The 172813-nt window shown below is 73.1% G+C and carries 175 protein-coding genes, 1 other RNA gene, 2 pseudogenes and 1 riboswitch; of the genes and pseudogenes, 61 read left to right on the top strand and 117 right to left on the bottom strand.

What is annotated here, in order from left to right:
• Positions 1–91: 91 nt before the first annotated feature.
• Positions 92–478, bottom strand: a complete 387-nt coding sequence (locus AB0O19_RS25045) for a dienelactone hydrolase family protein (RefSeq protein WP_363622506.1) — start codon at positions 476–478, stop codon at positions 92–94.
• Between the two features lie 238 nt (positions 479–716).
• Here AB0O19_RS25045 and AB0O19_RS25040 point away from each other — a divergent pair, with 238 nt between their 5' ends.
• Positions 717–1544: a helix-turn-helix domain-containing protein gene (locus tag AB0O19_RS25040; RefSeq protein WP_363622502.1), complete on the top strand. Its 828-nt coding sequence runs from the start codon at positions 717–719 to the stop codon at positions 1542–1544.
• Positions 1545–1570: 26 nt separating this feature from the next.
• Here the strand turns inward: AB0O19_RS25040 and AB0O19_RS25035 are convergent, their stop codons facing one another.
• From AB0O19_RS25035 to AB0O19_RS25010, 6 genes are all read right to left on the bottom strand, one after another.
• On the bottom strand, positions 1571–2449 hold the full coding sequence (locus tag AB0O19_RS25035) for an ECF transporter S component (RefSeq protein ID WP_363622500.1): 879 nt from the start codon (positions 2447–2449) through the stop codon (positions 1571–1573).
• Positions 2446–4056, bottom strand: a complete 1611-nt coding sequence (locus AB0O19_RS25030) for an ATP-binding cassette domain-containing protein (protein ID WP_363622498.1) — start codon at positions 4054–4056, stop codon at positions 2446–2448. Before AB0O19_RS25030 ends, AB0O19_RS25035 begins: the two co-directional genes overlap by 4 nt.
• The gene (locus AB0O19_RS25025; protein ID WP_363622496.1) at positions 4053–5156 is read right to left on the bottom strand and encodes a CbiQ family ECF transporter T component; all 1104 of its coding nucleotides are present in this window, start codon (positions 5154–5156) and stop codon (positions 4053–4055) included. The genes AB0O19_RS25030 and AB0O19_RS25025 overlap by 4 nt, the downstream gene beginning before the upstream one ends.
• 48 nt (positions 5157–5204) lie before the next feature.
• Positions 5205–5939 (bottom strand): SCO2322 family protein, encoded by a 735-nt coding sequence (locus AB0O19_RS25020; protein WP_363622495.1) that lies wholly within the window; start codon positions 5937–5939, stop codon positions 5205–5207.
• 86 nt (positions 5940–6025) lie between these two features.
• Positions 6026–7273 (bottom strand): prenyltransferase/squalene oxidase repeat-containing protein, encoded by a 1248-nt coding sequence (locus tag AB0O19_RS25015; protein ID WP_363622493.1) that lies wholly within the window; start codon positions 7271–7273, stop codon positions 6026–6028.
• 117 nt (positions 7274–7390) lie between these two features.
• A riboswitch (cobalamin riboswitch) is annotated at positions 7391–7466 on the bottom strand.
• Between the two features lie 92 nt (positions 7467–7558).
• Complete coding sequence (locus AB0O19_RS25010) at positions 7559–8122, bottom strand: TetR family transcriptional regulator (RefSeq protein ID WP_244293606.1); 564 nt, start codon at positions 8120–8122, stop codon at positions 7559–7561.
• A gap of 320 nt (positions 8123–8442) precedes the next feature.
• Here AB0O19_RS25010 and AB0O19_RS25005 point away from each other — a divergent pair, with 320 nt between their 5' ends.
• The 3 genes from AB0O19_RS25005 to AB0O19_RS24995 all read left to right on the top strand — a co-directional run bounded on the left by AB0O19_RS25005 (position 8443) and on the right by AB0O19_RS24995 (position 11684).
• On the top strand, positions 8443–9753 hold the full coding sequence (locus AB0O19_RS25005; protein WP_363622491.1) for a glycosyltransferase family 4 protein: 1311 nt from the start codon (positions 8443–8445) through the stop codon (positions 9751–9753).
• A gap of 123 nt (positions 9754–9876) precedes the next feature.
• Complete coding sequence (locus AB0O19_RS25000) at positions 9877–10626, top strand: methyltransferase domain-containing protein (protein ID WP_363372252.1); 750 nt, start codon at positions 9877–9879, stop codon at positions 10624–10626.
• On the top strand, positions 10623–11684 hold the full coding sequence (locus AB0O19_RS24995; protein WP_350885009.1) for a prenyltransferase: 1062 nt from the start codon (positions 10623–10625) through the stop codon (positions 11682–11684). Before AB0O19_RS25000 ends, AB0O19_RS24995 begins: the two co-directional genes overlap by 4 nt.
• 149 nt (positions 11685–11833) lie before the next feature.
• On the opposite strand, the gene AB0O19_RS24990 is transcribed toward AB0O19_RS24995, so the two are convergent.
• From AB0O19_RS24990 to AB0O19_RS24975, 4 genes are all read right to left on the bottom strand, one after another.
• Complete coding sequence (locus AB0O19_RS24990; RefSeq protein ID WP_363580813.1) at positions 11834–12745, bottom strand: hypothetical protein; 912 nt, start codon at positions 12743–12745, stop codon at positions 11834–11836.
• Between the two features lie 195 nt (positions 12746–12940).
• Entirely contained in the window at positions 12941–13927 is a 987-nt protein-coding gene (locus AB0O19_RS24985) for an N-acetylmuramoyl-L-alanine amidase (protein ID WP_363622489.1), read from the bottom strand.
• Positions 13928–13934: 7 nt separating this feature from the next.
• Positions 13935–15134, bottom strand: a complete 1200-nt coding sequence (locus AB0O19_RS24980; protein WP_363622487.1) for a hypothetical protein — start codon at positions 15132–15134, stop codon at positions 13935–13937.
• A 167-nt stretch (positions 15135–15301) separates the two neighbouring features.
• Complete coding sequence (locus AB0O19_RS24975; protein WP_363622485.1) at positions 15302–15958, bottom strand: class I SAM-dependent methyltransferase; 657 nt, start codon at positions 15956–15958, stop codon at positions 15302–15304.
• Positions 15959–16135: 177 nt separating this feature from the next.
• On the opposite strand from AB0O19_RS24975, the gene AB0O19_RS24970 reads away from it, so the two are divergent.
• Positions 16136–17227, top strand: a complete 1092-nt coding sequence (locus AB0O19_RS24970; protein WP_363622484.1) for an alcohol dehydrogenase catalytic domain-containing protein — start codon at positions 16136–16138, stop codon at positions 17225–17227.
• 77 nt (positions 17228–17304) lie between these two features.
• Here the strand turns inward: AB0O19_RS24970 and AB0O19_RS24965 are convergent, their stop codons facing one another.
• The 6 genes from AB0O19_RS24965 to AB0O19_RS24940 form a co-directional block, all read right to left on the bottom strand.
• Positions 17305–17478, bottom strand: coding sequence for a hypothetical protein (locus AB0O19_RS24965; RefSeq protein ID WP_363622482.1), 174 nt, complete (start codon positions 17476–17478; stop codon positions 17305–17307).
• 167 nt (positions 17479–17645) lie between these two features.
• Positions 17646–19352, bottom strand: a complete 1707-nt coding sequence (locus AB0O19_RS24960) for an ABC transporter ATP-binding protein (protein WP_363622480.1) — start codon at positions 19350–19352, stop codon at positions 17646–17648.
• Positions 19353–19576: 224 nt separating this feature from the next.
• Positions 19577–21268 (bottom strand): ABC transporter ATP-binding protein, encoded by a 1692-nt coding sequence (locus AB0O19_RS24955; protein WP_363622478.1) that lies wholly within the window; start codon positions 21266–21268, stop codon positions 19577–19579.
• A 115-nt stretch (positions 21269–21383) separates the two neighbouring features.
• Positions 21384–21527 (bottom strand): VenA family class IV lanthipeptide, encoded by a 144-nt coding sequence (locus AB0O19_RS24950; protein ID WP_159398410.1) that lies wholly within the window; start codon positions 21525–21527, stop codon positions 21384–21386.
• Positions 21528–21756: 229 nt separating this feature from the next.
• Positions 21757–23754: an alpha/beta fold hydrolase gene (locus AB0O19_RS24945; protein WP_363622476.1), complete on the bottom strand. Its 1998-nt coding sequence runs from the start codon at positions 23752–23754 to the stop codon at positions 21757–21759.
• Positions 23751–26966 carry a lanthionine synthetase LanC family protein gene (locus tag AB0O19_RS24940; RefSeq protein ID WP_363622474.1) on the bottom strand — a complete coding sequence of 1072 codons (3216 nt, stop codon included), beginning with the start codon at positions 26964–26966 and terminating at the stop codon, positions 23751–23753. Before AB0O19_RS24940 ends, AB0O19_RS24945 begins: the two co-directional genes overlap by 4 nt.
• A 625-nt stretch (positions 26967–27591) precedes the next feature.
• On the opposite strand from AB0O19_RS24940, the gene AB0O19_RS24935 reads away from it, so the two are divergent.
• From AB0O19_RS24935 to AB0O19_RS24925, 3 genes are read left to right on the top strand one after another with little or no spacing between them, the layout of a single operon-like run.
• Positions 27592–28428: a Nif3-like dinuclear metal center hexameric protein gene (locus AB0O19_RS24935; RefSeq protein ID WP_363622472.1), complete on the top strand. Its 837-nt coding sequence runs from the start codon at positions 27592–27594 to the stop codon at positions 28426–28428.
• Positions 28429–28451: 23 nt separating this feature from the next.
• The gene (locus AB0O19_RS24930) at positions 28452–29195 is read left to right on the top strand and encodes a C4-type zinc ribbon domain-containing protein (protein ID WP_363580833.1); all 744 of its coding nucleotides are present in this window, start codon (positions 28452–28454) and stop codon (positions 29193–29195) included.
• A gap of 4 nt (positions 29196–29199) precedes the next feature.
• Complete coding sequence (locus AB0O19_RS24925) at positions 29200–30336, top strand: bifunctional RNase H/acid phosphatase (protein WP_063347373.1); 1137 nt, start codon at positions 29200–29202, stop codon at positions 30334–30336.
• Positions 30337–30442: 106 nt separating this feature from the next.
• Here AB0O19_RS24925 and yaaA read toward each other — a convergent pair whose 3' ends face one another.
• Positions 30443–31228 carry a peroxide stress protein YaaA gene (gene yaaA, locus AB0O19_RS24920; protein ID WP_363622470.1) on the bottom strand — a complete coding sequence of 262 codons (786 nt, stop codon included), beginning with the start codon at positions 31226–31228 and terminating at the stop codon, positions 30443–30445.
• A gap of 85 nt (positions 31229–31313) precedes the next feature.
• Positions 31314–31754, bottom strand: coding sequence for a DUF3995 domain-containing protein (locus AB0O19_RS24915; protein WP_363622468.1), 441 nt, complete (start codon positions 31752–31754; stop codon positions 31314–31316).
• A gap of 57 nt (positions 31755–31811) precedes the next feature.
• Between AB0O19_RS24915 and AB0O19_RS24910 the strand changes: the two genes are divergently transcribed.
• The 4 genes from AB0O19_RS24910 (at position 31812) to rnpB (ending at position 35625) form a co-directional block, all read left to right on the top strand.
• Positions 31812–32069, top strand: a complete 258-nt coding sequence (locus tag AB0O19_RS24910) for a Fic family protein (RefSeq protein ID WP_363622466.1) — start codon at positions 31812–31814, stop codon at positions 32067–32069.
• A 95-nt stretch (positions 32070–32164) separates the two neighbouring features.
• Complete coding sequence (locus AB0O19_RS24905) at positions 32165–33622, top strand: RNB domain-containing ribonuclease (RefSeq protein ID WP_363622464.1); 1458 nt, start codon at positions 32165–32167, stop codon at positions 33620–33622.
• A gap of 105 nt (positions 33623–33727) precedes the next feature.
• Entirely contained in the window at positions 33728–35215 is a 1488-nt protein-coding gene (locus tag AB0O19_RS24900) for an MFS transporter (RefSeq protein ID WP_363622462.1), read from the top strand.
• A 13-nt stretch (positions 35216–35228) separates the two neighbouring features.
• An RNA gene (rnpB, locus tag AB0O19_RS24895) (RNase P RNA component class A) lies at positions 35229–35625 on the top strand.
• Between the two features lie 351 nt (positions 35626–35976).
• On the opposite strand, the gene AB0O19_RS24890 is transcribed toward rnpB, so the two are convergent.
• Positions 35977–36189: a hypothetical protein gene (locus AB0O19_RS24890; protein ID WP_363622460.1), complete on the bottom strand. Its 213-nt coding sequence runs from the start codon at positions 36187–36189 to the stop codon at positions 35977–35979.
• Positions 36190–36408: 219 nt separating this feature from the next.
• On the opposite strand from AB0O19_RS24890, the gene AB0O19_RS24885 reads away from it, so the two are divergent.
• Positions 36409–37332, top strand: coding sequence for a hypothetical protein (locus tag AB0O19_RS24885; RefSeq protein ID WP_363622459.1), 924 nt, complete (start codon positions 36409–36411; stop codon positions 37330–37332).
• Here AB0O19_RS24885 and AB0O19_RS24880 read toward each other — a convergent pair.
• Positions 37323–37460 carry a hypothetical protein gene (locus AB0O19_RS24880; protein ID WP_363622458.1) on the bottom strand — a complete coding sequence of 46 codons (138 nt, stop codon included), beginning with the start codon at positions 37458–37460 and terminating at the stop codon, positions 37323–37325. The two genes, AB0O19_RS24885 and AB0O19_RS24880, sit on opposite strands and share 10 nt — an antisense overlap.
• 237 nt (positions 37461–37697) lie before the next feature.
• Here AB0O19_RS24880 and AB0O19_RS24875 point away from each other — a divergent pair, with 237 nt between their 5' ends.
• Positions 37698–37943 (top strand): helix-turn-helix transcriptional regulator, encoded by a 246-nt coding sequence (locus tag AB0O19_RS24875; protein ID WP_363622456.1) that lies wholly within the window; start codon positions 37698–37700, stop codon positions 37941–37943.
• A gap of 360 nt (positions 37944–38303) precedes the next feature.
• Here AB0O19_RS24875 and AB0O19_RS24870 read toward each other — a convergent pair whose 3' ends face one another.
• Genes AB0O19_RS24870 through AB0O19_RS24860 form a run of 3 tightly spaced genes read right to left on the bottom strand, consistent with a single transcriptional unit; the run spans position 38304 to position 39390 of the window.
• On the bottom strand, positions 38304–38747 hold the full coding sequence (locus tag AB0O19_RS24870; protein WP_363622454.1) for a hypothetical protein: 444 nt from the start codon (positions 38745–38747) through the stop codon (positions 38304–38306).
• A complete protein-coding gene (locus AB0O19_RS24865) occupies positions 38747–38914 on the bottom strand; it encodes a hypothetical protein (protein ID WP_363622453.1) in 168 nt (55 codons plus the stop codon). Before AB0O19_RS24865 ends, AB0O19_RS24870 begins: the two co-directional genes overlap by 1 nt.
• A complete protein-coding gene (locus AB0O19_RS24860; protein WP_363622451.1) occupies positions 38911–39390 on the bottom strand; it encodes a hypothetical protein in 480 nt (159 codons plus the stop codon). Before AB0O19_RS24860 ends, AB0O19_RS24865 begins: the two co-directional genes overlap by 4 nt.
• 390 nt (positions 39391–39780) lie before the next feature.
• Between AB0O19_RS24860 and AB0O19_RS24855 the strand changes: the two genes are divergently transcribed.
• Complete coding sequence (locus AB0O19_RS24855) at positions 39781–41040, top strand: transcriptional regulator (RefSeq protein WP_363622449.1); 1260 nt, start codon at positions 39781–39783, stop codon at positions 41038–41040.
• On the opposite strand, the gene AB0O19_RS24850 is transcribed toward AB0O19_RS24855, so the two are convergent.
• Positions 41021–41683, bottom strand: a complete 663-nt coding sequence (locus AB0O19_RS24850) for an HAD family hydrolase (RefSeq protein ID WP_363622447.1) — start codon at positions 41681–41683, stop codon at positions 41021–41023. The genes AB0O19_RS24855 and AB0O19_RS24850 overlap by 20 nt on opposite strands.
• Before the next feature lie 57 nt (positions 41684–41740).
• Between AB0O19_RS24850 and AB0O19_RS24845 the strand changes: the two genes are divergently transcribed.
• Positions 41741–41992 (top strand): hypothetical protein, encoded by a 252-nt coding sequence (locus AB0O19_RS24845; protein WP_363622445.1) that lies wholly within the window; start codon positions 41741–41743, stop codon positions 41990–41992.
• A complete protein-coding gene (locus AB0O19_RS24840) occupies positions 41989–42186 on the top strand; it encodes a hypothetical protein (protein ID WP_363622443.1) in 198 nt (65 codons plus the stop codon). Before AB0O19_RS24845 ends, AB0O19_RS24840 begins: the two co-directional genes overlap by 4 nt.
• Before the next feature lie 71 nt (positions 42187–42257).
• Here the strand turns inward: AB0O19_RS24840 and AB0O19_RS24835 are convergent, their stop codons facing one another.
• The 25 genes from AB0O19_RS24835 to AB0O19_RS24715 are packed head-to-tail and all read right to left on the bottom strand — an operon-like array spanning position 42258 to position 61661.
• A complete protein-coding gene (locus AB0O19_RS24835) occupies positions 42258–42572 on the bottom strand; it encodes a hypothetical protein (RefSeq protein WP_363622441.1) in 315 nt (104 codons plus the stop codon).
• Complete coding sequence (locus tag AB0O19_RS24830; RefSeq protein WP_363622440.1) at positions 42569–42850, bottom strand: hypothetical protein; 282 nt, start codon at positions 42848–42850, stop codon at positions 42569–42571. Before AB0O19_RS24830 ends, AB0O19_RS24835 begins: the two co-directional genes overlap by 4 nt.
• A gap of 2 nt (positions 42851–42852) precedes the next feature.
• On the bottom strand, positions 42853–43788 hold the full coding sequence (locus AB0O19_RS24825) for a hypothetical protein (protein ID WP_363622439.1): 936 nt from the start codon (positions 43786–43788) through the stop codon (positions 42853–42855).
• A gap of 17 nt (positions 43789–43805) precedes the next feature.
• Entirely contained in the window at positions 43806–44186 is a 381-nt protein-coding gene (locus tag AB0O19_RS24820; protein WP_363622437.1) for a hypothetical protein, read from the bottom strand.
• Positions 44187–44196: 10 nt separating this feature from the next.
• Positions 44197–44658 (bottom strand): hypothetical protein, encoded by a 462-nt coding sequence (locus AB0O19_RS24815; RefSeq protein WP_363622435.1) that lies wholly within the window; start codon positions 44656–44658, stop codon positions 44197–44199.
• Entirely contained in the window at positions 44655–45728 is a 1074-nt protein-coding gene (locus tag AB0O19_RS24810; protein ID WP_363622434.1) for a hypothetical protein, read from the bottom strand. Before AB0O19_RS24810 ends, AB0O19_RS24815 begins: the two co-directional genes overlap by 4 nt.
• Positions 45728–46768 (bottom strand): hypothetical protein, encoded by a 1041-nt coding sequence (locus AB0O19_RS24805; protein WP_363622432.1) that lies wholly within the window; start codon positions 46766–46768, stop codon positions 45728–45730. The genes AB0O19_RS24810 and AB0O19_RS24805 overlap by 1 nt, the downstream gene beginning before the upstream one ends.
• A 10-nt stretch (positions 46769–46778) precedes the next feature.
• Complete coding sequence (locus tag AB0O19_RS24800; RefSeq protein ID WP_363622430.1) at positions 46779–47654, bottom strand: hypothetical protein; 876 nt, start codon at positions 47652–47654, stop codon at positions 46779–46781.
• 14 nt (positions 47655–47668) lie between these two features.
• Positions 47669–51331, bottom strand: coding sequence for a phage tail tape measure protein (locus AB0O19_RS24795; RefSeq protein WP_363622428.1), 3663 nt, complete (start codon positions 51329–51331; stop codon positions 47669–47671).
• A 1-nt stretch (position 51332) separates the two neighbouring features.
• A complete protein-coding gene (locus AB0O19_RS24790) occupies positions 51333–51593 on the bottom strand; it encodes a hypothetical protein (protein ID WP_363622426.1) in 261 nt (86 codons plus the stop codon).
• Positions 51594–51640: 47 nt separating this feature from the next.
• Positions 51641–52180, bottom strand: a complete 540-nt coding sequence (locus AB0O19_RS24785; protein ID WP_363622425.1) for a hypothetical protein — start codon at positions 52178–52180, stop codon at positions 51641–51643.
• A complete protein-coding gene (locus AB0O19_RS24780; RefSeq protein WP_363622423.1) occupies positions 52180–52659 on the bottom strand; it encodes a hypothetical protein in 480 nt (159 codons plus the stop codon). The genes AB0O19_RS24785 and AB0O19_RS24780 overlap by 1 nt, the downstream gene beginning before the upstream one ends.
• Before the next feature lie 35 nt (positions 52660–52694).
• A complete protein-coding gene (locus AB0O19_RS24775; RefSeq protein ID WP_363622421.1) occupies positions 52695–53024 on the bottom strand; it encodes a hypothetical protein in 330 nt (109 codons plus the stop codon).
• 10 nt (positions 53025–53034) lie between these two features.
• The gene (locus tag AB0O19_RS24770) at positions 53035–53442 is read right to left on the bottom strand and encodes a hypothetical protein (RefSeq protein ID WP_363622419.1); all 408 of its coding nucleotides are present in this window, start codon (positions 53440–53442) and stop codon (positions 53035–53037) included.
• Positions 53439–53819 carry a hypothetical protein gene (locus AB0O19_RS24765; RefSeq protein WP_363622418.1) on the bottom strand — a complete coding sequence of 127 codons (381 nt, stop codon included), beginning with the start codon at positions 53817–53819 and terminating at the stop codon, positions 53439–53441. Before AB0O19_RS24765 ends, AB0O19_RS24770 begins: the two co-directional genes overlap by 4 nt.
• A complete protein-coding gene (locus tag AB0O19_RS24760; protein ID WP_363622416.1) occupies positions 53816–54223 on the bottom strand; it encodes a DUF6093 family protein in 408 nt (135 codons plus the stop codon). Before AB0O19_RS24760 ends, AB0O19_RS24765 begins: the two co-directional genes overlap by 4 nt.
• Positions 54223–54783: a hypothetical protein gene (locus AB0O19_RS24755; protein WP_363622414.1), complete on the bottom strand. Its 561-nt coding sequence runs from the start codon at positions 54781–54783 to the stop codon at positions 54223–54225. The genes AB0O19_RS24760 and AB0O19_RS24755 overlap by 1 nt, the downstream gene beginning before the upstream one ends.
• A gap of 9 nt (positions 54784–54792) precedes the next feature.
• Complete coding sequence (locus AB0O19_RS24750) at positions 54793–55074, bottom strand: hypothetical protein (protein ID WP_363622412.1); 282 nt, start codon at positions 55072–55074, stop codon at positions 54793–54795.
• Positions 55074–55451 carry a hypothetical protein gene (locus AB0O19_RS24745; RefSeq protein ID WP_363622410.1) on the bottom strand — a complete coding sequence of 126 codons (378 nt, stop codon included), beginning with the start codon at positions 55449–55451 and terminating at the stop codon, positions 55074–55076. Before AB0O19_RS24745 ends, AB0O19_RS24750 begins: the two co-directional genes overlap by 1 nt.
• Before the next feature lie 14 nt (positions 55452–55465).
• Positions 55466–56326, bottom strand: a complete 861-nt coding sequence (locus tag AB0O19_RS24740) for a P22 phage major capsid protein family protein (RefSeq protein WP_363622408.1) — start codon at positions 56324–56326, stop codon at positions 55466–55468.
• Positions 56327–56344: 18 nt separating this feature from the next.
• Positions 56345–57088, bottom strand: coding sequence for a hypothetical protein (locus AB0O19_RS24735; protein ID WP_363622406.1), 744 nt, complete (start codon positions 57086–57088; stop codon positions 56345–56347).
• A gap of 49 nt (positions 57089–57137) precedes the next feature.
• Positions 57138–58139, bottom strand: coding sequence for a hypothetical protein (locus AB0O19_RS24730; RefSeq protein ID WP_363622404.1), 1002 nt, complete (start codon positions 58137–58139; stop codon positions 57138–57140).
• Between the two features lie 4 nt (positions 58140–58143).
• A complete protein-coding gene (locus tag AB0O19_RS24725; RefSeq protein WP_363622402.1) occupies positions 58144–59622 on the bottom strand; it encodes a phage portal protein in 1479 nt (492 codons plus the stop codon).
• 13 nt (positions 59623–59635) lie between these two features.
• Positions 59636–61207, bottom strand: a complete 1572-nt coding sequence (locus AB0O19_RS24720) for a hypothetical protein (RefSeq protein ID WP_363622400.1) — start codon at positions 61205–61207, stop codon at positions 59636–59638.
• The gene (locus AB0O19_RS24715; RefSeq protein ID WP_363622398.1) at positions 61191–61661 is read right to left on the bottom strand and encodes a hypothetical protein; all 471 of its coding nucleotides are present in this window, start codon (positions 61659–61661) and stop codon (positions 61191–61193) included. The genes AB0O19_RS24720 and AB0O19_RS24715 overlap by 17 nt, the downstream gene beginning before the upstream one ends.
• A 307-nt stretch (positions 61662–61968) precedes the next feature.
• On the opposite strand from AB0O19_RS24715, the gene AB0O19_RS24710 reads away from it, so the two are divergent.
• Positions 61969–62286 carry a hypothetical protein gene (locus AB0O19_RS24710; protein WP_363622396.1) on the top strand — a complete coding sequence of 106 codons (318 nt, stop codon included), beginning with the start codon at positions 61969–61971 and terminating at the stop codon, positions 62284–62286.
• Between the two features lie 51 nt (positions 62287–62337).
• Here the strand turns inward: AB0O19_RS24710 and AB0O19_RS24705 are convergent, their stop codons facing one another.
• Positions 62338–62595: a hypothetical protein gene (locus AB0O19_RS24705; protein ID WP_363622394.1), complete on the bottom strand. Its 258-nt coding sequence runs from the start codon at positions 62593–62595 to the stop codon at positions 62338–62340.
• Between AB0O19_RS24705 and AB0O19_RS24700 the strand changes: the two genes are divergently transcribed.
• Positions 62588–62749 carry a hypothetical protein gene (locus tag AB0O19_RS24700; RefSeq protein WP_363622392.1) on the top strand — a complete coding sequence of 54 codons (162 nt, stop codon included), beginning with the start codon at positions 62588–62590 and terminating at the stop codon, positions 62747–62749. The two genes, AB0O19_RS24705 and AB0O19_RS24700, sit on opposite strands and share 8 nt — an antisense overlap.
• 168 nt (positions 62750–62917) lie before the next feature.
• Here AB0O19_RS24700 and AB0O19_RS24695 read toward each other — a convergent pair whose 3' ends face one another.
• The 24 genes from AB0O19_RS24695 to AB0O19_RS24580 all read right to left on the bottom strand — a co-directional run bounded on the left by AB0O19_RS24695 (position 62918) and on the right by AB0O19_RS24580 (position 73307).
• Complete coding sequence (locus AB0O19_RS24695; protein ID WP_363622390.1) at positions 62918–63349, bottom strand: DUF6221 family protein; 432 nt, start codon at positions 63347–63349, stop codon at positions 62918–62920.
• A complete protein-coding gene (locus tag AB0O19_RS24690; RefSeq protein WP_363622388.1) occupies positions 63346–63927 on the bottom strand; it encodes a hypothetical protein in 582 nt (193 codons plus the stop codon). The genes AB0O19_RS24695 and AB0O19_RS24690 overlap by 4 nt, the downstream gene beginning before the upstream one ends.
• A 67-nt stretch (positions 63928–63994) precedes the next feature.
• Positions 63995–64735, bottom strand: coding sequence for a hypothetical protein (locus AB0O19_RS24685; RefSeq protein ID WP_363622386.1), 741 nt, complete (start codon positions 64733–64735; stop codon positions 63995–63997).
• A 49-nt stretch (positions 64736–64784) separates the two neighbouring features.
• The gene (locus AB0O19_RS24680; protein WP_363622384.1) at positions 64785–65258 is read right to left on the bottom strand and encodes a hypothetical protein; all 474 of its coding nucleotides are present in this window, start codon (positions 65256–65258) and stop codon (positions 64785–64787) included.
• A complete protein-coding gene (locus AB0O19_RS24675; protein ID WP_363622383.1) occupies positions 65255–65530 on the bottom strand; it encodes a helix-turn-helix transcriptional regulator in 276 nt (91 codons plus the stop codon). Before AB0O19_RS24675 ends, AB0O19_RS24680 begins: the two co-directional genes overlap by 4 nt.
• Positions 65527–65712 (bottom strand): hypothetical protein, encoded by a 186-nt coding sequence (locus AB0O19_RS24670; RefSeq protein ID WP_363622381.1) that lies wholly within the window; start codon positions 65710–65712, stop codon positions 65527–65529. Before AB0O19_RS24670 ends, AB0O19_RS24675 begins: the two co-directional genes overlap by 4 nt.
• On the bottom strand, positions 65709–65984 hold the full coding sequence (locus AB0O19_RS24665) for a hypothetical protein (RefSeq protein WP_363622379.1): 276 nt from the start codon (positions 65982–65984) through the stop codon (positions 65709–65711). Before AB0O19_RS24665 ends, AB0O19_RS24670 begins: the two co-directional genes overlap by 4 nt.
• Positions 65981–66184, bottom strand: coding sequence for a hypothetical protein (locus tag AB0O19_RS24660; protein WP_363622377.1), 204 nt, complete (start codon positions 66182–66184; stop codon positions 65981–65983). Before AB0O19_RS24660 ends, AB0O19_RS24665 begins: the two co-directional genes overlap by 4 nt.
• Positions 66181–66411: a hypothetical protein gene (locus AB0O19_RS24655; RefSeq protein ID WP_363622375.1), complete on the bottom strand. Its 231-nt coding sequence runs from the start codon at positions 66409–66411 to the stop codon at positions 66181–66183. The genes AB0O19_RS24660 and AB0O19_RS24655 overlap by 4 nt, the downstream gene beginning before the upstream one ends.
• Before the next feature lie 61 nt (positions 66412–66472).
• Positions 66473–66637, bottom strand: a complete 165-nt coding sequence (locus AB0O19_RS24650; RefSeq protein ID WP_363622373.1) for a hypothetical protein — start codon at positions 66635–66637, stop codon at positions 66473–66475.
• Positions 66638–66772: 135 nt separating this feature from the next.
• Complete coding sequence (locus AB0O19_RS24645; protein WP_363622371.1) at positions 66773–67483, bottom strand: hypothetical protein; 711 nt, start codon at positions 67481–67483, stop codon at positions 66773–66775.
• A gap of 3 nt (positions 67484–67486) precedes the next feature.
• Positions 67487–67801, bottom strand: a complete 315-nt coding sequence (locus AB0O19_RS24640; RefSeq protein WP_363622369.1) for a DUF4326 domain-containing protein — start codon at positions 67799–67801, stop codon at positions 67487–67489.
• Positions 67798–68436, bottom strand: coding sequence for a hypothetical protein (locus tag AB0O19_RS24635; RefSeq protein ID WP_363622367.1), 639 nt, complete (start codon positions 68434–68436; stop codon positions 67798–67800). The genes AB0O19_RS24640 and AB0O19_RS24635 overlap by 4 nt, the downstream gene beginning before the upstream one ends.
• Positions 68433–69428 (bottom strand): hypothetical protein, encoded by a 996-nt coding sequence (locus tag AB0O19_RS24630; protein WP_363622366.1) that lies wholly within the window; start codon positions 69426–69428, stop codon positions 68433–68435. The genes AB0O19_RS24635 and AB0O19_RS24630 overlap by 4 nt, the downstream gene beginning before the upstream one ends.
• A gap of 79 nt (positions 69429–69507) precedes the next feature.
• On the bottom strand, positions 69508–70113 hold the full coding sequence (locus tag AB0O19_RS24625) for a hypothetical protein (RefSeq protein ID WP_363622364.1): 606 nt from the start codon (positions 70111–70113) through the stop codon (positions 69508–69510).
• Positions 70114–70420: 307 nt separating this feature from the next.
• Positions 70421–70630, bottom strand: a complete 210-nt coding sequence (locus AB0O19_RS24620; RefSeq protein ID WP_363622363.1) for a hypothetical protein — start codon at positions 70628–70630, stop codon at positions 70421–70423.
• A 12-nt stretch (positions 70631–70642) separates the two neighbouring features.
• Positions 70643–71077 carry a hypothetical protein gene (locus AB0O19_RS24615; protein ID WP_363622361.1) on the bottom strand — a complete coding sequence of 145 codons (435 nt, stop codon included), beginning with the start codon at positions 71075–71077 and terminating at the stop codon, positions 70643–70645.
• Entirely contained in the window at positions 71077–71493 is a 417-nt protein-coding gene (locus tag AB0O19_RS24610) for a hypothetical protein (RefSeq protein ID WP_363622359.1), read from the bottom strand. The genes AB0O19_RS24615 and AB0O19_RS24610 overlap by 1 nt, the downstream gene beginning before the upstream one ends.
• The gene (locus AB0O19_RS24605) at positions 71493–71792 is read right to left on the bottom strand and encodes a hypothetical protein (protein ID WP_363622357.1); all 300 of its coding nucleotides are present in this window, start codon (positions 71790–71792) and stop codon (positions 71493–71495) included. The genes AB0O19_RS24610 and AB0O19_RS24605 overlap by 1 nt, the downstream gene beginning before the upstream one ends.
• Positions 71789–71953 (bottom strand): hypothetical protein, encoded by a 165-nt coding sequence (locus tag AB0O19_RS24600; protein WP_363622356.1) that lies wholly within the window; start codon positions 71951–71953, stop codon positions 71789–71791. The genes AB0O19_RS24605 and AB0O19_RS24600 overlap by 4 nt, the downstream gene beginning before the upstream one ends.
• Positions 71950–72366 (bottom strand): hypothetical protein, encoded by a 417-nt coding sequence (locus AB0O19_RS24595; protein WP_363622354.1) that lies wholly within the window; start codon positions 72364–72366, stop codon positions 71950–71952. Before AB0O19_RS24595 ends, AB0O19_RS24600 begins: the two co-directional genes overlap by 4 nt.
• Entirely contained in the window at positions 72363–72731 is a 369-nt protein-coding gene (locus AB0O19_RS24590; RefSeq protein ID WP_363622352.1) for a hypothetical protein, read from the bottom strand. The genes AB0O19_RS24595 and AB0O19_RS24590 overlap by 4 nt, the downstream gene beginning before the upstream one ends.
• 94 nt (positions 72732–72825) lie before the next feature.
• On the bottom strand, positions 72826–73095 hold the full coding sequence (locus AB0O19_RS24585; protein ID WP_363622350.1) for a helix-turn-helix domain-containing protein: 270 nt from the start codon (positions 73093–73095) through the stop codon (positions 72826–72828).
• Positions 73092–73307 (bottom strand): helix-turn-helix transcriptional regulator, encoded by a 216-nt coding sequence (locus AB0O19_RS24580; RefSeq protein WP_363622348.1) that lies wholly within the window; start codon positions 73305–73307, stop codon positions 73092–73094. Before AB0O19_RS24580 ends, AB0O19_RS24585 begins: the two co-directional genes overlap by 4 nt.
• Positions 73308–73493: 186 nt before the next feature.
• Here AB0O19_RS24580 and AB0O19_RS24575 point away from each other — a divergent pair, with 186 nt between their 5' ends.
• The 3 genes from AB0O19_RS24575 (at position 73494) to AB0O19_RS24565 (ending at position 75949) form a co-directional block, all read left to right on the top strand.
• The gene (locus AB0O19_RS24575; RefSeq protein WP_363622346.1) at positions 73494–74066 is read left to right on the top strand and encodes a helix-turn-helix transcriptional regulator; all 573 of its coding nucleotides are present in this window, start codon (positions 73494–73496) and stop codon (positions 74064–74066) included.
• A 123-nt stretch (positions 74067–74189) separates the two neighbouring features.
• On the top strand, positions 74190–74633 hold the full coding sequence (locus AB0O19_RS24570) for an ImmA/IrrE family metallo-endopeptidase (protein ID WP_363622344.1): 444 nt from the start codon (positions 74190–74192) through the stop codon (positions 74631–74633).
• Entirely contained in the window at positions 74630–75949 is a 1320-nt protein-coding gene (locus AB0O19_RS24565) for a site-specific integrase (RefSeq protein WP_363622342.1), read from the top strand. Before AB0O19_RS24570 ends, AB0O19_RS24565 begins: the two co-directional genes overlap by 4 nt.
• A 237-nt stretch (positions 75950–76186) precedes the next feature.
• Here the strand turns inward: AB0O19_RS24565 and AB0O19_RS24560 are convergent, their stop codons facing one another.
• On the bottom strand, positions 76187–76444 hold the full coding sequence (locus tag AB0O19_RS24560; protein WP_063347367.1) for a hypothetical protein: 258 nt from the start codon (positions 76442–76444) through the stop codon (positions 76187–76189).
• 95 nt (positions 76445–76539) lie between these two features.
• Positions 76540–76938 carry an ACT domain-containing protein gene (locus AB0O19_RS24555; protein ID WP_363622340.1) on the bottom strand — a complete coding sequence of 133 codons (399 nt, stop codon included), beginning with the start codon at positions 76936–76938 and terminating at the stop codon, positions 76540–76542.
• A gap of 187 nt (positions 76939–77125) precedes the next feature.
• On the opposite strand from AB0O19_RS24555, the gene AB0O19_RS24550 reads away from it, so the two are divergent.
• Positions 77126–77782: a PadR family transcriptional regulator gene (locus AB0O19_RS24550; RefSeq protein WP_350885063.1), complete on the top strand. Its 657-nt coding sequence runs from the start codon at positions 77126–77128 to the stop codon at positions 77780–77782.
• Positions 77783–77818: 36 nt separating this feature from the next.
• Here AB0O19_RS24550 and AB0O19_RS24545 read toward each other — a convergent pair whose 3' ends face one another.
• Both AB0O19_RS24545 and AB0O19_RS24540 read right to left on the bottom strand, forming a co-directional pair.
• Positions 77819–78016 carry a hypothetical protein gene (locus AB0O19_RS24545; RefSeq protein ID WP_063347364.1) on the bottom strand — a complete coding sequence of 66 codons (198 nt, stop codon included), beginning with the start codon at positions 78014–78016 and terminating at the stop codon, positions 77819–77821.
• Between the two features lie 52 nt (positions 78017–78068).
• Positions 78069–78299 (bottom strand): hypothetical protein, encoded by a 231-nt coding sequence (locus AB0O19_RS24540; RefSeq protein ID WP_063347363.1) that lies wholly within the window; start codon positions 78297–78299, stop codon positions 78069–78071.
• A 413-nt stretch (positions 78300–78712) separates the two neighbouring features.
• Between AB0O19_RS24540 and AB0O19_RS24535 the strand changes: the two genes are divergently transcribed.
• Positions 78713–79414, top strand: a complete 702-nt coding sequence (locus AB0O19_RS24535; RefSeq protein WP_363580851.1) for a bifunctional DNA primase/polymerase — start codon at positions 78713–78715, stop codon at positions 79412–79414.
• Between the two features lie 19 nt (positions 79415–79433).
• Here AB0O19_RS24535 and map read toward each other — a convergent pair whose 3' ends face one another.
• Positions 79434–80279, bottom strand: coding sequence for a type I methionyl aminopeptidase (gene map / locus AB0O19_RS24530; protein ID WP_363622337.1), 846 nt, complete (start codon positions 80277–80279; stop codon positions 79434–79436).
• Positions 80280–80383: 104 nt separating this feature from the next.
• Between map and AB0O19_RS24525 the strand changes: the two genes are divergently transcribed.
• Positions 80384–80614, top strand: a complete 231-nt coding sequence (locus tag AB0O19_RS24525; protein WP_363622335.1) for a hypothetical protein — start codon at positions 80384–80386, stop codon at positions 80612–80614.
• Positions 80615–80688: 74 nt separating this feature from the next.
• Here the strand turns inward: AB0O19_RS24525 and AB0O19_RS24520 are convergent, their stop codons facing one another.
• Positions 80689–82056 carry an MFS transporter gene (locus tag AB0O19_RS24520; RefSeq protein WP_363622333.1) on the bottom strand — a complete coding sequence of 456 codons (1368 nt, stop codon included), beginning with the start codon at positions 82054–82056 and terminating at the stop codon, positions 80689–80691.
• Between the two features lie 107 nt (positions 82057–82163).
• Complete coding sequence (locus AB0O19_RS24515) at positions 82164–82769, bottom strand: hypothetical protein (RefSeq protein ID WP_363622331.1); 606 nt, start codon at positions 82767–82769, stop codon at positions 82164–82166.
• 47 nt (positions 82770–82816) lie between these two features.
• Between AB0O19_RS24515 and npdG the strand changes: the two genes are divergently transcribed.
• Complete coding sequence (gene npdG / locus AB0O19_RS24510) at positions 82817–83509, top strand: NADPH-dependent F420 reductase (RefSeq protein WP_363622329.1); 693 nt, start codon at positions 82817–82819, stop codon at positions 83507–83509.
• A gap of 114 nt (positions 83510–83623) precedes the next feature.
• On the top strand, positions 83624–83824 hold the full coding sequence (locus AB0O19_RS24505; protein ID WP_363372195.1) for a hypothetical protein: 201 nt from the start codon (positions 83624–83626) through the stop codon (positions 83822–83824).
• A gap of 4 nt (positions 83825–83828) precedes the next feature.
• Here the strand turns inward: AB0O19_RS24505 and AB0O19_RS24500 are convergent, their stop codons facing one another.
• Entirely contained in the window at positions 83829–84644 is an 816-nt protein-coding gene (locus AB0O19_RS24500; protein WP_363580861.1) for a site-2 protease family protein, read from the bottom strand.
• A gap of 181 nt (positions 84645–84825) precedes the next feature.
• Between AB0O19_RS24500 and AB0O19_RS24495 the strand changes: the two genes are divergently transcribed.
• Positions 84826–88224 carry a BTAD domain-containing putative transcriptional regulator gene (locus AB0O19_RS24495; RefSeq protein WP_363622327.1) on the top strand — a complete coding sequence of 1133 codons (3399 nt, stop codon included), beginning with the start codon at positions 84826–84828 and terminating at the stop codon, positions 88222–88224.
• A gap of 208 nt (positions 88225–88432) precedes the next feature.
• Here AB0O19_RS24495 and AB0O19_RS24490 read toward each other — a convergent pair whose 3' ends face one another.
• Together AB0O19_RS24490 and AB0O19_RS24485 are read right to left on the bottom strand one after the other, a co-directional pair.
• On the bottom strand, positions 88433–89245 hold the full coding sequence (locus tag AB0O19_RS24490; RefSeq protein WP_363622325.1) for an ABC transporter permease: 813 nt from the start codon (positions 89243–89245) through the stop codon (positions 88433–88435).
• Entirely contained in the window at positions 89242–90264 is a 1023-nt protein-coding gene (locus AB0O19_RS24485) for an ATP-binding cassette domain-containing protein (RefSeq protein WP_363580866.1), read from the bottom strand. The genes AB0O19_RS24490 and AB0O19_RS24485 overlap by 4 nt, the downstream gene beginning before the upstream one ends.
• 346 nt (positions 90265–90610) lie before the next feature.
• On the opposite strand from AB0O19_RS24485, the gene AB0O19_RS24480 reads away from it, so the two are divergent.
• Complete coding sequence (locus AB0O19_RS24480; protein ID WP_363622323.1) at positions 90611–91144, top strand: NUDIX hydrolase; 534 nt, start codon at positions 90611–90613, stop codon at positions 91142–91144.
• Here the strand turns inward: AB0O19_RS24480 and AB0O19_RS24475 are convergent, their stop codons facing one another.
• Entirely contained in the window at positions 91145–92014 is an 870-nt protein-coding gene (locus AB0O19_RS24475) for a hypothetical protein (RefSeq protein ID WP_363622321.1), read from the bottom strand.
• A 613-nt stretch (positions 92015–92627) separates the two neighbouring features.
• Between AB0O19_RS24475 and AB0O19_RS24470 the strand changes: the two genes are divergently transcribed.
• The 4 genes from AB0O19_RS24470 to AB0O19_RS24455 all read left to right on the top strand — a co-directional run bounded on the left by AB0O19_RS24470 (position 92628) and on the right by AB0O19_RS24455 (position 95594).
• On the top strand, positions 92628–93272 hold the full coding sequence (locus AB0O19_RS24470) for an ATP-binding protein (protein WP_363622319.1): 645 nt from the start codon (positions 92628–92630) through the stop codon (positions 93270–93272).
• Between the two features lie 73 nt (positions 93273–93345).
• Complete coding sequence (locus tag AB0O19_RS24465) at positions 93346–94464, top strand: radical SAM protein (protein WP_363622317.1); 1119 nt, start codon at positions 93346–93348, stop codon at positions 94462–94464.
• Between the two features lie 2 nt (positions 94465–94466).
• On the top strand, positions 94467–94664 hold the full coding sequence (locus tag AB0O19_RS24460) for a hypothetical protein (RefSeq protein ID WP_363622315.1): 198 nt from the start codon (positions 94467–94469) through the stop codon (positions 94662–94664).
• Positions 94665–94748: 84 nt separating this feature from the next.
• Complete coding sequence (locus AB0O19_RS24455) at positions 94749–95594, top strand: GNAT family N-acetyltransferase (protein ID WP_363622313.1); 846 nt, start codon at positions 94749–94751, stop codon at positions 95592–95594.
• A 143-nt stretch (positions 95595–95737) separates the two neighbouring features.
• Here the strand turns inward: AB0O19_RS24455 and panB are convergent, their stop codons facing one another.
• Positions 95738–96607, bottom strand: a complete 870-nt coding sequence (panB, locus tag AB0O19_RS24450) for a 3-methyl-2-oxobutanoate hydroxymethyltransferase (protein ID WP_363622311.1) — start codon at positions 96605–96607, stop codon at positions 95738–95740.
• Positions 96608–96887: 280 nt separating this feature from the next.
• On the opposite strand from panB, the gene AB0O19_RS24445 reads away from it, so the two are divergent.
• The 3 genes from AB0O19_RS24445 (at position 96888) to AB0O19_RS24435 (ending at position 100623) form a co-directional block, all read left to right on the top strand.
• Positions 96888–98498: an MFS transporter gene (locus tag AB0O19_RS24445; protein WP_363580870.1), complete on the top strand. Its 1611-nt coding sequence runs from the start codon at positions 96888–96890 to the stop codon at positions 98496–98498.
• Between the two features lie 164 nt (positions 98499–98662).
• A complete protein-coding gene (locus AB0O19_RS24440; protein WP_363580872.1) occupies positions 98663–99313 on the top strand; it encodes a TetR/AcrR family transcriptional regulator in 651 nt (216 codons plus the stop codon).
• Positions 99314–99753: 440 nt separating this feature from the next.
• The gene (locus AB0O19_RS24435; RefSeq protein WP_363580978.1) at positions 99754–100623 is read left to right on the top strand and encodes an endonuclease/exonuclease/phosphatase family protein; all 870 of its coding nucleotides are present in this window, start codon (positions 99754–99756) and stop codon (positions 100621–100623) included.
• Between the two features lie 5 nt (positions 100624–100628).
• On the opposite strand, the gene AB0O19_RS24430 is transcribed toward AB0O19_RS24435, so the two are convergent.
• A complete protein-coding gene (locus AB0O19_RS24430) occupies positions 100629–102383 on the bottom strand; it encodes an NAD+ synthase (RefSeq protein WP_363622309.1) in 1755 nt (584 codons plus the stop codon).
• Between the two features lie 163 nt (positions 102384–102546).
• Between AB0O19_RS24430 and glnA (AB0O19_RS24425) the strand changes: the two genes are divergently transcribed.
• Both glnA (AB0O19_RS24425) and AB0O19_RS24420 read left to right on the top strand, forming a co-directional pair.
• Entirely contained in the window at positions 102547–103908 is a 1362-nt protein-coding gene (glnA, locus tag AB0O19_RS24425) for a type I glutamate--ammonia ligase (RefSeq protein WP_363580876.1), read from the top strand.
• 166 nt (positions 103909–104074) lie between these two features.
• Positions 104075–105292: a hypothetical protein gene (locus tag AB0O19_RS24420; RefSeq protein ID WP_363622307.1), complete on the top strand. Its 1218-nt coding sequence runs from the start codon at positions 104075–104077 to the stop codon at positions 105290–105292.
• Here the strand turns inward: AB0O19_RS24420 and AB0O19_RS24415 are convergent.
• On the bottom strand, positions 105259–106503 hold the full coding sequence (locus AB0O19_RS24415; protein WP_363622305.1) for an acyltransferase: 1245 nt from the start codon (positions 106501–106503) through the stop codon (positions 105259–105261). The genes AB0O19_RS24420 and AB0O19_RS24415 overlap by 34 nt on opposite strands.
• 193 nt (positions 106504–106696) lie before the next feature.
• Here AB0O19_RS24415 and AB0O19_RS24410 point away from each other — a divergent pair, with 193 nt between their 5' ends.
• The gene (locus AB0O19_RS24410; protein WP_363622303.1) at positions 106697–109729 is read left to right on the top strand and encodes a bifunctional [glutamine synthetase] adenylyltransferase/[glutamine synthetase]-adenylyl-L-tyrosine phosphorylase; all 3033 of its coding nucleotides are present in this window, start codon (positions 106697–106699) and stop codon (positions 109727–109729) included.
• A 76-nt stretch (positions 109730–109805) separates the two neighbouring features.
• Here the strand turns inward: AB0O19_RS24410 and AB0O19_RS24405 are convergent, their stop codons facing one another.
• Positions 109806–110771 (bottom strand): phosphatase PAP2 family protein, encoded by a 966-nt coding sequence (locus tag AB0O19_RS24405; protein WP_363622301.1) that lies wholly within the window; start codon positions 110769–110771, stop codon positions 109806–109808.
• 316 nt (positions 110772–111087) lie between these two features.
• On the opposite strand from AB0O19_RS24405, the gene pulA reads away from it, so the two are divergent.
• From pulA to AB0O19_RS24380, 5 genes are all read left to right on the top strand, one after another.
• Positions 111088–116589 carry a pullulanase-type alpha-1,6-glucosidase gene (gene pulA / locus AB0O19_RS24400; RefSeq protein ID WP_363622299.1) on the top strand — a complete coding sequence of 1834 codons (5502 nt, stop codon included), beginning with the start codon at positions 111088–111090 and terminating at the stop codon, positions 116587–116589.
• A gap of 550 nt (positions 116590–117139) precedes the next feature.
• Positions 117140–119476, top strand: coding sequence for a M4 family metallopeptidase (locus tag AB0O19_RS24395; protein WP_363622297.1), 2337 nt, complete (start codon positions 117140–117142; stop codon positions 119474–119476).
• Positions 119477–119729: 253 nt separating this feature from the next.
• Positions 119730–121469, top strand: a complete 1740-nt coding sequence (locus tag AB0O19_RS24390) for a carbohydrate-binding module family 20 domain-containing protein (protein WP_363622295.1) — start codon at positions 119730–119732, stop codon at positions 121467–121469.
• 159 nt (positions 121470–121628) lie between these two features.
• Positions 121629–121853, top strand: coding sequence for a hypothetical protein (locus AB0O19_RS24385; protein ID WP_363580892.1), 225 nt, complete (start codon positions 121629–121631; stop codon positions 121851–121853).
• A gap of 85 nt (positions 121854–121938) precedes the next feature.
• Entirely contained in the window at positions 121939–123471 is a 1533-nt protein-coding gene (locus AB0O19_RS24380; protein WP_363622293.1) for an AMP-binding protein, read from the top strand.
• A 50-nt stretch (positions 123472–123521) separates the two neighbouring features.
• Here the strand turns inward: AB0O19_RS24380 and AB0O19_RS24375 are convergent, their stop codons facing one another.
• A complete protein-coding gene (locus AB0O19_RS24375; protein WP_363622291.1) occupies positions 123522–124265 on the bottom strand; it encodes an SDR family oxidoreductase in 744 nt (247 codons plus the stop codon).
• A 437-nt stretch (positions 124266–124702) separates the two neighbouring features.
• Between AB0O19_RS24375 and AB0O19_RS24370 the strand changes: the two genes are divergently transcribed.
• The 3 genes from AB0O19_RS24370 to AB0O19_RS24360 all read left to right on the top strand — a co-directional run bounded on the left by AB0O19_RS24370 (position 124703) and on the right by AB0O19_RS24360 (position 127492).
• Positions 124703–125770, top strand: a complete 1068-nt coding sequence (locus AB0O19_RS24370; protein ID WP_363622289.1) for an alpha/beta hydrolase-fold protein — start codon at positions 124703–124705, stop codon at positions 125768–125770.
• 294 nt (positions 125771–126064) lie between these two features.
• Entirely contained in the window at positions 126065–126856 is a 792-nt protein-coding gene (locus tag AB0O19_RS24365; protein ID WP_363580900.1) for a hemerythrin domain-containing protein, read from the top strand.
• Between the two features lie 228 nt (positions 126857–127084).
• Positions 127085–127492, top strand: coding sequence for a hypothetical protein (locus AB0O19_RS24360; RefSeq protein ID WP_363580902.1), 408 nt, complete (start codon positions 127085–127087; stop codon positions 127490–127492).
• Positions 127493–127607: 115 nt separating this feature from the next.
• On the opposite strand, the gene AB0O19_RS24355 is transcribed toward AB0O19_RS24360, so the two are convergent.
• Both AB0O19_RS24355 and AB0O19_RS24350 read right to left on the bottom strand, forming a co-directional pair.
• Complete coding sequence (locus AB0O19_RS24355; protein WP_063347333.1) at positions 127608–128171, bottom strand: DUF1707 and FHA domain-containing protein; 564 nt, start codon at positions 128169–128171, stop codon at positions 127608–127610.
• Between the two features lie 176 nt (positions 128172–128347).
• Entirely contained in the window at positions 128348–128896 is a 549-nt protein-coding gene (locus tag AB0O19_RS24350; protein WP_363622287.1) for a DUF1697 domain-containing protein, read from the bottom strand.
• Positions 128897–128961: 65 nt separating this feature from the next.
• On the opposite strand from AB0O19_RS24350, the gene AB0O19_RS24345 reads away from it, so the two are divergent.
• Positions 128962–129432, top strand: coding sequence for a pyridoxamine 5'-phosphate oxidase family protein (locus AB0O19_RS24345; RefSeq protein ID WP_363622285.1), 471 nt, complete (start codon positions 128962–128964; stop codon positions 129430–129432).
• A 57-nt stretch (positions 129433–129489) separates the two neighbouring features.
• Here AB0O19_RS24345 and AB0O19_RS24340 read toward each other — a convergent pair whose 3' ends face one another.
• Positions 129490–129846, bottom strand: coding sequence for an arsenate reductase family protein (locus AB0O19_RS24340; RefSeq protein WP_363580907.1), 357 nt, complete (start codon positions 129844–129846; stop codon positions 129490–129492).
• Positions 129847–130038: 192 nt separating this feature from the next.
• On the opposite strand from AB0O19_RS24340, the gene AB0O19_RS24335 reads away from it, so the two are divergent.
• Positions 130039–131256: a cytochrome P450 gene (locus tag AB0O19_RS24335; RefSeq protein ID WP_363580908.1), complete on the top strand. Its 1218-nt coding sequence runs from the start codon at positions 130039–130041 to the stop codon at positions 131254–131256.
• Positions 131257–131488: 232 nt separating this feature from the next.
• Positions 131489–132586 carry a PP2C family protein-serine/threonine phosphatase gene (locus AB0O19_RS24330; RefSeq protein ID WP_363580909.1) on the top strand — a complete coding sequence of 366 codons (1098 nt, stop codon included), beginning with the start codon at positions 131489–131491 and terminating at the stop codon, positions 132584–132586.
• 183 nt (positions 132587–132769) lie between these two features.
• On the opposite strand, the gene AB0O19_RS24325 is transcribed toward AB0O19_RS24330, so the two are convergent.
• Positions 132770–136048 carry an SdrD B-like domain-containing protein gene (locus AB0O19_RS24325; protein WP_363622283.1) on the bottom strand — a complete coding sequence of 1093 codons (3279 nt, stop codon included), beginning with the start codon at positions 136046–136048 and terminating at the stop codon, positions 132770–132772.
• Positions 136049–136208: 160 nt separating this feature from the next.
• A complete protein-coding gene (gene glnA, locus AB0O19_RS24320) occupies positions 136209–137621 on the bottom strand; it encodes a type I glutamate--ammonia ligase (RefSeq protein WP_063347323.1) in 1413 nt (470 codons plus the stop codon).
• A gap of 263 nt (positions 137622–137884) precedes the next feature.
• Here glnA (AB0O19_RS24320) and AB0O19_RS24315 point away from each other — a divergent pair, with 263 nt between their 5' ends.
• Positions 137885–138352 (top strand): RDD family protein, encoded by a 468-nt coding sequence (locus tag AB0O19_RS24315; RefSeq protein ID WP_350885262.1) that lies wholly within the window; start codon positions 137885–137887, stop codon positions 138350–138352.
• Positions 138353–138477: 125 nt separating this feature from the next.
• Here AB0O19_RS24315 and AB0O19_RS24310 read toward each other — a convergent pair whose 3' ends face one another.
• The 7 genes and pseudogenes from AB0O19_RS24310 to AB0O19_RS24280 all read right to left on the bottom strand — a co-directional run bounded on the left by AB0O19_RS24310 (position 138478) and on the right by AB0O19_RS24280 (position 146203).
• Positions 138478–139167, bottom strand: a complete 690-nt coding sequence (locus AB0O19_RS24310) for a DUF4191 domain-containing protein (protein ID WP_063347321.1) — start codon at positions 139165–139167, stop codon at positions 138478–138480.
• A gap of 200 nt (positions 139168–139367) precedes the next feature.
• Positions 139368–139547 carry a hypothetical protein gene (locus AB0O19_RS24305; RefSeq protein WP_363580931.1) on the bottom strand — a complete coding sequence of 60 codons (180 nt, stop codon included), beginning with the start codon at positions 139545–139547 and terminating at the stop codon, positions 139368–139370.
• Positions 139548–139771: 224 nt separating this feature from the next.
• A complete protein-coding gene (gene lipA, locus AB0O19_RS24300; RefSeq protein WP_063347320.1) occupies positions 139772–140725 on the bottom strand; it encodes a lipoyl synthase in 954 nt (317 codons plus the stop codon).
• Between the two features lie 210 nt (positions 140726–140935).
• Entirely contained in the window at positions 140936–141733 is a 798-nt protein-coding gene (gene lipB / locus AB0O19_RS24295; RefSeq protein WP_363622281.1) for a lipoyl(octanoyl) transferase LipB, read from the bottom strand.
• Between the two features lie 189 nt (positions 141734–141922).
• Positions 141923–143830, bottom strand: coding sequence for a GAF domain-containing protein (locus AB0O19_RS24290; RefSeq protein ID WP_363622279.1), 1908 nt, complete (start codon positions 143828–143830; stop codon positions 141923–141925).
• Between the two features lie 59 nt (positions 143831–143889).
• Positions 143890–145256 (bottom strand): annotated as a pseudogene (locus AB0O19_RS24285) (MFS transporter).
• Positions 145257–145441: 185 nt separating this feature from the next.
• Positions 145442–146203, bottom strand: coding sequence for a 3-hydroxybutyrate dehydrogenase (locus AB0O19_RS24280; protein ID WP_363622278.1), 762 nt, complete (start codon positions 146201–146203; stop codon positions 145442–145444).
• Between the two features lie 310 nt (positions 146204–146513).
• Here AB0O19_RS24280 and AB0O19_RS24275 point away from each other — a divergent pair, with 310 nt between their 5' ends.
• A complete protein-coding gene (locus AB0O19_RS24275; RefSeq protein WP_363622277.1) occupies positions 146514–148418 on the top strand; it encodes a regulator in 1905 nt (634 codons plus the stop codon).
• 166 nt (positions 148419–148584) lie between these two features.
• On the opposite strand, the gene AB0O19_RS24270 is transcribed toward AB0O19_RS24275, so the two are convergent.
• The 3 genes from AB0O19_RS24270 to AB0O19_RS24260 form a co-directional block, all read right to left on the bottom strand.
• On the bottom strand, positions 148585–149808 hold the full coding sequence (locus AB0O19_RS24270; RefSeq protein ID WP_363622275.1) for a cation:proton antiporter: 1224 nt from the start codon (positions 149806–149808) through the stop codon (positions 148585–148587).
• A gap of 182 nt (positions 149809–149990) precedes the next feature.
• Positions 149991–151322, bottom strand: coding sequence for an NAD(P)/FAD-dependent oxidoreductase (locus tag AB0O19_RS24265; RefSeq protein ID WP_363622274.1), 1332 nt, complete (start codon positions 151320–151322; stop codon positions 149991–149993).
• Positions 151323–151855: 533 nt separating this feature from the next.
• Positions 151856–152761 carry a TIGR01777 family oxidoreductase gene (locus AB0O19_RS24260; RefSeq protein ID WP_363622272.1) on the bottom strand — a complete coding sequence of 302 codons (906 nt, stop codon included), beginning with the start codon at positions 152759–152761 and terminating at the stop codon, positions 151856–151858.
• A gap of 64 nt (positions 152762–152825) precedes the next feature.
• On the opposite strand from AB0O19_RS24260, the gene AB0O19_RS24255 reads away from it, so the two are divergent.
• Together AB0O19_RS24255 and AB0O19_RS24250 are read left to right on the top strand one after the other, a co-directional pair.
• Positions 152826–153323 (top strand): GNAT family N-acetyltransferase, encoded by a 498-nt coding sequence (locus AB0O19_RS24255; RefSeq protein ID WP_363580948.1) that lies wholly within the window; start codon positions 152826–152828, stop codon positions 153321–153323.
• A 119-nt stretch (positions 153324–153442) separates the two neighbouring features.
• A complete protein-coding gene (locus AB0O19_RS24250) occupies positions 153443–154510 on the top strand; it encodes a DUF2510 domain-containing protein (protein ID WP_363622270.1) in 1068 nt (355 codons plus the stop codon).
• 42 nt (positions 154511–154552) lie between these two features.
• Here AB0O19_RS24250 and AB0O19_RS24245 read toward each other — a convergent pair whose 3' ends face one another.
• The 7 genes and pseudogenes from AB0O19_RS24245 to cobU form a co-directional block, all read right to left on the bottom strand.
• The gene (locus AB0O19_RS24245) at positions 154553–155068 is read right to left on the bottom strand and encodes a DUF4240 domain-containing protein (protein ID WP_350885237.1); all 516 of its coding nucleotides are present in this window, start codon (positions 155066–155068) and stop codon (positions 154553–154555) included.
• A gap of 211 nt (positions 155069–155279) precedes the next feature.
• Complete coding sequence (gene sucB, locus AB0O19_RS24240) at positions 155280–157016, bottom strand: 2-oxoglutarate dehydrogenase, E2 component, dihydrolipoamide succinyltransferase (RefSeq protein ID WP_363622269.1); 1737 nt, start codon at positions 157014–157016, stop codon at positions 155280–155282.
• Positions 157017–157072: 56 nt separating this feature from the next.
• Positions 157073–158461: a dihydrolipoyl dehydrogenase gene (lpdA, locus tag AB0O19_RS24235; RefSeq protein WP_363580954.1), complete on the bottom strand. Its 1389-nt coding sequence runs from the start codon at positions 158459–158461 to the stop codon at positions 157073–157075.
• A 406-nt stretch (positions 158462–158867) separates the two neighbouring features.
• Entirely contained in the window at positions 158868–160373 is a 1506-nt protein-coding gene (locus tag AB0O19_RS24230) for a leucyl aminopeptidase (RefSeq protein ID WP_363622267.1), read from the bottom strand.
• A 260-nt stretch (positions 160374–160633) separates the two neighbouring features.
• Complete coding sequence (locus AB0O19_RS24225) at positions 160634–161413, bottom strand: adenosylcobinamide-GDP ribazoletransferase (RefSeq protein ID WP_363622266.1); 780 nt, start codon at positions 161411–161413, stop codon at positions 160634–160636.
• An 87-nt stretch (positions 161414–161500) separates the two neighbouring features.
• Complete coding sequence (locus tag AB0O19_RS24220) at positions 161501–162616, bottom strand: nicotinate-nucleotide--dimethylbenzimidazole phosphoribosyltransferase (protein ID WP_063347305.1); 1116 nt, start codon at positions 162614–162616, stop codon at positions 161501–161503.
• A gap of 28 nt (positions 162617–162644) precedes the next feature.
• Positions 162645–163199 (bottom strand): annotated as a pseudogene (cobU, locus tag AB0O19_RS24215) (bifunctional adenosylcobinamide kinase/adenosylcobinamide-phosphate guanylyltransferase); the annotation flags it as partial.
• 135 nt (positions 163200–163334) lie between these two features.
• Between cobU and AB0O19_RS24210 the strand changes: the two are divergent.
• Entirely contained in the window at positions 163335–163535 is a 201-nt protein-coding gene (locus AB0O19_RS24210) for a hypothetical protein (protein ID WP_363622264.1), read from the top strand.
• Between the two features lie 17 nt (positions 163536–163552).
• Here the strand turns inward: AB0O19_RS24210 and AB0O19_RS24205 are convergent, their stop codons facing one another.
• Both AB0O19_RS24205 and AB0O19_RS24200 read right to left on the bottom strand, forming a co-directional pair.
• The gene (locus AB0O19_RS24205) at positions 163553–164293 is read right to left on the bottom strand and encodes a methyltransferase domain-containing protein (protein WP_363622504.1); all 741 of its coding nucleotides are present in this window, start codon (positions 164291–164293) and stop codon (positions 163553–163555) included.
• A 158-nt stretch (positions 164294–164451) separates the two neighbouring features.
• Entirely contained in the window at positions 164452–165042 is a 591-nt protein-coding gene (locus AB0O19_RS24200; RefSeq protein ID WP_350886323.1) for a DUF3043 domain-containing protein, read from the bottom strand.
• A gap of 298 nt (positions 165043–165340) precedes the next feature.
• Between AB0O19_RS24200 and AB0O19_RS24195 the strand changes: the two genes are divergently transcribed.
• The gene (locus AB0O19_RS24195) at positions 165341–166144 is read left to right on the top strand and encodes a PspA/IM30 family protein (RefSeq protein ID WP_363580962.1); all 804 of its coding nucleotides are present in this window, start codon (positions 165341–165343) and stop codon (positions 166142–166144) included.
• A 37-nt stretch (positions 166145–166181) separates the two neighbouring features.
• Complete coding sequence (locus tag AB0O19_RS24190; RefSeq protein ID WP_363622262.1) at positions 166182–166475, top strand: hypothetical protein; 294 nt, start codon at positions 166182–166184, stop codon at positions 166473–166475.
• Between the two features lie 91 nt (positions 166476–166566).
• Here the strand turns inward: AB0O19_RS24190 and nadA are convergent, their stop codons facing one another.
• Positions 166567–167751, bottom strand: coding sequence for a quinolinate synthase NadA (gene nadA, locus AB0O19_RS24185; protein ID WP_363622260.1), 1185 nt, complete (start codon positions 167749–167751; stop codon positions 166567–166569).
• Between the two features lie 219 nt (positions 167752–167970).
• Here nadA and AB0O19_RS24180 point away from each other — a divergent pair, with 219 nt between their 5' ends.
• From AB0O19_RS24180 to AB0O19_RS24170, 3 genes are all read left to right on the top strand, one after another.
• On the top strand, positions 167971–168894 hold the full coding sequence (locus AB0O19_RS24180; RefSeq protein ID WP_363622258.1) for an NADP-dependent oxidoreductase: 924 nt from the start codon (positions 167971–167973) through the stop codon (positions 168892–168894).
• Positions 168895–169087: 193 nt separating this feature from the next.
• A complete protein-coding gene (locus AB0O19_RS24175; protein WP_363622257.1) occupies positions 169088–169552 on the top strand; it encodes an Lrp/AsnC family transcriptional regulator in 465 nt (154 codons plus the stop codon).
• 219 nt (positions 169553–169771) lie between these two features.
• Positions 169772–171139: a pyridoxal-dependent decarboxylase gene (locus AB0O19_RS24170; protein WP_244293334.1), complete on the top strand. Its 1368-nt coding sequence runs from the start codon at positions 169772–169774 to the stop codon at positions 171137–171139.
• 76 nt (positions 171140–171215) lie between these two features.
• Here AB0O19_RS24170 and AB0O19_RS24165 read toward each other — a convergent pair whose 3' ends face one another.
• Positions 171216–172076 carry a GNAT family N-acetyltransferase gene (locus AB0O19_RS24165; RefSeq protein ID WP_363622255.1) on the bottom strand — a complete coding sequence of 287 codons (861 nt, stop codon included), beginning with the start codon at positions 172074–172076 and terminating at the stop codon, positions 171216–171218.
• Positions 172077–172322: 246 nt separating this feature from the next.
• On the opposite strand from AB0O19_RS24165, the gene erpA reads away from it, so the two are divergent.
• Positions 172323–172676 (top strand): iron-sulfur cluster insertion protein ErpA, encoded by a 354-nt coding sequence (erpA, locus tag AB0O19_RS24160; protein WP_030391519.1) that lies wholly within the window; start codon positions 172323–172325, stop codon positions 172674–172676.
• Positions 172677–172813: the final 137 nt, after the last annotated feature.

Below are 172813 nucleotides of genomic sequence, written 5' to 3'. Positions count from 1 at the left end.
CAACGGCTCCAACGCGGGACCACGACGCCGCACCGACGCATCCGAAGAATCACTCACGCAAGATCTAACGACAGATCTCCGGCGCAGGACACTAGAGGGAGAGGAAGTCGGCAACCTTGGCGACGACCTCGCGCTGCCACGCCTGTGACTGCGGGTGTGCGTACGTGGGGTCATCGTGCACGGCGAAGCCGTGCTGTGCGCCGTCGAGTTCGTACAGTTCGGCTCCGGCGCCGAACAGCGGCGCGAACCGGCGGGACAGTTCGACGTCGACGAAGGTGTCCTTCGTTCCGTGGACGATGAGCACTGGCGACTGCACGTCGGCGCAGCGCTTTTCGGGGTCGAGGTGAACCCGCCCTCTTCGCGGGTGACGCCGGCACCGTGGGTGAGAACGGCGAGTGTCGCTGGTGGAGCTGGGGAGGGGTGGCCGTGCCGAACAGTTCCGTGCTGTCCAGTGGCCGGAACGCGGGTTCGTGGTCAGCCATGAGTCGAAAGATGTGGGGCGTGTTCCGGGCTTGTGGGCCTGGGGCGCGCTGGGGGGTGTGCGCTTGCGCCGCCCGTTTGGGTGATGTGGTAGGGAGTTTGACGCTCGGTTAGCGCATTACGGTGATCATTGGGTCGGCGCGGGCGTTCGGAGGGACGGCCTGTGCGCGGCAAAAGTGAGCCCCGGCGGTGCGCTAACACCCCGGGGAATGGCACTAGGAGTAAAGGGCTCCCGAATGCACATTCATCGTATCCCGAAGCACTCGCCCGGGTACACGATCCTCGACAACGGCCACGTCGTCCGGAAGCACTCGCTGAGTTGGGCGGCGCGTGGGTTGCTCAGCTACCTGCTCAGCCTGCCGGACGGTGCGCGGGAGGACATCCGGACGTTGGCGGCGAAGAGCGTCGAGGGCCGGGCGACGGTGGCGCGGGCGCTCCGTGAGCTGGAGGCGGCCGGGCACTACGTGCGGCGGACGCAGCGGGATCCGGTGACGGGGCAGGTGCGGACGATCGTCTCGGTGCACGAAGTGCCGGTGACGGGCAAGGCGGTTCACGCCGTGCCGCCGCTTCCCGCGCCCCCGGCCGCCGGTGGGCCCGGAGCTGGGGTGGCGGGCGCCGGGAAGGCGGGAAGCCCTTCCGGAAAGGTGATGGGGAAGGAAGCGGAAGTTCCCTCCGTCCGTCCGTCCGAGAAGTTGACGGCGGGCATGGCGCTGCTGCTCGAACTCGGGCGCAGGGAGCCCAGGATGGCGCTGGCGGGCAAGCCACTGTGCGATCAGGCCGCGCGGGTGGAGGGGCTGCTCGCGGGCGGGTGGAGCGGGGAGGCGCTGGCGGGGATCCTGGCCGCGCCCTTGCCGGAGAGGGTCACGCACAGCGTGGGGGCGGTCCTGGCGGGGCGGTTGGCGAAGGTGCCGCCCGTTCCGTTGACCCCGCAGGGCGGCGGCGGGTCGGGGCCGCGTCGGCATGAGTGCCCCGGGCGGGACGGCTTGTGCGGGCGGCCCGTCGCGGGTGTCGGGCAGGTCTGCGGGGAGTGCCGGGCTCCGAGGGTGTCGCGGGCCTTGCCGTAGTCGACCAGGGGGCGGGGCTGCGGAGTTCACCTGCTCAGCGGCCGGGAGTCCGGCGGCCGGAACGTCACCGGCGCGTCGAAGGCGGCCCGGCGGGTGGCGCGGCGCAGGGCGCGCAGGACGGCGGTGCCGAGGGTGAGGCAGAGGACGACGGTGAGGGCGGCGCGGGGGAGGTCCCAGCCCAGCGACGTGGTGAGGCAGTAGGCGGCGAAGCGGACCAGGTTGGCGGGCAGCGGGTCGCCGGGGACGAAGGAGATGGAGCCGGAGAGCCCGGCGATGTACGGCCAGCCCTGGAGGTTCATGATCGTGCCGTAGAGGACGGAAGCCAGCGCGCCGTAGCCCGCGAGCAGCCAGAGCTCGCGCCGGCCGCGCAGGCGCGCGGAGCCCGGGAGGAGGCCGGCGCCGAGGCAGACCCAGCCCATGGCGAGCATCTGGAACGGCAGCCAGGGCCCGACGCCGCCGGTGAGCAGCGCGGACGCGAACATCGACAGCGAACCGAGGACGAAGCCGAAGCCCGGACCGAGCACCCGGCCGGACAGCACCATGAGGAAGAACATGGGCTCCAGCCCCGCCGTGCCCGCGCCGAGCGGCCGCAGTGCCGCGCCCGCCGCCGCCAGCACCCCGAGCAGGGCCACGGACTTGGCGTCCAGGCCGGGCGCGCCGCCGCCCGCCGTGCGGCCCTCGGAGATCTGGGCGATGACGACGGCGAGGAGCAGCGGCAGCAGGAGGGCGAACAGCCAGGGGGCGTCGGTGGCGTGGCCGACCAGGGCGGACTTGGTGGAGGCGAGCAGCGGCCAGCCGAAGGCCGCCACGCCGACGAGGGAGGTCAGGAGCAGGGCCGTCACCGAGCGGCGGCCGAGCGGAACGGGGCGACCAGCAGGAACACCGGAAGGAGCGGGGCGGCTCATGCGCTGAGCGCCTCCGCGACCTGGCGGACGGTGAGCCACGGGCCGGGTGCCAGCACCTTGGCGACCTGCGGGGCGAACGCGGGGGAGGAGACGACGACGTCGGCCGTCGGGCCGTCGGCGACGATCTCGCCCTCGGCCAGGATCGCCGTGCGGTGGGCGAGTTCGGCGGCGAGTTCGACGTCGTGGGTGGCGAGCAGGACGGCGTGGCCTTCCGCCGCGAGGTCGCGCAGGATCGCCACCAGCCGGGCCTTGGCGGCGTAGTCGAGGCCGCGGGTCGGCTCGTCGAGCAGCAGCAGCGGGGGCCGGGCGGTGAGCACGACGGCGAGCGCGAGGGTGAGCCGTTGGCCTTCGGAGAGGTCGCGCGGGTGGGCGGTGTCGGCGATGCCGGGCAGCAGTCGTTCGACCAGGGCGCGGCAGGTGCCGGGGGTGGCGTCCGCGTCGGTGTCGGCGGCGGCGCATTCGGCGGTGACGCTCTCGCCGTAGAGGAGGTCGCGCGGGTCCTGCGGGACGAGGCCGACCTGGCGGATCAGTTCGGCCGGGCGGGTGCGGTGCGGGGTGCGTCCGCCGACCGTCACCCGGCCGGAGGCGGGGGCGTGCAGGCCGACCAGGCTGCCCAGCAGGGTGGACTTGCCGGCGCCGTTGCGGCCCATCAGGGCGGTGATCTCGCCGGGGTGCAGCGCCAGGTCGACGCCGCGCAGGGCCTGGACGGGGCCGCGCCGGACGGCGAGGCGTTCGGCGGCGGCGATCGGTGCGTCGGTCGAAACGGTTGGAGCAGGGGCCGGGCCCGGGTGCAGACCGTCCAGCCGGGAGCGGAGCCCGGCGGCCTTGCGGCGGGCGTCGCGGACGGACAGCGGCAGCGGCCGCCAGCCGGCGAGCCGTCCGAGGCCGACCACCGGCGGGTGCACCGGGGAGTGCGCCATCACCTCGGCGGGCTCGCCGAGGACGGGCGGGGCGCCCGGGGTGAGCAGCAGCACCTGGTCGGCGTACTGGACGACGCGCTCCAGCCGGTGCTCGGCCATCAGCACGGTGGTGCCGAGGTCGTGCACCAGCCGCTGGAGGACGGCCAGCACCTCCTCGGCGGCGCCCGGGTCCAGCGCCGAGGTGGGCTCGTCGAGGACCAGGACGCGCGGGTGCACGGTGAGCACCGAGCCGATCGCGACGCGCTGCTGCTGGCCGCCGGAGAGGGAGGTGAGGGCGCGGTCGCGCAGGTCGGCGAGGCCGAGCAGGTCGAGGGTCTCCTCGACCCGGCGCCGCATCACGTCGGCGGGCAGGCCCAGGGACTCCATGCCGTAGGCGAGTTCGTCCTCGACGGTGTCGGTGACGAAGTGCGCCAGCGGGTCCTGGCCCACCGTGCCGACCAGGTCGGCGAGTTCGCGCGGCCGGTGCTCGCGGGTGTCCCGACCGCCGACCGTGACCCGGCCGTGCAGGGTGCCGCCGGTGAAGTGCGGGACGAGCCCGCTCACCGCGCCCAGCAGGGTGGACTTGCCGGAGCCCGACGGGCCCACCAGCAGGCAGAGTTCCCCTTCGGGGACGGTCAGGTCGACGTCCGCGACGGCGGGGGCGGCGGCGTCCGCGTACCGGACGGAGACCTGCTCGAAGGTGATCACGAAGCCCTCCGGGGCGGGGTCGGGGCGGCGAACGCCGGTACCAGGCCGAGCAGTACGGCCAGCACGGCGGCCAGCGGCAGCGCGGGGACGGTCGGCGGGACGACGGTGGGCGCGAAGGCGGCCGGGTCGCGCGTGGACAGGTAGATGGTCAACCCGGCGACGGCGGCGCCCGATCCGGCGGTCAGCCACTCGGGCAGTGCCCAGGGGTCGGGCCGGTAGCGTGTCCTGACGGATCGTCGACTGCCTAGCAGTAGCCCGGCGGAGGCGGCGGCCAGGCCCAGCAGCAGCACCGGCGCCGCCCAGCCCGCGCCGCCGGCGGTTAGCAGCCCGTACGCGGCCAGGCAGATCCCGAGCAGGCCGGCCAGGGTGAGCGCGGCCGTCGCCCGGGCGAGTCGGCGCGGGACGTCCGCGGTGCGGCCGAAGCCGCGGGTGTCCATCGCCGCGGCCAGCGCCACCGAACGCTCCAACGCGCCCTCCAGGACGGGCAGTCCGACGCTCAGTACGGCGGCGATCCCCCGGTCGGTGCGGCCGCGCAGGCGGCGGGCCGCCCGCAGCCGGCGGACGTCCGCGACCAGGTTCGGCGCGAAGGTCATCGCCACCACCACCGCCACGCCCGCCTCGTACAGCGCGCCGGGCAGGGCGCGCAGCAGGCGGGCCGGGCTGGCCAGCGCGTTCGCGGCGCCCACGCAGACCAGCAGGGTGGCCAGGCGCAGCCCGTCGTACAGCGCCGCGAGCAGGCCCTCCACGGTCACCCGGCCGCCGATCCGCACTCCCTGCGCCCAGGTGGGAAGCGGCACTTCGGGCAGCGTGAACAGCACGTGCGTGCCCGGGATCGGCGAGCCGAGCAGCACCGCGAACACCAGCCGGATGCCCAGGACCAGCAGGCCCAGTCGCAGGAACGCGCCGTACGAGCGCGACCAGGGCGCGTCGCCGCGCCGGGCCGCGACCACGTACCCGGCGACGGCGGCGAGCAGCAGCAGGATCACCGGATTGGTGGTGCGGGTCGCCGCTGCGCCCAGCCCGAGCGCCCACAACCACCAGGCCCCGGGGTGCAGTTGCCGGGGTCCGGTGGGCGGGCGGGTAGTGCGGGCGGTGCTCATGGGTCAGTCCAGGTGAAGGGGTCCGGAGGGGGAGCGGCTCGGGAGGCGTCAGGAGGTGCGGCGGCGGCGCGCCTGCCAGACCGCACCGCCGGCCAGCACGGCGATCAGCGCGCCACCGGCGATCAGGCCGACGTCCGGGCCGGAGTCCGAGCCGCCGCCGTCGCCGGACGGGTCGGCCGGCTTGGCCGCCGACCCGAGCTGGTCGGCGCACCCGGCCTTCGGGAAGCCCGCGATGGCGCAGAGCAGGCCGTTGGCGTCGTAGCGCAGCGGCGGGGCGACGGCGGCCAGCACCTCGGCCGAGGTGGCGTTCGAGACGACGCTGGCGCACGCGCTCCGCTGCTCGGGCGGCGCCTCGCCCGAGCCGGGACCGGAAGCCGAGCCGGAACCGGAAGCCGAGCCCGAGCCCGAGCCGGAACCCGAGCCGGAACCGGAACCCGAGCCGGAACCCGAGCCCGAGCCGGAGTCGGCGGCGGTGCCGAAGTCCAGCACGACCGCGACCCGCTTGCGGCCCGCCTGCGCGGGCGTGTCCGCACAGACGGCGGCGAAGTCGCCCGCCGTCCGGGGCCGCGCCGCATCCTGCCCGCCGTCCGGACTCACCGCGAACCGCCACCCGTCCACGGCCCCGTCCGGCGGCACGGCGACGGCCGGCCCCTGCTGCTGGTACAGCCACCCGTCGCCGCCGGCACGCCAGAACGACCAGTACCGGTATCCCGTCGCCGCCTCCGCCGGCGCCCCGGCGGAGGCGACCAGCAGGAGCACCGCACCGAGCACCGAACCGAGCACCGCACCGAGCCGCGAGCCGAGCCGCGAGCCGAGAGCGCGGCGGCCACGGCGGCGGCCCGGGCGGGCCCGGCGCGCGGGGCGGGGTGTCACAGGCTCTGGCCGCGCTTGCGCTGGAGGCTGAGGAGGAGGCCGCCGCCGAGGCCGACGAGGAGGCCGACGATGATCAGCCAGTACTGGCCGATGCCGTCGTCCTTCTTGGGCGCCGCCGCCGTCGGGGCGGGGCCGGCGGTGGCCTTGAGGGCCGGGCCGAGGGCGGTGAGCTCGGCGGTCAGCGGGGCGGTGTCGCGCTGGGCGGCCTGGGTGACGAGCAGGAGGCTGGCGGTGGCGGCGGCGTCGGTGCCGCCCTTGGTCCAGCCGGCGCCCTCCTTGGCGAGCCAGTCGACGGCGCCGGCGGCCTGCTGGGGGTGGCCGCTCTGGATGAGGCCGAGGGCGGCCCAGGCGGTGGCGTTGTAGTCGGGGGTGGGGGCGGCGCCGGGGGTGGTGAGGGTGAGGTGGTTGTCGCCCGCGGCGAGCTGGGCGGTGAGGTACGCCCCGGCGGCCTCGCCGGAGTCGGCGTGCGCGACCGGAGCAGCCGCGGTGGAGGCGGCGGCGGAGTCGCAGCCGAGGGCCTTGGGCGCGGCGTCGGTGCGGGCGGTGGTGGCGACCGGGAGGTGGCCGCCGGCGGCGGCGAGCGAGGCCTGGGCGCTGGCGAGGGCGTTGGGGGCGAGCGCACCGGAGGACGGGTCGGGCTGGTAGGCGAAGGCGCCGCGCTGGTCGGCGGGGGCGGCGCAGCCGAGCTGGAAGAGGGCGAGCCCGTCGAAGGCGTTCTTGCCCGCCTTGGCGACTCCGGCCGGGTCGGTCTTCGCGGCGAAGAGGGCGTTCACGGCGAGGCCGGTGGAGTTGGCGTCGCCGGGGCTGCCGGGGTTGTAGGGCCAGCTGCCGTCGGCGTTCTGGGTGGCCTTGAGCCACTGGACGCCCTTGTCGACGGCTTCCTGGTGCCCGCCGAGGGCGACGAGGGCCTGGACGGCGACGGCGGTGGCGTTGCTGTCCTCGGTCTTGGGGTCGCAGGCGGCGCCGGCGGCCCGGAAGGAGGGCCAGCCGCCGTCCTCGCACTGCTGTCCGGTGAGCCAGCCGACGGCGGAGTCGGCCGGGGTGGCCTTGGCCGCCGCGAGCGCGGTGAGCGCGAGGGACTGCCGCCAGACGCCGTCGTACGTCGGGTCGCCCTTGCCGTAGAGGCCGTCGGGGACGGCGGCGGCGGTGGGCGCGGGGCTGTCGGCGAGGGCCGGTCCGGCGGTGGCGCCGGCGAGGAGCGCGGCGGACAGGGCGGCGGCGCCCAGACGGGCGGCGGTGAGCATGGTGGAGGTGTGCCTTTCGGTGAGCGGTGGTGGCCCGGCGGGGCCGTTCCGTAGTCCTCGACGGTGCCGGGCGGTGCGCGTGGCGGGCCCGGGCTGGCCGCTCGCCCCTCCACGGGCGGTCCGACTCGCCCGGGCCGTCACGGGGGCCGGGCTCACGGTTGCGGGGTCAGCGCCGGATTCGCACCGGCTTCCCCCGGGGGAGGGACGGGATGAAGTTGTGCTGTCCGTCGACTCTAACCGCCGGGGGCGGCCGGCCCCTCCCGCCCGGGCAGGAACAGGTTCCAGTCAGGGCAGGGTGAGCAGCCGGGCCGCGGTGTGCAGGTCGGCCCGGACCTCGGCGATCGAGGCGCGGCCGGAGAGCCAGGCGACCAGGGCGGAGTGCCAGGTGTGCTCGATCACCCGGACGGCCGCGCGCTGGCTCTCGCTGGGTGGCCCGGACTGGCCGATGGCGTCCAGGATGAGCTGGCCGGTGGCGGTGCTGACCTGGTCCACCTCGGCGCCGACGGAGCGGTCCGCGAAGGACAGCGCCCGGACCATCGCCTCGGCGAGCAGCGGTTCGCGCTGGAGCGCGTGGAAGGCGCGGGTGAGCGTGTCGGCGACCCGCGGGGCCGGTTCGGGGTCGGTCGGCGGGTGGCGCCGGATGTGCTCCTGGAGGCCCTGCAACTGCTCCAGCATGACCGCGACCAGCAGGTGCACCTTGGAGGGGAAGTACCGGTAGAGCGTGCCGAGGGCCACCTGCGCGGTCTCCGCGACCTCCCGCATCTGCACCGCCTCGTACCCGCCCCGGGCGGCCAGGGCGGTGGCGGCCCGCAGGATCCGGCGCCGGCGTTCGGCCTGGCGGGCGGTCAGCGGCGGCTCGCCCGGCTGCGCGGGGGGCGGGGTGGTGGGGCTCGTGGAGGTGGTCGGCGGCGGCAAGGAGTGCTCCCGGGGCGCGTGGGTGGCGGCGTGCTCCACAAGGTCGGCAGGGTCGGCGTGGCGGGAATCACCAGCCCTGGCTCCTGAGGGAAAGCTACGGGCCGGTATCTTCGAGGTCTCTCATTGTTCACATGGTCGATGACGAGTTCCACAGCCACTGAAACCTGATCTACTTTAGCGACCGGCGGCAGCGCCGTCGCCAACGCAGAGACAGCAGCAGCACAGGAATAGCAGCTAGAGATGAGGGCCCGAGGATGACCGCGCAGCCGCTGCGGATTGCCCTGCTGTCGTACCGCGGGGACCCCTTCTGCGGCGGTCAGGGCGTGTACGTGCGCCACCTCTCCCGTGAGCTGGCCAGGCTCGGCCACCACGTGGACGTGATCGGTGCCCAGCCGTACCCGGTGCTGGACGAGGTCGACGGCCCCGGTTCGGTGCGCCTGGTCGAACTGCCCAGCCTGGACCTCTACCGCGCCGAGGACCCGTTCCGCACGCCCGCCCGCGGCGAGTTCCACAGCCCGGTGGACGTGCTGGAGTTCGCCACCATGCGCACCGGCGGCTTCCCCGAGCCGTTGACCTTCTCGCTGCGCGCCCGCCAGTACCTGGCCCGGCACAAGGGCCGCTACGACGTGGTGCACGACAACCAGACGCTCGGCTACGGCCTGCTCGGCCTGGCCCGGCACGGCTTCCCGCTGGTCACCACGATCCATCACCCGATCACCGTGGACCGGCAGTTGGAGCTGGACGCGGCCACCACCCGGGTCAAGCGGCTGTCGCTGCGCCGCTGGTACGCCTTCACCCGGATGCAGCGCCGGGTCGCCGCCCGGCTGGACCACGTGATCACCGTCTCCGGCACCTCGCAGCGCGAGATCGCCGAGCACCTGGGCGCCGCGCCGGGCGCGATCTCGGTGGTGCCGATCGGCGCCGACACCCGGCTCTGGTCGCCCTCCGAGGAGATCGCCCGAGTCCCCGGACGGATCGTCACCACCTCCAGCGCGGACGTCCCGCTCAAGGGCCTGGTGTTCCTGGTCGAGGCGCTGGCGAAGGTGCGCACCGAGCGCCCCGCGCACCTGGTGGTGGTCGGCAAGCCGCAGAAGGAGGACGGCCCGGTGGCGGAGGCGGTGCGCCGCTTCGGGCTGGCGGACCACATCGAGTTCCGCAGCGGCCTGACCGACCGGGAGCTGGTCGACCTCTACCGCTCGGCCGAGGTGGCCTGCGTGCCGTCGCTGTACGAGGGCTTCTCGCTGCCCGCCGCCGAGGCGATGGCCACCGGCACCCCGCTGGTCGCCACCACCGGCGGCGCGATCCCCGAGGTGGCCGGGCCGGACGGGGAGACCTGCCTGGCCGTGCCGCCGGGGGAGCCGGACCGGCTGGCGGCGGCGCTCGGCCGGCTGCTGGACGACCCGCGGCTGCGCGCCCGGCTCGGCGCGGCCGGCCGGGAGCGGGTGCTGGCCCGGTTCACCTGGGCGCGGGCCGCCGAGCTGACCGCCGACGCCTACCGGGCGGCGATCGCCACCGGCGCCGGCGCCCGGGCCCGCTCCGGGCCGGGTTGGCGGTACGTGCCCTGAGTCGCTCCGGCCGCCCTGCGCGGCGCCCGCCCGGCGGCCCCGGCCGCCCGGTGCGGAGCGGTAGCGGATCGAACTGACGCGGCGTCAAGTCCGCTTGGTAGCAAAAGGAATGGGAGCCCTGCAGTGCTGACCGTCGATTTCTCGCGCTTCCCGCTCGCCCCCGGCGACCGGGTGCTCGACCTGGGCTGCGGCGGGGGCCGGCACGCGTTCGAGTGCTACCGCCGCGGCGCCAACGTGATCGCCCTCGACCAGAACGCCGAGGAGATCGCCGAGGTCCAGAAGTGGTTCGCCGCGATGGAGCAGGCCGGCGAGGCCCCGGAGGGCGCGTCGGCGGTCGCGATGGAGGGCAACGCGCTGGCGCTGCCGTTCGAGGACGACTACTTCGACAAGATCATCATCTCCGAGGTGATGGAGCACATACCGGACGACAAGGGCGTGCTCAACGAGATGTTCCGGGTGCTCAAGCCGGGCGGGCTGCTCGCCGTCACCGTGCCGCGCTGGCTGCCCGAGAAGATCTGCTGGACGCTGTCCGACGAGTACCACGAGGTCGAGGGCGGCCACATCCGGATCTACCGGGGCGACGAACTGCTCGGCAAGCTCAAGGACGCCGGCCTGGAGCCCTACGGCACCCACCACGCGCACGCGCTGCACTCGCCGTACTGGTGGATCAAGTGCGCGGTCGGCGTGAACAACGACAAGGCGCTGCCGGTCAAGGCCTACCACCAGCTGCTGGTCTGGGACATCGTCGGCACCCCGGTGATCAGCACCCTCACCAAGGCCGCCGAACGGGCGCTCAACCCGGTCATCGGCAAGAGCTTCGTCGCCTACGCGTCCAAGCCGCGGCGGACCGAGCCCGGGCGCGTGGACGCATGACCGCCGCCGTCCCCGAGGCACTGCTGCTCGACGGGGTGCTCGACGCCGAGCAGGCCGCCGGCACCGTCCGCAGCATCCTGGCCGAACAGCTTCCCGACGGCGCCATACCCTGGTTCGCCGGCCACCACCTCGACCCGTGGGACCACACCGAGGCCGCCATGGCCCTCGACACCGCCGGCGAGCACGCCGCCGCCGAGGCCGCCTACCGCTGGCTCGCCGCCACCCAGAACCCGGACGGCTCCTGGTACGCCGCCTACACCGACGGCGCCGTCACCGACCGGGCCAAGGAGACCAACTTCTGCGCCTACGTGGCCGTCGGCGTCTGGCACCACCACCTCAGCGCCGGCGACGACGCCTTCCTGGAGTGGATCTGGCCCGTCGTCCGGCGCGCCCTGGACTTCATCGTCGGCCAGCGGCTGCCCGGCGGCCCGATCGCCTGGCGCCTCGACGAGGACGGCACCGCCACCGACGAGGCGCTGCTCACCGGCTCGTCCAGCATGCTGCACGCGCTGCGCTGCGGGCTGGCCATCGCCGAGTACCTGGAGGAGCCGCAGCCCGACTGGGAGCTCGCCGCCGGCCGGCTGGGGCACGCCATCACCCACCACCCCGAGCGGTTCCTCGACAAGGGCCGCTACTCGATGGACTGGTACTACCCGGTGCTCGGCACCGGACTGCGCGGCGACGCGGCGCTGGAACGGATCGACCGGGACTGGGACCGCTTCGTCGTCCCCGGCCTCGGCGTGCGCTGCGTCAGCGACCGCCCGTGGGTGACCGGCGGCGAGAGCGCCGAACTCGCCCTCGCGCTCTGGGCGATCGGCCGCTCCGACCGCGCCGTGGAGATCCTGCGCTGGATCCAGAAGCACCTGCGGCACGAGGACGGCTCCTACTGGACCGGGTACGTCTTCGAGGACGACGCCGTCTGGCCGGAGGAGCGCACGACCTGGACGGCCGGCGCGCTGCTGCTCGCGGTCGCCGCGCTCGGCGGCGACCCGGCGACGGTCGCGGTCTTCGGCGGGGAGCAGTTGCCCGCCGGGCTGGTGGTCCAGGACTGCTGCTGAGGCCCGTAGCCGTGGCCGATGCCGGTGCGAACGGCTGAGGCCCGTACGACGGCTGAGGCCCGTACGACGGTTGAGGCTCGTACGGGCAACGCGAAGGGGTGGGACCGGAGAGATCCGGTCCCACCCCTTCGTCGTACCGGCGGGGGGCGTCAGCCGCGCTGGATGCCCGAGGTGTCGGCCAGCAGGCCGACGGTGCCGTCCTGCAACTGCGCGACCAGCGCGCTGCCGCGCTGCTCGACCGCCAGGTACCAGGTGCCGGGCACCAGCTCGCCGACGGGGGCGCCCGCCGGGTTGTCCTTCGACGCCAGCGAGCGCGGGGCCGGGACGGCGAACCAGAACGGTGCGAAGTCGGCCGCCGGGGCGGCCGGGGTCGGCTGCGGCTGCGCGGCCGGGACCGGCTGCGGGGCGGCGGCCGCGTCCTGCGGCTGGCCGGCCTGCACCGGCTGCGGCTGGCCGGCCGCCGGGTAGCCGTAGCCACCGGGCTGGGCGCCGTACGCCGGGGCCTGGTTCGGGTCCTGGCCCGGGGCCGGGTAGCCGTACTGGCCGGGCTGCACCGGCTGGCCCGGGGCCGGGTAGCCGCCCTGGTAGGGGACGGCCGCCGGACGGTCGGCGACCAGCGGGGCCTTCAGCGCGGGCACCAGCGGCGCGGCCGCGGCCGCACCGGCCAGCACGATCAGCGCGATGAGGCCGAGCCAGGCGCCGAAGCCGTGCCCGAAGCTGCCGCCGGACGGGCCGCCGCCCAGCGACCACAGCGCCGTCCACAGCGCGACGACGGCGAAGGCGATGCCCCACTGGTCCAGCCGCAGGCCGAGCACCTGGCGCCCGGCCGCGGCCTCGCCCTGGAAGCGGTGCAGCAGGATCAGCACCGCGGCGGCGATGCCGAGCAGGTAGATCGACGGCAGGATGGGGAACAGCTGGGTGCTCCACGCGTTCTGCGATGTGTCGCCGCAGTACCGGCCGGTGCAGTCCACCGTCCAGTAGGGCAGGAAGGAGGCGATGAAGAGCAGGACGGCCGCGCCGGCGACGGCGGCGTCTCCCCTGGTGAGAGCGCGCAGATTCACTAACGTTCCCCTCGTTGACGTGTCGTGGACGGCGGTTCGTGCGGTCGGGCTGACCGGCCGAAACTCCCGAACGGACCAGAAGCCTAGGCCCAACCGCACCGCCGGTGCACGGCGGGACCGGGAATGGGGCGAAGTCGTTGCCAAAGGCGCGACCCGGGCGGCGCGCACGCCGTCGGCCGCCCCGGCCCAACTTCCTTACCGGGTGGTCAGATACGCCGTCAGCGCGTCGGCGATCCCCTGGGCCGCCCGCTGCCGCCACTGAGGATCCGTCATCCGTTTGGCGTCCACCGGGTTGCGCATGTTACCGCACTCGATGAACACCTTCGGCACCGTGGACAGGTTCAGGCCCCCCAGGTCGGAGCGGGTGTCCAGGCCGTCGCTCGCGGTGTAGTCCGCGTACGGCTCGCCCGTCGCGGCGCGGAAGCGCTCGCGCAGCAGCAGGCCGAGCCGGCGCGACGGCTCGACGATCGCCGAGTTGTCCGCCTTCCCGGCCGCCACCTTCGCCGGGAGGATCACGTGGAACCCGCTGCCGCCCGCCGGACCGCCGTCCCCGTGCACCGACAGGGCCACGTCGGCGTGCGCGTCGGCGCCGGCCCGGGCGCGCTCGTCGATGCAGGGGCCCCACGGACGGTCGCCGTCCTGCGCCAGCACCACCGTCGCGCCGCGGGCGGCCAGGATGGCGCGGGCCCGGTGGGAGACGTCCAGGGTGTACTCGGCCTCGGTGTAGCCGGAGTTGGTCTCGGTGCCGGTGGTGTCGCACTGCTTGCGGGAGTTGCCGATGTCGACCAGGCGGTTGATCTCGGCGGTGTGCGCGGAGTTGCCGGGGTTGTGGCCGGGGTCGAGCAGGATGGTGCGGCCGGTGAGCGCGGTGGGGGAGACCGGGGTGTCCGACGGGGCGGGTGTGTTCGACGGGGCGGGCGTCGTCGGGGTGGTCGGGGGCACCGGGGTCGTCGGCGTCTGGGCCGGGGTTCCCGGGGTGGTGGTGCCCGGTGTGGTGGTGCCCGGGGTGGCGGTTCCGGCCGGGGAGGTGGCCGGCGCGGCGGTGCCGCCCACCGCCGCGGAGTGGCCGAGGGACTGCCAGCCCAGCCAGCCCGCCAGGCAGAGCGGAACGGCCGCGCCCACCGCCGTGGTGGCGCGCAGCAGGGTGGAACGGCGGGGCGGTCGGGAGTTCGGGCCGGTCACGGGTGGATCAGATCCTGTCCTGGGTGCGCGGGGTGAGGCCGTAGGTGTCGGCGATCGGCTTCCACTTGCCCGCGAAGTCCTTCTTCGCCTGGGTGGCCTGCGGGTTGAGCTCGTCGGCCCGCTTCTTGTCGGCGGTGTTCGGGGCCGAGCCCGAGCAGCCCTGGCCGGCGACCGCCCGCGCCCAGTTCGCGTACGCCCGGTCGATGTCGGCCGACAGCTGCCAGGCGGACTTCAGCGACGCCATCGCGTCCGCGCCGCCCGGCACGTCGGAGGCGCTCAGCTTGGCGAGCTTGCGCAGCAGTTCGTCGCGCTGCTTGGCGCCGTTGTCGAACACCTGCGCCGCGCTCTCGATGTCGGCCTTCGCCGGGCAGCTGCTCACCTTGGCGACCGCGCTGCCGATCGGGGCCTTCGCGCTCTCGCCCTCGGTGAGCAGGCCGTCCAGGGCCTGTGCCTGCGTCTTGGCGTTGGCGCCGGCACCGCTCGCGGTCGGGGACGGCGCCGCGGCGGACGAGGCCGGGTCGGTGGCGCCGTTCGGCGCGGCGTCCGTACCGGTGGGCGCCGGGCCCGTCGGCGGGTTCCCGGTGGACGTCGCGGAGGCGGACGGCGGGGCGGGCGAGGCCTGGTCCTTCTTGTCGCCGCTGTTCTGGGCGGCCACCAGCAGGCCGCCGCCGACCGCCACCACCAGGAGCAGCGCGAAGCCGATCAGCAGCGGTGCCTTCCGGTTGTTCGGGCGGTCCCCGTCGTCCGGGTCCTCGTAGTCGGCGGGGTAACCGGAGGGGTAGTCGGCGGGGTAGTCGGGCTGTCCCTGGTACGGGACGTACGGGGGCTGCTGCGGGCCGGCGGGCGGCTGCGGCGGGTACACGTAGCCGGGGCCGGGGGCCTCGCCGGACACGTAGCCGGGCCCCGGGGTCTGCGCGGACGCGTGGGAGGGGAACGGCGCCGGCGGCGGCACGGACGGCGGCTTCGGGGCGGCCAGGTACGGGCGGGCACCCAGCGGTGGGCCCTGGTCCCCGACGGCGCCGGTGCCGGGCGGCAGCGCGGCCCCGTCCTGCGGTGCGGCCCCGGGGCGCGGTGCGGCGGGCTGGGCGGGGGCGGGCTGCGCCGGGGTGGGCTCGGCGGGTCGCTGCGGGCCGCGCACCCAGCCGCCCGCGCCGCCGCGCGCGGTGGGGTCCCAGACTGCCGGAGCGGTGTTGTGCTGGTCCGTCATGTGCCGCTAGCCCCCACCGTCCGCCGATGCTCTGCCTGGTGCTGCGCGGACACCGTACCGTTCGAACCTCCGCCCGACAGCTCCGGCACGACGTTAGAGCATCCGTGCAGGACTGTGGGGCCGCTCGGCGGATCGGGCGGTGGGCGGCGGGTGGTGAGCGGCTAGCGCTAGCTCGCGGCGGTCCGGCGCAGGACGCGCAGCGAGCCCGTCACCGAGACCTCCTCGAAGCCCTCGGCCAGCGCCCGCAGGTACACCCGGTACGGGGCCTGGCCGCCGTCCGCCGGGTCCGGGAACACGTCGTGCACCACCAGCAGCCCGTCCGGCGCCAGGTGCGGGGCCCAGCCCTCGTAGTCGCCGGTCGCGTGCTCGTCGGTGTGCCCGCCGTCGATGAACACCAGGGCCAGCGGCCGGCCCCACAGCGCCGCGATCCGCGGCGAGCGGCCCACCAGCGCCACCACGTGCTCCTCCAGCCCGGCGGCGTGCAGCGTCCGGCGGAACCGCGGCAGGGTGTCCATCAGCCCCACCTCCGGGTCCACCAGCGTCGGGTCGTGGTACTCCCAGCCGGGCTGCTGCTCCTCCGAGCCGCGGTGGTGGTCCACCGTCAGCGCGGTCGTCCCGGTCTCCCGGGCGGCCGCCGCCAGCAGGACCGCCGAGCGACCGCAGTAGGTGCCGATCTCCAGCACCGGCAGCCCGGTGCGCCGCGCCGCCGTCACCGCCGCCGCGTACAGCGCCAGCCCCTCGTCCAGCGGCATGAACCCGGTGGCCGCCTCGAACGCCGCCAGCACCTCGGCCGCCGGGCGGACACTCTCCAGCAGGTCGGACATGACGGTGCTCCTCGGGCTCGGGACGTGCGCGAACGCGTTCGCCCCGGACCCTACTCGACGGTAGAGGGGCGGACCACAGCGGCCCTGGAACGTGTTCTAGTCGGGTCGGGTCGCCCGTGTCAGAATCGGGCCCGACCGTGGAGAACCGAGCACACGAGGCACACCGGGAGCAGCCCCATGCGCGCAGCCGTCCTGCACAAGACCGGCCAGGAGACCCTTGACGTCCGGGAGGACGTGACGGCCGTCGGCTTCGGGCCGGGCGCCGTACGGGTCCGGATGCGCGCTGCCAGTCTCTGCCACTCCGACCTCTCGGCGATGAGCGGCGTCCTGCCGCAGCCCGCGCCGTTCGTCCCCGGGCACGAGGGCGCCGGGGAGGTCGTGGAGGTCGGTGGGGGCGTGGCCGGCCTCGCCCCCGGCGACCGCGTGGTGCTCTGCTGGATGGCGCCCTGCGGCCGCTGCGCGCACTGCGAGCGGGGCCGCGGCCACCTGTGCATCGCCAGCCTGCGGCGGCTCGGCGCGCCCGGCTTCCGCTTCGAGGACGGCGGCGCGGCGGTCGAGGCCTCCGGGTTCTACGGCACCGGGGCGTTCGCCGAGGAGGTCGTGGTCGCCGCGGACGCCGTCATCAAGGTGCCCGCCGACCTGCCGTACGAGGCCGCCGCGCTGATCGGCTGCGGGGTGACCACGGGCGTCGGCGCCGCCGTCAACACCGCCCGGGTCGAACCCGGCGCCTCCGTCGCGGTGATCGGCGCGGGCGGGGTCGGGGTCGCCGCCGTGCAGGGCGCCCGGGTCTGCGGCGCCGCCCGGATCACCGTCGTCGACCCGGTCGTCTCGCGCCGCGAGCGGGCACTGGCCTTCGGCGCGACCGAGGCGATCGCCCCCGAGGACCTCAGGGCGACGGCGAAGGGCCTGCCCGGGGGCGGCTTCGACTACGTCTTCGAGGCCGTCGGCCGGTCCGCCACCGTCCGGGCCGGCTACGACGCGGCCCGGCGCGGCGGCGCGGTCGTGGTGATCGGCGCCGGCGCGCAGGACGACCTCGCGCAGTTCACCATGGGCGAGCTGTTCTTCAACGAGAAGCGCCTGCTGCCCTCGCTCTACGGCGGGGCGCCGGTGGCCCGCACCATCGCCCTGGTCGTCGACCTGTGGCGGGCCGGGCGGATCGACCTCGACGGCATGATCAGCCACCGCGTCGACCTGTCGGACGTCAACGAGGCGATCGCCCAGATGCGCAGCGGCGAGGCGCTGCGCACGGTCGTGACACTGGGGCGCTGAGCCGCGGGCCCCGCCCGAACGCGACGAGGGCCCGCCGAGGGTGCTCCCCCCGACGGGCCCTTCCGGTGCGGGTGTGCTCAGCCCCGGCCCGCCGCGGCGCGGTGCCGGCCGTGCGGGTCGGCCTCGGGCTTGTCGTCGGCGGCGGAACGGCCCCGGTGCCGGCCGTGCGACGAGGTGTCCCCGGCGGCGCTCTCGTCGGCGTCGGTCCCGTTGGCCGCGGGTCCGGTGGTGTCGGTGAGGGTGTCGGACATCAGAAATCGTCTTTTCCGTGCGGAGGGTGCAGGTCATCGGCGCCCGGCCGGCGCTTGGCGGCGCGCGGTCGGGTCCCCGATCGGGCGCTCGGTACGCGCCACAGCCGGTGATCGCGGCCCGTGCCCCGGCCACCATAACGGCCGGAACGGACGAGATCCTATCGAGATCATGACGCGCGACCCGCCGTCGAACCCAGCCAGTGACCGACCAACTCGCGGTACAGCGGGGACAGCACCTGAAGATCGCCGTGCCGGGCGAGCACCCCCCGCCCGCCGTCCAGCAGCAGCACCCGGTCCGCGCGCAGGGCCGAACTGATCCGGTGCGCGACCACGACGAGAGTCCCTGGCCGGGCGGCGAACGCCCGCTCGACCCGCTCCTCCGCACGCGGGTCCAGATGGCAGGTCGCCTCGTCCAGCACCACGACCGGCGCCGGCGACAGATACGTCCGCACCAGCGCGAGCAACTGCCGCTCCCCGCCCGACAGCACGCCCGGATCGCGCAGGACGGCCTCCGGGCCGCCCAGCCGCGCGACCACCTGATCGGCCCCCAGTACGCGGACGGCACGGGCGAGTTGCTCCTCCGTGGCCTCCGGGGAGAGCCAGGTCAGATTGGACCGCACCGGCCCCGGGAACACGTACGCCTCCTGCGGCACCAACGCCACCAGCCGTGCCCGCGCGGCCCCCGCCAGCCCGTCCGGCCGCACCCCGCCCACCGAGACGGCCCCGCCCGTCGGCGCCAGCACCCCGGCCAGCAGGGCCGCCAGCGTCGACTTCCCCGCCCCGCTCACCCCCACCACGGCCACGTGCTCCCCGGGCGCGAACCCGAACTCCAGCCCCTCCAGCACCGGCGCCCCGGCCCCGCCGTGCCCGTACCTCAACCCGCTGACCCGTACCTCCGGCTCCTGCCCCGGGGCTCTCCCCGGCAGCGCGCTGGGGGTGGTGTCCGCCGGAGGGTCGATCGTGGTGGCCGCCAGGCGGTCCAGGACGACGGCGAGGTTGAGTAGCCAGCCGCCGACCGTACCCGCCAACGTCCGCACCGCCGGGTCGAGTTGCTGCAGCAGATAGGTCGCGACGCCGAGCAGTTCGCCGGGGGTCAGGGCCTCGCGGGCGAGCAGCCACGGCGCGGCGGCGAGGACGGCCAGGACGGGCAGCCGACCGCCGAGGGCCACGACCAGCGCGCGCAGGGCCGAGGCCCGGCCCAGGGCGCGGGAGGCGGTGGCGCTCGCCCGGGCGGCCCCGGTCAGTGCCTCGGCGACCTGCTCCCGGGTGCCCGTGGCCTGCACGTCGCGCAACCCGTGCAGCGCCCGCCCCGCCTCGGCGGCCAGCCGCTCCTCGGCGAGCACGACCGCGTGCCGCCGCGCCACTAGCGGGCGCAGCAGACGGGCGAAGAGGAACCCGGCGGCGAGCAGCGGCAGCAGGACCAGCGGCAGGACGACGGGCGCCAGCAGCGCCAGACCGGCCAGGGCGGCGACCAGGGTGACCCCGACGCCGCGCAGGGTGCGCAGCAGGGTGGCGGTCAACTGCCGCGCGGACTCGACCTGTTCGGTGAGCCGGGCGACCTCGGCCGGATCCGCCGACGGCCGGGCGAGCGCGCTGTGGACCACCCGCTCGACCAGGGCGTCCCGCAACGGCTCCACCACCCCCGCCAGGTGCGGGAACCCGGCCCGCGCCGCGTACGCCCGGACGGCCATCGCGGCGCCGAACCCGGCCAGCCAGGCCACCCCGGCCCCCGGCCGCCCGGCCAGGAACCCCCGGTCGACGGCGGTCGAGACGAGCAGCCCGGACAGCAGCGGCGGCAGCGCCTCCGCCCCGGACCACCCGAGCAGCCGGAGCAGCGGCCCGCGCGTGACGGCCAGCTGCCGGAACAGCAGCACCCACCCGGGGGAGGCGGACGCGGGAAGTCGACGACGCCGACCTCCGGTGCCGGGCGGTCGGCCCGCGCCGGGCCGACGCGGGGCCCCGGTCGTTGCGGGCCGTGGTGCGGCACGTCGGCGATGCCGACTTCTCGTGCCGGGCGGCGCCGGGGTCGGCGGGTGTACGGGAAGTCGAGCGGGCCGACGTCCCGCGCCGCCGTCGGACGGGGTGCGGTGGCGGGCCATCAGGCGGCGGCCGTCTGGAGGGCGGTGTCCGACAGGGTGGCGCGGTAGTCGGGGTCGGCGAGGAGGGCGGCGTGCGGGGCGAGGGCGCGCAGGCGGCCGGCGTCGAGCCAGGCGACGAGGTCGGCGCGGGCGGCGACGCCGGCGCGGTGGGCGACCACCAGCCGGGTGCGGCCGAGGGTGGCGCGGTCGAGGGCCTCGGTCACCAGGTACTCGGTGGCGAGGTCCAGGCCCGAGGTGGCGTCGTCGAGGACGACGACCCGGGCGGGCTGGGCCAGGAGCCGGGCCAGGCCGAGGCGTTGCAGTTCGCCGCCGGAGAGCCGGAGTTCGTCGAGCGGGGTGTCCCAGCCCCGGGGCAACCGCTGGAGGAAGCCGTCCGCGCGGGCGGCCGCCGCCTCGGCGGGGCCGGCGCCGGCCAGCGCGTCGCGGACCGTACGGCCGATCAGGGCGGGCCGGGCGAAGGCGTAGCCGACCGCGTGCCGCAGTTCGGACGGGGCCAGCGCGTCCACCGGGACGCCGTCGATCAGTACGGCGCCCTCGTCGGGGTCGCGCAGCCGCCCGGGCAGCGCGGCCAGCAGGGACTTGCCGGAGCCGGAGCGTCCCACCAGCGCGACCGTGCGGCCGCCGGGGATCGTCAGGTCGAGCGGGCCGAGCAGCACCCGGTCGCCGTCGCGCACCACCACGCCGCGCAGGACGACCTCCCCGTAGCCGCCGGCGGGGAGGGCCGTCAGGCCGGGTTCGGCCGGGCGGACGGCCAGCAGTTCGTCGGCCCGGGCCTGCCCGGCGCGGGCGTGCACCACCGCTACCAGCGCCTCGACCTGCTCGAAGAGCCCGGCGCCGAGGGCCGCCCAGCCGGCCGCGGCGGCGAGCGCCCCGGGGGCCAGGGCGCCGGGGGTCTTGGTGCCGTCGGCGAGGAGCGCCCCGGCGGTGGCGAGCACCGCGACCTCGACCACCGCGATCAGCAGGGTGGCCTGCCAGGCGGTGCGCCGCTGCGCCGCCCAGAGCGCGTGCCCGGCGGCGGACAGGTCCGGTAGCGGCGCCAACACCCGTGCCGCCTCACGCTGTTCGGCGCCGGCGGCGTGGATGCTGCGCAGTCCGGTGAGGGCGCCGCCGAGCCGGGCGGCAAGGTCGGCCTGGACCTCCTGGTAGCGGGCGAACACCGGCCCGGCCTCGCGCAGGAAGAGCCGGATCAGCACCACGCCGGGGACGACGCCCGCGAAGTAGGCGAGCGCCAGCCACGGTGACAGCAGCCCGAGCCCGACGATCGCGCCCGCCGACGTGAGCAGCGCCGTGGCCGCGCCGAGGACGGCGGGCAGCCGGCCGCCCGCGTCGCCGGCCGAGCCCAGCAGGCGGGCGGCGAGGTCGCCGGGCGGTGGTCCGTGGCGGAGCCGGCCGCCGGCTCCGAGGGCGAGCAGGTGGCGGACGAGGCGCCCGCGCAGGGCGGCGGTGGCCTCGGCGGAGCAGGCCGGGGCGGCCGCGGCGGCGGTGGCGTCGGCCGCGGCGGCCACGCCCAGGACGAGGGCGAGCCGCACGAAGGCGCCGGACTCGGGCCGGTGGCCCAGGGCGGCGTCGACGGCCGCGGCGAGGGCGGCGGGCAGGGCGAGCGTGGTGGCGGCCCCGACCGGCAGGGCGATGCCGAGTGCGAGGGTCCAGCCGGTGGGGCGGCGGGGCAAGTCGGTGGGGCGGCGGGGCAAGTCGGAGCTCCCGTCGGGACGTCGGGTCGGGGGTCGGGCATGTGCGGGGAAACGGACGGTGCCGTCCCCGCCTGTCCGGACAGGCGGGGACGGCACCCACGGCTCACCGCCTGGATCAGCTGTTGGTGAAGATCAGGCAGGTGAGGATGAGGCAGGTGTACTGGCAGCCGGCGCCGTGGCCGGTCAGCTCGACGGACTCGGTCTCCGGCAGGTCCTGCAGCGCCGCGAGGTCGGTCTCGAAGTCCACCATGTTCTCCATGATCGGGTTCCTCCCCTGGAACTACGCCCGCCGCGATCTGCCTGCGGGCATCGGGTGTCGCCCCCGGGCGGCTCGGTCCGCCGCGCGGGGGTGGTGCCCCGGGCCGCGTCGGGCCCGGGAGTCTGTGTGGTGAGGTGTCGACGTCCTGAGGTGTCGAGGAGTCGAGGTGCCGATTTCCTGAGGTGTCGAGGTGTCGAGGAGTCGACGTACCGAGGTGTCGGGGCTCCGGTCAGCCCGGTCGGCCGGTCCGCAGGAACGCGGCCAGCAGCTCGTGCAGCACGGCCGCGCCCTCCTCGGCGAGCACCTCGTGGCCCGATCCGGCCGCCTCGACGTACCGGAAGTCCGCGCCCTCGACCCGGCCGATCCGCAGCAACTCGTGCCGCAGCGAACGGGACTGGCTCACCGGCACGACCTCGTCCCGGTTGCCGTGCACCACCAGCAGCGGGGCGCTCAACCGGTGCGCCAGCTGGAGGACGTCGCGCGGGCCGCGGGCGTCGGTGATCGGTTCGTCGCCGGCCAGCCGGGTGGTCAACGCCCGTACGGGGGGTGCCGCTTCGGCCAGCAGCCGGGCACCGGACAGGAACGGTGCGACCACCGCGCAGCGGGACACCTGCTCGGACGGCGCGTGCGCGGCCGCCAGCAGCGCCAGGAACGCGCCGTAGCTGACCCCGAACAGGGCCGGCGGCTCCAGCCCGAGTGCCGCGCGCTGGCCGGCGATGCCGTCCAGCAGGTACAGCACGTCGTCCAGGTCGGGCCCGCCCCAGGCGCCCCGGATGGCCATCGCGTGCGCCACCCCGTAGCCGGTGGAGCCGCGCTGGTTCGGCGCGATCACGGCCAGGCCCTCGGCGGCCATCCGCTGAAGGGCCGGGTCGAACTCCAGCCGCCAGGCGTCCGCCGGGCCACCGTGCAGCGCCAGCACCAGGTGCGGGCTGCTCAGCCAGGTGTCCCCGCCGTACACCACGGCCTCCAACGGCCCGGCCGGACCGGCGAGTTCGAGGCTCTGTGCGGGCTGCCAGCGGCCGCCGTCCCCGGGCGCGGTGCTGCCGTCCACCCGCCAACCCGGCGGCTGGGTGCGGGGAGTGCGCGGACCGCCGGGCTGCCAGGGCAGCACGGTGTCCCGCCACGGGCCGGGCAGGCCGGAGCCCAGCGGCGCCAGTTGCAGCGGCAACGGCATCGGCATCGGGCCGGACCCGGCCTTCGCCGGGCCGTGCGCCAGCAGCGCGTCCACGTCCAGGGCGGCCAGCGCCGCCGGGTGGTCGGGTGAGGAGTACGGAAGCCGCAGCGCCGCCCCGCCCCAGTGGCCGACCGCGCCGAGCCGGCCGGGCGGCACCGGCAGCTGGTCCAGCCGGCCGGCGGCGGCCCGCCACAGGGCGAGCGCGGAGCCGGCGCCGTGGTCGACCTGCACCGCCACCTGCGGGCCGTCCGCCGTCCGCCGCAGCGCGACCGGCCGCAGGAACATGCCCGCGACGTGCAGGCACTCCGGGAACCGCAGCGGTTCGCCGCCGCCCAGCACGCCCCAGCCGAGCCGGTCGGTGCCCGGCGCGTCGCTGCGCACCATCGCGAACCGGCTGTCCGGGTCGAACAGCACCAGCCGGTCGTTGCTGCGCTCGCCGATCTCCAGCAACGGGGTGGTCGTGCCGCTGCGCAGGTCCAGCACCACGGTGCGGACGAGCCCCGCGTTCACCCGGTCCAGCGCCAGCAGCGCCCCGGCGCTGTCCAGCCAGGCGCCGCCGCCGTGCAACCCCGTGATCTCGGCGACCCGTTCGGGCTCGCTGCCGTCCGTCCGCACCAGCCAGACGGTGGTCGCCGGGCGGGTGTCCGTCCCGAGGGCGAGCGCCACCGGCGTCCGAGGACCGGCGCCGTGGGGCGTCGGGACCGGCAGCAGCCGCAGCCCGGGCATCCGGATCGTGGCCATCTGCTGCTCCACGGCGCCGTTCTCGCCGTACGAGAGGCGGACCAGGTCGTGCCGCTCGCCGTCGTGCCGGCAGACCAGCACCGAGCCGTCCGGCAGCGCGACCAGTTGCGAACGCAGGCTCTCCGACCGGTTGCCGGACAGCGGCAACGCCAGCGGGGTGGCCGGCCCGCCGTCCGAGGGCAGCCGCCAACTCTCCACGTACCAGCCGCCGTCGGCGGCCGAGGCGAGGCAGGCGGCGTGACCGCCGTCGGCGGAGAAGGTGAAGCTCAGCCGGCGCAGCGCCTGCGCGACGGTCCGGGTGGCCACGTTCATGCCCCGCTCACCCCGCTGCCCGAGCCCTGGAGCCGGCGCACGGCGGGCGGCACCGGATCCACCCAGAGCCGGGGGCCGCCGTGCCGAAGCCGCAGCAGGAAGGCCAGCGCGCCCGCCGCGCCGGTGCCGTAGCCGGCCGCGCAGCCCGTCCCGGTCTCGTCCGGCAGCACCAGCAGGCCGCCCCGCAGCGCCGACCGGGCAGCGATCAGTTGTGCCAACTCCTCGGCGCCGGAACGGAATTCCGGATCGTCGGCGACTTCGGCGAGGTCGAGCAGGTACTCGCCGTCGCCGGCCAGTCCGTGGCAGGCGCTCACCCCGCCGTGCCAGCGCCCGGCCAGTACGGCCCGCCCGGCGGCCAGCGCCAGCCCGTGCGCGGTGGCGTCGCCGGTGGCCCGCCAGAGGCGCAGCAGGAAGGTGCCCACGCCGGACGAGCCGCTGCACCAGTGCGCCAGCCGGACGCGGTCCGGATCGCCCGCGCTCTGCGGCCACCAGGCGCTCTCGCGCGGCGCGTCCCAGCGGACGGTCGCGGCGAGCGTGCGCCCGGCCTCGACGGCGCCGGCCAGCAGGTCGCGGTCACCGGTCGCCTCGGCGGCGGCCAGCAGGAAGGCGCCCACACCGGCCACGCCGTGCGCGAAGCCGAGATGGGTGATCCCGGCGAGCGCCGAGTCGAAGTCCGCCGGCACCGGCCACACCCGCCCGTACGGCTCGCGCCGGGCGGCGGCGAGCAGGGCGTGGCCGCAGTGGGCGGCGCGGTCGAGGAAGGCCGGGTCATCGGCGGCTTCGGCGGTGAAGCCTTCGGCGGCAAAGCGGAGTTGGGTGAACCCGGAGCCGGCCGCGCCGTGGCAGACATCGGGGTTGGGCCACTCGACGGGGATCCGCCGGGCGAGCGCGGCGGCCCGAACGGCCAGCCCCTCGTCGCCCAGCGCCCGGGCGGCGTCCAACAGCGCCCAGGCCGTCCCCGACCGCCCGAAGTGCAGCCCGGGCAGCACCACCGGCTCGGCGGCCAGGCGCCGTTCGATCCACCCGGCGGCCGTCCGGGCCGTCCGCGCGGCCTCCGCGCGCACCCCGCCCGGCAGGCCCTCCGCCGCCACCGCCCGCGCCAGCACCGCCAGCACCCCGGCGGCGCCGTGCTGCACATTGCACGGATCCGTCCGCTCCCCGGCGGGCACGACCGGCCACAACCGGTCCCGCCGCAGCGGCGTGGCCGTGACGGCCAGCTGCCGCAGGCCGTCGCACAGCACCCGGTCGAGGAGGCCGGCCGACGCGCGGCAGGCGGCGTCCGGAGCGGTGCCGTCGGGTCGGACGGCAGCCCGGGGGCCGCCGGTCGTGGTGGTCGCATCGGTCGCGGAACGGTCGTCGTGGGCGTCGCCGGAGTGCTCGGCGGGCGTGGCCCGGTGGGCCGCGGCGCGCCACGGCGGAGCGGCGGCGGCCCGGATGGCACCGGCCCCGGCGGGCGCGGCGCTGCTGTCGGCGGCTCGCTGCGGGGGTGCGGTGGCGGCGGCGCCGGTCGGGCCGGCGGCATGCGGGCCGTCGGGGCGCCCGGTGTGCGTGGTCCGCCGGTTCGGTGCCTGCCACAGGGGAGTGACGGCGGCGATGGTCTCGTGGCCGTGCACGGCACCAGGGGTTCCGCCGCCGTCGGCCGGGTCCGGGTGCGTGTCTCCGCTGCGCCGGGCGCCCGCGGTGGCTCCGCCCGCGAGTTCCGCCCTGACCCGGGCGAGGCTCCAGCGCTGCCCCGGCTGTTCGGCCCGGAGGCCGAGGACGGCGGGGGCGAGGCGGCGGGCGGTGGTGCCGGTGCGGGCGGCGAGGGTGAGCCAGCGGCCGAGGCGCTCGGTGACCGGGCGGGCCCGGGGGAGGTCGTCCGGGAGCAGCGGGTCGTGGCCGGTGGCGAGGAGGAAGAGCAGGCCGCCGAGGGCGTACAGGTCGACGGCCGGGTCGGCGACGCAGGTGCCGTCGTGGACGAGGCCGAGCCGGCCGGGCCCCTGTTCGGGGGCGCGGTAGCCGGGGGTGCCGGCGGAGCCGGCGGGGCGGCCGGTTTCGGCGGCGAGTTCGAGGTCGACGAGCCGGAGGCGGCCGTCGGGGCGGACCATCACGTTGCCGGGGGAGAGGTCGCGCAGGACGAGCCCTTGGGCGTGCACCTGCTCGACGAGGTCGAGGAGGGCGTGCGCGACCGGTCCGGCTTCGGCCCAGTCGACGTCGGGGCTGCCGTCGCGCCGCAGCCGGGCGGCGACCCACGCGCCGAGCGGCTGTCCGGCGATCCGTTCCTGCACGAGGAAGACGGAGTCGTCCCGTTCGATCAGTTCGATCGGGTGGGGTGCCAGGCCCTGCCCGTCCAGCCGGGTCAGCAGGGCGGCCTCGTGCCGCAGGGCGTCGCGGGCGTCGGTGCCGGCCCGGTCGACCTCGATGTGTGCGCGGGCCTGCTTGACCACGACCTCGACGCCGCTCGCGGCCTCCCGGCCGAGGAAGACCCCGCCCTTGGTGCTGTGCCGTACGGCGGCGGTGATCGCGTACCGCTCGGCGAGCAGCACGCCCGCGCCGCGCTTCGCCCCCGGCCGGGCCGCACCGGCCACCAGCGGGTCCCGGGCCCAGGACGGCGCCCGGTAGGAGGCTCCGCGCACGTCCTCGGCCCGTTCGCCGTCCGGCCCGTGCAGGACGGAGCGGTACTCCCCGTCGTGGCCGAGCTCGGCGCGGGCCGCGAAGGCGCCGTACCGGTAGTGGACCAGGCTGCCGGGCCGGTAGGGGCGGTCGGAGAGCACGACGGGCCCGGGCAGTCCGGCGGTGGCCCGGTCGAGTCCGGCGGCCAGCCGCCGGAACTGGGCGTCGTCGGCCGGGTAGACGGTGATGAACTTGCCCGCCGAACCCCGATCGCTGTTACGGGAGTTGAGTTCGCGCAGCCGCTGCTCCCCGGCGGCGAACTTGAACGGGCACGGGTCGTCGGCGAGAGCCCGTACGACGGCCGCGAGCACCGCTTCGCCGACCGCCGAGGCCGCGCTGACGTGGAGCTTCCAGCCCTGCTCCGGGAGTGGAGCCGACGCGGGCGGCCTGGCCGTGCACCAGAAGCCCCCGGCGGTGACCTCCCAGTCGCCGCCGCCTCCCCGGCCGCCGGCGTCCGCCAGCGCCGCCCGCGTCGTCTCCGGCCACGGTCCGGCCGCATCCGGCCCGTGGCCCGCCGATTCCCCGCCCCCGGCCGTACGCAGCGATGTGCCCGCCGCCATTCGCCACCACATCCCTTCGTCTCGTCCGCCGCCCGCGGGTGCCCGCTGCTCCGGCACCCGGGCGTGCGGCCCGGCCTGATCGGCTTCCTCGGAAGGAGCGGGAGTGCCGCCCCTGAACGGGAGTGCCGCCCCGGTGCGGCGCACCGCCCTGGTACGGCGGTGCCGCGCCTGGGGCGGGGGCCCCGGCCGCGCCCGCCCCGGGCCCGGTCTCGCCAGGGCCCGTGTCCGGCGGAGCGCCTTCCCGACCCCCGGTCGGGGCAACTGTCGGGGCAACTCCCGTTCGCAGGACTGAAGTTACTTTCGAGGCGGGAGTGGCTCAACGTAGAGCCGGTCACTTCACTCGTAAGGGTGATCAGGAGGCGGTTTCGAATTCGTGCGAGGGCTCCCGTGTGAGCAGTGGGCGCCGGGCGCACGGGCGCGTGCGACCGGCGCCGGCCCCTCCCGGGCGCCCCCGCCACAGGTTGACGCGCGTCCGTACGCCATCGGCACCCGTGTCCGAGCCGCGCCGCCACCTCGCCGCCGCCGCACACCCGCCGCCATCCCCGCCGCACTGCCGCCCCGCCGCCGTCCAGGTCGCCGAACGGCCGAGGCCCGACCGCCCCCGCGCGCACGGTAGTCTCGACAGGTGCCGAAACTGTCCGACGTCATCACCGCGCTCGAAGAGGTCTACCCGCCGCAGTGGGCGGAGGCCTGGGACGCCGTCGGCCTGGTCTGCGGAGACCCCCGGGCCGAGGTCGGCCGCGTGCTGTTCGCCGTCGACCCCGTGCAGGCGGTCGTCGACGAGGCCGTCGAGTGGGGCGCCGACCTGGTGGTCACCCACCACCCCCTCTATCTGCGCGGCACCACCAGCGTCGCCGCGACCACCTTCAAGGGCCGGGTGGTGCACACGCTGATCAGCAACGGCATCGCCCTGCACGTCGCGCACACCAACGCCGATCACGCCGACCCCGGCGTCTCGGACGCGCTCGCCGAGGCCGTGGGCCTGCGGGTGACCGGCCCGCTGGTGCCGGACCCGACCGACCCGCTGGGCCGCCGCGGCACCGGCCGGATCGGCCTGCTGGAGCCCCCGCTGCCCCTGTCGGCCTTCGCCGCGCAGGTGGCCGAGGGCCTGCCGGCCACCGCCACGGGCGTCCGGGTCTCCGGCGACCCGGACCGGCTGGTGAGCCGGGTCGCGGTGTGCGGCGGCTCGGGCGACAGCTTCTTCGCCGAGGTGCGGGCGGCCGGGGTGGACGCCTACCTCACCGCCGACCTGCGCCACCACCCCGCGTCCGAGGCCGCCGAGGCGGCGCCGGTCGCCCTGGTCGACGCCGCGCACTGGGCCACCGAGTGGCCCTGGCTCGCCCTGGCCGAGCGGGCCCTGCACGCCGCCGCCGACCAGCGCGGCTGGGCCGTGGAGACCAAGGTCTCCCACCGGGTCACCGACCCGTGGACCGCGCACGCCCCCATGTCCTTCACCGCCTGACCCGATTCACAGGAGCCTTCCCCTTGAACGCCGCGCCCGCCGACCAGATCCGCCTGCTCGACCTCCAGGCCTTCGACTCGAAGCTCGACCAGCTGGCCCACCGGCGCCGGAGCCTGCCCGAGCACGCCGAGATCGAGAAGGCCTCCGCCGACCACACCGCGCTCAAGGACCTGGTGGTCGCCGCCGAGGCCCAGCAGGGCGACACCACGCGCGAGCTGACCAAGGCCGAGCAGGACGTGGAGCAGGTCCGCGCCCGGGCCGCCCGCAACCAGCAGCGCCTGGACTCCGGCGCGATCACCTCGCCGAAGGACCTGGAGAACCTCCAGCACGAGATCGGTTCGCTGGCCAAGCGCCAGGGCGACCTGGAGGAGATCGTGCTGGAGGTCATGGAGCGGCTGGAGAGCGCCCAGACCCGGGTCACCGAGCTGACCGCGCGCCTCCAGCACTCCACCGTCGTCCTCACCGAGGCCGAGACCCGCCGGGACGCCGCCTTCGCCGAGATCGACACCGAGGCCGACAAGGTCAAGCGGGACCGCGAGACCGTCGCCGCCGTCGTCCCCGCCGACCTGCTGAAGGTCTACACCAAGCTGCGCCAGACGCAGGGCGGCGTCGGCGCGGCCCGCCTCTACCAGCGCCGCTGCGAGGGCTGCCGCACCGAGTTCTCCATCACCGAGTTCAACGCCATCAAGGCCGAGCCGGCCGACAAGGTGGTCCGCTGCGAGAACTGCTCGCGGATCCTGGTCCGCACCGCCGATTCGGGCGCCTGACCCGGTGGCGGCTCGCTTCATCGTCGAGGCGGACGGCGGGTCCCGGGGCAACCCGGGGCCGGCCGGCTACGGCGCGGTGGTCCGGGACGGCGACACCGGGCAGATCATCGCCGAGGCCGCCGAGTTCATCGGCCACGCCACCAACAACGTGGCCGAGTACAAGGGCCTGATCGCCGGCCTCAAGGCGGCCCGGGAGCTCGACCCGGACGCCTCGGTGGACGTCCGGATGGACTCCAAGCTGGTCGTCGAGCAGATGTCCGGGCGCTGGAAGATCAAGCACCCCGACATGCAGCCGCTCGCCGCCGAGGCCCGCACGATCCTCCCGCGCGCCCGGGTGACGTACACCTGGATCCCGCGCGAGCGGAACAAGGACGCCGACCGGCTCGCCAACGAGGCGATGGACGCGGGCAAGGCCGGCCGCCAGTGGGAGCCCCGGCCGCGGGCCGCCGCGGTGGTGGACGAGCCGCCGCTGGAGACCGCCGCCCCCAAGGCCGGCTGGGCCGCCCCCGCCGACCTCGGCACCCCGACCACCTTCGTCCTGCTCCGCCACGGCGAGACCGCGCTGACCCCGCAGAAGCGCTTCTCCGGCAGCGGCGGCAGCGACCCGGAACTGTCCGACAAGGGCCGCTGGCAGGCCGCGCGGGCCGCCGAGGAGCTGGCCGCCCGCGGCAGCATCCAGGCCGTGGTGGCCTCGCCGATGCGCCGCACCCGGGAGACCGCCGAGATCGTCGCCGCCCGGCTCGGCCTGGAGGTCCGGTACGAGGACGGGCTGCGCGAGGTCGACTTCGGCGACTGGGAGGGCCTGACCTTCGCCGAGGTGCAGGAGCGCCACCCGGAGGACCTGGCGGCCTGGCTCGGCTCGGCGAAGGCCAAGCCCACCGGCAGCACGGAGAGCTTCACCACGCTCACCCACCGGGCCGGCGTCGCCAGGGACAAGATCATCGCCCGGCATCCCGGCAGGACGGTGCTGGTGGTCTCCCACGTCAGCCCGATCAAGACGCTGGTCCGGCTGGCGCTCGGCGCCCCGCCGGACGCGCTGTACCGGATGGAGCTGTCCGCCGCCTCGTTCTGCGCCGTCCAGTACTACGCGGACGGCAACGCCTCGCTGCGGCTGCTCAACGACACCTCGCACCTGCGCTGAACGCCCGGGGCTGAACGCCCGGGGCTGAACGCCCGGGGCTGAACGCCCGGGGCTGAACGCCCGGGGCTGAACGCCCGGCTCCGGGGGGCGCCCCCCGGAGCCGGGCTCAGTGCACCTCGGTGACCACCACGTCCAGCTGCCACGGCTTGCGCGCCGTGCCTTCGGCGGCGAGCTCCACCCGGTGCCCCAGGCCCCGCAGCGCGTCCAGCAGCTCGCCCGGCGTCTTCGGCTCGATCCCCGCGACCAGCAGGTCCCGCACCAGGCGTCCCTTGGTCGCCTTGTTGAAGTGGCTGACGACCGTGCGCTTGCCGTTGCGTTCCTGGAGCACCCGGACGGTCGCCGTCCGGGAGGCCACCTCGCCGGCCGGCTTCCACGCCGCCGCGTACGCCGAACTGCGCAGATCCAGCACCAGCGCGTCCGCCACCTCCGGCAGCACGGACGCCATCGCGCCCCGCCAGTGCGCGCCGAGCGCCCCCGGGCCGGGCAGTTTCACGCCCATCGAGCAGCGGTAGGGCGGAATCCGGTCGGAGATCCGCACGGCTCCCCACAGACCGGAGAAGACCAGCAGCGACCGCTCGGCCCGGCCGTACGCGGCCGCGTCCAGCGTGGCCAGACCCAGGTTGTCGAACAGCACCCCGGTGTACACCTCGCCCGCCGGACGGGCACCCGCCGCCGGCAGCCCGGCATTGCGGGCGATCTCGCCGCGCAGCCCGGGGCTGAGCCCCAGCACCTCCGCGGCGGTGTCCTCGTCACCCCGGCAGAGACCGACCAGCGCGTCCAGCACCTCGCCGCGCGCGGCCGTCAGCCCGGGCAGCGACAGCCGGTCGAGCGCCACCGGCACCCCGTCCCCGGACGCGGCCTTGCCCTCCGAAGGCGGCAACAGCACCAGCACAGCGGACTCCTCAACACTCTGTGGCGGATGAACCCCGCCACCCTACGCAAAACCGGTCCGCCCCGGGCGGCCCGTCCGGCCGCGGCTACTCGGCGCCACCGGCCCCCGCGACCACGGCCGCCCCGGCCGCGAGCGCCAGGCAGAGCGGCGAGTAGTACCGGGTGTCCAGCCGCTTGAACCGCTCCGACCGCTCGACGACCCTCCCGAACAGCACCAGGCCGCCGGCGCCGCGCGCCAGCATCACCCCGGCCACGGCCCGCACCCCGGCCCGCCGCAGCCGCCGCGGCCCCACCGCCGGCAGCACCCCGGCCTCCGCCCCCACCAGGTACGCGGCCGTCCCGAGCAGCCCCGCCACCGCGACGCAGGCCGCCGGGGACGGCGTTCCGTCGCCCGCGCCGACCACGGTGTCCGCGAACTCCTCCGGTGTCCGCAGCGGCCACGGCGTCACCGCCCACACCGCGTGCAGCGCCCCCGTCGCCGCCAACACCCCGGACACCGCCGCCCCGGTCGCCTTCACCACACCCATCGCCCGAACCCCCTTCGTGAACGACCACTCGACCCCACCCTACGAGCGCTCACACCCGTGCCCCACCCCGCCCGCGCCCCGTGGACCAAGGCCGCCGCCCTCGGCCAGAGCCTGTCCCGCAACCACCCGCTGATCGACCGGAACAAGCGCACCGCCTTCGAGGCGATGCTGCTGTTCCCGGACTACAACGGCGAGCCGTACACCGACCCGCACCCGGCCGCCGCGGTGGCCTTCATGCTCCGGCTGGCGACCGGCGGCTACGACGACGCCGTCGTGCTCGCGGGCAAGGACCTGAAGTCGCTGCTGGGGCGCTGAGCCCAACAGCACCGGCAGTCCAGTGCCACCGGCGGCCCGGCGCGTCCGGCGGGGTGATCCGTCCGGAATCACCCGATTCGCCCTACGCTGCCTGCATGCCTCGCCGAAAACTGCGCGTCAAGGCCGCCGACTCCGCCCGGATCAACACCGAACTGACCGAACTCCGCGCCCGCCTGGAGATCCACACCGAGTGGCCGGAGCCGGTGCTGGCCGAGGCGGAGGAAGCGGCCGAGCGCCCCCGGCTGCCCGAGCACGACGCCACCGACCTGCCGCTGTTCACCGTCGACCCGCCCGGCTCGCGCGACCTCGACCAGGCCATGCACCTGCTCCACCGCCCCGGCGGCGGCTACCGGGTGTACTACGCCATCGCGGACGTCGCCGCCTTCGTCCGCCCGGGCGGCGCCATCGACGCCGAGGCCCGCCGCCGGGTCGAGACCCTGTACTTCCCGGACCACCGCGTCCCGCTGCACCCCACCCGGATCTCCGAGGACGCCGCCAGCCTGCTGCCCGGCGAGCCCCGGCCCGCCCTGCTCTGGCAGCTGGACCTGGACGCCGACGGCGCCGTGGTGCTCGCCGACCTGCGCCGCGCCCTGGTCCGCTCGCACCGCCGCCTCGACTACGAGGCCGTCCAGCGCGCGGTGGACCTCGGCGGCGCCGACGAGCAGCTCGCCCTGCTCGCCACCGTCGGCCGGCTGCGCGAGGAGCAGGAGCGCGCGCGGGGCGGGATCAGCCTCCCGGTGCCCGAGCAGGAGGTCGAGGAGACCCTGCACGGCTACGTCCTCGGCTACCGCGCGCCCGGCCCCGCCGACGGCTGGAACGCGCAGATCTCGCTGCTCACCGGCCTGGCCGCGGCCGACCTGATGCTCGACGCGGGCGTCGGCCTGCTGCGCACCCTGCCCGCCGCGCCCGCCGCCGCGTACGAGCGGCTGCGCCGGATCGCCGCCGCGCTGGACGTGGACTGGCCGCAGACGCTCCCGTACCCGGAGCTGATCCGCTCCCTGGACCCGGACGCGCCGATGGACGCCGCCTTCCTCAACGCGTGCACCGGCCTGCTGCGCGGCGCCGGCTACCACGCCTTCGACGAGTCCCGGGGCTTGCCCGCCCCGGCCGACCCGGGCCACGCCGCGCTCGCCGCGCCGTACGCGCACTGCACCGCGCCGCTGCGCCGGCTCGGGGACCGCTTCGCGCAGGAGGTGTGCGCGGCGGTGGCGGCGGGGGAGGAGGTGCCGGACTGGGCGCGCGAGGCGCTGCCCGCCGTGCCGGGCCTGATGGCGAGCGGGGACCGCCGCGCGGCCGAGGTCGAGCGGGCCTGCGTGGACCTGGTGGAGGCGGAGCTGCTGGCCGGCCGGGAGGGCGAGGACTTCACCGCCGTGGTGGTCGACGTGGACGAGCGGCGACCCGCGGCCGGCACCGTGCAGCTGCGCCGGCCCGCCGTCAGGGCCCGCTGCGACGGCGCCGATCCCGGGGCGGTGCTGCCGCTCGGCGGGCTGATCCGGGTCCGGCTGACGCAGGCCGACCCGGTCACCCGCACCGTCCGCTTCGCCGCCGTCTGACCCCCCCCCGGGCTTCCACGCGCCCCCGGCGCTCCCCCCGGCGCCGCCACCCGGACGGTCCGTCACACGGCCCCCGGGCACCGCCCAGGTGGGAGGATCGGTCCCGTGCCCGAAGCCCAGCCCTCCGGCGCCCCGGGGCGCCGCCGCCGACTGCTCGTCCTGGCGATCTGCTGCCTGAGCCTGTTCATCGTCGGCCTGGACAACACCGTGGTGAACATCGCCCTGCCGGCGATCCAGCGGGACCTGGACGCCCCGGCGTCCGGGCTGCAGTGGATCATCGACGCCTACACCCTGGTCCTGGCCTCGCTGCTGATGCTGTTCGGCTCGGTGGCCGACCGCTTCGGCCGCCGCCGGGTGTTCCAGACCGGGCTGCTGTGCTTCGCGCTCGGCTCGCTGCTGTGCAGTCTGGCGCCGAGCCTGGAGTGGCTGGTGGCGTTCCGGGCGTTGCAGGCGGTCGGCGGTTCGATGCTGAACCCGGTGGCGATGTCGATCATCACCAACACCTTCACCGACCCGAAGGAGCGGGCCCGGGCGATCGGCGTCTGGGGCGGCGTGGTCGGCATCTCGATGGCGCTCGGCCCGCTGCTGGGCGGCTTCCTGGTGGAGGGCGCGGGCTGGCCGTCGATCTTCCTGATCAACGTTCCGGTCGCCGTGGTCGCGATGCTCCTGACCGCCCGTTACGTCCCGGAGTCGCGCTCGCCCCGGCCGCGCCGGCTGGACCCGGTCGGGCAGCTGCTGATGATCGTCCTGCTGGGGTGCGGCACCGCGGCCATCATCGAGGGCCCGGGCAGCGGTTGGACGTCCCCGCTGATCCTCGCCCTGGCGGCGGCCGCCCTGGCCGCGCTGGTCGCCTTCCCGCTGTGGGAGCGGAGGGTGGCCGAACCGCTGGTGGACCCGCGGTTCTTCGCCAGCGCGCCGTTCACCGGCGCCACCGTCACCGCGGTCTGCGCCTTCTCGGCCCTGGGCGGCTTCCTCTTCCTCAACACGCTCTACCTGCAGAACGTCCGGCACTACGACCCGTTCGAGGCGGGCCTGTGGACGCTGCCGATGGCCGCGATGATGCTGGTCTGCGCGCCGCTGTCCGGCCGGATCGTCGGCAGCCGGGGCCCGCGCGGGCCGCTGGTCGCGGCCGGGCTGGGCCTGGTCGCGAGCGGGCTGCTGCTGACCGGGCTGGCCGCCGACTCCCCGGCGGCGCTGCTGCTGGTGGCGTACGCGCTGTTCGGCTTCGGCTTCGGCATGGTCAACGCGCCGATCACCAACGCGGCCGTCTCCGGCATGCCGCGCGCCCAGGCGGGGGTGGCCGCGGCGGTCGCCTCGACGAGCCGCCAGATCGGCCAGTCGCTGGGGGTGGCGGTGATCGGCACGGTCGTCACCTCGGCCGTGGTCGGCCCGGTGGCGACGGGCTTCGCCCCGGCCAGCCACGCCGGCTGGTGGATCCTGGTGGGCCTGGGCGGCGCGATCCTCCTCCTCGGCCTGGCCACCACCACCCCGTGGGCGACCGCGACCGCCGTCCGGGTGGCCGCCCGCCTCGGCGGCGAGCCGCCCGCGGTCCGCTCCGGTGTGCGGGAGGCCCCACCCGAGCGGCTACGATGACCACTACGGCGGAAGAGCCGGCCGGGCGGTCGCGACGGGTCCCTGACCCGCCGAGGAACGTCCGGGCTCCACAGAGCAGGGTGGTGGGTAACGCCCACCCGGGGTGACCCGCGGGACAGTGCCACAGAAAACAGACCGCCCACCGCTTCGGCGGCGGGTAAGGGTGAAACGGTGGTGTAAGAGACCACCAGCGACCGGGGTGACTCGGCCGGCTCGGTAAACCCCACCTGGAGCAAGGTCAAGATCGGTGCCCTCGGGCGCCGTGCGCGGATGACTGAGGGCTGCTCGCCCGAGTCCGCGGGTAGACCGCACGAGGCTGTCGGCAACGGCAGTCCTAGATGGATGGCCGCCTCCCCGGGCCGCGCGAGCACCCCGGGAGACAGAACCCGGCGTACAGGCCGACTCTTCCGCCGCTCTGCAGATCAGGCCCCCGAAAGGTGGCCTGATCTGCGAGTTCAGTTTGCTCAGGATTTCCCACACTTCCTCGGGGGTCCTCAGTTTGGACCTCCCCAGAGACTCCCCACTCCCCGGAAACTCCCCAGAATTTCGCGCCGGGACGTACGCGAGCCGCCCCGCACCCCCCTTGTGGGGGGTACGGGGCGGCATCTCAGGTCGGTAGGATTCCGGCAGCCTCCCAGCATGAGGGTCTCCTACCGACCCTGGAGGTCCCGTTCCTCAGCGCCCGGTGAAAGCGGGCACTGAGGAACGGGAGCCATGGGCCCGGCCGGCCGCCTGTATGGCGGCCGGCCGAAGCTGATTTATCAGCCCCAGACGGAGTCGTCGAGGGTGGTGATGGCGGCCGGGGCCGCGGTCGGCGTCTCGGTCGGCTGCGGCGCCACAGCGCCCCACACGGAGTCGGCGACGCTCTGCTGCGAGCCGGAGGCGGCTGTGACGGAAGTCGCGATTCCGGCGATGAGGGCGGCGCCAGCGAGAGCGCCAGCGAGGACTCGGGCGGTGGTCCTGCGTGCGGGCATGGGACACCTCTTTCACGACTTGTCTGGGGTGATTGGTTGAGGAAGCGGAGGTGCGGGTTCCTTGATAGACCAGTGTTCGCACTGTTCGAGGTTGAATCAACCCTTCTCGCGATATGCTCGAAAAGTTGCGCACGTGCGCAGTTCTGACTGGCCGTCATATGGGGTATATCGGTGGAATCGGACATAGGTGAGGCTCGCCTGTTTCTCATACCGGAAGCAGTGGATCTCTATCTGAAGATCCTCTCCGGCGCAGAAAGTAGCCCACCCCCGAGCCCTGCGCGCGACCAGCTGATCAGCGTCGGCCTCATCGCCCCGGAACCCGGACGCCCGGATCGGATACAAGCACTCGACGTTGACGCCGCGGTTCGACAGTGGCAGTCATCCCTCGTTCACATGGCGGCTGGGATGCTGTCTGAAGCGCAGTCGTTCCCAACGCAACTCGCGGGGATGGCATCCGCCTACCGGGCTGCACACCCTGGTCGCAGCATGACGCCAGGCGTCGAGATCGTCACCGGGTATCGGGCGATCAACGAACGACTTGAAGCGATCGTCACCAGGTGCACGCGCGAGCTCCTAACCGCGCAGCCGACCGGCCCGCGGCCGGCCGATCTCCTGGCTGTCTCCTACCAGCGCGACCTCGGCGTCCTGAAGCGCGGCGCCACCATGCGCACGATTTACCTGCCGAGCGTGCGCTCCGATGGTCCAACGGCGCGCTGGGCGCTGACCATGAGCGAACGCGGCGCCCAGATCCGCACAGGCCGCACGTTCGGCCGGGCGATCGTGGTTGACCGTCGAGTCGCCGTAGTGCCCGTGCTGGAACCGTGGAGCTCGACCGAGGTGGCATCGGACCGCGCGGCAGTGGTGACAGACGGGGTCCTCGTTGCCCTCGTGTGTGGGTCATTCGAGCGAGACTGGGCTCACTCTGAGCCTTGGGGAGGCACCCAGGAGTCGGAGCTCCTTCCAATCCACGTTGGGATCCTCTCGTGCCTGGCGCGTGGACTTGAGCAGGACCAGGCGGCCACACAGCTTGAGGTCTCTCGCCGCACCGTCACCAACCGCTTGGGAGAGCTGAAGGCAATGGCTGGTGCGACTACCGTGCCGCAACTGCTGTACTGGTGGGCGAAACGAGAGCTTCAACGCTGACGGATCACCGCAGTGTACGGCTGACCGTCTGACGTGAAGCGCAGTCGGAACTCGCCGTCGCGCACCATGAAGTCGCGCACCCGATCCAGGCCGCCAGGGGCAGCGACCATCCACAGATAGGCCGCCACGCGATCGGCCTGGATAGAGGCACCTCTCAGCGTGCTGGACAGGACGTCGATCGCGTCCTGCAGTTCGCCGAACGACGCCTCGTCGGTAAGGCCCTCAATGCTCAGTGTGTAGGTGCTCAGGGTGTGCTCCGTTCAGTCCCCCCGGACTGCGGTGGGTCGAGTCTATCGAACATGCATACGGTCAACTGGTGACCTTGGTATGCAGACTTTCGATCATGGACCGGTCAGCGTCAAGGGGTGCCGACCCCGCCCCGAAGACCACCGGATGCCTACCAACTGCAAGAACGTCACGCAGTCGGCGAACGGATCAGGCACCTGCGGCGGGCGCGCGGCATGAGTCAAGAGCGGCTGGCCGAGCTGATCGGGCGTGACCGGCAGAGCATCCGGCATTACGAGCACGGGATGACGTCCGTCGGCCTTGACGACCTTGCTGCGATCGCACGGGCGTTCGACGTTCCGACCTGGCGCCTGTTCTACGGGTAGGACCTGGCCGGCCGTACCGCCGTACGGCCGGCCAGGAGGTCTACTTCTCGGGGGTCGGCGGCGGGTCGGCCGGCGGCGGCGGGGTCTTCGGCGCGGCCGGCGGGGCCTTCGGACCGCCGATCCCTCCGCTGCCGCCGCTCGGGTCCTTCTGTGGGTTCATCTCGTCTTCCTCGGTGATCTCCACCTCTGCCGCCGGGGTGTCGCCCGGCGGTGGCATCGTGGGGTGCGCCGCCGCCCGGTTGGGCCCGCGGGAATCGCGGCCTCGCTGGTTGTGCCACCGGCCCTGTGCGTTTGGGGGTACCGTGCCGCCCATCGCGTCCTCCTCCTGCTGGGGGTCACCATCGTGGCGTGGCCGGTGGCCTAGCCGCTGCCGAACGTCCCACCGGGGCTGGCAGGGTAGGCACACGGCATGCAGAGCATCCGCGAGTACAACACCGCGGGGCCGCGCACCAGCGACTCGACACCGCCCAGCAGTGACGCCGTGCCAGCCGGACAGCCGCATCTCAGGCATGCCCGGACGGCACGGGCCTCGGTGTAGCAGGACCAGCACACGACTCGACGGGGGGCCTCGGCGAGCACCGCCATGGGCTGGATGCTGGTCAGGTGGTCGCAGACTCGCAGCGCGTTGTCCTGTCGAGCCTGGTCCATGGTGGCGATGGCGTCCCGGACCCACTGGTCGACCTCGTCCATGGAGGCCGACTCGCTCCGCTGGACGCCGGCCTGGGCAAGCAGCTCGTCTGTGTGGGCCGCGCTCGCGGTGGCCTGGTCCCAGAGGGAAGTGAGGAACGGATCCACCGCGGCCATCACGAGACCTCCCTCGGGGCGTCCAGCGGCGGGCAGTGGTCGACTTCCGCGGTGTACTGGGTGAGGTCGCGAACGAATCTGCCGCGGACCCAACGCCCGCAGACGAGGCACAGGCCCCGCTCGACCCGCTCCTCGGCCTCGACCGGCGTGCCGCCGACGGCGCTCACTCGGCGCCCCGCTTGGCCGCCGGACCGGTCTGGTAGTTGGCGTTCTGCACCTGGCGGCGGATCCATTCGCAGGCGGCCGCCTCGGTGGGCAGCCAGTTGGTGGCCGGGTACCCGGTCGCCAGATCCTTGACGACCCACTGTTCGGGGCGGCCAGCCGGACGCTCCACCCGCTCAGGACGGTAGCGGGCCGCGACGCGCTGCCGACGGGTCAGCCCGTCGCCGTACGTCACCCGCACGATCGCCGTGTCGCCGCCTTCGAGGGCGAGGGTCCAGTCGGTGGACTCGTCGCCGTGCATCCAGTTCTGCAGGTCGCGCGTATCGCGGCTGCCCACCAGCCGCTCCATCGCCCGGAGCTGGTACTCGCCGATCGGTAGTTCGCGCAGCGTCTGCCACAGGATGTCCAGCGCCTGCAGCGCCGGCGCGGTGACCGGCTCCAGGTGGCCATCCACCGCGACGGTGAGTTCATCGGTCAACATGCCCCCTCCTCCTCGATGGTGATGCACTTCGGGTGAGCCGCGACCGGCCAGCCGAGCGGCGCCGTGGTCGGGCCAGTCGACGTGTAGACGTGGCCGGCGGGGATCAGCTCGCCTCCCTCGCGCCGGCAGTGGATGCACGCCTCGGCCTGGAGCTGAGCGCGGGTAGGCGTCGGTCCCGCCTCGGGCATGCGAACCCCCACTGTCAGTAAGATGACGCCACTGGAAGGTGACGGTTAATCGTCGGCCCTCACGCGGACGTCCTGAAGGTCTTACGGAGGACTCTTGGGGGACGTTGAGAGGACTCATGTGGCTTCCATAGGCCTTTCAGGTCCCCGAACTGTCCTCATCGACCGTAGAGTTGGCTCATCATCGGCTCGTGCGGAGGACACTGTGCCCAACACCGCGCTCAAGGCGGCCCGCCAGGCCGCTGGTTACGCCACACAGCAGGCCCTCGCCGACGCACTCACGGACGCGGCCCGCCAACTCGGCATGCGCGGCGTCGAGGTCAGCGTTCGGCAGGTCCGCCGATGGGAATCCGACACCCCACCATGGCCCGGCGAGGACTATCAGCGACTCCTCGTCCACGTCCTCCACCAGCCAGTCGAAGACCTCGGCTTCCGTGCCCCATGGAATCGGGGCCGCCCCGCCACACCTACCGCGCCCGCAGCGCCGGCGGCGGTCGTCGCACCTACGCCCCTGCGCGGCGCCCTACCCCGACCGTACGGTTCTGCCGGCACGCAACCCGGCACCGTGGGCGCCGACTACGCCATAGTCACCCAGGCCCACCGCCGGCTCTACGCCTCCGTGGCCCCCGCCGCCCTCCACCGGGCCGTCGCCGAGCACGCAGGCCTCGGCACCGTACTGCTCGGCGAGACGTCCGGCGTAGCCCGCCGCATCCTCGCTGCAGCCCTCGCAGAGTCGCTGCTGCTGCTGGGTCGCATCGAGTTCTTCGACCTGCGCCAACCCGCCGATGCCACCTTCGTGCGCGCGCTCCAGGCGGCCGGTGAGGCCGACGACCACCTCCTCGGCGCTGCGATTCTCGCCCACTCGGCGTTCGTGCCCGGCTGGGACGGCCGCCTCGATGCCGCTCGCGAACGCATGCACGCCGCCCGCACCTACGCCCGGCGGGCGCCAGCCTCAGCCGAAGTCCTTGCGTGGCTCGACGCGGTCGAAGCCGAGTGCCTTACCCGCTGCGGCGACCACCGGGGTGCGCTCGCCCTGCTCCGCCATGCCGAGGACGTCCTCGCTGCGGGAAGTGAGGTCGGGTTGCCCGGCTGGTTCACCTGGTTCTCGGCGGTTCGCTTGCACGCGTTCCGCGGCAACACCGAGTTGGTGGCCGGACTGATCCCCCAGGCCCGGACCACCTTGGAGCAGACGCTTGCCGATCTCCCCGACACGGACGGGAAACAGCGGACGGTCATCCTCGCGGACCTGGCCGCCGTTGAGGCGGCAGCCGGGCAACCCGACCTCGCTTGCGCCCTGCTGGAGCAGGCGCTCGACCAACTGGCAGTGACCTGGTACGCCACCGGGATGGAACGCGTACGGGACGCGAGGCGGGCGCTCGGCCCGTGGCAGGACTCGGCGGCCGTCCGGCGAGTGGACGACCGCCTTTACTCCTGGTCCGCGACGCTCAGCTCACTCCAGCGTTGAACTTCGCGATCAGCTCAGGCAGCTCCGAGAGCGAGTCGACGCGGAAAGTGGCCTTGGACGCGGCCGGGTCGTGCTGCTGGATCCAGCCCCACGGCCCCCGCCGGATCAGCGCCGTCCGCATCCCCGCCTGGCCTGCGGGAAGAACGTCGTTGTCGAGCCGGTCGCCGACGTACAGGATCTCGCCCGGCGCGGCCGGCACCACCTCGGCAACGCGCTCGAAGAACAGGGCGTCCGGCTTGCTAGCGCCCCAGTCGTCCGAGGTGCCGATCAGGTCCACGTCGCCGGCAAACAGCTCGTGCAGGATCCCGCCGGCCCGAACCGTCTGGTTCCCGGCGATGGCCAGCCACAGGCCGTCCGCCCGCAACTGGGCGAACGCGGTCCGGACGTCGGGGTAGAGGTCTTCCTCGCCGAAGTGCTCCGGCCGACCGGCCGACGCCCGCTTCTCCCGTTCCTTGTACAGGTCGAAGCCGGGCTGGAAGACCTGGAATGTCTCTCGGTAGTCGCGCCCCTGCGCGATCACTGCGCCGAACTGGGCCACGAAGGTATGCCGGGGCACACCCAACCAGTCGGCCCAGGTCCCGTACTCCCGGGTCTCATCCACCAGGCACTCGCCGACATCAAAAACGACAGCCTTGATCGTCATGGTCGCAGCCTAGTGGGGCGCGGACGTCCTGTCCGTGTCCTCTCATACGATGACGCCATGGCCGATGCACCTGATCTCCCCGCTGACCTGCTGCCCCTCCACGTTGCCGCGCTGAGAGCCGACCGGGCGATGACCGAGGTACGCCTAGCCGGCGGCGACGGCGACGCCGCACGCGAGGCCTACCTCGCGGCAGCCGAGGCACTCAGGACGCACCCGATCTGGGAGCAGGCGCGGGCTGAGGGCAAGCATCAGAAGCTCTGGCAGGCGTCGCTGGACGCTGCGAAGAAGGTGCTCGACGGCGAGGCATGATGGACGTCATGGAGCGCTGGGAGACAGTCGAGCTACACGGCGGCCCGCTGGACGGGTACAGCACCGTCGTTGACACCGCAGACCCCGACCCGGGCACCGCCCTCACCAGCCCCCACGGCCAGTACGCCGGCGGCCGATCCTGGTACCAGCCGGATACGGACGGCGTCTGGTGGTGGACGCACGACAGCCCGTAGAGGCCGTACCGGTCAGGCCCCAGCACACGACGAAGCCCCCGCCCGGCCGAAGCCGAGCGGGGGCGTGGTGTTCAGCGGTTGACGATCGGGACGACAGCGGCCACGGCGGCCGCGACCCCTGCGAGTCCGGCCAGGGCCTGGAGGCGACGGCGGTCGGCCTGGCGCACCTCGCCGGCGGCCGCCCGTTCCCGCTCCCCGTCGCTGATGCGCCGGTCGTGGTCGGCGAGTTGGGCACTGTGGTCGGCGATCGTCTGACCGGTGTGGCTGTCGCTCTGCCTCAGCAGGGCCAGGCTGCCCTTGATCTCGGCCAGCCCGGTGCCCACATCACCGCGCAGCTCGGCCAGACCGACGGCCAGCTCCCGGAGCGGATCCGGGGGGCTCGTCACCCCGCGGTCCCGATCGGCGGGACAGGCGAGGCCGGCGGCGCGACCGGGTCGGGCAGGGTCAGAGCCGCCGGGGCCATCCGCAGCCAGGACGGCAGCATCCGGTCCACGGCCGGGAGTGCCATCACCCGGGTGAGGCCGGCCGCAACCGCGAGGCCGGCGCCGACCCCGACGGTGGTCTGCGGGATGCCGGAGGCGTCCACGATCAGCGGGGCCGCGGCCGCGAAGGACAGCATGGTCTGCAGCGTGGTCCGGATGGTGCGGCGGGTGGAGTCGCGCATGATCAGTTTCCCTTCGGGGACGGGGTGACGGTGAGCTGGATGCCGGAGGCGAACGCGGCGGCGACGGCCGGGCCGACGGCCCCGGCGACTGCAGCGGCGATCTTGCTCTCCAGGTCGAAGTTGGCGAGCCGATCGTCGACCACCGCGCCCATGCAGGTCTGGGTGGTCTGGTGGAGCCAACCGGCCATCTGGGCCACGGTGTCGTCTCCGCCGGGCGGGACCTGGCCACCGAGGGCGTACGCGAAGAGGTTCGCGACCGCGTAGGCGTCCCGGTCGGCCGGCGCCCCGGACCGCACGGTGTCCCGGACGATCTGGGTGATGGCCGCCTTGTCGGCGTCGTTCAGGGGCATATCGGCCTCCGAGGGTTGGGGAGTTGAGGGTGTGGGTGGCGTCGGATCCGGTCCGGGCCAGCGGTAGGAGGTCTGGGCGCGGCCGCCGCGAGGGTCGTTGGGATCGGCGGACGGCGGGCAGCCGTCGGCGAAGTGGGGGGCGAAGTAGCCGGTCACGCGGCTGGCCTGGCGCGCGGTGGCGTGGGACCAGACGCCGTTGCCCTGTCCGGCGTCCGTACTGCCGGCCTTCACACTGTTGCCGCCCTTGGTGTAGACGGTCGTGGCGTCGAACCCGACGACGAGCTCGGTGTGCGAGCCGTTGCCGAAATTGGCCCACGCTCCCACGCTGGGGTACTCAGACCACTGGCCGCGGGCCTTCGCCCAGGTAGAGAACGTCGAGACGTTGTCGGTCTTCGGGACGATCCCGGCGAGGCCGACGTCGGCGTACATGCACCAGTCCCAGATGACGCACCAGCTGACACCGTCCTCGCCGAACTGGACGCCGAAGCGGGTGTGGTTGTCCCAGCCGTCCCGGGCGTTCCAGCCCTCGTAGACCTGCTCGGGGACGGCCATGACGTGATCGAGCAGACGTTTCCACTGCGGGGTCATGCGGGCTCCTCTGGGCGTCAGATGAGGGGGACGTCGGCCGCGGTCGAGCTGACGCCGAACTGCGCGTAGTGGCGCAGGGCCACGGTGTTGCCTGCGGTGGCGAGCGGCCGGGCAATATCGAGGGCGGACCGGATGCCGCCGGTGTACTGGCCAGTGCGGTACGGCCAGCCGGGCACGTCGTCCTCGCTGGTGATGGCGTAGACGATGTACTCGCCGGGGTCGATGGCAACGCGGGCGACGGCGAGGAGCCACAACTCGCCGTACGCGGGCGGCTGTCCCACCTGCGTCGGAGCGAGCTGCCCGCACCGACCAGCGAGGTACTCGGCGGCGGCCAACTGGTCGAGGCGGCTGGCGAGGTCGGCGGGGGTGAGGGCGACGAGGGTTGAGACCGTGCGCACAGGCGGGCTCCTACATGAGGTTGCGGATGAGCTGGGTCTGGGCGTAGACGGTGCCGGAGCCGGAGGTGCGGATCCCCTCCACCGTGATCCGGTAGAGGGAGCCGATGGCGATGTTGGCCGGCAGCGCGGCGGTGTAGTCGTACGGTGTGCCGGCGGCCACGACGGGCCCCCACTGGGACCCGTTCACGGTCACTCTGATGCTGCCGACGCCTCCGCCGGACGTGGCGGTGGTGAGGGCGAGGCGGATCTGGGTGGCCCAGCGGACGTTCCTGCTGGTCGCGAGGGCGGTCCACGACGTCAGGGTGGTCTGGGGCCAGCGGGTCGGGTCGGCGTCCAGGGGCGGCAGCAGGGCGTCTGCGGCGGACATGTCGGGGCGCGCGGCGCGCAGTTCGCGGAGCTGGCGTTCCAGGTCGGCCAGCCGGGCACCGAATGCCCCCGGGCCTCCCGGGAGTTGGTCCTGTCGGGTGGTCACTGGTCCTCCAGCAAAATCGGGGAGACGCGGTCCGCGGCGGGGTCGAGGGTCCAGGCGTAGGCCCGGGCAGTGGTGGAGATGCCGGCGGGGTGGCGTGCCGAGGAGTCCACGGTGATGCTGACGGTGTCGCCGAGGTCCCAGCTGGAGCCCAGGCGCGGGGCGGCGGAGGCGACCGCGTCGACCGTCCAGGCGCGGGTGCCAGTGGCCATGAGGGCGAGTGCCTCGGCGGCGTGCCGGTCGAGTTGGGCGGTGTCGGTCACGCCCTGGGCCGGCGTCCACCGGTGCTCCCACAGCGCCCAGCCGGAGGCGATCAGGGCATCGGCGGTGTGCACGGTGGAGGTGGCTCGGACGTTGCCGCTCTGGTCGCCGCGGGCGATGGTCCGGGTGGCTCCCTTGCCGCGTTCATAGGACTCGCTCAGGGAATAGGAGGCGATGCAGCCCGGCATGTCGAACGAGGCGTCGGCCGCGACGGCACCGAGGGTCGGCCGGATCCTCAGGCAGAGCTGGAACCGAGTCTGGGCGTCATCGCCCCACACGGTGTCGACGGTCCACTCGGGGCCGCCGGCCATGGCGCTGATCTCCTGCAGACCGGACAGGATGGTGCGGTCGTCCGCGTCGGCCATGGTGTAGGTGATGGCCGTGCCGCTGGCGGTGGTGTCGAGGGTGATCGGCGGCCCGCCGGTGAGTGCCGGGGTGGCGAGTGCGGTCATGACGTCGGTCGCGTCGGTGTCGGTGGCGGTGTAATCGCCTGGGTACCGGCGGTCCAGGTAGGCCTCGGGGGTGGCCACCGGCAGGTGGACGACCGGGCCCGAGCCACCCGTGCGCCGCAGGACCAGCCCGGACCACAGAGGCTGGCCGGTGAGGGTGTCGACGGCGACGAGCATGGTGCGGCCCGGGTCGGTGGCGGCCTCCCACTCCGGGGGCGCCTTGGCAAGGTCGAGGGTCATGCTGCCGCTGACGGGGGCCCCGATCCGCATGCTGATCGGCTGATCCGGCCGCAGTGACGGCAACTCTTCGGAGATGCCGCCGGTGCGCAGGTCACAGCCGTACCAAGCGAGTTCAACCGCCATCAGGCCGCCTCGTAGGAGACGTTCCACAGGATCTGGTTTCCGGTGGTCGAGGTGACCGGGTTCGTCCCGCTGACGTTGTCGAAGGAGACGCTGCTGAAACTGCTCTTGGCGATCAGTGTGGCCCTGCCGCCGTCCGCCGGGTTGCAGCTGATCTCACCCAGGTAGTTGTTTCCGGCGGCGATGTAGTTGAGGGAACCGACGCGGGTGTACCCGATGGGCTGAGGGGTCGGCATCGAAATGAACCACAGGCCGACGCCGGCATTGGTGGTCGATCCAATCGTGAAGCTGCCAGACCAATGGACCTGGTTGCCCACGCGGGTCCAGCGGCTGGTGATGACGCCGTTGCCGACACTGGCGCCGCCTCCGAGGCTGGTGAAGGCGGGAACGAAGGTGGTGCTGTCGCCCTGGGCCAGCCAGGACGTGCCGTTCCAGTACTCGGGACATCCGCGGACGGTGTTGTACCGGGCCTGACCGGTGTAGGTGCCGACGGCCGCAATGTCCGTAGCGCTGGAGACAGGCAGGATCCCGCCTGGCGCCACGGTGACCGGGCGGACGGCCGTGGACACGGTGGCCGCACCGGTCCCGCCGGCGCCGGTCGGGGGGACCGTGATCGTGGCGAGCGGCACGAAGATCTCGGTGGCGCCGGGCACCGGTGCGGACGGGGAACCGGCCGGCGCGCCGGGCAGCAGCACCACGTCCGCCTTCCGGAGGCCGCTGCTGTCCACGCTGGTGTCCCACACCCGCAGGTACACCAGGTCGATGCGCGTGTAGGTGGCGTCCGCGGCGGCGAGGGTGCCCGCAGTGGACGCGGGGATCTGCGCGCGGTAGACGCCCTGGCCGGAGCGGTAGAGGGTCGCGACCCCGGCGGAGACACTGACCGTGCCGCCGGAGACGGTGACGGTCAGGCCCGAGTCCCCGGGGCGCACTCCGGGGCGAGAGCCCAGGGCCGTGCCGTCGGCCATGACGAACACCGAGTCCATGCGGCGGAGCTTGGTCTCGTCGTAGCTGAGGGTGGGGAGCCAGAGAGGGTCGGTGGGCATGGGCGGCTCCTTACATCCAGGCCGAGCGCGCGGTGCCGGTCAGCAGCGCGGCCGCGGCGAAGTTGGGGCAGGACCAGCTGAAGGTGAGCTGGGACTGCGGGAGGATCTCAGGCCACGCGCCGGACAGGTAACGGCGGCGGCTCGCCTGGCCGTTGAGCCGCACGGTGCGGGCCTGCGCGTCGATGACGAGGGTGTCGCCGGGGCCGAGGGTGTCGCTGTAGGTCTGCTGGGTGACGACGCCGGACGGCCGGGCCGCGACGATGGTGAACCCGCCGGTGCACGGCCCGGTGACGGTCAGCACGGGCCGCGTGCTGATGCTCCCCTGGTTGGCGAGCGTGATCGTCCCGGACGCGGTGGTCGCGGTGATCGTCAGCGGCAGGATGATCGGCAGCGTGATGCCGCCGCTGGTCTGCGGTAGACCGGCGGACTGGGACTGCAGCGTCGTGCTGTACCGGCGCGGGTCCGCGGCGGTCAGCATGATCGAGTACCGGGCGACCCGGTCGGTGTCGTACTCCAGCAGCACCTCGCCCGAGCGCCTGACCGTGGCCTGCTTCGGGATGCTCTCGGCCACGGTCAGGGTCGTGTCGCTCAGGGCCGCGGCCGCGAACAGCTGCTCGGCGGCCGCGTCCAGCGCGGCCAGGGACGGGGCGACGATCGTGCCGGCCAGGGTGATGACCCGGGCCCCGAGGTACGTCGGACCGGCCCAGGCCCCGTGATCGGCCTCCCGGTCGGAGTACTGCGTGCGGACCGCGGCACCGGACCAGCCCTTGAGGCCGTCCCGGGCCACCGTCCACGCGACCCCGCCGGCATCGACCGCGCCCAACTGCAGGGAGCCGAGGGTGACCTGGCGGCCGCCGAGGAGCTGCCCAGGCGTGTACCCGGCCACGCCACCACCTCCTCTCAGCCGATGAACTCGAGGTGCCGTGTCAGGTCTGCGAGTTGGGCTTCGGAGCTCTGCCCGGCGCCGTAGAGGTTGACGGTGGTGGTCCGGCTGTGGCTCTGGCTGGCAGCTGGGCCCGGGCCGGCGATCTGCCGGGCCGGGATCAGCTCGCTGGCCGTTGGTCTGGCCGGGAGGAGCTGCTGCCCGAAGATCGAGGCGACCTCGCCGAGCAGGGCCATGCTGCGGCTGCGTTTGGCAGGGTCGAGCGGGATGTACGCCTCCGGACCGGCCTCGGCCCACAGGATCGGCTGGGACGCGAACATCGCCTGCCGGTCCGACAGGCGACCGTCGGCGGCGGCCCGGACCCCGCCGTTGGCGTACCGGGTGATGCCGCCCCAGGCCTTGTTGACCGGGATGTGCCGGTCGGCGTACTCCCGGTCGTACTCGACGCTAACCGTCACGGTCCGGCCCTGGATCTGGTTGATGACCTGCTGAATCCGGGCGGAGCCGTTGACGGCGTCATTGGCCGGAACCGTGACCTTGACGTCCTTGCCGCCGGGCAGCTGCTCGACCTTGTAGCCGATGGCCTCCAGCGACTGGATGGCGTCCTGGCCCGGTGCCCGGATGGTGATGGACTTCCCGGGCGGGATGTCCTCGACCTTGGCCTTGACCTCCTGCAGATCCTTGATGGACTGCAGGGCGCCCGGGTCGGTGACCTTGGTTTCCTTCGCCGGGGGCAACTGGGCGTACGCCGAGGTCAGGGACTCGATTTGCTGTCGCGTGAACCCGGCCTGCCTCATGACGCCCTTGAGAGCTTCGATGTCCTGGCCGAGGACGGCGGTGGCCTGCTCGCTGCTGCTGGTCTGTTTCATGACCGCTTCGGCATGGGCCTGGGCAGCCGCGGCCGCGTCGAGGAACGCGCTCTTGTTCGCGCGTCCCTTCTCACTGTGGATGTCGAGCTCGCGCCCGTTCTCCTTGATCTTGTCCTTGAGATCGGCCAGCGACGACTGCATCGCGATCGCCGCCTTCGCGGCGCTGATGTTCTTGCCGTTCAGGTTGTTCAGTGAGTCGTTGAGCTTCTCGACCTCGGTCCGGGTGTCGGACAGGTCGGCGGCGGTGACCTTGGCCGCGTCGCCCAGGCCCTTGGTGCTGCCCGCCGCGCTCCCAGTCGCCTCGGCCTCGCGCTTGGCCGCGTCCACCGCACCGGTGATCTGCGGGGACAGCCCGCTGAGCGCCTGGTCGACCTTGACGATGCTCTGGGACCACTCGTCGTTTCCGCCGCCCGCCTCGGCCGCGGCCTGCGCGTTGGCCTTCGCCTCCTCCTTCATCGGGGCGAGCTGGTCGCGGACGCGTTGGACAGCGGCAGCGTTGCCGATGATCGCGTCGGTCAGGTCAGCGGTGGAGATGCCCAGGGTCTTGGATGCCTGGAGTGCGCCGTCCTGCTCCAGCTTGTGGGCCAGCCAGGCCTTGACGTTCGCGCCGACCGCGTTGCTGTCGGCTTTGACCGCCTCGGTCAGTGACTCCTGCTGCTGCTTGGCGTCGTGCGAGGCGAGACCGAAGATCGACAGGGCGACGGTCGCGACGCCGAGGATCGCGCCGAACGGGCCTCCCAGGAAACCAGCGGCGCCGGAGGCCGCCGACGCGAGCCGCGGCATGGTCTCGGACAGCGTCGCCACCGAGGCCCTGAAGGCGACGAGCTTCGGCAGAGCGAGCATCAGGCCGCCGACCACGAGGGTGAGCGCGCCGCCGATGCCGAACAGGGCCACCGCGCTGGTCTGCAGCCATGGCGGCAAATCGCTGTAGGCGTTGACCAATTTGGTGACCCACTGGACCATGTCCCGCAAGACCTCGTTGGCGGCGGTGCCGCCGTTGATCAGCGCGACCTCGAGAGACCCCTTCAACTGCTCGATGTCGCCAGACAGATTGTTCATCTGGGTCGCCGCCATCCTGCTGGCGGCGCCCTGGTCGTTGACGGCGTCCCGGTACTTGTCGACGCCCTCGGCGCCCAGCTCGTACAGGATCGTTGCCGCCCGCACCGAGTCCGATCCGAAGATCGTCGCCATCGCTGCATTGCGGGCCTCGGGCGTGAGGTTCGAGAACGAGGACTTGAGGTTTCCGGCGAGCTTGGTCAGGCCGACGAAGTTTCCGCCAGCGTCGTAGGCGCTGAAACCCAGCTTGTTCATGATGCCGAGGGCTTCGTCGGACTGCGGCACCAATCTCTGGAGCATGACTTTGAGGCTGGTGCCGGCGTCGCTTCCGATCAAGGCCCGGTCCGCGAAGGCGGACAGCGCGCCGACGGTGTCCTCGAGGCTGAGGCCGGTCTGGTGGGCGAGCAGGCCGCCCATGCGCAGGGACTCGCCCAGGCCGTGCACGTCGGCCGCCGACTTGTTTGCGCCGGCGGCGAGGACGTCGGCGATGTGCTCAACGTCCTTGCCCTGGAGGCCGAAGGTGTTCATCGCCTGCGCGCTGAGCGTGGCGGCCTCGGCGAGGTCGAGTTGCCCGGCGGCGGCCAGCGAGAGGGAGCCGTGGAGGGCTCCGGAGAGGATGTTGGCCACGCTGACGCCCGCACGGGCCAGCTCGCCCTCGGCGTCCGCGGCCTGGGACGCGCTGTAGGCGGTGTCGCGGCCGGCCACGATCGCTGCGGTCCGCAGCTGTCCCAACTGCTCTGCCGATGCGTCGGCGACCGCAGCGACGCCCGACATCGACTTCTCGAAATGGGCGGCTGTGATGCTGGCTACGGCGAATGCCCCGATCATCAGCAGGCCTGCTGTACGGACCGCGGTGAACGCCTTCTCGCCGCGCTCGCCCGCCGACACCATGCTCGTGCCGAACGAGGCGGCGTTCGCCCGGGCGGCAGCGGCGAACCCGCTCACGGCCATGGTCGTGCGGCCCCACACGGTGGCCTGGGCTGCGGCTGTCTCCGCCGTGACGACACCCGCGGCGGTTGCCGCCTCGGACAGTGCCAGGCGCGAGGCCAGCGACAGGCGCTCAACGCCTGTCGCCGCAGCGAGGTTTGCGCTGGTGAGCGCCGTCGAGGTCTGGCCGATGGCCATCGCCGAGCGGGTGGACGCCGCGGTGACCTCGGCCATGGACGCGGCGCCGGTGGCGGCAGCTGCCCGGAACGTCGCCGGGATCTCGCTGGCGGCGGCCGCCACCGAGCGGGTCGCGGTGGATGCCAGGGTCGAGGCTGTGGTGACTTCAGCCATGCTGCCGCCCGCAGCAGTAGCCAGACCGGCCAGCGCCTCACTCGCGGCCGCGGACATGTTGACCGTGACTGTACCGGTCCGGGACAGGGCCTGCGAGGCGCCGAGCGCGTCGCCGGCGATGCTGGACAGCGAGGCGTCCGCTGCCGCGGCCGCCGAACGGAACGTGGCGGGGATGGTCTCGGCCGCCGCCGCGACGCGCTCGGTCGACGCCGCAGCGGTCTGACCGGCCTCCGTGACCGCGCGGCCCGCCGCCACTGCGGCCTGGGCGCCGCGTTCGAACGCGCCCTGCTGGGCGCGCATGGCGGCGGTCGCCCCAGTGGCGGTGCTCTCGAACGCCCGGTTGAACGCGGTCTGGGTCTCGGCGGCGGCGGCCTGCGCGGTGACCGCGAGGCGGCGGCTGTCCTGCTCGGCCTGGCCGGCGCCGCGCTGGAACGCGGCGGTGTCCAGGCCGAGTCGGACGTTGACGGTGCGGGCCACGTCAGCCTCCTTGGTGGTGGACGTGGACGTGCGCCCCGTTCGGGTCGCCTCCGGCCTGCTGGAACTGGGCAGTGCGCTGGCCTGCGGCGGTGCATGCGTGGCAGCGGATGATCTCTGCCACCCACGCGTCCTCGGCCTCGGGAGCGGTCGCGGTGGACAGGGGCTGGCCGCAGCCGCGGCAGGTGTCGTCCTCGACCGCGAGCAGGGCGAGCGCCCACGCTCGGTCGGAGTCGCTCCACAGCGGCTCGTCGGGCCCGACCACCCGGCCGAGAAAGACCGACCGCGGGACGCCCCAGGCGCGTGCGGCTTCTACTTCTCGCCGGTGCGGGAGGCGGCGGTCGCGGAGGCGAGCAACGAAAAAGGGACGGCCTGCTGGGCGGTGTTGTTCAGGTCCCACAGGGCCTGTTCCAGCACGTTCTGCTGGCCGGCGGACATTTTCGTCGCCAGGCGCTTGTACTGCTCGACGGTCATCACCGGGTCGACCGAGCATGCGGCGATCACCGCGGGGAACAGAGTCCCCGGGTCGAACAGCATGTCCGGCGTGCTGGCCGGGTGAGCGGCCAGGATGTCGGACCAGGCGTGCGGGTCCAGGGCCCGGAACCGGAACTCGACCAGGTGCCGGGTCATCTCCTCGCGCAGAGCTTCCATGCGTTCGGCGACCTGCGTGCGCGGGCTGCCGGCCAGGGACTGGCCGACGGTCGCCGCCGCGTCCATGAGCTGCCGTTCCAGCGCCTCGTACTCCCCCTGGAGGGCGCCCGCCAGGCACAGCGGGACGGTGACCTCGCGCGCCGTGGCACCCTCGATGATCGCCTCGATGTCCAGCCCCATCGGCTGCGGATTGTTCGTCATCAGGCGACCACTGCATCCGGGTTGGCTTCGGTGGTGACCTTCATCGGCACCATGTACTTGGCCACCTCGTTCGCGGCCGGGGACTTTCGGGCACGCTGCCCGCAAGCCACCGGGTAGATCTCGACCGGCTGGCCAGAGGTGAATGCGGTGCTGAAGGCGACGTCGCGACGCACGACCAGGTAGCCGTGGGTACCGCGGGTGAGCGTGGTGTACGGGAGCTGTTCGGTCGGCGTCGAGCCGATCTTGAGAGTCAGCTCGATGTCCCACTTCACACGGCCGACTTCCTCGGTGTCCGTGGTGGAGGCGAGGCTGCCGGTGTCGACCGCAGCCGTGGTCGGGTCGATCTTGAGGCCGTCAGGTGTGACGCGGCTGGTGTAGTCAGGGCAGGCGTTGAGTTCGGTGGCGGTCGGCGCTGTGAGGCTCGACAGGCTCGCCGCCCACACCACCTTCGTGAGGCCGTCGCTGATGAGGTCAGACATGGTGCTCTCCTCTGGGCTGGTCGGGGGCGGGCGGCTCAGGACCGGTAGGCGGCCACGGTCACCGTGGCGACGCCCGAGTAAGAGATCGTGGCGAGGCCGTCGCTGGGGCTGGTGTTGAGGTCCGCGTAGAGCGGGATCTTCTTGGTGGCCGAAGCGGCGATGGTGACCGTGCGGTCGGCGGCGGCCAGGCCGCGGACGGTGGCGTAGGACGGGATGGTGACCGTGATTGAGGAACCGCCCCCGTTGGTCACCTCCACCCAGACGCGGTCTCCGACCGGGGCGACCTTGTCACCGCCGGCGGACGCGGCGACGGGGGCTTCGAGGGTGCCGGACGCAGCGAGTGCGGCGGCGGTGAGTGTGGCCATCGGGCCCTCCTCATGCGGGGATTGATCGGATCCGGTACTGCACCGGGATGTAGTAGAGGGGCGGGGTGACGTCGTCGTCGCGCTGTAGGGGTGGGCCGCCGAGGTTCTCGGGGCGCCACGTCGCCCGGCCGTCCACGGTCAGGGCTGCGGACAGGGCTGCGCGGGCCCGGTCGGCGGTGCCGAGGGCACCATCGGGGGTGCTGGCCACGCAGGTGACCTGTAGGAGGGCCTCCAGGGTGGTGCGGTCGTCGGCCAGGGAGTCCGACAGCACCGTGCCCGCGCCCGGGTAGAGCACGACGTAGTTCTTGGGCAGCGCTGAGGGCCCCGCCGGGGCGCCGCCGAGGTAGACGGTCAACCCGGCCGCCTCGAGTGCGGCCTGGACGGCGGCCACGTGCGGCAGGGTGTCGGGTGTGGTCACAGCAGGCCCCCGCCGAACTGCTCGACGGCGGCCAGGAACCGCGGCTCTTCGGCGAGCAGTGCGCGGCCGCCGTCGTTGTGCGGCGGGTTGTGCGCCGACCCGAACTCCAGCAGGTTGCCCAACCCGCCCTGCGGGCCGCCCTTGTCCGGGCCAATCACCGCGCTCGTACCGACTGGGGTGGTCTCCAGGTCATAGCCGATCGAGGCAGGGTAGTGCGGCGCGTACCGGCCGCTGCTGGCCCGGGCGTTGGCCTGCCAGTCCCGCTTGATGTTCAGCGCGCCCTTGGATACGACGCCGCGGGCGCCGCGCTCCGCCTGCACACCGGCCCGGGCCAGGTCCGCGACCAGGGCCTCCAGGCCGCTGATGTCGATGCTCATGAACGGTCCTCCGTCTCCAGCCGCCAGGCCGTCGCCGTCGCGGACTCGCCCACCGAGGTGACCCACAGGGTCATGCCGGCCAGCCGCGGGTCCGGGGAGGCGTCCACCACCACCTGGTCGCCGGCCACCACCCGGGCCGCCGCGAGGGGCAGAGCCGACCAGGGCAGCGAGACTTGGTAGCGGCGCAGAACGACCTGCCGCTGCCCGGCCTGCACGCCCTGGTCCTGGACGACGTTGGGTTTGACCCGGGCTGGGCCCTGGTAGAGCGTGCGGGCGTCCGGCCGGGTGGTGGCGCCCGTGGCAGGGTCGTAGACGTCGGCACAGGGCCGCACCAGGCGGACCGTGTCCAGCATCAGGGCCTCGTGGGCGGCGCGGCCGGCGGCCAGGAGGGTGTCGAGGGGCATCAGCGGCTCCTCGTCATCCAGGCCTCCGGTGTGCCGAGGGCCGCCTCCAGAGCCTCCAGTTCGCCGGGGAGCAGGTCGCCGGCCGCGGTGATGGCTTCGGTGGCGAACGTTCGGCTGTAGTCGTCGATCTGCTCGGACCGGAGCAGTCCGTCGGCACCGGCCGGGGTGGCGCCGAACCGTGCGGCGACCGAGCAAGTCAGCTCGACGATGCCGTCCGGGACGGTGCTGTAGCCGCGGGTGTAGACCACGTCGGCCTGGTCGACGCCGTGGGGGATGGTGATGCGCTCGCCGTCCCAGCGCCACCACGGCACCGCGGTGGTGGCGCCCGTACCGTCGACCTCGAGGACTGACGACACGGCGGTGACCGGTGGCCCGGGCAGGGTCACGGTGCCGTCGTGGGCGGTCAGGCGCACGGTCGACGTGCCGGAGGTGATCGGCTGGCCGGCCGCCCGGCGGATGCGTGCCGACGCCCGGGCGAGGAGGGCGTCGGCGGTGGCCGCCGGGAGGCTGTAGCCGTAGGCGGTGGCGTCGGCCTGGGTGGCGAGCGGGGGCAGGCTCATGCTCGCCTCCTAGACGCCGTGGGCCTCGATCAGGTCGCTTTTGGTCATGGCCTCGGCGTCGGCCGGTTCGGCGCCGTTGGCGACCGCCCAGCCGACCCACTCCGCCTTGGGGGCGCCGGTCGACGGTGCCTGGCTCGGCAGGGACGGCACGTCGGCGATGTAGGGGCTGCCGTCCTCGTTGACGCGCCGCAGCTGGCCGGTGGTCATGCGGTGGGCGATCGCGTCGGGCAGGGGCACGTCCATGGCGATGACCACGCCGCCCTCGCCGAGGACGTGGATGGTGTCGGACATCAGGTGTTCCTCGGGACGCGAAGGGCGGTGATGGTGCCCGGGACGACCGCAGCGGCGACGTCGACCAGCATCGTCCCGTCCGCCTGCAGGAACCGGCCGGACTCGAACGGGCCGATCCACGAGGTCGTGTTGGCGGTGACGTTGACTACGAGGTCGCCCTGGCCGGAGGCGAGCGCGGGCGGGTAGGTGCCGGCCTTGACGGTGATGTTGCCGCCGGTCGCGCCGACCGCGACGCGCAGAACGGTCAGCTCCGGAACGGCCTTGGCGATGGTGTGGCCGTTGCCCGTGCCGGGGTTGAGGGGCACGGTGGTCAGGGAGGAGTCGGCGACGCCCGAGTTCGGGACGAAGGCGCTGTAGCCGACGGTGGTGCGGGCCATGGTCAGGTCTCCGATCAGGCCGGGTTGATGTAGGCGCAGGCGAGCGCCTCGGGGCGGACGAGCTTGGCGCCGTAGACAGCCAGGCCCTTGACGGCGTCGCTGAACCCGGCCTCGGGGCGGTAGGCCTCGGTCTGGCTGATCTGCTCGGCGAAGGTGATCGCGGAGTTGACGCCCGCGATGACGACCTGGGTGTCGCCGGAGGGGTTGGGGACGTTGTTCGACTCGTAGATGTCGAAGCCCGCGGCCCTGCCGACGAAGCCGTTGCGCAGGGCGTCCGTGGTGCCGGACTCGTTGGCGCGCACGAAGCGGTTGTCGCGCAGGAGAGAGCCCATCATCTCCGGGGAGACGACGACGAAGCGGCCGGCGGTCGGGACGTTGGCCTTCTTCAGGGCGGTCCGCAGCGGGACCAACACCTTGTCGTAGGCGTCGGTGACGGTGGTGTAGGTGTCGATCGGCGCCCCGGTGGAGCCGAGCTGGTTGGCGGCGACGATGCCGGTGTAGAACGAGGCGATGTACTGGTCGACCGTGTCGGCGAGCTTGTACGAGGCCCGGGACATGGCCTCGGTCATGACGTTGCCGGCGGCCTGGCGCTGGTCGACGTCGTCGACCTTGAACGCGAAGTACTTCGCCTGGTCGATGACCAGCGTCCGCTGGGCGTCGGTGAGTTCCTCCGGCACGATGGTCGTGCTGTTCGGCACGTAGGTGCCGATGGTCGGGTCGGAGATCGAGGTGATGCGGACGGTGTCGCCCGCGTTGGCGATCTCGCCCTCGTAGTCGCGGTTGATCATGCCGGGCCCGCCGTAGACGAGTTCCTTGCGCAGGGCGACCAGGAGCTTGGCGCTCCAGATCTCCGGCTTGAAACGGGTGATGGCCACTGCTGTGGGTCCTCTCGGTCAGGAGCCCAGGTAGTCGCGCAGCTGACCCTTGCGGTGAGCCTCGTCGATCTGCTCGGGCGTCATGGTCTTGACGTCGGCCTCGGTGTACTGGCGCGGTCCGGCGGGCGTCTTGCGCGCGCCGCCGTCCCCGGTGCCTTCGAACCGCGGCTTGGTACTGCCGGCCGTTGCGGCCAGGTAGGGCTTGGACTTCACGAGGTCGTCAATCGCTTCGGCGATCTCGTCTTCGTCGACCTGGCCGTCCTCGTCGACCTCGAACTTGGTGAGGTCGAGGAAGCGCAGGGCGTCGCGGGGGTCGGACAGCTTGCCGGCGGCGGCCGCGCGGACCTCGGAGCGCAGGATGCGCTCGTTGGCGCGGGCGGTGGCCGCGGTGGTGGCATCGCGGCGGATCTGGTCCTCGTCGGGGCCGCCGTCGCCCTTCTTCGCGGCGGCGAGCGCGGCCTCCAGGTCGGCGGCGCGCTTCTCGGCGGCCCTCCGGCGCTCGGCCTCGGCCTTGCGGCGGGCCTTCTCCGCCGTGAGGGCCCTCGTGCCGGCCTCTCCGAGTGGCTCGTCGTCCGGTTCGTCGTCCCCGTCGTCCGGGTTGCCGCCGTCCGGCTCGTCACCGGGCTCGTCGTCCCCGTCGCCGGGGGCACCGCCGAGGACCGGCCAGATCGGCTGGTCGCCGTCCTCGCCGGGACGCGGCTTGCGCCAGCCGACGGCGAGCAGGCCCGTACGGGCGTGGCGGGGGAGGGTGCGGTTGTTCATCGGGGCTCCTCTTGCAGGAGTCGGGGCTGCCGTTGCGGCGGCCGGGAGTTCAGACGATGTAGCCGTGCCGGAACAGCAGTTGGATCGCCTCGTCGCGGGTGCTTGCGAGCCGGTAGATCGCTTCCGGGGTCAGTCGGCGCACCTGCGGCCCGCGGGCCCCGGCTTCGCGCAGTCGGCGACCGGCCAGGCTGCGGCGCGAGGTGCCGAACGAGGTCGTGGAGACCCGGGTCGTGCCGGTGTGGGCGAGGCGCCCGCGGTGGGTGACGCCGTCCTGCGTCCAGGACCCGACGGTGGACACGCCGCGGCGGGCGGTGACCACCTGACCGATGTCGGCGCCCTCACGGATGGCCTGCGCTCCGTGGACGGTGAAGGCCTTGTCCTGCTGGGCCCGGGTAAGGGAGTTGAAGTAGGCCCGCGGGTCCAGCGTCGCCGCTGCGTGCCGGCCGCGGCCGGCGATCGGGACGTGCGTGCAGTGGCAGTGCGGGTGCCTCTGGAAGCCGGCGTTGTAGGCGTACCGGGTGCCCGCGAGGAGTGCGCACCGCCCGCACGCGCCGCCGGAGACGGTGCGGATGTAGCCGGTCAGGGCCCGGTTCGCGGTGATGCCGACACTGTCAGCGGCCCGGCCGGCGTCGGCGACCTCGGTGTCCACGAGCATGCGGAGCTTGCGCTCCCCGACGCCCAGGGCCTCGGTGGTGCTCGCGCCGGAGGTGATGGCCTCCTTGGTGTCGATCACCGGTAGGTAGAGCAGGCTGGCCAGGTCGCGGCCGTCCGAGGCGTGCCTGGAGAACGCCGAGGCGGCGATCGTCCCGGCCGGCTCGGGCTGGGCGCCCTGCAGCGTGGTCGCGCGGTCCGTGTAGGCCTGGGCGGCAGCGGCGGCGGCAGTCTGGCCGGCCGAGACCACGGCCAGGAGGCGGGGCGACAGCTGGGACCACGATGCGGTGAGGTCGCGGATGTCGATCTGGCGCCACTCGCGTACCGCCCCGAGGACCGTGGCGGCGGCCGCCCGGCGGCGGGCGACGAGGTGCCGCTCGGCGAGGTCGGCGAGGTCCACCCGCTCAGCCCGTCGGGGCGGGCTCGGCGAGCGGCCCGGGCGGGGCAGCTGGCTGTGCGCCCTGGGCCTGCTGGGCGCTGTTCATCAGCGCCGAGACCGGGTCCAGGGCGGCCTCCTGCTCGCGCATGGCCATCAGGTCGGCGACCTCGGTCGGGGTGAGGCCGTACCGGAGCGCGAGGTACTCGAAGGGGAAGCCGATCTGCTTCAGCTTCAGCAGGCTGTCGGTGAGCTGGGCCATCGACCGGGACTCGGCGTCCGCCCACATCACCGTGCCGCCGGCCAGCGCGCGGGCCTTGCCGTCCTCGCCGCGCGCGAGGGCGATGAGCTGGAACAGCTCGCGCAGAGCCTGCCCGTACCAGAGCTGTTTCTGCTGCACCTTCTTGACCTGGCCGGTCTCGGCGGCGATCAGCGCGTCACCGGACAGGTTGGCCATCTTGCCGATGAGGTAGTGCTGGGGGGTGCGGGTCTGGGCGGCGATGTGGCCTACCGCGACCTCGATCACCTTGGTGTAGGCCTCCAGGTTGGCGGCTGGCCACGAGCCGATGCTGGCCTTGTCGGAGCTGAGCCAGAGCACGCGGTCGACGGCGAACTTCTCCAGCGGCACCGGCTTGGAGCCGATCACCTGCCCGTTGGCGTCCAGGATCGGGGTCTTCGGCGGCTCGGCGCCCAGGACGACGCGCTGCGGGAAGCTCGCGAAGTCGGAGGCGGTGAACAGCTGGCTCCACAGCAGGTTCACGGCGTCCTGCATCGCGATGACGCCGGACACGTCCGAGATCGGGTCGTCCGCCAGGAGCGGCCGGTTCGGCAGCTCCACCATCGGCACCATGCCCAGCGGGTTCAGCTGCGGGTTCGGCTCCTCGCCCATCTCCCGTGGCGCCCAGTCGCGTTCCAGCTCGTCGGCCTGCGCGAGCAGCGGCGACTTGCGGGGCTCCGCGCCGACCGGCCGCTGAAGCTTCCACACCTCGTCCTTGAGGTAGAGGGTGGCGAACTCGCGGTTGCCGTCCTGCCACGTCTTCAGGGCGGCCCGGCGGCAACGGCGGCTGCCCGGTTCGTACTGGACGATGGCCTGCCGGGCGTCCTCGAAGGTGACCCGCGGGGTCTCCTCGTCGTCGGGGTCGCCCCACACCAGGGCGAACGCCCGCGCGCCCAGGCCTGCGCCGAGGAACCCGAGCTGGCTGTCGGCGTCGAGGCCGTTTCGCTGCCACACCTCCCATAGGTCCCGGTCGGCCGTGATCTCGCCGGCAGCCTTCACCCCGGTGACCGCGAGACGCTCGACCGGGCTTTCGGAGACCGGAGCCACCCAGTTGTCCGAGAACCCGCGGTACTGCTTCTCGAAGTACTGCCGGTACTGCTCGGAGGCGAACCTCAGCGGCACCTTGCCCATGTAGTAGTGCGTCGCCGTGCGGACGGCGCCCGAGCGGGACTGCAGCTCGGACATCAGCACGTCCGCCAGCCGCCCGGCCTGTTCCAGCGTCAGCCCCACCGGGCACCTCCCCTCACGCGGTCCAAACCCACGACTCGGTCTCGCGGGCCAGGCCCGCCTTGATGGCGTCGCCAGCTGCCTCGTGAGCGAGGATGCTCACCACGGCAAGGTCGATCTTCTGGGCCGGGCTGGCCTTCTTGAGGACGTATCGGTCGGCCGGCCGCGCTGCCTTGCGGGCGTTCGCGACGTGCGCGCCCGCGGTCGGGCAGCCGTCGTGCCGAAAGGCGCTGTCCTTCTTCATGACGTCCGTGCGCAGGCGCTCCGCCGCGGCGTGCATCTGCACGGCCCGCTGGGTGTACCAGCGGACCACGACCTTCTCCCCGTACCGGTCCGCCCACGTGTCGACCTCGGTCTCCCAGTACGGCGGGTCGCAGTACATGCGGACGACCCGGTAGCGGCGCATCAAGTCCTGCACCGCGGCGTCGACCTCCAGGCGCGGCACCTGGCCGCCGTGCTCCGCCGGGTCCCAGATCGTCGGGAGGCGGTCCGGCCCGAACGTCGGGGTGAATTGGAAGCCGTCGAGCGTCTCAGCCCGAATGCCGCTCCAGTCGTCCACATCCGAGCCGTCGAAACCCAGCACGACCGGGGTGCCGTCGGCCGGGACCGGCCGGGCGTCGGCCCGGGCGTCCCACAGGTGCCGGTCGAGGTAGCCGGCGGTGCCAGCGACGATCCGGTTCAGGTAGAAGCGTTCGGCCTGCGCCGGGTCGCGTTCGGCGATCTCGACGAGTTCGCCGTCGATCCGGTCGATGTCCACCCAGCCGCCCGCGCCAACCGCCGAGCCGCCGTAGGCGACCCGCAGGGCTCGGTGCCGCTCCCGCTTGTTCGCCAGCGACGCTGGCGGCGGGATCCGGTGGTCGCGGTGCACGTCCGTGACTCGGGCCTCGGCTGTGCGCTGGGCCACCGACTGCTCGGACGGGTCCCACGCGTTGGTGGTCTCCACCGCCCGGCCGCCGGTGCCGGACAGGTTGCGGCGCTGGGTCTCCGCGAGCCGCCAGCCGCCGTTGGCCTCCAGCCACGAGTGCGTCTCGTCCTGCACGGCGAAGGTGATGCGCTGGCCCAGGCGGGCCCGGCCCGAGCTGGTGACCGGTTCGATCCGGCCGCCGCCCGGCACGTTGATGCGGGTTTCGCCGGTGTCCGGGATCCAGTCGGCCAGCGGCCCCTCGTCGATCATCGGGACGAGCACCCGGTACACGTTGTCGGTCTGGTCCTCGGAGGTCGCGGCAATCTGGATCCAGGGCGTCTCCCACGGCCGGCCGACCGGCTCGCCCGCGGCGTCCCAACCGGCGAAGCGGACCGGGCCGACCGCCTCGGCGCAGATCAGGGAGGCACTGAACGGGCCCTTGCCCCACTTCTGAGGCCTCACCAACTGCGAGCGCCGGTAGGCCCAAGCGGATGCCCACCGGTCGGCCGTGGCCTCCGGCCGCAGACGGTAGTGCCAGGCCAGGAGCTGCCACATCTCGTCGGTCAGCAGGTACGGCTCGCCGATCCGGTCGCCGTCGGGGATGACGCAGTGAGCCTCGATCCACTCGCCGACCGTCCAGCCCAACGTGGGGAACTCGCCCGGGTACTCAGGCCCCCGCCACACCGGGGTCAACCACTCGCAGGCGCTGGCGGGCGCTGGCGGGCGCTCGCCGAGCCGCGCGGTCCTGGCGCTGTTCGGCCACCTCGTCCGGGGCGATCTCCCAGCGCAGCCGGAGCATCGCCTGGGGGTTGAGGCCCAGCCGGTCCTCCAACTGCCTTGCTTCGGTTGCGGCCTTGGTGTTGCCGTTCTCGGCGAGGACGGAGAAGCGGACGAATCGGGCCGCCGCCAACGTGGCGTGCGTGCGCTCCCACATCACGGCCTGCGGAGTGGTCCACAGGTCGGCCCACAGGTCCAGTTCGCGTTCGCGCAGGGCGCCAAGGTCTTCGTCCTGGTTGATGAGCGGGGGCAGCGGGAAGCAGGGAGCCTTGCCCTGCCGACCCGCGGCGGGCAGCTGGGTCATGGCCACCGCGGCGTTGCGGCGCCGCCGTTCGGGCGCCGGCTTCGGGACCGGTCCCATTCCTCCCATGGTGATCACTCTCCAGCGCCGTTGCGGCACGTCACGGCCGGGCCGTTGCGGCTCGAACCTGGGGTCACTCTGGGTTACAGGTGTGGGGCCCCGAGGGACACCAGACCCGTACAGATTGCGAGCTGCCTCCCCCGCGGGTCCCTGGCAGATAGCCAGAGGGGGTCACCCCCCTGGGTACCGTCACCTTGGGTGACTGGCATGGGAAGCGGCTGGCGGCTGGCGGCTACTGGCTGTTCCAGCCTCCTGGCTGGTGCCTGGCTGTCTCCTTGCTGTGGCAGCTATGGCATAGACCTCGACCGTGTCTCGGGTCGTCTGGGTCGTGGCCGGCGGCGGCCAGCTCGCGGCGGGACAGCGGCCAGTGGTCGGCGTGCTGGCTTGGCTGGCCGCAGGGCTGCCCGTGGCCGTGGGCTTGGTCGGTGCACACGCACTGCGGGTCGCGCCGGAGGACACCGGGGCGGAAGCGGGTACGGTGCTGCTGGCCGTAGCCGCGCTGGGTCCGGGTGCCACGGGCGCGGTCGGCCTGGGCCTGGTGAGTGGGGCAGCGGCCGCCGGTGGTGAGGTCGGGGCAGCCGGCGACGGTGCAAACGGTGAGTACGCGACGTCTGGCCACGGTTGATCACCTGCCCTACGCTGAGCGGCCTCACTGGGGAGGTGCGGTTGTGGCAGGTCAGAAGAGTTGGCCGCGGGGGCAGTGGATCGCGGCGGGGGTGGTGACGGCCGCGATCTTCGGGTTTGCATGGTTGGTCACGGATGACGACCCCGCCCCGGCCAGCAAGTCGAGCACGACGCGGGTGTCAGCTGGTGGTGCCGGAGTTGGTGTCAGCAGCGACGCCAGCGGCAGGGCGGTGTCGAGGTTGACGGTGTCGCCTTGGCCATTCACGGTGGAGTCCGGGACGTTGCGGTGCCGGCCGGGGCGGATGGTCACCTTCGAAGCGGGTGGCGTCGAGTACGGCGTGAACGGCACGGCCCAGGCCAAGTACCCGAAGCCGGCGCCCATCTGGGCTGATGACCTGCAGCTCGGGAACGGATTGAAGGTGGACGTCAGTGCGGTGCTGTCCGCCGGTCAAGCGCTGTGCTGAATCGGCCCGCCGTGGGGAAGTTGGCGGGCTGCCGGTCTTGGATGCGGCGAGAGCCCCGCGGCGTTGGCTCGCGGGGCTCTCGGGAAGAAAAACGAGGGGCTGTCAGCGGTTTGTGGTGTCCGGGCACGCCGAACGTGGGGCAATTGTGGATCACTGGGTGGGTGCGCGTCAAGCGGTGACGTCGGGTGCCCATGCGGGCCGGTAGTCGGGGTGGTCGGCGTACGGCAGGGCGAGCAGGCGGAGCGTCGCGCAGGGGTAGGCGTGTTCGGGGAACTGGGGAGGCTCGCAGGATCGGCAGGCGGTAGTGGTGTCGAAGCACCGGGCGCCCGCCCCTCCTCGCAGCGTGAGGGGGCCATGCAGGTCCAGCAGGCGCCGCTTGGCGTCGACCTCGGCCATCACCCGCGCCGGATCGTGGCGAGCAATGTGACTGGCCACGTTTCGATCATCCGTGCCGATGGTCTCGGTTCCGATCTCAATCGTTGCCGATGCCACAAGCGTCCAGTCCAGGCGGTTGCCGGATCCCGCCCAGAGTACGGCGAGGGCCTCTCGCTCGTCCTCGTCGAGACGGGCGCGGATGAACGCGATCAGGTCGGTGTTCATGCGCTCATCCTCTCGCGGATCGGCTTGCAAATCTGGGTGATCCGGCTGGGGTCGGTGCCGACGATGGTGGCAAGTTGGCTGCGGTCGACCTGTCCGGCTCGGAGCCGGCGGATCAGGGTGTCTCGCTCGCGGACCGCGTTCTCGCCGTCGGCGACTCGCTGAACGGCCCGGGCGAGGTGCGTGAGTGCGCTCACGCCGAGGGAGCTGTCATTGTCGGGAATGGGCTGCCAGTCGGTGAGGGTGCTCACGGCCTGGGCCCGGTGGCGCTGGGCGTCGACGTCGCCGAGGAGGCAGTCAGGGACCGCGCTGAGGACGATCCGGGTGGGTCCGGGCTGCGGGGTGATGACGTCCGTGAGCGCGGTCCGGCCGTCAGTGAGGATGCTCACGCGGCCGGTGGCGTAGGTGTAGTGGGGCGCGTCGGTGGCGCCGCCGGGGGCGCTGACCTCGACGGTGACGTGCTGGGTGCCGTCGGCCGTGGTGGTGATGTCCCAGATGGTGGCGTATCCGTGGACGGCCCAGGGGCCGGCGATTCCGTGGAGTTCGGCAGCGTGCCAGGCGCCGATGGTGAGGGTGTTCACGTGGTGTTCTCCGGGTGGGTGAGGGCGCTCACGAGCGGGTGGTGAGCGCCCTCACAAACGGGCGGGTTCAGGCGACGTTGAGGCCGCGCAGGAGGTTGGCGCCGGTCCAGGACGCGCCGCACTCGCCCTGACACCAGATCGTGAAGTCGCCGTCGGTCCGGGTGTAGGTCAGGCCGCCTTCGCAGGCTCGGCAGGTCTGGCCGAGCGGGGTGGGGTCGGTGTCGGCCTCGGGTTCACCAAGTGCGCGGTCGATGCGGCGCCGGGCGGCGGCGGCGACCTGGCCGATCCGAGCGTGCTGGTTGTCGGAGAGCGGCCGGAACGGGCCGTCGGTGGCCTCGATGCGGTCGGCGAGCCAGCGGGCCGCGAGGGCACCGTTCCGGACGGCCATGTTGAACTTCCAGCGGCGGGGGTCGGCGGCGTCGCGGGCGCTCATCATGGCGACCGAGCGGGCGATCTCGTCGGCCGGGCTGGCGGAGCGGGCGGTGAACGCGGGCCGCTGGATGCTGCCCGCAATCTCGTCGGCCAGCGCGAGGAGTTCGCCCTCCAGCTCGGTGATCGTGTCCAAGATCGGGACCCGGAGCGGCGCCGGCCGGACGCCGGGGGCGAGGGCGGTCCGCTCGGCGCGCTCGGCCGCGGCCTGCTGGTCGACAACCTCGATCCCGTCGAGGGCGTCGTCGAGGTCCCGCTGGTGGTCGGACATCCGGCCCGCCGGCGGCCACGTGCGCGGCGTCTGGGCCTCCAGCAGCTCGCGCAGGTCGGTCCAGCGGTCGGCAATGTGGGTGAGGTCGGTGTGGGCGGTGCTGGTCATGGGTGGCTCCAGGTACGTCAGGCGGGCTGGTGATGGGCGCCAGAGGGGATCAGGCGTGCGCGGACGAGGTCGGAACCGGTCGCCCGGCGGCGCGGGCCTTGAGGAGTTCGTCGCGCTGGCTCTGGATGACCTGCTCGTAGTCGGCGGCGCGGGCTTCAGCCTTTCCACCTTGGTCGTCTCCCCGCAGCTCGGTGAAGGTGAGGCCGCGGATGGTGGCGTACTTCTCCGTCGTGGTGTGGCCGTCCCACTGGGCGCGCGGGTCGGTCGGGTCGACGTGTTCGACGTGGGTGTAGAGGTCGGCGTCACGGGGGTGGATGTGCCAGGACAGCTGCTGGCCGCCGACGGTGACGTACAGGAGCTGCCAGCCGGGCTCGTCGATGTCGGTGGCAGGCGCAATGACGGCGGGGTGGATGGTGGCGAGCCACGCGGTGAGGTGGGCGCGTTCACGGTAGGCGCCGTCGCGGTCGGCCTCGGCGGTACGCAGTTGAGCAGCGAGTTGCTGCTCGCGGGCGCTGGGGATCATGTGACGCTCCTGGTGGCGATGGGGTGGACGACGGTGATCTCGCTGGGGTCGAGTTGCTCGGTGGCGATGCCGAGGGCGACGGCGTGGGCCCGGTCGACGGCGCCGAGCTTGCGGTAGATGCGGTAGATGTGCGTGTTGACGGTGTTCCGGGAGACGTACAGGTGGCGTGCGGCCTGGTCGGTGGTTCGGCCGTTGGCGAGGAGTCGGAGGACTCGCAGTTCGGAGCGGGTGAGCGGGGTGCCAGGGAGGGTGGTGATGGCGGTGTCGGTCATCGTTGGCGTTCCCACTGGAGTTCGAGGACGGCGATCTGGGTGTCGACGTACTGCTCGGTGAGGGGTGGTGGCACGTAGATGCGGACGTGGGCGCTGGTGGGGTGGTGGCTGATGCGGTGGATCCACCAGAGGCCGACGGTGGCGGCGGGTCCGCAGGTGGCGAGGACGGTCCAAGGGGTCATTCGGCGCCGCCTTCGACGTCCCTGTAGAGCGCGTAGCCGCTACGACGGGGCCGTCCGTCGCGGGTGGTCGGGCTGTCGTGGAGCTGGGTGAGCTTGACGTTCCGGGGCCGCACTTCCCGGCCGGTGGTGGTGAGGGTGACGACGCTGGCTGTGCCCTGTCCCCAGCAGCCGGCACCGTACGGGATGACGCCTTTGATGAGGATGCGAGTGGGTCGGTCGGCGGGGTGGTGGCGGCCACTGAGGGACTGGTAGATCTGGCCGGGCTTGATCATTTCTGGTCTCCGTTCGGTTCGGGCTGGTTGTCGCGGCCGTGGGGGTGGAGGGCGATGAGGGTGGCCGCCTGGCCGGCGCCGGCCACGAGGCGGATGTACTCGCGCTCGGTCGCGGCGGTGACGGTGACGCCGCAGCAGCCGCAGGTGAACTCGGCGCGGTCCCAGCCCTGCTGGCTGGCGGGCGGCGGGGTGCCGGTCACCGGATGCCCACCACCATCGCGGCGGTCTGCTCGATGACGTCGTTGATGTGGTGGTCGATGTCGTCGCCGGGCTGGTTGATCTTGCTGCCTCGGATGCGGCGGGCCGCCTTGGCGAGGAGCGCGGTGCGGTAGTCGTCGACCAGCCGCTCGACGCGGGCCCGGGCGTCGGCGTACTCGGGGCTGGCGGGGTCCTCCCCGGCGAGGAGGGTGGTGCGGGCGTTGGTCATGGTGGGTTCTCCGTGGTGGGTGTGTGTGGCGGCCGGTGGGTGTCGGCCGCCAGGGGGGTTGTCAGGTGGTGGCGGTGTTGAAGGCGGTGTCCTGTTCGGCGAGGATCTCGGCGCGGTAGATGTCGAGGAGTCGCGTGGCCTCGTGCTCGGGAAGGCCTAGTACGTCGGCGTCCCACTCGGTGGGGTCGCAGAGGGCGGTGAGGAGCTGTTCGCGGGTGGTGGGCATGACGGTGGCTCCTGTGGTTGGTGTGACGGCCCGCCTGGGGCCTTCGGGAGTTCGGGTGGCACCCTGGGCCGGCGCGGCCGTTGGTGGTCCGGTCCTGGCCGCGCACGGGGCCGTCAGGTCGTGGCTGTGGGGCTGTCAGGCGGGCTGTGTGGCGCCGCTGGGAGCGGCCTGGGAGGCGGCGAAGCGCTCGCGGAGGTCGGCGCCGTTCTGGAGGAAGACGAGGACCATCTCCGCGTCCGCGTCCTTGCCGTGTCCCAGGATCAGCTCGGAGACGTGGTCGGCGGCCTGGCGGTAGCCGGCAGCCTTGGCGGTGGCCAGTTCGACCTCCAACGCCCGGATGCGTTCGTCCTGGGTGCGGGCGTGCTCGAAGACGCGGTCTCGGTCCTGCTCGACGCTGGTGACGGTGCGGCGCCAGGTGGCGTTCTCGTCGTGGAGGAGGCTGGCGCGGCGGCGGGCGGAGTGCCAGGCGGTGCGGTAGCGGTCGCGCTCGGCCTCCAGTTCCCGGACCCGGGCGAGCAGAGCGGGCACGTCCTGCCGGGCAGCAGCGATGAACTCGGCGTCCGGGTGCTCGATTCCGACGATGTCCTTGCGGTAGATGTCCTTCGACCAGGCTGCGACCTCGTAGGTGACCATCTCGTTGGCGGGGTACATGAGGTGGTCGCGGGCAAAGCGGGGCTGGGCGCCCTGCATGCCCCAGCGTTCGAAGTCCATGACGGTCAGGCCGCCGTGGTGAGGGGTCTGGAGGCGAAGGTGGCGGCTCTCGGTGTTGCCACGCCATCGCCACGGTCCAGGGGTGGCCGCGTCGAGCCGGGCCTGGATGGCGTCGAGGCCGAGGGGCTCGGTCATGGGTCAGGCCTCCTGGGCGGGCTGGTTGGCGAGTTCGAGCAGGACGTCGGCGTGGCAGAGCTGGCTGAGGGCGCATCGGCAGGCGAGGTCGTGGCCGGCCAACTCGGCGCGGGCGGCGGCGGCCGGGTCGGGTTTCTTCGGCATGGGACTGATCTCCTGGTCGTCGTGGTCGGTAGGCGGGATCGGGGTGATCTGCCAGCCCGCGTCGGCGAGGGCCCGCAGGACGTGGCGGGCGATGGCCTCGGGGGCGGCGGGGCGGAGTTGGTGGGCGTCGAGCACGGCAGAGCGGATGGTCTGCGCGGCGGCGGGCGGAATCACGCGGCGGCCTGCTTAGCGAGCCAGTTGTCGAGGCGGCTGGGGTGGCTGCCGCCGGTGATCGGTCCGCCGCTCGGCCGGGTGCACCGTTGACCGGCGCGGGCGCGGCAGGTCGGTACAGGGCAGGCGATTGCCCACTCGGGCCGGCGTGGGTGCCGGAACTGTGCGAGCTGGGTGCGCGCGTGGTCGGGAATGTAGGTCGCCGACGTGTCGCGTTCCGGGGGCATGTGCCCGATTCCCGCGATCAGTTCGGCGACTGCAACCGGCGGTCCCTCGGCGATGGCGTACGCGGCGGGTGCGGCGCGCCCGACGGCGACGGCACGTCGGGTGGCGCCGAGCTCGGCGCACCACTCGGTGACGCGGTCCGGGTCGACGGCGGGCGTCGGATCGGTGTGCCGGCCAAGCCTCGCCCGGGTTCCCGCGCTCCAGCGGGTCGCAATGTCCGCGGGAAGGATCGGCCACTGGGAGACGCGGTAGTGCTGGTAAGCGAACTGCAGCGCGGCCTCGTACGGGACGTCAGCGAGGATGCCGGCCCACATCGTGGCCTGTGCCCGTCGCTCCGTCCCGTCGTCGCGGCGGATGCGTGGGTCCGCGAGGGCGATCTCGGCGATCAACTTCGGGATCAACTCGGGGTTCATCGAGTTCCGTTCTGCCGCATCTCGTTGGCGATGGCGGCCATGTCGGCGAGGTAGTCAGCCGTTCGGCTGGGGCCGCCGAGGTCGCCAAGTGCGGTCGGCGGGCCATTGACGGACAGAGCGAGCCACTGCGGGAGGAAGTACCGGGCGCTGTAGGGGGTGTCGCGGCTGGCTCGCCAGATGCGTGCGGCGTGCTCGACCAGGACCGGCGCGCCAACGGCCGCCAGTTGCGCGGCGAGCGCGCGTTTTTCGTCTTCGGAGAGCGGCCAGGACACGGTCATTCCGCGGGAGCGCATCGAGTCGATCAGCGGGCCGATGTCGACCGCGTCCTCCACTGCGTTGCCACGCAGGGCGGGCAGCCGGTCGTCGGCCTCGCGCGCGGGGTGGTAGTGGATCTGGTCCCTACCGTAGGTAGGTAGGTCCTGGTACCCCCCCGCCGGGGACGCTGTCCGGATAGCGTCCGGGGACGCTATCCGGGGGCGTCCGGGGACGCTATCCGGGACGGTGGGAAGCGTCCGGGGACGCTGTCCGGAACCCCCGGCGGGGACGCTGTCCGGAACCCCCGCCGGGGACGCTGTCCGGAGGTGCTCCTCGATGGCCTTGGCCTTCTCGGCCGCGCGCGCCTTGCGCTGCCGAGTGTCGGTGTAGTGGTGGAGGTGCTGGTCCCAGTTGGGCCGGGCCACCGGCAGCACCAGGCGGTAGACGGCTGTCGCGTTCGGGCGACGTCGCTTGGTCACCATGCCGACGCCCTCCAGCACCCGGAGCGCCCGGGTCACCGACTCCGCCGTGCACCCGGCCAGAACGGCCAGCGTCTCCCTGGCGGGGAACGCGTTGGTCCCGTCGGCGTCGGCGTAGGTGGCGAGCCACACCCCAACCCGCGCGACCGCTGCCAGGTCGCGGCTGCCGACCCGCAGCACCTCCGCGCGCAGCACGTTCGTCCAGGCGTTGCGGACCGTCTGGGTCCGGTCGCCCTGGGCGGTGTGGGTGGTGCTCAAGGGGTGCTCTCCGGTGGGTTGGTCGCCCGGAACGGGCGGAGTCGAGTCCGGCCCGCCCCGGGCCGCTCTGGATGGTGGGTCAGGCGGCGGCCGGACGCGGCTCGCGGAGGGAACGGCCGCAGGCGCATCGCAGGCCGCCCTCGGGAGTGGCCTCCAGGTACTTCCACCGGTGGAAGGGGCACGGATCGGGCAGGCCGCCACCGGGCGGATGCTGGACGATCGCGGCGCGCGGGTTGTACGGGCCACCCATGGCCCGGACGGGGTGGAGGTCGAGGCACGCGAGGCACTGACCGACGGTGCCGGGCGGGATGGCCTGGCTCAGTCGGTCGGAGCGGGAGCCGGGGCAGATCGCCGGCGGGGCGAGGTCCCGAGGGGTGAACACGAGGACCCTGCCGTCCGGTCCGTTCGGTTCCTGGCCGGCGCCGACCGCGCGGCCGTCGCACGGCCCGCACACGGTCGCGCCGGTGGGCAGGTCCTCGCGGGACAAGAAGTGGTCGTCGAAGACAGTCCCCGTGCACCACAGCTGGTAGACCGTCCGGCCGGATCCGTACCGGACTCCGGAACGAACCCGGTGCCAGCGGGTCATCCGTTCGGTGCGGACGTAGCGCGGACCGTCGGCGAGGGGTACGGCGTCGGGGCCGTGCAGACCGAGGCTGCTGATGGGCGGGAGCAGGCGAACCGTCATGAGGGCGTCCTCCTGGGACTGGTAGCGCGGGTGCGTGCCTCGCCTGCGGTGGCGGCCTGGGCGAGGCGGTACTGCTGGGGGGTGCTGCGGCGCTTGCCGGAGGCGATCGCGCGGGCGTCGGTGAGCGCGCTGGCAGACTGCGGAGTCGGCAGGCGCTGAGGGGTGTAACCAGGGCCGGGCGGCGGCTCGGGCCGCCCGGCTTCAGCGGCGGGGGTGTGATCCGGGCAACGCGAGCCGACGGCGTACGGTCGACCGCTCCGCCCGCAGTGGCTGCCCTGGTCGGGCAGCCACTGGCTGCACGAGCTGGTCACCTTCGGCGCCAGGCCGGCGGCAGGGCGACGAGCGCCTGGTCGACTTCCTCACCGACCGGGACCCCGACGAGGTCCAGGTCGGTGAGGAGCTTGAGGGCCGCGTTGATGACCATCGGCTGCCCGCTCGACAGTCCGACCGCGATGTGCTCGACCACCGTGCGGCGCAGGGCATCGGCCAGTACGGGGTCGGTCTGGGGAGCGGGCATCAGGTCCTCCGGTCAGAAGGGCGGTTCGGAGCTGTACTCGGGCTCGGCCCAGCCGCACCAGCGGCGGGCGGCCCAACGCGGCACCGGGACTGTTAGGACGGGGTCGCGGTAGGGCCAGGGCTCCCAGCAGTGGCAGGCGGCCGGCTCGTACGGCCCGTCCTCGTCGCCGCCGGTCTCGACCTCACCGCTGCCGCCGCAGGTGCGGCAGCCCGGGCGCGGGGTGTCCTCCAGCCGCAGGTGCGGCTGGGGCCAGTCGCGGTAGCGCAACCGCAGGCGGGCCCGGGGCGGCAGGGGCACGAGGAACCAGCCGGCGCCGTTCGACCGGACCAGTTCCAGAGCGGGCCGCGGGTCGTCGCAGCGCACGATCCTCAACGGCGCCCGGGTGAGTACCCTGCGGAGCTCGGTCCGAACGATGTCCCACGCGGTGTCAGGCTGGGAGGAGTTCATCAGGCGGCCTCCGTCCGGTCGATGGCGCGCACGTCCGCGAGGGCCTGGGCGTAGGTGGCGCACCACGGCCGGCAGTACTGCCGCTCCGCGCCGTCCACCGTGGCCATCTCCCAGCCTTCGGGCCAGGGGTCAGCCGCTGCGGTCCCGCAGCCCGGGATGCTGCAGGGCGCCGGGACTGCGAGGATCCGCACCGTGCTGGCGCTCTCGCCGACCATGCCGCCGTTCCACGCCTGTGCGCGCCGGTTGCTCGCCGGCTTGTTCGCCGCCCGGGTGTTGGCGTCGTCCCTGCACGCCTGGCGGCAGTCCTCGCACAGCGGCACGCCGCGGTACCGGTGCTGCCGGTAGCCCTTCATCGTTCCGTGGGCGATGTCCGCGGCGACGCCCTTCACGCTCTGATTGGTGAGCCGCGCGGCCATCAGGAGCCGCCTTCCTGGGCGGAGTTCTCCAGCACGGCGATGCGGGCCCGCGCGGCGGCGAGCTCGTCGGCGATGGTGCGGTCCGCCTTGGCGGTCTTCGCGATGTCGTCGCGCCAGCGCTGCACCTCGGCAAGGACGCGGTCCGCGATCGCCAACATGTCGTCCGCGGACATCTTGTCGTCCCGGTAGAGGGTGAACTGGTCACCACGGAGCCCGCCGGGGTGAATGTGCAGGGTGCCGCGGGCGTCGTGCGTGTCCACGTACGCGCGCTTCGTCCACCAGGTAGTAGTCGTACTCATCGGGTACTGCCCTTCGGGAAGTTGGTGCGGCGGGCCGCGCGGATGCGGCGGCGGTGGGCACGGCGGCGGATCCGGTCCGGGTCCCAGTGCCGGAGCGCGAGCGCGGTCACCGGGACGGTGAGGACCAGGACCAGCACGGCGCCGAACTCGGGAATGCTCACCAGCCACCACCGAGCTGCTGCTGGCGGAGCAGCCACTCGGCATAGCCGCGGGCGTCGGTGGGAGTCGACCAGGTCTTGGACCGGCGGCGCCCGTCCTCGACCCAGCAGACCCTCCACTTCTTCGGCGCGACCTTGCGCACCGACACCACCCGGATCTGGCCGGGATGTCCGGGTTCGCTCGGGATCCTCGCCCGCAGAGCGTCGACCTCGTCCTCCGCCTCGTCGAGCACGTTCTCGAGGTCGTCGATCTCACCAACCAGCTCGCGGATGACCGGGGCGAACTTCGCCAGCCAGACGGCGGCGCTGGCGCGCTCGGTGTCCGCCCACTCGGCGCTCTCGGGCAGCATCGTCGAGAGGTCGAGCGCGCGGATCTTGTCGAGGCGCTGGTCGCTCATCAGGTTGTGGCTGTTCACGCCGGCACCGCCGTCCGGACCAGGGCGGGCACGACGGCGACCAGCTGCACAGAGACGTTCTGCACGGTCGACGTGACGGTCCATCGGATCTCGTGCAGCCCCCGGGCCGAGGTGGTCGCGGCGTCGGGGAGGTGGCGGCGCCAGCGGTCGAGGTCCCGCAGGGCGAGCGGGCCGGTGAACTCGGCCGCGAGACTGCCGGTGGGGTCGATGGTCCACCAGGGCGCTGCCAGGCCGGAGGTCAGCGCGCGGTTCGTCAGGTGCAGCGCGACGTACATCGCGGCGGTCTGGGCCTGCAGCTCCAAGACGGTCGCGTGCGGCTCGTAGTGTCCGAGGTTGGCCAGGGGGGTGGTAGTAGGCTGCTTCACGCGGCCCTACCTCCTTCTGTGAGTGCTTGATCGGTGGGCCGGGGCCGTCCCTGGAGTCCAAGCCGGGGCGGCCCGACCCATGTCTGTGGGTGGGTCAGGCGGCGGCGGGCTGGCGGCGCTGTGCGCGGCGCGGCTCGACGGCCTGGCGGGTGGGGTCGAGGGCGAGGTTCGACCGGGAATCAGCCGCCTCGTGCTCCCTGAGCCATGCCTTGAGGGCGACAAGGCGGTACATGCGTCGGCCGCCGAGACGGAAGGACGGCGGCCCCTGCCGTCGGTCGTTGAGGCAGTACAGGGCGCGCGGAGTCCGCTTGATGTAGGCAGCCGCCTCGTTATGCGACAGGAAGGGCGAGTCCACCTCGCTCATGACTTCTTCTCCACTTCTTCTTTGATGATCAGCTCCACCTCGACATGAAGTTCGGCGGCAATGAGCTGGATCACTTCCGGCTGAGCCCCACTGAGCCCGCGCTCGATGCGCGACAGGTGCGAGGGGGAGATTCCGGCTCGCTGCGCGAAGGAGTTCAGGCCGTGACCCATTCGTTCGCGCAGGCGCCGAATGTTCGGTCCGTCTGCTTGCACAACAGGAACCGTAGATGCAGTGGACGAGAAGCGCAAGAAGCAATGAGAAGTAGAGAGGAAGTCAAAGGAGGCGGGCGTGACGTTGGCGGGAACCTGACTGCGTGCAGTTGCACGCCCTCTGCAAGACTGTTGCCTATCGTTGCCTTGCAGGAAGAGCGCGCCGAGCAGTCAAGGGAGATCGGGACCGTGGAGCAGGACTGGAAGCACCTCGGTCGGTGCATCAAGCGCGACCGCATGCGCAAGGGGTGGCGACAGCCCGAGCTGGCCAACCAATCCGGGCTGACAGTGAGAACGATCAGCACGTACGAGACGGGGGCAGTGCCAGCCAGTGCGCCGGAGATCCCCGCTGGCTATCTGGCGGTCGGTCGAGCACTTCTGTGGCCCCCCGACGGCGTCGATCGGGCACTGGCCGGCCAAGACCCCAGCACTTTCAGCGCACCAGCGAACGCGCTCGCCGCCGTGACCCCATCCCACGGTGCTGCCCCCGGAGATCTGTTCCCCGCGGTGGGACGCTTCGCCCGCGCTGCGGTGGCGGCGGGCGGCGACCCCGTGCTACGTGACCTTCTGGAGGATGTCGCAGACCGGCTGCTGCAGTCGATCCCCCAGCGCGGCACGCCCGCGGCACAGGGCTCCTACGGTCTTGCCGCGTACCGGCCGCACGCCTGGGCCGAGGGCGACCCTGGCGTTCCGGGCGACGATGCAGCTCGGATCCAGCAGGCCATCGAGGAGCACGAGCGCGGGCGCCGCGAACAGCCGTAACTCCCCGGCATACCCGCGACACGCGTGACTTAACGTGGCTAAATCCTCACACGTCCTCACGCGCATATGCCAGAATCTCCGCACCGGCATGCCTCCCACACGTCAGGACTCAGGGGGAGAGGCATGCCCGGAGCCGTCGGCACTGTCGCCGAGGTAGCGCAGCAGTACGACCCGCACGCCGAGCTGGACCGGATGGGCATACCCGTCGTCCGGCAGTGGCTGAGGGACACCTGGGGAGCGTGGTCCCCCGAGCATCGCATCGTCGTCGTCGCCCAGGGGATCAGCCCGGTTGAGGAGCGGTGCGTCCTCGCGCACGAGATCGAGCACATCCTGGCTGGCGACGTTGGCTGCGGTGGCGCGACCAGCGTGCGGGCCGAGCGCCTCGCCGATTTGCGGGCCGCCCGCAAGCTCATCGGGCTGTCCGACTTCTGCGCCGCCCGGCAATGGGCCGCGAGCCCTGCCGAACTTGCCGCCGAACTCGGTGTCACTGGTTGGATCCTGAAGACCCGCGCGATTGATCTTGAGGGGGGTGCCCAGTGGCTGGGTACATCGAAGATCGTTGGATGAACAAACGGCCCAACCCGGAGACGGGGAAGCGGGAGCGAACTTCCTTGTGGGGCAAGGGGAAGCGATACAAGGTGGCCGGCATCCCCGGAGTCCGGGACCGCTCGTTCGCTGGCCTCGAGGACGCGAAGAAATGGCTGCGCGAGGCTGCCACGGACAGCACCCGCGGCAACCTCTACGACCCCCGCAACGGGGAGATCACGCTGCGGGAGTACGTCGAGACCCACTGGTGGCCGAGTCTGCGGAAACCGCCGAACACCCGGTCGTCCATGCGGCCGCGGATCTGGAACCACATCCTGCCGCACCTGGGCGAACAGCCGCTGATCCGCATCGGCGACGAGCAGATCAGGTGGTGGGTGACCCAGGCCGAGCGAGCGATCGACGTCGGTACCATCCGGACCACCTGGAAGCACTTCTCTGCGATCATGCAGGCCGCATTCAAAGCCAAGAGAATCCCCGAGAACCCCTTTCGGGACCCCGAGTTGCGGCCGCCGAAGGCGCCGGAGAGCAATGCGAAGGCGTGGCCGCTGGCCACTGTCCTCGCGGTACGTGAGGCGCTGGCACCCCGATACCGGATCCTTCCCGACCTGGCCGTTGGTGCCGGCCTACGGCAGGGCGAGGCCTTCGGGTTTAGCCCGGAGGACATCGTCGGCCAGGAGATCCACGTTGTACGGCAGGTGCTCAAGATCGACGGCAAGCTGGCGTTCGGGCCGCCGAAGGGCAACAAAATCCGGCTGACGGCCTGTCCGCCTGGCCTGGCCGATCGGGTGGCCGCCTACGCCGCCGAGTTCCCGGCGGTCGAGGTCACTCTGCCCTGGGTCGACCCGGACAGGCCGAACCTGCCCTGGGCGGAACGGCCGTTGAAGACCGTGCGCCTCCTGGTGACAACCGCCAGGGTCAGTGGGAAGGGCGGCGGCGCGATCAACCGGACAACGTGGGATGAGAAGGCGTGGAAGCCGGCGCTCGTCAAGGCCGGCGTGATTCCGGAGCCGAAGCGTGAGCAGGTCCAGGGCGCGAAGGTGGTGTGGACGAGGGTGTCGTGGAAGATGGACCGCTCTGACGGATTTCATGTCCTGCGGCACACGTTCGCCTCAGTCGTCCTCCAGGCGGGCGAGACCGTGACGACCCTGGCGGCGTGGCTTGGCCACAGCGACCCTGCGTTCACGCTCCGGACGTACGTGCACTTCCTGCCGGAGGCTGGGCGGCAGGCACTGTCGGCCCTCGGCCGGTGGATCGCGCCGATGCCTTCCCCGGCCGAGACGCTCCCCGGAGAGAGTCCCGGAAACGGATCTCCCCAACCGCTCCCCAGGGTTGCCTAGTCGGCTTCGTCCCTGCGACGTTTCCCCAGGTCACCTCTCCTGAATGTCTCTCCGGACGGGGGAATAGGGCCTGTACCCGGCGTACAGGCCGACTCTTCCGCCGCCCCAGCTCGACTGAGGCCCCCTGATCTGCGAAACCGCAGGTCAGGGGGCCTTTTTCGTGAGGCCGCCCCAGTCGTGCGAGCACCTGGGGAGACAGAACCGGGGGTACAGGCCGACTGCTCCGCCCGCCCGCCGTTACGCGGGGCGGGCGCCGACGGCGTCGCGGATCTGGTCGCCGAGACCGCCGTTGACGCGGGCGCAGTTGGCGCAGCAGAAGAAGCGGCCGGCCACTTCGACGCCGTGGCCGACGATGCGGACCTGGCACTGCTCGCAGCGCGGCGCGAGCTTCTCCATCGCGCACTCGAAGCTGTCGAAGGTGTAGGTGTCGCCGGTGATGGTCTTGATCTCGAAGGCGAGCCAGTAGTCGTTGCCGCAGGTGACGCAGGTGGCCATGGCGGCCGTCTCCTTCCGGTGGGGGCCGGCCGGGTGGCCGGGCAGCCGTTCCCAGTGTCGGAGGGCCCTGCGGGGGCGGCCACTCGACGGCGTCGTCAGGCGGGCCGGGCGGCCAGTTCCTCCAGGGCCCGGACGGCGCGGTCGGCGTCGTCGGCGGTGACGAACAGGTGGTCGTGGTGGAAGCCGGCCACCACGTTGCAGCTGATCCCCTCGTCGGCGAGGCGCCCGGCGACGGCCGCGGTGAGGCCGACGGCCTCCAGGGCGGAGTGGATCTGCAGGGTGATCCAGGCCGCCACGTACTCGTAGCGCAGCCCGAGCGCGTCGGCCTCCTCCTGGGTGACGACGACCGTGACCCCTTCGGGTTCGGCGACGGTCACCACCGGCCGCATGCCCGCGGGCACCTTGGCGGGCAGCGTGCAGTAGACGTACCGCCCCGGGTTGAGCAGCGGGCGCATCCCGTGCAGCAGCTTCGCGAGGTCTCGTTCACCGGCCATGCCCGTCACCGTAGCGGGCGGACGGGGCCTGGGTGGCGGGGTGGGGTGCCGATGCGCCGTTCGTGTCGGAATCCGTTGACGAGCGACAGTCGCCGATATATCGTCGAGCTATCGAGACAGTAACTCGACTGGCTCGGTGAACGAGGAGGTGAGCGCCGTGCGCTCAGGAAACCGAGGAAATCCGGGAATGCGGTTCAGCGGCGAGGGTCCGCGCGGTGGCTGGCGCCGCGGGCCGGGGCCGGACTTCGAAGGGCGGGAGTTCGAGGGCCGGGAGGCCTTCGGCGGCTTCGGCCCGCCGCCGTTCGGCGGCGGCGGGCCCGGGCGGCCGATGGGCGGTCCGTTCGGGCACGGCTTCGGCGGGCACGGCGGGCGCCGGGGCGGCCCGCACGGGCGGCGCGGCGGCCGGGCGCGGCGCGGGGACGTCAGGGCCTCGCTGCTGGCGCTGCTCAAGGAACGGCCGATGCACGGCTACGAGATGATCGCCGAGATCTCCGAGCGGACGGGTGGGGCCTGGCGGCCGAGCCCGGGCTCGATCTACCCCAACCTCCAACTGCTGGAGGAGGAGGGCCTGATCACCGCGGAGGAGGTCGGCGGCAAGCGGCTGGTATCGCTCACCGAGGCGGGCCGGGCCGAGGCCGAGGCGGGGCCCGCAGAGCCGTGGGCGGAGGCCGGCCGGGAGGTCGACTGGGAGGCCGTCCAGGAGGTCGGCCAGGCGCTGGCCGCGGTCGACCAGGCGATCCGCCAGGTGATGGCGACGGGCACCGAGGCGCAGCGCGCCAAGGGCCTGGTGGTGCTCACCGAGGCGCGCAAGAAGCTGTACCTGATCCTCGCCGAGGAGGACTGACCGCCGTGGGGGGCTGGGCACAGGCGGTGCGGCTGCTCAGGGGTGGACCGTGAACAGGGCCACGCAGGCGAGCAGCAGCACCGCCCAGCCGAACCAGAGCCAGCCGTTCGGGCCGATCACCACGGTGTAGACGCACACCGCCACCAGCAGCGCACCGGTGACGCCGGCGACCTGCCGGTTGTGGTGCGCGACCGCCTGGGGGCGGCTGCGGGGGTGCCGTGCCGTTCTCGCCATGCCGTCCTCCCGGGGAGGCTGGGGGCGGCGGCCGGTGCGGGCGGCGCGGCCGTCAGCCGGACGCGCGGGCGGTGGCCGCCTCGTCGAACTCGTAGCGCCAGTGCCAGCTGATGCCCCGCACCTGCTTGGACCGGACGTACACCAGTGTGCGCGCGGGGGAGTCGCCGTGCGCGGGGACGGGCACCTTGTAGGTCTTCGGCACGCCGAACATCGGCCCCAGCGGGATGGGGAGGATGCGGCCGTCCAGGGGGCCGCCGACGAATTCGGTGTCCGCGCTCTTCACCCCACCAGGGTCTCACCTCCGCACGGGTGACCGGCGCACCCGCCCGAGCCCTCCGGCCGGGTGCGGGGAGTGTGACCGGAGAGGCACCGCCCCCGGTCATCCGGAGGCCCCGCGCACCCTTATCCTTCCTGTTACGCCCCCGGGGTTCACCCGGGTCAGCGGGCCCCGTACGGGCCGGGCGGGGCGCGGATCCGCGCGCCCTCCGGCCGACCTGGCGCGGACAGCGTGCTGCCGCGACTGCGTACCGTGACCCGGGCGTCGGCCCTCCGGTGACCCCGGTTCCCGGTCGGCAGGGCGTGGACAGCAGGGCCGAGCACCGCCCCGGGAAGCAGCGGGGGGCGCTGTGCGTTGCGTCGGAGTGGTACGTCGAACGCTGTGCCGCACCAGGTACGGCAGTGCGCGGAAGGGGCCCGATGGAAGCCGGCGGCAGGTGGACGACCTGGTGGCAGAAGCGTGAGCGTCAGCGGGCCCGGTCGGGTGAGGTGGACGGCCCCGCCGCCCGGCTCGATCAGCTGCTCGGCGCGGTGCGCGCCGGATTCCCGCTCGCGCCGGCCGCGCATCCGGCCGGCTACCGCTGTTCCTGCGACCGGGTGGCCTGTCCGGCGCCCGCCCAGCACCCGGTCTCCTTCGCCTGGCAGACCCAGGCCACGACCGACCCCGAGCAGCTCGCCCGCTGGCTCGCCCGCGATCCGCAGACCAACTTCATCACCGCCACCGGCCGCGCCCACGACGTCCTGGACGTCCCGGTCGAGGCCGGCCGGCTGGCCCTGGAGCGGCTGACCGAGCGGGGCGTCGAGGGCCCGGTCGCCGCCGTCGGCGAGGACCGCTACCTGTTCTTCACCGCCACCCGGGGCACCCCGCAGGACGAGGACGAGTGGTGGCCGAGCGTCCTCGACTCCACCCCGGACACCATGTCCGAGCACCCCGGCCTGCGCTGGCACTGCCGCGGCTCGTACACCCTGCTGCCGCCGGCCGCGCTGCCGGACGGCTCGCAGGTGCGGTGGCTGCGCGGGCCCGAGCAGCCGCTGCCGGACCCGCTGCGCGTCCTGGACGTGCTCACCGACGCCTGCACCGAGGTGGGCGCCGTCGCCGAGGAGCAGTGGCTCATCGGCTGAACCGGCGCCCGGCCGGGGGTCACGGCAGGGTGAGGACCTCCGCGCCGTCCGCCGTGACCACCAGGGTGTGCTCGAACTGGGCGGTGCGCTTGCGGTCCTTGGTGACGACCGTCCAGCCGTCCGGCCAGATCTCGTAGTCGTAGGTGCCCAGGGTGAGCATCGGCTCGATGGTGAAGGTCATCCCCGGCTTGATCACCTCGGTGGCCCGCTCGCTGTCGTAGTGCGGGATGATCAGGCCGGAGTGGAACGACGTGTTGATGCCGTGCCCGGTGAAGTCCCGCACCACGCCGTAGTCGAAGCGCTTGGCGTAGGACTCGATGACCCGCCCGATCACGTTGATCTGACGGCCGGGCTTGACGGCCTTGATCGCCCGGTTGAGGGATTCGCGGGTCCGCTCGACCAGCAGCCGGGACTCCTCGTCGACGTCGCCGACCAGGTAGGTGGCGTTGAGGTCGCCGTGCACCCCGTGGATGTACGCGGTGGCGTCGATGTTGACGATGTCGCCGTCCTGGAGCACGGTCGAGTCCGGGATGCCGTGGCAGATCACCTCGTTGATCGAGGTGCAGACCGACTTGGGGAAGCCGCGGTAGCCGAGGTCGGACGGGTACGCGTCGTGGTCGCACATGTAGGTGTGGGCGACGGCGTCCAGCGCGTCGGTGGTGACGCCGGGGGCGATCAGCTTGGCGGCCTCCGCCATCGCCCGGGCGGCGATCCGGCTCGCGATCCGCATCTTCTCGATCGTCTCGGCGGTCTGCACCTCGGGCCCGGTGTACGGCGTCGGGGCGGGCCGACCGACGTACTCGGGGCGCGCGATGTGCGCCGGGACCTTGCGGGTGGGGGACTGGATGCCGGGTACGAGAGCCATGGCCGCGAGTCTATCGGCCGCCCCCGGCGCGCCCGGGCGGTGTGCGCGGCGGCCCCGGCCGGGGAATGATCGGTACGACCCCATCGAATCGACGGGAGGGCACCATGCCCCTGGGATTCCACCGCAAGCCGACCGGCAAGCCCGGCGAGTGGTTCTACTGCATCAAGCACGGCAAGGTCGAGGAGGGGCCGGAGTGCCCCGCCAAGGACCGCCTCGGCCCGTACGACAGCCCGGAGGAGGCCTCGCACGCCCTGCAACTCGCCGACGAGCGCAACCGGGAGTGGCGGCAGGGGGACGAGCGCTGGAACGACACGCCGAAGGACGGCGGCGAGTAGCGGCCGGGGCGGCGCCCGGCTTCTGCCGTCAAGCCGTCGCCGCCGTCCGTCCCGTCCGTCCCGTCCGTCCGCCGTCAGTCCGTCGCCGCGGCGGCCTCCCGCTCGCGCTGCTGCTCCCGCTCGCGCTCCGCGCGCTCGTGCCCGGCGCGGACGGCGGCGGTGTGCGGGTCGGTGCGGTCGTCGTAGGCGAGCAGCTTGGGCAGCGCGGCGGCCACCGCGAGGACGGCGGCGACGCAGATCAGGCCGCCGCTCCAGACGGCGGCGCGGACGCCGACCAGCCCGGCCATGGTGCCGGCCCGGACCTGGCCGAGCTGGGGCCCGACGGAGTAGCTGAGCAGTTCGACGCCGGCCATCCGGCCGCGCACCTCGTCCGGGATGGACTGGTTCCACATGGTCGAGCGGGCCAGCCCGCTGATCTCGTCGGCGCCGCCGGCCAGCGCCAGGCCGAGCAGCACCAGCCAGATGCTCCCGGACAGGCCGGCCAGGGCCATGGCCGCGCCCCAGCCGACGGCGGCGACCACCAGCAGCCGGCCGTGCCGGTGGATCCGGGACGTCCAGCCGCTGGTCGCCCCGACCAGCAGGGCGCCGGCCGCGGAGGCCGCGTACATCGGGCCGAGCGCCCAGTCCGCGCCCAACTCGGAGGCCAGGAAGGGGAAGACGGCCACCGGGAAGGCGAACAGCATCGCGCAGAGGTCGATCGTGTAGGTGCCGAGCAGGTCCTTGCGGCTCCACGCGTACCGGACGCCGGTGAGCACCGCCCGCACCGACGGCCGCTCGGCGCCGGTGGCCGGCGGCACCGCCCGGATCCGGACGAGCAGCAGCAGCGATGCGGCGAAGGTGAGCACGTCCAGCGCGTACGCCGTCCCCACCCCGGAGAACGCCACCACGACGCCGGCCAGCGCCGGACCGGCCACCGAAGCGGCGTTGCGGTACAGGGAGTTGAGCGCGAACGCGGCGGTCAGGTGCTGGTGCGGGACGATCCGCGGGGTGAGCGAGTCCAGGGCCGGGCGCTGCAACCCGTCGCAGGCCGCGACCAGCGCGGCGACCAGGTAGATCGGCCAGAGCAGCGGGGACGGCAGCAGCGCGTTGAGCAGCAGCAGGCCGGCGAGCAGGCCCAGCCCGGCCTCGGCCCGCAGCACCAGCTTCCGGCGGTCCAGGGCGTCGGCGAGGGCGCCGCCCCACAGGCCGAAGACGATCAGCGGGACGAGCTCGAAGGCGCCGATCAGGCCGACCGCGAAGGAGGAGCCGGTCAGCTCCTTGATCTGCATCGGCACGGCGACGTAGGTCAGGTAGCTGCCGAAGCTGGTGACGCAGCCGGAGAGCCAGAGGAAGCGGAAGTCGCGGGAGGCGCGCCAGGGCGAGAGGTCGGGCGCGAGCGAGCGCAGCAGCGTGCGCAACCGTCCGGAGGTGCCGGGGGGATGCGGGGGTTCGTCGTCGTTCACGAACCAGCATCCTCGAACGCGGGCCGCCGGGTTCGCAAAGGGTTTTTCAGCCCGACACGCGACCGTCGGCCCGACACCTCGCTGACAACGGCCGGGTCGGGCCCGGGCTACCAGCGGCTGATCGCGGGCGGTGCGGTCAGCCGGCCGGCGAGTTCGGCGAGCCGGTCCAGCGCGGCGCGGCGGGCCGGGGGCCGCCCGGCGGCGGCGCTGACCAGGTGCTGGGCGAGGTCGAAGGGCTCCTCGTCGGCGGTGCCGACGGCGAGCCGCTCGTGCGCGAGCCCGCCGAGGTCGCCCGGCTCGGCGGGGGCGGCGCCGTCCAGCGCGAGCACGGTCGCGCCGTGCCGGCGGGCGTCCTGCACCCGTTCCAGCAGCGGCGCGCCGGCCGTCTCCGGCGCCACCACCAGGACGGTGGCGCCGCGCCCGGCCCCGGTGAGCCGACTCAGGCCGTGCGCGAGGTGCGCCGGGGCGCCGGCCGGCGGAGCGTGCCGCAGCAGGGTGGGCGCCAGTCGGGGGACGGCCGACCAGGCGGCCTCGTCGGCCAGGTGCGCGGCCAGATGCCAGGGCTCGTACGCCTCGGTGCCGATCAGCAGCAGTCCGCCGGCCCCGCGCCGCGACACCGAGCGCCGCAGCGACCCGGCGAAGCCGCCGACCGCCTCCAGCCAGCCGGTGCCCGCCAGGTGCTGCCGGAGTGCCGAAACTCTCACCGCGTCCATGCGGCCCAGAATGTCGCGTCCGGCCAGGGGTTTGACAGGATCGGCCCATGACTTCCCTCGATTCAGCGACAAACCCGGCCCACGAACTGCCGGACGTCTCACAGCTGGTGATCGGTGTCCTCGGCGGCACCGGCGACCAGGGGCGCGGCCTGGCCCTGCGACTGGCCAAGGCCGGCCAGCAGGTGATCATCGGCTCGCGCGACGCGGCCCGGGCCGAGGCCTCCGCCGCCGAGCTGGGCCTCGGCGTGCGTGGCGCCGACAACGCCACCACCGCCCGGGAGAGCGACGTGGTGATCGTCGCGGTGCCCTGGGACGGGCACGCCTCGACCCTGACCGCGCTGCGCGAGGAACTGGCCGGCAAGATCGTGGTCGACTGCGTCAACCCGCTCGGCTTCGACAAGCAGGGTGCGTACGCGCTGAAGCCGGAGGAGGGCAGCGCCGCCCAGCAGGCCGCCGCGCTGCTGCCGGACTCCCGGGTCACCGCCGCCTTCCACCACCTCTCGGCGGTGCTGCTCCAGGACGAGTCGGTGGAGCAGATCGACACCGACGTCATGGTGCTCGGCGAGGAGCGGGCCGCCACCGACATCGTGCAGGCGCTGGCCGGCCGGATCCCCGGCATGCGGGGGATCTTCGCGGGCCGGTTGCGCAACGCGCACCAGGTGGAGTCGCTGGTGGCCAACCTGATCTCGGTCAACCGCCGCTACAAGGCCCACGCGGGCCTGCGGGTGACGGACGTCTGAGATCCGGTGGAGCCGTGTCGGCCTCACCCCTGGACCAGCTCCGGAGGTGAGGTCGGCGACAATGGGTGCGGCCGCAACCCGGCCGACCGCACCCGGCCCTAGGAGCCTCCCGCCATGCCCCGCACGTCCCTCTTCGCCCTGATCGTCGTCGTCCTCGCGCTGGCGGCCGCCGTGGTCTCGCTGACCCAGGGCTTCTGGCTGGGCCTGATCTGGCTCCCGATGGCCGGTGTGGCGAGCAACGTGCTCTGGATGAACCGCCGCCGCGCGAAGATCGCCGAGGCCACGGCCGCCGCCGCGGCAGCCGAGCAGGGCTAGTCGGCTAGTTCTTCCAGAAGCTGAACAGGTACCGGCCGAGCGTCGCGTAGTCCTGGTCCACGCCGAACAGGCTCATCAGGTCGTGGATGACCCCGAAGAAGAACGAGTTCACCGAGGGCTGCCACAGCAGCGCGAACACGGCCAGCAGCCCGTACGGCGCGAACGGCTCGACCGCGCGCCGGGTCTTGTACGACAGCCAGGGCTCGACGATCCCGTAGCCGTCCAGCCCGGGCACCGGCAGCAGGTTCAGAAGGGCGGCGCTGAGCTGGAGCAGGCCGAGGAAGCCGAGCGCGCCCGCGAACGGCGAGACGTTCAGCTCGTAGCCGTTCCAGACCGCGTGCACCGTCGGGTCGTCCAGCCAGCCGGCGCCGATCGGGATCAGCAGCAGGGCCGCGCACACCACGTTCACCAGCGGCCCGGCCGCCGAGATCAGGCTGTGCTTGAGCCGGCCCCGGATCCGGTCCCGCTCGATCCAGACCGAGCCGCCGGGCAGGCCGATGCCGCCCAGGATCACGAACACGATCGGCAGCACGAAGCTGAGCAGCACGTTGGTGTACTTCAGCGGGTTGAGCGTGAGGTAGCCCTTGGCGCCGACGCTGATGTCGCCACCGTGCAGGGCGGTGCGGGCGTGCGCGTACTCGTGCAGGCACAGCGAGACCATCCAGCCCGCCACCACGAACAGGAACACCCCGAACGCGGCGTTCCCGTAGCCCGAGTACACCGCCCAGCCGGAGGTGGCGAGGACGGCGAGGAGCACCCAGAACACCGGGCTGATCCGGCGGTCCTCGCTGCGTGAGCGCTGCGTGGCGGCGAAGGTCATGGTGTGGGTGCTCCGGGTGTCCGAGGAAAAGCGGGCAGGGGATCGATCATGCCGGGCGGGCCGGTGACCGGACAAGCCGTCCCGGGTGAACGTCCGAGGGCCCCGTCCGGGTTCCGCCGCCGGTGAGGGGCCCCTGGACAATTGTGCGCCCCGATCGCCGCCCATCGACCAGAATGGACCGGTGTACTACGGCATCCTCGGGACCACGACGGCCCACCACGACGACGGCACCCCGGTGCCGCTAGGCGGCGCCCGGCTGCGGGCACTGCTCACCGCGCTCGCCCTCCGGCAGGGCCGTCCGGTGCCCGCCGACCTGCTGGTGGACGAGGTGTGGGAGGCCGAGCCGCCCCAGGACTCCTCCGCCGCGCTCCAGACCCTGGTCGGCCGGCTGCGCCGGACCGTCGGCCGGGACGAGATCGGCTCCGGCCCGGCCGGGTACTGGCTGACCGACCCGGCCACCGACCTCGCCGAGTTCCAGCGGCTCGGCACCGAAGGCCGCCGCGCCCTCGACACCGGGGACCACGCGCTCGCCGCCGAGCGGCTGCGCGCCGCCCTGGCGCTGTGGCGCGGCCCCGCCCTGGCCGACCTGCCGGACCGCGGCGGCCCGGCCGCCCGGCTGGAGACCCAGCGCGAGGAGGCCCGCCGCCACCGGATCACCGCCGAACTCGGGCTCGGCCGGGCCGCCGAACTGGTCGCCGAGCTCACCGAGCTCTGCGAACGGCAGCCGCTGGACGAGCCGTTGCAGCAGCTGATGATCCGGGCGCTGCACGAGAGCGGTCGCACCGCCGAGGCGCTGCGCCACTACGAGCGGACCAGGCGCGCCCTCGCCGAGGAGCTCGGCGTCGACCCGGGGCGCCAACTCCAGTCCCTGTACGCCACGTTGCTGACCCCGGCCGAGGTCGAACCGGCGCCCGCCGCCGCGCCGACCACGCCCGCTCCGGAGTCCATACCGGCCCCGCCGGCCCCGCCGGCCCCGCAGGCCGCCGGGCGGCCGGGGGCGCCCCAACCCCCGCGCGTCGGCGGCAACCTGCGCGGCCGGCTGACCAGCTTCGTCGGCCGGGAGAGCGATCTCGCCGCACTGCGCGGGACGTTGACGGAGCGCCGGATGGTCACCCTGACCGGCCCCGGCGGCTCCGGCAAGACCAGGCTCTCGATCGAGGCCGGCCGCGCCGAGCAGTCCGCCGGGCACTGGCCGGACGGCGTCTGGGTGGCCGAACTCGCCCCGCTGGAGACCCCGGACGCGGTGCCCGCCGCCGTGGTCTCCGCGCTCGGCCTGCGCGAGATCGTGCTGCACAGCGGCGGCATGGTCGCCGAGGTGATCGAGAAGCGCGCCGAGGACCCGGTGCGCCGGCTGGTCGAACACTGCGGCCACCGCCGGATGCTGCTCGTCCTGGACAACTGCGAGCACCTGATCCAGGCCGCCGCCGACCTCGCCGACATCCTGCTCACCGAGTGCCCCGAGCTGACCGTGCTCGCCACCAGCCGGGAGCCGCTCGGCGTGCCCGGCGAGACCGTGCTGCCGGTCGAGCCGCTGCCCGACCCGGTGGCGCTGCGCCTGCTCACCGAGCGCGCCACCGCCGCCCGACCCGGCTTCGACCCGGACACCGACCCGGCGGCCTGCGCCGAGATCTGCCGCCGCCTGGACGGCCTGCCGCTGGCCATCGAACTCGCCGCCGCCCGGCTGCGGGTGATGACGGCACGCCAGATCGCCGACCGCCTGGACGGCCGGTTCGCCCTGCTCACCGCGGGCAGCCGCACCCTGCTGCCGCGTCAGCAGACCCTGCGCGCGGTGGTCGACTGGAGCTGGGACCTGCTGGGCAAGCGCGAACGGGCGGTGCTGCGCCGGCTCTCGGTGTTCGCCGGTGGCTGGCAGCTGGAGGACGCCGAGGCGATCTGCGCGGACGGCGTCGAGGTGGTCGGCGGGGAGGTCGCCGACCTGCTGCTGTCGCTGGTCGACAAGTCCCTGCTGGTAGCCGACCTGGACGATGGCAGCCTGCCGCGCTACCGGATGCTGGAGACCATCCACGAGTACGCGACCGAGCGCCTCGCCGAGTCCGAGGAGGAGCGCGACGCGACCGGGGCCCGCCACCTGACGCACTTCCGTACCATCGCCGCCACCGCCTTCCTGAACATCCACGGCCCCCAGCAGCTGCACTGGCTGACGGTGCTGGAGCGCGAGCTGGACAACATCCGGGCCGCGCTGAGGCGCGCCATCGACCTCGGGGACGAGGAGCAGTCGCTGGTCCTCACCCTCGGCATGAGCTGGTACTGGTCGCTGCGCGGCTACAGCATGGAGGCCCGCGGCTGGTACGACGCCGTCGCGGCGCTCGGGCCGGATCCGTTCGGCCCGAAGCCGCCCGTACCGCTGGAGCGGGACGTGCTCTCCTACGGCCTGCCGATGCCCGAAGGGGTCGTCGAGGAGGCCCGACGACTGCTCGCGATGTACCGGCTGATGGGCATGTTCGAGGGGAACCTGGACGTGCTCGGCAACCCGGTGGCGATCGCCGTCGCGGAGCAGCTGCTGGAGGTCTACACCCCGGAGCTGCCGCAGGCCTACCGGTTCCCGGGCCTGATGCGGGTGTTCGGGGCGTTCCTGGCCGGCCGGCTGGAAATGATGAGGAGCCTGCTGGACGACGCCGTCCGCGGCTGCGAGGAGCACGGCGGGCCGAACGACCTCGCGTTCATCCTGCAGCTCCGGGCCAAGATGCTGAACGACTGGCCGGGCGGGGCCGACCAGGGAATCCTGGACGGCCAGCGCTCCCTGGAACTGTTCGAGCAGGCCGGCAACCTCTGGGGGGTCTCCCAGGCCCTGTCCGCCCAGGGCGAGTCGCTGGCCAACCGGGGCGATCCGGAGGCGGCCGCCGTCGCGTACGAGCGGGCGATCGAGCTGGCCGAGGAGCTGGGGACGCCGCACGAGGTGCCGATGCTGCGGGTGAACCTCGGCTCCGCCCTGCTGGAGCAGGACATGGAGCGCGGCGAGCGGATCATCCGGGAGACGCTGGCCGGGCTGGATCACCACAGCGCGGACCACTCCTCCACCGGCGCGCTGCTGTTCGGCGGCCTCACACTCTGCGGCGTCCACATGCTGCGCGGTGAGTACGCGCAGGCGCTGGCCGAGCTGGACCGGATGGAGGCGACCAGCGTCGGCAGCTTCGCCCCGGGGATCGTGACCGGGATGCTGACCACCACCCGGGGCTGGATCACCGCCCGGGCGGGCCGGCCGGACGAGGGGCTCGCGATGCTGCGCGAGGGGCGGACGCTGCTGCGCGAGACGTCGCGCACGAGCGGCTTCGGCGAGCAGATGACGGTCATGGTGGTCCCCGCGGTGGTGGGGGTGCTGCGCGCCTTCGCCGAGCGCGACGGCGACCTGGAGCGGGCCCGGCAGGCCACCGTGCTGCACGGCGCGCACCACGTGCTGAACGGCCCGAAGGGCGGCTACCTGGACCGCGTCGAGCGCGGCCGGGCGGCGACCGACCTGCGGGCCCAGCTGGGCGACGCCGCGTTCGAGGCCGCCCACGCCGCCGGCGAGGGCCTGACCCCGGAACAGGTCCGGGAGCGGATGTACGAGTGGATCGGCTGACCGGCGTCCGTCCCTGGTCACCGGCCAGCCGACAGGAGTGGATCGGCTGACCGGCGTCCGTCCCTGGTCACCGGCCAGCCGACAGGAGTGGATCGGCTGACCGGCGTCCGTCCCTGGTCACCGGTCAGCCGTTCCGCCGGCCGGCCCCGTCCCCTGGTGCCGGCCGGTCGCCCCCCGGCCCTCCCCCGCGGAGGGCCGGCGGCCGTTCTCAGGTCCGCTTGCGGAAGCGGGCGACGGCGAGCGGCGCGAAGATCGCGGTGGTGGCCACCGACCAGATCAGCACGACCATCACCGGGTGGGCCAGCGGCCCCTGGCCGTTGAGCAGGGAGCGGGAGGCGTCGGCGAGCGCCGACAGCGGGTTGACCTTGGTGAAGGCCTGGAGCCAGCCCGGCATGGTGTCGGTCGGCGCGAAGATCGAGCTGCCGAACTGCATCGGCATCAGGACCAGCATGGCCACGCCCTGGACGGCCTGGGCGCTGCGCAGCGCCATGCCCAGCAGCATCGAGACCCAGACGATCGACATGCCGAACACCAGCGACAGGCCGACCGCGGCCACGACCTCCAGCGGACCGGTCTTCACCTCGAAGCCGATGCACATCGCGAAGCCGATCAGGATCACGAAGGAGAGCAGCGCCCGGCAGGTCTCGGCGGCCATCTTGGAGAGCAGGACGGAGGCCCGGCCGATCGGCAGGGTCCGGAAGCGGTCCATCACGCCGGTCTGGAAGTCGCTGTTCAGGCCGGTGCCGACGGCCATCGCGAGGGTGAGGCCGGTCTGCCCGAGCAGGCCGGGGATCATGTACTGCTTGTAGGAGTCCTGGTTGCCGGAGACGGCGCCGCCGAAGACGTAGACGAACAGCACCGTGAAGATGACCGGCATCAGCACGGCGTCGAACATCGACTCCGGGTCGGCCTTGATCCGCATCAGGTTGCGCCGGGTCAGTGCGCCGACGTGGCGGAAGGTGCCGGACAGGCCGATCCGGGGGTCCTCCACCCGGGCGGGGGCGACGGTGGCGGTGGTCATGCGACGGGCTCCTTGGCGAGGCTGGGGGCGGCGTCCGCGGTGTCGGCGGGCTTGCCGGTGATGGCGAGGAAGACCTCGTCGAGGCTGGGCACCTTGGTGTCGATGCCGGCTATCGCGAAGCCGCGGCCGCCGAGCACCCCGATGACGGCGGTCAGCTGCTCGTCGTTGGTGATCGGCACCGCGAGCAGCCCGGTGTCGGTGGAGACGGTGGCGCTGGTGATGCCGCGGTCGTGCAGGCAGCGGGCCATCTCGGGCAGCTCGGCCGGGTGGACGGCGCGGATCTGGAGGGTCTGGCCGCCGACCTTGGCCTTGAGCTCGGCCACGCCGCCGTTGGCGATCACCCGGCCGCGGTCGATGACGGTCAGCTCGTCGGCGAGCTGCTCCGCCTCCTCCATGTACTGGGTGGTGAGCAGCACGGTGCTGCCCTCGGCGACCATCCGCTGGACCTCGTCCCAGACCTCGTTGCGGGTGCGCGGGTCGAGGCCGGTGGTGGGTTCGTCCAGGTAGAGCACCTTGGGGCGGCCGATCATGCTGGCGGCCAGGTCGAGGCGGCGGCGCATGCCGCCGGAGTAGGTCTTGGCGGTCCGCTTGGCGGCCTCGGTGAGCGAGAAGCGCTCCAGCAGTTCGGCGGCCCGGGCCTTGGCCTCGCGGCTGGGGAGGTCGAGCAGCCGGCCGATCAGGTAGAGGTTCTCGTACCCGGAGAGGAGCTCGTCGACGGAGGCGTACTGCCCGGTGAGGCCGATGGTGCGGCGCAGCTGCTTGGGCTGGCGCAGGACGTCGTAGCCGCCGACGAACGCGGTGCCGGCGTCGGGCTTGATCAGGGTGGAGAGGACCCGGACCAGGGTGGTCTTGCCGGCGCCGTTGGGGCCGAGCACGCCGAGCACGGTGCCCTCGCGGACGGTGAGGTCGACCCCGTCGAGGGCCTTGGTGGTGCCGTAGTGCTTGACGATGCCGCGGACCTCGACGGCGTTGCCCGCGGCGGTCCCCCGGTCGTTCGGGGCGGTGGCGATTCGTGTCATGCCCCTAGGTTGTCCGGCCCGGCTGTCAGCCCCCTGTCGGCCGGCGCCGCTCGCTGTCAGGCCGCTGTCACCCGGCTGTCACCGGCGTACGGGGATACGGCCTCCAAATTATTTCAACACCAAAAGAAAAGATTTTTAATCGGTGGCGCCTCCTCGGACGAGGAGGCGCCACCGAAAGAAAAAATTCTGAACGAACAGGGAGGGACCAGGCTCGGAATGAAGGGGGACTTGGCAACTGTCTGCCGACATCACCACTATTCGTCAGTCTGACGCGAATTAGTCGGAGGGGCCTGCCCGGGGCGCCGACCTCTGAGATGCTGAGGGTCCATCGAGGGAGGCTTCAGCAATGCAGTGGAAGATCCACGGGGAACGTCCGATCTACGAGAACCCATGGGTGAATCTGTGGTTGGCCGACATCGAGCAGCCCGACGGCCACCGCTGGGAACACCACGTGGTCAAGCTGCGGCACCTCGCTGTGGCGGCTGTCGTGAGCGACCGGAAGCAGGTCCTCATGATGTGGCGGCACCGCTTCATCACCAATACCTGGGCCTGGGAACTCCCGATGGGGCTTATCGAGCCGGACGAGAGCCCGGCAGAGGCGGCAGCCCGCGAGACACTGGAGGAGACCGGCTGGAAGGTCGCTGGGGTCGAGCCGCTGATCTACGCCCAGCCGGCCAACGGGATCACGGACTCGGAGCACTTCGTCTTCCGGGCCGACGCTGTCGAGTACGTGGGCCCGCCGACCGAGCGCAACGAGTCCGACCGAGTCGAGTGGATTCCCCTGTCCGAGCTTCGCGGCATGATCGACCGCCGCGAGATCGTCAGCAGCGGCACGCTCGTGGGAGTGCTGTACCTGCTGCTTGACGAGGCCGGTCACTGATCACTCGGCCATGCCGGTGATCCGGTCGGACAGTTCCGCGGCCGAGGCGCTGCTGCGGTAGGGCCTCAGGAGTCGGCAGAACTCATGGAGATGGGCGACCACCCTGGGGGACTCGATGGCTGCGGTCAGGGCGAGGGCCTCCCCAGCGGTGGCGCATGCCAATTCGACCTCTCGCCGCTGGAGTTGGGTCCGTGCGAGCCAGAAGGTATGGAACGCGCGGCCTCTGAGGTTCGCCATCGGCTCCGCCTTCAATCCTTCGGCGATGAGCGGCTCGGCAGCCCCGGCTTCATTCAGCCGGCCGAGGACGATGCCGGTATCCACGGTGAGCTTGGTGTGGTCGAAATACCGAACCCAGGCGGGGTCGCCGTCACCATCGGCGATGCACCCGAAGTGGCGATGCGCCTCGGTGATCGCGCGATGGGCTGCCTCCCGATCGTGCGCACTCGCGTGACCGAAGGCTTCCCGCACCGACAGCATCGCCAGGAGTCTCGGTGTACCTCCGGCAGAGCGTGCGTTGTCCTGCGCGGCCCGGGCGAGCGTGATTGCGTCCTGAGGCTTGTCCTGGTAGGTCGCCTGGAGGCTGAGGCACGCAAGTACGTTGGCGATGAACGTGCGGTCGTCGATCTCCCGCGCGAACCGAAGTGATTCGGTGAAGTAGCCCTGCGCCGCGCTGTACTGCCGCGCGTCGAAGTACGTCCAGCCGGCAAGGCGGGCGAGCTCGGCCGCGATGCCGTGGAGACTGCGCCGGTAGTTCGGGTCGACAGCGTCCCGTATGACGCCCATGACGTACCTCAGTTGACCGATCACCGCAGGTCGGAGCGCCTCACCGCCGTGCTGATCGTCGCGCCGCCAGTAGTCCTCGATGGACACCTGAAGGGAGCGGAGGACATTCGGTGTGGCCCTGGATCCGGCTGCGATGGCCAGGATGTCATCCAAGGTGTTCTCTGTTGGCGCGTCCCTGGCCGGCCTCGAGGTATACGCAGGGTCAACCATCACTGGTGACCCTGCGCGGGGGTGTGGACCTTCCCAGCTACGATCCGCAAGCCCGAGCATGCGGCCGGGAATCCGTAAGCCATCCGCGATGCGCTCGATGACGACCATGTTGGTGATCTTCGGGCGCCCCTTCATCACCTCCCCCACCCTGCTGGGCGTCAGCTCACAGGCCCGTGCGATGCGTGAAGGGTGGAACCCCCCTTTGCGCTTGGCGAGTTGGAAGATTCTTGCGAAGTCTCGATCCGCGCAGGCCGCCCTCATCTCGGGGTCCGCGAGCAGGCGACGCGGAAGCCCGGGCGGCCCCATTGGCTCACTCACGACCGGCCCCCTGCAGCAAAGGATCATCGCTCAGCGTCACTTGAGATAACTGACCGCAAGTTTACCCATCGTGGGTACACACGCTGGCCTTACCTCGAAGCCGCCGCCTCGGGATTCTGGTGCTCCTCCGGATACATGCCCGGAGGAGTACCCGACTGAGACGGCCCCGCCAATGAACCGCACCGACGCTGCCACGATCCCGAAGCCGCACTCCTGGGATGTCGAGCCGAACCCGGCGACCATCCGGCCGGCACGTCGACTGATCCGGCACCTCGCCGCTTCCTGGCGGGTTCCGTTGACGGACGACGCTTTGTGGGATGCGGAGTTGTGCGCGGGCGAGCTGCTGGCCAATGCCATCGAGTACGGACAGGAGTGCTGCCGCATCACGGTGCTGTGGACTGGCGCCCGCCTGCGGGTCGAGATCGCTGACCGGAGTCCGCAGCCGCCGGTCAGGAGCAAGGCCGACGACATGGCCACCAACGGCCGTGGCCTCCTGCTGGTGGAGGCACTGGCTCACTCCTGGGGCTGGCACCCGGTGGAGAAGGGAAAGGTGGTGTGGTTCGAAGCGGCCCCCGACCGAGCCGTGACGGGGGTCGATCCGGCCAGTGGTCGTGGGGCGACCGTCTCCTCTCCCTCGTCTCGATACGAGATTCGCCCGATCGACTCCTGCAGCCCGCACTTCCTGTTGCTGGAGTGCTGGGGGATCTACGACCGCGAGCGGCACGAGTACCTGCGCGCGTTGGGCGATCCGCACCGGATCAGGCGCTTCTACACCCTTGCGTCCGCTGAGGCGTACCTGCGCTACCCCGGCGCCTGACCGCCTGGATCCGCCCAGGCACTTCGGCCCGCCGTCGGCGGCGCCTTCCGAATTGCTCAGTGAAGGAGGGAACATGCACAACCTCATCGCCAGTCCGTTCTTGGACGAGTACCTGTTGGTGCGGCCGGGCAGCCGTGGCGGCCTTCGGCTCCCGCACTCCTACTACGAGGACCTGCGTGCCCATGACCCGGCCGAGGCGGCTCCCTCCTGGCTCGTGGACGCCGTGGGCACCCAGTGGGCCGACCTGGAGGTCACCGGCCGGCCGGTGGGCGAGTTCCTGTTCGTCCGCGAGCCCTCCCCGTGGGGTTACTCCAGGGCGTCGTGGGAGATCAACCTCGGCTGCAACTACACGTGCAAGCACTGCTACCTGGGACTCAAGGTCAACTCCGGCATGCCGTTGGCCGACAAGCTGGCGTGTCTGCGGATCATGGCCGAAGCTGGCGTGCTGTGGCTCCAGATCACCGGTGGGGAGCCCACCGTGGACAAGGACTTCCTCGTGTCCTATCGGACCGCCTTCGAGCTGGGCATGATGATCACGGTCTCGACGAACGCCTCGCTACTGTGGCGCGAGAACCTGCTTGGCCTCCTCCGGGACTGCCCGCCCTACCGGGTCACGGTGTCGATGTACGGCGCCACGAAAGCCAGCTACGACGAGCTCACGCAACGGCCGGGCGCCTGGGACCTGTTCGTCCAGGGGATGAACGCCGCGCGCCACGCCCGGCTCCCGCTACGGATGAGCGTTGTCGTCACCGACGACAACGCGCACGAGGAGCAGGCGATGATCGACCTTTGCCGGTCGTGGGGGTTGGAGTACAACGTCTTCACCAACATGACGCCGACGATCTACGGCGGTGCCGAGTCCCTGACCGCGCAGTCCAAAGAGCACCTGCGCATGCGCAAGCCGTTCGCCGGGTGCAACGCGGGCCACAGCTTCTTCCACACCGATCCCCACGGTCTGGTGTCCATCTGCAAGATCGGCCGTGACGACCAGATCAGTCTGCCCGCTGAGGGGATCGACGGCCTTGCCCGGCTCGGCGTCATCGCCGACCGCCTCATGCTTCGCACCGGTGGCTGCTCCGGCTGCCAGCTCTCCGGGTCGTGCACGGTGTGCCGACCCTTGGCCAAGCACTACCAGGAGGCGAAGGCACCACTCGGTTCCTACTGCCAACACGGCATCAAGAAAGCAGGATGAACATGACCGCAGTTGCCATCGAGATCTCCCCGAGGCGTCCGCTGCCGGGGGACGGCCCGACCCAGCGCCTGCCGTACCTGACGCGGCCCCTGGGCGTCTCCGTCCCGCCCGTCACCGAGATCACCACCGTCGCCGACCTGGACGACACCATGGAGTCGATCAAGTGCTCGTGCTCCGCAGGTGACGACAACCCGCACTGATCGCGATCGGTCGGTGATGCTCAGGCCCTGACGCGGTTCGCGTCAGGGCCTGAGCCCGGCGTGGCAGCCGAGTAGCGTGGGCGCATGGGATTCCGCTGGGACTGGCTGCAACCCCGCATCTCCGTGCCGTACGTGCCGGCACTCGGCCCCGTTCACCCCGACGTGATGGGCCCGGAACTTCTGAACGACGTGTTCGCCGTCGCCGGCACCGGCCGGTTCCTGTCCCACGACAAGGACCGGCGCTGGTCGGACCGCAAGGGCGAACGGGTCCTGGTGGACGACATCGTCCAGGACCGCGAGCACACCCTGATCCCGACGATCACCGACCGCGGGATCCTGCGGCTCCACCTCTACGGTGCCTCGGAGTGCCTGCCCGGAGCCCGCGAGAACGCCGCCGGACTCGCCACCCTGCGCGGAGTCGCAAAAGCCCGCGTCGTGTGGTTCCAGGAGGCCCCGGAGCCTCTGGCCGCATCCACCCGCGTCCAGCTCAGGACCTTCGACAGCCGCGTTCCCGCTGTCGACGGAGTCGAGGCCCTGTCCGGAACAGCCGCGGACGTGGCGAAGACCTTCGAGGCCTTCGCCGAGAAGCTGGCCGGCGAGGGGTTCGCCTTCCTGCACTCCAGGCTCGAAACCGTCGGCCCCGTTCTGATCGAGGTGCGGGACGGGCGGGTGGCCGGTGCCATCGGCCCCATGGAGACGATGGCTGACCCGATCGGGCGAGTCCGCCTCCTGCCCCAGTACTTCGGAGTCCTGCCGGAGTACCGCGGACTCGGCCTGGGGCGGCAACTGTGGCGGGCCGCCATGCACTGGGGCCGGGCGCACGGCGCCGACTACCAGCTGCTGCAGACCGCCGTCGGCGGCGCGTCCGATCACCTCTGCCAGAGCGAAGGACTCGCCGACCTGGGGGTCGTCTGCGTCTCCGACATCTGAGCGGATCGAGCTCCGCCGAGGCCGGGATTCGTCCTGTCTCCCCGCGGCCAACGAAGGAACCGCGGGGCCCTGCCCTTTTCGACCGGCAACGTCGCCGCTTCGGCGATGCCGAAGCGGCGACGGGCGACGGTGCGGGTAGGCCGTCAGTGGAAGCTGTGCTCCGCGGCCGGGAAGGCGCCGCCGCGGACGTCCTCGGCGAAGGCGCGGGCGGCGTCGCCGAGGACGGTCCGCAGGTCGGCGTACTGCTTGACGAACTTGGGCACCCGGCCCGCCGTCATGCCGGCCATGTCGGTCCAGACCAGGACCTGGGCGTCGGTGTCGGGCCCGCCGCCGATGCCGACGGTCGGGATGGCCAGCTGCTCGGTGACCTGGGCGGCCAGCTCGGCCGGCACCGCCTCCAGTACGACCGCGAAGGCGCCCGACTGCTGGACGGCCTTGGCGTCGCGCAGCAGCTGGTGCGCCGCCTCGTCGCCGCGGCCCTGGACGGGGTAGCCGCCGAAGGCGTGCACGGACTGCGGGGTGAGGCCGATGTGCGCCATCACCGGGACGCCGGCCTCGACCAGCAGCTCGATCGAGCGGGCGCTGCGCTCCCCGCCCTCCAGCTTGACCGCGCCGACCCCGGCCTCCTTCATCAGCCGGGCCGCGTTGCGCATGGCCTGCGCGGGGGACTCCTGGTAGGAGCCGAACGGCAGGTCGGCGACGATCATCGCGCGCTTGGTGCCGCGGACGACGGCGGCGGAGAGCATCACCATCTGATCCATGGTCACCGGCACGGTGGTCTCGTAGCCGAGGTGGCAGTTGCCGGCGGAGTCGCCGACCAGCAGGACGGGGATGCCGGCCTCGTCGAACACTCCGGCGGTGAGGGCGTCGTAGGCGGTGAGCATCGACCACTTCTCGCCGCGCTGCTTGGCGCTGGCGAGGTCGCGGACGGTGATGCGGCGGTTGGTGACCCCGCCGTAGAGGGTGGCGGTCGCCGCCTGGTTCTGGGCAGGCGAAGGCGAAGAAGCGTTCATCGAACGGACTCCTGAAGGGTTGTCGTCTCGTGGCGCCGTGCGGCGTCCCCGGATCACCTCCATGCTTGCACGCCCCGGCGTGCGCGCAAAGGGGCGTGCGGGCGGTCGGGTGCGATCTGCGGCACACCGGCGAGCGCGGGCGGCCCCGGGCTTTGCCGCGTTTTTACGAAACGGAGTCGTCTCGTATCGTAATGGCCGCTACCCTGGTGCCGGGGGGTTACGAGACGACCATGGCTCGGAATTGCCCGCCAGTGCCACACCACCACGGACGGGAAGACCAATGACCACCGCAGCCGCGCCACCCCGCGTGCCGGAAGCCATCCACCGCCGACGCTGGGCGATCCTCTGCACCCTGGTGCTCGCCCTGCTCGTCGTCGTCCTCGACAACTCGATCCTCAACGTCGCGATGAAGACCATCGCGACCCCCGCGCCGGTCGGCCTCGGCGCCAGCCAGAGCGACCTGGAGTGGTCGATCAACTCCTACACCCTGGTGTTCGCCGGGCTGCTCTTCACCTCCGGCCTGCTCGGCGACCGCTTCGGCCGCAAGCGCGCGCTGCTCGGCGGCATGGTGGTCTTCGGCATCGCCTCGCTGCTCTCCGCGCTGGCCGCCTCGCCCGGTGAACTCGTGGGCTACCGCGCCCTGATGGGCGTCGGCGCCGCGCTCGCGATGCCCGCCACGCTGGCCATCATCATGAACGTGTTCGAGCGCTCCGAGCAGCCCAAGGCGATCGGCATCTGGGCCGGCGCGGTCGGCCTGGCCATCGCCATCGGCCCGATCACCGGCGGCCTGCTGATCGAGCACTTCTGGTGGGGCTCGGTCTTCCTGGTCAACGTCCCGATCGTGATCGTCGCGGTGATCGCGATGATCGTCCTGGTGCCCGAGTCCAAGGACCCGAACCCCGGCAAGCTCGACCCGATAGGCGTGCTGCTGTCGATCATCGGCCTGGTCGCGCTGATCTACGGCATCATCAAGGGCGGCGAGCTGGCCGACTTCACCGCCGCCGAGGCCTGGGTGCCGACGCTGGTCGGCGTGCTGGCGCTGGCCGCCTTCGTCTGGTTCGAGGGCCGCACCCGCTTCCCCGCGCTGGACGTCACCTGGTTCCGCAACAAGGTGTTCAGCGCCTCCGTCGTGGTCGTCGGCGTGGTCTTCTTCGCGCTGATGGGCGTCTCCTTCTTCGGCGTCTTCTACATCCAGAGCGTGCGCGGCTACAGCGCGCTCCAGGCCGGCCTGCTGATGCTGCCGCTGGCCGTCGCCCAGCTCCTGTTCGCGCCGCGGGCCCGGCTGGTGGTCGACCGCTTCGGCGTCGCCGCCACCGCCGCCGTCGGCATGCTGCTGATCGCGGTCGGCTTCGTCGGCTACACCCTGCTGGGCGTCGACACGCCGATCTGGGTGCTGATCGTGCTCGGCCTGCTGATGGGCACCGGCATGGCGCACGTCATGCCGCCGGTCACCGTCGCGATCATGGCCTCGCTGCCCCGCGAGAAGGCCGGCGCGGGCTCGGCCGTCAACAACACCTTCCGCCAGGTCGGCGGCTCGCTCGGCGTCGCCGTGCTCGGCGCGGTGCTCTCCACCGTCTACCGCGACGGCATGACCGACACGCTCAACCAGCTGCCCGACGACCTGCGCGGCAAGGCCGGCGAGTCGCTGGAGGCCACCCTGGCCATCGCCGAGCGGATGGGCCCCAAGGGCGCCGCGCTGATCGGCCCGGCCGACGACGCCTTCGTCAGCGCCATGCACGTGGTGGCCTCGCTCTCCGCGGGCATCACGGTGGTCGGCGCGCTGATCGCCTGGTTCCTGCTGCCGCGCCGGTCGGCCGCCCCCGGCGGCCCGGCCGGGAAGGCCGCCGAGCAGCCCGACCAGAGCCGCAAGGCCGTGGCCGCGGACGCCTGACCCTCGATCGCACTGAGCGACAATGGCCCTGTCACCCGGGTGAACCCCCGGGCGGCAGGGCCGAGGTCCAGGACGGCGGCCGCCACCCGGCCCGGTCCACGGACCACCATCGGAAACGGAGCGGCGCCCGTGCGCCACGCGGACAGCGAGGGAGTACAGCGGGGATGAAGACGGACACCCCGGCCGCCGGAGCCGGACAGCCCTGCGCCGCCGTACGCCGCGGCCGCCCGCGCAGCGAGGCCGCCGAGCAGGCCATCTTCGCCGCCGTCGAGGACCTGATGGCCGGCGGCACCGCGCTGTCCGAGCTCACCATCGAGGGCATCGCCGCCGCGGCCGGCGTCGGCAAGGCCACCATCTACCGGCGCTGGCCCAACAAGGAGGCCCTGCTGGTCGACGTGGTCAGCCGGCTGGAAGTCCCGATGCCCGCGCCGACCGACGGCACCGCCCGGGACCACCTGATCGAGATGATCGACTACATGCGCCGGCGCGGCCTCGCCAAGCGCTCCCGCTGGGTGCTCAAGGCCGCCCTCGGCCAGATGCAGGGCCTGCCCGACCTGTACAGCGCGTACCGCGACCGGGTGATCAAGCCGCGCCGGGAGGCGGGGCTCACCCTGATCCGCCGCGCCATGGACGAGGGCGTGCTGCGGTCCGACCTCGACGTCGAGCTGCTCGGCGACATGCTGATGGGCCCGATCCTGTACCGCAGCATCCTCTGGGACGACTCCGACCTGGAGGACCCGGACCTGGCCCGCCGGATGGTCGACTCGCTGCTCGAAGGCCTGGCGCCGCACGCGGCCTCCGGCTCCCGCGGCTGAACGCGCTCCCGCGCCCCGGACCCCGCGCCCCGGTCCCGTACCCGCAGCGACCTGCACCGACCTGCGTCCGACCTGCGTCCGGCGTGGCCTGGCTCACCAAACCGGGCCACGCCGGAACCCGCTCCGACGGCCCCGCGTCTGTCCCGGCATAGGCTGAGCCGGGTATCCGATCAAACCGGCACCAGTCCGGCACCCGCCCGTACCCCACGGGCCGGACACCGGACCGGCGACGGCACGAACAACGGGAGCCACGGATGACGCAGGCGGACAGGACCGACCGGAGCACGGCCGGGCCCTGGGGCGAGGCGGGCGCCCCGGCCCCCGCGGGCCGTCCCGGAGGGTTCCTGGGCCTGCGGCACTGGGGCCGGGACGGCCGCGGCGCCACCACCTGGCGGCGCGGCCTGGTGGTCGCGGTGCTGGCCGTGCTCACCGCCCTGCTGATGGCCCTCCACGCCGACGTCCCCAACAGCGCCGGCAACCTCGGCAGCCTGCTGGAGACCTTCCTGCCCTGGATCGGCCTGGCCGTCCCGGTGCTGCTGGTCCCCGCGCTGCTGCGCCGTTCCGCCACCGCGCTGATCGCGCTGCTGCTGCCCGTCGCGATCTGGCTCAACCTGTTCGGCGGCCTGCTCAGCGACAAGAGCGGCGGCACCGGCGACTGGACGGTGGTCAGCCACAACGTCGCCGCCGCCAACCCCGACGTGCCGGGCACCGTCCGCGGCCTGGTGGCCTCCGGCGCCCAGATCGTCGCCCTCCAGGAGCTGGCCGGCAAGCCGCTGCGCGACTACGAGAGCGGGCTCGCCGAGGCGTACCCGTACCACGAGGTGGAGGGGACGGTCGGCCTCTGGTCGAAGTACCCGATCAGCGGAGTCTCGCCGGTGGACCTCAAGATGGGCTGGACCAGGGCGTTCCGGGCCCAGGTAGCCACCCCGCAGGGCCCGGTCGCGGTGTACGTCGCGCACCTGCCGTCGGTGCGGCTGAAGGCCGAGGGCGGCTTCACCGTCGACCAGCGGGACGTCAGCGCGCAGGCGCTCGGCGACGCGATCCAGGCCGAGCCGGTGAAGAAGGTGCTGCTGCTCGGCGACCTCAACGGCACCATGAACGACCGCAGCCTGGCGCCGGTCACCTCGCAGATGCGCTCGGCCCAGGGCGCCGCCGGGGACGGCTTCGGCTTCAGCTGGCCGGCGTCCTTCCCGATGGCCCGGATCGACCAGATCATGAGCAAGGGCGGCCTCGCGCCGGTCGACTCCCGCACCCTGCCCCGGGACGGCAGCGACCACCTCGCGGTGGCCGCCACCTACCGGTTCAACTAGCTGGGTCAGCCCCGCCGCCAGCGGTTGGTGATCGGCAGGCGGCGGTCCCGGCCGAAGTTCTTGACCGAGATCTTGGGGCCCGGCGGGTACTGCCGCCGCTTGTACTCGGCGGTGTCGACCAGCCGGACCACCCGGTCCACCACGGCCGGGTCGAAGCCGGCCGCGACGATCGCGTCCCGCCCCTCGTCGCCCTCGATGTAGCGGGCCAGCACGCTGTCCAGCAGGTCGTAGTCGGGCAGCGAGTCGCTGTCCTTCTGGTCCGGCCGCAGCTCGGCGGACGGCGGCTTGGAGATGGTGTTCTCCGGGATCGGCGGCACCTCGCCGCGCCGCTCGGCCTCCTCGTTGCGCCAGTGGGCCAGCCGGAAGACCAGCGACTTGTAGACGTCCTTGATCGGCCCGAACGCGCCCACCGAGTCGCCGTACAGGGTCGAGTAGCCGACGGCCAGCTCGCTCTTGTTGCCGGGCGCGAGCACGATGTGCCCCTCCTGGTTGGAGATCGCCATCAGCAGGGTGCCGCGCAGCCGGGACTGCAGGTTCTCCTCGGCCAGGCCGGTCAGCTCGGTCGCGCCCAGGTAGGCGTCGAACATCGGGGCGATGGAGACGGTGCGGTAGTGCAGCCCGGTCCGGCGGGCCAGCTCGGCCGCGTCGTCCCGGGAGTGCTGCGAGGAGTAGCGGCTGGGCATCGAGACGCAGTACACGTTCTCGGCGCCGATCGCGTCCACCGCGATGGCGGCCACCAGTGCCGAGTCGATGCCGCCGGAGAGGCCGATCAGCACCGAACGGAAGCCGTTCTTGGTGACGTACGCCCGGGTGCCGGAGACCAGCGCGGCCCAGATCTCCGCCTCGTCGGACAGCCGCGGCGCCACCTCGGGGGTCGGGGTGTCCGCGGGCGCGGCCTGCGGCTCGCCGCCCAGCTCGGTGCGGACGAGGTGCAGGCCGTCGCTCAGCAGCAGGCCGTCGGTGTGGTCGCCGCCGGCGGCCGGCAGGTCGAGGTCCAGCACCAGCAGGTGCTCCTCGAACTGCGGGGAGCGGGCCAGCACCACGCCGTCCGCGCCGACCACGATCGAGTCGCCGTCGAAGACCAGCTCGTCCTGGCCGCCGACCATGTTGACGTAGGCCAGCGGGCAGCCCGCCTCGGCGGCCCGGCGCCGGACCAGCTCCAGCCGCTGGTCGTCCTTGTTCCGCTCGTACGGCGAGCCGTTGACCACCAGCAGCAGCCCGGCCCCGGCCTCGCGGGCCGCGGTGACCCGGCCGCCGTCCTGCCAGATGTCCTCGCAGATGGCCAGCGCGACGTCCACTCCGTGCAGCCGCAGCACCGGCAGCTGCTCGCCCGGGACGAACCAGCGGTACTCGTCGAACACGCCGTAGTTGGGCAGGTGGTGCTTGGCGAAGCGGGTCACCACCTCGCCCCGGTGCAGCACGGCGGCGCAGTTCTGCGGGGAGCCGGCCGGGCGGCCGAACCTCGGCGAGGCGTGCTCGGAGCGCCCGAGGTAGCCGACCACCACCGGCACCTCGCCCAGCCCGTCGGCGGCCAGCCGCCCGGCCAGCTCGACCAGCGCGCCCCGGGACGCCTCGACGAAGGAACTGCGCAGGGCGAGGTCCTCGACGGGGTAGCCGGTCAGGGCCATCTCGGGGAAGGCGACCAACTGGGCGCCGGCCTCCACGGCCTGCCTGGTCCAGCGCACCACCTCATCGCTGTTGCGGGCGATGTCACCGACCCAGGGGTCGATCTGGCTCAGGGCGAGACGGAGATTGGGCATGCCTCCGAGTGTAATCGTCGATCTGACGCAATGTGCTGCCCGGGGGGTCGGACCGGGGTCCGGACTGCCGTCCCGCGCGGTGATCGGCCATGATGGGGGCAGTCGCGTCCGGGGGTCTTCCGGGCGTAACACGAGCGTAAAGAGCAGAGGTGAGACTGTCCCCATGGGCAAGCAGCAGCAGTTCGTGCTTCGGACGCTTGAGGAGCGTGACATCCGGTTCGTCCGGCTGTGGTTCACCGACGTGCTCGGGTTCCTGAAGTCGGTCGCGGTGGCTCCGGCCGAACTGGAGCAGGCCTTCGAGGAGGGCATCGGCTTCGACGGATCGGCGATCGAGGGCTTCGCCCGGGTCTACGAGTCCGACATGATCGCCAAGCCGGACCCGACCACCTTCCAGATCCTGCCGTGGCGCTCGGAGACCCCCGGCACCGCCCGGATGTTCTGCGACATCCTGATGCCCGACGGCTCGCCGTCCTACGCCGACCCCCGGTTCGTGCTCAAGCGCACCCTGGAGAAGGCCTCCGCCCAGGGCTTCACCTTCTACACCCACCCCGAGATCGAGTTCTTCCTGCTGAAGAACCTGCCCGGCGACGGCACCCCGCCGATCCCCGCCGACCAGTCCGGCTACTTCGACCACACCCCGCGCGGGGTCGGCCACGACTTCCGCCGACAGGCCATCACCATGCTGGAGTCGATGGGCATCTCGGTGGAGTTCTCCCACCACGAGGGCGCCCCCGGCCAGCAGGAGATCGACCTGCGCTACGCCGACGCGCTGTCCACCGCCGACAACATCATGACCTTCCGTCTGGTCATGAAGGAGGTCGCGCTGGAGCAGGGCGTGCACGCCAGCTTCATGCCCAAGCCGTTCTCCGACCACCCCGGCTCGGGCATGCACACCCACCTGTCGCTGTTCGAGGGCGACCGCAACGCCTTCCACGAGACCGGCGCCGAGTACCAGCTCTCCAAGGTCGGGCGCTCCTTCATCGCCGGCCTGCTCAAGCACGCCGCCGAGACCGCCGCCGTCACCAACCAGTGGGTGAACTCCTACAAGCGGATCTGGGGCGGCTCCCAGCGCACCGCCGGCGCCGGCGGCGAGGCCCCGTCCTACATCTGCTGGGGCCACAACAACCGCTCGGCGCTGATCCGGGTGCCGATGTACAAGCCCGGCAAGCAGGGCTCCACCCGGATCGAGGTCCGCTCCCTGGACACCGGCTGCAACCCGTACCTCGCCTACGCCGTCACCCTCGCGGCCGGCCTCAAGGGCATCGAGGAGGGCTACGAGCTCCCGCCGGGCGCCGACGACGACGTCTGGGCGCTGTCCGACTCCGAGCGCCGCGCCCTCGGCATCCAGCCGATGCCGCAGAACCTCGGCGAGGCGATCGACCTGATGCAGCGCAGCGAGCTCGTCGCCGAGACCCTCGGCGAGCACGTCTTCGACTTCTTCCTGCGCAACAAGCGGCAGGAGTGGGAGGAGTACCGCTCCGAGGTCACCCCGTTCGAGCTGCGCAAGAACCTCCAGGTGCTGTGAGCACCTGAGGCTCCCAAACACCTCCGGGCCCGCTGTCGTTCGATCGGATGACAGCGGGCCGTCCGCTGGGGTGGGATCGCTTCCCCAATGGCGGTATGTGAAGATCCTGTGACGGACAGTTGTGGTCCGATGGGCGTGCTCGTCCGTTCCGTCCCGAGAGGATCCCATGCCCTCCTCCGCTGTCAGCCGCGCCGCCGCGGCCCGCCTGCTCGCCCGCCGGGCCGTCGTCGCGGGCGCCGCCCTCGCCGCCGTCGCGAGCCAGCTGCTGGCCACCCCGGTCGCCGACGCCCGTGGTTCCGGCTCCGGTTCGTCGAACCCGCGCCCGCGCGCCGAGACCATCGCCGAGAACCCGCTGCCGTTCACCACCCGCTTCCAGGGCGACTTCCACGGCTCCGTCACCAGGATCAGCAACTCGCTGATGACCTGTGACGAGACCAAGCCGCCGGTCGACCCGGCGCAGCCGCCCTGCGAGGACGCCCGCAAGGGCCTCGGCAGCATGCCGATCAACAACAAGTACGAGATGAAGTACATCAACATCGACCCGGGCTCCATCGGCCCGCTCGGTGACCCGATCTACTCCGCCAGCTCCGCCGACCTCGGCCTGATCGACGGCTCCAAGGTCAAGTACGCCCGGCTGTACTGGGGCGGCACCCGAGGCATCGGCGACACCGTGCTGCCGGAGAACCAGATCGACGAGGTGTACCTCAAGGTCCCGGGCGAGAAGCAGTACCGGGACATCGCCAACGACCAGCCGTCCATCGGCTACATCACCACCGACGTGGAGAGCAGCTACCAGGCCTCCGCCGACATCACCGACCTGGTCAGGAACGCCGGCAACGGCACCTACACCGTCGCCAACATGGACTCGGTGGTGAAGCCGCACAGCTGGGGCGGCTGGACGATCGTCGTCGCGTACGAGAACGACTGCAAGCCGATGCGGCACATCCACCTGTGGGACGGCTTCCAGGTCGAGCTGCCGGACAGCCCGACGCGGCAGATCAAGCTCACGGGGCTGCAGACGCCGCAGAGCGGTCAGCTCCACGGCAAGCTCGGCTGGGTGGTCTACGACGGCGACCTCAAGTGGACCGGTGACACCCTGTCGGTCAAGTCCACCAACGGGCCCGAGACGCTATTCTCCGACATCAACCACGCGCCGGACGACGCCTTCAACTCCACCATCGAGGAGCTGACCCCGGAGGACCAGTTCGCCCGCAACCCGTACAACCGCAACAACTTCGGCTACGACTCCAACCGCTGGGACATCTCGCCGTACCTGCGCAACGGGGACACCGACCTCACCACCACCTTCAACACCCAGAAGGACGGCTACGACATCGGCGTCTTCTACGCCTACGTCAACCTGGACGGCTCCACCGACGCCTGACCGGCCGCCGCCCGGCGCCGCTGCCGACCCACCCGCACCGCGCGGGCCGGCAGCGGCGCCGCCGCGTTCCCGCCGGGCCGGCGCGGCGAGCCGCGCAGCAGCCGCTCGCACGGCCGCTCCACCCAGCGGTACAGGCCCGCCGCCACCGCCAGCGACCCCCCGGCCAGCAGCAGCCAGACCCCGAGCGCCGCCGCCCCGGGCGCCGGGCGGCCCGATTCGGCGAGCCAGCAGCGGATGCCGATCTCGTGCACCAGGTACCAGGCGTAGGACCACTCGCCGAGCCGCACCGCCGCCCGCCCGGCCAGACCTCGCCCGGCCAGACCTCGCCCGGCCAGACCTCGCCCGACCGGTCCCCGTCCGGCCGGTCCCCGTTCGCCCGGCGGCCGGGGTGCCGCACCGGCCGCGTCCCGCTGGGCCGCCGCCACCAGCAGCGCCGCGAACAGGGCCGCCGGCACCAGCTGGGAGGCGCTGTACGGGCCCCACCACAGCGCGTCCGGGACGGCCGCGTGCCAGGGCGCCAGCAGCAGGTGCCAGCCCGCCACCGCCGCGGCCGCCGCGCCCAGCCGCACCCGGGGGAGCAGCCCGTGCCGCACCGCCAGCCCGACCGCCACCCCGAGCACGAACTGCGGGGTACGGGCCAGCGGCAGGTAGTCCAGCAGCCAGCCGCGCACCGTCGGATCGGCCGGCAGCAGCGGGCCCGCCGCCCACAGCGCCGGGCCGAGCGCCGCGCACACCGCCGCCACCGGCAGCCAGGCGCGGCGGCGCGGCGCCAGCAACCGCAGCAGCAGCGGGAACAGCAGGTAGAACCAGGCCTCGGCGCCCAGCGACCAGGACGCCGGATTGCCGCCGTACACCGTCGCCTGCGCCCACGGGTGCACCAGCAGCAGCGACCAGAGCGCGGCCGCCACCGGCAGCGCCGTGCCGATCGCGGCGTCCGCGCCCAGCGACAGCACGGTGCTCAGCACGTGCAACGGCCAGATCCGGGCGAACCGGCGGCGGGCGAACGCCCCGGCGGGGACGGGCGAGCCGCCGTACGTCCAGGCCAGGACGAAACCGGACAGGACGAAGAAGAACGTCACCCCCGAGCGCCCGTACCAGGCGAGCGGATCGAGCACCGGCAGCCCGCCGACCTTGCGGGACAGGTGGTAGAGCACCACCAGCAGGGCGGCCCAGAAGCGCAGCCCGGTGAGCGAGGGCAGGCGGCTGGGCATCGGCGCTCCGGGATGGGACGGGATGGGCGGGGTGAGGCGGTCGGCGCCGGGAGAACGAGCGCGGCGGGCCCGAGGTCACGGACGGGCGGCGCGGCGCGCGGCGGCGGGCCGTCCGGCGGTCGTGTCCGGCGGTCGTGTCCGGCGCCGGGCCGTCAGGGCGCGTAACCTGCTGGGGCGGACGGATGGAGGGGCCATGGCGGTGGACGAGCAGCGGGCCGGGAGCCGGGTCAGCCGGCCGGAGATCAGGCTGGTCAGGCGCGGGTTCACCGACCCGGCGCAGGCGGTGCGGCTGCTGGCGGGCCCCGGCCTGGAAGGCCTGGCCGACGACCCCGTGCTGCTGGACGCGCTCGGCGCCACCGCCGACCCCGACCTCGCCCTGCTCGGCCTGGCCCGGCTGCTGGAGGCCGCCGACGAGGCCGAACGGCGCACCCTGCGCGACACCCTCACCACCTCCAAGCCGCTGCGCGACCGGCTGCTCGGCGTGCTCGGCGTCTCCACCGCGCTCGCCGACCACCTGGCCCGGCACCCGCACGACTGGCACATGCTGGTCACCTTCGAGCTGCGCGACATGCACCCCGGCCCGGAGGACTTCCGCCGCGCGCTCGCCGAGGGCGTCCGGCGCGGCCGGGAGGGCGGCCGCAGCCCGGCGGACGCGCTGCGCGTCGCCTACCGCCGCTGCCTGCTCGCCATCGCCGCCCGCGACCTCACCGGCACCACCGACCTCGCGCAGACCGCCGCCGAACTCGCCGACCTGGCCGGCGCCACCCTGCAGACCGCCCTGGACCTCGCCGCCGAGCAGGACCAGGACGCCGCCCGGGCCTGCCGGCTCGCCGTGATCGGCATGGGCAAGTGCGGCGGCCGCGAACTCAACTACGTCTCCGACGTGGACGTCATCTTCGTCGCCGAGCCGCGCGAGGGCGTGGACGAGCACGAGGCCGTCAAGGCCGCCACCCGGCTCGCCGCCGCCCTCACCCGGCTCTGCGCGGACACCACCGGCGAGGGCACCATCTGGCCGGTGGACGCCAACCTGCGCCCCGAGGGCCGCAACGGCCCGCTGGTGCGCACCCTGGCCAGCCACCTCGCCTACTACCAGCGCTGGGCCAAGACCTGGGAGTTCCAGGCGCTGCTCAAGGCCCGCCCGGTCGCCGGGGACGCCGAACTCGGCGCCGCCTACCTGGAGGCGCTGGCCCCGATGGTCTGGCAGGCCGCCGCCCGGGACAACTTCGTCACCGACGTGCAGCAGATGCGCCGCCGGGTGATCGACTCGATCCCCGCCACCGAACTGGACCGCCAGCTCAAGCTCGGCCCCGGCGGGCTGCGCGACGTCGAGTTCTCCGTCCAGCTGCTCCAGCTGGTGCACGGCCGCACCGACCCGGCGCTGCGCAGCGGCAACACCCTGGAGGCGCTGGCCGCGCTCTCCCGCGGCGGGTACGTCGGCCGGGCGGACGCCGTCTCGCTGGACACCGCCTACCGCTTCCTGCGCTCCCTGGAGCACCGGATCCAGCTCTACCGGCTGCGCCGCACCCACCTGATGCCCACCGGCGCGGAGGACCTGCGCAGGCTGGCCCGCTCGCTGGCCGCGCTGATCAACGACGACACCCGCTCCGACCCGGTGGCCGCGCTGCAGCGCGAGTGGAAGCGGCACGCGGTCGAGGTCCGGCGGCTGCACGAGAAGCTGTTCTACCGGCCGCTGCTCGACGCCGTCGCCGAACTGCCGCCGGGCGCGGCCGGGTTGACCCCGGACGCGGCCCGGGCCCGGCTGGAGGCGCTGGGCTACGCGGACCCGGCCGCCGCGCTGCGCCACCTCAGCGCGCTCGCCTCCGGGGTGAGCCGCAAGGCCGCGATCCAGCGCACCCTGCTGCCGGTGCTGCTCGGCTGGTTCGCCGACTCGGCCGACCCGGACGCCGGGCTGCTCAACTTCCGCCAGGTCTCCGACGCGCTCGGCCGCACCCCCTGGTACCTGCGGCTGCTGCGCGACGAGAGCGCCGCCGCCGAGCAGTTGGCCCGGGTGCTGTCGGCCGGCCGGCTCGCCCCCGACCTGCTGCTGCGCGCCCCCGAGGCGGTCGCCATGCTGGGCGACCCGCAGGGCCTGGCGCCGCGCGGCCGGGCCGCCCTGGAGCAGGAGATACTGGCCGCCGTCGGCCGGGCCGGATCCACCGCCGCGGCCGTCGCCGCCGCCCGCTCGGTGCGCCGCCGGGAGCTGTTCCGGACCGCCGCCGCGGACGTCCTCGGCCGCCTCGGCGATGACCCGGCCGAGGCGCTGGACACCGCGGGGGAGGCGCTGACCGCGATCAACGCCGCCACCCTCCAGGGCGCGCTGCGCGCCTGCACGGCCGGCTGGGAGGCCGAGCACGGCGACCTGCCAACCCGGATCGCGGTGATCGCGATGGGCCGGTTCGGCGGCCACGAGCTGGGCTACGGCTCGGACGCCGACGTGCTCTTCGTCCACGAGCCGCTGCTCGGCTCGCTGGAGCAGGACGCCGCCCGGGCCGCCCAGGCGGTCTGCAACGAGCTGCGGACCCTGCTCGGCGCGCCGTCCACCGAGCCGCCGCTGCTGGTCGACGCCGACCTGCGGCCGGAGGGGCGCAGCGGCCCGCTGGTGCGCACCCTCGCCTCGTACGCGGCGTACTACCGGCGCTGGTCGCACGCCTGGGAGAGCCAGGCGCTGCTGCGGGCCGAGCCGGTGGCCGGGGACGAGGAGCTGGGCGCGCGGTTCCGGCAGCTGATCGACCCGCTGCGCTACCCCGGTGTCGGGGTGCCGGAGCGGGACCTGGTGGAGATCCGCCGGATCAAGGCGCGGATCGAGGCCGAGCGGCTGCCGCGCGGCGCCGACCCGACCACGCACACCAAGATCGGCCGCGGCGGGCTGGCCGACGTGGAGTGGACGGTGCAACTGCTCCAGCTCCAGCACGGGCACGAGCTGCCGGCCCTGCGCACCACCCGGACCAGGGCCGCGCTGGCGGCCGCCGCCGGAGCCGGGCTGGTCGGGCGCTCGGACGCGCAGGTGCTGGACGCGGCCTGGGTGCTGGCCTCCCGGGTGCGCTCGGCGGTGATGCTGGTGCGCGGGCGGCCCGGCGACAGCTTCCCCGGGGAGGCCCGGGAGCTGGCCGGGGTGGCCCGCTACCTCGGGTACGGCGCCGGGCACAGCGGCGAGCTGGTGGACGACTACCGGCGGACCACCCGGCGGGCCCGGGCGGTGGTGGAGCGGCTGTTCTACGGCGGCTGAGGCCGGCGGCCGAGGTCCGGGCACGCGAAAGGGGCCCCGGGTGGGGGCCCCTTCGGTTCGTCCGGGTCCGGCAGCTCTACCGGCGGGCGCCGGTCGCCGCGGGTTCGCTCCACTGCTCGGGGACGGTGATCGGCTCCTCCGCCGCCTCCCGGGCGGGCACCTGGGGCAGTTTGTAGACCCAGGAGTGGTACAGCCAGCGGGCGGTGAGGAAGCCCACGGCCAGGCAGAGCTCGCCGCCGACGGCGTCCATCCAGAAGTGGTTGGCGGTCGAGACGATCACCGCCAGGGTGGCCAGCGGGTAGAGCAGGCCGAGCACCCGGACCCACGTCCGGCGGGCCAGGTAGAAGATGGCCAGCCCGCACCACATCGACCAGCCGATGTGCATCGAGGGCATCGCCGCGTACTGGTTGGACACGTGCGCGGCGGGCCCGGAGGCCATTGAGCCCCAGGTGCCGTGCACCTTCACGGTGTCGATGAAGCCGCCGTCGGTCATCAGCCGGGGCGGTGCGAGCGGGAAGAAGAAGAAGCCGATCAGGGCGATCGCGGTGGTGGCGAACAGCACGGTGCGGGCGGCGACGTAGCGGCCGGGGTGGCGGCGGTAGAGCCAGACCAGCACGCCGATCGTCACGACGAAGTGCAGCGTCGCGTAGTAGTAGTTCATCCCGGTGATGAGCCACCCGACGCTGTTCGCGGCGTGGTTGATCGAACGCTCGACGGCGATGCCCAGCGACTGCTCCAGGTCCCAGATCCAGCGCGCGTGCTTCTGGGCTATCGAGGCCTGTTCCGGGACGGCGTTGCGGATGATCGAGTAGATCCAGTAGCTGATCCCGATCAGGGCCAGTTCGAACCAGATCTTCGGCCGGGCCGGTGAGCGCCGCTGGTCGCGGATGCGGCCGCGCAGTGCGGCGATACGGGACTGAGTGGCGCGGGCGGCTCCGTCGGGCAGGCGTCCCGAGGAGGCCGACCGTGCTCCGGAACCGTCACCACGCGCCGCTTCGGCGCGCTGTTCGCGGCCGTGCTGGATCTTGGTCGGTTCCCCCATGGACGAGAAGTCTGCCAGACGTCCCGTCGCCGTCCGATCATCCCCTGGCAGTGGATTCTTCACCGGCTGTCCCCCTTGAGGGCTAGGGGGCGGCTCCCACCGGGGTAGGGGGTGCGGTCGGGTCTGGTGCTTACCGGCGGGACAGGCATACGTCCCATTGTTACGCCGACCGCTCGAAGGGCGTAATCGGGGTGGCGGCAACGGTCCTGGCCTGGAGTTTCCCGGAACGAAACGGTTTCTGCATCTTGCTGAAACATATTGCAGGCCGCTAGCTTCCAGGGAACTCGCTCACCCCTTCCCCTAAGGGAGACCCTCAGTGGCCGATGTCCGGCTCCGCCCCCGGCGGAGCACCCCCCGACGCAGACCCGGCCGCACGGCCGTCCTGCTGGCCGCCGCACTGACCGCCGCCACCCTCGGCAGCGTGCCCGCGGCCCTCGCCGCCGCCCCGCCGGCCCCGCCCTCGGACGCCGCCCTGGCGGCCACCGCAGGGCGGCACGACCTCACCCGCGAGCAGTTCTACTTCGTCCTGCCCGACCGCTTCGCCGACGGCGACCCCGCCAACGACACGGGGGGCATCACCGGCGGCCGGCTGGACCACGGCTTCGACCCGGCCGACAAGGGCTTCTACCACGGCGGCGACCTGGCCGGCCTGATCCAGCGGCTCGACTACATCCAGAACCTCGGCACCACCGCGATCTGGATGGCCCCGATCTTCAAGAACAAGCCGGTCCAGGGCAGCGGTGACCAGGCCTCGGCCGGCTACCACGGCTACTGGATCACCGACTTCACCCAGGTCGACCCGCACTTCGGCACCAACGACCAGCTCAAGGACCTGATAGCCAAGGCCCACGCCCGCGGCATCAAGGTCTTCTTCGACGTCATCACCAACCACACCGCCGACGTCATCGACGACGCCGAACAGCAGCACGGCTACCGCTCCGTCGGCGCCTACCCGACCCTCGACGCCGACGGCAACCCCGTCGACGAGACCGCGATCGCCGACGCGGGCGCGCCCTGGCCGCGGCTCACCAAGGACTCCTTCCCCTACACCCCGGTCTTCCGCAAGCCCGCCGACGCCACGGCCAAGACCCCGTCCTGGCTCAACGACCCCGCGCTCTACCACAACCGCGGTGACTCGACCTTCGTCGGCGAGTCCGCCACCGAGGGCGACTTCAGCGGCCTGGACGACCTCGACACCCAGAACCCCCGGGTGGTGAAGGGCTTCGAGAAGGTCTACCAGCAGTGGGTCAAGGACGCCGGCGTGGACGGCTTCCGGATCGACACCGTCAAGCACGTCAACATGGCGTTCTGGCAGCAGTGGGCGCCCGCGCTCAAGGACTTCGCCGCCAAGCAGGGCAACAAGAAGTTCTTCATGTTCGGCGAGGTCTACTCCGGCGACCCGGCGATCACCTCGCCGTACGTCACCAAGGGCAAGCTCCAGGCCACCCTGGACTTCCCGTTCCAGGGCGCCGCCCGCAGCTACGTCTCCCAGGGCGGCTCGGCGAAGAACCTCGCCGACGTCTACGGCCAGGACTACCGCTACACCACCGCCGACACCGACGCGTACGAGCTGCCGACCTTCCTCGGCAACCACGACATGGGCCGGTTCGGCTCCTTCCTGCTCGCCGACAACCCGGGCGCCGACGAGGCCACCCTGCTGAAGAAGGACCGGCTCGGCAACGAGCTCCAGTTCCTCACCCGCGGCCAGCCCGTCGTCTACTACGGCGACGAGCAGGGCTTCACCGGCGCGGGCGGCGACCAGGACGCCCGGCAGGACATGTTCGCCTCGAAGACGCCCTCCTACAACGGCGACCGGGTGCTCGGCGGCCCCTCCGGCCCGGCCGACCGGTACGGGCAGGGCGGCGCGCTCTACCAGGACGTCGCCGCGCTGGCCAAGCTGCGCCGCGACAACCCGGCGCTCGCCGACGGCGCCCAGATCGAGCGCTACGCCGCCGACGGCGCGGGCGTGTACGCCTTCTCCCGGATCGACGCCGGGCAGCGGACCGAGTACCTGGTGGCGGTCAACAACGCCGCCGAGGCGAAGACCGTCACCCTGGACACCTTCTCCGCCGGGATGGGCTTCGACCGGATCTACCCGGCACCGGGCGGGAAAGCGACCTCCGGCGCCGACCGCAAGGTCACCGTGACCGTGCCGGCGCTCTCCTCGGTGGTGTTCAAGGCGGGCGCAGGCCTCGCACCCACCACGGCGGCGCCGCAGCTCTCCGTGCAGCCCCCGGCCGACGGTTCGAGCGGCACCGTCACCGTCGGCGCCACGACCGGCGGCGGCTTCAACCGCGTCACCTTCGCCGCCCAGATCGGCACCGGGCCCTGGCAGACCCTGGGCACCGCCGACACGGGGCGGAACCTGGTCACCCAGGACCTGAGCGCCACCGCCCCCGGCACGGTCGTCCGCTACAAGGCCGTCGTCCAGGACTCCAGCGGCCGGCTGCGCTCCGCCACCGCGAGCTTCACCACCGGCGCCCCCGCGCCCAAGCCGGTGCCCACCGCCGGCGCCCGCCCGTACGCCGTCGTGCACTACAACCGTCCGGACGGCGACTACGACGGCTGGAACCTCTACGCCTGGGGCGACCTCGCCGACGGCGAGGCCACCCCGTGGCCCGCCGGGCACGCCTTCACCGGCCGGGACGCGTACGGCGCCTTCGCCTACGTGAAGCTCAAGCCCGGCGCCTCGGACGTCGGGTTCGTCGTCGAGAAGAACGGCGTCAAGGACGTCGACGCCGACCGCCACGTCGACGTCGGCGCCACCGGCGAGGTCTGGCTCCGGCAGGGCGACCCGGCCGTGCGCACCGCCGACCCGGGCCCGGTGAACACTCCGCCCGCCAACACCGCCGTCCTCCACTACAACCGGGCCGACGGCGACTACGACGGCTGGGGCCTGCACGACTGGACCGGCGCCGCCACCCCCACCGACTGGGGCAAGCCGCTGATGCCGGTGCGCCACGACGCCTTCGGCGCCGTCTTCGAGGTGCCGCTGGCCCCCGGCGCGACCAGCCTCAGCTACATCCTGCACAAGGGCAACGACAAGGACCTGCCCACCGACCAGTCCCTGGACCTCGCCGTCGACGGCCGCGAGGTGTGGCTGCTCGGCGGCCGCGAGGGCCACCTGCTGCCGCAGAACGCCGCCGCCTCCGCGCAGGTGGACCTCGGCACCGCCAAGGCCCAGTGGATCGACGCCAGGACCGTCGTCGTCCCGGCGGCCTACGGCGCGGGCGACGCCGCCCTGGCCGGCGGCACCAGCGCCCAGCTGGTGTACGACCCCGAGGGCGGCATCCGCGCCGACAAGGGCGTGCTGACCAAGCCCGGCCGGTGGATCCGGCTCAACGCCGCCCAGGGCGGCCTGACCGCGGCGCAGAAGGCCGCGTTCCCGCACCTGGCGGGCTACCGGGCCTTCACCGTGGACGCCCGGGACACCGCGCGCGTCCCGGCCGCGCTGCGCAGCCAGCTGCTGTTCACCGAACACCTGCCCAGCGGCGCCGTGCTGGCCGCCACCGGCGTGCAGACCCCCGGCGTGCTGGACGACCTCTACGCGCGCCGCACCGGCCGGGTGGACTTCGGCCCGGCCTACTACAACGGCAAGGTGGCGCTGTCGGTGTGGGCGCCGACCGCGCAGGAGGTGTCCGTCCAGGTCTTCGACGGCGCGACCGGCGGCACCCCGAAGACGCTGCCGCTGAAGCTGGACGACGAGACCGGCGTCTGGGAAGTCGTCCGCGACAAGGGCGAGTTGGACGGCAAGTACTACCTGTACCAGGTGAAGGTCTGGGCGCCCTCCGTCCAGCAGGTGGTGGTCAACACCGTCACCGACCCGTACTCGGTCGCGCTGTCCACCGACTCCAGGCGCAGCCTGGTCGCCGACCTCGCCGCCAAGGAGCTCAAGCCCGCGGGCTGGGAGGAGCAGAACGTCCCCGAGGCCGTCCCGCCGGCGCGGCAGCAGATCCAGGAACTGCACGTCCGGGACTTCTCGGTGGAGGACACCACCGTCCCGGCCGCCGAGCGCGGCACCTACCTGGCGTTCACCGAGTCGCAGTCGGCCGGCATGCGGCACCTGCGGGAACTCGCCCAGGCCGGGGTGACCACCGTCCACCTGCTGCCGACCTTCGACATCGCCACCATCCGGGAGAACCGGGCCGACCAGAAGCTGCCGGCCTGCGACCTCAAGTCCCTGCCCCCGGACGGCCCGAAGCAGCAGGAATGCGTGGCGGCCGTCGCCGCCGACGACGCGTACAACTGGGGCTACGACCCGTTGCACTACACCGTGCCGGAGGGGTCGTACGCCACTGAGCCGACCGGGGTGGCGCGCACCGTCGAATTCCGGCGGATGGTGCAGGCGATGCACGAGGCCGGGCTGCGGGTGGTGCTGGACGTGGTCTACAACCACACCGCCGCCAGCGGCCAGGCCGAGCACTCGGTGCTGGACAAGGTCGTCCCCGGCTACTACCAGCGGCTGGACGACAACGGCAAGGTCACCGCGGACAGCTGCTGCGCCGACACCGCGCCCGAGCACGCCATGATGAACCGGCTCGTGGTCGACTCGGTGACCACCTGGGCCCGCGAGTACAAGGTCGACGGCTTCCGCTTCGACCTGATGGGCCTGGATCCGAAGTCCACCATGCTGGACGTGCAGGCCGCGCTGCGGAAGATGACGCCCGCCTCGGACGGCGTCGACGGGAAGAACGTCTTCCTCTACGGCGAGGGCTGGAACTTCGGCGTCGTCGCGAACAACGCCCGGTTCGAGCAGGCCACCCAGCTCAACCTGGCCGGCACCGGCATCGCCACCTTCGACGACCGGCTCCGCGACGCCGCCCGCGGCGGCAACTTCATGCTCAACTCCGCCCCGCAGCAGGGCTTCGCCTCGGGCCTGTACACCGACCCCAACGGCTCGCCCGCCAACGGCACCCCGCAGGAGCAGAAGGACCGGCTGCTGCACCAGATGGACCAGCTGAAGGTCGGACTGACCGGCAACCTGGCCGGCTACTCCTTCACCGACAGCTCGGGCCGGGCCGTCACCGGCGCGCAGGTCGACTACAACGGAGCCCCGACCGGGTACGCGGCCAAGCCGGGCGAGGCGGTGGAGTACGTGGACGCCCACGACAACACCGACCTGTTCGACGCGCTCGCGTACAAGCTGCCGACCGGCACCACGCCCGCCGACCGGGCCCGGATGCAGGCGCTCGGGCTCTCGCTCACCGCGCTCACCCAGGGCGCGGGCTTCGCCCAGGCCGGCAGCGACCTGCTGCGCTCCAAGTCGCTGGACGCCAACTCCTACGACTCGGGCGACTGGTTCAACGCCATCCACTGGGACCCGTCGCAGGGCAACGGCTGGGGCCGCGGCCTGCCGCCGGCGGCCGACAACAAGGAGATGTGGCCGACCGCGCAGTCCCTGCTGGCGAACCCGCGGCTGACCGTGGGGGCGGCCGAGATCCGCGCGACCTCCGCGCAGTACCAGGAGTTCCTGCGGATCAAGCGCTCCTCGCCGCTGTTCTCGCTGCCCACCCTGGCCGCCGTCCAGCAGCGGCTGTCCTACCCGCTCTCCGGCACGCCCGGTGAGACGCCCGGGGTGATCACCCTGCACCTGGACGGCACCGGGCTGAAGGGCGCCGAGAAGGGCGTCACCGTGGTGTTCAACGCCACGCCCACCGCGCAGGCGCAGACCGTGGCGGCCCTGAGGGGGACGGGCCAGGCCCTGCACCCGGTCCAGGCGGGCGGCGCGGACGCGGTGGTGAAGCAGTCCGGCTTCGACGCCGTGACCGGCACCTTCACCGTGCCGGGCCGCACCGTGGCGGTGTTCGTCCAGGGCTGATCGACGACCGCCGGAACCCCCGGGTCCCGCACCGCCGTTGTGGCGGTGCGGGACCCGTTTCGTTTTGGCCGCCCGGTGGCCGGAAAGCACCGATGGCACGGCCGGAAGCGTGATGTGCCGCGTCCGCCCGGCGCCGTCGGCCACCGGGTGGTGCGGGCGGGGGCCCTGAGCGCTGGTCAGTGACTTCCGGAAGTGATCGAACATTCCCCGGATCATGAAAACCGTGTTCATGAGTTCTCAAAGGGGTAACACAACTGATGAACAGTCATGCATACGGTTTCGGTAATGAATCGGCCATTCCGTGGCATGCATCTGTCATTAACGACTCGTTTGCTGCCACGATTCCTGCGGCTGCAGACGAGGGGGCCCCACCCCCCGGTGCGGCTGACCAGTTCAGGTGCAGCGCGTCCCAAACCTGCCACGACTTGTGAGCACCGCAATCGCACCCCCGTCGCACACCCCGGGCGGGGGCCCCCACTGCGCCGCAACCCTGCGGCCCAGGTTTCTCTCCACCGGCGCGAACCCCGCGCCGGTCGGAAAAGGAGTCCGCATGTCCCGTTACGCTCACGCCCGGAAGGCCGCGGTTGTCATGGCCGCAACCACCGCGCTGCTGGTGACCGGCATACCGGTCATCGCGCAGGCCGCGACGCCCGACGCCCCGTCCGCCGTCGCCGCCCAGCAGTCGGACCGGGCCGCGCTGATCGCCTCCGCGAACCAGCAGTCCGCGTCCTTCGCCCAGGCCCTGGGCCTGAGCAGCCAGGAGAAGCTGGTCACCAAGGACGTCGTCCAGGACACCAACGGCGGCCGTCACCTGCGCTACGAGCGCACCTACGCCGGCCTGCCGGTGCTCGGCGGCGACCTGATCGTCCACCAGGACGCCGCGGGCGCCACCAAGAGCGTGACCAAGGCCAGCGAGGCCGACCTCAGCGGCGTCAGCACCACGCCGGCCCAGGCCGCCCCGAAGGCCCAGGCCGCCGCGCTCGCCGCCGAGCAGGGCGCCGCCGTCGACACCGCGCCGCGCCTGGTCGTCTGGGCCGCCGACGGCACCCCGAAGCTCGCCTGGGAGACCGTCGTCTCCGGCCGCGAGTCCGACGGCACCCCGAGCAAGCTGCACGTGGTCACCGACGCCGCGACCGGCGACGTGCTCAGCAAGGCCGACGGCATCAAGCGCGGCTCCGGCAACGGCGTGTTCGTCGGCAACGTGCCGCTGACCACCACCCAGAGCGGCTCGACGTACTCGCTGAAGGACGCCACCCGCGGCGGCCAGTACACCACCGACATGAAGAACGGCACCTCCGGCAACGGCACGCTGTTCAGCAAGTCGAGCGACACCTGGGGCAACGGCCAGGCCAGCAACCGCGAGTCCGCCGCCGTGGACGCCCAGTTCGGCGCGGCCGCCACCTGGGACTTCTACAAGAACACCTTCGGTCGCAACGGCATCCGCAACGACGGTGTCGGCGCGATGAGCCGGGCCCACTACGACACCGGCTACGTCAACGCGTTCTGGGACGACAGCTGCTTCTGCATGACCTACGGCGACGGCTCGGGCGACACCCACCCGCTCACCGAACTCGACGTCTCCGGCCACGAGATGAGCCACGGCGTCACCTCGGCCACCGCCAACCTGAACTACTCGGGCGAGTCCGGCGGCCTCAACGAGGCCACCTCGGACATCTTCGGCTCGATGGTCGAGTTCTACGCCAACCTGCCCGCCGACAACCCGGACTACCTGATCGGCGAGCTGATCGACATCAACGGCAACGGCACGCCGCTGCGCTACATGGACAAGCCCTCCAAGGACGGCACCTCCGCCGACTCCTGGTACTCGGGCGTCGGCAACCTGGACGTGCACTACTCGTCCGGTGTCGCCAACCACTTCTTCTACCTGCTGGCCGAGGGCAGCGGCGCCAAGGTGATCAACGGCGTCAGCTACAACAGCCCGACGGTCAACAACATCACCGTCGGCGGCATCGGCCGGGACAAGGCCCAGCAGGTCTGGTACAAGGCGCTGACCGCGTACATGACCTCCACCACCAACTACGCCGCCGCCCGCACCGCGACCCTGAACGCGGCCACCGACCTGTACGGCGCGAACAGCGCCGAGTACAACGCGGTCGCCACGGCCTGGGCCGCCGTCAACGTCGGCTCGCTGCCCAACCCCGGCGGCATCACCGTCACCAGCCCGGGCAACCAGTCGACCGCGGTCGGCGGTGCGGTGAACCTCCAGATCAAGGCCTCCGGTGGTACCGCGCCGCTGTCGTACAGCGCCACGGGCCTGCCGGCCGGGCTGGCGATCAACGCCTCCACGGGTGCGATCACCGGTACCGCCACCACGGCGGGTTCGTCGAACGTGACGGTGACGGTGAAGGACTCGGCGGGCAAGTCCGGTACGGCGAGCTTCACGTGGACGGTGACCGGTGGCGGTGGCGGCACCTGCACGCCGGCGCAGCTGCTGGGCAACGCGGGCTTCGAGACGGGCTCGGCGGCGCCGTGGACGACCAGCTCCGGCGTGGTGGACAACAGTTCCTCGCAGGCGGCGCACGGTGGTTCGTGGAAGGCGTGGCTGAACGGCTACGGTTCCTCGCACACCGACACGCTGGCGCAGACGGTGACGATCCCGGCGGGCTGCAAGGCGACGCTGAGCTTCTGGCTGCACATCGACACCGCCGAGTCGGGCAGCACCGCGTACGACAAGCTGGCCGTGTCGGTGAACGGCACCACGCTGAAGACGTACTCCAACGCGGACGCCGCGGCGGGCTACCAGCAGCGGACCTTCGACCTCTCGTCCTACGCGGGCCAGACGGTCACCCTGAAGTTCACCGGCACCGAGGACGCCTCGCTGCAGACGAGCTTCGTGATCGACGACACCTCCATCCAGACCGGCTGAGTCCGGACCGGGCCCCCGCGGGCCCGGTGAACCAGGACAGGTGAGGGGCCCGGCGGCTACGGCTGCCGGGCCCTTGTCGTGCGTCCGGGCCCAGGCGGTGCAGAAACGTTCCTCCCGAGCCCTTGACGCTCTCTCCCGACGGCCCTAGGTTCAGCGCTGCAAGTTTCCGGCAAGTTACAGAAACTTCCTGCATAGCTCTTCCCGCACGGCTCACCCCCGGCTGCCCCCACCCCAGCCACCCCCAGGAGACGACGTGGTCACCACCGCCCCCACCCGCCGGACCGCCCGCGCGGCCGGCGCCCTCGCCGCCTCGGCGGCCCTCGCGCTCTCGCTCGCCACCTCCCTCGGCGCCCCCGCCGCCCAGGCCGCCCCACCCGCCGACAACGGCAAGGACGTCACCGCCACCCTCTTCGAGTGGCGCTTCGACTCGGTCGCCCAGGCCTGCACCTCGACGCTCGGCCCGAAGGGCTACGGCTTCGTCGAGGTCTCGCCGCCCCAGGAGCACATCCAGGGCCCGCAGTGGTGGACCTCCTACCAGCCCGTCAGCTACCGGATCGCCGGGCGGCTCGGCGACCGGACGTCCTTCAAGAACATGGTCGACACCTGCCACGCCGCCGGGGTCAAGGTCATCGCCGACGCCGTCGTCAACCACATGACGGCCGGCTCCGGCACCGGCACCGGCGGCACCGCGTACACCAAGTACACCTACCCCGGCACCTACCAGGACCAGGACTTCCACACCTGCCGCCAGCCGATCACCAACTACCAGGACCGCTCCAACGTGCAGAACTGCGAGCTGGTCAACCTCGCGGACCTGGACACCGGCAGCGCGTACGTCCAGCAGACCATCGCCCGCTACCTGGACGACCTGGGCTCCCTCGGCGTCGACGGCTACCGGATCGACGCCGCCAAGCACATCGCCGCCGGCGACCTCGCCGCGATCAAGGCGAAGACGGCCAACCCCAAGGCCTACTGGGTGCAGGAGGTCATCTACGGCGCCGGCGAACCGGTCCAGCCCACCGAGTACACCGGCACCGGCGACGTCGACGAGTTCCGCGTCGGCACCGACCTCAAGCGGATGTTCACCAGCGACAAGCTCGCCAACCTGTCCGGCTGGGGCGCCTCCTGGGGGTACCTGCCGAGCGGGCAGGCGCGCTCCTTCATCGACAACTGGGACACCGAGCGCAACGGCTCCACCCTCAACTACACCTACGGCAACACCTACACGCTGGCCAACGTCTTCCTGCTCGCCTCGCCGTACGGCGCGCCCAACGTCTACTCCGGCTACGCCTTCACCAACAACGACGCCGGCCCGCCCAACGGCGGCACCGTCAACGCCTGCTACCAGGACGGCTGGAACTGCACCCACGCCTGGCGGCAGATCGCCAACATGGTCGGCTTCCGCAACGCCGTCGCGGGCACCGGCGTGACCAACTGGTGGTCCAACGGCAACAACGCGATCGCCTTCGGTCGCGGCAACAAGGGCTACGTCGCGCTCAACCACGAGAGCGGCCCGATCACCCGGACCTTCCAGACCGGGCTCGCGGCCGGCACCTACTGCGACGTCCAGCACGGCGACCCGCAGCCGGGCGGCGGCTGCACCGGCCCGACCTACCAGGTGGGCGCCAACGGGCAGTTCACCGCGACGGTCGGCGCGGGCGACGCGATCGCGCTGTACGTCCCGGGCGGGTCGGCGAACGCCTCCGGCGCCTCGTTCAACGTCAACGCGACCACCGTCAACGGCCAGAACGTCTACGTGGTCGGCGACATCGCCGCGCTCGGCGGCTGGGACCCGGCCAAGGCGCTGCCGCTCTCCTCGGCCGGCTACCCGGTCTGGTCGCTGTCGCTCGCGCTGCCGGCCGGCACGGCCTTCCAGTACAAGTACGTCCGCAAGGACGCGAGCGGCGCGGTGACCTGGGAGTCCGGGGCCAACCGGACGGCGACCGCGCCGGCCTCGGGCCTGGTCACCCTGAACGACACCTGGCGGCCGTAGGGCCCCGGGCGGCGCGCCCGTGACACCTCCGTGACACCTCCGGGCCGCCCTCGGGCCGCCCCTGGACCCCCGTCAGCCTGGCCTGACGGGGGTCCCTCGTGCGAGTGGCCGTGCCGGTTCAAACCTCGGCCGGCGAAGCGGCGCTGACACGATCGCGGGATGAGAACCACCCCCCTCGTCCTCGACCTCGAACTGTGCGGCGGCCGCTGGGACGGCCACCGCAAGCGCGTCAACGCCGCCGCCCCGCCGCCCGCACTGCGGATGCTGCTCCGGGCCCGCCTACCCGCCGCGGAGAGCGGCGAGTACTGGCCGACCACCAGCGTCTACCGGCTGGACGGCGACCGCGCCGGCTCGCTCCGCTACCGCCACTCGCACGACGAGTGATCACCATCGGGTATAACTCCCGGCCCTGGAAAAGGGGTTGGGTTAGGGTGGGGACATGGTTGCGAACTGCAAGGAAGAAGTGGCCGTGAACGAACCGGAGTTCGTCAGCGCTCCCGCCCTGATTCTTCAGTCCCTCGCCGCCGACCCCGACCGACGGGCCATCACCACCGCCGACGGCGTCGAACTCGCCGCCGGCGACTTCGCCGCCGCCACCTACCGCCTCGCCCACGAGCTCGTCGCCCGGGGCGTGGTGCGCGGCGACACCGTGACCCTGCTCGCCGGCAACACCGCCGAGGCGCTGAGCGCCCGTTACGCGGCAGGCCTCGCGGGTGCGCGGGTGGTGAACCTCTACGACGGCATGAGCGCCTCGACCCTGGCCGAGATCGCGACGAGCGTCGACACCGCCGTCCTGCTCGTCGACGCCGAACGGTACCCGGTGGCCGCCGAGTTGCTGCCCCTGATCGACGTGCCGGCCGTCCTGCGTCTCGGCCCCGGACCGGACGCGATCGGCGAGGACGTGATCGCCGCCTCCGCCCACCGGCCCGCCGAGCCGCCGGCCGTCCGGGTCGGCCCGGACGACGACTGGGGCATCCGGCACACCGGCGGGACCACCGGAATCCCGAAGGGCATCCGGAGCCTGCACGGCGCCTACCGGAAGGTCTTCGACGCCCCCGGCCGCATGGCGAGCGACGCGCCCCGCTTCCTCGCCGCCACCTCGCTCGCCCACCTCGCCGGGCTCTTCTCCGACCTGACGCTCCACCACGGCGGTGCGGTCGTCCTCCAGCGCTCCTTCGACCCCGGCGCGGTGCTGGCCGCGATCGAGCGCGAACGCATCACCGACCTGTGGGTGCTGCCGCCGCTGCTCTACCAGCTGCTCGACCACCCGGCGATCGGCCGCACCGACCTGTCCAGCCTGCGCCGGGTCTCGTACGGCGGCTGCGCGGCCTCGCCCACCCGGGTGCGCGAGGCGCTCAAGGTGTTCGGGCCGGTCCTGTGGAGCGGCTACGGGCAGTCGGAGGCGCAGAACATCTGCATGCTCGCCCCGCACGAGCACGACCGGGTCGGGCACGGCGGCCAGATCGCGGTCGGCCGACCCCTCCCGGGCATCGAGGTGGTGATCCGGTCCGCCGACGGCGCCGAGCTGCCCACGGGGGAGCAGGGCGAGATCCACGTCCGCTCGGACACCGTCATGGCCGGGTACTGGAAGCGGCCCGACCTGACCGCCGAGGTGCTGCGCGACGGCTGGCTGAACACCGGCGACATCGGCTACTTCGACGCGGACGGCTACCTCTACCTGGCCGACCGGCTCAAGGACAAGATCATCGTGGTCGGCGGGCACGTCTACCCGTCCGAGGTCGAGGACCTGCTGCTCACCCACCCGGCGATCGCGCAGTGCGCGGTCTTCGGGGTGCGCGACGCGCAGGAGGCGGAGCACGTCCACGTCGCCGTCGTCGCCGCGTCGGGGCAGCGGCCGGACCTGGAGGAGGTCCGCGCGTTCGTCACGGCCCACAAGGGGCGGATCTACGCGCCGGAGGCCCTGCACGTCGTGGCCGCGATCCCGCTGACGGCGGTGGGCAAGCCGGACAAGAAGCGACTGCGCGAGTCCGTGGCGGACTGACGGCGGGAGGCCGACGGCGGACCTCCGGCGGGCAGCCCGGGGACAGGGCCCTAGCCCCGCCCGACGTACGGCATGGCGGTCGCCATCACGGTGGCGAACTGCACGTTGGCCTCCAGCGGCAGTTCGGCCATGTGTCGGACGGTGCGGGCCACGTCGGCCACGTCCATGGTCGGCTCGACCGCGATCCGCCCGTCCGCCTGCCGCACCCCGGTGTTCATCGCGGCGGTCATGTCGGTCGCCGCGTTGCCGATGTCGATCTGCCCACAGGCGATCCGGTACGGGCGGCCGTCCAGCGACAGCGACTTGGTCAGCCCCGTGACCGCGTGCTTGGTCGCGGTGTAGGCGATCGAGTGCGGGCGCGGGACGTGCGCCGAGATCGAGCCGTTGTTGATGATCCGGCCGCCCTGCGGGGCCTGCGCCTTCATCTGCCGGAACGCGGCCCGGGCGCAGAGGAACGCCCCGGTCAGGTTGAGGTCGACCACCGCCCGCCAGGCCTCGACCTCCAGGTTCTCCACCGGCACGGCCGCGCCGAAGGTGCCGGCGTTGTTGAACAGCAGGTCCACCCGGCCGAAGCGCTCGACGGCTCCGGCGAACAGCGCGTCCACCGCCGCCGGGTCGGTGACGTCGGTCGGCACCACCGCGGTCGGGGTGCCGCCCAGGCGGGCGGTCTCCCGCAGCGGCTCGGCCCGCCGGCCGGCCAGCACCAGCCGCCAGCCGGCCGCGGCCAGTTCGGCCGCCACGGCCCGGCCGACTCCGCTCCCGGCTCCGGTGACGACGGCGATCTGCTGGGGCATGGCGTTCTCCTGGGTCTGCTCGGGTCTGCTCAGGTCTGGTGGGCTTCGGCTTCGGCTTAGGCTGGGCGCGGGTCGGTCGGGGCGTGAGCCGATCGTTGCGGATGCGGCGGCTGCCGTCACTGGTCGAAGGCCCCAAAATTCGCACCCCCGGACAGGTCTCGGACCGCGCTCCCCGCCGTCCGGCCCCCGCCGACCGGGGGGAGCGGTGAAGGCCTTTACCTGATCGCGAACAAACATTGGATTTCCGGTGGCCACCGCGCAACCGGGCCACCCCGGTCCACGTCATAAGATCGCAGGAAGGCGCGCCACCGCGAGGGAGGACGCGCCGCCACCCCGGGGACCGCAGCAGCGCCGCGCCCCCGGCCTGTCCGGCCCCACCGGGGGGCCACAGCCCGGTCAGACGGACCGGGCGTGTCATCGGTCGGAGAGTCCTCACCGTGCTTAGGCAGTCGTCCCGTTCCCGCGCCGTCCTGACCGGCGCCGCCGTGCTCGCCCTGGCCGCCTCGCTGGCGGCCTGTGGGAGTTCCGGTGGCGGGAAGGGGGACAGCGCCAAGGCGGCCGGCACCCCGGGTGCGACCGGTACCGGCGCCACGGGGGGTTCGCCCAGCGCCGGTGGCGGCGGTACGCCCGCGCCCACCACCGCGGAGCCCGCGGCCGCCACCGGGAAGGTGCTGATGCCCACCGGTCCGGCCGCCACCCTGAGCAAGGCCCGGGACACGTCCGCCGGTCCGATCATGGTGACCACGGTGACCGGCGCGAAGTCCGGCGTCTCCGGCAAGGTCTGGGTCTGGCTGCCGCCCGAGTACAACGACCCCAAGTTCGCCAAGACCGGTTTCCCGGTGCTCACCCTCTTCGCGGGCGGCCAGAGCAACGGCTACAACACCTGGACCGACAACCAGCTGCCGATCCAGGAGGAGAACGAGCAGCTGGTCAAGGCGGGCAAGTCCCACCCGTTCATCATGATCATGCCGGTGCAGAACTTCAACAGCGACGAGCACAACGCGCTGGACTGCTCCGACATCCCGGGCCAGCCCAAGATGGGCACCTGGATGTCCCAGGACCTCCCGGACTTCGTCCGCGCCAACTTCCGCACCGTGAAGGGCCGCGACGGCTGGGGCGTGATGGGCGCCTCCACCGGCGGCTTCTGCAGCGCCAAGCTCGCCCTCCAGCACCCGGACGTCTACAAGGCCGCCGTCCCGATCGACGGCTACTACGTTCCCGACTCGGGGCTGTGGAAGGGCCACGACGCCGAGCGGCAGGCCAACAACCCCGACGTGCTGGTCGCCCAGGGCAAGGCCGACGTGAAGATGCTGGTCACCGCGGGCGGCGCCAACCCGTACGAGACCAAGCTGGTCAAGGGCTGGGTCGCCAAGGCCGCCCCGCCGGTGTCGCTGGAGTACTACGAGCAGCCCGGTGGCAAGCACCTGACCTCGGACTTCAAGAAGATGATCCCGGACACGCTGCAGTGGCTCACCAAGAACCTGACGGGCCCGGAGGCCGACTGATCCCAGTCGTACGACGACCCGCGCGGCCGTCCGCACGACGCGCCGTACGACGACCCGCAGGCCGTGGGCCCGGGGCACCCAGGTGCCCCGGGCCCACGGCGTTCCGGCAGTGTCCGGAGGCCGGGGCGGGCGATCGCGGGGCGGCACCCGCGCAGCGCGGCTTCCCCCGCGCACATGCCTGTGACCTGCGCGTCAATCGGACATTGATTCACTTTTGATCGACTGTGAGCACCTTGGATGGGGCCGCTCCACCGGCTGGCCCCGCCCGCCCCACGACGTCGTGAAGAGAGTGCCATGCCGATCCATCTACTGCCCCAGCCGTCCCCCTCCGTGCCCGAGCAGGCGGGGTCCGGGGTCGACACCCGGGGCGCGGCCGTGCCCGTGCGGGCCGTCGGCGAGGAGCCGGCGACGGCCCGCTTCGCCGGACTGCGGCTGGTGCACGCCGCGCTGCGCCGGGACCTCGCCCGGCTGCCCAACGCCCTGCGGCTGCTCCAGCCCGGCGAGGACGACGCCGGCGAGGCGCTGCTGCGGCACTGGAGCTTCGTGACCGCGATGCTGACCTGCCACCACGAGCAGCAGGACAGCCGGATCTGGCCGATCGTGCGCCGCTTCGCCCCCGAGCTGCGGCTGCTGCTCAACTGGCTGGAGGCGGACCACCACAACCTCGACCACTCGTTCACCCGGGTCACCACGCTGGTGCGGATCGCCAGCCGGGACACCGGCAGCGCCTGGCCGGTGGCGTACGCGATGGAGGACCTGGCGGCCCGGCTGGAGACGCACCTGCGGATCGAGGAGCGCCAGTTGCTGCCCCGGATGGAGCGGGTGGTCCCGGAGGGCTCCCGGCTCGGCGGCCTGGGCGAGCTGATGGACCTGCTGCGCTCGGCGGACGGCCCGGGGACGGCGGACGCGCTGGCCTGGCTGCTGGAGGGTGTGGAACCGGCGCTGGTGGAGCGGCTGTTGGCCGAGTGCGACGACGACGTGGCCCGCAACTGGCCGCACTGGCAGGCCACCTACCAGCGCTGCATGGCGCCGCTGTGGGGCCCGGCCGGTGCGCGGGGCAGCGACCTGGGCGGTGTCGCCGACTGACCGCCGGTCCTTTTCGCGGCCCGTCGATCTACGCGCGTGGCATACCTCTGAGGCATATGCCGAGCCTTTCCGGAATCCGATCCAGCAGTTCCAACTCCCCTCGTCCCCTAGGGGATTCGACCCATCGCCCTCGGGGTCGCGATCGTTCGGGCGCTCCGGGGCCGGCCAGGGGCTGCGTACCGCCGACGGCCGATGGCGGGGCGCGTGCGGGCGCCTACCGTCGACGCCATGACCACAGCGAGCACCCCGAACTCCCACCGAACCCCTGCCCGGCGCCGTTTCGGGCCCGCCGTCCGCCGCCCGGCGCTCCTCGCCGCCGGCGCCGTCCTCACCCTCGGCGCCGGACTGACCGCCTGCGACGGCGGTGTCGCGCTCTGCCTCGACGACGACAGCTGCGACGTCGTCGTGCGCACCGATGACGCCGAGGCCTCCAAGACCCTCCAGGTCTTCGGCGGCGACCGCACCGTGAAGATGACCGTCAGCCACATCACCGACAGCACGGTCGAGGTCGCGGTCGGGGACGAACGGAAGACCGTCGGCAAGGGCGCCGAGACCGCCGTCGGCACGGCGAAGGTCACCCTGCGCAAGGCGGACAAGGGCGACCGCTACGCCGAACTGCACGTCACCCGCGGCTGACGTTCACCGCCCGCACGCCCGCACACCCGCACGTTCACCGTCCGCACGCATGGACGCCCACCCGACGCCTCCCCGGTGCCCGCTCGGGTCCGTACCGACCGGCCGGGGGTGCGACTCAGTCCGAGGCGAGCCGGAACTCCAGGTTCCCGAACCGGACCTGGTCGCCCGGCCGGACCCGTACCCCGCCCGCGATCCGGCGCCCGTTCACATGCGTGCCGTTGGTCGAGCCCAGGTCGTACAGCACCCAGCCGCCACCCTCGCGCCGCAGTTCGGCGTGCCGTCGGGACACCGAGGCGTCGTGCAGCCGCAGCCCCGAGCCGGGGAACCGACCGATCGTCAACTGCCCGGCCCCGGTCTCCGGCAGGCTCAGCCCGGGCAGCCGTTCGGTGCGCCAGGCCCGGCGCAGCCGGTCCCCGAACGCGGAGACCCGGCCGACCGTCCGCAGCAGGAAGCGCTCGACCGGGCTCCCGGTCGGCAGCCCGGTCATCGCCTCGTCCAACTCGCCCCGGCTGGTGGCGTGCAGGACGATCTCCATCCGGCCGAGGAAGGTGTCGTGCGACAGCCGCCCGCTGCCCGCTCCGTCCTTGAGCACCCCGAGCGCCTGGTCCCGTTCGGCGTCCGAGGGGCGGACCGCGCCGGAGGGCCGGACGGCGCCGGTGCGGAACTCAGGAGACGTCATGGCCCGATTGTCGGCTCGGCCGGCTCGGACTGTCCAGATCACGCCGGGTGCCGGCGCGCGGTGAGTACGTCACTGCACTCCAGACGCCCGGTGCGCCACCGCGGTTCCGGGCGGCCGGGTGGCCGGGTTGCCTGGCGGTTGGGTGCCGGGGTGGCCGGTGCGCGGATGTCAGGGGGTCAGCCCTTCCGGGCGGCCGCCAGGATCTTCTCGGTGGTGTGCAGGAACCGGGAGGTGACCGCACCCCGGTAGGCCTTGCCGAACAGTTCCCCGGTGACCCACTTGCCGTCCCGCAGGTGGACCACCACGTACGCGGCGCCCGGGTCGGCGCCGACCACCTCGTGGTCGCCCTTCGGCGAGAGGCGGGGGAGGGCGAGGTCGGCGGGCAGCGGCTCGGAGAGGAAGGCCACCACCAGCCGGACGTCGGGCGTCACCTCGACGCCCCTGAACGGCTCGGCGGCCAGCAGCGCGGCCACCTCGTCGACCGTCCGCAGCAGCGTGGGCACCGGGTAGCCGAGGGAGCGTTCCAGGTGTTCCTCGATGCGCCGGGTGAGGGCGGCGCGGTCCGGCTCGTCGGTGGTGAAGAAGACGTTGCCGCTCTGGATGTAGGAGCGCACGCCCCCGAGCCCCAACTCGGCGAAGAGCGCCCGCAGTCGCTCCATCCGCACCGTCCGGCCGCCGACGTTGATCGCCCGCAGGAACGCGATGTACGTGGTCGTGGTGGTCACTCCGACAGTCTGCCACCGACCCCTGACACCCGGCGGTTGTCGGTGCCCGGTGCCAGACTGGCGCCATGGCCACCTGGCAGGATTTCGAGCAGCAGGCACCCGAGCTGGCCCCCCTCGTGCGGGCCCGGTTCGAAGCCGAGAAGCACCACGTCCTGGCGACGCTGCGCAAGGACGGGTCGCCCCGGGTGAGCGGTACGGAGGTCGACTTCGTCGGCGCCGACCTGATGCTCGGGTCGATGTACGGCTCGGCCAAGGCGCGCGACCTCCAACGGGACGGCCGCTTCGCGCTGCACGCCCACCCGGGGGACGAGACGATGGCCGGCGGGGACTCCAAGGTCTCCGGCCGCGCGGTCGAGATCACCGACGAGGCCGAACTGTCCGCCTACGCGGCCGATCTGCCCGAGCCGCCGCCGACCGCCTTCCACGCCTTCCGGCTGGACCTGGAGCAGGTGGTGCACACCGCCGTGGGGGAGGGCCACCTGTGGATCCTCAACTGGCACCCGGGCCGGCCGGTGCAGCGGATCCAGCTGCACTGACCGGCCCCGGACACCTCGGAGGCTCCGGACACCTCGGAGACTCCGGACGCGCCGCTGCTACGGCAGGACGGACTTGACCGCCTCGGGGGTGCGGGCCACGACGGCGTGGCCGTCGTCCGCGGTGATGATCGGGCGCTGGATCAGGATCGGGTGCTCCGCCATCGCCGCGATCCAGCGGTCCCGGTCCGCCGGCTCCCGGGACCACTTCCGCATCCCCAGGTCCTTGGCGACCTGCTCGTCGATGCGGGTGATGTCCCACGGCTCCAGGCCCAGCCGCTCCAGCACCTGCTCCAGCTCGGCCGCGGTCGGCGGATCCTCCAGGTAGCGCCGCACGGTGTACTCGGCCCCGACGGCCTCCAGCTCGCCGAGCGCCGACCGACACTTGCCGCAGCGCGGGTTGATCCAGATCTCCATACCGGCAACCCTACCGAGCCGCCCGACGGCCGGGCGCCAACCCGCCCGGCCCGGCGCCCCCGCCGGACGCGCACCCGGGCCTCCGCCGGTCGAGCCCCCGGTCCGGCCCGGCGCCCCCGCCGGACGGGAACTCCGCTGCACCCTCCGGTGGTTCACGCAGCAGGAACGTGGCCTCTGGGAGGGGAGCACCGGATGGACGGCGCGGCGATCATCGAGGAACTGCTGACCAGCGAGGGCCGGGCCGACCCGTACCCGCTGTACGCGCGGGCACACGCGCTGGGCGCGGCGGTGCCCGCCGGGCCGGACACCTTCCTGGTGGCCGGCCACGCCGCGGCCGACAAGGTGCTGCGCACCCCCGCCTTCGCCGTCGCGACCGCCGACATGATGGCGGAGCTGACCCCGGAGTTCGCCGAGCACCCGTCGCTGGCGCTGTTCGGCCGCTCGATCCTGCAGCGCAACGCGCCCGACCACCCCCGGGTCCGCTCGCTGATCGCCTCGGTCTTCACCGCCCGCCGGGTGGCCGCGCTGCGCCCGGCGGTGGAGGAGGCGGTCGCCGGGCTGCTGGACGGGATGGCCGAGCAGGGCGCCGACGGCTCGCCGGTGGACTTCATGGACGCCTTCGCCTTCCGGCTGCCGGTCGGGGTGATCTGCGAACTGCTCGGCGTCCCCGAGCGGGACCGCTACCGCTTCCGCGACCTCGCCTCCGACCTCACCGTCGCCCTGGAGTTCATCGACGACCGCTCCGAGCTCACCGAGGCGGACGAGGCCGCCGACGAACTGGCCGGCTACTTCACCGAGCTGGCCGCCGAGCGCCTCGCCCGCCCGCAGGACGACCTGGTCACCGACCTGGCCCGGATCGCCGTCGACGACCCTGAGCGGCTGCCCGCCCGGGAACTGCTGGCCAACCTGGTGCTGCTGCTGGTGGCCGGCTTCGAGACCACCACCAACCTGCTCGGCAACGGCCTGGCCCTGCTGTTCCGCCACCCGGAGGCCGCCGCCGGGCTGCGCAGCGGCGCGATCACCCCGGCCGGCTTCACCGACGAGGTGCTGCGCTTCGACTCCCCGGTCCAGCTCACCTCCCGGGTGGCGCTGGCCGAGGGGCTGGCCGTCGACGGGCTGCCCGTGCCGGTCGGCAACGTGGCGCTCCTGCTGCTCGGCGCGGCCAACCACGATCCGGCCCGGTACGACCGCCCGGAGGTGTTCGACCCGACCCGCCGGGACAGCCAGCCGCTGAGCTTCGGCGGCGGCCCGCACTACTGCCTGGGCGCCCAGCTGGCCCGACTGGAGGCCGAGGTCGCGGTGCCCGCCCTGCTCGACCGCTTCCCCCGGCTGGCCCCGGGCGGCGTGCCGGCCCGGCGGGACCGCCTGGTCCTGCGCGGCTTCGAGACCCTGCCGGTGATCGTCCGCTGATGACCGTCTCGCCGCTGACCGCCCACCCGGCCCGGTTGTCGGCGCGCCCGCCGACCCGTCCGCCGGCCGGGGCCGGGTCGGTCACCGTCCGCCGACCGGCCCTGACGCCCCGCTTCCGGGCCCGGCCGGCCCCGGAAACCGGGACGTTCGGCCGTTCGTGGCCGGGTCCTCCGTAGGAGAGCATGGAGGGACGAACCGGTCATACCGACCGGTCGGCCAGGAGGACCCCACCGTGCCCGTAGCACCCCGCCCGGAGCATCCGGCGGCCGTGGAACCCCGGGCACCGCGCTGGGTGCCCTGGCTGCCGGTGCTCCTCCTGCTGCTCGACCTGGCCGCCGAGGCGGTCGTCCCGGACGCCGTCGCGGCCGGCTTCCTGCTGACCGCGCTGCCCGTGGTGGCGGCGTTCAGCTACGGCCCGGTGCTGACCGCCACCACCACGGTCGGCGCCCTGGCGCTGCAACTGGTGCTGGCCGTGCGGGCGGGCCACATCGACGAGCAGCACCACGTCTGGGTCTACATCGCCACGCTGCTCTCCGGGGTGATGGGCACCGCCCTGTCCTGGCAGCGGACCCGGCAGAACCGCACCCTGCTGCACGCCCGTACCGTCGCCGAGACCCTGCAGCGAACCGTGCTGCGCCCGGTGCCCGAGCGGGCGGGCGGTCTGCGGGTGGCCGGCCTCTACCGCCCGGCCCAGGCCGAGGTCCTGGTCGGCGGGGACCTGTACGAGGTGTGCGACACCCGCTTCGGCGTCCGGGTGCTGCTCGGCGACGTCCGAGGCAAGGGCCTCGGCGCCGTCCGTACGGTGGCCGACGTGCTCGGCGCCTTCCGGGCGACCGCGCACGACACCCCCGACCTGGTCGACCTCGCCGACCAGCTGGACCGTGCCGTCCTGCGCGACGCCGCCGACCGGGGCGACGACGAGCTGTTCGTCACCGCCGTCCTGCTGCAGTACCGGCCGGGCTCCGACTGCGTGGAGATCGTCAACCGGGGCCACACCACCCCGCTGCTGCTCACCGAGCACACCATCACCCCGGTGTCCTGCGCGGACGAACTCCCGCTCGGCCTGGCCCACCTCGGGCCCCCCGACGAACGCGGCAAGCCGACCGCCGTCGCGCTGCCCCCGGGCCACACCGTCCTGCTCTACACCGACGGTGTGAGCGAGGCCCGGGACGCCACCGGCGCCTTCTACCCGCTGGCCCCCCGCCTGGCCGCCCTCGGCACCACCTCGCCCGACCGGCTGGTCTCCTTCCTGGCCCAGGACGTCCACGAGTACGCCGGCCTGCTCGCCGACGACCTCGCCGTCCTGGCGCTGACTCCGGAGCGCCCGTAGGCCTTCCCCGGGTGAACCCCCGCAGCCCGAGCCCTCGGTTCCAGCCCTGCCCGCCTGCCCGCCTGCCCGCCTGCCCGCCTGCCCGCCTGCCCGCCTGCTCGCCCGCCTCCGACAACGCGCCAGTGGCGCCGCTGGGGGCGGCGCCACTGGTGTCGATCGGTGTTCAGTTGTCCGTCGTCGGTGTCAGCTGTGTCGTCCGGGCCGCCGGTAGACCACCGCGCACAGCGCCACACCGCCCAGGACGGCGAGGGCGCCGAGGGCGGCGATCAGCGCGTCGGGCGCCGAGCCGCCGGTGTTGGGCAGCGTCCCGCCGCTCGCCGACGGACTCGCGCTGTGGGTCGGGCCGGCGGTCGGGGTCGTACTGCCGGACCGGGTCGCGGTCGGCGAGGGGGACGTCGACGGCGTCGGCGAGGACGTCGGCGACGGGGACGACGTCGGGGAAGGCGAGGAGGTCGGGGACGGGGACGGCGACGGGGACGGCGACCCGGTGGGGGTGGTCGGCAGGATCACGCCCATGTCGAGGTCGAGGTCGCGCTGCCCTCCGCTGAGCGTGACGGTCTGGGTGATGCCGGTGGCCGGGTCGGCGTCCGAGTCCTTGGCCGGATCGGTGCCGACGCCCCGCTTGGTGACGACGGCGCCGTCGGGCAGGGTGGACAGGTCGAACTGCACCGCGTAGCTGCCGTCGGGCAGGTGGTCGAAGAGGTAGTGGCCGTTCTGGTCGGTCACCGTGGTGACCGGCTTGCCGTTCTTGTCGCGGACGGGCTGGCCGTTGCCGTCGAGCAGCTTCACCGTGACGCCGGCGATGCCCGGGTCGCCGGGCTTCTGGATGCCGGAGCCGTCCACGTCCTGCCAGACGAAGTCGCCGAGCGCGTTGTCGGAGGGCTTGGTCTGCTTGACGGCGACGCCGACCTTGGCCGGCTCGGCGGGCAGCAGCTGGCGGCCGCTGGCGTCGGTGGCGGTGAAGGCGAAGCTGTTCCAGGCGTACTCCCCGTCGGGGGCGTCCACCGAGGCGACCATGGGCCAGGTCAGGGTGAAGGCCTCGCCGGAGGCCAGGCTGCCGGGGCGGCGGACCCGGAACCAGGTGGCCGTTCCCGGGCCGGGGAAGGTGCTGCTCCAGGTGGCGCTGCTGTTGCAGCCGGTCCGGTTGACCAGGGCGGCGTCGACGCACGGGTTGGGGTCGGTGGTGTACTCGATCCCCACGGTCGGGTCGCTGGTGGTGATCGGCTGGCTCAGCGACGGGGTCCAGGCGCTGCCGCGCGGAGCGTCCTGGGTGAGGACGTAGTTGTCGCCCGGGGTGGGGAGCTTGTCGTAGGCGATGAAGTCGGTGACCGGGTCGGGCGAGTCGTTGCGGACGGTCATCCGGTAGGAGATCCGGCCGCCGGGGGTGGCGCTGCCGATGCTGACGTAGTCGGCGTCCAGGTCGCCCATGACCTCCTTGTACGAGCGCAGCACGCTCGGCACGTCCACCTGGATCCGGGAGGAGGCGTGGCACATGAGCTCGGAGGTGTCGCCGTTGCCGTTGAGGTCCAGCACGTCCGGCGTGCTGCCGCTGTCGGAGCCGGAGAACATGCAGGAGACCGGCGCGGTCGGCTGGTCGACGGTGACGTAGATGTCGTTGGTCAGCTCGCCGGAGCGGATGCTGCTGGCCACCTGGACGTCGAAGAGCATCCGGTAGGCCAGCGCGTCGTGCAGGTACGTCATGTCGGGCGCGCCGGGCGGCCATTCCATCCGGACGATCTGGCGGCCGTCCGGGCCGGGGGTGACGGTGATCGACTGGGGGGCCTTGGCGTCCGGGTAGTTCGGGTCCGGGCGGGCGGAGCCCTCGACGTAGACGACACCGGCCGGGAGCACGTCGTACAGCACGAGCGGGCGGGTCAGGTCGCGGCCGCTGCGGTTGTACGGGATCACCTGGAAGGTCGCCATGCCGCCGGGTGCGGAGAGCTCGCCGGCGACGGTGGTCTTGGCCGCGCCCAGGTTGGTCGCGGCGGTGACGGTGGTCGAGGCGCAGGCGTTGGCGGCGGAGGTGCTGGTGCCGTCGCCGGCGGTGGTGTCCAGACAGTTGGTCAGCGGGCTGGGGGCCGGGCGCCCGTCGTGGCCGGGGGTGACGACCTGGGTGATCACCTGCACCGAGTTGCCCGGGCTCCAGCCGGTCGGGATGGGGCCGTCCCAGGTGAACCTGAGGCCGTCGAGCCGGCGGCCGGCCGGGATGCCCAGCTCGTCGCGGGTCGGGTCGCCGGCGCCCTGGACGAAGGTGATCCGGCGGGCGCTGGACCCGTCCAGCGGGCTGGACGGGCTGAAGGTCAGCCAGGTCGGGTCGCCGTCGAGGCGGTACTGCAGCGTGAGCCCGATGCTGGTCGGGTTCCACGGCTCCAGCTGGAGGGACTGCGGGAAGAGCCAGTTGTACAGGCCGTCGGTGGTGCCGGCGCCGGGGTCGGTCATGGTCAGGCTGGTGGCCGGGCCGGAGGTGTTGGTGGCCGACAGGCTGAAGGAGTCGAGGTCGCCGGAGACGACGCTGTCGCGCCACACCTTGCTGGCGGTCACCATCACACCGGTGGCCGGGGGCCGGAACTGACCGGTGGTGGTACTGGCGGTGTCGAGCTCGCGCTCGGCGTCCGGGCCGATCGGGTCGCCGTACAGGTCCACGGTGTTGTCGGAGGTCGTCCCGTCCGGGAAGTCGGCCTCCGGGTAGTTGACGACCAGCACACCCGGCAGTTGGCAACCGCCGCGGCCGTTGCCGGAGCGGAACTCCCCGATGTCGTAGCCCCAGGTGTTGGGGCCGGGCGCGACCTGGCTCCAGCCGGGCGAGCGGCCGGTGTCCACCACGGCGCCGGGCGGCAGGGTGTCCAGCAGCCGGCTGGTGTCCAGGTCGACGTTGGGCACCAGGTCGGTGGCGCAGGCGCTGAACTGGTAGGTGACGGTGCGCCCGTCGCTGCTGGAGGTCTGGATGCCCTTGGTCACCGTGTACTGCGGCTGCACCTGGGCCTTGGTGTCGGCGGTGGCGGTCTGGCTGGGCTCACCGGTGGCCGTCATGGTGGCCGAGTTGGTGGAGGCCGCCCCGTCGGGGGTGGTGAAGTTCGGGTACTTCATCGTCACCGTGATGGTGGCGGTGGTGCCCGGGCTGAGGTCCTTGAGCCTGATGTCCATGGTGCCGCCCATCGCGCCCGCGGCGGGCACCGTGGAGGCGGCCTGGTCCACCGAGGAGGGGTCGGGCGTCCAGCCGACGAACTGCATGTTCGACGGCAGGGTGTCGGTGATCCGCCCGTCGGTGCACTCGGTGATGGAGCAGGTGTACCGGAGGGTGTAGGTGACGTTCTCCCCCGGGGAGACGGTCGCCTTGTCGACGGATTTGGTGAAAGAGATCGCGGCCTGGGCCGGTGGCGCCAGCACGCTGCTGCCGAGCAGCGAACCGGCCAGCAGGGCCAGCACCGAGGCGATCCGCCCGGTCCGGAAGTGAATGCGCATCTCGGAAGTTCATCCGACCGTCCGACCGTCCCTCCCCCGACGCAACGCACAACCCCACACTTTCACCCGATCGGCCCCACCCGCCGAGAGGGCCCCGCCGCGCTCGAGAAGAGCGCGACGGGGCCCTGAACAGGCTTCGTGCCCGCACCGGCAACCGCGATTAGAGGTCGTAGTACAGCTCGAACTCGTGCGGGTGGGGGCGGAGGGCGATGGGGGCGATCTCGTTGGTGCGCTTGAAGTCGATCCAGGTCTCGATCAGGTCCGGGGTGAAGACGTTGCCGGCGAGCAGGTACTCGTGGTCGGCTTCCAGGGCGTCGAGGACGGCCGGGAGGGAGGCGGGCACCTGCGGGACGTTGGCGTGCTCCTCGGGGGCCAGCTCGTAGAGGTCCTTGTCGACGGGCTCCAGCGGCTCGATCTTGTTGCGGATGCCGTCGAGGCCGGCCATCAGCATGGCGGCGAAGGCCAGGTACGGGTTGGAGGAGGGGTCGGGCGCGCGGAACTCGATGCGCTTGGCCTTGGCGTTGGAGCCGGTGATCGGGATGCGGATCGCGGCCGAGCGGTTGCGCTGGGAGTAGACGAGGTTGACCGGCGCCTCGAAGCCCGGGACCAGGCGGTGGTAGGAGTTCACCGACGGGTTGGTGAAGGCCAGCAGCGAGGGGGCGTGCCGGAGCAGGCCGCCGATGTAGTAGCGGGCGGTGTCGGAGAGGCCGGCGTAGCCCTGCTCGTCGTAGAAGAGCGGCGAGCCCTCGGTCCACAGCGACTGGTGGACGTGCATGCCCGAGCCGTTGTCGCCGAAGATCGGCTTGGGCATGAAGGTGGCCGTCTTGCCGTTGCGCCAGGCGACGTTCTTGATGATGTACTTGAACAGCATCAGGTCGTCGGCGGCGTGCAGCAGGGTGTTGAACTTGTAGTTGATCTCGGCCTGGCCGGCCGTGCCGACCTCGTGGTGCTGGCGCTCGACCTCGAGGCCGGACTTGGCCAGTTCGAGCGACATCTCGGCCCGCAGGTCGGCGAAGTGGTCCACCGGCGGGGTGGGGAAGTAGCCGCCCTTGTACTTGACCTTGTAGCCGCGGACGTCGCCCTCGGCGGCGCCGGAGTTCCAGGCACCGGCCTCCGAGTCGATGTGGTAGAAGGACGCGTTGGCGCTGGTCTCGAAGCGGACCGAGTCGAAGACGTAGAACTCGGCCTCGGGCCCGAAGAACGCGGTGTCGGCGATGCCGGAGGAGGCGAGGTAGGCCTCGGCCTTCTTGGCGACGTTGCGCGGGTCGCGGCTGTAGGCCTCGCCGGTGACCGGGTCCTGGATGAAGAAGTTGATGTTGAGGTGCTTCTCGACCCGGAAGGGGTCGAGCCGAGCCGTGGCGAGGTCCGGGACCAGGGCCATGTCGGACTCGTGGATGGCCTGGAAGCCGCGGATCGACGAGCCGTCGAACATCAGGATCTCGGACGGGTCGAAGGTCGCCGCAGGTACGGAGAAGTGCTGCATGACGCCAGGCAGATCGCAGAAGCGGACATCGACGAACTTCACGTCGTTGTCCTGAATGAACTGCTTCACTTCGGCGGCGTTGTTGAACATCCATCCTCCTCGGCGTGCGAATGGGGCTCACCCTAGGAACGGGCCGTTTCCGGCCGGTGACCCGGTCGTTTCATAAATGTTAACCACGCCCGCCGATCGGGTGGCAAAGATGTACGGGACGGGGCAAAACGTACCGCCGTCAGGCTCGGCTCTCCACAAGTGGTCTGGACCACTTGGAAAGCTCCGGCGGCACGATTCACCCGCCCGTGGCGTTCGGGGGAGCCGGTGGCGGTCCGGACGGGTCGCCCGGTTAGTGTGGATTCGTGGACACCAGAGAAGCGTTGGGATCGTGGATCGACGGCCCGAAGGCGGCCGCCGAGAAGATGGGAGCCGACTTCGGCTTCCGCGGCGAGCGCCTCGGCCTGCCCAAGGAGGGCCCCGGCTCGATCGCGGGCCCCGGCCGCCGGATCGGCGCCCTGTTCGTGGACGGCTGGCTGGTCGCGCTGATCGCCTACGGGCTGATCGGCAAGGGCAGCCCGGCCGAGGCGAACCTGTGGACCAGCCCGCTCTACTTCCTGGTCGCGGCGGTGCTGCTCGCCACCACCGGGACGACCGTCGGCAAGCGGCTGTTCGGCCTCCGGGTGATCCGCCTGGACGGCGGCCGCGCGACCATCCCGCAGGTGCTGCTGCGCACCTTGCTGCTCTGCCTGGTGGTGCCGCCGCTGGTCTGGGACCGTGACACCCGCGGTCTGCACGACAAGGCGGTCGGCACCGTCGAGGTCCGGATCTAGTCGGGATCTGTCGAGGCCCTGACCCGGTCCGGATCCAGGGCCGGACGACCTTGCCGCACAACACTGAACGGCCCCGCTGCGGGATCTCCGCGGCGGGGCCGTTCAGTGTTGTGGTCGGGGGAGCGTCAGCGGGCCTGGCCGCCCTTGGGCATCCGGGCACCCTTGGGCATCGGGCCCTTGGGGATCGGCGCCTTGGAGAGCAGGTCGCCCAGGGCGCGCAGACGGTCGTTGGTCTCGGTGACCTGGGACGCGGTGATGGCGCGGGGCAGTCGCATCAGGTGGATCTGCAGCTTCTTGAGCGGGATCTCGCCCTCGCCGGTACCCACCACGATGTCGTGCACCGGCACGTCGCCGACGACCCGGGCCATCTTCTTCTTCTCGGAGGCCAGCAGCTGGCGCACCCGGTTCGGGTTGCCTTCGCCGATCAGCGCGATTCCGGCCCGGCCCACCGCACGGTAGACCGCGTCCTGGTTGCGGGTGACCGCGACCGGGGTGGAGTTGGAACTCCAGCCGCGTCGGATGTTGTTCAGCACCGCCGCAACGGCGCCCGGCTGCCCTTCCATCTGTCCGAACGCCGCGCGTTCGGCCCGGCGCCCGAAGACGATCGCCATGGCCAGGAAGGCCACGATGAAGCCCAGGATGCCCAGGTAGATCGGGTGGTCGATTGCGAAGCCGATGGCGAGGAACACGCCGAAGGTCAGCAGGCCGACGCCGGCGATGATCAGGCCGATCTTGGTGTCGACCTTCTTGGTCATGGTGTACGCCAGGCGGATCTGCTTCAGTCGCCCGGGGTTCTCGGATGTTTCCCTCGCCATAACGCTCATGGTACGTGGCACGGGTACGGGATAACCAAGCCCGGGTACCCGTTCGCCTCGATCCGTGACTCGTGTGCCCTGTGCCGTCGCACACAGCGACCGTCGGCCACGGCGAACGGCCCCCGGCGCGGTCGCGTCGAGAACGTCACCGTCGAGAACCGTCGAGGACTGTAGAGGACTGTAGAGAACCGTCGGGGACCTCACCGTCGTGGCGGTGACGTCGTCGCCGCCCGCGCGTCGTGGCGGCGGTCCGCCGCGTACTGGCGGTTCTCGCAGACCGCCGCCCAGGCGTTGCGCCGGGCCTGCTGCTGGCCACCCGCCAGCAGGACGCTCTCGGCGAGCCGCAGCGCGACCCCCACCGACCGGATGCGCATCCGCATGCCGAACAGCTCCCCTCGTGGCTGAGAAGAATCGAACGATCGCAACGAGTCCATCGTCACCATCCCGTGTTACCAGGCGGTGACCAGGCAGTCAAAGCGCGGTGAAAACCAAAAGGGCGGAGCCGAGGCTCCGCCCTTCGCCCGCATGCGGGTGGCTCAAAAGCACCGGATCAGCAGGATCGGCGGGCTCAGCCGACCCCGCTGCCCCAACCGGCCCAGCCGGATCAGACCGCGGCCTGCGCGCGCCGCTCCAGCGCCTGCCGGTACAGTCGCCCGGCCCGGTAGGAGGAGCGCACCAGCGGGCCCGACATGACCCCGGCGAAGCCCAGCTCCTCGGCCTCCTGCTGGAGCTCGACGAACTCGTGCGGCTTGACCCAGCGCTCCACCGGGTGGTGGCGCAGCGAGGGGCGCAGGTACTGGGTGATGGTGATCAGCTCGCAGCCGGCGCCGACGAGGTCGGCCAGCGCCTGGCTGACCTCCTCGCGGGTCTCGCCCATGCCGAGGATCAGGTTGGACTTGGTGACCAGCCCGGCCGCGCGGGCCTGGGTGATGACGTCGAGCGAGCGCTCGTAGCGGAAGGCCGGGCGGATCCGCTTGAAGATCCGCGGCACCGTCTCGACGTTGTGCGCGAGCACCTCGGGGCGGGAGGAGAAGACCTCGGCCAGCTGCTCGGGCACCGCGTTGAAGTCGGGGATCAGCAGCTCGACGCCGGTGCGGCCGCTCTCGCGGTCGGCGGTCAGCGCGTGCACCTGGCGTACGGTCTCGGCGTACAGCCAGGCGCCGCCGTCCGGCAGGTCGTCGCGGGCGACGCCGGTGATGGTGGCGTAGTTGAGGTCCATCGTGACGATGGACTCGGCGACCCGGCGCGGCTCGTCCCGGTCGAACTCGGCGGGCTTGCCGGTGTCGATCTGGCAGAAGTCGCAGCGGCGGGTGCACTGGTCGCCGCCGATGAGGAAGGTCGCCTCGCGGTCCTCCCAGCACTCGAAGATGTTGGGGCAGCCGGCTTCCTGGCAGACGGTGTGCAGCCCCTCCTTCTTCACCAGCGACTGGAGGGCGTTGTACTCCGGCCCCATCTTCGCGCGGGTCTTGATCCACTCGGGCTTCCGCTCGATGGGGGTCTCGCTGTTGCGGACCTCCAGGCGGAGCAGCTTCCTGCCGTCGGGCGCGACAGCGGACACGTGCGACTCCTAGAACTAGACGGGGTACCCCCAGGGTACGCCTGTGGTTGTAAGGCCTTTGCGCGGCCTGTTGCCCCGCAATCGCAGGGCAACAGAGCTACTGGCCGGTAGATTCCCGGGGGAGAACCCGGAACAGGACACGGGGAAGAATCCGGAGCAGGACCCGAGGACGGGCCCGAGGGCGGACTCGGGTGAGGACCCGGGCCCGGGTCAGCGGGTGAGCGCGGGTTCGGGCAGCTCCGCGAACACGTCCGCCAGGTGCCGCTCGACCATCGGCAGCGCCTCGCCGACGGTGAAGTCGCGCCCCAGCTCACCGGCGAGCGAGGCGACGCCGGCGTCCCGGATGCCGCACGGCACGATCCGGTCGAACCAGGTCATGTCGGGGTCGCAGTTGAGCGCGAAGCCGTGCATGGTGACCCCGCGGGCGACCCGGACGCCGATCGCGGCGAGCTTGCGGTCGTCGCCGCGCTGGCCGGCGTTGGACGGCGCGTACTCGGGGCCGGCCAGCCGCGGGTCGATGCCCAGCGGCAGGCCCATCCGCAGGGTCAGCTTGCCGATGTCCACCACCTGCGCCGGGTCCACCACGGCGTCCGGGATGGAATCGCCCAGCACCCAGACGCCGCTGCGGCCCTCGACCCGGGTGGTTCCGACGCCGAACCCGGCGCAGGCGCGGATCAGCGCCTCCTCCAGCCGGCGGACGTAGGCGACCACGTCGATCGGGTCGGGCAGCTTGACGATGGGGTAGCCGACCAGCTGGCCGGGGCCGTGCCAGGTGATCTCTCCGCCCCGGTTGACCTCGACCACCGGGGTGCCGTCCAGCGGCAGGTCGGCGGGGTTGGTGCGCTTGCCCATCGTGTAGACGGGCTGGTGCTCCAGCAGCAGCACGGTGTCGGGGATCTCGTCCGCGACTCGCAGCGCGTGCAGGCGCTGCTGCTCCTCCCAGGCCTCCTGGTAGGCGATGGCGCCCTCGCCTGTCCCCATTCGAACGAAACGCACGTTCTCGCTCACCGCTGCCGCTCCTTGCCAGGCGTTCGAGACCAACCTCGCCACTGTACGCCCACGCCCGTACGGACGGTTCAGCCGCCCGTACGGGACGTTCGGGCACCCGCACGGGCCGCGCCCGCAAGGGTCGATCAGCCCCTCCGCAAGGGTCGATCAGCCCTCCGTAAGGGCCGCTCAGCCCTCCGCGAGGACCGCTCAGCCCCCCGCGAGCAGTTGCAGCCGCAGCGCCAGCTGGAGTTCGAGCGAGCGCTCGGGGTGGTTCCAGTCCGGGCCGAGCAGCGCCTCGACCCGGTCCAGCCGCTGGACGACGGTGTTCACGTGGACGTGCAGTTCGTCCTTGGCGCGGGTGAGGCTGCCGCCGCAGTCGAAGTAGGCGCGCAGGGTGCGGACCAGTTCGGTGCCGCGCCGGGCGTCGTAGGCGAGCAGCGGGCCGAGCGCCGAGCCGACGAAGCCGTCCACGTCGTGCCCGTCGCCGAGCAGCACCCCGAGGAAGCCCAGCGCGCGGGCCGAGGCGCCCTCCCCGGCGCGGCCGAGCACCCGCAGCGCCCGGACGCAGCGCAGACCCTCGGCGTACGAGGCGGCCAGCGCGGGCGGGCCGGCGGCCGGACGGCCGGCGCCCACGGTGACCGGGAACCCGGCCAGCCGGGCCAGCCGCTCGGCGGCCTGCCGCGCGGCCTCCTCCGGGTCGCCGGCCTCCGGCACCAGCAGCACCACCGCCTCGCCGTGCTCGGCGCTGACGCCCCGGGAGCCGAACAGGTACCGCCGGGCGGCGCCTGCCAGCCGGCCGCGGTCGGGGACGGGGGGCCCGGCGGGTTCGGCCGGTTCGGCGACCAGGACCAGGTGCGGGCGGGCGAGGTCGACGCCGAGCCGGCGGCCGCGCGCGGTGAGCCCGGCCGGATCGCGGTCGGGGGCGGTCAGCAGGTCGGTGAGCAGTTCGCCGCGGACCCTGTTCTCGGTCTCGGCCACCGAGCGGCGCAGCAGCAGGAGCAGCGCGGTCACCACGCTGGCCCGTTCGAACAGGCGCCGGTCCGCGTCGTCGAGGCCGGGGCGTCCGCGCAGTACCAGGGTGCCGAGGGCGTCGTGCCCGGCCAGCACCGCGCACACCCACAGCTCGCCGTGCCGGACGGACCGCCCCTCGGCCCGGGACGCGGCGACCGCCTCCGCCAGTTCGCCGGCGGGTGCGGACCGCCCGGCCAGCGGCTCGCCCTCGGCGTCGAGGACCGCTATCTCGCCGCCCAGCAGGGCCGCGACGGCGGCGGCGACGTCCGGCACCTCGGCGCCGCGCAGCACCAGGTCGGTGAGCCGGTCGTGGGCCTGCTCGGCGCGCTGGACGGCGGCCGAGTGGGCGCGGACCAGTTCGTTGGCGCTGTTCAGTTCGGCGAGCGCGGCCCGGGTGTCGGCCAGCGACTTGGCGGTGTCCAGGGCGATCGCGGCGTGCGCGGCCAGTGTGCACAGCAGCGCCACCTCGTCGGGGGAGAAGGCGCGGGGCGAGCGGTCGGCGGCGAACAGTACCCCGATGACCTCGCCGCCGAGCAGCAGCGGCACCCCGATGATCGCCACCAGGCCCTCGTCGAGCACGCCCGCGTCGATCGTGCCGGTGTGGTGGAACCGTTCGTCGGTGCGGTAGTCGGGGGTGGCGTACGGGCGGGCGGTCTGCGCGACCAGGCCGCCCAGGCCGTGGCCGAGACTGAGCCGCAGGGTCTGGAACAGGACGGAGACCGAGCCGTCGGTGACCCGCATGTAGGTGTCGCCCGCGGCCTCGTCCGGCAGGGTCAGGTACGCGGTGTCGGTGCCGAGCAGCATCCGGGCGCGACGGACGATCGCCTGGAGCACGGTGTCCAGCTCCCGGGAGGCGGCGAGGTCCCCGGCGGTGTCGAACAGTGCGGTCAACTCCGCCTCCCGGCGCCGGTGTTGACGCAGCGTGCGGTGCACCCGCAGGGCCTGCCAGGTGGCGTCGTCGATCTCGGCGAGGACGGCGGCCGGCGCCCCGCGGCGGCGGGCGTCGGCCAGCACGTCGGCGAAGTCCTCGGTGGCGGCGCCGGAGGCGAGCAGGTCGAGCAGCCGCCGCAGCGCGGGCGCGGCGCTTTCGTGAGGGTGGTTCATGGTGCGTGCCGCCAATCGGCGTCGGGTCCGACGGAAGCGCGATCGTAGCGGCTCCGCCGTCAGGCGGTGGCGGGCTTGGCCGCCACGGCGGCGGCCTCCGCCTCCACCGCCGCCTCGACGTCCGCCAGGTCGCTGCCCCTGGTCTCCCGCCCGCACAGCACCGCCAGCACGGTGATCGCCGCCGCGATCGCCACGTACACCGAGATCGGGGTGGCGTTGCCGTAGTCCTTGAGCAGCGCGGTCGCGATCAGCGGCGCGGGCGCGCCGGCGGCCACCGAGGCGAACTGGGCCCCGATCGAGGCGCCCGAGTAGCGCATCCGGGTGGCGAACAGCTCGGAGAAGAACGCCGCCTGCGGTGCGTACATCGCGCTGTGGAAGACCAGCCCGACCGTCACCGCGACCACCAGCTGTCCGAACGACCTGGTGTCCACCAGCCCGAAGAAGACGAACGCCCAGACGCCCACCCCGACCGCGCCCACCAGGTACACCGGCTTGCGTCCGACCCGGTCGGACAGTGCTCCGAACAGCGGGATCAGCGCGAACTGGATCGCGGAGCCGATCAGTACGGCGTTCAGCGCGGTCTGCTTGGAGAAGTGCGCGTGGGTGACGGCGTACGTCAGCACAAAGGTGGTCATCACGTAGTACGAGATGTTCTCCGCCATCCGCGCGCCCATCGCCACCAGCACCTCCCGCCAGTGGTTGCGCAACACCGCCACCAGCGGCGGCTGTTCGGCGGTCCTCCGCTGCTGCTGGGCCGCCAGCGCCTGCTTGAACAGCGGCGACTCGTCCACCGCCAGCCGGATCCACAGCCCGACCCCGACCAGCACCGCCGACAGCAGGAACGGCACCCGCCACCCCCACGACAGGAACGCGTCCTCCGACAGCACCGCCGTCAGCAGCGACAGCACCCCCGCCGCCAGCAGGTTCCCGGCCGGCGCCCCGCCCTGCGGCCACGACGCCCAGAACCCGCGCCGCCGCTGGTCCCCGTGCTCCGACACCAGCAGCACCGCCCCGCCCCACTCCCCGCCGAGCGCGAAGCCCTGCACCAGGCGCAGCACCGTCAACAGCACCGGCGCCGCCGCCCCGATGGAGCTGTAGGTGGGCAGCACGCCGATCAGCGTGGTCGACCCGCCCATCAGCAGCAGCTGACGACGAGCAGCTTCTTCCGCCCGACCCGGTCCCCGAAGTGCCCGAACACCAGCGCCCCGATCGGTCGCGCGGCGAACCCGATCGCGTAGGTGAGGAAGGACAGCAGCGTCCCCGTCAGCGGATCGGTGTTCGGGAAGAACAGCTTGTTGAACACCAGCGCGGCCGCTGTTCCGTACAAGAAGTAGTCGTACCACTCGATGGTGGTCCCGATGAGACTGGCGGCCACGACCCGAGGGAGTGAGCGGGTGGCTGCCGTGGCTGGTGCGGAGGCGTTCATGGTCACCACTTCCGGGCCGGGGGGAGGATGTCGCCCCCAGGGACGTCGCCCCGAGGAGTGTCGTCCCGAGGGGCGCCGCCCCAAGGGACGTCGCCACAAGGTAGGGAGGCGCGTTCCCCGGGACTATGTGGGCCGCCCACATAGTCCCGGGGGTCGGTCTGGGGAGGACGGCCAGGTGCCGCCGCTCAGTGCGCCGTCCAGCCGCCGTCGACGGGGAGGCTGGCGCCGGTGATGTAGGAGGCGGGCGGGGAGCAGAGCCAGAGGGCGAGTTGGGCGATCTCCTCGGGCTCGATGAGGCGCTTGACGGCCGTGCGTTCGAGCATGATCTGCTCGACGACCTCGTCCTCGCGGATGCCGTGGGCGAGCGCCTGGCTCGCGATCTGCTTCTCCACCAGGGGAGTTCGGACGTAGCCCGGGTTGATGCAGTTGCTGGTGACGCCGTAGGGGGCGCCCTCCAGGGCGACGGTCTTGCTGAGGCCCTCCAGCGCGTGCTTGGCGGTGACGTAGGCGGACTTGAAGGCGCTGGCCCGCAGGCCGTGGACGGAGGAGATGTTGACCACCCGGCCCCACTCCTGCTCGTACATGTGCGGGAGAGTGCGGCGCAGGATGCGGAACGGCGCCTCGACCATGACGCGTTGGATGAGGGTGAAGCGGTCGGGCGGGAACTCGTGGACGGGCGCGACGTGTTGGAGACCGGCGTTGTTGACCACGATGTCGGCGTCGGCCGGCAGGGCCTCCACGGCCTCCGGGTCGGCGAGGTCCGCGACGACGGCGCGGCCGCCGATCCGCTCGGCGAGCTCCCGGGCCGGTCCGGCCGCGAGGTCGACGACGTAGACCCGGGCGCCGGCCTCGGCGAGGGCCTCGGCGCAGGCCCGGCCGATGCCCGAGGCGGCCCCGGTGACCAGGGCCGTCCGGCCGTCGAGCGGGCGGGCTGTAGTGGTGTCCATGGCCGAGAACGCTAGGAAATCCGGGGGCCCGGCTCCCATGTGGTGGTCCACCACAGCAGCCCGGTGGGCTGTGGTGTTCACCGCCATGACGGCCGATCGACGGTTCGACCGCGGAAGGCCAAACCCGCGCCGACCGCGCTTCCCCACAATGGGCGCGGTTGCTTCACCCGTTCGGAGGATTGCTCGGTCAGATCCACCCATAGCGCCCGAATGCTCGCTACATTCACGCCGATTCCCGACAGGGGGCGCCGCCCCAGGCAGCCGAAGTGCTGGTAGAGCCCGGTGCGACGTCCGAGAGGTGTTGACTGACATGCCCCAACGGCCTGCAACCGACAGCCCGGCGTACGGACCGCTCGACCCGCTCGGCCACCACCGAGGCCCGGTCGGCCGGACCCTGCCGGACGCCCCCGACGCCCTGACCGCCGACGCCCCGACCGCCGACGAACTGCGGCTGCCCGCGCAGGCCACAACCGACCGGCACGAACCCGCCGTCCCCGCCCCCGGGCCGGTCGGCGGCCACTCCGGGCACTCCGGCCCGGCCCCGCAGAACGGCCAACTCGCCGCGCTCATCGAGGAAGCCGGCTTCTCGCACGCGGGCCTGGCCCGCCGGGTCGACCAGCTGGGCCTGGAACACGGCCTCGACCTGCGCTACGACAAGACCTCGGTCACCCGCTGGCTGCGCGGCCAGCAGCCCCGCGGCGCCACCCCCGCGCTGATCGCCGAGGTCTTCACCCGCCGCCTCGGCCGCCGCCTCACCGCCCAGGACCTCGGCCTGGACGCCTGTGCCCCGGTGTACGCGGGCCTGGAGTTCGCCGAGACCCCGCAGGAGGCGGTGGACATCGTGGCGAGCATGTGGCGCAAGGACAACGGCCCGCAGTCCGAACTGCGCCGGATCGCCTTCACCCCGGCGGGCCTGGTCGTCCCCAGCCGGGACTGGCTGATCGGCCGCACGGACGAGCGCGTCGCCCGGGACGGCTCGACGATGGCCCGCCCCGACGTCGCCACCGGTCCGCCCACCGGTCCGCCCGCCGCCACTGTCGGTACCACCGGCACCGCGGCATCCGCCGTGACGGCAGCATCCGCAGCATCCGCCGCGCCCGCCCAGAGCGTGCCCCCCGCGCCCGGCGCTCCCCCTCCGAGCCCGGCGCGCGGCCAGGCCCACCACGGGGCCCCCGGCATGCGCCCCGTGCCGGGCGCGGCCGGCCCCGCCGGGCCCACCATCGGCCGGGTGCCCACCCAGAGCCGGCGCCCGCCGACCGCCGTCGAGCCGCCGTACACCGAACCGGCCCGCGAGTCGCGCCCCGCCCTGCGGGTCGGCCGCGGCGACATCGCCGCCATCCGCGCCGTCGGCGACCTCTTCCGGGCGCTCGATCACGCCTACGGCGGCGGGCACGCCCGGCAGGCGCTGGTCCGCTACCTGGAGAGCGAGGCCGAGCCGATGCTGCGCGGCCGCTACGGCGAGCAGATCGGCCGGGCGCTGTTCGGTGCCGTCGCCGACCTGACCAGGCTGGCCGGCTGGACGTCCTTCGACATCGCCGCGCACGGCCTCGCCCAGCGCTACTTCGTCCAGGCGCTGCGCCTGTCCCAGGCCGCCGGGGACCGCGCGCTCGGCGGGTACGTCCTGGTGACGATGAGCCAGCAGGCCGTCCACCTGGGCCACGGCCGGGAGGCCGTCCAACTGGCCAGGGTCGCCCAGCAGGGCGTGGGCACCGCCGTGCCGCCGGTGGTCCAGTCGCTGATGCACGCCGCCGAGGCGCGCGGGCACGGCCTGCTGGGCGACGTCCGGGCCTGCACCACCGCCCTGGTGCGCTCCGAGCGGGCGCTGGCCGCGGCCCGGGTCGGCGACGAACTGCCCTCCTGGGCGCGGTACTTCGACGAGGCCCAGCTCTCCGACGAGTTCGCCCACTGCTACCGCGACCTCCAGCAGTGGCGCACCTCCGCGCAGCACGCCGAGAAGTCGCTGCGGCTGCGCTCGCCCGCCTACGCGCGCAGCCGGATCTTCTGCCGGCTGGTGCTGGCCACCGCCCGGCTCGGCATGGGGGACCTCGACGAGGCCTGCACCATGGCCACCGACGCGCTGCGGGCGGCGGGGGAGATGCGCTCGGCCCGCTCGCTGGAGTACGTCCGGGACTTCCACCGCCGCCTCACCCCCTACCGGGGCAGCCCGGTGGCCCGCGCCTTCGAGGAGACGGCCCGCCAGGCCGGCGTGATCTGAGGACCTGTCGAAGAGGGGCCGGTCGGGCGAGCCCCGGCGGCCCTGGAAACCCGTCCGGCCCGGGTCCGCCCCGGGCCGAAGGGCCCGTCCGCCCGGCACCGGCTCCGGCTCCGAGTGCCCCGGCGGCGGGTAGGACCGCCTCGGCGACGGGCGGGGGCGAAGCGGCTCACCAGCTCTCGGCCCGGACGCGCGGCTGCCCGGCCTCCGGTGCGGGCGGCCGGACGCCGCCGCGCACCCGCTGCGCCACCAGCGGGAACACCAGCACCGAGAGCATGCCGGCGCCGACCAGCGCGGCCGCCGTCGAGGACGGCAGGTGGCCGTCGTCCACCTCGATGGTGGTGATCACCACGACCAGCGGCAGCGCCGTCGCGCCGTAGAGCCCGAGCGCCGTGCGGTCCCGCCGGCCGAGTCCGGCCGGGGCGAGCAGCCCGGCGGGCAGCCCGCGCACGGCCAGGAGCAGCAGCAGGAACACCGGGACGAGCAGTATCGTGCCGGGGTCGTCCAGCAGGGCGGACAGGTCGAAGTTCATCCCACTGACCACGAAGAACACCGGCACCAGGAAACCGAAGCCGATGCTCTCCAGCTTGGCCTCGATCACCTCCTCCTCGGCCCGGCGGATGTCGGAGAGCAGCAGCCGGGAGACGATCCCGGCGGTGAAGGCGCCGAGCAGCATGTCCAGGTCGAGCCAGATCGCGGCGGCCACCATGACGGCGAGCACCAGGATCACCGCCCGGACCGCGAACTGCCCGGAGGTACGCAGGGTGCGCTCGATGAGCCGGGTGGCCCAGGCGGGCCGGGGGCGGCGTGCGCCGAGGACCGCGACGGCGGTGATCACCGCGAAGGCGCCGAGGATGACGGCCGTCCGGACCGGGGAGTTGCCGCTGAGCAGGATGGCGATCGCGATGATCGGCCCGAACTCGCCGACCGCCCCGGTGGCCATCACCAACGATCCGAAGGGGGTGGGCAGTTCGCCGGAGTCGCGGAGGATCGGCAGGATGGTTCCGAGGGCGGTGGTGGTGAGCGCGAGCCCGGCGAAGGCGCCGTTCAGCGGGTCCCGGTTGACCAGCGCGCCCACGCCGAGCGCCGCCACGAGCGTGACCAGCCACGCGGTGCCCGCCCGTTTCAGCGGGCCGCCGCGCAGCTTGGCGAAGTCGATCTCGTACCCGGCCAGGAACATCAGCATGGCCAGGCCGAACTGGGAGAGCGCGTTGACCAGGTCGTCGACGTGCGCCCAGTTGAGGACGTCGGGGCCGATCAGGACGCCGAGCAGGATCTCGAACACGACGGTCGGGACGGCGATCCACCGCAGCAGGCGGTCGGCGAGCAGCGGCGCGGCGACGGCCGCGGCGGGGATCAGGATCAGGGCCACCGGCTGGACGGCGGCGCTCACCGCGCAACCGGCCGTACGGTGTAAATCATCCGATGAGCGGTCATGTCGGCATCCTGGCATGTCGCCGCTCCGTCACCCACCGGCAGGTCGTCAGCGTGTCCCCGGAGCCGGAGCCGGAGCCGGAGCCGGAGCCTGCCGGACCGGGAGCCGGACGGGGAGCCCGCAGGCCGACCCCGCCAGGCTCAGGCCGCCGCCTCGGCCTCCCGGGCGTTGGTCGGGACGCCGAGGTCGCGCAGCACCGCCTGCGCCGCCCGCCGCCCGGAGACCAGCGCGCCCTGCACGGTGCTGGTGTCCCGGTGGTCCCCGGCGACGTACAGCCCGGCCAGCACCCGCACCGGGCGCCGGGGGTTGTGCGGCGGCGGCATCGCGGGCAGCGCGTCCGGGACGTGCCGCACGTTCAGGAACTGCCAGCCGGTGGTCGAGGCGCCGTACAGCTCGGCGAGCCGGGCCCGGACCGCCGGTTCCAGCCCGGCCGGGCCACCCGAGTCGAAGGAGCGCCGCCCGAGCACGGTGGTGGCGATCAGTGCCTGCCCGGCAGGGGCGTACGAGGGGTGCAGTTCGCTGAGCACCAGGGAGTGCGAGACCAGCGGCGGCTGCCCGCCGGGCCGGTCGCCGTCGAGCAGCAGGACGGCCTCACCCAGCGGGGTGCGGTCGGCCGCGTGGTAGAAGGTGGTGACGGGGTGGAAGTCCGGCAGCCGTAGCCCGGGCAGCAGTTCGGCGGCGGAGCGGGCGTCGGTGGCGAGGACGACGGCCTGGGCGCCGATCCTCCCGTGGGTGGCGGTCTCCACGCCGTCGGCGGCGATCGAGGTGACCTGAACCCCGGTGCGTACGGTGCCGGCGGGCAGGGTGGTGGCCAGCTGGGCCGGCACGGCCGCGATCCCGCCGGCGGGCAGACAGAGCCGCCCGCGCGCGTAGGAGCGCAGGACCAGGTCGGCGATCCGGCTGCTGGTGCCGAGGGCGGGGTCGCTGAGCAGCGCGCTGAGCAGTGGCCGTAGGAAGCCGTCGAGGGTGCGCGGGGCGAGCCCGTGGCCGGCCAGCGCGCGGGCGGTGGTGGTCTCCGGGCGGGCCTTGAGGCGGCTGGCGGGGGTGGTGGCGAGCCGGCCGAGCCAGCTGCCGAGCCGGGCCTTGTCCAACGGGCTGCCGAGTGGGGCCCGGGTGGCGGCCTGCCGGGCGGTGGTGAGCTGAGGGTCCCCGGTGCGGTAGCGCCGGCCGCCGCTGTGCACGAGGACTCCGGCGGCGAGCGGGCGCAGGTCGAGGCGGTCGAGGTCGAGGACGCGGCGGAGTTCGGGGAAGGCGGTGTTCAGCAGGTGGCTGCCGTCGTCGAGCCGGAATCCGTCCAGTTCGCGGGTGGCCATCCGGCCGCCGATCCGGTCCGTGGCCTCAAGGATCTGCACGGTGAGGCCGCGGCCGGTGAGCGTGCGTGCGGCGGCCAGGCCGGCGAGTCCGGCGCCGATGACGATGACGTCAGGGTCGGACGGGCGGCGGGCGCGGCGGGTGAAGTCGTATGTGGGCACTGGCGTGCTCCCTCCCTGGTCCCGGGGCTCCGGCCGACGCAGGCAGCGGGGTGCCGGGACACGGTCCGACGGTGTGATGCCCAGTCAGTGTGAGCATCAGACAAGCGCATCGGGCCCGATCCAAGGGGCGAGAGGGGGCGTGCGGCACCGGGCGGGAGCGCGGTCACGGACAGTGCGCCGTTAGGCCCGGGTTCCGGGGTCGGCGGGCGCGCACGGTCACCGGGGGCGTGCGACGCGCCTGGTGTGTGCTCCCATGCGCCCCCTCCCGGAGCCCCGTCCGACCCCCACCCGATCTCCGCCCGGCATATGCCCCTGGCCAGGGCGAATGCCGTAGCCACCGTACGCAGCGGGACGTACCGGAGCCCTGCGGCGGAGCCCGCGCCGGAGCCCCGCGGCGGACCGCAGGGCTCCGCGACGCCGGACGCCCCCAGCGTCACTCACAGCACCGTGCGCACCACCCCGGCGCCACTCACAGCACCGTGCGCACCACCCCGGCGCCACTCACAGCACCGTGCGCACCATCCCGGCGCCACTCACAGTGCCGCGCGCACCGCCGCGTCCACGTCCGGGTACGCGAAGCGGAAGCCCGCGTCCAGCAGCCGCCGCGGTACCACCCGGTGGCTGCCGACCACCTCGACCGCCAGCTCGCCGAGCACCACCTTGAGCACCGCCTCCGGCACCGGGAACGGGGTCGGCCGCCGGAGCACCCGCCCGAGCGCCGCCGTCAGCTCGGCGTTGGTGACGGGGTCGGGCGCGGTGAGGTTGACGGCGCCGGAGAGGTCGTCCCGGTCGATCAGGAACCGCAGCGCGGCGACCTGGTCGGCCAGTGAGATGAAGCTCCAGTACTGCCGTCCGTCGCCGAGCCGCCCGCCCAGCCCCAGCTTGAACAGCGGGAACAGCCGCGCGCCGGCCCCGCCGGCCGCGGACAGCACCATCCCGGTGCGCGGGTGGACGACCCGGATGCCGGCCAGCTCGGCCGGCCGCGCGGCCGCCTCCCACTCCACGCAGACCTCGGCCAGGAAGTCGTCGCCGGCGGGGGAGTCCTCGTCGATCACCCGGTCGCCGGTCTGCCCGTACCAGCCGACGGCGGAGGCGCTGACCAGTACCCGGGGCGGCTCCTTGAGCGCGGCCAGCGCGACGGCCAGCGTCTCGGTGCCGAGTGCCCGGCTCTCCCGGATCTCCCGCTTGTAGGCGTCCGTCCAGCGGTGGTCGCCGACCCCGGCGCCGGCCAGGTGCACGACCGCCTCGACCCCGGCCAGTCCGTCCTGCTCGACCTGGCCGAGCAGCGGGTTCCAGCCGATGGCCGTGCTGCCGTCGGGCTGCGGGCCCGTCCTGGAGCGGCGCCGGACCAGCCGGACCACCTCGTGGCCGTCCGCCAGCAGGGAGCGGACGAGAGCCGAACCGATCAATCCCGTGGAGCCCGTGACAGCGATGCGCATGCGTCCATCCTCCCAGTTCCCCAAGCCCTGTCATGTCGGCATGCGCCTCATTAGCATGACGCGCATGCACGAGGACAATCTGATCATCCGCCCAGCTCAACCCGAGGACGAGGGCGAACTCGCCGTTCTCAACCGTGCCGCCTGGTCCCCGCTGGCCGACGTCTCCCCGCAGCCGCCCGAGGAGGACGGCGTCTTCGACGAACGGCACACCCCGGAGCAGTACCTGGTCGCCCTCCTGGACGGCCGGGTGGTCGGCTACGTCCGCCAGGTCCCGCCGACCCCGCTGGCCAGCAACCGGCACGTCCGGCAGATCCAGGGCCTGGTCGTCGACGGCACGGCCCGCGGCCGGGGTGTCGGCCGGCGCCTGGTCGAGGCGGCCTGCGAGGCCGCCCGGGCCGCGGGCGCGCGCAAGCTGACCCTGCGGGTGCTCGGCTGGAACGCCCCGGCCCGCCGCCTCTACGAGGGCTGCGGCTTCGTCGTCGAGGGCTCGCTGGCGGAGGAGTTCCTGATCGACGGGTCCTACGTGGACGACATCTGGATGGCCCGCCGCCTGGCGGACTGACCCGCCCGACCGGCCTTGCCGCCCACCACATCTGACCACTCGTCAGATGTGGTGGGCGGTGCAGAGTCGTGACCGATCCGCTCTGTCTGGACCAGCACCCCGCCGGGTACCGTACGGCCGTGAGCAACTCGACGCCCCCCGGGTGGTACCCGGTCCCCGGTGCGGACGGCACCCCCGGTCACGAGCGCTGGTGGGACGGCAACGCCTGGACCAGCGAGCTGCGCCCGCTCCAGGGCGGCGTCGGCCACCTCGCCGACGCCCCCACCCAGGGCTGGCAGCCCCCCGGCCGGCAGCCCGGGTACGGCTACGGCGGTCCGCAGGACGCCCCCGGCTACGGCTACCCGGGCAGCGCCCCCGCCCCGGGCTACGGCTACCCGGGCCAGGACGGCTACTACCCGGCCCAGGACGGCTACCCCGCCCAGGGCGCGGGCTACGGTTACCCGGCGCCGGGCTACCCGCCGCAGCAGCCGGCGCCCCGCCGGATGAGGCCCGGCCTGGCCGTCGGCATCGCGGTCGCCGTCCTCGCCGTGGGCGGGATCGTCGCCGGGATCGTGCTCAGCGGCGGCTCCCCGCAGGCCGACCCGGCCCCGAACCCGACGGTCACCATCACCCGGAGCGGCCCCGCCCCGAGCCCCACGGTGGGCACGTCCGCCCCGACGCCGGCGCCCAAGCCGGCGCCGACCGTCAGGAGCACCGTCCCGGACTCCCAGCACGCGATCACCGTCCCGGTGTTCGACGGCTGGGACGTGGCGCCCAACTCCCCGCACTCCACGGTCTACCTGGGCACCGGCCGCTACACCTGCCCGGACGGCAGCTCCTGCATCCGCGGCCAGTTCTCGGTCGAGAAGGACACCGTCCAGGGCGTCACCGCCAAGACGGCCGCCGAGGCCACGATGCCCGCGTACGCCGGCCAGATCTTCACCGGGATCAGCTCGCACACCGACTCCGGCTCCGGCTACACGACCGTCGCGGGCGTGTCAGGCTACGCCGTGCGCTGGCACATCCGCACCGCGGACGGCACCCAGGGCTACGTCCTGCTGGCGGCCGTCCCGGCCAAGGGCGGCGGCTTCGTGGTGTTCGAGGGCGGGGTGGACGACACCCCGAGCGCGCCGGACGCGTCCGTGCTGGACCAGATCCTCAAGGGCGTCAAGCAGGACGGAACGTCCGGCGGCGGCAGCACCGCCTGACGCGTCCGGCCCCGCTCATGCCGTGGGCGTGTCTGACGCGTCCTAATCCCCGTAGCGCTCCCAGAGCTTGGGAAACCGTTTCGCCATGACGTCCGGGTCGTCGAAGTCCAGCGCGGCCCCGGCCGGTCGGCCGGACTGCCGCCCGCCCACCTCGGGCAGCGGAAGTCCGGTCAGCTGCTCGTACGCCTCGTCGGCGGCGTAGCCGAGGTCCTCGGCCTCGCCGTCCTCCTCCTCGTCGAACTCGGGCAGCAGGTCCGCCAGGTCGTCCGGCTCGAACAGGGCGCCCTCGAAGACGTCCCGGCCCTGGCCGATCAGCCAGCAGCGGAAGTAGTCGAAGGTGTCGTCGGAGGCGCCGTCCAGCAGCAGGTAGGCGGCGCCCCAGAGGTCGTGGCGGTAGGCCCGCTGGAACCGGGCCTCGAACAGCCGGGCGAAGTCGATGACGTCGTCCGGGGTCAGCTGGACCAGCCGTTCCACCAGCCGGTCGGCCTGCTCGTCCGGATCGCCGTCGGCGTCCTCCCGGGTCTCGTCGATCATCTGCCAGAAGTCGGTCTCGTCCATCACCGCTCCAGCATCCCCGTTCGCCAGCCCCCGCGCATGCCATGGCCCGGCGAAACGCTGGTGATGTTCGACGCAGCCAGGCGCGGCGCGAGACGAGCAGACGCGGCCGGAAGCAGGCGGACAGCAGGCGGGCCCGGGCAACGGCGGAGCCCCGCGCCGTCCAGGGACGACGCGGGGCTCCGTGCAGCCGAAACCGCGGACCGGCAGTGCCTTACAGGCCGAGCTCGACCTCGAACTCGCCGGCCTCCAGGATCTCCTTGACCGCGACCAGGTAGCGGGCGGCGTCGGCGCCGTCCACCAGGCGGTGGTCGTAGGAGAGCGACAGGTAGGTCATGTCACGGATGCCGATGGCGGTGCCGCCGTCGGCCTCGATGACCACCGGGCGCTTGACGGTGGCACCGATGCCCAGGATGGCGACCTGGTTCGGCGGCACGATCACGGTGTCGAACAGCGCACCGCGCGAGCCGGTGTTGCTGATGGTGAAGGTGGCGCCGGACAGCTCGTCCGGGGTGATCTTGCTGTCGCGGACCTTGGCGGCCAGCTCGGCGGTCTTCTTCGAGATGCCGGCGATGTTGAGGTCGCCCGCACCCTTGATGACCGGGGTCATCAGACCCTTCTCGGAGTCCACCGCGATACCGATGTTCTCGGTGTCGAAGTAGGTGATGGTGCCCTCGGCCTCGTTGATCCGGGCGTTGACGACCGCGTGGGTCTTCAGCGCCTGGGCGGCGGCCTTGACGAAGAACGGCATCGGGGACAGCTTGACGCCCTCGCGGGCGAGGAAGCCCTCCTTGGCCTTGCCGCGCAGCGACATGATCTTGGTGACGTCCACCTCGACCACGCTGGTCAGCTGGGCCTGCTCGTGCAGGGCCTTCAGCATGTTGTCGCCGATGACCTTGCGCATGCGGGTCATCTTGACCGTCTGGCCGCGCAGGGCGGACGGCGCGGCGGCGGCCTTCGGCGCAGCGGCCGGAGCGGCGGCGGCGACCGGGGCCGGGGTGGCCTTGGCGGCCTCCGCGGCGGCGACGACGTCCTGCTTGCGGATGCGGCCGCCGACGCCGGTACCGGCGACGGAGGACAGCTCGACACCGTGCTCGGCGGCGAGCTTGCGCACCAGCGGGGTGACGTAGGCGTCACCGGCGTCGGCCACCGGGGCAGCCGGCGCGGCCGGGGCGACGGGAGCCGGAGCGGCGACCGGAGCGGGCGCGGCCGGGGCCACCGGGGCCGGAGCGGCGGCGGCCGGGGCCGGAGCGGCCGGAGCGACGGGGGCCGGGGCAGCCGGAGCGGCGACCGGAGCCGGGGCAGCCACGGGGGCCGGGGCGGCGGCGACGGCACCCGCGGCACCGATCAGCGCGAGCTGGGCGCCGACCTCGGCGGTCTCGTCCTCGCCGACCAGGATCTTCACCACGACACCGGCGATCGGCGACGGGATCTCGGTGTCGACCTTGTCGGTGGAGACCTCGAGCAGCGGCTCGTCGACCTCGACCGTCTCGCCCTCGGCCTTCAGCCAACGGGTGACGGTGCCCTCGGTGACCGACTCGCCCAGCGCGGGCAGCAGGACCGGGGTGGCGTCGGCAGCCGGAGCGGCAGCCGGAGCCGCCGGGGCGGCAGCGGCGACCGGGGCGGGGGCGGCGGGCGCCTCCACGACCGGGGCCGGGGCGGCGACGGGCGCGGCCTCGGCGACCGGGGCCGCAGCGGCGACCGGGGCACCGGAGCCGTCGTCGATGATCGCCAGCTCGGCGCCGACGTCGACGGTCTCGTCCTCGCCGACCTTGATCGAGGCCAGGATGCCGGAGGCCGGCGACGGGATCTCGGTGTCGACCTTGTCGGTCGACACCTCGAGCAGCGGCTCGTCGACCTCGACACGCTCACCCTCGGCCTTCAGCCAACGGGTGACGGTGCCCTCGGAAACGCTCTCGCCCAGCGCGGGCAGTGTTACTGAGACCGCCATGGTTTCAGCGACTCCTATCAAGTCTTGCGTACTGGAAATGGGGGGTGGTGGCGTGATCAGTCGTGCGCGTGCAGCGGCTTGCCGGCCAGCGCCAGGTGCGCCTCGCCCAGGGCCTCGGACTGGGTCGGGTGCGCGTGGATGAGCTGCGCGACCTCGGCCGGCAGGGCCTCCCAGTTGTAGATCAGCTGAGCTTCGCCGACCTGCTCGCCCATGCGGGCGCCGACCATGTGGACGCCGACCACGGCGCCGTCCTTGACCTGGACGAGCTTGATCTCGCCGGCGGTCTTCAGGATCTTGCTCTTGCCGTTGCCGGCCAGGTTGTACTTGAGGGTGACGACCTTCTCCTTGCCGTACAGCTCGACGGCCTTGGCCTCGGAGATGCCGACGGAGGCCACCTCGGGGTTGGAGTAGGTCACGCGCGGGACGCCGTCGTAGTCGATCGGCACCGGCTTGAGGCCGGCCAGGCGCTCGGCGACCAGGATGCCCTCGGCGAAGCCGACGTGGGCCAGCTGCAGGGTCGGGGCGAGGTCGCCGACGGCCGAGATGGTGGGCACGTTGGTGCGCATGTACTCGTCGACCAGGACGTAGCCGCGGTCCATCGCGACGCCGTTCTCCTCGTAGCCGAGGCCGGACGAGACCGGGCCGCGGCCGATGGCGACGAGCAGCAGGTCGGCGTCGATCTGCTTGCCGTTCTCGGTGGAGACGCGGACACCGGCCTCGGTGTACTCGACGCCCGAGAAGCGGGCCTTCAGCTCGAACTTGATGCCGCGCTTGCGGAACGCGCGCTCCAGCAGCTTGGAGGAGTTCTCGTCCTCCAGCGGGACGAGGTGCGGCAGCGCCTCGACGATGGTGACCTCGACGCCGAAGGACTTCCAGACCGAGGCGAACTCGACGCCGATCACGCCGCCGCCGAGGATGACGGCCGACTTCGGGATGCGGTCGAGCTTGAGGGCGTGGTCCGAGGAGATCACGCGGTTGCCGTCGATCTCCAGGCCCGGGATCGAGCGCGGCACGGAGCCGGTGGCCAGGACGATGTGGCGGCCCTCGATGCGCTGGCCGTTGACGTCCACCGAGGTCTGCGAGGAGAGCTTGCCCGCGCCCTGGATGAAGGTGACCTTGCGGGAGGCGACCAGGCCCTGGAGGCCCTTGTACAGGCCGGCGATGACGTCGTCCTTGTACTTGTGGACGCCGTTGATGTCGATGCCCTGGAAGGTGGCCAGAACGCCGAACTCGGCGGCCTCCTTCGTCTCGTCCGCGATCTCGGCGGCGTGCAGCAGAGCCTTGGTCGGGATGCAGCCGCGGTGCAGGCAGGTGCCGCCCAGCTCCCCCTTCTCGACCAGGGCGACGCTCAGGCCCAGCTGAGCGGCGCGGAGCGCCGCGGCGTAACCGCCGCTTCCGCCTCCGAGAATGACTACGTCGAAAACGGTGCTGGCGTCGTTCGCCACGTCACGTCCTCCATGCAATGGGGTGGGTCGCCGGGCCGGTCGCGGTCCGGTGGGTCGGAAGCCTTTGTGAGGCGCCCAGTCGTGCCGGAAATACATCTTCGCACTTGTTCGCGGTGGCTGATGTCCGGGTCCACCCCAGGGGTGTCCCACAGAGCGGTCACCGGGGCGGGAATACCCCCGACGGAAGGGCATCATTGCAGCTCAACGCGGGGTTGACAGCCGCCGGACGGGCGTCGGCGCGGCCCTGCGGCGCCACCTCTTCCGCAGGGTGGAACAAAGTTTCGCCCGCAGCGAACAGAGGTGCGGGGCGGGGTTCCGGCCTACTCGCGGGTAACCGGCGCCGGCGCGCGAACGCCGACGGGGGCCCGGCGCACGCGCGCCGGACCCCCGTCGACTCGGTGCCTGATCAGGCCTTGTTGCCCGCCGCGGTCTGCTCGGCGAACCGGACCAGGGTGCGCACCGCGCTCGCGGTGCCGCCCTTCGGGGTGTAGCCGAACGGCGCGCTCTCGTGGAACGCCGGGCCGGCGATGTCCAGGTGCGCCCAGTCGATGCCCTCGGCCACGAACTCCTTCAGGAACAGGCCGGCCACCAGACCGCCGCCCATCCGCTCGCCCATGTTCGCCAGGTCGGCGATGGTCGACTCGGTCATGCCCTTGCGCAGCTCGGCCGGCAGCGGCATCGGCCAGGACTGCTCGCCGACCTCGCCCGAGACGGTGTGCAGGGTCTCGCGCAGCTCGTCGTTGTTGGACATCACACCGAAGGTGCGGTTGCCCAGGGCCAGCACCATGGCGCCGGTCAGGGTCGCCACGTCGACGATGACGTCCGGGTTCTCCTCGCCGGCGCGCACGATCGCGTCGGCCAGCACCAGACGGCCCTCGGCGTCGGTGTTCAGCACCTCGACGGTCTTGCCGCCGTACATGCGCAGCACGTCGCCGGGGCGGGTGGCGGAGCCGGACGGCATGTTCTCGGCCAGCGCCAGCCAGCCGGTCACGTTGACGGCCAGGCCCAGGCGCTTGGCGGCCACCACGGCGGCGAACACGGCGGCGGCGCCGGCCATGTCGCACTTCATGGTCTCGTTGTGGCCGGCCGGCTTCAGCGAGATGCCGCCCGAGTCGTAGGTGATGCCCTTGCCGATGAAGGCCAGCGTGGCCTTCGCCTTCGGGTGGGTGTAGGCCACCTTCACCAGCCGCGGCGGGTTGGCCGAGCCGTTGCCGACGCCCAGCAGGCCGCCGAAGCCGCCCTTGAGCAGCGCCTTCTCGTCCAGCACCTCGACCTTGAGGCCGTGCTCCTTGCCGGCCGCCTGGGCGATCGCGGCGAAGCTCTTCGGGTTCAGGTCGTTCGGCGCGGTGTTGACCAGGTCACGGGCCCGGTTCATCTCCTCGCCGACCGCGGCGGCGCGCTCCACGGCCGCCTTGGAGTCCTTGCTGCCCTTGCGGGGGGCCAGCACGACCAGCTCGCCGACCGGCTCCTTGCCACTGCCGTCGGCCTTGTAGGTGCCGAAGGCGTACGAGCCGAGCAGGCCGCCCAGCGCGACGGCCTCGACCTCGTCCGCGGACTCGGTCGGCAGGGCCAGCGCGGCCTTCTTGGCGCCGGCCAGGGTGCGGGCGGCGACACCAGCGGCGCGGCGCAGCGCCTCCAGCTGGTAGCCGGCCTCGGCGGCCTCGCCGAGGCCGACCGCGAGCACGAGCGCGGCCTTCAGGCCGGCGGGGGAGGGCACCTTGACGGCCTCGCCCTCGGCGCCGGTCGCGCCCAGGGTGCTGAGGACCTCGGTCAGCTTGCCCTCGAACGCCTCGTTCACGGCCTCGGAGCCGGGGGCCAGCACGATGCCCTTGGGGCCCTTGGCGACACCGACCACCAGGGCGTCCGCGCGCAGCGAGGCGGCGGAGGAGGTGCTCACAGACAATGCAGTCACGTAATGCGTCCTGTTCTTTCGCGGTCCACGGCCGGTTGCGGCGAGGCTGCCGCACCGGCGCAACCCGCCGTCGCAGGCCGGACCGCCCGGCGTGACCCGGGTCCGGGCCCCCTGGCGCGCGCACCCGCGCAGGTCGCGGCCACGCACACCAGAGGCCCCGGCTCCTCGGGTCACGCCGGGCGGGCAGGACCTGCGACGGTGCAGGGCTGCGGTGCTCCCCGCATGGTAGTCCGCATGGTGGGATCACGCGCCGCCCGGTATCAGCCGAGCAACGCCAGGGCGAACAGCGAGGCGGTCGCGGCGGTTTCCGCCATCGCGCCGAGCACGTCTCCGGTGATTCCGTCGAACCGCCGTACGCAGCGCCGGAGCAGCAGCTGGGCGCAGCCGATGCCGAGCGCAACGGACAGGGGGAGGCGGAGGATTGACGATCCGTCAAACAGCCCGAGTGCGGCCAGGGCGAGCGCCGCGGCGGCCGTCCCCGCGACCGCTCCGGCGGGTGCCACGGTGCCCGCCACCATCGCGCCCAGGCCGCCCGGCCGGGCGGCCGGCACCGACCGCAGGCAGCCCCAGGCGAGCGCGCACCGCGCGGTCACCGCCGACGCCAGCACCGCGAGCGCGCCGCGCGTGGTCGACTCGGCGAACTGTCCGGCCAGCGCCGCGATCTGGGCCAGCAGCACGAGAACGAGGGTCAGGACGCCGAACGGGCCGATGTCGGACTGCTTCATGATGCGCAGCGCGTCCTCGGCCGGCTTCCCGCTGCCCAGGCCGTCGGCCACGTCCGCCAGACCGTCCAGGTGCAGCCCCCGGGTGAGCGCGGCCAGCACCCCCACCGCCGCCACCGCCCCGAGCAGCCCGCCGGCCCGCCAGGCCACCAGCGCCCCCGCCCCGGCGCCCGCCGCGCCGAGCACCAGCCCCACCACCGGGGCCGCCGTCATCGCCCGCGCCGCCGCGGCCCGGTCCCACCGCTCCACCCGCACCCGCAGCACGGACAGCGTCCCGAACCCGAAGCGGAGCCCCTCGGCCCAACTGGCGCGCTGCACGACGTGTTTCCCTCCGAACGGAAGCGCCCCGTCCGATGTGCCGGACGGGGCGCCCATGATCCTGGTGCCACGGGTTGCTGCGGGTTCCTACAGCCGCCGCAGCAGGTCCGCCGCCGACGGCAGCTTCGGCTGCTCCTTCGGCGCCGACGGCACGAACGGCCGCGGGGCCTCGTCCGCGAGCGCGTCGCCCGCGGCCTGGAGCAGCGGCAGGGCCAGCAGCGCGCCGAGGCCCTCGCCCATGGTGATCCCCTGGTCCTGCAACGGCGTCAGGGTGAGGCGGTCGTAGGCCTTGGCCTGGGCGGGCTCGCCGCTCGACTGCCCGGCCCGCCACCACTCCGGCGCCCGGAAGGCGATCCGCTGCGCGACCAGCGCGCAGGCCGCCGAGACGACGCCGTCCAGCACCACCGGGAGCCGTCGCACCGCGGCCTGGAGCAGGAAGCCGGTGATCGCCGCGAAGTCGGCCCCGCCGGTGGCGCCGAGCAGCGCCAGCTGGTCGCCGAGGACGGGCCGGGCCCGCCGCAGGGAGTCGCGGATGGTGGCGCACTTGACCATCCAGACCCGGTCGTCGACGCCGGAGCCGCGCCCGGTGACGGCGGCCGCGTCCGTTCCGCACAGCGCGCCGACCAGGACGGCGGCGACGGTGGTGGCGCCGACGCCGAGGTCGCCGAGCAGCACCAGGTCGGTGCCGGCGTCGGCCTCCTCGTCGGCGACGGCCATGCCGGCCCGGAAGGCCCGCGCGGTCTCCTCGGGGGTGAGCGCGTCCTCGACGTCGATCCGGCCGGAGCCGCGCCGGATCCGGTGGGTGACCACGTCGTCCGGGAAGTCGGCGGGGTCGGCGTCCACCGCGACGTCGACGACCCGCACCTCGGCGCCGTAGCGCCGGGCCAGCCGGGTGACCGGCGCGGTGCCGTCCAGGACGGCGCGCACCCGCGCGGCGGTGCCGCCCTTGGCGGGCAGCCGGGACACCCCGAGCGCGGCCACGCCGTGGTCGGCGGCGAACAGCAGCACCTTGGGGGCCGACACCGGCCGCACGGGGGATCGCCCCTGTACGGACGACAGCCAGCTGCCCAGCTCCTCCAGCTTGCCGAGCCCGCCGCGCGGCCGGCCGGCCTCCTGCCAGCGTTCCTCGGCGGCCCGTCGGGCGCTCTCGTCGGGGCGCTCGACGAGCGAGGAGAACGTATCGAGATCCACGGTCGTGTCCATCGTCCGGAAGGCTACACGCCGCAGATGTTCAGGCGGCGGCTGGCTTGACGGTCAGAACCTGCCCGGCCACGACCAGCAGCACACGCTCGGAGGCGTCCGCCACGGCCATGTTCAGCCGGCCCAGGGTGTCGCGGAAGCGCCGGCCGGCGGCGGTCGCCGGGACGACGCCCATCCCGACCTCGTTGCTGACCGCGACGGCCGTGCGCCCGGTGGCCGCCCAGGCCCGCGCCAGGGCCTCGCAGCGCCGCTGGACGGCGGCCTCCCCACCCGTCGCCCAGGCCGCGTCGTCCCAGGCGCCGCACTCGTCCATCACGGCGGTCAGCCACAGCGCCAGGCAGTCGACCAGTACCGGCGCCGGGTCGGTCCGGTCGGCCAGCACGGCCTCCAGGTCGCAGGTCTCGGCGGTGCGCCAGCTCGCCGGCCGCCGCTCGCGGTGCAGCGCGACCCGCTGGGCCCACTCGGCGTCGCCGTCCCGGGTGCCGCCGGTGGCCACGTACAGGACGTCCGGGTGGTCGGCGAGCAACTGCTCGGCCCGGGTGGACTTGCCGGAGCGGGCGCCGCCGAGCAGCAGCGTGCGGGGGAGCGGGTGGTGGATCGCCATGCCGCCCATCCTGCCCGACCGGTCATCCGGACCGTCCGGCCAGGCATACGGAAGATCGGGCCGGGCAGGCTAAGGTGCGCAGCACGCAGGCAGCGTCGTCGGTGGGAGGAGCCGGGCATGGTCTGGACGTGGCGGTACGAGAAGGCGAACGGCACCGCGGTGGTGCCGGAGGGCGCTCAGGAGGAGTTCGCCGGTCAGGGGGACGCCGAGACCTGGATCGGGGAGTCCTGGAAGCAGCTCGCCGAGGACGGCATCGACACGGCGGTCCTGCTGGACGACGACCGGGTGATCTACTCGATGAGCCTGCACGAGGCGTAACCGCCGTCGCGGGGCCGCTACTTGGCGCCGACCACGTGCAGCAGCGCGGCGACCCGCCGGTACGGGTCGGTGCGGCCGGCCCGGTCCTCGGCCTCCAGCAGCTGGGCGAGTTGCCGCCCGTCCACCGGCGGGGTCGCGTCGTCGGGCGCGTTGTCGGTGAAGACCCGTACGCCGTACCAGTGCTTCAGCGGCACCGACACCTCGGAGAGGGTGACGGTGAGGTCGGCGAGGCGGTCGGCGCGGGCGGCCAGCCCGAGACGGTTGTAGTACCGGTCGCTCTCGAAGGCGTGCAGGGCGGCCCGCCAGTCCCCGGCGGCGGCGGGCCGCAGGGCGAGCGCGTCGCGGTTGCGGACCAGCAGCGAGAGCAGCCCGCCCGGCGCCAGCAGCCGGGCCAGCGAGGCGATCATCGGGTCGGGGGCGGGCAGGTACATCAGGACGCCGTGGCAGAGCACCACGTCGAAGCTGCGCGGGCCGAACCAGCGCCCGCACTGGTGGGCGTCGCCGCTGAGCAGTTGCAGCCGGCCGGCAACCTCCGGCGGTTCCTCGGCGAGCGCCCCCTGGGCGACGCCGAGCGCGACCGGGTCGGAGTCGATGCCGGTGACGTAGTGGCCGGCCCGGGCCAGGCGCAGCGCCTGGGTGCCCTGGCCGCAGCCGATGTCGAGGACGCGCTGCGCGGTGCGGCCGGCCAGCTGCTCGGCGAGCTGCCGGGAGACCAGCTCCTGGCGGACGAAGTCGCGCAGTCCGCCGAGCCGGTCCAGCCAGGCGCCGGTACCGCCGGCGAAGGAGCCGCTGCGCGAGGGCAGCCGGCGCTCCTGGCCGATCCGGTCGTGGCCGCCGTCCCCCTGCCCCGGCAACGCGTACAGGCCGGGCCCCTCCCAGGAAGGGGGGGCCCAGCCGGAGTCCACCGGTTCGGCGGTCAGGGCTTCTCCCCGCGCCGCACCTGCGGCTTGGGCAGTCGCAGCCGGCGCATCTGCAGGATGCGCATCAGGCCGTAGGCGACCGCGCCGCGGGTGTTCTGGCCGGCGAAGCGCTCGGCGAACTGCTTGCGCAGACCGAAGCCGAGGCGGACGAAGTCCAGGATCACCAGCACGAAGAACAGCAGGAACAGCAGCGTGGACAGCAGCTGGATGGCGGGCACCTTGATGATGCTCAGCACCAGGATGACCACGGCGGCGGGCAGGAAGAACTCGGCGAGCGACCAGCGGGCGTCCACGTAGTCGCGGGCGAACTTGCGCACCGGGCCCTTGTCACGGGCCGGCAGGTGGCGCTCGTCGCCCTCCAGCAGCGCGGTGCGCTGCTTCTCGCGCTCGGAGCGCATCCGCTCGCGGGCCTGGCGGGCGGCCTCCTTGCGGTCCTTGGGCACCGTCACCCGGGTGCGCCGGTTGGCCTCGGCCTCACTGCGCTTGGGCGTTGGCCGGCCCTTCTTGGCCTGGGGGTGGCGGGTCTCGTCCGGCTTCTCCAGCACGGTGGCGGAGGCGGCTGCATCATCTGAACGGCGTCGGAACACACCACCAGCGTACGGGGTGCCGGGCGGCTTCTCGGGGTCCCCTCGGACCCAAACGCGTATCAATCCGCGAGGTCGGCGCCCGCCGGGGTTTCCCGGCCCCTTCCCGTAGGGGATCAATCGGATGGACTATGGAGGGGATGAGAGGCGGATCCACCCGGGGGAGGAGGAACTCCGCTGGTCGCTGTAGCAGTCTTGTAGCAGGCAGGTGCACTGCGGCGACGGGCTCGCTGCACATACACTCGTCGTGTCTGGTATCGAGATAGAGACCGCAGGCCGGAGAAGGGGGCACCCGAGGCCCATGAGCGACGGAATCATGAAGCGTATGGGGTTGATCTTCCGCTCCAAGGCGAACAAGGCCTTGGACCGGGCGGAGGATCCCCGAGAGACGCTCGACTACTCCTACCAGAAGCAGCTCGAACTGCTGCAGAAGGTACGGCGTGGCGTCGCGGACGTCGCGACCTCGCGCAAGCGCCTGGAACTCCAGCTGACCCAGCTCCAGCAGCAGTCGGCGAAGTACGAGGACCAGGGCCGCAAGGCGCTGTCCCTGGGCCGCGAGGACCTCGCGCGCGAGGCGCTGACCCGCCGGGCCAACATGCAGTCCCAGATCACCGACCTGGAGACGCAGTACCAGGCCCTCCAGGGCGAGGAGGAGAAGCTCACGCTCGCCTCCCAGCGGCTGCAGGCCAAGGTGGACGCCTTCCGCACCAAGAAGGAGACCATCAAGGCCACCTACACCGCCGCTCAGGCGCAGACCCGCATCGCCGAGTCCTTCTCCGGGATCTCGGAGGAGATGGGCGACGTCGGCCTGGCCATCCAGCGGGCCGAGGACAAGACGGCCCAGATGCAGGCCCGGGCCGGTGCGATCGACGAGCTGCTGGCGTCCGGTGCGCTCGACGACTCCAGCGGTCTCGGCCGCAAGGACGACATCGAGGCCGAGCTGGAGCGGGTGGCCGGCGGCACCGACGTCGAGCTGGAGCTGGCCCGGATGAAGGCCGAGCTGGGGGGCCCGTCCTCCGGTCCGGCCGCGATCGAGCAGGGCAATTCGCAGCAGCCGCAGGCCCAGCCGCAGCAGGACACCCCGCGCATCAACTACAACAAGTGATCTGAGCTCCATCCCACGAACCAGGGAGACGCACGGCATGATCATGAGGGTCATGGGTGAGGGGCAGTACGAGGTGGGCGAGTCCCACCTGAACCTGCTCAACGAGCTCGACGCCGAGCTCGTCACCGCAGTGGAGTCGGGGGACGAGGAGCACTTCCGTCGGGCCTACGGCAAGCTGCTGGACGCGGTGAAGCAGTTCGGCACTCCGGTGCCGCTGGATTCACTGGCGCCGTCCGAGCTGATCCTGCCGAGCGCCGAGGCGACGATCGACGAGGTCCGCGAGATGTTGATGGCCGACGGCGAGGGTGTGATCCCGGGCTACCCCGAGTAGCCGCCGCGGCCGGTGCCAGACGAAAGGGCGGGTCCCCTCCGGTGGGAGGGGACCCGCCCTTCGTCGTGTCCCGGCGGCCGGGCCGGGCCGGCTACGGCAGGGCCAGCATCCGGTCCAGCGCCGCCTTGGCGTACTTCTCGGTCTCCGGGTCGACGGTGATCACGTTCGGCACCCGGCCCTCGACCAGCGACTCCAGCGCCCAGACGAGGTGCGGCAGGTCGATCCGGTTCATGGTGGAGCAGAAGCAGACCGTCCGGTCCAGGAAGACGATCTCCTTGTCCGGGTGCGCCTTGGCCAGGCGGCGGACCAGGTTCAGCTCGGTGCCGATGGCCCACTTGGAGCCGGGCTCGGCGGCGTCCAGCGCCTTGATGATGTACTCGGTCGAGCCCACCATGTCGGCGGCCGAGACGACCTCGTGCTTGCACTCGGGGTGCACCAGCACGGTGACGCCGGGGATCCGCTCGCGCACGTCGTTCACCGAGTCCACGCTGAACCGGCCGTGCACCGAGCAGTGGCCGCGCCACAAGATCATCTTGGCGTCCCGCAGCTGCTCGGCGGTCAGGCCGCCGTTCGGCTTGTGCGGGTTGTACAGGACGCAGTCGTCCAGCGAGAGGCCCAGATCGCGGACCGCGGTGTTGCGGCCGAGGTGCTGGTCGGGCAGGAACAGCACCTTCTGGCCCTGCTCGAAGGCCCACTCCAGGGCGCGCTCGGCGTTGGAGGAGGTGCAGATGGTGCCGCCGTGCCTGCCGGTGAAGGCCTTGATGTCGGCGGAGGAGTTCATGTACGAGACCGGGACGGTGACGTCGGCTATGCCGGCGTCGGTCAGCACGTCCCAGCACTCGGCGACCTGCTCGGCGGTGGCCATGTCGGCCATCGAGCAGCCGGCCGCGAGGTCCGGGAGGACGACCTGCTGGGCGTCGCCGGTCAGGATGTCGGCGGACTCGGCCATGAAGTGCACGCCGCAGAAGACGATGTACTCGGCCTCCGGGCGGGCCGCCGCGTCCCGCGCGAGCTTGAAGGAGTCGCCGGTGACGTCGGCGAACTCGATCACCTCGTCGCGCTGGTAGTGGTGTCCGAGGATGAAGACGCGGTCACCGAGCGCGGCCTTGGCGGCGCGGGCGCGCTCGACGAGGTTCGGGTCGGAGGCCGGGGGGAGGTCGCCGGGGCACTCGACGCCGCGCTCGCTGTTCGGGTCGGCCTCGCGGCCGAGCAGCAGCAGAGCGAGCGGCGTCGGAGTGGGGTCGACGCCGTGGGTCTCGGTGATGGTGGTGGTCACGGGCGGGTGCCCTTCTGTGCGGCCGATCAAGCCTGAAGCCTTTTCGTCTATCTGACGCTATCTATGATAACCGGTTGGCGTCAGAGCGACGATGGCCATTCTGTCGATGTGACGAGAACCGCTCGCCGAATCGGACCCCGGCGGAACCGGATGACCGTTTTGGGGTGGTCCTGGCGTGGCCGAATCGATATCCGGCCGGGCCCGGGTATGGCTGAGGCCATGAAGGCAATCGCGATCAACCGCTACGGCGGCCCCGAAGTCGTCGAGTACACCGACCTGCCCGACCCCAAGGTCGGTCCGGACTCGGTCCTGGTGCGGATGCGGGCGGCCGGGGTGAACCCGGTGGACTGGAAGATCCGGGACGGCGCCCTGGACGGCCTGCTGGACGCGCACTTCCCGCTCGTCATGGGCTGGGACCTGGCCGGCGTGGTCCGCGCCGTCGGCGGCGGCGTCACCGAGTTCGCGCCCGGCGACGAGGTCTACGGCTACGTCCGCAAGGACACCGTCGAGCACGGCACCTACGCCGAACTCGTCTCCGCCCCGGTCCGCACCCTCGCCCGCAAGCCGGCCGCACTGGACTGGGCCCAGGCCGGCGGCCTGCCGCTGGCCGGGCTCACCGCGCTGCAGAGCCTCAAGGCACTGCGGCTGCGGGCGGGGGAGACCCTGCTGGTGCACGCCGCGGCCGGCGGGGTCGGGCACCTGGCCGTCCAGATCGCCCGGGCCCTCGGAGCCCGGGTGATCGGCACCGCGGGCGAGCGCAACCACGACTACCTGCGCGGCCTCGGCGCCGAGCCGGTGCTCTACGGCGAGGGCCTGGCCGACCGGGTCCGGGCGCTGGCCCCGGGCGGGGTCGACGCGGCCCTCGACCTGGTCGGCCACGGCGCCGTCCCGCTCTCGGCGAGCCTGGTGGCGGACCAGAGCCGGATCGCCTCGATCACCGACTTCGGGGTGAAGGCCCTCGGCGGCCACTACGTCTGGGTCCGCCCGGACGCCGCGGACCTCGCCGAACTGGCCGCTCTCGCCGACGACGGCCGGCTGACCGTCACCGTCGCCTCCACCTTCCCGCTCTCCCAGGCGGCCTCCGCCCAGGCGCTCAGCGCCGAGGGCCGCACCCGGGGCAAGATCGTCCTGCTGGCCGACTGACGGCGGACCGGCTGCCGACCGGCGGCGGACCACCGGCGGACCACCGGCCGTCATCTGCCAGCGGTGAACTCGCTCCTGACATCCGCCAGAATGGTTGGCGAACCGTTTCGGCAGCCGCCCCTACCGCCCTCCGTCCGAGGGCCCGCCGCCCGAGGCCGCAACCGACCCGTACGACCCGTGGAGCCCCGCACCGATGACCAGCAGCCGAGCGCACGAGGTGGTCGGGACCGACCTGGACGAGACCGACCGGCTCCTGCTCGCCCGGCTCGGCCGCGACGGCCGCGCCTCGTACGCCGAGATCGGCCTCCAGGTCAACCTCTCCGCCACCGCCGTGCGCCGCCGGATCGACCGGCTGCGGGCGCGCGGCGTGGTGCGGGGCTTCACCGTGGTGCTCGACCCGTCGGTGCTCGGCTGGCAGACCGAGGCCTTCGTCGAGGTCTACTGCCGCGAGCGGACCGCCCCCGAGGAGATCCTCGCCAGCCTGCGCCAGTTCCCCGAGGTGATCGCCGCCTGGACGGTCACCGGCGACCCGGACGCCCTGGTCCACCTGCGCGCCGCCGACATGCGCCACCTGGAGGCCGTCATCGAGCGCATCCGCCGCGAGCCCGGCGTCCAGCGCAGCCGCTCCTCGGTCGTCCTCTCCCAGCTCATCGGCTAGGGCGCGCCCCGGCCCGCCGGCCCCCGTCCGGCCCCCTCCGGCCGGTGCGCAGGAATCCTGCGCGGACCGGCCCGAAGACGCCCGAAAGCTGCCTGACCAGCCGGGTTCCGACGCGCGGCGAACCCCTCCCGCTGCCTACGCTGATCACGTCCGGTCCACGCGGTGAACCGCCCCGCCGACCGGGCATCCCCCGACACCCCACAGCCGAGAGGGACAGCCGTGTCCGCAGCCCCCGACCGCATGCACCGGCCCGACAACGAACTGGTCGACCTGGTTTTCGACTACATGCGGGACCGGCTGCAGTACGACCCCGTCCCGCTCGACCACCCCGGTGACGGCGAGCACCTGCGCGCCCAGCTGGCCGGTCTGCTGAACGCGGACGGCAACGCCCCCGCCGACGTGCTCAAGCTCTACGACCACGAGCTGTCCCGCGCGGTGATCTCCGCCGACAGCCCGCGCTACCTGTCGTTCATCCCGTGCGCCCCGACCAAGGCCGCGCTGCTCTTCGACATGGTGGTCTCCTGCGCCTCCCTGCAGGGCATCTCCTGGCTGGAGGCGGCCGGCGCGATCGCCGCCGAGAACCAGGTGCTGCGCCTGATCGCCGACCGCGCCGGCCTGCCCGCCTCGGCCGGCGGCACCTTCGTCTCCGGCGGCTCCGCGGGCAACCTCTCCGCCCTCGTCGTCGCCCGCGACACCGCCCGCCGCAAGCTGGGCGTCGGGCCGGAGGCGCGGCTGCGGATCGCCGTCGCCGACCAGGTCCATTCCTCGGTCAAGAACACCTTCAACATCATCGGCGTCGAGGCCTTCAAGGTCCCCACCGTGAACCGCCGGTTCACCGGCGAGGCGCTGCGCGCCGCGCTGGCCGCCGACCCGAACCCGGAGACCGTCATCGCGGTCGTGGGCACGGCCGGGACGACCAACGAGGGCATCGTCGACGACCTCAAGGGCCTGGCCGAGGTCGCCCGCGAGCGGGACCTGTGGTTCCACGTCGACGGCGCCTACGGCGGCGCGGGCCTGTTCGCCCCCTCGGTGCGCGAGCGCTACAACGGCATCGAGCACGCCGACTCCTTCGTCGTCGACCCGCACAAGTGGCTGTTCGCCCCCTTCGACTGCGCCGCGCTGATCTACCGCAACCCGCAGCTCGCCCGGGCCGTGCACACCCAGGACGCCTCCTACCTCGACGTCCTGCACACCGAGGGCGACGAGTGGAACCCCACCGACTACGCCTACCACCTCACCCGGCGCGCCCGCGGCCTGCCGCTGTGGTTCTCCCTCGCCGTCCACGGCACCCAGGCCTACACCGACGCCATCGAGGCCGGCCTCACGCTCGCCCGGGACACCGCCCAGCTCATCCGCGACACCGACCACCTGGAGCTGCTGTTCGACCCGCAGCTCTCGGCCGTCTGCTTCAAGCGCAAGGGCTGGACCAACGAGGACTACTACCGCTGGTCGCAGCAGCTGCTCGCGGACCAGATCGGCTTCGTCACTCCCACCGGCTGGGACGGCGAGACGGTCGCCCGCTTCGCCTTCCTGCACCCGGGCACGACGATGGACATGGTCCGGGAGATCCTGGACACCATGGCCTGATCGGCCCCCGGCGACCCGTGGCCCCCGTCGGAGCAGGCAGCCGGCGGGGGCCCCGCCGTCCCGTCGTCCCGTGGGTTCACAGGAAGGCGCCGCTCGGCAGGTACGGCGCCGGCGGCCGCATCCCGCGCAGCCCGACGAAGCCCCGGCTCCGCGGGGTCAGCCCCACCTCCAGGCCGACGTCCAGCGCCCACTCCTGCTCGGCGGTCAGGAACTCCACCCGCGCCTCGACCCCGTCCGGCACCCGGGCCAGCGCCTCGCGCAGCAGCCGGGCGGCGATCCGCTTGGTGGTGGCCGCCAGCAGCTTCACCTCGCCGCCGTCCCGGTAGCAGTAGCCGCTGCCGGCCAGCGCGTCGGCGATCAGCAGTTCCTCGAAGTGGCCCAGCATCAGCTCGTGGTCCGGGCCGTGCGCGGACCCGCGCAGCCGCCGGTCCACCGAGTCCAGCAGGTGCCGGTGGACGGCGCCGCCCCGGTGCACCGGGATGTCCCCCGGGTCGAGCAGCCCGGCCCGGTCCACCCGCCCGGTCAGCCGCATCGCCGGGTGCAGGGTGAACCCGGCCAGCCGGTAGCGGCGGGCCGCCGCCGGGGACGCCGACGCGCAGACCATCCCGCGCAGGCAGCCCCGCGAGTGCGCCGCCGCCCGTTCCAGCAGCAGCCGCCCGACGCCCTTGCCCTGCGCCTGCGGCCGGACCGCGAACAGCGACGGCGCCCACAGGCCCTCCCGGCGCATCGACAGCACCGCGCCGACCGGCTCCCCGCCGCTCTCCGCCAGCCAGCAGCCCTCCGGATCGGTGCGGGCCAGATGTCTGGTCCGGGCGAGCTGCAGCGGGGTCGGTGCGGGCGCCGGACCGGGCAGGGCCGGATCGGCGAACGCGGCGAGGGAGAGCTCCTGGACGGCCTCCGCGTCGGCGGCGGTGTCCCTGACCTGGCGCAGGATCATGGCCACCATCCTGGCGTCCGCGGGCCCGGCCCGGGGCCGGTTCCCCGGATTCCGCGGCTCGGGCGGTGACCCACCCTCCCGGGTTGTGCGAGCATGGGGAGCGTAGGGGACGCGGGTGGCACACCCGGCCCACGGAAATTCCGCCACCAGCAAGCCGACGAAGACAATCGCCGTTCGGGAAATGAATCCGGACGGCCGTTGGTTGGCACTGGGGGCAAACCGTCGTCAAAGACCGGGAGAAAGCAGATGACCGTCCAGGACGAGACCACCGTCGAGAGTGGCATCCTCCTTACCGATGCCGCCGCGGCCAAGGTCAAGGGCCTGCTGGAGCAGGAGGGCCGCGACGACCTCGCACTTCGCGTCGCCGTCCAGCCCGGTGGCTGCTCCGGCCTGCGTTACCAGCTGTTCTTCGACGAGCGCTCGCTCGACGGCGACGTGCTCAAGGACTTCGACGGTGTCAAGGTCGTCACCGACCGGATGAGCGCCCCGTACCTGGGCGGCGCCACCGTCGACTTCGTCGACACCATCGAGAAGCAGGGCTTCACGATCGACAACCCGAACGCCACCGGCTCCTGCGCCTGCGGCGACTCGTTCAGCTAGGCAGCACCGCTCGACGCTCGTTCGAGCCGCAGTACGGAGGCGGGGGCCGCGGGGAGCACCCCGGGCGCCCCCCCCCGGGCGCCCCAAGAAGAGCCGGGACGGGGCGCCCGCGCGGGATGTGCCCGCCCGCGGCCCAA

This window comes from Kitasatospora sp. NPDC091276 (assembly GCF_040684355.1).
GTDB lineage: Bacteria > Actinomycetota > Actinomycetes > Streptomycetales > Streptomycetaceae > Kitasatospora.
Note: the sequence above shows the minus strand (reverse complement) of the source record. Positions and strands in the feature narration are given on the sequence as shown.

What these genes read in the sequence shown, in the direction of transcription:
- AB0O19_RS24445 (WP_363580870.1), top strand. Translation starts at nt 96,888, where the DNA reads ATGACCACCGCAGCCGCGCCACCCCGCGTGCCGGAAGCCATCCACCGC.
- AB0O19_RS24405 (WP_363622301.1), bottom strand. Translation starts at nt 110,771, where the DNA reads ATGGGGGAACCGACCAAGATCCAGCACGGCCGCGAACAGCGCGCCGAA.
- AB0O19_RS24870 (WP_363622454.1), bottom strand. Translation starts at nt 38,747, where the DNA reads ATGGCCGCGGTGGATCCGTTCCTCACTTCCCTCTGGGACCAGGCCACC.
- AB0O19_RS24440 (WP_363580872.1), top strand. Translation starts at nt 98,663, where the DNA reads ATGAAGACGGACACCCCGGCCGCCGGAGCCGGACAGCCCTGCGCCGCC.
- AB0O19_RS24420 (WP_363622307.1), top strand. Translation starts at nt 104,075, where the DNA reads ATGCCCTCCTCCGCTGTCAGCCGCGCCGCCGCGGCCCGCCTGCTCGCC.
- AB0O19_RS24460 (WP_363622315.1), top strand. Translation starts at nt 94,467, where the DNA reads ATGACCGCAGTTGCCATCGAGATCTCCCCGAGGCGTCCGCTGCCGGGG.
- AB0O19_RS24765 (WP_363622418.1), bottom strand. Translation starts at nt 53,819, where the DNA reads ATGAGCATCGACATCAGCGGCCTGGAGGCCCTGGTCGCGGACCTGGCC.
- AB0O19_RS24650 (WP_363622373.1), bottom strand. Translation starts at nt 66,637, where the DNA reads ATGCCCACCACCCGCGAACAGCTCCTCACCGCCCTCTGCGACCCCACC.
- AB0O19_RS24645 (WP_363622371.1), bottom strand. Translation starts at nt 67,483, where the DNA reads ATGACCGAGCCCCTCGGCCTCGACGCCATCCAGGCCCGGCTCGACGCG.
- AB0O19_RS24905 (WP_363622464.1), top strand. Translation starts at nt 32,165, where the DNA reads ATGCCTCGCCGAAAACTGCGCGTCAAGGCCGCCGACTCCGCCCGGATC.
- AB0O19_RS25015 (WP_363622493.1), bottom strand. Translation starts at nt 7,273, where the DNA reads ATGCTCACCGCCGCCCGTCTGGGCGCCGCCGCCCTGTCCGCCGCGCTC.
- AB0O19_RS24635 (WP_363622367.1), bottom strand. Translation starts at nt 68,436, where the DNA reads ATGAACCCCGAGTTGATCCCGAAGTTGATCGCCGAGATCGCCCTCGCG.
- AB0O19_RS24515 (WP_363622331.1), bottom strand. Translation starts at nt 82,769, where the DNA reads ATGGACGCGGTGAGAGTTTCGGCACTCCGGCAGCACCTGGCGGGCACC.
- AB0O19_RS24810 (WP_363622434.1), bottom strand. Translation starts at nt 45,728, where the DNA reads ATGGCGGTTGAACTCGCTTGGTACGGCTGTGACCTGCGCACCGGCGGC.
- sucB (WP_363622269.1), bottom strand. Translation starts at nt 157,016, where the DNA reads ATGGCGGTCTCAGTAACACTGCCCGCGCTGGGCGAGAGCGTTTCCGAG.
- AB0O19_RS24625 (WP_363622364.1), bottom strand. Translation starts at nt 70,113, where the DNA reads ATGACGGTTCGCCTGCTCCCGCCCATCAGCAGCCTCGGTCTGCACGGC.
- AB0O19_RS24290 (WP_363622279.1), bottom strand. Translation starts at nt 143,830, where the DNA reads ATGAACCACCCTCACGAAAGCGCCGCGCCCGCGCTGCGGCGGCTGCTC.
- AB0O19_RS24195 (WP_363580962.1), top strand. Translation starts at nt 165,341, where the DNA reads ATGAGCGACGGAATCATGAAGCGTATGGGGTTGATCTTCCGCTCCAAG.
- AB0O19_RS24655 (WP_363622375.1), bottom strand. Translation starts at nt 66,411, where the DNA reads ATGACCAACGCCCGCACCACCCTCCTCGCCGGGGAGGACCCCGCCAGC.
- AB0O19_RS24415 (WP_363622305.1), bottom strand. Translation starts at nt 106,503, where the DNA reads ATGCCCAGCCGCCTGCCCTCGCTCACCGGGCTGCGCTTCTGGGCCGCC.
- AB0O19_RS24825 (WP_363622439.1), bottom strand. Translation starts at nt 43,788, where the DNA reads ATGACCCCGCAGTGGAAACGTCTGCTCGATCACGTCATGGCCGTCCCC.
- AB0O19_RS24620 (WP_363622363.1), bottom strand. Translation starts at nt 70,630, where the DNA reads ATGCCCGCTCCCCAGACCGACCCCGTACTGGCCGATGCCCTGCGCCGC.
- AB0O19_RS25035 (WP_363622500.1), bottom strand. Translation starts at nt 2,449, where the DNA reads ATGAGCCGCCCCGCTCCTTCCGGTGTTCCTGCTGGTCGCCCCGTTCCG.
- AB0O19_RS24745 (WP_363622410.1), bottom strand. Translation starts at nt 55,451, where the DNA reads ATGGCCCGCACCACCGTCGGCTACAGCGCCTTCGTCCCGAACTCGGGC.
- AB0O19_RS24965 (WP_363622482.1), bottom strand. Translation starts at nt 17,478, where the DNA reads ATGTCCGACACCCTCACCGACACCACCGGACCCGCGGCCAACGGGACC.
- AB0O19_RS24210 (WP_363622264.1), top strand. Translation starts at nt 163,335, where the DNA reads ATGGTCTGGACGTGGCGGTACGAGAAGGCGAACGGCACCGCGGTGGTG.
- AB0O19_RS24610 (WP_363622359.1), bottom strand. Translation starts at nt 71,493, where the DNA reads ATGGCCGCGCGGCTCACCAATCAGAGCGTGAAGGGCGTCGCCGCGGAC.
- panB (WP_363622311.1), bottom strand. Translation starts at nt 96,607, where the DNA reads ATGAACGCTTCTTCGCCTTCGCCTGCCCAGAACCAGGCGGCGACCGCC.
- AB0O19_RS24845 (WP_363622445.1), top strand. Translation starts at nt 41,741, where the DNA reads ATGGCCGATGCACCTGATCTCCCCGCTGACCTGCTGCCCCTCCACGTT.
- AB0O19_RS24585 (WP_363622350.1), bottom strand. Translation starts at nt 73,095, where the DNA reads ATGAGCGAGGTGGACTCGCCCTTCCTGTCGCATAACGAGGCGGCTGCC.
- AB0O19_RS24735 (WP_363622406.1), bottom strand. Translation starts at nt 57,088, where the DNA reads ATGAACAACCGCACCCTCCCCCGCCACGCCCGTACGGGCCTGCTCGCC.
- AB0O19_RS24165 (WP_363622255.1), bottom strand. Translation starts at nt 172,076, where the DNA reads ATGATCCTGCGCCAGGTCAGGGACACCGCCGCCGACGCGGAGGCCGTC.
- glnA (WP_063347323.1), bottom strand. Translation starts at nt 137,621, where the DNA reads ATGTTCAACAACGCCGCCGAAGTGAAGCAGTTCATTCAGGACAACGAC.
- AB0O19_RS24525 (WP_363622335.1), top strand. Translation starts at nt 80,384, where the DNA reads ATGCCCCTGGGATTCCACCGCAAGCCGACCGGCAAGCCCGGCGAGTGG.
- AB0O19_RS25040 (WP_363622502.1), top strand. Translation starts at nt 717, where the DNA reads ATGCACATTCATCGTATCCCGAAGCACTCGCCCGGGTACACGATCCTC.
- AB0O19_RS24785 (WP_363622425.1), bottom strand. Translation starts at nt 52,180, where the DNA reads ATGACGAACAATCCGCAGCCGATGGGGCTGGACATCGAGGCGATCATC.
- AB0O19_RS24310 (WP_063347321.1), bottom strand. Translation starts at nt 139,167, where the DNA reads ATGGCGAGGGAAACATCCGAGAACCCCGGGCGACTGAAGCAGATCCGC.
- AB0O19_RS24760 (WP_363622416.1), bottom strand. Translation starts at nt 54,223, where the DNA reads ATGCCCCTCGACACCCTCCTGGCCGCCGGCCGCGCCGCCCACGAGGCC.
- AB0O19_RS24365 (WP_363580900.1), top strand. Translation starts at nt 126,065, where the DNA reads ATGCCGATCCATCTACTGCCCCAGCCGTCCCCCTCCGTGCCCGAGCAG.
- AB0O19_RS24345 (WP_363622285.1), top strand. Translation starts at nt 128,962, where the DNA reads ATGGCCACCTGGCAGGATTTCGAGCAGCAGGCACCCGAGCTGGCCCCC.
- AB0O19_RS24840 (WP_363622443.1), top strand. Translation starts at nt 41,989, where the DNA reads ATGATGGACGTCATGGAGCGCTGGGAGACAGTCGAGCTACACGGCGGC.
- AB0O19_RS24485 (WP_363580866.1), bottom strand. Translation starts at nt 90,264, where the DNA reads ATGACACGAATCGCCACCGCCCCGAACGACCGGGGGACCGCCGCGGGC.
- AB0O19_RS24190 (WP_363622262.1), top strand. Translation starts at nt 166,182, where the DNA reads ATGATCATGAGGGTCATGGGTGAGGGGCAGTACGAGGTGGGCGAGTCC.
- AB0O19_RS24980 (WP_363622487.1), bottom strand. Translation starts at nt 15,134, where the DNA reads ATGACGGACCAGCACAACACCGCTCCGGCAGTCTGGGACCCCACCGCG.
- AB0O19_RS24220 (WP_063347305.1), bottom strand. Translation starts at nt 162,616, where the DNA reads ATGGACACGACCGTGGATCTCGATACGTTCTCCTCGCTCGTCGAGCGC.
- AB0O19_RS24680 (WP_363622384.1), bottom strand. Translation starts at nt 65,258, where the DNA reads ATGATCCCCAGCGCCCGCGAGCAGCAACTCGCTGCTCAACTGCGTACC.
- AB0O19_RS24615 (WP_363622361.1), bottom strand. Translation starts at nt 71,077, where the DNA reads ATGAACTCCTCCCAGCCTGACACCGCGTGGGACATCGTTCGGACCGAG.
- map (WP_363622337.1), bottom strand. Translation starts at nt 80,279, where the DNA reads ATGGCTCTCGTACCCGGCATCCAGTCCCCCACCCGCAAGGTCCCGGCG.
- AB0O19_RS24565 (WP_363622342.1), top strand. Translation starts at nt 74,630, where the DNA reads ATGAACAAACGGCCCAACCCGGAGACGGGGAAGCGGGAGCGAACTTCC.
- AB0O19_RS24775 (WP_363622421.1), bottom strand. Translation starts at nt 53,024, where the DNA reads ATGGCCACACTCACCGCCGCCGCACTCGCTGCGTCCGGCACCCTCGAA.
- AB0O19_RS24750 (WP_363622412.1), bottom strand. Translation starts at nt 55,074, where the DNA reads ATGTCCGACACCATCCACGTCCTCGGCGAGGGCGGCGTGGTCATCGCC.
- AB0O19_RS24455 (WP_363622313.1), top strand. Translation starts at nt 94,749, where the DNA reads ATGGGATTCCGCTGGGACTGGCTGCAACCCCGCATCTCCGTGCCGTAC.
- AB0O19_RS24180 (WP_363622258.1), top strand. Translation starts at nt 167,971, where the DNA reads ATGAAGGCAATCGCGATCAACCGCTACGGCGGCCCCGAAGTCGTCGAG.
- AB0O19_RS24945 (WP_363622476.1), bottom strand. Translation starts at nt 23,754, where the DNA reads ATGAACGTGGCCACCCGGACCGTCGCGCAGGCGCTGCGCCGGCTGAGC.
- AB0O19_RS24255 (WP_363580948.1), top strand. Translation starts at nt 152,826, where the DNA reads ATGCACGAGGACAATCTGATCATCCGCCCAGCTCAACCCGAGGACGAG.
- AB0O19_RS24555 (WP_363622340.1), bottom strand. Translation starts at nt 76,938, where the DNA reads ATGGCCGGTGAACGAGACCTCGCGAAGCTGCTGCACGGGATGCGCCCG.
- AB0O19_RS24665 (WP_363622379.1), bottom strand. Translation starts at nt 65,984, where the DNA reads ATGATCAAGCCCGGCCAGATCTACCAGTCCCTCAGTGGCCGCCACCAC.
- AB0O19_RS24605 (WP_363622357.1), bottom strand. Translation starts at nt 71,792, where the DNA reads ATGAGTACGACTACTACCTGGTGGACGAAGCGCGCGTACGTGGACACG.
- AB0O19_RS24970 (WP_363622484.1), top strand. Translation starts at nt 16,136, where the DNA reads ATGCGCGCAGCCGTCCTGCACAAGACCGGCCAGGAGACCCTTGACGTC.
- AB0O19_RS24535 (WP_363580851.1), top strand. Translation starts at nt 78,713, where the DNA reads ATGGAAGCCGGCGGCAGGTGGACGACCTGGTGGCAGAAGCGTGAGCGT.
- AB0O19_RS24505 (WP_363372195.1), top strand. Translation starts at nt 83,624, where the DNA reads ATGCCCCGCACGTCCCTCTTCGCCCTGATCGTCGTCGTCCTCGCGCTG.
- AB0O19_RS24675 (WP_363622383.1), bottom strand. Translation starts at nt 65,530, where the DNA reads ATGACCGACACCGCCATCACCACCCTCCCTGGCACCCCGCTCACCCGC.
- AB0O19_RS24550 (WP_350885063.1), top strand. Translation starts at nt 77,126, where the DNA reads ATGCGGTTCAGCGGCGAGGGTCCGCGCGGTGGCTGGCGCCGCGGGCCG.
- AB0O19_RS24385 (WP_363580892.1), top strand. Translation starts at nt 121,629, where the DNA reads ATGAGAACCACCCCCCTCGTCCTCGACCTCGAACTGTGCGGCGGCCGC.
- AB0O19_RS24995 (WP_350885009.1), top strand. Translation starts at nt 10,623, where the DNA reads ATGACCGCCGCCGTCCCCGAGGCACTGCTGCTCGACGGGGTGCTCGAC.
- AB0O19_RS24670 (WP_363622381.1), bottom strand. Translation starts at nt 65,712, where the DNA reads ATGACCCCTTGGACCGTCCTCGCCACCTGCGGACCCGCCGCCACCGTC.
- AB0O19_RS24375 (WP_363622291.1), bottom strand. Translation starts at nt 124,265, where the DNA reads ATGCCCCAGCAGATCGCCGTCGTCACCGGAGCCGGGAGCGGAGTCGGC.
- AB0O19_RS24830 (WP_363622440.1), bottom strand. Translation starts at nt 42,850, where the DNA reads ATGCGCGACTCCACCCGCCGCACCATCCGGACCACGCTGCAGACCATG.
- AB0O19_RS24340 (WP_363580907.1), bottom strand. Translation starts at nt 129,846, where the DNA reads ATGGAGATCTGGATCAACCCGCGCTGCGGCAAGTGTCGGTCGGCGCTC.
- AB0O19_RS24395 (WP_363622297.1), top strand. Translation starts at nt 117,140, where the DNA reads ATGTCCCGTTACGCTCACGCCCGGAAGGCCGCGGTTGTCATGGCCGCA.
- AB0O19_RS24430 (WP_363622309.1), bottom strand. Translation starts at nt 102,383, where the DNA reads ATGCCCAATCTCCGTCTCGCCCTGAGCCAGATCGACCCCTGGGTCGGT.
- AB0O19_RS24700 (WP_363622392.1), top strand. Translation starts at nt 62,588, where the DNA reads ATGGTCACCTTCGAAGCGGGTGGCGTCGAGTACGGCGTGAACGGCACG.
- AB0O19_RS24850 (WP_363622447.1), bottom strand. Translation starts at nt 41,683, where the DNA reads ATGACGATCAAGGCTGTCGTTTTTGATGTCGGCGAGTGCCTGGTGGAT.
- AB0O19_RS24715 (WP_363622398.1), bottom strand. Translation starts at nt 61,661, where the DNA reads ATGGGACCGGTCCCGAAGCCGGCGCCCGAACGGCGGCGCCGCAACGCC.
- AB0O19_RS24175 (WP_363622257.1), top strand. Translation starts at nt 169,088, where the DNA reads ATGACCAGCAGCCGAGCGCACGAGGTGGTCGGGACCGACCTGGACGAG.
- AB0O19_RS24780 (WP_363622423.1), bottom strand. Translation starts at nt 52,659, where the DNA reads ATGTCTGACCTCATCAGCGACGGCCTCACGAAGGTGGTGTGGGCGGCG.
- AB0O19_RS24805 (WP_363622432.1), bottom strand. Translation starts at nt 46,768, where the DNA reads ATGCCCACCGACCCTCTCTGGCTCCCCACCCTCAGCTACGACGAGACC.
- AB0O19_RS24915 (WP_363622468.1), bottom strand. Translation starts at nt 31,754, where the DNA reads ATGGGTGTGGTGAAGGCGACCGGGGCGGCGGTGTCCGGGGTGTTGGCG.
- AB0O19_RS24490 (WP_363622325.1), bottom strand. Translation starts at nt 89,245, where the DNA reads ATGACCACCGCCACCGTCGCCCCCGCCCGGGTGGAGGACCCCCGGATC.
- AB0O19_RS24355 (WP_063347333.1), bottom strand. Translation starts at nt 128,171, where the DNA reads ATGACGTCTCCTGAGTTCCGCACCGGCGCCGTCCGGCCCTCCGGCGCG.
- AB0O19_RS25025 (WP_363622496.1), bottom strand. Translation starts at nt 5,156, where the DNA reads ATGAGCACCGCCCGCACTACCCGCCCGCCCACCGGACCCCGGCAACTG.
- AB0O19_RS24890 (WP_363622460.1), bottom strand. Translation starts at nt 36,189, where the DNA reads ATGCCCGCACGCAGGACCACCGCCCGAGTCCTCGCTGGCGCTCTCGCT.
- AB0O19_RS24305 (WP_363580931.1), bottom strand. Translation starts at nt 139,547, where the DNA reads ATGCGGATGCGCATCCGGTCGGTGGGGGTCGCGCTGCGGCTCGCCGAG.
- npdG (WP_363622329.1), top strand. Translation starts at nt 82,817, where the DNA reads ATGACTTCCCTCGATTCAGCGACAAACCCGGCCCACGAACTGCCGGAC.
- AB0O19_RS24570 (WP_363622344.1), top strand. Translation starts at nt 74,190, where the DNA reads ATGCCCGGAGCCGTCGGCACTGTCGCCGAGGTAGCGCAGCAGTACGAC.
- AB0O19_RS24545 (WP_063347364.1), bottom strand. Translation starts at nt 78,016, where the DNA reads ATGGCGAGAACGGCACGGCACCCCCGCAGCCGCCCCCAGGCGGTCGCG.
- AB0O19_RS24335 (WP_363580908.1), top strand. Translation starts at nt 130,039, where the DNA reads ATGGACGGCGCGGCGATCATCGAGGAACTGCTGACCAGCGAGGGCCGG.
- AB0O19_RS24685 (WP_363622386.1), bottom strand. Translation starts at nt 64,735, where the DNA reads ATGACCAGCACCGCCCACACCGACCTCACCCACATTGCCGACCGCTGG.
- erpA (WP_030391519.1), top strand. Translation starts at nt 172,323, where the DNA reads ATGACCGTCCAGGACGAGACCACCGTCGAGAGTGGCATCCTCCTTACC.
- AB0O19_RS24500 (WP_363580861.1), bottom strand. Translation starts at nt 84,644, where the DNA reads ATGACCTTCGCCGCCACGCAGCGCTCACGCAGCGAGGACCGCCGGATC.
- glnA (WP_363580876.1), top strand. Translation starts at nt 102,547, where the DNA reads ATGGGCAAGCAGCAGCAGTTCGTGCTTCGGACGCTTGAGGAGCGTGAC.
- AB0O19_RS24465 (WP_363622317.1), top strand. Translation starts at nt 93,346, where the DNA reads ATGCACAACCTCATCGCCAGTCCGTTCTTGGACGAGTACCTGTTGGTG.
- AB0O19_RS24560 (WP_063347367.1), bottom strand. Translation starts at nt 76,444, where the DNA reads ATGGCCACCTGCGTCACCTGCGGCAACGACTACTGGCTCGCCTTCGAG.
- AB0O19_RS24950 (WP_159398410.1), bottom strand. Translation starts at nt 21,527, where the DNA reads ATGGAGAACATGGTGGACTTCGAGACCGACCTCGCGGCGCTGCAGGAC.
- AB0O19_RS25005 (WP_363622491.1), top strand. Translation starts at nt 8,443, where the DNA reads ATGACCGCGCAGCCGCTGCGGATTGCCCTGCTGTCGTACCGCGGGGAC.
- AB0O19_RS24260 (WP_363622272.1), bottom strand. Translation starts at nt 152,761, where the DNA reads ATGCGCATCGCTGTCACGGGCTCCACGGGATTGATCGGTTCGGCTCTC.
- AB0O19_RS24410 (WP_363622303.1), top strand. Translation starts at nt 106,697, where the DNA reads ATGGCGGTGGACGAGCAGCGGGCCGGGAGCCGGGTCAGCCGGCCGGAG.
- AB0O19_RS24280 (WP_363622278.1), bottom strand. Translation starts at nt 146,203, where the DNA reads ATGGACACCACTACAGCCCGCCCGCTCGACGGCCGGACGGCCCTGGTC.
- AB0O19_RS24755 (WP_363622414.1), bottom strand. Translation starts at nt 54,783, where the DNA reads ATGAGCCTGCCCCCGCTCGCCACCCAGGCCGACGCCACCGCCTACGGC.
- AB0O19_RS24695 (WP_363622390.1), bottom strand. Translation starts at nt 63,349, where the DNA reads ATGAACACCGACCTGATCGCGTTCATCCGCGCCCGTCTCGACGAGGAC.
- AB0O19_RS24245 (WP_350885237.1), bottom strand. Translation starts at nt 155,068, where the DNA reads ATGGACGAGACCGACTTCTGGCAGATGATCGACGAGACCCGGGAGGAC.
- AB0O19_RS24435 (WP_363580978.1), top strand. Translation starts at nt 99,754, where the DNA reads ATGGCCCTCCACGCCGACGTCCCCAACAGCGCCGGCAACCTCGGCAGC.
- AB0O19_RS24360 (WP_363580902.1), top strand. Translation starts at nt 127,085, where the DNA reads ATGACCACAGCGAGCACCCCGAACTCCCACCGAACCCCTGCCCGGCGC.
- AB0O19_RS24975 (WP_363622485.1), bottom strand. Translation starts at nt 15,958, where the DNA reads ATGTCCGACCTGCTGGAGAGTGTCCGCCCGGCGGCCGAGGTGCTGGCG.
- AB0O19_RS24480 (WP_363622323.1), top strand. Translation starts at nt 90,611, where the DNA reads ATGCAGTGGAAGATCCACGGGGAACGTCCGATCTACGAGAACCCATGG.
- AB0O19_RS24325 (WP_363622283.1), bottom strand. Translation starts at nt 136,048, where the DNA reads ATGCGCATTCACTTCCGGACCGGGCGGATCGCCTCGGTGCTGGCCCTG.
- AB0O19_RS24940 (WP_363622474.1), bottom strand. Translation starts at nt 26,966, where the DNA reads ATGGCGGCGGGCACATCGCTGCGTACGGCCGGGGGCGGGGAATCGGCG.
- AB0O19_RS24860 (WP_363622451.1), bottom strand. Translation starts at nt 39,390, where the DNA reads ATGTTGACCGATGAACTCACCGTCGCGGTGGATGGCCACCTGGAGCCG.
- AB0O19_RS24470 (WP_363622319.1), top strand. Translation starts at nt 92,628, where the DNA reads ATGAACCGCACCGACGCTGCCACGATCCCGAAGCCGCACTCCTGGGAT.
- AB0O19_RS24275 (WP_363622277.1), top strand. Translation starts at nt 146,514, where the DNA reads ATGCCCCAACGGCCTGCAACCGACAGCCCGGCGTACGGACCGCTCGAC.